Origin of the sequence: Brucepastera parasyntrophica, from assembly GCF_022376835.1 — a bacterium.
Taxonomy (GTDB): Bacteria; Spirochaetota; Spirochaetia; order Treponematales; family Treponemataceae; genus Brucepastera; species Brucepastera parasyntrophica.
Genome location: NZ_CP084606.1, coordinates 57,672 through 288,357, shown reverse-complemented (window position 1 = coordinate 288,357; position 230,686 = coordinate 57,672). Strand labels below are relative to the sequence as shown.

The 230,686-nt window shown below is 43.7% G+C and carries 195 protein-coding genes, 5 tRNA genes, 1 other RNA gene and 19 pseudogenes (2 of these 220 only partly in view); 50 read left to right on the top strand and 170 right to left on the bottom strand.

Translation table 11 applies throughout. From position 1 onward, the window contains the following. The 6 genes from K7I13_RS01365 to K7I13_RS01345 form a co-directional block, all read right to left on the bottom strand. Positions 1 to 304, bottom strand: the 5' end (the start) of a protein-coding gene (locus tag K7I13_RS01365) for a GGDEF domain-containing protein (RefSeq protein ID WP_255947377.1). Its footprint begins 1,118 nt before the window's first position; 304 of the gene's 1,422 nt are visible here — the first part of the coding sequence; it begins with the start codon at positions 302 to 304; the stop codon falls past the left edge of the window. Then, the gene (locus tag K7I13_RS01360) at positions 294 to 1,850 is read right to left on the bottom strand and encodes a motility associated factor glycosyltransferase family protein (protein WP_255947375.1); all 1,557 of its coding nucleotides are present in this window, start codon (positions 1,848 to 1,850) and stop codon (positions 294 to 296) included. The genes K7I13_RS01365 and K7I13_RS01360 overlap by 11 nt, the downstream gene beginning before the upstream one ends. After that, entirely contained in the window at positions 1,847 to 3,337 is a 1,491-nt protein-coding gene (locus K7I13_RS01355; RefSeq protein WP_255947373.1) for a 6-hydroxymethylpterin diphosphokinase MptE-like protein, read from the bottom strand. Before K7I13_RS01355 ends, K7I13_RS01360 begins: the two co-directional genes overlap by 4 nt. Further along, positions 3,324 to 3,878, bottom strand: coding sequence for a hypothetical protein (locus K7I13_RS01350; RefSeq protein WP_255947371.1), 555 nt, complete (start codon positions 3,876 to 3,878; stop codon positions 3,324 to 3,326). The genes K7I13_RS01355 and K7I13_RS01350 overlap by 14 nt, the downstream gene beginning before the upstream one ends. Next, positions 3,875 to 4,153, bottom strand: coding sequence for a hypothetical protein (locus K7I13_RS15970; RefSeq protein WP_500789616.1), 279 nt, complete (start codon positions 4,151 to 4,153; stop codon positions 3,875 to 3,877). The genes K7I13_RS01350 and K7I13_RS15970 overlap by 4 nt, the downstream gene beginning before the upstream one ends. Before the next feature lie 109 nt (positions 4,154 to 4,262). Then, on the bottom strand, positions 4,263 to 8,444 hold the full coding sequence (locus K7I13_RS01345; RefSeq protein WP_255947369.1) for a midas domain-containing protein: 4,182 nt from the start codon (positions 8,442 to 8,444) through the stop codon (positions 4,263 to 4,265). Positions 8,445 to 8,578: 134 nt separating this feature from the next. Between K7I13_RS01345 and K7I13_RS01340 the strand changes: the two genes are divergently transcribed. Next, a complete protein-coding gene (locus tag K7I13_RS01340) occupies positions 8,579 to 9,580 on the top strand; it encodes a Sua5/YciO/YrdC/YwlC family protein (RefSeq protein ID WP_255947367.1) in 1,002 nt (333 codons plus the stop codon). A 6-nt stretch (positions 9,581 to 9,586) separates the two neighbouring features. Here the strand turns inward: K7I13_RS01340 and K7I13_RS15965 are convergent. The 3 genes and pseudogenes from K7I13_RS15965 to smpB all read right to left on the bottom strand — a co-directional run bounded on the left by K7I13_RS15965 (position 9,587) and on the right by smpB (position 10,948). Next, positions 9,587 to 10,197: pseudogene (locus tag K7I13_RS15965) on the bottom strand (TP0183 family DNA metabolism protein). Then, positions 10,197 to 10,457 (bottom strand): hypothetical protein, encoded by a 261-nt coding sequence (locus tag K7I13_RS01325; RefSeq protein WP_255947362.1) that lies wholly within the window; start codon positions 10,455 to 10,457, stop codon positions 10,197 to 10,199. The pseudogene K7I13_RS15965 and the gene K7I13_RS01325 overlap by 1 nt, the downstream one beginning before the upstream one ends. A gap of 26 nt (positions 10,458 to 10,483) precedes the next feature. Next, positions 10,484 to 10,948: an SsrA-binding protein SmpB gene (gene smpB / locus K7I13_RS01320; protein ID WP_255947360.1), complete on the bottom strand. Its 465-nt coding sequence runs from the start codon at positions 10,946 to 10,948 to the stop codon at positions 10,484 to 10,486. Between the two features lie 145 nt (positions 10,949 to 11,093). Here smpB and K7I13_RS15535 point away from each other — a divergent pair, with 145 nt between their 5' ends. Genes K7I13_RS15535 through hemW form a run of 3 tightly spaced genes read left to right on the top strand, consistent with a single transcriptional unit; the run spans position 11,094 to position 13,012 of the window. Continuing rightward, positions 11,094 to 11,432, top strand: a complete 339-nt coding sequence (locus K7I13_RS15535; RefSeq protein ID WP_369413690.1) for a S26 family signal peptidase — start codon at positions 11,094 to 11,096, stop codon at positions 11,430 to 11,432. After that, positions 11,357 to 11,824, top strand: coding sequence for a signal peptidase I (lepB, locus tag K7I13_RS01315; protein ID WP_255947358.1), 468 nt, complete (start codon positions 11,357 to 11,359; stop codon positions 11,822 to 11,824). Before K7I13_RS15535 ends, lepB begins: the two co-directional genes overlap by 76 nt. A 12-nt stretch (positions 11,825 to 11,836) precedes the next feature. Further along, on the top strand, positions 11,837 to 13,012 hold the full coding sequence (gene hemW, locus K7I13_RS01310) for a radical SAM family heme chaperone HemW (protein WP_255947356.1): 1,176 nt from the start codon (positions 11,837 to 11,839) through the stop codon (positions 13,010 to 13,012). 51 nt (positions 13,013 to 13,063) lie between these two features. Here hemW and K7I13_RS01305 read toward each other — a convergent pair whose 3' ends face one another. Both K7I13_RS01305 and K7I13_RS01300 read right to left on the bottom strand, forming a co-directional pair. Beyond that, complete coding sequence (locus K7I13_RS01305; RefSeq protein WP_255947354.1) at positions 13,064 to 15,601, bottom strand: helicase-related protein; 2,538 nt, start codon at positions 15,599 to 15,601, stop codon at positions 13,064 to 13,066. 273 nt (positions 15,602 to 15,874) lie between these two features. After that, complete coding sequence (locus K7I13_RS01300; RefSeq protein WP_255947352.1) at positions 15,875 to 17,185, bottom strand: CapA family protein; 1,311 nt, start codon at positions 17,183 to 17,185, stop codon at positions 15,875 to 15,877. Between the two features lie 93 nt (positions 17,186 to 17,278). Between K7I13_RS01300 and ppdK the strand changes: the two are divergent. The 4 genes and pseudogenes from ppdK (at position 17,279) to K7I13_RS01280 (ending at position 22,600) form a co-directional block, all read left to right on the top strand. Next, positions 17,279 to 20,187, top strand: a pseudogene (gene ppdK / locus K7I13_RS01295) (pyruvate, phosphate dikinase). Between the two features lie 7 nt (positions 20,188 to 20,194). Further along, positions 20,195 to 21,163, top strand: a complete 969-nt coding sequence (locus tag K7I13_RS01290; protein ID WP_255947350.1) for an ABC transporter substrate-binding protein — start codon at positions 20,195 to 20,197, stop codon at positions 21,161 to 21,163. Then, positions 21,160 to 21,948: an ABC transporter permease gene (locus tag K7I13_RS01285; RefSeq protein WP_255947348.1), complete on the top strand. Its 789-nt coding sequence runs from the start codon at positions 21,160 to 21,162 to the stop codon at positions 21,946 to 21,948. Before K7I13_RS01290 ends, K7I13_RS01285 begins: the two co-directional genes overlap by 4 nt. Continuing rightward, positions 21,929 to 22,600 (top strand): ABC transporter ATP-binding protein, encoded by a 672-nt coding sequence (locus K7I13_RS01280; protein ID WP_255947346.1) that lies wholly within the window; start codon positions 21,929 to 21,931, stop codon positions 22,598 to 22,600. Before K7I13_RS01285 ends, K7I13_RS01280 begins: the two co-directional genes overlap by 20 nt. A 373-nt stretch (positions 22,601 to 22,973) precedes the next feature. On the opposite strand, the gene K7I13_RS01275 is transcribed toward K7I13_RS01280, so the two are convergent. The 19 genes and pseudogenes from K7I13_RS01275 to K7I13_RS01185 all read right to left on the bottom strand — a co-directional run bounded on the left by K7I13_RS01275 (position 22,974) and on the right by K7I13_RS01185 (position 40,105). Then, positions 22,974 to 25,538: a TIGR03960 family B12-binding radical SAM protein gene (locus K7I13_RS01275; RefSeq protein ID WP_255947344.1), complete on the bottom strand. Its 2,565-nt coding sequence runs from the start codon at positions 25,536 to 25,538 to the stop codon at positions 22,974 to 22,976. A gap of 23 nt (positions 25,539 to 25,561) precedes the next feature. Next, a pseudogene (gene rodA / locus K7I13_RS01270) lies at positions 25,562 to 26,871 on the bottom strand (rod shape-determining protein RodA). Then, entirely contained in the window at positions 26,868 to 28,718 is a 1,851-nt protein-coding gene (gene mrdA, locus K7I13_RS01265; protein WP_255947343.1) for a penicillin-binding protein 2, read from the bottom strand. The pseudogene rodA and the gene mrdA overlap by 4 nt, the downstream one beginning before the upstream one ends. Beyond that, complete coding sequence (gene mreD, locus K7I13_RS01260; RefSeq protein ID WP_255947342.1) at positions 28,718 to 29,203, bottom strand: rod shape-determining protein MreD; 486 nt, start codon at positions 29,201 to 29,203, stop codon at positions 28,718 to 28,720. Before mreD ends, mrdA begins: the two co-directional genes overlap by 1 nt. A gap of 17 nt (positions 29,204 to 29,220) precedes the next feature. Continuing rightward, on the bottom strand, positions 29,221 to 30,084 hold the full coding sequence (gene mreC, locus K7I13_RS01255) for a rod shape-determining protein MreC (RefSeq protein WP_255947341.1): 864 nt from the start codon (positions 30,082 to 30,084) through the stop codon (positions 29,221 to 29,223). Then, positions 30,084 to 31,118 carry a rod shape-determining protein gene (locus K7I13_RS01250; RefSeq protein ID WP_255947331.1) on the bottom strand — a complete coding sequence of 345 codons (1,035 nt, stop codon included), beginning with the start codon at positions 31,116 to 31,118 and terminating at the stop codon, positions 30,084 to 30,086. The genes mreC and K7I13_RS01250 overlap by 1 nt, the downstream gene beginning before the upstream one ends. A 35-nt stretch (positions 31,119 to 31,153) precedes the next feature. Further along, positions 31,154 to 31,984, bottom strand: coding sequence for a tetratricopeptide repeat protein (locus tag K7I13_RS01245; RefSeq protein ID WP_255947329.1), 831 nt, complete (start codon positions 31,982 to 31,984; stop codon positions 31,154 to 31,156). Between the two features lie 285 nt (positions 31,985 to 32,269). Continuing rightward, an RNA gene (rnpB, locus tag K7I13_RS01240) (RNase P RNA component class A) lies at positions 32,270 to 32,682 on the bottom strand. Between the two features lie 2 nt (positions 32,683 to 32,684). Next, positions 32,685 to 33,557 (bottom strand): zinc ribbon domain-containing protein, encoded by an 873-nt coding sequence (locus K7I13_RS01235; protein WP_255947328.1) that lies wholly within the window; start codon positions 33,555 to 33,557, stop codon positions 32,685 to 32,687. A 136-nt stretch (positions 33,558 to 33,693) separates the two neighbouring features. Then, positions 33,694 to 35,441, bottom strand: a pseudogene (gene rpoD, locus K7I13_RS01230) (RNA polymerase sigma factor RpoD). Beyond that, positions 35,438 to 36,436, bottom strand: a complete 999-nt coding sequence (locus K7I13_RS01225) for a toprim domain-containing protein (protein WP_255949392.1) — start codon at positions 36,434 to 36,436, stop codon at positions 35,438 to 35,440. Before K7I13_RS01225 ends, rpoD begins: the two are co-directional and overlap by 4 nt. 108 nt (positions 36,437 to 36,544) lie before the next feature. Then, a pseudogene (locus K7I13_RS01220) lies at positions 36,545 to 37,182 on the bottom strand (DNA primase); the annotation flags it as partial. A gap of 50 nt (positions 37,183 to 37,232) precedes the next feature. Continuing rightward, the gene (gene mltG / locus K7I13_RS01215) at positions 37,233 to 37,655 is read right to left on the bottom strand and encodes an endolytic transglycosylase MltG (protein WP_255947327.1); all 423 of its coding nucleotides are present in this window, start codon (positions 37,653 to 37,655) and stop codon (positions 37,233 to 37,235) included. After that, positions 37,640 to 38,260 (bottom strand): endolytic transglycosylase MltG, encoded by a 621-nt coding sequence (locus K7I13_RS01210; RefSeq protein WP_255947326.1) that lies wholly within the window; start codon positions 38,258 to 38,260, stop codon positions 37,640 to 37,642. Before K7I13_RS01210 ends, mltG begins: the two co-directional genes overlap by 16 nt. Beyond that, on the bottom strand, positions 38,250 to 38,435 hold the full coding sequence (locus tag K7I13_RS01205) for a hypothetical protein (protein WP_255947325.1): 186 nt from the start codon (positions 38,433 to 38,435) through the stop codon (positions 38,250 to 38,252). The genes K7I13_RS01210 and K7I13_RS01205 overlap by 11 nt, the downstream gene beginning before the upstream one ends. After that, entirely contained in the window at positions 38,432 to 39,391 is a 960-nt protein-coding gene (locus tag K7I13_RS01200) for an MBL fold metallo-hydrolase (RefSeq protein WP_255947324.1), read from the bottom strand. The genes K7I13_RS01205 and K7I13_RS01200 overlap by 4 nt, the downstream gene beginning before the upstream one ends. A gap of 10 nt (positions 39,392 to 39,401) precedes the next feature. Beyond that, positions 39,402 to 39,860, bottom strand: a complete 459-nt coding sequence (locus tag K7I13_RS01195) for a YkgJ family cysteine cluster protein (protein WP_255947323.1) — start codon at positions 39,858 to 39,860, stop codon at positions 39,402 to 39,404. A gap of 65 nt (positions 39,861 to 39,925) precedes the next feature. Then, positions 39,926 to 40,007, bottom strand: a tRNA-Tyr gene (locus K7I13_RS01190). Positions 40,008 to 40,031: 24 nt separating this feature from the next. Continuing rightward, a tRNA-Thr gene (locus K7I13_RS01185) sits at positions 40,032 to 40,105 on the bottom strand. A gap of 196 nt (positions 40,106 to 40,301) precedes the next feature. Here K7I13_RS01185 and K7I13_RS01180 point away from each other — a divergent pair. Next, positions 40,302 to 41,183 (top strand): VIT1/CCC1 transporter family protein, encoded by an 882-nt coding sequence (locus K7I13_RS01180; protein ID WP_255947322.1) that lies wholly within the window; start codon positions 40,302 to 40,304, stop codon positions 41,181 to 41,183. Positions 41,184 to 41,225: 42 nt separating this feature from the next. On the opposite strand, the gene K7I13_RS01175 is transcribed toward K7I13_RS01180, so the two are convergent. From K7I13_RS01175 to K7I13_RS01135, 9 genes are all read right to left on the bottom strand, one after another. Next, positions 41,226 to 43,118: an alpha-amylase family glycosyl hydrolase gene (locus K7I13_RS01175; RefSeq protein ID WP_255947320.1), complete on the bottom strand. Its 1,893-nt coding sequence runs from the start codon at positions 43,116 to 43,118 to the stop codon at positions 41,226 to 41,228. Between the two features lie 135 nt (positions 43,119 to 43,253). Continuing rightward, entirely contained in the window at positions 43,254 to 44,873 is a 1,620-nt protein-coding gene (locus K7I13_RS01170) for a glycogen synthase (protein WP_255947318.1), read from the bottom strand. A 14-nt stretch (positions 44,874 to 44,887) separates the two neighbouring features. Continuing rightward, a complete protein-coding gene (gene aroH / locus K7I13_RS01165; RefSeq protein WP_255947316.1) occupies positions 44,888 to 45,256 on the bottom strand; it encodes a chorismate mutase in 369 nt (122 codons plus the stop codon). A gap of 275 nt (positions 45,257 to 45,531) precedes the next feature. After that, a complete protein-coding gene (locus K7I13_RS01160; protein ID WP_255947314.1) occupies positions 45,532 to 45,750 on the bottom strand; it encodes a GNAT family N-acetyltransferase in 219 nt (72 codons plus the stop codon). Beyond that, positions 45,747 to 46,367, bottom strand: coding sequence for a MarR family winged helix-turn-helix transcriptional regulator (locus K7I13_RS01155; RefSeq protein WP_255947313.1), 621 nt, complete (start codon positions 46,365 to 46,367; stop codon positions 45,747 to 45,749). The genes K7I13_RS01160 and K7I13_RS01155 overlap by 4 nt, the downstream gene beginning before the upstream one ends. Before the next feature lie 401 nt (positions 46,368 to 46,768). Beyond that, entirely contained in the window at positions 46,769 to 46,957 is a 189-nt protein-coding gene (locus K7I13_RS01150; protein ID WP_255947312.1) for a hypothetical protein, read from the bottom strand. Positions 46,958 to 47,082: 125 nt separating this feature from the next. Next, positions 47,083 to 47,745 (bottom strand): hypothetical protein, encoded by a 663-nt coding sequence (locus tag K7I13_RS01145; RefSeq protein WP_255947311.1) that lies wholly within the window; start codon positions 47,743 to 47,745, stop codon positions 47,083 to 47,085. A gap of 407 nt (positions 47,746 to 48,152) precedes the next feature. Then, entirely contained in the window at positions 48,153 to 48,542 is a 390-nt protein-coding gene (locus K7I13_RS01140; protein ID WP_255947310.1) for a hypothetical protein, read from the bottom strand. 102 nt (positions 48,543 to 48,644) lie between these two features. Further along, the gene (locus K7I13_RS01135) at positions 48,645 to 48,992 is read right to left on the bottom strand and encodes a hypothetical protein (protein WP_255947309.1); all 348 of its coding nucleotides are present in this window, start codon (positions 48,990 to 48,992) and stop codon (positions 48,645 to 48,647) included. Between the two features lie 118 nt (positions 48,993 to 49,110). On the opposite strand from K7I13_RS01135, the gene K7I13_RS01130 reads away from it, so the two are divergent. After that, positions 49,111 to 49,962: a hypothetical protein gene (locus K7I13_RS01130; RefSeq protein ID WP_255947308.1), complete on the top strand. Its 852-nt coding sequence runs from the start codon at positions 49,111 to 49,113 to the stop codon at positions 49,960 to 49,962. A gap of 7 nt (positions 49,963 to 49,969) precedes the next feature. Continuing rightward, a pseudogene (locus K7I13_RS01125) lies at positions 49,970 to 51,323 on the top strand (CCA tRNA nucleotidyltransferase). 1 nt (position 51,324) lies between these two features. On the opposite strand, the gene rnc reads toward K7I13_RS01125, so the two are convergent. The 4 genes from rnc to coaD form a co-directional block, all read right to left on the bottom strand. Continuing rightward, positions 51,325 to 52,065 carry a ribonuclease III gene (rnc, locus tag K7I13_RS01120; protein ID WP_255947306.1) on the bottom strand — a complete coding sequence of 247 codons (741 nt, stop codon included), beginning with the start codon at positions 52,063 to 52,065 and terminating at the stop codon, positions 51,325 to 51,327. 33 nt (positions 52,066 to 52,098) lie between these two features. Next, complete coding sequence (gene acpP, locus K7I13_RS01115) at positions 52,099 to 52,338, bottom strand: acyl carrier protein (RefSeq protein WP_255947304.1); 240 nt, start codon at positions 52,336 to 52,338, stop codon at positions 52,099 to 52,101. Between the two features lie 26 nt (positions 52,339 to 52,364). Further along, entirely contained in the window at positions 52,365 to 52,553 is a 189-nt protein-coding gene (gene rpmF, locus K7I13_RS01110) for a 50S ribosomal protein L32 (protein ID WP_255947302.1), read from the bottom strand. Between the two features lie 134 nt (positions 52,554 to 52,687). Continuing rightward, a complete protein-coding gene (gene coaD / locus K7I13_RS01105; RefSeq protein WP_255947300.1) occupies positions 52,688 to 53,164 on the bottom strand; it encodes a pantetheine-phosphate adenylyltransferase in 477 nt (158 codons plus the stop codon). 149 nt (positions 53,165 to 53,313) lie between these two features. Here coaD and K7I13_RS01100 point away from each other — a divergent pair, with 149 nt between their 5' ends. Continuing rightward, positions 53,314 to 53,898, top strand: a complete 585-nt coding sequence (locus K7I13_RS01100; RefSeq protein ID WP_255947298.1) for a hypothetical protein — start codon at positions 53,314 to 53,316, stop codon at positions 53,896 to 53,898. A gap of 122 nt (positions 53,899 to 54,020) precedes the next feature. Then, positions 54,021 to 54,761 carry a HEAT repeat domain-containing protein gene (locus tag K7I13_RS01095; RefSeq protein ID WP_255947296.1) on the top strand — a complete coding sequence of 247 codons (741 nt, stop codon included), beginning with the start codon at positions 54,021 to 54,023 and terminating at the stop codon, positions 54,759 to 54,761. Positions 54,762 to 54,837: 76 nt separating this feature from the next. Here the strand turns inward: K7I13_RS01095 and K7I13_RS01090 are convergent. Further along, a tRNA-Arg gene (locus tag K7I13_RS01090) sits at positions 54,838 to 54,911 on the bottom strand. 205 nt (positions 54,912 to 55,116) lie between these two features. Between K7I13_RS01090 and K7I13_RS01085 the strand changes: the two genes are divergently transcribed. The 10 genes and pseudogenes from K7I13_RS01085 (at position 55,117) to K7I13_RS01040 (ending at position 64,870) form a co-directional block, all read left to right on the top strand. Next, entirely contained in the window at positions 55,117 to 55,704 is a 588-nt protein-coding gene (locus tag K7I13_RS01085; protein WP_255947294.1) for a Maf family protein, read from the top strand. Between the two features lie 105 nt (positions 55,705 to 55,809). Further along, a pseudogene (rpsB, locus tag K7I13_RS01080) lies at positions 55,810 to 56,692 on the top strand (30S ribosomal protein S2). Positions 56,693 to 56,707: 15 nt separating this feature from the next. After that, the gene (tsf, locus tag K7I13_RS01075; RefSeq protein ID WP_255947292.1) at positions 56,708 to 57,547 is read left to right on the top strand and encodes a translation elongation factor Ts; all 840 of its coding nucleotides are present in this window, start codon (positions 56,708 to 56,710) and stop codon (positions 57,545 to 57,547) included. 77 nt (positions 57,548 to 57,624) lie between these two features. Beyond that, positions 57,625 to 58,179 (top strand): ribosome recycling factor, encoded by a 555-nt coding sequence (gene frr, locus K7I13_RS01070; protein WP_255947290.1) that lies wholly within the window; start codon positions 57,625 to 57,627, stop codon positions 58,177 to 58,179. Positions 58,180 to 58,253: 74 nt separating this feature from the next. Then, complete coding sequence (gene uppS / locus K7I13_RS01065; RefSeq protein ID WP_439647455.1) at positions 58,254 to 58,910, top strand: polyprenyl diphosphate synthase; 657 nt, start codon at positions 58,254 to 58,256, stop codon at positions 58,908 to 58,910. Beyond that, a complete protein-coding gene (locus tag K7I13_RS01060; protein ID WP_255947288.1) occupies positions 58,907 to 59,755 on the top strand; it encodes a phosphatidate cytidylyltransferase in 849 nt (282 codons plus the stop codon). Before uppS ends, K7I13_RS01060 begins: the two co-directional genes overlap by 4 nt. Then, the gene (gene dxr / locus K7I13_RS01055; RefSeq protein ID WP_255947286.1) at positions 59,745 to 60,872 is read left to right on the top strand and encodes a 1-deoxy-D-xylulose-5-phosphate reductoisomerase; all 1,128 of its coding nucleotides are present in this window, start codon (positions 59,745 to 59,747) and stop codon (positions 60,870 to 60,872) included. The genes K7I13_RS01060 and dxr overlap by 11 nt, the downstream gene beginning before the upstream one ends. Further along, the gene (locus tag K7I13_RS01050; protein ID WP_439647493.1) at positions 60,872 to 62,197 is read left to right on the top strand and encodes a site-2 protease family protein; all 1,326 of its coding nucleotides are present in this window, start codon (positions 60,872 to 60,874) and stop codon (positions 62,195 to 62,197) included. Before dxr ends, K7I13_RS01050 begins: the two co-directional genes overlap by 1 nt. A gap of 20 nt (positions 62,198 to 62,217) precedes the next feature. Next, positions 62,218 to 62,838 carry a CpXC domain-containing protein gene (locus tag K7I13_RS01045; protein ID WP_255947282.1) on the top strand — a complete coding sequence of 207 codons (621 nt, stop codon included), beginning with the start codon at positions 62,218 to 62,220 and terminating at the stop codon, positions 62,836 to 62,838. Next, complete coding sequence (locus K7I13_RS01040; protein ID WP_255947280.1) at positions 62,831 to 64,870, top strand: WD40 repeat domain-containing protein; 2,040 nt, start codon at positions 62,831 to 62,833, stop codon at positions 64,868 to 64,870. The genes K7I13_RS01045 and K7I13_RS01040 overlap by 8 nt, the downstream gene beginning before the upstream one ends. A 70-nt stretch (positions 64,871 to 64,940) precedes the next feature. Here the strand turns inward: K7I13_RS01040 and dnaB are convergent. The 5 genes and pseudogenes from dnaB to rpsF form a co-directional block, all read right to left on the bottom strand. After that, a pseudogene (gene dnaB / locus K7I13_RS01035) lies at positions 64,941 to 66,277 on the bottom strand (replicative DNA helicase). A gap of 5 nt (positions 66,278 to 66,282) precedes the next feature. Beyond that, positions 66,283 to 66,900 carry a 50S ribosomal protein L9 gene (gene rplI, locus K7I13_RS01030; RefSeq protein ID WP_255947279.1) on the bottom strand — a complete coding sequence of 206 codons (618 nt, stop codon included), beginning with the start codon at positions 66,898 to 66,900 and terminating at the stop codon, positions 66,283 to 66,285. 86 nt (positions 66,901 to 66,986) lie between these two features. Then, a complete protein-coding gene (gene rpsR, locus K7I13_RS01025) occupies positions 66,987 to 67,292 on the bottom strand; it encodes a 30S ribosomal protein S18 (RefSeq protein ID WP_255947278.1) in 306 nt (101 codons plus the stop codon). A gap of 11 nt (positions 67,293 to 67,303) precedes the next feature. Next, positions 67,304 to 67,795: a single-stranded DNA-binding protein gene (locus K7I13_RS01020; protein ID WP_439647454.1), complete on the bottom strand. Its 492-nt coding sequence runs from the start codon at positions 67,793 to 67,795 to the stop codon at positions 67,304 to 67,306. 20 nt (positions 67,796 to 67,815) lie between these two features. Continuing rightward, positions 67,816 to 68,097 carry a 30S ribosomal protein S6 gene (rpsF, locus tag K7I13_RS01015; RefSeq protein ID WP_255947277.1) on the bottom strand — a complete coding sequence of 94 codons (282 nt, stop codon included), beginning with the start codon at positions 68,095 to 68,097 and terminating at the stop codon, positions 67,816 to 67,818. 501 nt (positions 68,098 to 68,598) lie between these two features. Here rpsF and K7I13_RS01010 point away from each other — a divergent pair. Continuing rightward, complete coding sequence (locus K7I13_RS01010) at positions 68,599 to 71,130, top strand: isoamylase (RefSeq protein ID WP_255947276.1); 2,532 nt, start codon at positions 68,599 to 68,601, stop codon at positions 71,128 to 71,130. 236 nt (positions 71,131 to 71,366) lie between these two features. Continuing rightward, a complete protein-coding gene (locus K7I13_RS01005) occupies positions 71,367 to 73,151 on the top strand; it encodes an alpha-amylase C-terminal beta-sheet domain-containing protein (RefSeq protein ID WP_255947275.1) in 1,785 nt (594 codons plus the stop codon). Positions 73,152 to 73,435: 284 nt separating this feature from the next. Here K7I13_RS01005 and ftsH read toward each other — a convergent pair whose 3' ends face one another. Beyond that, positions 73,436 to 75,412, bottom strand: a complete 1,977-nt coding sequence (gene ftsH, locus K7I13_RS01000) for an ATP-dependent zinc metalloprotease FtsH (protein WP_255947274.1) — start codon at positions 75,410 to 75,412, stop codon at positions 73,436 to 73,438. 383 nt (positions 75,413 to 75,795) lie between these two features. Between ftsH and K7I13_RS00995 the strand changes: the two genes are divergently transcribed. Together K7I13_RS00995 and K7I13_RS15495 are read left to right on the top strand one after the other, a co-directional pair. Then, positions 75,796 to 76,308: a macro domain-containing protein gene (locus K7I13_RS00995; RefSeq protein WP_255947273.1), complete on the top strand. Its 513-nt coding sequence runs from the start codon at positions 75,796 to 75,798 to the stop codon at positions 76,306 to 76,308. A gap of 59 nt (positions 76,309 to 76,367) precedes the next feature. Continuing rightward, positions 76,368 to 77,677, top strand: a pseudogene (locus K7I13_RS15495) (ClC family H(+)/Cl(-) exchange transporter). Here the strand turns inward: K7I13_RS15495 and K7I13_RS00985 are convergent. After that, positions 77,678 to 78,037: an iron chaperone gene (locus tag K7I13_RS00985; RefSeq protein ID WP_255947268.1), complete on the bottom strand. Its 360-nt coding sequence runs from the start codon at positions 78,035 to 78,037 to the stop codon at positions 77,678 to 77,680. Between the two features lie 107 nt (positions 78,038 to 78,144). Here K7I13_RS00985 and K7I13_RS00980 point away from each other — a divergent pair, with 107 nt between their 5' ends. Further along, positions 78,145 to 78,891, top strand: coding sequence for an SDR family oxidoreductase (locus tag K7I13_RS00980; RefSeq protein WP_255947267.1), 747 nt, complete (start codon positions 78,145 to 78,147; stop codon positions 78,889 to 78,891). Positions 78,892 to 79,066: 175 nt separating this feature from the next. Here K7I13_RS00980 and K7I13_RS00975 read toward each other — a convergent pair whose 3' ends face one another. From K7I13_RS00975 to K7I13_RS00965, 3 genes are read right to left on the bottom strand one after another with little or no spacing between them, the layout of a single operon-like run. Next, positions 79,067 to 79,426: a DUF998 domain-containing protein gene (locus tag K7I13_RS00975; protein WP_255947266.1), complete on the bottom strand. Its 360-nt coding sequence runs from the start codon at positions 79,424 to 79,426 to the stop codon at positions 79,067 to 79,069. Between the two features lie 23 nt (positions 79,427 to 79,449). Continuing rightward, positions 79,450 to 79,701: a DUF998 domain-containing protein gene (locus tag K7I13_RS00970; protein WP_255947265.1), complete on the bottom strand. Its 252-nt coding sequence runs from the start codon at positions 79,699 to 79,701 to the stop codon at positions 79,450 to 79,452. A gap of 14 nt (positions 79,702 to 79,715) precedes the next feature. Then, complete coding sequence (locus K7I13_RS00965; RefSeq protein ID WP_255947264.1) at positions 79,716 to 80,135, bottom strand: DUF3795 domain-containing protein; 420 nt, start codon at positions 80,133 to 80,135, stop codon at positions 79,716 to 79,718. A 175-nt stretch (positions 80,136 to 80,310) separates the two neighbouring features. Here K7I13_RS00965 and K7I13_RS00960 point away from each other — a divergent pair, with 175 nt between their 5' ends. After that, positions 80,311 to 81,582 (top strand): glucose-1-phosphate adenylyltransferase, encoded by a 1,272-nt coding sequence (locus K7I13_RS00960; RefSeq protein WP_255947262.1) that lies wholly within the window; start codon positions 80,311 to 80,313, stop codon positions 81,580 to 81,582. A gap of 452 nt (positions 81,583 to 82,034) precedes the next feature. Here K7I13_RS00960 and K7I13_RS00955 read toward each other — a convergent pair whose 3' ends face one another. Beyond that, positions 82,035 to 82,292, bottom strand: a complete 258-nt coding sequence (locus tag K7I13_RS00955) for a hypothetical protein (RefSeq protein ID WP_255947261.1) — start codon at positions 82,290 to 82,292, stop codon at positions 82,035 to 82,037. Positions 82,293 to 82,470: 178 nt separating this feature from the next. Then, positions 82,471 to 82,824, bottom strand: a complete 354-nt coding sequence (locus K7I13_RS00950; RefSeq protein WP_255947260.1) for a hypothetical protein — start codon at positions 82,822 to 82,824, stop codon at positions 82,471 to 82,473. Between the two features lie 262 nt (positions 82,825 to 83,086). Here K7I13_RS00950 and K7I13_RS00945 point away from each other — a divergent pair, with 262 nt between their 5' ends. Next, entirely contained in the window at positions 83,087 to 83,434 is a 348-nt protein-coding gene (locus K7I13_RS00945) for a helix-turn-helix domain-containing protein (RefSeq protein WP_255947259.1), read from the top strand. A gap of 135 nt (positions 83,435 to 83,569) precedes the next feature. Here K7I13_RS00945 and K7I13_RS00940 read toward each other — a convergent pair whose 3' ends face one another. The 16 genes from K7I13_RS00940 to cas2 form a co-directional block, all read right to left on the bottom strand. Beyond that, positions 83,570 to 84,133 (bottom strand): hypothetical protein, encoded by a 564-nt coding sequence (locus tag K7I13_RS00940; RefSeq protein ID WP_255947258.1) that lies wholly within the window; start codon positions 84,131 to 84,133, stop codon positions 83,570 to 83,572. Continuing rightward, entirely contained in the window at positions 84,091 to 84,312 is a 222-nt protein-coding gene (locus K7I13_RS00935; protein ID WP_255949388.1) for an aminotransferase class I/II-fold pyridoxal phosphate-dependent enzyme, read from the bottom strand. Before K7I13_RS00935 ends, K7I13_RS00940 begins: the two co-directional genes overlap by 43 nt. 143 nt (positions 84,313 to 84,455) lie before the next feature. Beyond that, positions 84,456 to 84,869 carry a hypothetical protein gene (locus tag K7I13_RS00930; RefSeq protein ID WP_255947257.1) on the bottom strand — a complete coding sequence of 138 codons (414 nt, stop codon included), beginning with the start codon at positions 84,867 to 84,869 and terminating at the stop codon, positions 84,456 to 84,458. Positions 84,870 to 84,979: 110 nt separating this feature from the next. Next, positions 84,980 to 87,517 (bottom strand): ATP-dependent Clp protease ATP-binding subunit, encoded by a 2,538-nt coding sequence (locus K7I13_RS00925; RefSeq protein ID WP_255947256.1) that lies wholly within the window; start codon positions 87,515 to 87,517, stop codon positions 84,980 to 84,982. Between the two features lie 3 nt (positions 87,518 to 87,520). After that, complete coding sequence (locus K7I13_RS00920; RefSeq protein WP_255947255.1) at positions 87,521 to 88,615, bottom strand: hypothetical protein; 1,095 nt, start codon at positions 88,613 to 88,615, stop codon at positions 87,521 to 87,523. After that, positions 88,612 to 89,106 carry a UvrB/UvrC motif-containing protein gene (locus K7I13_RS00915; RefSeq protein WP_255947254.1) on the bottom strand — a complete coding sequence of 165 codons (495 nt, stop codon included), beginning with the start codon at positions 89,104 to 89,106 and terminating at the stop codon, positions 88,612 to 88,614. The genes K7I13_RS00920 and K7I13_RS00915 overlap by 4 nt, the downstream gene beginning before the upstream one ends. Then, the gene (locus K7I13_RS00910; protein WP_255947252.1) at positions 89,107 to 90,447 is read right to left on the bottom strand and encodes an ABC transporter permease; all 1,341 of its coding nucleotides are present in this window, start codon (positions 90,445 to 90,447) and stop codon (positions 89,107 to 89,109) included. Beyond that, complete coding sequence (locus tag K7I13_RS00905; protein WP_255947250.1) at positions 90,444 to 91,124, bottom strand: ABC transporter ATP-binding protein; 681 nt, start codon at positions 91,122 to 91,124, stop codon at positions 90,444 to 90,446. Before K7I13_RS00905 ends, K7I13_RS00910 begins: the two co-directional genes overlap by 4 nt. Continuing rightward, complete coding sequence (locus K7I13_RS00900; protein WP_255947249.1) at positions 91,117 to 92,394, bottom strand: ABC transporter permease; 1,278 nt, start codon at positions 92,392 to 92,394, stop codon at positions 91,117 to 91,119. Before K7I13_RS00900 ends, K7I13_RS00905 begins: the two co-directional genes overlap by 8 nt. After that, positions 92,391 to 93,002, bottom strand: a complete 612-nt coding sequence (locus K7I13_RS00895) for a hypothetical protein (RefSeq protein WP_255947248.1) — start codon at positions 93,000 to 93,002, stop codon at positions 92,391 to 92,393. The genes K7I13_RS00900 and K7I13_RS00895 overlap by 4 nt, the downstream gene beginning before the upstream one ends. A 55-nt stretch (positions 93,003 to 93,057) precedes the next feature. Then, positions 93,058 to 93,933 carry a signal recognition particle-docking protein FtsY gene (gene ftsY / locus K7I13_RS00890; protein WP_255947247.1) on the bottom strand — a complete coding sequence of 292 codons (876 nt, stop codon included), beginning with the start codon at positions 93,931 to 93,933 and terminating at the stop codon, positions 93,058 to 93,060. 113 nt (positions 93,934 to 94,046) lie between these two features. Next, positions 94,047 to 94,931, bottom strand: a complete 885-nt coding sequence (locus K7I13_RS00885) for a DUF8525 domain-containing protein (protein WP_255947246.1) — start codon at positions 94,929 to 94,931, stop codon at positions 94,047 to 94,049. Between the two features lie 248 nt (positions 94,932 to 95,179). After that, the gene (locus K7I13_RS00880) at positions 95,180 to 95,524 is read right to left on the bottom strand and encodes a hypothetical protein (RefSeq protein WP_255947245.1); all 345 of its coding nucleotides are present in this window, start codon (positions 95,522 to 95,524) and stop codon (positions 95,180 to 95,182) included. Further along, the gene (locus K7I13_RS00875; protein ID WP_255947244.1) at positions 95,514 to 95,861 is read right to left on the bottom strand and encodes a hypothetical protein; all 348 of its coding nucleotides are present in this window, start codon (positions 95,859 to 95,861) and stop codon (positions 95,514 to 95,516) included. The genes K7I13_RS00880 and K7I13_RS00875 overlap by 11 nt, the downstream gene beginning before the upstream one ends. After that, positions 95,858 to 96,989 (bottom strand): peptide chain release factor 2 gene (prfB, locus tag K7I13_RS00870; RefSeq protein ID WP_255947243.1). Its coding sequence is split into 2 segments (ribosomal slippage): positions 95,858 to 96,916 and positions 96,918 to 96,989, totalling 1,131 coding nucleotides; the frame shifts between segments, so codons are not numbered across the junction. Before prfB ends, K7I13_RS00875 begins: the two co-directional genes overlap by 4 nt. Positions 96,990 to 97,008: 19 nt before the next feature. Beyond that, the gene (gene cas2 / locus K7I13_RS00865; RefSeq protein ID WP_255947242.1) at positions 97,009 to 97,326 is read right to left on the bottom strand and encodes a CRISPR-associated endonuclease Cas2; all 318 of its coding nucleotides are present in this window, start codon (positions 97,324 to 97,326) and stop codon (positions 97,009 to 97,011) included. A 77-nt stretch (positions 97,327 to 97,403) separates the two neighbouring features. On the opposite strand from cas2, the gene K7I13_RS00860 reads away from it, so the two are divergent. Then, positions 97,404 to 98,615 carry a hypothetical protein gene (locus K7I13_RS00860; RefSeq protein ID WP_255947240.1) on the top strand — a complete coding sequence of 404 codons (1,212 nt, stop codon included), beginning with the start codon at positions 97,404 to 97,406 and terminating at the stop codon, positions 98,613 to 98,615. A gap of 61 nt (positions 98,616 to 98,676) precedes the next feature. On the opposite strand, the gene K7I13_RS00855 is transcribed toward K7I13_RS00860, so the two are convergent. The 12 genes and pseudogenes from K7I13_RS00855 to K7I13_RS00800 all read right to left on the bottom strand — a co-directional run bounded on the left by K7I13_RS00855 (position 98,677) and on the right by K7I13_RS00800 (position 118,744). Then, complete coding sequence (locus tag K7I13_RS00855) at positions 98,677 to 101,424, bottom strand: membrane protein insertase YidC (RefSeq protein ID WP_255947238.1); 2,748 nt, start codon at positions 101,422 to 101,424, stop codon at positions 98,677 to 98,679. After that, a complete protein-coding gene (locus K7I13_RS00850; RefSeq protein WP_255947236.1) occupies positions 101,421 to 102,641 on the bottom strand; it encodes a CDP-glycerol glycerophosphotransferase family protein in 1,221 nt (406 codons plus the stop codon). Before K7I13_RS00850 ends, K7I13_RS00855 begins: the two co-directional genes overlap by 4 nt. Before the next feature lie 906 nt (positions 102,642 to 103,547). Continuing rightward, on the bottom strand, positions 103,548 to 105,197 hold the full coding sequence (locus tag K7I13_RS00845) for a S1 family peptidase (RefSeq protein WP_255947234.1): 1,650 nt from the start codon (positions 105,195 to 105,197) through the stop codon (positions 103,548 to 103,550). Between the two features lie 362 nt (positions 105,198 to 105,559). Then, on the bottom strand, positions 105,560 to 107,539 hold the full coding sequence (locus K7I13_RS00840; protein ID WP_255947232.1) for a tetratricopeptide repeat protein: 1,980 nt from the start codon (positions 107,537 to 107,539) through the stop codon (positions 105,560 to 105,562). Beyond that, positions 107,472 to 108,326 carry a hemolysin family protein gene (locus tag K7I13_RS00835; RefSeq protein ID WP_255947230.1) on the bottom strand — a complete coding sequence of 285 codons (855 nt, stop codon included), beginning with the start codon at positions 108,324 to 108,326 and terminating at the stop codon, positions 107,472 to 107,474. The genes K7I13_RS00840 and K7I13_RS00835 overlap by 68 nt, the downstream gene beginning before the upstream one ends. 3 nt (positions 108,327 to 108,329) lie before the next feature. Then, positions 108,330 to 108,800 (bottom strand): rRNA maturation RNase YbeY, encoded by a 471-nt coding sequence (gene ybeY / locus K7I13_RS00830; RefSeq protein WP_255949386.1) that lies wholly within the window; start codon positions 108,798 to 108,800, stop codon positions 108,330 to 108,332. Between the two features lie 173 nt (positions 108,801 to 108,973). Then, positions 108,974 to 110,095: an HDIG domain-containing metalloprotein gene (locus K7I13_RS00825; protein ID WP_255947228.1), complete on the bottom strand. Its 1,122-nt coding sequence runs from the start codon at positions 110,093 to 110,095 to the stop codon at positions 108,974 to 108,976. Next, positions 109,990 to 111,051: a hypothetical protein gene (locus tag K7I13_RS00820; RefSeq protein WP_255947226.1), complete on the bottom strand. Its 1,062-nt coding sequence runs from the start codon at positions 111,049 to 111,051 to the stop codon at positions 109,990 to 109,992. The genes K7I13_RS00825 and K7I13_RS00820 overlap by 106 nt, the downstream gene beginning before the upstream one ends. Then, positions 111,032 to 111,979 carry a PhoH family protein gene (locus tag K7I13_RS00815; RefSeq protein WP_255947225.1) on the bottom strand — a complete coding sequence of 316 codons (948 nt, stop codon included), beginning with the start codon at positions 111,977 to 111,979 and terminating at the stop codon, positions 111,032 to 111,034. The genes K7I13_RS00820 and K7I13_RS00815 overlap by 20 nt, the downstream gene beginning before the upstream one ends. Positions 111,980 to 112,038: 59 nt before the next feature. After that, positions 112,039 to 115,209 carry an LPS-assembly protein LptD gene (locus K7I13_RS00810; RefSeq protein ID WP_255947224.1) on the bottom strand — a complete coding sequence of 1,057 codons (3,171 nt, stop codon included), beginning with the start codon at positions 115,207 to 115,209 and terminating at the stop codon, positions 112,039 to 112,041. Beyond that, positions 115,206 to 118,058 (bottom strand): annotated as a pseudogene (uvrA, locus tag K7I13_RS00805) (excinuclease ABC subunit UvrA). The gene K7I13_RS00810 and the pseudogene uvrA overlap by 4 nt, the downstream one beginning before the upstream one ends. Before the next feature lie 284 nt (positions 118,059 to 118,342). Beyond that, on the bottom strand, positions 118,343 to 118,744 hold the full coding sequence (locus K7I13_RS00800) for a DUF2721 domain-containing protein (RefSeq protein ID WP_255947223.1): 402 nt from the start codon (positions 118,742 to 118,744) through the stop codon (positions 118,343 to 118,345). A 499-nt stretch (positions 118,745 to 119,243) separates the two neighbouring features. Between K7I13_RS00800 and K7I13_RS00795 the strand changes: the two genes are divergently transcribed. Continuing rightward, positions 119,244 to 119,546, top strand: coding sequence for a hypothetical protein (locus K7I13_RS00795; protein WP_255947222.1), 303 nt, complete (start codon positions 119,244 to 119,246; stop codon positions 119,544 to 119,546). A 51-nt stretch (positions 119,547 to 119,597) separates the two neighbouring features. On the opposite strand, the gene K7I13_RS00790 is transcribed toward K7I13_RS00795, so the two are convergent. Beyond that, positions 119,598 to 120,068: a hypothetical protein gene (locus K7I13_RS00790; protein WP_255947221.1), complete on the bottom strand. Its 471-nt coding sequence runs from the start codon at positions 120,066 to 120,068 to the stop codon at positions 119,598 to 119,600. 155 nt (positions 120,069 to 120,223) lie between these two features. Here K7I13_RS00790 and K7I13_RS00785 point away from each other — a divergent pair, with 155 nt between their 5' ends. Next, the gene (locus K7I13_RS00785; RefSeq protein WP_255947220.1) at positions 120,224 to 120,691 is read left to right on the top strand and encodes a GNAT family N-acetyltransferase; all 468 of its coding nucleotides are present in this window, start codon (positions 120,224 to 120,226) and stop codon (positions 120,689 to 120,691) included. A gap of 213 nt (positions 120,692 to 120,904) precedes the next feature. Continuing rightward, the gene (locus tag K7I13_RS00780) at positions 120,905 to 121,393 is read left to right on the top strand and encodes a hypothetical protein (RefSeq protein ID WP_255947219.1); all 489 of its coding nucleotides are present in this window, start codon (positions 120,905 to 120,907) and stop codon (positions 121,391 to 121,393) included. 217 nt (positions 121,394 to 121,610) lie between these two features. Here K7I13_RS00780 and K7I13_RS00775 read toward each other — a convergent pair whose 3' ends face one another. From K7I13_RS00775 to rpe, 25 genes and pseudogenes are all read right to left on the bottom strand, one after another. Then, a complete protein-coding gene (locus tag K7I13_RS00775) occupies positions 121,611 to 122,468 on the bottom strand; it encodes a site-specific integrase (protein WP_255947218.1) in 858 nt (285 codons plus the stop codon). A gap of 169 nt (positions 122,469 to 122,637) precedes the next feature. Continuing rightward, positions 122,638 to 122,710: transfer RNA gene (locus tag K7I13_RS00770), tRNA-Val, on the bottom strand. A 337-nt stretch (positions 122,711 to 123,047) separates the two neighbouring features. Further along, positions 123,048 to 123,440: a hypothetical protein gene (locus K7I13_RS00765; RefSeq protein WP_255947217.1), complete on the bottom strand. Its 393-nt coding sequence runs from the start codon at positions 123,438 to 123,440 to the stop codon at positions 123,048 to 123,050. Positions 123,441 to 123,871: 431 nt separating this feature from the next. After that, positions 123,872 to 124,663, bottom strand: coding sequence for a helix-turn-helix transcriptional regulator (locus tag K7I13_RS00760; protein WP_255947216.1), 792 nt, complete (start codon positions 124,661 to 124,663; stop codon positions 123,872 to 123,874). Further along, entirely contained in the window at positions 124,657 to 125,220 is a 564-nt protein-coding gene (locus tag K7I13_RS00755; protein ID WP_255947215.1) for a hypothetical protein, read from the bottom strand. Before K7I13_RS00755 ends, K7I13_RS00760 begins: the two co-directional genes overlap by 7 nt. Before the next feature lie 408 nt (positions 125,221 to 125,628). Further along, the gene (locus K7I13_RS00750; protein WP_255949384.1) at positions 125,629 to 125,829 is read right to left on the bottom strand and encodes a hypothetical protein; all 201 of its coding nucleotides are present in this window, start codon (positions 125,827 to 125,829) and stop codon (positions 125,629 to 125,631) included. Beyond that, positions 125,829 to 126,530: a DNA/RNA non-specific endonuclease gene (locus K7I13_RS00745; RefSeq protein WP_255947214.1), complete on the bottom strand. Its 702-nt coding sequence runs from the start codon at positions 126,528 to 126,530 to the stop codon at positions 125,829 to 125,831. The genes K7I13_RS00750 and K7I13_RS00745 overlap by 1 nt, the downstream gene beginning before the upstream one ends. A gap of 39 nt (positions 126,531 to 126,569) precedes the next feature. Then, positions 126,570 to 127,331, bottom strand: coding sequence for a pirin family protein (locus K7I13_RS00740; protein ID WP_255947213.1), 762 nt, complete (start codon positions 127,329 to 127,331; stop codon positions 126,570 to 126,572). Positions 127,332 to 127,567: 236 nt separating this feature from the next. After that, the gene (locus tag K7I13_RS00735; RefSeq protein ID WP_255947212.1) at positions 127,568 to 128,410 is read right to left on the bottom strand and encodes a class I SAM-dependent methyltransferase; all 843 of its coding nucleotides are present in this window, start codon (positions 128,408 to 128,410) and stop codon (positions 127,568 to 127,570) included. Positions 128,411 to 128,521: 111 nt separating this feature from the next. After that, complete coding sequence (locus tag K7I13_RS00730; protein ID WP_255947211.1) at positions 128,522 to 129,229, bottom strand: acyl-[acyl-carrier-protein] thioesterase; 708 nt, start codon at positions 129,227 to 129,229, stop codon at positions 128,522 to 128,524. 384 nt (positions 129,230 to 129,613) lie between these two features. Then, the gene (locus K7I13_RS00725; RefSeq protein ID WP_255947210.1) at positions 129,614 to 130,303 is read right to left on the bottom strand and encodes a hypothetical protein; all 690 of its coding nucleotides are present in this window, start codon (positions 130,301 to 130,303) and stop codon (positions 129,614 to 129,616) included. Between the two features lie 169 nt (positions 130,304 to 130,472). Further along, positions 130,473 to 131,126: a hypothetical protein gene (locus tag K7I13_RS00720; protein ID WP_255947209.1), complete on the bottom strand. Its 654-nt coding sequence runs from the start codon at positions 131,124 to 131,126 to the stop codon at positions 130,473 to 130,475. Positions 131,127 to 131,158: 32 nt separating this feature from the next. Continuing rightward, positions 131,159 to 133,435: an adenylate/guanylate cyclase domain-containing protein gene (locus tag K7I13_RS00715; RefSeq protein ID WP_255947208.1), complete on the bottom strand. Its 2,277-nt coding sequence runs from the start codon at positions 133,433 to 133,435 to the stop codon at positions 131,159 to 131,161. Positions 133,436 to 133,615: 180 nt separating this feature from the next. Then, positions 133,616 to 134,317, bottom strand: coding sequence for a tetratricopeptide repeat protein (locus tag K7I13_RS00710; protein ID WP_255947207.1), 702 nt, complete (start codon positions 134,315 to 134,317; stop codon positions 133,616 to 133,618). A gap of 3 nt (positions 134,318 to 134,320) precedes the next feature. Further along, positions 134,321 to 135,840 (bottom strand): annotated as a pseudogene (locus tag K7I13_RS00705) (sigma-54-dependent Fis family transcriptional regulator). A 22-nt stretch (positions 135,841 to 135,862) separates the two neighbouring features. After that, positions 135,863 to 138,257: pseudogene (rpsA, locus tag K7I13_RS00700) on the bottom strand (30S ribosomal protein S1). A 131-nt stretch (positions 138,258 to 138,388) separates the two neighbouring features. Continuing rightward, the gene (locus K7I13_RS00695; protein ID WP_439647453.1) at positions 138,389 to 139,129 is read right to left on the bottom strand and encodes a pseudouridine synthase; all 741 of its coding nucleotides are present in this window, start codon (positions 139,127 to 139,129) and stop codon (positions 138,389 to 138,391) included. Then, positions 139,119 to 139,664: an SMC-Scp complex subunit ScpB gene (scpB, locus tag K7I13_RS00690; protein WP_255947205.1), complete on the bottom strand. Its 546-nt coding sequence runs from the start codon at positions 139,662 to 139,664 to the stop codon at positions 139,119 to 139,121. The genes K7I13_RS00695 and scpB overlap by 11 nt, the downstream gene beginning before the upstream one ends. A gap of 82 nt (positions 139,665 to 139,746) precedes the next feature. Next, positions 139,747 to 140,523 (bottom strand): segregation and condensation protein A, encoded by a 777-nt coding sequence (locus K7I13_RS00685; protein WP_255947203.1) that lies wholly within the window; start codon positions 140,521 to 140,523, stop codon positions 139,747 to 139,749. 53 nt (positions 140,524 to 140,576) lie between these two features. Then, complete coding sequence (folK, locus tag K7I13_RS00680) at positions 140,577 to 141,095, bottom strand: 2-amino-4-hydroxy-6-hydroxymethyldihydropteridine diphosphokinase (RefSeq protein WP_255947200.1); 519 nt, start codon at positions 141,093 to 141,095, stop codon at positions 140,577 to 140,579. Beyond that, on the bottom strand, positions 141,092 to 142,207 hold the full coding sequence (gene recA, locus K7I13_RS00675; protein WP_255949380.1) for a recombinase RecA: 1,116 nt from the start codon (positions 142,205 to 142,207) through the stop codon (positions 141,092 to 141,094). The genes folK and recA overlap by 4 nt, the downstream gene beginning before the upstream one ends. 382 nt (positions 142,208 to 142,589) lie before the next feature. Beyond that, complete coding sequence (locus K7I13_RS00670; protein WP_255947198.1) at positions 142,590 to 143,693, bottom strand: tetratricopeptide repeat protein; 1,104 nt, start codon at positions 143,691 to 143,693, stop codon at positions 142,590 to 142,592. 9 nt (positions 143,694 to 143,702) lie between these two features. After that, positions 143,703 to 144,752, bottom strand: a complete 1,050-nt coding sequence (locus K7I13_RS00665) for a hypothetical protein (RefSeq protein ID WP_255947196.1) — start codon at positions 144,750 to 144,752, stop codon at positions 143,703 to 143,705. Further along, complete coding sequence (locus K7I13_RS00660; RefSeq protein ID WP_255947194.1) at positions 144,749 to 145,702, bottom strand: tetratricopeptide repeat protein; 954 nt, start codon at positions 145,700 to 145,702, stop codon at positions 144,749 to 144,751. Before K7I13_RS00660 ends, K7I13_RS00665 begins: the two co-directional genes overlap by 4 nt. A gap of 43 nt (positions 145,703 to 145,745) precedes the next feature. Continuing rightward, a pseudogene (gene rpe / locus K7I13_RS00655) lies at positions 145,746 to 146,395 on the bottom strand (ribulose-phosphate 3-epimerase). Positions 146,396 to 146,461: 66 nt separating this feature from the next. Here rpe and K7I13_RS00650 point away from each other — a divergent pair. The 4 genes from K7I13_RS00650 to K7I13_RS00635 are packed head-to-tail and all read left to right on the top strand — an operon-like array spanning position 146,462 to position 152,316. Further along, the gene (locus tag K7I13_RS00650) at positions 146,462 to 147,397 is read left to right on the top strand and encodes a tetratricopeptide repeat protein (protein WP_255947192.1); all 936 of its coding nucleotides are present in this window, start codon (positions 146,462 to 146,464) and stop codon (positions 147,395 to 147,397) included. A 25-nt stretch (positions 147,398 to 147,422) separates the two neighbouring features. Continuing rightward, entirely contained in the window at positions 147,423 to 150,104 is a 2,682-nt protein-coding gene (greA, locus tag K7I13_RS00645; protein ID WP_255947190.1) for a transcription elongation factor GreA, read from the top strand. Between the two features lie 24 nt (positions 150,105 to 150,128). Beyond that, positions 150,129 to 151,268, top strand: a complete 1,140-nt coding sequence (locus K7I13_RS00640; protein WP_255947188.1) for a vWA domain-containing protein — start codon at positions 150,129 to 150,131, stop codon at positions 151,266 to 151,268. Beyond that, positions 151,234 to 152,316, top strand: a complete 1,083-nt coding sequence (locus K7I13_RS00635; RefSeq protein ID WP_255947186.1) for a hypothetical protein — start codon at positions 151,234 to 151,236, stop codon at positions 152,314 to 152,316. The genes K7I13_RS00640 and K7I13_RS00635 overlap by 35 nt, the downstream gene beginning before the upstream one ends. A gap of 106 nt (positions 152,317 to 152,422) precedes the next feature. Here the strand turns inward: K7I13_RS00635 and K7I13_RS00630 are convergent, their stop codons facing one another. The 29 genes and pseudogenes from K7I13_RS00630 to K7I13_RS00490 all read right to left on the bottom strand — a co-directional run bounded on the left by K7I13_RS00630 (position 152,423) and on the right by K7I13_RS00490 (position 176,886). Further along, a complete protein-coding gene (locus K7I13_RS00630; RefSeq protein WP_255947184.1) occupies positions 152,423 to 152,914 on the bottom strand; it encodes a GNAT family N-acetyltransferase in 492 nt (163 codons plus the stop codon). Positions 152,915 to 152,972: 58 nt separating this feature from the next. After that, positions 152,973 to 154,520: an SLBB domain-containing protein gene (locus K7I13_RS00625; RefSeq protein WP_255947182.1), complete on the bottom strand. Its 1,548-nt coding sequence runs from the start codon at positions 154,518 to 154,520 to the stop codon at positions 152,973 to 152,975. After that, positions 154,517 to 155,530 carry a GumC domain-containing protein gene (locus K7I13_RS00620; RefSeq protein ID WP_255947180.1) on the bottom strand — a complete coding sequence of 338 codons (1,014 nt, stop codon included), beginning with the start codon at positions 155,528 to 155,530 and terminating at the stop codon, positions 154,517 to 154,519. The genes K7I13_RS00625 and K7I13_RS00620 overlap by 4 nt, the downstream gene beginning before the upstream one ends. Beyond that, positions 155,523 to 156,626 (bottom strand): MraY family glycosyltransferase, encoded by a 1,104-nt coding sequence (locus K7I13_RS00615; RefSeq protein ID WP_255947178.1) that lies wholly within the window; start codon positions 156,624 to 156,626, stop codon positions 155,523 to 155,525. Before K7I13_RS00615 ends, K7I13_RS00620 begins: the two co-directional genes overlap by 8 nt. Before the next feature lie 84 nt (positions 156,627 to 156,710). Next, positions 156,711 to 157,013 (bottom strand): cupin domain-containing protein, encoded by a 303-nt coding sequence (locus K7I13_RS00610; protein ID WP_439647492.1) that lies wholly within the window; start codon positions 157,011 to 157,013, stop codon positions 156,711 to 156,713. A gap of 29 nt (positions 157,014 to 157,042) precedes the next feature. Next, complete coding sequence (locus K7I13_RS00605; protein ID WP_255947176.1) at positions 157,043 to 158,131, bottom strand: mannose-1-phosphate guanylyltransferase/mannose-6-phosphate isomerase; 1,089 nt, start codon at positions 158,129 to 158,131, stop codon at positions 157,043 to 157,045. Positions 158,132 to 158,156: 25 nt separating this feature from the next. Continuing rightward, positions 158,157 to 159,143: an NAD-dependent epimerase/dehydratase family protein gene (locus K7I13_RS00600; protein WP_255947174.1), complete on the bottom strand. Its 987-nt coding sequence runs from the start codon at positions 159,141 to 159,143 to the stop codon at positions 158,157 to 158,159. A 4-nt stretch (positions 159,144 to 159,147) separates the two neighbouring features. Continuing rightward, positions 159,148 to 159,474: a glycosyltransferase family 2 protein gene (locus K7I13_RS00595; RefSeq protein WP_255947172.1), complete on the bottom strand. Its 327-nt coding sequence runs from the start codon at positions 159,472 to 159,474 to the stop codon at positions 159,148 to 159,150. 23 nt (positions 159,475 to 159,497) lie between these two features. Beyond that, entirely contained in the window at positions 159,498 to 159,989 is a 492-nt protein-coding gene (locus K7I13_RS00590) for a glycosyltransferase family protein (protein ID WP_255947170.1), read from the bottom strand. 261 nt (positions 159,990 to 160,250) lie between these two features. Further along, positions 160,251 to 161,323, bottom strand: a pseudogene (locus K7I13_RS00585) (EpsG family protein). Positions 161,324 to 161,329: 6 nt separating this feature from the next. Then, positions 161,330 to 162,367 (bottom strand): hypothetical protein, encoded by a 1,038-nt coding sequence (locus K7I13_RS00580; RefSeq protein WP_255947168.1) that lies wholly within the window; start codon positions 162,365 to 162,367, stop codon positions 161,330 to 161,332. Then, complete coding sequence (locus K7I13_RS00575; RefSeq protein WP_255947167.1) at positions 162,368 to 162,928, bottom strand: glycosyltransferase family 4 protein; 561 nt, start codon at positions 162,926 to 162,928, stop codon at positions 162,368 to 162,370. It lies immediately after the preceding gene. Between the two features lie 13 nt (positions 162,929 to 162,941). After that, positions 162,942 to 163,523, bottom strand: coding sequence for a hypothetical protein (locus K7I13_RS00570; protein ID WP_255947166.1), 582 nt, complete (start codon positions 163,521 to 163,523; stop codon positions 162,942 to 162,944). Between the two features lie 168 nt (positions 163,524 to 163,691). After that, complete coding sequence (locus K7I13_RS00565) at positions 163,692 to 164,084, bottom strand: 3-deoxy-D-glycero-D-galacto-nonulopyranosonate 9-phosphatase (protein ID WP_255949377.1); 393 nt, start codon at positions 164,082 to 164,084, stop codon at positions 163,692 to 163,694. Beyond that, positions 164,074 to 165,117, bottom strand: a complete 1,044-nt coding sequence (locus tag K7I13_RS00560) for an N-acetylneuraminate synthase family protein (RefSeq protein WP_255947165.1) — start codon at positions 165,115 to 165,117, stop codon at positions 164,074 to 164,076. The genes K7I13_RS00565 and K7I13_RS00560 overlap by 11 nt, the downstream gene beginning before the upstream one ends. Positions 165,118 to 165,138: 21 nt before the next feature. Then, entirely contained in the window at positions 165,139 to 165,888 is a 750-nt protein-coding gene (locus K7I13_RS00555) for a cytidylyltransferase domain-containing protein (RefSeq protein WP_255947164.1), read from the bottom strand. Positions 165,889 to 166,013: 125 nt separating this feature from the next. Beyond that, a complete protein-coding gene (locus tag K7I13_RS00550) occupies positions 166,014 to 166,997 on the bottom strand; it encodes a glycosyltransferase family 2 protein (protein WP_255947163.1) in 984 nt (327 codons plus the stop codon). 834 nt (positions 166,998 to 167,831) lie between these two features. After that, positions 167,832 to 168,308, bottom strand: a complete 477-nt coding sequence (locus K7I13_RS00545) for a hypothetical protein (RefSeq protein WP_255947162.1) — start codon at positions 168,306 to 168,308, stop codon at positions 167,832 to 167,834. Between the two features lie 122 nt (positions 168,309 to 168,430). After that, positions 168,431 to 169,309: an NAD-dependent epimerase/dehydratase family protein gene (locus K7I13_RS00540; RefSeq protein ID WP_255947160.1), complete on the bottom strand. Its 879-nt coding sequence runs from the start codon at positions 169,307 to 169,309 to the stop codon at positions 168,431 to 168,433. A 16-nt stretch (positions 169,310 to 169,325) separates the two neighbouring features. Next, complete coding sequence (locus K7I13_RS00535) at positions 169,326 to 169,847, bottom strand: DegT/DnrJ/EryC1/StrS family aminotransferase (protein WP_255947159.1); 522 nt, start codon at positions 169,845 to 169,847, stop codon at positions 169,326 to 169,328. Continuing rightward, positions 169,844 to 170,665: a DegT/DnrJ/EryC1/StrS family aminotransferase gene (locus K7I13_RS00530; protein ID WP_255947158.1), complete on the bottom strand. Its 822-nt coding sequence runs from the start codon at positions 170,663 to 170,665 to the stop codon at positions 169,844 to 169,846. The genes K7I13_RS00535 and K7I13_RS00530 overlap by 4 nt, the downstream gene beginning before the upstream one ends. 15 nt (positions 170,666 to 170,680) lie before the next feature. Beyond that, complete coding sequence (rfbG, locus tag K7I13_RS00525; protein ID WP_255947157.1) at positions 170,681 to 171,751, bottom strand: CDP-glucose 4,6-dehydratase; 1,071 nt, start codon at positions 171,749 to 171,751, stop codon at positions 170,681 to 170,683. Next, positions 171,744 to 172,523: a glucose-1-phosphate cytidylyltransferase gene (gene rfbF, locus K7I13_RS00520; RefSeq protein WP_255947156.1), complete on the bottom strand. Its 780-nt coding sequence runs from the start codon at positions 172,521 to 172,523 to the stop codon at positions 171,744 to 171,746. Before rfbF ends, rfbG begins: the two co-directional genes overlap by 8 nt. A 43-nt stretch (positions 172,524 to 172,566) precedes the next feature. Then, complete coding sequence (locus K7I13_RS00515) at positions 172,567 to 172,998, bottom strand: VanZ family protein (RefSeq protein ID WP_255947154.1); 432 nt, start codon at positions 172,996 to 172,998, stop codon at positions 172,567 to 172,569. Further along, complete coding sequence (gene rfbB / locus K7I13_RS00510) at positions 172,991 to 174,082, bottom strand: dTDP-glucose 4,6-dehydratase (RefSeq protein ID WP_255947152.1); 1,092 nt, start codon at positions 174,080 to 174,082, stop codon at positions 172,991 to 172,993. Before rfbB ends, K7I13_RS00515 begins: the two co-directional genes overlap by 8 nt. 4 nt (positions 174,083 to 174,086) lie before the next feature. Next, positions 174,087 to 174,956: a dTDP-4-dehydrorhamnose reductase gene (gene rfbD / locus K7I13_RS00505; protein WP_255947151.1), complete on the bottom strand. Its 870-nt coding sequence runs from the start codon at positions 174,954 to 174,956 to the stop codon at positions 174,087 to 174,089. Further along, positions 174,953 to 175,489 (bottom strand): dTDP-4-dehydrorhamnose 3,5-epimerase, encoded by a 537-nt coding sequence (gene rfbC / locus K7I13_RS00500; RefSeq protein WP_255947150.1) that lies wholly within the window; start codon positions 175,487 to 175,489, stop codon positions 174,953 to 174,955. The genes rfbD and rfbC overlap by 4 nt, the downstream gene beginning before the upstream one ends. 3 nt (positions 175,490 to 175,492) lie before the next feature. Beyond that, a pseudogene (gene rfbA / locus K7I13_RS00495) lies at positions 175,493 to 176,367 on the bottom strand (glucose-1-phosphate thymidylyltransferase RfbA). Positions 176,368 to 176,607: 240 nt separating this feature from the next. Then, on the bottom strand, positions 176,608 to 176,886 hold the full coding sequence (locus K7I13_RS00490; RefSeq protein WP_255947149.1) for a DUF6941 family protein: 279 nt from the start codon (positions 176,884 to 176,886) through the stop codon (positions 176,608 to 176,610). A 240-nt stretch (positions 176,887 to 177,126) separates the two neighbouring features. Here K7I13_RS00490 and K7I13_RS00485 point away from each other — a divergent pair, with 240 nt between their 5' ends. Continuing rightward, positions 177,127 to 178,053 carry an AEC family transporter gene (locus K7I13_RS00485; protein WP_255947147.1) on the top strand — a complete coding sequence of 309 codons (927 nt, stop codon included), beginning with the start codon at positions 177,127 to 177,129 and terminating at the stop codon, positions 178,051 to 178,053. Positions 178,054 to 178,058: 5 nt separating this feature from the next. On the opposite strand, the gene mfd is transcribed toward K7I13_RS00485, so the two are convergent. Beyond that, on the bottom strand, positions 178,059 to 181,550 hold the full coding sequence (mfd, locus tag K7I13_RS00480; protein WP_255947146.1) for a transcription-repair coupling factor: 3,492 nt from the start codon (positions 181,548 to 181,550) through the stop codon (positions 178,059 to 178,061). Positions 181,551 to 181,843: 293 nt separating this feature from the next. Here mfd and K7I13_RS00475 point away from each other — a divergent pair, with 293 nt between their 5' ends. Together K7I13_RS00475 and K7I13_RS00470 are read left to right on the top strand one after the other, a co-directional pair. Beyond that, the gene (locus K7I13_RS00475) at positions 181,844 to 182,824 is read left to right on the top strand and encodes a hypothetical protein (RefSeq protein ID WP_255947145.1); all 981 of its coding nucleotides are present in this window, start codon (positions 181,844 to 181,846) and stop codon (positions 182,822 to 182,824) included. Positions 182,825 to 182,881: 57 nt separating this feature from the next. Further along, positions 182,882 to 183,532, top strand: a complete 651-nt coding sequence (locus K7I13_RS00470; RefSeq protein ID WP_255947144.1) for a PilZ domain-containing protein — start codon at positions 182,882 to 182,884, stop codon at positions 183,530 to 183,532. A 21-nt stretch (positions 183,533 to 183,553) separates the two neighbouring features. Here the strand turns inward: K7I13_RS00470 and K7I13_RS15530 are convergent, their stop codons facing one another. The 4 genes from K7I13_RS15530 to ileS form a co-directional block, all read right to left on the bottom strand. Next, complete coding sequence (locus tag K7I13_RS15530; protein ID WP_369413689.1) at positions 183,554 to 183,838, bottom strand: double zinc ribbon domain-containing protein; 285 nt, start codon at positions 183,836 to 183,838, stop codon at positions 183,554 to 183,556. Positions 183,839 to 183,840: 2 nt separating this feature from the next. Further along, positions 183,841 to 184,086 (bottom strand): FmdB family zinc ribbon protein, encoded by a 246-nt coding sequence (locus K7I13_RS00465; RefSeq protein ID WP_255947143.1) that lies wholly within the window; start codon positions 184,084 to 184,086, stop codon positions 183,841 to 183,843. A 125-nt stretch (positions 184,087 to 184,211) separates the two neighbouring features. After that, the gene (locus K7I13_RS00460; RefSeq protein ID WP_255947142.1) at positions 184,212 to 185,027 is read right to left on the bottom strand and encodes a TP0453 family lipoprotein; all 816 of its coding nucleotides are present in this window, start codon (positions 185,025 to 185,027) and stop codon (positions 184,212 to 184,214) included. 313 nt (positions 185,028 to 185,340) lie between these two features. Continuing rightward, positions 185,341 to 188,583, bottom strand: coding sequence for an isoleucine--tRNA ligase (ileS, locus tag K7I13_RS00455; protein WP_255947140.1), 3,243 nt, complete (start codon positions 188,581 to 188,583; stop codon positions 185,341 to 185,343). A gap of 467 nt (positions 188,584 to 189,050) precedes the next feature. Here ileS and K7I13_RS00450 point away from each other — a divergent pair, with 467 nt between their 5' ends. Together K7I13_RS00450 and K7I13_RS00445 are read left to right on the top strand one after the other, a co-directional pair. Beyond that, a complete protein-coding gene (locus K7I13_RS00450) occupies positions 189,051 to 189,695 on the top strand; it encodes a redox-sensing transcriptional repressor Rex (RefSeq protein ID WP_255947139.1) in 645 nt (214 codons plus the stop codon). Then, a complete protein-coding gene (locus K7I13_RS00445; protein ID WP_255947138.1) occupies positions 189,682 to 190,758 on the top strand; it encodes a class I SAM-dependent methyltransferase in 1,077 nt (358 codons plus the stop codon). Before K7I13_RS00450 ends, K7I13_RS00445 begins: the two co-directional genes overlap by 14 nt. Here the strand turns inward: K7I13_RS00445 and K7I13_RS00440 are convergent. From K7I13_RS00440 to rpsT, 13 genes and pseudogenes are all read right to left on the bottom strand, one after another. After that, a complete protein-coding gene (locus K7I13_RS00440; protein ID WP_255947137.1) occupies positions 190,753 to 192,027 on the bottom strand; it encodes a lipase-like domain-containing protein in 1,275 nt (424 codons plus the stop codon). The genes K7I13_RS00445 and K7I13_RS00440 overlap by 6 nt on opposite strands. A 252-nt stretch (positions 192,028 to 192,279) precedes the next feature. Continuing rightward, a complete protein-coding gene (gene adhE, locus K7I13_RS00435; protein ID WP_255947135.1) occupies positions 192,280 to 194,874 on the bottom strand; it encodes a bifunctional acetaldehyde-CoA/alcohol dehydrogenase in 2,595 nt (864 codons plus the stop codon). A 167-nt stretch (positions 194,875 to 195,041) separates the two neighbouring features. After that, the gene (rpmE, locus tag K7I13_RS00430; RefSeq protein ID WP_255947133.1) at positions 195,042 to 195,245 is read right to left on the bottom strand and encodes a 50S ribosomal protein L31; all 204 of its coding nucleotides are present in this window, start codon (positions 195,243 to 195,245) and stop codon (positions 195,042 to 195,044) included. 139 nt (positions 195,246 to 195,384) lie between these two features. Then, a pseudogene (gene rho / locus K7I13_RS00425) lies at positions 195,385 to 196,695 on the bottom strand (transcription termination factor Rho); the annotation flags it as partial. Between the two features lie 500 nt (positions 196,696 to 197,195). Further along, entirely contained in the window at positions 197,196 to 198,452 is a 1,257-nt protein-coding gene (locus tag K7I13_RS00420; protein ID WP_255949375.1) for a Mur ligase family protein, read from the bottom strand. Between the two features lie 29 nt (positions 198,453 to 198,481). After that, positions 198,482 to 198,733: a hypothetical protein gene (locus tag K7I13_RS00415; protein ID WP_255947132.1), complete on the bottom strand. Its 252-nt coding sequence runs from the start codon at positions 198,731 to 198,733 to the stop codon at positions 198,482 to 198,484. A gap of 178 nt (positions 198,734 to 198,911) precedes the next feature. Further along, the gene (locus K7I13_RS00410) at positions 198,912 to 199,325 is read right to left on the bottom strand and encodes a bactofilin family protein (RefSeq protein WP_255947131.1); all 414 of its coding nucleotides are present in this window, start codon (positions 199,323 to 199,325) and stop codon (positions 198,912 to 198,914) included. A gap of 7 nt (positions 199,326 to 199,332) precedes the next feature. Next, entirely contained in the window at positions 199,333 to 199,554 is a 222-nt protein-coding gene (locus tag K7I13_RS00405) for a tetratricopeptide repeat protein (RefSeq protein ID WP_255947130.1), read from the bottom strand. Positions 199,555 to 199,557: 3 nt separating this feature from the next. Then, positions 199,558 to 200,187, bottom strand: coding sequence for a response regulator transcription factor (locus tag K7I13_RS00400; RefSeq protein WP_439647452.1), 630 nt, complete (start codon positions 200,185 to 200,187; stop codon positions 199,558 to 199,560). Positions 200,188 to 200,249: 62 nt separating this feature from the next. Continuing rightward, positions 200,250 to 201,257: an apolipoprotein N-acyltransferase gene (lnt, locus tag K7I13_RS00395; protein WP_255947129.1), complete on the bottom strand. Its 1,008-nt coding sequence runs from the start codon at positions 201,255 to 201,257 to the stop codon at positions 200,250 to 200,252. Next, on the bottom strand, positions 201,173 to 201,691 hold the full coding sequence (locus K7I13_RS00390) for a carbon-nitrogen hydrolase family protein (protein ID WP_255947128.1): 519 nt from the start codon (positions 201,689 to 201,691) through the stop codon (positions 201,173 to 201,175). Before K7I13_RS00390 ends, lnt begins: the two co-directional genes overlap by 85 nt. Positions 201,692 to 201,896: 205 nt before the next feature. After that, positions 201,897 to 202,223 (bottom strand): HU family DNA-binding protein, encoded by a 327-nt coding sequence (locus K7I13_RS00385; RefSeq protein WP_255947127.1) that lies wholly within the window; start codon positions 202,221 to 202,223, stop codon positions 201,897 to 201,899. 151 nt (positions 202,224 to 202,374) lie between these two features. Next, positions 202,375 to 202,650, bottom strand: a complete 276-nt coding sequence (gene rpsT, locus K7I13_RS00380; protein WP_255947126.1) for a 30S ribosomal protein S20 — start codon at positions 202,648 to 202,650, stop codon at positions 202,375 to 202,377. A gap of 345 nt (positions 202,651 to 202,995) precedes the next feature. On the opposite strand from rpsT, the gene K7I13_RS00375 reads away from it, so the two are divergent. After that, complete coding sequence (locus tag K7I13_RS00375) at positions 202,996 to 203,166, top strand: hypothetical protein (RefSeq protein ID WP_255947125.1); 171 nt, start codon at positions 202,996 to 202,998, stop codon at positions 203,164 to 203,166. A 67-nt stretch (positions 203,167 to 203,233) separates the two neighbouring features. Here the strand turns inward: K7I13_RS00375 and K7I13_RS00370 are convergent, their stop codons facing one another. From K7I13_RS00370 to K7I13_RS00330, 9 genes and pseudogenes are all read right to left on the bottom strand, one after another. After that, complete coding sequence (locus K7I13_RS00370) at positions 203,234 to 204,007, bottom strand: lysophospholipid acyltransferase family protein (RefSeq protein WP_255947124.1); 774 nt, start codon at positions 204,005 to 204,007, stop codon at positions 203,234 to 203,236. Positions 204,008 to 204,283: 276 nt separating this feature from the next. After that, positions 204,284 to 206,743 carry a helicase C-terminal domain-containing protein gene (locus K7I13_RS00365; protein ID WP_255947123.1) on the bottom strand — a complete coding sequence of 820 codons (2,460 nt, stop codon included), beginning with the start codon at positions 206,741 to 206,743 and terminating at the stop codon, positions 204,284 to 204,286. A 109-nt stretch (positions 206,744 to 206,852) separates the two neighbouring features. Further along, positions 206,853 to 206,924, bottom strand: a tRNA-Glu gene (locus tag K7I13_RS00360). Positions 206,925 to 207,024: 100 nt separating this feature from the next. After that, on the bottom strand, positions 207,025 to 207,756 hold the full coding sequence (locus K7I13_RS00355; protein WP_255947121.1) for a ComF family protein: 732 nt from the start codon (positions 207,754 to 207,756) through the stop codon (positions 207,025 to 207,027). Between the two features lie 97 nt (positions 207,757 to 207,853). Continuing rightward, positions 207,854 to 210,459 (bottom strand): annotated as a pseudogene (mutS, locus tag K7I13_RS00350) (DNA mismatch repair protein MutS). A gap of 29 nt (positions 210,460 to 210,488) precedes the next feature. Next, positions 210,489 to 211,010, bottom strand: a complete 522-nt coding sequence (locus K7I13_RS00345) for an OmpH/Skp family outer membrane protein (protein ID WP_255947119.1) — start codon at positions 211,008 to 211,010, stop codon at positions 210,489 to 210,491. Positions 211,011 to 211,300: 290 nt separating this feature from the next. Continuing rightward, entirely contained in the window at positions 211,301 to 213,793 is a 2,493-nt protein-coding gene (gene bamA / locus K7I13_RS00340; protein ID WP_255947117.1) for an outer membrane protein assembly factor BamA, read from the bottom strand. Between the two features lie 41 nt (positions 213,794 to 213,834). Continuing rightward, entirely contained in the window at positions 213,835 to 215,910 is a 2,076-nt protein-coding gene (locus tag K7I13_RS00335) for a translocation/assembly module TamB domain-containing protein (protein WP_255947115.1), read from the bottom strand. 97 nt (positions 215,911 to 216,007) lie between these two features. Beyond that, positions 216,008 to 218,209, bottom strand: coding sequence for an AsmA family protein (locus K7I13_RS00330; RefSeq protein ID WP_255947114.1), 2,202 nt, complete (start codon positions 218,207 to 218,209; stop codon positions 216,008 to 216,010). Between the two features lie 48 nt (positions 218,210 to 218,257). On the opposite strand from K7I13_RS00330, the gene tmk reads away from it, so the two are divergent. The 5 genes and pseudogenes from tmk (at position 218,258) to thiI (ending at position 222,968) form a co-directional block, all read left to right on the top strand. Then, a complete protein-coding gene (gene tmk, locus K7I13_RS00325; protein ID WP_255947113.1) occupies positions 218,258 to 218,905 on the top strand; it encodes a dTMP kinase in 648 nt (215 codons plus the stop codon). Continuing rightward, positions 218,898 to 219,530 (top strand): DUF8513 domain-containing protein, encoded by a 633-nt coding sequence (locus K7I13_RS00320; RefSeq protein WP_255947112.1) that lies wholly within the window; start codon positions 218,898 to 218,900, stop codon positions 219,528 to 219,530. The genes tmk and K7I13_RS00320 overlap by 8 nt, the downstream gene beginning before the upstream one ends. Positions 219,531 to 219,621: 91 nt before the next feature. Continuing rightward, the gene (gene aroB, locus K7I13_RS00315) at positions 219,622 to 220,599 is read left to right on the top strand and encodes a 3-dehydroquinate synthase (protein WP_255947111.1); all 978 of its coding nucleotides are present in this window, start codon (positions 219,622 to 219,624) and stop codon (positions 220,597 to 220,599) included. Then, complete coding sequence (locus tag K7I13_RS00310) at positions 220,596 to 221,753, top strand: cysteine desulfurase family protein (protein WP_255947110.1); 1,158 nt, start codon at positions 220,596 to 220,598, stop codon at positions 221,751 to 221,753. The genes aroB and K7I13_RS00310 overlap by 4 nt, the downstream gene beginning before the upstream one ends. Before the next feature lie 4 nt (positions 221,754 to 221,757). Continuing rightward, positions 221,758 to 222,968: pseudogene (gene thiI / locus K7I13_RS00305) on the top strand (tRNA uracil 4-sulfurtransferase ThiI). Here thiI and K7I13_RS00300 read toward each other — a convergent pair. Further along, positions 222,941 to 223,597, bottom strand: coding sequence for a tetratricopeptide repeat protein (locus tag K7I13_RS00300; RefSeq protein WP_255947109.1), 657 nt, complete (start codon positions 223,595 to 223,597; stop codon positions 222,941 to 222,943). The pseudogene thiI and the gene K7I13_RS00300 sit on opposite strands and share 28 nt — an antisense overlap. After that, positions 223,594 to 224,666 (bottom strand): annotated as a pseudogene (locus tag K7I13_RS00295) (uracil phosphoribosyltransferase). Before K7I13_RS00295 ends, K7I13_RS00300 begins: the two are co-directional and overlap by 4 nt. Before the next feature lie 132 nt (positions 224,667 to 224,798). Between K7I13_RS00295 and K7I13_RS00290 the strand changes: the two are divergent. Then, positions 224,799 to 225,575 (top strand): hypothetical protein, encoded by a 777-nt coding sequence (locus tag K7I13_RS00290; RefSeq protein ID WP_255947108.1) that lies wholly within the window; start codon positions 224,799 to 224,801, stop codon positions 225,573 to 225,575. 186 nt (positions 225,576 to 225,761) lie between these two features. Here the strand turns inward: K7I13_RS00290 and K7I13_RS00285 are convergent, their stop codons facing one another. Further along, positions 225,762 to 226,727 (bottom strand): thioredoxin family protein, encoded by a 966-nt coding sequence (locus tag K7I13_RS00285; protein WP_255947107.1) that lies wholly within the window; start codon positions 226,725 to 226,727, stop codon positions 225,762 to 225,764. Between the two features lie 8 nt (positions 226,728 to 226,735). After that, positions 226,736 to 230,686, bottom strand: the 3' portion of a protein-coding gene (locus K7I13_RS00280) for a phosphoribosylformylglycinamidine synthase (RefSeq protein ID WP_255947106.1). Its footprint extends 9 nt past the window's final position; 3,951 of the gene's 3,960 nt are visible here — the last part of the coding sequence; the start codon falls outside the window, past its right edge; it ends in the stop codon at positions 226,736 to 226,738.

The following is a 230,686-nucleotide window of genomic DNA, read 5'->3' as shown; positions in this document are numbered from 1 at the left end:
CGATGGCCGGAGAATTATCAGGCCACAGAAAAACGGGGCCGCCGACCGGTGTGGAAATAACCAGCGCATTCAGCAGGCGGGAATTTCTGCATACTCCAACAATCTTTTCATAAAAACTGCTGCTTAAAAAGCCTTCGGTATATGATGCTGAAACAATCTCACGTGATATCCATGTAAAAGTACGTTCCGCTTCAACGGTTCCGGTTTGGATTTCCCTGTGTATGGAAAGGGTAAACCATAAAATAGTTGCAAGTAAGATACAAAAGGCAACAACACTGTATCCAGCAATGAATTTATCCTTCATGATTTAAAGTATACCTCTCAATTAATTTAAGTGCAAGCTCAAACGCTTCTTTCACAGTATTTTGTCCGTAAGTATTTCCGTGTTTTATCCTGTACCATGCCGCAAAAGGCAGCAGTGAATAAAACACGGATGTTTTTTCCAGCCTGCTGTTATACAGCATAGTTTCTAAAGAACACTGATAATCCCTGACAAATTCTTCAAAAGGAAAATTACGGAAATCGGATGTATTCCATTGGTGCGTATTTTTATACTGTTTCAATGATTCCGCGTAGCTGTCCAGAATTTGTGTAGAATAGATTATTCCGTTTTCTGTCTTTATGGCCCGTACCGGAGTGCGGAACATTAAACCGGTAAAAAGATTTTCCTCCGGGTTCAGTCTGTCTGAACGTGTTCCATAAGTATCTGATAAATAGGTACCCCTGGCATAGGGCTTCCCGTCCGTATAAGCAAAATCGGCTCCCCCGAATTCAATTTTTTTAAAACCCAGGGAGCAGGCCGCGTCAAGCGCCGCTCCGGTAACTGTTCCAGCTGAAGTATCGAGCAGGGGAAGCGGAGCATAAGCTGCCGCATAACGCGCGAGCGGATGTCCACCGGCCGCAAAAATAATATCCGTATTGGAAGTCAGCGCGCGAAACGCGATGTCAGGATTAGCACACAGATCAAGAATAACAGTCATATTCCCGCCGAACTCCCTGACGGCATGAAGAACAGATACTGCCTGGGCATCAATACTGATAAATACATCAGGAATAATATTATATGAAGCAAGCGTATTCCACGCAGTATCGGTTGAAAACAGGATATATGAATCCCTCCGGCTGCGGAGCTTCGGAATGTCACGTTCGAGACCAGGGCCGGCCGCCGCGATATATGCTGTTTTTTCCCTGCTGAAATCCGGCGCTTTTTTCTGATGCATGGCCGCCGTTTTTAAATTAAGAAAAATATTCCTCATCCATATTTTTCCGAAATGGGCCTGGACTGAAAAATCCGCTGATATTACTTTAAGCGCGTCACTGCATTTCCCTTCGATATCTTCCGGCGAAATTCCCGTAAAGCTCAGCCAGGGCCGCAAAGGAAGTATTTGGAATTTTTTGTATAAAACGGGAAGATACACGTTCATTAAACTCTGTACAAAATTGTCCGATGAAAAAGTCAAAAGTGAAACCCTGGGATCCGCAAGAATATCCGAAAGATCGATAATCTCAAACAATGACTTCAGGGACGCCGGTGACTGCTCCGCAATAATACAGGACATGTCTGGTAAACGGGCCAGATATTCGCGGATATGATAAGCGCCGCCGATTCCTGCGAAGAGAATAAATGCGCCGGAGATATCCATTGTATCCCATATTTTTTTTGCTTCACCGACAGGATTATAAAGTGAATGGGCCGCGGTGCCGTCGCAAAAGACCGGAACAGGCACACCGGTTTTCGAAACAGCAATTTCCTTATATGTCCCGTCCGGTGCTGACAAACGGATACAGTCAGCGAGGTTTCTGTCTTTTTTTTCAAGGGCGGCAAGATTTTTTTGCAGACTGGGTATCATTTATATCCGGTCCTTTCTTTAAGTTTCCGTAAAAAAGAAACGGTTTTTTTTGCCAGTGAAGCATATAGTACCGTATATTCGGCGGCGCCTGTCGGTTCCCGCTCTTTTTTCAGGAGCTGTATATAATCGGTATAGGACACCAATTGAAAGATTTCCGGAAAAACAGGTTCATGAAAAATAGCGTCTGTTTCAGACTCAAGGGAATCGCAAAGGCCGGATAACCAGCCGGCAATTTTTTCCTTCCGTTCCGGTTCGGACAATATAGACTGGAATGTCAGACTTTTATCCTTTTCCGTTTTATCTGCCATATGGGGAATATCGCCGGTTGTCGCAGACTGAATACCCCGCAAAACTGTCCCGGACGGGTTCAGGCGGAAAAATCGCTCTTTAAAATCCTGCTTTCGTGATGAAAACCAGTCGGCGTACATTCCGAGAGAAAGATTCTGAAAATTATCACCAGTCAATTTTGTCTGGAGCGGAGAAAATCTGTCAGAAGTGGTTTCATACAGAACATCGGAAGGATGAGGACGAGCGTGAGAAAATGAATCTGAAACGGAGAGATCAAGCCCCGCAGCGTATACATTTGAACAGGTATGCGAAAGAGCGTAGAGCGCCGCCGTTCCCGCGACTGAACCGTTTCTGACTGCCTTTTCAGGTGTAATACCACAAAGGTCAAAAAGTTTGCTTTCAAGGTGACTTCCGTAACTAAGCGGAAGTATAGGATTTCTGTCACATAAGCCTGACGGAACGGCGGCATCCATGGGAATTGCTACCGGGACCGTTTCTGCCAGATTTTGGAAAAGCATTTTTGCCCAATACCCGCCGTCGGTTGCAATACAGAGATCGGGAACACAATTATGCGCGGCAAGACAGGACACCGCCGATGAAACAGCGCATAAAAATATATTTTCTCTCAATTCCCTATCCGTCGGAAGAATTTTTTCCAGTGAAGGTCCCGCCGCGGCGAGTAAAACCGGTTTGCGGGTATATACCGGCTGCAGAATAGTCCGGAATGACAGACTATTCGCAATCATATTTGAAAACCATCTTTTCCCGAAATGTGTTCTGGTATACATGATACTCTTTTGCAGGCGGAACAATGAGGCAATACTATGCCATACCATTTCAGCTTTTTCAGGCCAGAATGTATCAGAGGGTTTCCATGGCAAAAACAGGGTAAGAGGGATCAGCTCATCCGGTATCAAGTTAAAAAGAAAAGTTCCGACATCTCCTCCCGAAAGCGGTCTCCAGACTGCGTCCCACAAGTTGTCTGATTCTTCAAAATACTCATCCTGGTAACGGATTGCAATTATTTTTGAATCAGGATAAACACTGCGAATGACGGACGCAAGAAAAGACTCGCCGGGTTCAGTAACGACAACAAATCTGGGCTTGAAAGAAATATCCAGTGATTCAATATATCTGGAGGCTTCTTTTTGCGGATTATATTTTGAATGAAGCCGGCGGGGAAGATCAGAAGTCCCCATCTAAAAAAACCATCACTTCTGCTGCAGTTGAAGCAGTTTTTATTTTCTGTATATCAATGTGAGAGATGCGGTAATCGCCGTACAGTTTTGTCAGAGATGAAATTATTGATTCAAAATACAAATTGATATCAGTATCGAGAGTGCTGAAAATCGCAATATGAAGAGTCCCGTTCCGGTCAGCTGTGAGTATATTAGCCGGTCCCAGCCTGCGGGCAATCCGCCGGACAATTGCCTCATATATTATGAGCTTTTCCGGTTCCATCTGTATTTTATCATGCGCAAAAAAAAGTGATGAAAATGAAACGGTAACAAGCACAGCTTGTTTTCCGCCTGACAGCTCATTGTTTACCTGCGACCACCGTACTGCATCAGCTTTTTTGAATACAGCAGGAGGGTCGGGGATGAGCTGTGAGGTTTCAGGATTATGCAATAGACGCAGCAAATCCGCAAATTCAGAACTCTGAACAGTAATTTTTTTTTCTCTGTTTTTATCCAGAAGTGAATCAGCGAATACAAGATAACCGGAATATGAACCGATCATAAACGGGTATACATACAGACCTTTGAGACTGTTTCTTTCCCGCGTAGAAAAAAAACACCAAACTGTGAAAGATTTTCATTCTCAAAGGAATACAGGGCGTCCGGTTTGTCCAGCAATTCCGTGAAATCATCCTGCACTGGAACAAACCGTCTGAAAGTAGTTAAGTCAAAACCTTCCGATATAACCGGGACAAGCGTATTTCCGGCGTCTGAAAAAAATAATGTCCCTCTTTCCAGACACATATTTTTAAGACATAAGCGGAAAAGATCAAGCACCCTGTCATAATAGGAGGCGGAAACAATCCTGTACAGCAGCCCGTTTTTTTTTCAGAAACGGGTTCCGGCTTTTTTGCTGCCAAAAAAGCCTTATCAATCAAACCCATACTCAGGAAATACCAAGTTCATCAAAAAGCTTCTTGTACACTTCAAAGTGTTCCGAGCGTGCGAATTCCTCAATTTTTTCTTCAGGCAGACTTTCAAGAAGCTGGTCCATGTAGGACAAAACCGATTTTATTTCATCTTTCAGCTCGCCCGGAAGGCTTGCAACCCCGGAAGGAGCGGAATCATCTGATACGAGGGTCTTTTCGGATTCCGTCTCAGCGTCCTCCGGGACAATTTCCGGAGGTTCTGCCGGTACCGTTTCTTCTATCTGTTCACCGGCCTGTTCTGCAGGGACAGACAGGATATCAATTGAGTCTTCCGATACTGGCATATCCGGAATTTCCATCACTGCATCAACAGAGGGTACAATGTCCGTTTCCGGAGATTCTTCCCCGGACAAATCAGCCGGGATACTTTCCTCAGCTTCCTGGGTTTCGGTTACGGCATCCGCCGGCATATCAGTCTCTGCGGGAAGTACAATTTCTTCTTCCATCATTTCCGGAGACTCAAGCAATTCTTCGCCGGCCGGATCATCCGGAAGGCTTTCTTTGGCTTCATGGGTTTCAGTTACAGAAGTTTCACCGTCATCTTCCAGCTCCAAATTCCCGAAATCAAAGGTTATATCGGAAATATCATTTATCTTGTCTAACTCATCCAGATCATCATCTGTGGCTTCGTTGTCAGCTTCAGCCTCGGTCTGAATATCGGGTATATCAAGATTAAAATCATCCAGCACGGGTTCTTCAAGTTCTTCATCAGCAAAATCGATTGTCTCGAGATCAGCTTCTTCCATGGGAATTGAACCTTCCGAATCATTATCTTCAGGTTCCGCTAGAAGGAATTCATTTTCTTCAAAAGACGGGTCGCCTTCCTCGGGTCCGGATTCTCCTGCCAGCAGGTCAGTTTCGGCAAAGGTATCGTCCAGAAGGTTAGTCTGCAGGTCCGGTTCATTTTCTTCAGACGGAGCAGATTCGGAAACAATAGTCTGGCTTTCATCCGGGGTTTCTGCTTCCGCGCTGTCATTTTTTTCTTCAGTAAAGTCTGCAGTAATAAGAATATTATTCAGTTCATCACCGGTTAGGGCAATTGTTTCATCAGAATCATCATCACTGAAAAAGCCGGAACTTTCACCATTTTCTGCAATTCCCTGATCAGGATCACATGGTTCGGCAAGAGGCGCCGGTCTTTGGTTGGCAAGTTCCGTTTTTAATGTGGATATTTCCTTTTTAATTGAAGAAAGCTCTTCCGCAATTACCATTAACAGCTCGGTTGATTTATCATTTGATGTCATTGTTTCCTCTTCTTCCGGCATATCATCATGCAAGTCCCTTTCTAAAGCGCCAATATCATCAAAATCAAGAGACACATGCTCCTCCGTGTCTGAATTGTCCTGTCGGGATTCAGTTTGTTCATTATAATCGGTAATTTCCGGAATAGCAAGTTTTTCCTCGGTTTTGTTTTCCGTTTCTTCCATTTTTGGCAAGGGTTCTGCCGACAATGCTCCTGGTTCGCGGACCCGGCCGGTTCCGTCTTTAAGCGCTACGCCTGTTTCCGTAAAGGCCGTCTGTCCCGAAAGAGTACCGGTATCAACAGGTTCGTCATCAAAATCAGGAAGAGGAATAATGTCATCTTCCTCCCCGTAGGATTTTGTGAAATCCGGCATTTCAAAGTCATCATCGTCCGCAAGTTTAATTTCCTCACCCGCGCCAATGTCTGTTTCATCAATACTGTTTACTTCTCCGCTGAAATCATCAAAAACCGTATTATCTTCAGAAATTGTATCATCAGGCAGACTTTCTTCTTCAATGATACTGCTTTCAAAAGATGTTTCCGGTTCGTTTTGGTCCGGAATAAAGGAATTCAAATCATCATTTTCTACTTTTTCAAAATCGGGAAGCATTTCAATGTCCTCATCTTTTATTTCAATGTTATGAAATTCTTCGGAATTTCCTGTTGTTTCTTCAGGTATGGAAGCACTCTCATCATGTACTTCAGTGTCACTGGATCCGGGTTCTTCAATTTCAGAATGAAGTTCCGGAACCGGGGTGATTTCGTCGTCAAATTCATCAATGACTGTTTCAGAAACTACGGGCGTCTCATCTGTCCATGCTTCCGTATTATCTTCCGTTTCCGCTTCAGGCTCTCCGTTTATTTCATCCGGAGAGACAATATCTTCAACTGTATCATCTGCAAACGTATTGTCAATTTCTATGGGTTCATCTTCCTCAGGCTCGGTTTGCGGGGCAGCTTCCACAGCCTCATTGTCCTGTTCTTCTGAAATTGAGGTTTCATCTGTCTCACTGTCCGGGTTTGTTTCCCCGGTATTTTCCGGCTGTTTTTTTCCTTCGGGAGCAGGGGTGTCTTCCACTATTTCCAGAAGACTGTTCAGTTCCGAAGCAAAGTCACTGTTAACGACCGATACAGTATTATCAGCTTTTTTTGTTGACTGGACATATCCGGTCGTTTTTGAATCAAAAAGCGGAACGGAAATATCTTCATCCGAGCTTTCACTTACTGCGGATGATACTGAGCTGAGTTTATCTTCTTCAGTAACATTAAGATCGTAATTGTGTTCCTGTTTTTCGGCGCTTTGGCCTTTCAAAGTAGCCGCAGGAGCATTTGTTTCGTCAAGAAGATCAAGCAGATCATCGAATTCGGTTACATCTTCGGAAATTCCGACCTCGGCGGAAGCCGCCGGAGCTTTTCCGTCTGCCTTTGGTTCCTCGGCCATGTCAGGAATTTCGCTCAGGTCAAAGAAGTCATCCTCGGCAACTGACATAAGGGTGTCAACTGATTCCTCTGTTCCGTGTTTTTCTGCAATGAAGTCCTCATCAAATTCGAGTTCAAGATCGACCGGTTCACTGTCCGAGAAAAGTTTATCATTTTGGTCGTCAACAGTTATGCCGCCCGAATCATTAAACGCGTCGATAAAATCATCAAGATCAAGGTCATCGCCGCCGCCGGAAGAAGCGCCGTCCGCATTAAAATCATCCAGAAAGTCATCCAGACTCAGTTCTTCAGTTTCTCCGCCGGCTGATGAGTCCGCTGCCGGGCTGCTGATACCGGCTATATCGTCAAAAGATATTTCTTCAGTGATATCAGCGGTATCCATATCTGAAACGGTACCGGATTCTGAGGATGCCGCAATAGTATCGTCTGAAGTTTCATTTATATCATCAAAGGATATTTCTTCTGTTATATCCGCATCTGAAATGGACTCGGCTTCCGTAAAAGCCGGGGCAGTGCTTTCTTCCTCGGTTTCTTCGGGTTCGCCTATATTATCAAGGGATATCTCCTCCGTGATATCTGTATCCGTTCCGGAAACGGTTTCGGTTTCCGAGGCCACCGGAATGGTGATTTCTTCCGTAATTTCATCTGATTCGACAATATCCGGCAACTCGAACTCGCCGGCGGTATCATCTATATCAAAATCAAAGGCTTCTTCGGCATCTTTGTCTTCATTCAGAGCAGTGTCTGCAGTTTCCAGAACGGTTTCCTCAACACTGTTTACTTCATCGCTGAAATCATCAAGGACAATTTCATCAAGGGTAATATCATCGAGGGATTCATTGCTGATCAGGGTTTTTTCATCAATGGTATCTTCCGCTATATTTCCGCTGGCATATTCGGTATCGGAATGTCCGGAACTCAGGTTTTCAGACAAAACTTCAGGTTCGGTTTCGGGGGAGGGAAATACATCATCATCATCGGCCTGAATTTCGGAAAAATCATCTGTATGCAGGGCTTCCGTAAAGTCCTGCCCGGATTCAGCCGGTTCTTCAATATTGATTGTTTCGGTACTGTCTATTATGGAATCATCAAAACTGATTGTTTCAGCCATATCTGCGGAATCATCAAATTCAAAATCGGCGCTGTCACTGACAGAATCCGGCGCAGTTTCCGGAAGTTCATTTTCTTCCGGCGGAACAGCTGTTTCAGCGGATGCCATACCGTTTTCAGTTTCGGACGTGTCAAAAGAGTCATCAAAGTCGGGAAGCTCGGAAAAGTCGGAATCGGACAAACCGGTATCAATCGGGATCCCAGCCGGGTCTGTAATATCCTCATCCACATCACGGGGACCGCTCTTGACCCATACTCCATACATATCAAGTGTTTCTGTTATATCAGACAAGTCATTATCAAAAGAGTCATCATTTATATCATTATTCTCATAATCGGATGTCATTAGCTGCTCCCCGAGATTATAATTATTCACTAGTTTATCGGCATTTTTTTCTTTATTATTAACTTTAATATCAGACCCGTTCTCCTGTCAATAAAATTCAAGATTTTGCAGTTTTTTGCCGTATCTTGAAGGGTATGAAGTGGCTTAAAATTGTGCTGCCTGTTTTTGCGGGTACGCTTATATACTGTGTAATGAGTGTCTGTTTCGGTCCGCGGGGAATTTGGGCTATGGAGCAGCTTTCCCAGGAAAAAGACCGGCTGGAGCAGCATCTTGATTATCTGTATACAATAAATACTGATCTTGATATTAAATTCAGAAATCTGACTGCTGATCTCGACACTATAAGTGTATATGCCCATGAACTCGGATATGTTGCCGAAGACGAATATCTTATAAAGCTTGCCGGTTTTTCCGGAGGGATTGACCGGAAAGTATATGCGGGCGAGCCTATTATTACGGCAAAGCCTGAATATGTGCCTGAATGGATTTGCAAATTGTTCGGGATTATTTCGGGACTTTTGGTATTTTTTATATGCATAACAGTCAATCTGAAAAAAAGCACAAAAAATATGATAATCTTGAAGAACTCATCTGATTCCGCTGAAACCGCCGCCGCTTTTTTAAAAGCAGGCAAGCTTGTTATTCTTCCCGCAGACACAATGTACGGGTTTTCCGGGACAGTCCCCGGTTCCGAGCAGCTTATTATCGCCGCGAAGGGGAGGGATGAGGGCAAGCCGTTCATACAGCTGCTTGCGCATCCGGAAGATATTTTTCATTATACCGATAACATAATTCCAGCCGGTCTGCTGAATATGTGGCCTGCGGCCCTGACGCTGATAATCCGCAATAAAACAGGCGGAACAACTGCCTTCCGCTGTCCGGACTGCGCCTGGCTCAGGGAAGTTATTGAAAAAACAGGGACGCCCATATATTCGACAAGCGTGAACCGCTCAGGTGAAAGCCCGCTGCACGCGATCGGGGAGATTATTGCGGAATTCAGTGATGTTGCCGACCTGATTGTCGATGATGGGGACTACCGGTTTCCCGCGGCTTCAACCATAGTTGATATAACCGGAGAAAAATACCGCATTTTAAGGCAGGGAGATGTGACTGTTCCCGGTGAATATCTTGAATAGCAGCGGTTAATTCCGTGTCCAGACTTCATCTACTATGATGCCTTCCATCGAAAGGATATTTTTTCCGTCATTATGAATTAAAACTGTTCTTTTATTTCCGACCAGCACTTTCTGATCCGGGGTTATCATAAAGCGCCATTCAAGCGGCGGCGCTATGTTTACGGCCTGCTTTGCGACCGGATCGGGAAGGTCTACAAACTGCCGGGGCGATGAGGCTCCCTTCTGGCGCACAATAAGTTCATTGTTTGAAAGGACAAACTCAAGGGACAGGGATACCCGCTGGAAAGGACTACGACACCCCGTCCGCCGCGCAGAATCATTATTTTTTCCACATCATTTTCACCGCTCCATGAACCGGCAAGGGAGTCGATATTTGTCACTGGGACCAATTCACGCGTATCGGGAGGCGGAGGGGTTTCTGCTGTCTGAGGCGTCACCTGTGAAGCGGGTTCGGGGTCGGGAAGCGAGATTGACAGGTCGAAAAGGTCCCGTACAAGGAGCCGGGATTCAAGAAGTATACGGTTGGAATTCTCATAAACGCGCGAAATGAGCCTGGTTACCGTATAGGGTCCGCCCTTTAATACGATTTCGAGCTGGATACCCTCCGGTTTGCTCATTAATGAACCGTAAAAAATATAATCGACACCTTCGGGGACCCGCATGTCCGGGGCCAGGCTTCCGAACGCATATCAATTGCCTGATAATTCCGTAATTCCTTGATAAAAGAGAAAATAAGATCATTTACAGTTGCGGTAATATTTTCTCCGACATCATTTGACCGCAGCGCGTATACCGCTACTACCGGTACATTTTGCGCAAATGCGCATATGTGGGAAAAAAATAATACAAAAAACAGTCCGAATCTCTTTGTCTTCATTATTCCTTTACTTATAGTATAACACCTTATCCGTCATTTTTCTTGCGGAATTCACGCTGAATATCACGTTTCATATCCCTTTCGCGTATATCAGCCCTCTTATCAAACAACTTTTTACCTTTGCAGATACCAAGAAGCACCTTAATTCTGCCGTTTTTCAGGTAAAATTCAAGCGGAATCAGTGTAAAGCCCTTTTCATCGACCTTCCGGGTCAATCGTTTTATCTGGTCACGGTGAAGCAGCAGTTTTTTCTGGCGGTCAGGGTTATGGTTAAAAACCGAGGAATACACATATGGTGTTATATGAAAATTATTGAGCCAGACCTCTCCTTCGCGTATTTCGGCAAAGGCGTCCGGAAAGGAAATATTTCCCGCGCGGACTGATTTTACTTCGGTTCCCTCAAGCACGATTCCGCACTCAAGCGTTTCTTCTACCGAATAATTGAACCGGGCTTTTCTGTTTTGCGCAATAATTTTTACTGGTCCAGACATAATTGCTGTAATTATAGATTTCGCATCTGTACTTGTCAACGACACCCCTTCGTGATACCATTTTCCACATACTTGCGCCAATTTCAAAATCTGTCATTTTGAAATCGCCTCACTTTTAAAAAATACGGCGCGCAGAGAGGGCGTTATGGCAACAAAAAGAAGATATTCGTATGCGGACCAGAAGAAAAAACGTCAGGTGCTGTTTACCATATTAATCGTTTTTATTGTATTAATGATTTTATTCGCGGTTTTGCGTACTTATCTGATAACAAACTATACTGTAGATTCGGTAACCATGGAGCCGACTATCTATTCCGGCGAGTTTATTATTACAACTCCCTTATACAAAACACAGGAAAATCCGGACTCCGGCATTTCACCTTTTTTATCATCTGAGCGGGGGATCTTGTGGTCATTTCTTCCACATATTCCGCCGATACGCTGCTTATTACCAGGCTGGCAAATTTTCTGGTTTCATTTGTAACATTCCAGAGAATTTCTCCATTCAGCAACAACAATTGGGGTGAAATGCCGACTGTTAGAAGGCTTGTCGGCTTTCCGGGCGATTCGCTGTATATGAATGATTTCATTTTATACATTAAACCTGCGGGAGCGGCCCATTATCTGACCGAATTTGAAATTACCGAAAAAGAATATGACATTAAGCAGGAACGTCTGCCCGATGAATGGACGGACGCTCTCCCGTTTGCGTCTTCTTTTCCTGAAATAACACTGCAGGAAAATGAGTATTTTGTCTTATGCGATAACAGAATAACTGCAAGTGATTCCCGTATATGGGGTGCTATTCCTTCCCATAGAATACAGGGAAAGGTCCTGTTCCGGTACTGGCCGCCGCAGCGGTTTGGCGTCCCCTGATTTTTATCCCGGATGGTTTGTTCTCTTTATATTCATATTCCGTTCTGCAGGAAAAAATGTGACTATTGTGATTTTTTTTCGGTGGTCCCTGGTAAAACAGACAGCACTTTATTTTCCGGCTACATTTTGTCTCTGGAAAAAGAAATATATGCCCGGCGTTCTTCTTTCCGCATTGAGGGCTGGAAAACCGTATATATTGGAGGCGGCACGCCCAGTCTTTTATCCCCTCATAATATTCTGGAACTTGGCCGGATTATACGCCTGGATGGAGTTCTCCGCCTTGATGAGGGGATTGAATGGACGATTGAAGCGAATCCTGAAGATATTACAGCTGAATGGCTCGAAGCCTGTGCTGCAGCCGGTATTAGCCGGCTGTCACTGGGAATTCAGACCCTGAATGACGACAGTCTTATTGCTCTCGGGAGGAGAGGAGGCCGGAAAAGCAGTATCCGTGCGCTGGAACTGGTTCAGCGTTTTTGGAAGGGGGAGGTATCTCTTGATTTTATTTCGGGACTGCCGTTTCAAACCGAAGCTGTAATTGAAAGTGATTTTGCTGCTGTCTTTCCATTTGATCCGGACCATATTTCCCTGTATTCTCTGACAATTGAAAGCGGGACACCGCTTGCGAAACAGGGACACCAGAGCCTTCCTGACGAGGACCGTTCCGCGGATTTATGGCTTGCAGGACGTAAAATTCTTGAAAATGCCGGCTACAGGCAGTATGAGGTTTCCAATTTCGCAAAACCGGGCAGGGAATGCAGGCATAATCTGACTTACTGGAACATGGAATCGTATATCGGGGCAGGCCCCGGAGCTGCCGGGACTATAATAACACCTGAGGGAGCGGTGCGGTTTGAAAACTGCAAAGATATACAGAAATGGTCCGGCAATCCGGCTGAAAGCTTTATAACCGAGACTATTGATACCCATACCGCAATAATTGAGTTTCTGCTTATGGGCATGAGGCTTGCTGCCGGCATTGACTGCGGTGAATTTGAGAGGCGGTTCAAAACAGGTGTATTTCAATATATCGGCGGAACCTTATCCCGCTGGGAAGCAAAAAAACTCCTCCGATTAGCTGACGGACGCATAGCGCTCACCGGAGAAGGGCTTTTGTATTTAAACTCTTTTTTGACTGAATGCATATATGAAATAGAAGCGTATAATAAAAGATACAGTCAAGAATGATTCTAGTTTCATATCCCTGTCTGATTTTCTATACTTCATTAGCAACACTGATTATTCATCTTCAACAAAAAACTGATTTGCCTTACGGTATACTTCACTGATAATTGTTTTTAGTGAGTCGTCAATATCCGCTGTTTCATCAATAAGATATTCCAGACTGGTTATTGACTCATTCAGAGCTGTATAAAATCCTCTGGAACTCTTGAACCAGTATTGACCGTTTTTATCGGTAAAGAGGCAGATAAAACCCAGCTCTTTGCTTTTTTCTTTTGAAACAGTAATACGGAAAAGCCATTTCAGCTCTGTAATAAGAGCGGAGGGGTCTTTCTCAAGGATGAAATTCTTTTTCCGCGGCCAGGAATTCTTTTCCACCGGTTCAAGATCAAAATTTTCAGCTATTTTAATTATGAGAGACATTTTTTCGCCGGTAAGAAGTCCGAATCCATTGATTATTATTTTTCCCCGCAAGCCGGCAATCTGCGTCATATAGGAACTGTCGGTATCAACGGACGCAAGCGCTTTTTTGAATTGTTTAAAAGGCAGCTGCACCTGTTTTTTGCTCTTTATTCTTATTATTTCAAAAACTTCACCGCCAAACGAAATTTCATATTCATTATCCCTGATTTTTCCGCGTTTTTCCGTTTTCCGGGATTGAGTCCGGCTGTTTTCATGCGCTGTGTGTTTCTGGTCTTTTTTTCCTTTCAGTTTATAGGGCAGGTCCGGATCAATACGTTCAAGTATGTGTCTGGAAAGGGGAGAAACCGACATGGCATACATGCGTGAAGTTTTTACGATTTCTCCGGCAACAATATACTGCGGATTTTCCCTGTACATACACGATCCGGGATGTATTTGGATACGCTCGGCAGTTAAGGTGTGAAAGGTATCTCTTCCGTCATTCGCGCACAGAAACTGGATCAGACCGACAGCTATGGCAGTCAGGTAATCTTCAATGGGGCCTCCCGATAAAACAGGGATGCCTTTGTCCGAAATAATCAGTTCCAACTGGATTTTAATGTTGGCAATTTCGGCCAGTACACGTTCATCCAGATAATTAATCTCACAGAATTTCTTCTTGTTCTGGGCCATTGTGTACATGCGGAATATCCGCAGAAATGAGACAAAATCCCCGTTTGCGTCCCGAAAGCTGTGGTGCGCCCTGCGGGCATCCATTTCCTTGCCCTGCGGCAGAATAAACGGACTCTGTGCGGAAAGAAAGGCAGCCGCAATAAGAACTTCTTCAGTAACCTGGGGATAATTCAGCATGGCTTCAACAATTATCCTGGACTGCCTGGGTGAAAGCGGAAAGAGGCACATCATTTCCCCGATTTTTGACAGCGAATTATCATCGGCCAGGGCTCCAAGCAGATTCAGGGTATCAATCGCTCCCAGCAAGCCTTCCTTTCCCGGCGGGGAGATAAAATCGAACTGCTCAAAGTCGGTGATGCCGAGTTCAGCCATCCGCAATACAACTTCGGAAAGGTCCGTCCGGTAAATTTCCTCTGTTGTATACAGCGGTCTTGTTTCAAAATCCTTCCGTTCATACAGGCGGTAACAGGTTCCCTCGCCGGTGCGTCCGGCTCTTCCTCTCCGCTGATTGCATGAGGCTTTTGATACTGAAGATTCGATAAGCCCCGATGTAAAGGTCCGGGGATTGTAATAATTGAGTTTTGCCAGACCTGAATCAATAACTGATGTTATGCCGTCTATTGTGACTGAGGTTTCCGCTATATTGGTCGCGATAATAATTTTCTTTTTACCCGGCGGGGCTTTTAAAAATACCCGCTCCTGTTCTTCTTTGCTGAGTCTTCCGTACAGCGGCAAAACATACAGTCTGCGGTACCAGATTTTTCCTGAAAGATACTCGATGCAGTTTTTTATAGCCCGTTCACCGGGGAGGAAAACCAGTATGTCTCCCTGCCTGTTTTCTTCGAGAATCCGGCCCGTTATGGCCGCAATTTTTTCCATAAGAGCCTCTTCCGCCGCAAGTGTTTCGCTTGAAGCTGAAATTACCGGAGGATCATAAATAAGAGTAACCGGGTAGGTGATGGCGTCAATTTTTACTGTCGGACAGTCATCAAAATAGGCCGCGAAGAGTTCCGTATTAATCGTTGCGGAAGAAACAATAACCTTGAAATCATGGCGGGCTTCGAGTATACGTTTGAGCAGCCCCAGAATAAAGTCAATATTGAGACTCCGTTCATGGGCTTCGTCGACCATTATAACAGAATACTTGCTGAGCCAGGGGTCAAGTTTCATCTCCTGTAACAGCATGCCGTCTGTCATTATTTTTATCCGGGTTGACTGGTCTGTCTTATCCTCAAACCTCATTTTGTAGCCGACAAGCCCGGGCATGACCGTACCGAGCTGCCGGGAAATAAATTCACTCACGGACAGGGCCGCGATACGTCTGGGCTGGGTTATCCCGATAATTCCGCTTGAGGTATATCCTGCTTCATGCAGGATAACGGGCAATTGCGTTGTTTTTCCCGAACCGGTGGGGCTTTCAACTACAATAACCTGATTAAGGGAAAGCATATTGAGAATGCGCTGTTTTTGCTGGTAAACCGGCAGTTCCTGTGGTTTCATCTGTAATTAATATATCCCGAATATCCCTGGAAAGTCCATCAGACATATTTGATATTCCGGTTGGTTATCGAATATATTCTGCACTTTCGCGGCTTAAGTCTGATAAATATGCATTTTTCAGGGGAAGGGGTCCGGTAAACGGAGGTTTATTGCCTTGCGCAAAAAAATACTTTACACATTGTTATGTGTAAGTTTTTGTTTTTTACACATGCGAATGTGTAAAACTGATATTTTCTACACAATGGTATGTGTAAAAAACTGTATGAGAGGAAGTCACAGCGGCAGGTAATCTTTCATGAGGGACATCCGCGTACGGTAATAATTCTGCCAGACGTCCTGGAGGCCGGTAATAAAGCTGTTATCAAACAGTTTAACAACAACTCCTTCTGCCGGGTCAACATAGTTTGTTATTAGCACGGGATCAACGGAAATAATACTGTATTTTCCGGATCCGGTTTCCGCCGGAATATTCTTTGATAATTCCACGCTGAGCAAAGCGGCATCGCCTGTATACTCACGGTACCGGCCGGGGTCGTCCCGGGCAGGGCGGAATCTTTGTCCTGAAATAAAGTTCCCCATGGAATACATAAAAAGCGCCTGTTTCGGCTCAGTTCCGTCCGGCCCGGGAATTTCAACGGTTTCCCAGGGATGCATTACATGGGGATGATGCGCCCAGACAATATCGATTCCTGCCGACGCAAGCCGGATAAACCAGTCCTTTGTTCCGGAAGAAACAGTCCTGATATATTCCGGCGCTTCCGAATGGAGAGCGAGAATAAAAATATCGCAGGGGTTTTCTCTCCGCATTTCCGTTATTTTTTCGAGAAAGGCCTGCCGCGCACTTTCAATGGAAGATACACGGTAAACATACCGGCCTGCTTCATCATAGACATTCAGAATTTCGGTCACGGAAAGAAACAGGATTTTCCATCCGTTTTTTTTTATCATGACAGGATATATGTCTTCTTCTTTTTTCGTTTTCAGCCCTGAATACGCGGTCAGAAGGCGGGGGTGCTGAACAGGTTCTGCGTTATATAAATCATACAGCGCGTTTTTTTTATACGCAGTAAAAAAAGTCTGCTGCGGGTTTTGTCCTGCCTGTGATGAAAGCAGCCGCCACGGGTGCGCCCCCTTACCCAGTTTTTTCATAACAGACAGCGTGCCGTTTATTCCCTTTACGCCCTTATCATTTGAGTGGTTATTTGCCAGGGAGAAAACATCAAAGCCTCCGTCAAGCGCGGCCTGCACATAGGGGGTATGAACATTGAAACGCGGATATGTGGACATGGGAAGATCATCCGTAACAGGCACTTCAAGATTCCCGAAGGTCAGATCATCAGCAAGAAGCAGGTCTCTCACATCATCATAAATCAGATTATAATTATCCATTTCAAAATTAACATTGTGGGCCATTATATCCCCGGCAAAGGTGAGGCGCAGGTTTGAAACAGCGTCAGCTGCCCTGTGGTCAGGCTCCGCGCCGGTACTGTCAGAAAAAGAATCCCTTTCAAGCGGCGGAGACAGAAGGAAGAGGCTGAAAAAGGTCAGGCAGACCAGCATCGCAGAATAAAATGATCTTTTCACTATATATGTAGTATACGTTGACATGAAAGAATGCACAAGTTAAACTGTTGTATTGTTTAGTTGGTTATAAAATTAGGAGGAAAAGAAATAGCTATGGCTAAAACCAAATTTGTATATTTCTTCGGAAACCGTGAGGCCGAAGGAAATGGAAGCATGAAGGAACTGTTGGGAGGGAAGGGTGCCGGACTTGCTGAAATGACTTCTATAGGTCTCCCCGTTCCGGCCGGTTTCACCATTACTACTGAAGTATGCGATCTTTATTACAAAAACGGCAAAAAATATCCTGCCGGACTGAAAGATGAAGTTGAAAAATATATTAAAAAGCTTGAAAAAGTAACCGGAAAAAAACTCGGTGATCCTGCGGACCCTCTGCTTGTTTCAGTACGCTCGGGAGCATCCGTTTCAATGCCGGGAATGATGGAAACTATTCTCAATCTCGGATTAACAGATAAATCGGTAGAAGGACTTGCAAAAAAACCGGAAACCCCAGGTTTGCACTTGACGCATACCGCCGTTTTATAATGATGTACGGCTCAACAGCCATGGGCATTAACCGGGAAAAATTTGATGAAGCCTTCAGTGAAATAAAGGAAACAGTAACACGCAAGCGGCTCAACGCAAAAAAGGATGTCAAAATAGCCGATACCGATGTTAATGAAGATGAACTGAAGCTCCTCATAAAGAAATTCAAGGAACTGTATAAAAAAGAAATCAAAAAGGATTTTCCCCAGAATCCATCCGAACAGCTGTGGGGATCCATCGGAGCCGTATTCGGTTCATGGATGGCCGAAAAGGCTGTAACATACCGCAAGGTAGAAAAAATCGTAGGCGTTAAGGGAACCGGGGTTAATATCGTACAGATGGTATTCGGCAATAAAGGCAATACTTCAGGTACGGGCGTATGCTTTACCCGCGATCCGAATACCGGTGTAAATGTATTCTACGGCGATTATCTTTTCAATGCCCAGGGCGAAGATGTTGTCGCCGGTATCCGCACCCCGATCAAGCTTTCTGAATTTGCTAAAAAAGATCCGAAAGCTTACAAGCAGCTCTGTGATGTACGGATTACGCTCGAAAAACATTATAAGGACATGCAGGACCTTGAGTTTACGGTGGAAGAGGGCAAACTGTATATGCTTCAGTGCCGCACCGGAAAACGTTCTCCCGCAGCTGCATTCAGAATCGCCGTTGATCTCGTTAATGAAAGACTCATAACAAAGGATATTGCCGTAAGCCGCATAAAAGCGTCTGATATCGAAGGTATTTTTTATCCTGCCATTGATAAATCCCAGACTGCCGCGCTTAAAGCGGCCTTTATTGTGCAGGGAATTGACGCGGTCCCCGGAGCCGCTTCCGGAAAGGTCTGCTTTTCGGCGGAAAAGGCCGAAGCGCTTGCCGCAAATAAGGAACGCGCTATTCTTGTCCGCAAGGAAACAAGTCCTGAAGATGTCGGCGGAATGCACGCGGCCCAGGGAATTCTGACCGCAACAGGCGGAAAAACAAGTCACGCCGCAGTCGTTGCCCGCGGCTGGGGAAAATGCTGTATTGTCGGCTGTGAAGCAATGTCCGTTGATTACGCAAAAAAACTGTTTACCGCAAACGGTATTACTGTAAAGGAAGGCGATTATATTACGCTTGACGGCTCAAACGGAAATGTATACAAGGGTGAGCTGAAGCTTATTGCCCCCAAACCTCCCGCGGCATATGAAACCATCATGAAATGGGTTGATGAATTCCGTACTATGAAGGTCCGGACAAATGCGGACACACCGTATGATGCCCTGTATGCAAAAAAACTCGGCGCCGAAGGAATCGGGTTATGCCGGACCGAACATATGTTCTTTGATACGGAAGAGCGCATCCTGGCGATCCGGCAAATGATTATTGCCGATACCGTAGAAGCCCGCAAAATTGCGCTGAAAAAACTCCTTCCAATCCAGACAAAAGACTTTGAGGGTATTTTCAAAGCAATGGATGGCTATGGCGTTACAGTCCGTCTCATTGATCCTCCGCTCCATGAATTTGTCCCGCATGATGAAGCCGGACAAAAAGCGCTTGCAAAGGCCGCAGGTGTGAGTTTTGAAACGGTAAAACAGCGCATTGAAAAACTGCATGAGGCTAACCCCATGCTCGGGCACCGCGGCTGCCGGCTTGCAATAACCTATCCTGAAATTCTTGAAATGCAGGTAACCGCTATTATAACGGCGGCATGCAATGTTGCGAAAAGAGGAGTCAAGGTAATGCCTGAAATTATGATTCCTCTGGTTATTGACGCGAAAGAATTGAAGATTCTGGAGGATTTGACCCGTAAAACCGCTGATGAAGTTATTGCCAAAAAAGGAATGACCTTAAAATATCTGGTCGGAACAATGATCGAAACGCCCCGCGCAGCAATCCTTGCTGACAAGATTGCGCGGGTAGCGGACTTTTTCTCCTTCGGAACAAACGATCTTACGCAGATGACTCTCGGAATCAGCCGTGACGATGCAGGAAAATTCCTCCCCGATTATATTGATGAACATAAGGCTGGCATTTTCAAGGCTGATCCCTTCCAGACACTTGATCAGGATGGAGTGGGAATGCTGGTAAAGTGGGCTATCGAAAAAGGCCGCGCGGCGAATCCGAAACTTAAAATAGGTATTTGCGGCGAGCACGGCGGTGATGCGGATTCCGTGAAATTCTGTTACAAGGTCGGAATGGATTATGTTTCGGCGTCCCCATTCCGCGTTCCCATAGCGCGGCTTGCGTCTGCCCAGGCAGTTCTTGAAAGCAAACCGAAGGCCGCTCCGCAGAAAAAAGCAGCGACCGCGGGTAAAAAAACACCGGCAAAGGCTGCCGACAAAAAGAGCGCGCCTGCGAAAAAGGCTCCGGCAAAACCGGCCGCAAACAAAGCCGCGTCTCCGGCTAAAAGAAAGCCCCGGCAAAGACCGGTTCCAAAAAGACAGGTAAATAATTCTGACTTTGAAAGACACTATTCATTACGGATAGTGTCTTTTTTTTGAGGTAGATATGCGGCGGATACTTGTAGTTTTATGTTTTATTTTTGTAACTGTTACAGGAATTTTCTGCGCCGGAAAGAAAGACTCTTCCGCTGAAAATAACCCGGCTTTAAAAGTTGCGGCCCTGACAGGGACCTCAGGTGTAGGGATGGCGTATCTCATTGAAAATCCTCCTGAACTCAGCGCGGAAATATCCTTTGAAATTGTTATCTCAGTTGATGTCCTGCTGCCCAAACTCCTGAACAGGGATATCGATATCGGCATCCTCCCTCCGAATGTAGCGGCAAAGGTGTACAATCTGAATAAGAACTCAATAACAGCAGGGGCCGTTACAGGAAACAGTATGCTTTCATTGATCACCAGGGATACAGGAATTTCCTCCCTTTCTGATCTTGCCGGCAAAACGGTAGTTATAGCGGGGCAGGGGGCTACTCCGGAATATGTTTTCAGAACCCTGCTGCAGCAGGAAAACCTGTCGGATAAGGTGAAGCTTGACTTTTCAATTCCAAACCCGGAAATTGCTGCCGCGCTTCTCAGCGGAAGAATTTCCTATGCCGTAGTACCGGAGCCCTTTGCGACAGTAGCGGTTTCTGCGGACCCGTCCGTCAGACGGGCCATTGTCCTCAGGGATTACTGGCAGCGAGATGGGTTTGGAGATGATTTTCCCATGACCCTCTGTGTAATCCGTAGTGAGTATGCCGAAAAACACCCGGAAACGGTCAGGCAGTTTCTCGAAGCATACCAGGATTCAATACAGTGGACCATCGCACATCCTGCTGAAGCAGGACGGCTTGCAGAAGCAAAGGGCCTCGGATTAAAAGCTGAAATTGCCGCGAAGGCAATTCCTGACTGTAACTTTGTTTTTATTCCGGCTTTTGAGGCCAGGACATCGATTGAGCAATTGCTGTCAGTTTTTCTGGAGTACGCTCCCGAATCAATCGGCAGTGTCCTGCCTGATGAGAAATTTTATTTCAAATGACTTTTTCTTCCTTTGCAGCTAAATACAGAAATTTCCTTTTGGGTCTGCTGTCCTGCGGGATTCTTATCATTATCTGGTTTATTCTGGCGGAAGTTATTGGCTCTTCTTTTATTCTGCCGTCACCGGTAATGGTCTTCAGGGACGGCATCAAATTAATAGGGGAGGCTGACTTCCTGAAAACGCTGGGAGCAACCTGCATGAGGGGACTCCAGGCTTTTATAATTTCCTTTTTCCTGTCCTGTTTTCTTGGATCGATGGCCGGTATATTTCCGTCTGTTTCGGCCTTTTTAAAACCATGGATGTCCGTTATTAAATCAACCCCTGTTGTTTCCTTTATCCTGATCGCTATATTCTGGTTTGGTTCTTCTTTTGTTCCTGTTTTTATTTCAATACTTATGACCCTGCCCATTATGACAGGCTCAATTGAAGAAGGAATCAAAAATACCGACAAAAAACTCCTCCAGATGTCCGAAGTTTATAATATGCCGGGCTTTAACAGGTTTTTTTATATCAGACTTCCTTCAACGCTTCCATACCTTCTTGCCGGAGCCGGGTCATCACTTGGCCTTACCTGGAAGGTTGTAATAGCGGGGGAAATCCTCGCGTTTCCGCCTTTCGGGCTGGGCAGCGCAATGCAGACCGCAAAGGTTCATCTTGAAACTTCACGGGTTTTTTCCCTGACATTAGTAGCAATAATTTTAAGCATAATAACGGAAGCGGTTTTTACCGGAATTGTACATTTTGCGACAAGGCGCTACACATCAAATGCAGATAACAAATCTTGATATTTCGTTTGAAAACCTTATACTCTATAAAGACTTTTCCATATCTTTTGCGGACAATGCCATTACCGCTATCCTCGGTCCTTCCGGGTGCGGAAAAACCACGCTCCTGAATGCCATTGCTTTTAAATTATATAAAGACAGGGTTTCCTATATTTTCCAGGAACCGCGGCTTTTGCCCTGGTGCACAATTGAAAAAAATATTACCCTGACATTGGAAGGAAACAAGACAGAAAAACAGCAAAAAGCGAGGGCCTACCTGGAACGGGTAAACCTGTTGAACAGAGCAAAAGATTATCCGGAAAAGCTTTCGGGAGGAGAACGGCAGCGTGTTGCCATCGCCCGGGCTTTTGCAAGTACTGCTCCCATACTGCTTATGGATGAACCCTTTCAGTCACAGGATCCCGGTCTGAAAACACAGCTCATTAATCTTGTTCTTACCCTGCAAAAACACGAAAAGAGGACAATTATTTCCGTCAGCCATGATATACGGGACGCCCTGTCATTGGCTGAGCATATAGTCATTCTTGGAAACCGCCCCGTGTCTATTGTCTTCGATAAAGCCGCTGCTGATACGAATGAGGCTGCGATATCTGAAGAGCTTAACAGGCAGACAGAACAGTTTCGCAGAATGGTTTCCGGTGAAAAACCATAAAAGGGATGCAGGAAATACCGGAAGAGAAGGCTGTTTTTATATTTTATTTACTGCGTATAATGTATGTTCTGTCTAGTAATATATAAAAATGACTCGGTTTTCTCTATATAATAAACTAAGCGCATGCACACTCTGCTGTCGTTTCAAACAGGTCCGAATTTGTCGTTTTTTTAATGCCTGGGTTTTGCTGGCTTTATGGTTTCCTGTTTTACGCATTTTAAAATAGCGGTAAAATCAATACGTTCCTTGTTTAATACAACGAAAATATTATAATTTTCTGATCATAATATCCATACACACGGACTCGGGTTATCATTGCATTCTGTCTTCTTATAACAATAAAAAGTTTTAAGCCTTTTATTCTTTCTCTGTGTTATTTCCGCTCAGAATCCAGAAGGAGCGCTTTATTATTCTTTTCCGCAGTTGTCTGAAAAGCTTCAAAAAAGTCAGATGTTTTTTCTGTATCATTTTGTGCAATGCTAGAAATTTTGTGAATATGTATACTTTCCTGTATGTTGCAGGAGAGTATTTCAGAAACCATATCACGGGTCTCCCGATCATGTTCAAACGGCAGAGTAACAGCAAGTCTATCCTCCCCTTCATCCGTGAATATTATTTCCGTATGATGTTTCAGGTATTCCTGAATTCTGTCATTATTCAGAAGCAGTTCTTTTATGTTTTTATTATAGAATGTCCATATGTATCTGTTTCCCCAGAGATATGTAGAAAGGGCTTTGCGTTTGATCTTGCGCGAAAGCCGGTAAGCGAATACCCTGCCTATTCTGATAGAATCCGGGAGAGATTCGTTCAGAACCAGACTGATTTCTGATTCATCAACAAAATCATATAGAAGAAATGACGCGATTTCAGCCTCGGAACTGATGCCAAGCGACATGCTCTGGGCAATTTCAAAACGGGGCAAGGGATTAAATCCTTCTGTAAAAATCACAGGCAGGCCGGAACGCTGAAAGGCTTTGTTCCAGATTTCAACTAGCGAAAGGTGGGGAATATAGGCCGCTTCGCCTTTTTTTGCAAATTCAATAATAACACGGTACGCAGCTTCAGGGCTTCCCTTTTCACTCATTTTAATAACATTTGCATTTTCTGCGGAAGGTTTCAGAGCCGCTGAGTTCTGTAATCCTGTATCTGTCAGAAGAGAAATTCCTTTTGATGAATTGCATACTCCGCACGGCTCTTTACATTCAACAGAACATTGCGGGGTGAGCTGTTTTTTTTCAGAACGTTCTTTTTCCCGTTTCAGAAAGGCTTTTGAAACGCCAAGAGATACTCCGTCCCAGGGAAGCGGTTCATCCGTTTGCCTATCACGCAATGTTTCTTTTTCAACATCCCACTCGGCTTTATTAAACACGTCCATCCAGATTTCACTGTTTGATTTATCTTCCCATGCGTCAAGTCTGCAGCCCCTGTTATATGCTTCCAGTATAAGCTTTCCGGTCTTTTTGTCATTACGGGTGAGAACACCTTCAAGAAAGGAGTTAAATGGACGGTGTGTATTCAATTTGAATCTTCCTTTCGGGAGATTGGCCCTGACATATGCGTATTTTTCTTCAGCGTCGGAAATTGATAATTGTTTGCTCCACTGAAAGGGTGTATGAGGTTTCGGAATAAAAGTACCGATATTCACATTGCACTGTATCCGGGTAATGTCCTGAATTTCCAGAAGAAAACTTACGATTTCTTCTTCTTCCAGAATTCCTTCATCAGGTACCGGGAGTCCGGCCATAAAATAGAATTTTGCCTTACTCCATCCGCTTTTTTTTGCCTCAAGAATAATCCGGATTATTTTATCACGGTAGACTTCCTTATTCAGGGATAACTGCCAGGCATCTACCGGTGTCTCTACCGCAAAAGTCAGCCCTCCCCTGCGGACCTGGGATATTTTTTCCAGAAGAGGCAGGGTGAAGGAATTCACTTTTAATGAAGGCAGCTGAAATGAAACATTTTTATGCCTGAATTGAGACGTGAGAATATCGCACAGAGTTTCTATATTTTCATAATCTCCTGATGAAAGAGACAGGAGGCTGATTTCACGGTATCCGCCGCGGTTGATTAAAAAATCGGCGTCGGAAATAATTTTTTCGGCTGGTTTCATCCGCTGGGGACGGTAAAAAACACCTGCATGGCAAAAACGGCAGCCGTTCGGGCAGCCCCTCATAATTTCAATGCTGCCATGGTCCTGGACTACCCGCATATTTGGGACGGGAAAGCAGATCGGATTATCTGAAACAGAACCAAAGCCCGTATAAATGGCCCGGCGCGCGCAGGGTTCATTTTTTTTCCGGCGCTCATCCTTGCCGGCAGTCCATACTGACGGATGGCTTTCAAGAAGATTCAGAATATCCTGTCTGGAAGCCCCGCCGCTTTTTATTTCTGCAGCCGATTGAATAAGTTCAAACATTCCGGCTTCTGCCTCGCCGATAAAAAAAGCGTCGATAAAATCAGAAAAAGGCGCAGGGTTGGTAATGCCGCAGCCACCGGCAAAAATTATTGGATCGTTATCATTCCGCTCCGAACATTTCAGGGGAATATTGCCGGTATCAAGTATGGCAAGAAGCCCGGTGATTCCCGGTTCATAACCCATACTGATTCCGAGAATATCAACTTCATTCAGCGGTATCCCGCTTTCAAGTGTATACAGAGGAAGCTGTTTTTGCTTGAGCAAATCTTCAAAATCCCTTGCCGGAGCAAAAACCCGCTCACATCTGACAGAGGGTAAACGGTTCAGGCGGTCATACAGGATTTTTATCGCAAGGTTTGACATTCCTATTTCATACAAATCGGGAAAGGCAATTGCGAATGTAAGTTCAGCAGACTGCTTGATTATTTGTCCGTATTCGCCGCCCAGATATTGTACGGGATTTTGAATATATATAAGGTCCCTTGCAAGTTCCTTCAGGGGATCGATATGCCGAGTCATTTATTGCTCCAGTAGTTCAGATTTCAGGTTTCCAGCCGCCGAATATTTATGCTCATTAACAGTCCGATTGCAAGAGCTGCTGTCCAGAGAGAAGATCCTCCGTATGAAAGGAATAGCAGCGGTATACCGGTGATAGGCATCATACCCATAACCATTCCTATATTCACCATAAAATGAAAGAAAAACATTGCGACAATTCCGGTCGCTATCAATGATCCGAAATTATCCGAAGTCTTTTTTATTATTACAATACAACGGGCAAAAATAATAGCATAAAGAAGAAAAACTACCATACCTCCGATAAATCCCCATTCTTCAGAAAGTATACTGAAAATAAAGTCTGTACTCTGCTGGGGAAGAAACCGGTAATGACTCTGGGTCCCTTTTAAAAAGCCCATTCCCCAAAGCCCGCCTGAACCGATTGCGGTAATGGACTGAATTATATTCCACCCCGATCCGAGAGGATCCACATTCGGATCAAGGAATACGATGAGGCGCATAATCTGGTAATCTTTCATTACATGCCCGGCCCCCTTTGAGGCCAAAAGCGAAACTATCAGAATTCCCGTTACATATACGATCCAGTAGTAATACTTTACTTTAAAAACCATCCACCCGATAAGCGACAGAATGGCAATTGATGATAAAACAATAAGAGTAATCAGAAAGAATCTTGTTTCAGTCAGGATTCGTACAAATGGAACAGACTGCTGATATATATTTGTTTCCCATAAAGGCAAAACAGTAAAAATAATAGCCAGCAATCCGCCAAAAAGAACCATTCCGAGATACCGCAGCGGAATCCCGCCGATAAAACACATGGCGAGAAAAATGGGTATATACACGGAGGCCGTACCGAGATCAGGCTGGGCCAGAATTAGCAGCATCGGAATACCCATAATTATCCCCGATTTTACAAACCGTGCAAGCTGTGACTCCGTCTGAGCCGATTTATTCAGATAGTGGGCAAGAAATAAAATAAAAAGAGTTTTGAAAATTCCGACGGCTGAATACCAAGCTCACCGATACCTATCCAGCTTTTTGCACCATTGACATACCTGCCGAAAATAAGGGTATATACGAGAACTGCAATAATCCCGATATACAGAAAAAACATTCTGTCCGCAAATCTGCGGTAATCCAGCATTGTTATAACAATAAGAAGCGCAACGCCTGTTATTCCCCATACTATCTGTTTTATATACTCATTTGATACGGAAACCCCGTCAGAATTTATTCCTGAAGAATAAATGAATAAAATACCGATTACGGTTAAACAGATAACCGATAAGAAAAGCATATAATCAAAATAAGTAATATTTCTGAACTTCATTCCTGCCTGCCTCTAGGGGTCGCTATTTGGTTTAAACCAAGTTCCGCAACAGCTTCTTCATAGGTCTGGTCTGCAAAAATCCCCTGAAAAATGATATTTGTTGCATAGGGAGCCCACCATTCCCAGGGATTACTTGCCTCAACCATTACAACGACAACAATCATGTCTTCGACAGGTGCATCATAAGGACCATAGGCAGCCATCCATGAATGCCATCTGTCAGCATAGCCGACCTCTGCTGTACCTGTTTTTCCTGCTATAGCCACCCGCCTGTTCCGCATGGGAAACTGTGAAGATCCGTCAGTAATAACAAACCGCATATCTTCCCTGACCCTGGCAAAGGAATCGGGAGATATTCTGCTGGTAAAGAGAGCTTCTTTTTTTGTAACTGAAATAACCGCATTGGAAACCGGATCGCGGACTTCTTTTAATAGATATGGCCGGTAAATGGTACCACCGTTGACAATCATCGCAACGGAATTGGCAACCTGCAGCGGCGAGGCTAACATATACCCCTGCCCTATTGACATGTTCATAGTATCGCCGCCAAGCCATTTTTCATGAAACCGCCGCTCTTTCCATTGAGGTGTCGGCACAAAGCCCGCTGTCTGGCTGGGAAGATCGATTTCCGCAGACTGGCCAAAACCGAATTCCCTCGCATATGAAGCGATCCTTTCGACGCCGAGATTATCCCTCCCTGTTACCCAGTAATAAATGTCACAGGATTGGGCGAGCGCATGTTTCATATCAAGCGGTCCGTGTCCGGGCCGGCGGATATGACAGCGGAAAATACGGTCGCCGTATTCTATCTGTCCGGGACAGTCAATTTTTCTGTCAAGAGGTATGGCATTTTCTTCAATTAATGCTGTTGACATAATTATTTTAAATGTTGACGCCGGAGGATAACTTGCGTTAACAACCCGGTTTAATAAAGGATTGTCCTTATCATTCAAAAGACGCTGATATTCTTCAGCAAAATTTTCCTGGCCGAAAAGATTCGGATCAAAATAGGGATAGGAAACCATGCCGAGTATTTCACCTGTCGCTGGTTTCAGGACTATCGCTGATCCGATACGCGCGCCAAGCGCATCTTCCGCCAGAATCTGGATTTTTCTGTCAATTGTAAGTACAAGGTTCTTGCCCATTTCGGGCGGCATAATGGATACACTGTTTTCAATGTACCGTCCCTTAACATCGACAGTCCGGTATTCAAAACCGTCAACACCCCGGAGCGTTTCATCATATTGTTTTTCAATGCCCGCCTTACCGATTATACTATTGGTAGTATAACCCTTATTGTAAAACAGTTTTAATTCTTCCCTTGTAATATCACCCACATAACCGAGAATATGGGAAAAAGAACCGGTTTCCACATAGCTTCTGATCGGCTTGGAATGCCATGAAACTCCGGGAAGCTCGTCAATATTTTCTGCTATATTGGTTATAACGCTGTAGGGAATATTCGCTTTTAATTCAACTGTCTGAAAAGAACGCCGTATGGACGCGGGGATTTTTCTTTCTATAGCTGTAACAGTCATATCAAGAAACCCGGCAAGTCTTGAAACAACGGTTGAAAATTGCTCGGAAGGAATTTCTCCGGGGATAACATCTACCGCGAAAGAATCAATATTAAGAACCATGGGAACGGTTCCATTGCGGTCAAAAATCTCGCCCCGCTGGGCCGATATTTTTTTTGAGCGCTGCGAAATTGTCTGGGACTGTTTGCGGTATACATCGCCCTGTAGTATCTGCATTGAAAACAGTTTAAATCCGTATATCACAATTACCGAAAAAAGTAATACCGCCAGTATTTTTATTCTCAGGGAACGCTGATCATTTCCGGTCATCAGCTTTTTTCTCCGGAGATAAATAATGACGGAAACAGACCCAAAATAGCAAATATAATAGGAGCGCAGATTGCATTTTCCAGCATTTCGATCCAGAACACAAATCCGTTCAGACGGTATAGCAGAATATCAGATCCGAAAAACAGCGAGAGAATCCATGTCAGAACCATCTTTAAAAATGTAGCGCCTGCGCCCAGTAAAAACGGCAGGAAAATACGGTCAATATTGAACGATCCCGCAAATTTCCCAGAAATAAAACCGGTTATTGTTTTGGTCATTGCATTCAGGCCAAGCGGCGACGCGGAAAGAAAATCGAGCATCAGTCCTGAAATAAAGCCGGTAGTGCTTCCTATTGCGGCCGAGTTATGAAAAGAAACATACACAATAACCAGAAGAACAAGATCAGGTATTACGGGAAGAAACGCCAGATTGGAAAGGATGGCAGCCTCAAACAGCGAAAAAAGAAAACAGTAATGCTTGTCCATAACACGACCCTTCCCATTTAATCATCCTCCGACTGAGAAACATTCATATCAAGAACAAACACATTTTCAAGCCGTGAAAAATCAATTATTGGTTCTATATCCAGTTCAAGAGAAGTTTCATAATCAATGCCGCGTATTCCGGAAACAAAACCGACAGGAATATCCTTGGGGAAATTGTTATTTTCACCGGAAGTAAGCACCATTTCACCGATAACCATTTCTTCTCTTGCCCGTTTTTTTACATATTTCATGATTAATGTCGCATCGGGATTTCCCTGTCCGTTTATCAAGCCATCGAACCGGCTTGTCTCCAGTCTGGTCGAAACATAGCTTTGATAATCATATATGGGCATTATCAGACTGGTACTTCTTCCCACCTGCACAACTTTTCCGACAAGCCCGGTATTGCTTCCCTGGAAAGAAACCACAGGCATATTTTTCCTTATGCCGTGTCTTGATCCGCGGTTTATAGTAATACCTGAATACAGATTATTCGGATCGCGTCCGATAATTTCTGCGGGAATATTTTTTTGCGGCAAAGAATCGGAAAACCCAAGCAGTTCTTTCAGTTTTTCATTTTCCGCGCGGATATCGGCATTTGAACGCTGCAGCAATTCATAATCTTCAAGCCGTACGATAAGTTCGTTATATTTTGTTTTCAGCTCGGATAATTCCTTAATGGCCGAAACAGTCCCGGTAAAAAAAGAAGTAACAGAATATACACCCTTTTGTACGCCGGACATAAGAGAAAAACCTATTTGTTTGAAATTGACAACAAAACCGCCGCTCGTAAACGCAAGAAGAATCCCTGATACCAGGAGATAAATTGCAAGAAGAAAAAAATCCTGATTAAACCTGAAAGATTTCCGTTTCCGCTGCATTAGTTATTCAGACTATCATAAATACTTCGGTCTATCGACATATCCTTGAATATGTCGTAGAACTGTCCTGCGCCGATTGCAACACAATCCATGGGCTTTTCTGCAAGAATAACCGGAACACCGGTTTCTTTCGAAATGAGTTTCGGAAGACCTTTCAGCAGGGCGCCTCCGCCCGTCATAACAATACCGCGTTCCACAATGTCCGCCGCGAGTTCGGGCGGGGTCTGGGCAAGCGTCCGCTTTATTTCTTCCACAATCTGGGTTATCGGATCTTTAAGCGCTTCACGTACTTCAACAGAATCTATTTCAAGTCTTCTGGGAAGTCCTGTTATGGCGTCTGTTCCCTTTATTTCAACTTTTTCTATATGTTTTTCTGGAGCGGCATTTCCGATTTCAACTTTGAGACGTTCCGCAGTCTGCTCTCCTATTATCAGATTATGGACTGACCGGACATGCTTAATAATCGCCTGATCGAATTCATCCCCGCCGAGGCGGATCGCATTTGTAACAACCATACCGCCAAGTGATATAACCGAAACTTCCGTGGTCCCGCCTCCTATATCACAAATCATATGTCCCGCAGGCTCATGTATGGGTATCTGAGCGCCAATTGCCGCCGCTAATGATTCCTCTATTACATGGACCTCACGTGCTCCCGCCTTATAAGCGCTTTCCTTAACGGCGCGGTTCTCAACATCAGTTATGCAGCTTGGGATTCCGATTACCATACGGGGTTTTATCAGACCATGCCTGGGCATGATCTTGGAAACAAAATAACGGATCATTTTTTCCGTTGTATCCATATCTGCAATAACGCCGTCTTTGAGCGGACGAATGGCGATAATATTGCCGGGTGTTTTCCACAACATTCTCTTGGCTTCCGCGCCAACAGCTACAACCCTTTTAGTCCCGCGTTCAACAGCTACAACCGAAGGTTCATTTACAACAATGCCCCTTCCGTGAATATAAATAAGCGTATTGCATGTACCCAAATCAATGCCAATATCAGCCGAAAGACTTTTAAAAAACCCCATATCCGGAAGCTCCTTTACAATATCTATAAGCAAACTTATAAATTAAGTTTCTGACGGGCGCCGGGATGAACCGGATTTAATCTGATGGCGCGGCGCCACTCTGCGCGTGCGCGGACCAGATCCCCCTGATTTTCATATATTACACCAAGACCATAATGCGCGTCAGCAGAATTCTCATCTTTTTCGAGAATTAAGTCGAATTCTTTTTTCGCATCTTCAATGTCGCCCTCGAAAAAAAGAATTTCCCCCAGCATGTATCTGCATTTGAGCTGAAGCACCTCATCGTTTGTTGTTCTGATTGTTTCCAGTAAATACTGTTTTGATTTTTCAATATCACCTATATTATTATAATTCTGGGCTATAGTATACAGCAGTAAATCTGAAGGTTTTTTCGCAAGGGCCTCGGTGAAAGCGTCAATCGCAATCTCATACTCGCCAAGCTGGGCAGCAGCGAGACCGCGGAATTCCTGCAAATCATCATATTGGAGACCGGCGCTGTCAGCATAGTCAAGGTATTTCATGGCGAGATCGGAATAATAATGGCCCCGATGATAATATGCTTTTCCCAGAATATATGAAATCTGAGGTTTTTCCGTATCGGATACCCGATACCAGGCCTTCCTCAAATTGGTTATTGACGAATCAAGATACATATACGCTGCCGAAGGCTCTGTCTGCCCGACATACATATAATATGCCGCGAAACCATTCAGAGCAAGGGCTTCCCCGTCCAGAGGACGTTTATTAAGAATCAGCGAGGTATTTTTATATACGGATTCATAATCCTGATTATTCCAGTCTGCATACACGGATGAAATTGACGGAAGTGAAGCCCTGCTGCTTCTGAAATAAAAAACACCTATCAAAACAATAGTTACAATCAGGATACCCAGTATAAGGAAAAGTATTCCTAAATTAAAAATCGAATGCCGTGAAGTAAGAAGGTATTTTTTTTCATAAAATATATTTACAACCTCACAATAAAATACTCCGCCGCAGGACAGCAGAATATTTTTCTCTCCCGAGGAATCAGTCTCGGGTTTAATACCATGGAACCTGCAAAAACTAACATTTTTTAGTTTTTTTTAAAAGCCGCCGCTGATCAGGGCAGACCTGCGGTCTGAGGGTATTAAACCCTCGCCTCGAATAAAAAAAGCAGAGAGCAATAAGCCGGATTCTGTATGCCGCGCTGATTCCGTCAGGAACAGCACAGCCGGAAACCATCTATCTTCAGAATATCTGTTGCCAGATATTTTTTGCAGTCAACCCGTAAAATCGGGTTTTCCGTAAAACGGAAAACCCATGGGTCGGAAAACCCTTTTACTGCTTGACCTTGCTCCTGATGAGGTTTGCCATACCGCTTCCGTTACCGGATGCGTGGTGGGCTCTTACCCCGCCTTTTCACCCTTACCGGCAAAAAACCGGCGGTATTTTTTCTGTGGCACTGTCTGTCGGCGGTCCCTTATGAAACCGCCGCCCGGCCGTTAGCCGGCATCATTTCCGAAGGAGCCCGGACTTTCCTCTGACAGCCATCAGACTATCAGCGGTTTCCACTGCTCTCTGCCATTAATCTTCATAATCCATTTTATCATCATCAAGGTCGCTGTCATCGTCAGCGTCTTCCCCGTCGCCTTCTTCATCATCCATAAAATCATCGAGATCTGCAAGGCTTCCGGCGTCCTCTTCATTAAAGAATACATCTTCACCATCGGCGGATTCAAGATAGAACAGAATGCGGCTGCAATAGGGACAATAAACAATCTTGTCGCCTACCCTGACTTCATTGGCGAATTGCGCCGGAAGGATCATATGGCAGCCGGTACATACATTCCCATGGATCGCTACGATACCGATTCCCTGTTTACTCTTGATAATACGTTCAAGCTTGAATTTGGTTTCAGGATTAAGACCCGGAGAAACCGCCTCTTCAGCCTCTTTCAAATCGTTTAATTCCTTGTTCATTGCTTCAATTTCTTCGGATAATTTGACCTTTCTTTCATTCAGTTCTTCTTCCTGCTGTGCAATGAGTGCTTCTTCTCTTTTCAGATCTTCCTTTAATTCCTGGAAAGTTCTGTCTTCTTTCTGGATTTCCTTGCGTACGGTCTGTTCACGTTCGCCCGCTTCGCGGATTTCCTTATCAAGGGCTTCATATTCTCTTTGAGTGGTAATAGTATCCATTGCCTTTTCGGCCTTTTCGCGGGCGCCCTCGGCATCAAATAATTCCATTTTCAGTGTTGTAAGATTGTGCCGGGTTTTTTCATACAATTCGTTTTTCTCAATATAGCCTTTCTTAAGGCGGGCCAGAAGTTCTTCCTGCGTTGAAAGAAGTTTAGGGGCATCATTAATAGCTGTTTCGACCTTATTCTTTTGTGCAAGAATATCCTGCAGCGTCTTCAGTTTTTCCAGAACCTCTGTCATTACCATGTGTGTTTCTCCCATATTTATTTCCTTAATCAGTTGAGGCGATTTCAAAATGGCAGATTTTGAAATCGCTACTCTATATGTAATGTAGAAAATGTGTTTAACACACTTTCGAGAGAGTCAATTTCAAAACTAACCGAGTTTTGAAATTGACTCAGTTGTCAAGATAATCCTTAAGTTTACGGCTTCTCCGCGGATGGCGCAGTCTTCTTAATGCCTTTGCCTCGATTTGGCGTATACGTTCACGGGTAACATTAAAATACAGTCCCACTTCTTCGAGGGTAAGGGAATAGCCGTCATCAAGACCGAACCTCATTTTTAATACTTCCTGTTCCCTCGGAGGCAATGTTGAAAGTACGGACCGGAGCTGTTCCTGCAAAAGCATAAAGGCCGTCTGATTGGCCGGATTTTCCACATCCTTATCTTCAATAAAATCGCCGAGAAGGGAATCTTCTTCTTCACCAATGGGCGTTTCAAGTGAAATGGGCTCCCGCGCAACATTCTTTACCTGTTTTACCCTGCTGACATTCCAGCCAAGCTGTTCGGCTATTTCTTCATCGGTAGGCTCCCTTCCGAGACGCTGCATAAGCTGCCGTGATTCCCGCACAACCTTGTTTATCTGTTCAATCATATGGACAGGTACACGGATTGTCCTTGCCTGGTCCGAAATTGAACGGGTTATCGCCTGCCTGATCCACCAGGTAGCGTAAGTCGAAAACTTGTATCCCTTGCGGTATTCGAATTTTTCAACGGCCTTGATAAGACCTATATTGCCTTCCTGGACGAGGTCAAAAAAATGAAGGCCGCGGTTTGTATATTTTTTTGCAATTGAAACAACCAGCCTGAGGTTAGCGTTAATGAGGCGGTCCTTGGCATTTTTCATAGTTACGCGGCCGTAGTGTATTTCACGGGTCATGGACATGATTTCTTCAACCGTGTTTTCAAAATCATACTCAAGCTTTCTCAGCTTGCGGTTTATGACCTGGATCTGGGTATAAATTTCCTTTATTTCGTTGGCGGTAATTCCGAGTTCCTGCTCAAGTTTTGTCCGTTCACGCGGAATCGCTATCCGTTTTCCCAGATTGCGGAGTTCCCCGTAATCTGAAATGCGCAGTTCCTTTTCCTTTTTTTCCTGCCGCCGCCGGTATTCCTTTATTTTACGGGTCGCTTCTATAAATTTTTCCGAAAACCTGTCAATTTCTTCGGACTGAATATCTGTTTCCTGTAAAATAGGGAGAATACGCTCACGCAGTTCAAGCAGCTCGGGATCATCATATACACTTGCCGTCTGGTCGCGCTCATACAGGCGTTTTTTCAGAAGCATATACTGTTTGATGTCCGGAAGCACCGCTTTCAGGCTTTCTCCGTATAATTGTTTTAACCGGCGTTTTTCAGCCATTTCTTCATTCAATTCTTTCCGGGGTTTGTTGCTTTCATGGGGATCGATTTTTGAAAAGGCCTTTTGCGCTATGCCGTAAAATTCAGGAATAATCATCCCTGAATTTTTTATGACATTCTTGATAATATTCTCACCCTTCTCCATTTTTTTGGAAAGTTCTACTTCCTGTTCCGCAGAAAGCAGATTTTCTTTCCCTATTTCACGGAGATAAAGCCTTATGGGGTCATCGATTGAGGCGTCTTTTTCATTGTTGTAAACCAGCCGTTTCCGGTCAGGTTCGTTATTCTTTTTATCCTGATCCCTTGTTTCATCTTCACCGGAAGCGTCTTCTTCCAGAAGCTGAATTTTCTTTTGTTCAAGAAGTACAAGAATCTGATCCATTTTTTCCGAATTCAAAATTGATTCGGGAAGCAGATCATTCAATTCATCCCAACTCAGGACTTTTTTTCTTTTGCATACTCAAACAATTTAATAACAGCTGGATCGAGCTCAAGATCCGTCATTCGTTCGTGTCCTTCATTTTTGTTAATTCTTCATCGATAGACTGTTTTTCAGTCATCATTTCCCTGAGAGAAGTCATATCATCCATAGTAGTACCTGAAAACAGATTCATCCGGGCTACAAGCCTGTTTTTTTTCTTTTCCAGATTGTTCCGTCTGATCAATAATATGCTGTCCTCTATAATTTTTTGTGTATTTTCGGCAAATTCTCCGTTTGTAACCGTTTCGGTAATCAATTTCCGGAGATTTTCACCCTCACACCGGGCAAGAAGATTGTCATAACTTACCGAATCAGTACGGTAACATTCTTCCAATGCGATAAAAAGTTCTTTTGCAACAGGTGTTTCAAAATCATCGGAAGACAGGCTTGCGCGCATTAGCGGGAAAAACGACTGGTTGGCCGCAACGGCCAGAACCGCCCGCAATTCCGCATTTCTTCTAATTTGCTGGCTTTCCGCACGAGAGGATGTTTCTTTTCCGTTTTGGGATCTTACGGATTGCGGCTGCTTTCTGTTATTATAATCGGACAGCAGCGCCTTTTCACTTATTCCAAACGCGGTGGAAAGCCTGTGTATTGTTGACTCCCTTTGAATATCAGATTCCAGTACCTCAATATATGGAAATAATAAGGCTGAGGCTCTGGTTTTTCCTTCAGGATTACCTATATCAAAACGTTTTTCCGCATTTTCAATAAGGTAATCAATATCCAATATAGACATTTTAAGAAGTTTTTTCAATGCTTCCGGGCCCTCATTTTGTAAAATATCCGCAGGGTCTTTGCCGTTTTTTATGCTTATTATGCGGACATCAAAGGAAAACGAACGGCACAGAAGAATTGCCTTGAAGGTCGCCTTGTTTCCGGCCTCATCCGAGTCAAATGACAAGTAGACGGTTTCGGCAAAGGATCGGACCAGTTTTGCCTGTTCGCCGGTAAAAGCGGTACCCAGAGGGGCAACCGCGTTGGTTATTCCTGCCTGGTGCCAGGCGAGTACATCCATATATCCTTCGCAGAAAATAACCGATTTTGTCGTGCGTATTTCCGGAAGCGCAAGATCAAAGGCAAAAAGCGTTTCGCCTTTTTTGAATTGGGGTAAATCGCCCGAATTCAGGTATTTCGGTCCGTCCCCTTCCAGAATCCGGCCGCCGAATGCTACAGTCTGGCCCCGCCGGTCCCGTATCGGAAATATCAGCCGGTTTGAAAAAAAAGCGCTTTCGGGATTTTTCCGTGAAAACAGTCCCGATTTTACAAGAAATTCGGGAGAATATCCTTTTTTTTCAGAAACTGAAAAAGCCAGCGCCTGTCTTCAGGAGCAAAACCCAACTGGAATTTCTCGATTATTTCGGGCGCAACTTTGCGTGATTCAAGATAACGGCGGGCCTTTTCTCCCTGGGGCGTTTTGTCAAGAATATAATGGAAACTCCCGGCAACCCTGCTGTACAGTTCCATAAGCAGTTCTCTGGTATTATCTCTCGGGGTTTCAGTTCCGTCCGGTGTTCCTTCGTATATGACTTCAACCCCGGTTTTTCTGGCAAGTGTTTCAACCGCTTCGACAAAAGACAGTTTTTCCATTTCCATGATAAATGTTATAACACTGCCGCTCTGACCGCAGCCAAAACAATAAAACAGATTGCTTTCGGGTGTTATGTTAAAAGACGGGGTTTTTTCATTGTGAAAGGGACAGCAGCCCCACCAGTTACTGCCCCGCTGTTCAAGGCGGGTATATTCGCCGACAATTTCCACCATGTTTACCCGTTTGTTTATTTCATCAATTGTGGCGCTGCTGATTCGTTTCATTAATTTCCGGCTGCCCTTTTGACCGTGAGATTCCGTCCTGCGGAAACATGCTCATCAAGGGAACGGGTAAAGGTATGGGCGCCGGATTCTGAGTCGGTAAGCCGGAAATACAGATAATTTGTTTTTGCCGGATTAAAGGCCGCGTTCAGGGCAATAAGTCCGGGATTGGAAATGGGTGAAGGCGGTAATCCTGCCCATAGATACGTATTATAATCACTCCTGATTTCCAGATCACGGTCATAGAGGCGTACCGGATGAGGGAGTCCCTGGATTTCCGTTATAATATATTCAATTGTGGCACAGGATTGCAGGCCCATCCCTATTTTAAGCCGGTTGGCAAATACGCTCGCAATAAGAGGCGCTTCTTCCCGGATTTGGTATTCCCGCTCAACAATGCTGGCCAGAATTACCTTCTCATACAATTCCTTCGGATTTTCGGGAACATTTTCGATCCTGGACAGCTTCTGAAAAAAGTTTCCACCATACGTATAACAACTGAATCAGCCGTTTCGTTATACGGAAAAAAATAGGTATCAGGAAAAAGAAAGCCTTCAGCAGTTTTTCCTGCAATGTCCAGATTCGCGAGCAGTTCGGGATTTGATGCGGCCTGTATGAACTCATCAGCCGTAACGACCCCGGCGTTTTCAAGATGTACCGCCGTTTTCCCCAGTGTAAGTCCTTCGGGTATGGTTATTCTGATGAGGACCTGTTTTCCTTCACTCAGAATGCGAAGGTTTTCTATTGCCGAATAGGCTGGCGACAGACTGAAGGTCCCGGCCTGGAAGGTCATATTTTTGATACGGGCGTAGTAATATACAAAGTCGGCGGACCTGACAAGCGACTCGGCGGCAAGATCATCGGCAATTGCCCGGACGGAAGCCCCCCGCGCAATGCTGAAAAGCTTTTCCTGCCCGGTATCCGGAGACACTGAACTCAGGGGGCTGTTCAGGATAAAAAACGAGGCCGAAATACCAAATATGATTACTAAAACAATACTCAACAGAACAACAGCAACTTTACTTTTCATTAAAAAAATCTTCTGCCTCTTCTATTGTCATTAACTGGTAGATATAGTTTTCAAGACATCCAAAAAAAAACTCCAGATTCGGGGCAATAACTTCTTCCTGTTTTCTGAGAACACGAAGGAGTTCCTTTGCTTCATCAGTATCAAAGGAGTAAGCAAAAGCATTATTTTCGTTCATACTATTAAATCGAGGCCCTCCTGCGCGATTTCTATTTCCAGATTGTTTCCGGAAGCGCCTCTGTGCCACTCGGCGGACTGCTTTAAGGTATACAGTTTTTTATCCGAATACCTGGGTTCATGATGGAAAAAAACAAGCTTTTTTATCTGCCAGAATAAGGCAAAGTCCACGGCCAGGGAAAAGGCCGAATGTCCCCAGCCTTTTTTTCTGCTTGCCTCACTTACCGTATACTGGGCGTCAATAATCAGAATATCGGCGTTGCCGAAAAATGACCTGTTCTCTTCATTCTGCTCAAAATTATCACGGCTGATTTCCGTATCAGTACAGTAAATTATTTTTTTTCCTTTTTCCTGTATCGAGTACGCCGTACAGCCTCCGGGATGATTTACGCGGTACCACCCTACTACACTGGTGCCGATACGGAACTTGGTCGTATCCGGATCAAGATATATGAATTTCATGGCGGCGCCGAATCCTCCCGGTCCGAGCATCGGTATCGGGAAGTAAGGATGGGTCATCTGCGCGCTCAGAATATTCTCGAAATCGGGATTTGTGCTGTAAAAAATAATTCTGTTATTTGTCTTGTAAGCCTGGTTAAAAAAAGGAAGTCCCTGGATATGATCCCAGTGAAAATGGGAAAAAATGATATGATAGGTTTTGCCGTTTTCAAAGCCTTCCCGCCGGTCAATATCGGCGCCAAGTTCCCTCAGCCCGCTCCCCGCGTCAAGAATAATACAGTCGCCGTTGGCATTTTCCACTTCAACACAGGCTGTATTTCCTCCGACTGTTCCGAAAAGCCATTCGGGCAGAGACGCCAGAAATTTTTCCCTGCTGTCCGCAGAGACAACATCCCTGGCCGTTATGCGCTGTACAACCGCCGCAATACGGTTTTGTATCTGAACGGAGGATAAGGGTGTAGGTATGGAGCCTCTGACTCCCCAAAATCGAACACGCATTTTTTCACCTTTAATTTATAGTATCGCCAGTTTTCCTGCGTATATACGGCTCCTGTCTTCTTTTTTGCATCATATTTTCAATTTCAGCAGAGGTATATATTTTTCCGCTGTTAATTCCCCGACAGTCCTGCGCGTTTATATTCCACCAGTCTTCATCAGACAGCAGGGATATCCAGAAAGGATAGGATGAACACTGATACGGCCGGGACTCATATGCAATACATCCGTTATCCCACAGTATGCAGTCATAATTTTCCTTTTCCTGCAGACACAGATATTCATATCCGTCATTTTTTAAAACCCATCTGCAGAAACCGGAAATAAATGCATCTGTATCTAATGTAGACCATTTTACCAGTTTTTCCAAATCCTGTGATGAAAGATTTACAATTCCGGGCTCAAATCTGCAGCATGAAGAACATCTTTGGCATTCAAAGCGAAGACCGTTATGGTAAAAAGGTATGTTCATTCCGGTTTTGCTCCTGGATATGCCGTTCCGGTACAAAAAAAGCCTTCCCAGACAAGGAAGGCTTTTGGGGAGACAAGGATTCGAACCTTGGAAGGCTGAGCCAACAGATTTACAGTCTGCCCCCTTTGACCGCTCGGGAATCTCCCCCTGAAAACGCCGGTTAAACAGCACAGCCAACTCAGGGATTCGAACCCTGGACCCCGAGATTACAAATCACGTGCTCTGGCCAGCTGAGCTAAGTTGGCATTGCGAATGAATGGAAATCTATAGGATTTCCCAAAAAATGTCAAGTACAGTTTTATAAAAGTAGCCGGCAATAAAATGACTATTACTAAAGTCCCTTTTCCGGTCTTGCTAAATCATTTGTTTTAAGAAATATACCGATAATGGTTAATAGACCCGGCAGATGACCGGAATTTATATATTATAAGAGAGAATCATATGGAAAAACCGCTAAGCCCTGCGCTGAAAAAAAGGATTGTACGGTTTCAGCGCGATGAAATCACCGGCAGTATTTTATATGAATATATTGCCGGAAGGCAAAAGAACGCCGTCAATAAAGAAGCTTTTCTGAAAATTGCCGACGCAGAACGAAACCATTATGAAATATGGAAAACCTACACCGGACAGGATATCCGGCCGTCCCGGGTTAAAATTATATTTTTCAAATTCATGAGCCGGATCCTGGGCGATACATTCACCATCAAGTTTTTTGAACAGGGAGAAGATTTCGGCATAAAGGAACTCCGGGAGATTGAAAAGGAAATTCCTGAAGCCATTGCCATTATCAATGATGAAGAGGAACATGAAAGCCAGCTATTATCCATGGTAGATGAAGAGAGGCTGCATTATGTCGGCTCCATGGTGCTGGGATTGAATGACGCCCTTGTTGAACTGACCGGGACTATAGCGGGACTGACTTTTGCCCTGGCTAATACCCGCCTTGTCGCCCTGTCCGCTATTATAACCGGTGTTTCGGCAACCTTATCAATGGCGGCATCAAATTACCTCGCCCAGCGTGCGGACGGAAATGCAAAAGCCTTTAAATCAAGCCTGTATACGGGCATGGCCTATCTGATAACGGTTGCGCTAATGGTTTTGCCCTACCTTCTCCTGCCTAACAGTCTGTATGTAGCGGCCTTTGCAATCATGCTTGCCGTGGTAGTATTAATAATCCTGCTGTTCAATTATTACATCTCTGTTGCCCAGACCCTTCCATTCTTGAAGCGTTTTGCGGAAATGGCTGTTATCAGTTTGAGCGTCGCCGCAATTTCGTTTCTGATAGGCCTGATCGCGAAAAGGCTGCTTGGAATTGATCTCTGATATAGGAACCGCAACTTCACGGGCCCTGTACAGGCCCGGATATTATACTTCAAACAGATAGGATGTGTGCGGCGCGGCGCGGAAAAACAGCGCACCGTCTTTCAGTTCTGCGTTAATAGCCGTTCCGAATACATCCCGGTTTTTCGCGAATCCGGTTTTCCCAAAGGCCTTTATTGGAAGCCGGATTTCCCGTTCCTCATCATCTGTTGAGCATACGGCAATCCAGAGCTGCTCGGCGGTAAAACGGGCATAGGCAAAAACATAGTTGTCGTCGCTGAGGATTTTGAACCCTCCTGTTGTAAAAGCCTCGTTTCCCGTTTTAATGTGGGCAAGGCTTTCGTACAGGTGATAATAATCACCTTTTTCAAAATCCCTGTTCCAGGGCATCGGATACCGGCATCCTTCCACATCCTCATAACGCCCGTCTATTTCAGCTTCATCGCCATAGTATACATTGGTCCCTCCGGGAAGCGTAAAAAGCATGATAACCGCCCCCCGGTACTCGCTGAAAAGAACAGCGGGATTGTTGTGAAGCCTGGGAACGTCATGGCTGTCCAGCAGATTGAACTGGTTTTCCTGGATAACTGTCGGAAGCTTGGCAAGATGCTCCATAATGCGGCTATGCAAATCCCGGGCTGTCATTTTGTACGGAATGTTCCGCAGGGAAGGATGGCGGCGGTTAAAAAGATCACAGTCTCCAAGAAATTCCCGTACCGGCCTGGCGCAGCCATAGTAATTCATTGGGGAATCCCATTCATCGCCCTGAAGGAATTCAGGGCAGTCGCTCCAGTCCTCTGCAAGAATATAGGCTTCCGTATTTGCGCTTTTTATGCTTTTGCGGATTTCGGGCCAGATTTCATGGTGAAGCTGAATTTCATTGTTCCGGCCCATGGTATCCGCGACATCAAACCGCCATCCGTCAATATTATACGGGGGGTTGAGCCATTTTTTTACAAGGGAATCTTCCGAGCCGTAAATAATATCCCGTAACTCGGGAGAAGTATAATTCAGGGTCGGCAGGGTCTCTGTATCCCACCACGCTTTATATGAATTATTGTCCCCGAAAAAATAATAGTTCCGTTCTTTTGCGTCAGGATTATTATAGGCGCCGATAGATTTATCAAAAAAAGTACCGTCGCGGTTAAACCATTTATTGGCAATACCTGTATGATTTATTGAAACATCCAGAATGATTCTAATACCGTTTTCATGCAGGGCTTTTGTCAGCTCCGCAAAGGCGGTATCCCCTCCCAGGTGGGGATCAACCGAAAAATAATCAAGACAGTCATATTTATGGACAGTCGCGGCATAAAATATGGGATTCAGATATAATGCGGTAATGCCTAATTTTTTCAAATAAGGAATCTTTTGTATTATTCCCTCAAGATCTCCTCCGTAAAAATCCAGACAGAATGCTTTATCATATTTTTCCGGAACTGCGTTCCAGTTATCTATATGCTGGGTTTTATGCCCGTCAAAGGAATATTCCCCGTTTTTGACATCATTTTCCGGATTTCCATTATAAAAGCGATCAGGAAAGATCTGGTAAAATACGGCGCTCCGGACCCATTCAGGCTGTTCGTAATCAACAAGAATTTTAAAATCATAGGTTTCGTCAGGTATATATGTAGTAATCTGCAATTGGGTGTAATAATAAAGGGCCTTGTCTGTTGCCAGATAAAACTGGTAATGCAAAACATCTTCATACAGGGTGACTTCTACCGAAAAATATACCAGGCCATTTTCCGTCCGGGCTTTTTTCATTGAGATGAGCTGTTCTACCCCATTTAATTTTGTTCTGAAAATTACGTCCTTTACCGGCGCATCTTCATACATCCTGATAAAAATAGTAACTTGTTCCCCGCGTTTTGGCAGCGGATTGCTTACAAAATATTTTGTCCCATCCGAATAGACGCTTTCAAGCCATTTTTCCATAAATATACTCCTTAAGTTACATTTCTTATATAAAGAATTAGCTGATACTTGAACCAATTTCAAAACCCGGTTAGTTTTGAAATCGCCTCACTTATCAGAAAACACTTACAACCGGAAACAGTCAAATAATGCAGATTATTTGGCTATATATACCTCCGGCGATTTTGCCTCATTTTTTTTGTAGATTTCTTTATATAGGGGGATATACTTTTCTGAAATAATAGTGTCCCAGTTACAATATCTCCTGACATAGTCAGAAGCGAAGGCGATCATTTTCCGGTATTCAGTTAAGGCGGCGCAGCCCTCTCCTCCCGCCTTAACAACCGGACGGCAAACATTCAGGATTGTTTCGGCAAGTATGTACGGATGTTCTTCAGGTGACTGCGTCCGGTATAAAAAACCGTTCTGTCCGTCAAGAATTTTCTGCAGCCCGCCGACCGCATGGGCAATCGGCAGGGTCCCATATATCTGGCCGATATAGTCTTCAAGTCCGCAGGGTTCAAAAAGACTGGGCAGAATTATAAAATCTGCGGCGGCTACAACCAGCCTCGCAAGAGACCGTTCATATCCATTCATAAACAGAAAACGTCCCGGATATTCAGACGCTGTTTGCGTGAGCATGTCTTCAAGACCCGGGTCCCCCTGTCCAAGCACCACAAATCTGCTTTCCGCAAGGGTATCGAGAACCATTCTGGCAGAACGTTCGAGGACATCAATTCCCTTTTGCCAGGCAAGCCTTCCGTGATATACACAATAAACCGCTCCGGGATCATATTCCATATTGCCGTACGTTTTTATTGTTGGAATACTGCTGAGCGCATCCAGAGCCCAGAGGAAACGTTCCCGGCATTTGTATTTCCCTGCCAGATCACCGCTTTCCGGATTAAACTGGACAGGCAGGAGCGAATTAATGATATCAACAGGATCATAACGGTAAAAATCAATACCGTTTGTTATTCCCGTAATCCGTATTCCCCGTCTTTCCAGTTCGCCCGACAATCCCTGGGTAATATCATCAAAAGAACGGCTTGTCAGTTCATCGGCGTACCAGGGAGAAACCGTGGTAAGCGTTCCGTATTCTGCGGCGAGCAAAAACGGTTCTATGTTCCCGTTCAGCATGGCTTTTTGGAGTATTGATTCAGGAAAACCGGTTATGGATGAGGCGCAGGAAAGCCCTCCGCTTATTTCCTGCCGGTAGCCCGGGCCCGCGTTGTGAATGGTAACGGCGGAAGCTGTTTTGCTGAAGATATCTGAATACCCGGACTCTGTCCGTATAAGGGCTGGCAGAAAAGCTGTATGCGCGTCCTGTCCGTGCAGAATATCCGGGGCTGTACCTCTTATGCGGGCATATTCAAGAACTGCTTTTTGAAACAGCATATTCATTGTATGAACATCGGAATGGCCTTTTCCCCGGACAGCTCCAGGAATTACCCCGACTTCTTCTTCAGTATATACATATACATCATGTTTTTCGGCAAAAATGGGAGATTCAATAAAAATGATATCAACGCCATGAAGAATGGTTTCAGAAAAGGAAACGGGATATGTCCGGTCGTTAATCCGTACTTCCCCGGAAAAGAGCGGATTGCTTGAAAGACTTACTGATCCGTACCGGGGAATAAACACGGTAACGTTTTCTTTTTGGGATACCAGTCCTTCGGCAAGGGAACAGGCTACATTTTTTACTCCGCCCGCTTCGGCAATTCCCGCATATTCACGGGTAACCAGCCATATTTTTTCAATTTGTTGACTCATATTCTCGGCCCTATTTATTTTTTCGGAATATCCGGGCGGAGAATTTCTGCTCCGTTCATATAGATATGATCCGGCTGGATTTCGGCGTAACAGGTAAGGAGTATTCTGATTACTCCGGGAAGTGCTCCTTCTATTTCAGGTTCGGCTGTACAAAAAAGCGGCACGGAAGCAGCCATTCCGGCATTCCGCAGGGCTGTTGCAGGATTCAGAACGGTTAAATCGCCGGTAACGGAAAAAAGGACGGATACAATATCTGGCTCCGGAATTGAATTTTTTTCAATAATTTCCCTGTATAAACCGGGAACCAGTTCAGAAATGGATTTCTTTGTGTTCTCACAGCAGACAGCGCCGCGTACTGCAAATAAGCGATGTATTGGAGTCATTATTCTGTATTTATTTTAGGGGGACATAATTCATTTGTCAATAATATCTTTATATATTGTCATTCATAAATGATAACTTCACTGTATTAGCTTAAAGAGAGTGTTTCACCCCTTTAAGCTTGCGATAACCGGGGTGGTGCACAGTTTGATTACCAAAGTACCGCCACAAAGGTGTTTGCGGAGTGAAATTGTTCACTTTTCACCGGAACCAGCCGCCGTATCAGCGGCTTTTTTATTTACCGGCTGGCGGCAGATTAGCTGAAGATAATATGACATTATTGCTGAAGGTCTATATCCCAGCGTTCTTCTAAAACAGGTACACCCCAATCAGAGTTTTTTCTGGTTTCTATTATTTTAAATCCGGCTTTTTTATATAAATGCCTTGCGGCTTCCTGTATACTGACTGTCCATAGGAAAACATGCGTATAGCCTTTTTCCCTGCAAAAGCCAAGCGCCTTGTCCAGCAGCCGCTGTCCCGCGCCCAAACCTCTCAATTCAGGCTCCAGAAAAAATATCTGAGCTGAGCGGCATTTTTCTTTGTATTTTTAATTGCAACACACCCCGCCCGTTTACCATTGCATTCCAATATAAACATACAGTCTTTTTCAGATCTAAATGTATTAACAAATGACAAAACACCCTGTGTTATATATTTCTTCCATATTTCTGACGTAAAGTGCCGTTCGGTTTCGTATAATGAAAGCTGTCTGTCAATTACATATTCAATATCCGCTTCTTCATAAGGGCGTATACGTAAATCTGCGGCCGCAATCGTCAGATATTTTTTTACCGTATTCATGGCAGCTATCACTTTTTCGCAATCCGCGTCATGTAATGTTTGCAGCATTTTTTCCACTTGTCCATTCGAACGTTCACTTAATTGCTGATACAGGCCAATTCCCGAATCCGATAGCCTGATTTCGATACTGCGCCCATCAGAGTTGCTTGCAGAACGCAGGATAAGGCCACGTTTTTCCAATTTGGAGATTATGCGGCTCATATAGCTTCTGTCCATATCTAATAATGAACAGAGCTGATTCGCGGTGCAATGTTCTGTTCTGCTGATTTCAAAAATAATCCGGGCTTCCGCAAGAGAATAGCCGGAATCCAAAATATGTTTATCCAATAACCCTAAAATTTTTGTATAAAATCTGTTGAACTCCCGTACATCTGTTATGGTATCCGCTCTATTCACAAGTTCATCCCTATAAGTATTGTGGACTATATCAACAATTATATTATTGATAGTGGACGATATCAACATAATCCTTCCGGTAATGAACTATACACAGGATGAAATATTCATAGAACCTTGACATAATATCTCTATTTAAACAGAAATCTGTATGTTTGAAAGGGCCTCTGACGTATAATCATGGCTGGTAATTTTTATTTCCTCCGAACCCCTGGGCACAAAAAGCACAAATTTTTCAGTTGCCCGCCCATTTTCATATCTTGTTTTGTAGATAAAGGTAAAATATGTACCGGATCCTGAGGTGCTTGCTACCGAATTTATTGACCATGACTCCAGTTCGGCTGAAAGTAAGGGCCAAGAATAATACCGGTTGTAGTAAATTTTTCTGCAAACTCTTCTTCCGAAGTTGAACTGAAAAATGATTCGGAATAATAGGGCGCAAGCAACCGGAAATCCTGCAATTTTACTGTTTCAAAAAAGGCATCCATAAAAAGCCAGGGCTTCATTTCTTGATATTTTGCTCCCCCCGATACAGCCGGAAAACAGACAGAAGCTCATAATTACTGCCGCGAATATTTTTCGTTTCATCCTTACTTCCCCGTTTATATTGGTGAATCGGTCCGTACTTTTTCTACGGCTCGTCACTGCCCTCTCTGATTATTAGTGTCTCGCTGTCAATCGGAATAGTTTCATGCATAAACCTTAAATGAGTAAGCGTAATTTCCGGCGGTACTGAAACCGTAATGGTCCGGAGAGACTTCCCTGCCGGAATAACAGAGTCATTGTAGTTCTGGGTTTTTACCGCATACACACGGTAGTCATCATCGCCTGCGAGGAGATATTTATTATTGACCAGGTCGTGAAAATACATCTTGCGTTCCAGAGGATTGGCGTTATCGAGAAGAATATCGAAGGTATAATCTTTATGCGTTTCATATTCAGCGCATTCCGCCGATCTGATACTGATTGTTACTCTTTCGAAATTTTCAAGAAGCTTTTTATCCCAGTTTTTTTCGAAATTTGAAATAGTGGAAACAAGTCCGAGTGAAAGCAGATTTCCGGCCTCATCAAGTATCTCATATCTGTCAGGAGATGAGATAAAATCTTCTATCTGTTCCTTGCCGGTTTTCGGAGTCTCTTTTGTCTTTCCCAGAAATCTTTCCGAAACCATGGACGTTGTGAGAAAGGCTGCGGCTACACCGAATCCTATAAACAAGACAAAAGAAACAATAAGGAAAATTGCCCGGGGCTTTTTCTTGTCTTCTTTTTTCTGCATTTCAGCCAGTACCAGCAAAATTACCGCTGTGACCGTGCAAAAAAAGATATAATTGTAAAAAATACGGTTATTCCCAGTACTACCATAACAATCTCCCTGTTTACACTATTTATTTTCAGGATTACGGCCAGTTCATAAAAAACTGTCTGATATCCCTGCCGTTGAGTTCAGCACTATTCTATCATAAGTCAGGGTTATTTACAGTAAAAAAAGACAGCCGGCGTGTCTTTCACTGGACCGGACAGGATTATATCAGTACGGTACATCCCGGACCCGCTTAATCCCGATACAGTTATTCTTCATACGAATTTCCGGCCCGTTCTATCATTATCGCTTTCATATATTCCGACTGATTCAGCAGATTATATACTTTTAGTTTTTCTTCTTCACTGCATCCTATCAGAATTTTTATTCGAGGCGAGGGTTTAATACCCCAGACCGAAGGTTTGCCTGCTCTGCGTGGTTTTTACAAAAACGTTAGTTTTTGTAAGTTCCATGGTATTAAACCCGAGACCAATTCCACAGGAGAGAAAAATACCTCGTTGCTCTGCGGCGAGGTATTTTATTTCGGAATCCTTTTTAAGCAAATCTATTATACAGACAACAGCATCAATTTTCCCGTTACCGGCGGTACCTACAAAAATATCTATGCCATTATTATCCATGGACCTGGTATTGGTTATATATCCATAATCAACCTGATAAATCAGGTCCGGATATTTCGGGTGACGGCTGCCCTTCGGTCTGTCAATTATTATCTCGTTTTCACTTATTAATTTTTCCAGTGAATTCCAGAATAACCCATCATATTTCATACATATTCCTAATATCAGAAAAACTTACAATCTGAAATAGTCAAATAATTCAGATTATTTGACTATAATTTTCTCAATTCAGTAAAGACGGAAACAAATCCGCTACATACCGGCTGATAACATAATGAGCAGGCGGGAAATAAAGGCCAGTGCAAAATCAATGATAAGACAGAAAAAACATACGAGCGTCTGAATAATATAATACAGGTGTCTGGTTTTGTTTACGATAGCGAGGGTTACTTCCTGCACCAGCAGAAAGATATTGACCATAAGGGCTACAAGAGTTGAAAATGATATTATTCTCAGAATAACGAGCTGGGTTATATCAAGGAATTCCTGGGTATTGCCGAAGTAGAAAAAAACGGCAAGAGAAATGGAAAAAACGGTTAAAAAAAGCTCCAGCCGGTATAAAAAGCGGACAGTCAGTTGTTTTCGGCTTTTCTGACTCATAAAAAAAATGTATACTCCTTATAGAAAATAATATACAATGAATGTGGAACTTACAACAGGGACCTGCGGTTTTTTATACAGGAATAATCGCAGAGACACGTAAAGATGGTGTGAAAATATGAAACGCGGAAAAAAAGCATTTATATCAATAATTTTTCTTATTATCGTAGGCGCTGTTGTTTTTTTTATCGGCTGGATACAGTTTGCCGTTCCTGCCGGACATTATGGCGTGATGATATCGAAAACAGGCGGGGTCAATCCGAAACCGGTGTTGCCGGCGGAATTCAGATGGCAGTGGGAGCGGCTCCTTCCGACAAATACCACGCTGATTATATTTGACCCTGCGCCTGTTAATAAGGTAATTACTACTTCAGATACCCTGCCTCTTGCCGAGACTTACAGCAAACTGCTCAATGACCATACTGATTTTTCGTGGAAGATTGTCCTGGACATCACAGCCGGCGTTAAACCGGAAATTCTGCCCGAGCTTGTGGAAAAAAACAGTATCAAAACCCAGGACCAGTTTGAAGACTGGCTTGCAAAAAACATCAGTACGGCGGCAGACTCCGTTTCCCGTCAGTTTATCGGTTCCGTATTTTCAGATTATGATACCTATATGTCGTCGGTACTAGATCCTACTTCCCGGGCCGATTCGATTGCGCAGAATTCCAGTGCGGTCAACTCAATGCTTGAACTCGTGTCCCTGTCGGTAAAAGAAGCAGTTATTCCCGATTTTTCCCAGTATTCGATTGCGTCTGAAACATATACAACATACCAGAAGGCCCGGTCGGAACAGCTGGCTGAAATCGCCGCAAAAGAGTCGGCAAATTCCGTATATGACTATCTCCAGATAGAACGCCTTGCCCAGTGGGGGGAACTGATTTCCAAATACCCCTCTCTTATTGAATTGCTTGCGGTCGCAAAGGATGATTCCGCAGCGGCCCTGCAAACCATTAAATCATTGCGTTAACATCCGAATGAAGAAAATTCAGGTCCATCCGCTTTTAAGGGAATTATCAGCCTTTTTTACGGGTGCAGGCTACCAGATTTATCTTGTCGGCGGTGCTGTCAGGGATATGCTCCGGGGCGTACAGGCGACGGACTGGGACGTGGCAACAGACGCTGCTCCTGATCAGGTAGCGAAACTCTTTAAAAGAATAATCCCTACCGGAATAGAACATGGTACCGTAACCATACCCTTCAAGGGCCGGATGATAGAATGTACTACCTTCCGCACCGAAAAGGCTATACCGACGGCAGAAGGCCTGATTCTGTTTCATACAATGCAACAATAGAAGAGGACCTTGCCCGGCGGGATTTTACGATGAATGCCATGGCGGCGGAACTGCCTGCGGGAACAATCGTAGACTGTTTTAATGGATGTGAAGACATCAAAAAAAAATAATCAGGACAGTCGGGCCGGCCCTGGAGCGCTTTTCCGAGGACGGACTCAGACCGCTCCGCGCGGTCAGATTTGCGGCCACTCTGGGGTTTTCAATTGAACAGGATACTCTGAATGCCATACCTCCGGCCCTGCCGGTAACGGCAAAAGTTGCCCGCGAACGTATCAGGGACGAACTTGAAAAAATCCTTGTTTCACCGGAACCTTCAATCGGACTGCGCCTTATGGAAGGTACCAGTCTTTTGGAATTGCTTATTCCGGAGCTTGTTGCCTGCCGGGGTGTGGAGCAAAAAGGCATGCACCGCTTTGATGTTCTTGACCACCTGTATTATACCTGTGACGCCTGCCCGCCAGTCCTTGAAATACGGCTTGCAGGATTATTCCATGATATAGGAAAACCGCTGGTCCGCGCCGAAAAAGAAAACGGCGTATATACCTTTTATAACCATGAGAACGTTTCCGCTGAAATATGTGAAAAAATAATGGAAAGACTCCGCTTTCCGCACAAAACAATCCGTTTTGTAACCCATTTGATCAGGCAGCATATGTTTCATTATGAGCCGGAATGGACAGATGCCGCCGTACGCAGATTTATTGTCCGGGTCGGCGAAGATACCATTGAAGACCTTTTTGCGCTCCGCTATGCCGATTCCTGCGGAATAAGCGGAAAAAACTGCTGTCCGCAGAATATTGATGAATTCCGCCGCCGTATTTTAAAGGTATTACAAGAAAATCACGCGTTTTCACTGAAGGATCTTGCAATTAACGGAAATGATCTGATATCTCTTGGAATTCCTTCCGGTCAGATAATAGGAAAGATACTGTCAGAATTGTTTGAAACGGTTCTTGATGACCCAAAACTGAATTCCCGGGAAACACTGACGGATATTGCAAAGGCTGTTTACGAAAAAAGATACCGAGAAAAATAATTCAGTAAAGTGACAGCGACCGGCAGGCTGTTCCCGCGGCGGCCTGTTCCGCTTCTTTTTTGTTTTTTCCGCTTTCAGGTCCGTATGTCTTGCCCTGCACGTCCACTGTTACCCAAAAGGTCCGGTCATGGTCCGGTCCCGTTTTTTTGACCAGGGTGTATTTGGGAACTGTTTTGTATTTTTTCTGGATATATTCCTGGAGCAGGCTTTTATGGTCCCTTGCATGCCTGTTTTGCACAACAAGCTGAATTTGAGGATTCATGAGACTGAGAACAAAATGTTCAGCAGCCTTATAGCCGGAATCAAGATATAATGCGCCAATAATTGCTTCAAGAGCGTCAGCAAGTATGGCTTTTTTCTGTCTGCCGCCGGACATTTCCTCGCCTTTCCCGAGTACAAGATATTCGTTTACATGCAGCGTCAGGGCTATTCCAGACAGCGTATCTTCGGAAACCACAACGGATTTGATTTTAGCAAGGTCGCCTTCAGAATATTCCGACATAAGGGAATAAAGACGGGCCGCAGTTACCATACCGAGCACGGCGTCACCCAGGAATTCGAGCCGCTCATTGTTTATTCTTGATTTTGACTGTTCATGTTTTGTATTTTCGTTTGAAAAGGATCGGTGGTGAAAGGCAAGATCAAGCAGGCCTGTATCCCTGAAACGGAGTCCTGCCTGCTTTTGAAAAAAAACAAGAGCCCGTCTGCGTTCCTCAGCCAAAGAATTGCGAAAAGGAAACAAAACCGGCCCTCCGTACAAAAAGTGCTGTACTACTTATTTGGACTGCTGCGATTTGATAAATTCATAAGCATCGCGGACAGTTTCAAATTCATTTGCTTTTTCATCCGGGATGGTGATGCCCATTTCTTCTTCAATCGCATAGACCAGTTCGTAGGTGTCAAGACTGTCAGCACCGAGGTCCTGACGGAATGATGCATCAAGTGTAACTTTTGACTCATCAATTTCAAGCTTATCAGCAATAAGCTTTTGAATCTTCTGAAATAATTCGTCCATTATACGCTCCTCAAAATCTCTTTATTTTAACCGTTGCTTTCGGGTGTAATTACCTGTCGTCCACGGTAAAAGCCGCATTTCGGGCACACACGATGAGTCAGAATCAGGTTACCGCAATTGCCGCATTCAGTCAGGGTTGGAGCATTCAGCCTCATATTGATTCCCTGTCTTCTGCGGGTCCGGGCCTTTGACGTTTTTGCTCTGGGGACTGCCATTTATAACCTCGCATAATAAAATTTTCTGCATTTAAACCAGAAATTATTAAAGATAAAAAAGATATTACCGGTTATTATTTTATATGTCAAGCCCACTTTTACATTTTTTTTAGTTTTGTCATAAAAAAACGTTTTTATCCGTATTTTGCATACAGGGCCTTCGCAACCGGCTCCGGAACCATTGAGGAAACGTCTCCGCCGAGTGCGGCGAGTTCCTTTATGGCGCTTGAACGAAGGACAAAATAATCCGGATCGGTAGACATAAAAACCGTATCAATATCAGGATTGAGGCTCCTGTTCAGCAGGGCGAGATCAAATTCATAGGAAAAATCGGCAAAATTGCGTACGCCCCTTATAAGGACTTTCGCGCCTTGTTCCTGTGCATATTTAACAATCAGGTTATCCCATGACCGGACAGATACATTCGGCCAGGGTGAAACAATTTCAGTCAATAACGCCAGTCTTTCTTCCTCAGAAAAAAGATACTTCTTTTCCTTATTTACGGCAACAACAACATGCACCTCATTGAAAATGGAACGGGCGCGTTCGATAATATTGTAGTGTCCGTATGTCGGCGGATCGAATGAACCCGCAAAAACAGCTTTTACCATACATACACAATATAGGACAAAAAAGACATTCGTCAACAGAAAATGGCAGTTCGCCGCCATAGCCGGATTTTTACTGTCCGGGGCGAGGCTATTTTGTTTCACAATGTAAAAACATTGACTGATATGCAAAGTGATATTACAATAAGAGTGTGAAAAGAATAGTTTTTGCTCTGTTATTTATAATGTTTCTTATTTTTCAAGCCTGTGTAACCGATTCGGCGTCCGTTGTTACGGATAATGAAGCGGCTGCGCCTACTGATAGTGAGATTATTTTTGGCCCGGAAGGCCAGGCCGTGAATGTCCCCTCGGACGCAAGTGACGATGCAGTTATTGCACGGTTTGACAACTTTACCATTACAAAGCTGACGTTTACCACAACCAAGACTGAAATAGAGGAAGTTGTTGAAAACCTGAATAAAATAACCCTGGCCAGGGATTATAACCGGTGGCTGACTTATCTGTCGGATGAATATATTCAAACCTTCTCAAATCCGGCAAACCTTGAAACCGTATCGGCGAGTCTTCCCACAAAAGGAATCAAGCTGAAAAATCTTCAGGATTATTTCAGATATGTGTTTGTTCCTTCCCGGCAGGATGTACGCGTCGATGATATTCAGTTTGTCTCTCCCACCCGGGTATATGTAATTATGGAAATATCAAGGGATGTTTTTGCGGCGGTGTATATCCTTGAAAAAACAAACAGCGGCTGGAAACTGGTCCCGAAGAATCAATAATGTTGTTAAGAACATTGTTAAAAAAATCTTCCTTCCCTTGAAATTATTCGGTAGCTTTTAACCGGTAATTGTGATATTATACAGACTGAAGTTATTTTTTTCTGATTTTGGAGGTTATTTATATGCGGACAAAGGCATTTACTCTGGCCTGTGCAATTTGTTTTTTGGCCGGCTGGACCGTTATAGCCCAGCAGCAACAACAGCAAACCGACTCGATTATGACGGTTGAGGAAGCCTACCTCAGTTCTGTTGAGAGCGTTATTATAAAGGAACTTGCCGCAAGTGAAGGCAGGGATACCAAACTTGTTGCGCTGCAGTATATTGAAAATGCAGTTAATGCCGGACGCAAAACGGAAGAAATGCAGACTGCCCTGAAATCGCTTGCATCAGAGGGTACCGGTACCGTAATCCGCGAAAGCGGAAGAGCAATAAATAACTTTCCCGACATACGGCGAAAGGCCTGTGAACTTCTCGGTCAGATGGGTACTCCCGAGGCAAAGGATATACTGATTACCGTTATGTATGCAGATAACGAACCGACCGTAATATCGGCCGCTGTTAAAAGTCTCGGAGAACTTGGCTACAATGACAATGATGAAGTCATTGATATGATTAACTGGATAGCGAGGAAATTTGATATTCTACTGCCCACGAGTTCTCTCGCGCTGGAAGTTCTTAATGCCTATGAAAAACTTGCTCCGACAGTAACAAACAAGGCTGGAATGATAGAGTCAATTATCCGCATAGCTAATAACTACAATTATGTTACCCCGGTACGGAACAGGGCATTCGAAGTGCTTAAAAAAGTGAGCAGCAGCGGAAGCGGAAACAGCAATAACAATAATAACAGCAGCGGAAGCTGACAGCCTGGAAAAACTGGCATAGTTCAATAAAAAAGCCCGGATAGCCGGGCTTTTTTTGTTATTTCATACAGTATTATGGAAGATGCGGGATTCGAACCCACCGCCTTTGCCTCCGGAGGGCAACGCTCTATCCAAATGAGCTAATCTTCCGTGAAATAATGCTTAATTAAGCAGTAAAATCATACTTTTGTCAATGCAATCAAACACATGCATTTTTTATTCAGGCTGCCAGGGCCGGAAATCAGCTGTTTCCGGAAAAAACGGCTTGCAATGCCTGCCGATTCATTGCATAGTAAATTATCGGCTGAAGTTTTCAGAAATACCGGGATAAATGTGTGTTACAGGAAGGTGGTGTATGGAACCGATTATACTTGCCTCAACTTCTCCGCGCCGGCAGGATATACTCAGATCGCTGAATATACCCTTTACGGTTATGAATCCTCCGTATGTTGAAACGGTTATTGAAGGCATGTCTCCGCCGGAATATGCCGAATTCAATGCAATAAAAAAACTTGAATCGGTAATGAGAATGGAGCTGAAAATAACCATAAAATGGATTCTGGCGGCCGATACAATTATTTCATTTAACGGAAAGATTTGCGGTAAACCTAAAGACAGAGATGAGGCCGGACAAATGCTGCGGATGTACTCGGGGGCGACCCACGAGGTAATAACTGCCCTGTGTTTTTATTCCTCGGATACGCATTATACTTCTACCAGAATCAGTACCAATAAAGTATCTTTTATGGAGCTTGAAGATTCACAGATAGAAAACTATCTGGATACCGGAGAATGGCAGGGAGTTGCGGGCGCGTACCGTGTTCAGGGCCTTGCCTCCTGTTTTATCTCAAAAATCGAAGGGTCATATACCGGGATCGTAGGCTTGCCAATCCATGATTTTTATGCAATACTGAGAGAACAGAGCTATCCGTTTATCATATAGCTTTGAATTTTAAATGCCGGTTTTCTGCCGGCTATCTTCCGAGACCATTTTTGGGATCGAGAAACAGAGAAGGAATGGTGAAATATCACCGGAAAGGAGAAAGTCATGGCAGTTGTAACCATGAAGAGTTTGCTTGAATCAGGTGTGCATTTTGGCCACCAGGTTAAGCGCTGGGATCCGCGTATGAAGAAATATATCTTCGCTGAACGAAACGGGATTCATATTATCGATCTGCAGAAAACTATTCTGTCTATTAAGGAAGCCTACGAGGCTGTCCGTAAATCGGTTGCCGCAGGAAAAAGCGTCCTCTTTGTCGGCACAAAAAAACAGGCACAGCAGACAATCGCAAAAGAAGCCGAACGCTGTGGAATGTTTTACGTAAATAACCGCTGGCTTGGCGGTATGCTTACCAATTTTTCCACAATCAAAAAAAGCCTGCTCCGTCTGAAAAAATTGAGAAGATGGAAGTCGATGGTACCTTTGAAAGCCTTACAAAAAAGAAATAGCCGCTCTTCAGAAGGAAAAATCGAAACTGGAAAAAAACCTCGGCGGCATTAAGGAAATGAAAGAACTTCCCGGTATTGTATTTATAATTGATACAAGAAAAGAAGCCATTGCCGTTGCGGAAGCTACCAGAATGAATATTCCTATAGTTGCGGTTGTTGACACAAACTGCAATCCTGAAGGTATTACCTACCCCATTCCCGGCAATGATGATGCGATCAGGGCAATTTCACTGTTTACCCAGATTATTGCGAATGCTGTAATTGAGGCTGACAATGAAACCGGACTGAAGATCATTGAAAATCTGCAGGATGATGACGAAGAATATACAGAGACAGATGCAATTACTACAAGCGACGAAGAGGAAATTGTCGACTACAGTAATTATACTCCGGTTGAAAACAAGACCGAAGAAGCGGAACCGGAAGCAGCAGATGATGAGGAAGCTCTCATTGATGAAGAAAAAATTTATGGTGATAAATAAGGAGATTTCCATTTTATGGACATAAAAGCGTCTGATGTAAAAGCGCTGCGTGAAAAAACCGGCGCCGGAATGATGGAATGTAAAAATGCGCTTGCGCAGTGCAATGCGAATTTTGACGAGGCGGAAAAACTTTTAAAGGAAAAAGGCCTTGCCGCCGTAGAAAAACGTTCAGGCCGGGATACCAGTGAAGGGCTTATTCTTATCAAAACTGACGAGAAAAAAGCCGTAATGGCGGAACTGACCTGCGAAACAGACTTTGTCGCAAAAAACGCTGATTTTATTGCGCTTGGTGAAAAGATCGTTAATACGGCTTTTGAAAAGGGATATACGGAAATAGTCCCCGAGCTGAATGATATGGTTCTGGAACTTGCGGCCCGCGTACGTGAAAACATGGGCCTGGCCCGGCTCGCTTACGTAACCGCGGCGGCCGACGAATATATATCAAAATATATTCATTCCGATAAGAAAACCGGGGTAATTGTTGTTCTGAAAGCGGATAAGCCTGAAGTTTTCAAAGACAAGGCTGTCCAGGAATTTGCCTATGACTGCTGTCTGCATGTCGCAGCCTTTACTCCGCTTTATACGGATATTTCAATGGTCGATAAGGCTTATATTGAAGAACAGACTGAAATTTTTACCAAGCAGGCGGCGGAACTGGATAAGCCTGAAAATGTAAAGGCTGGAATAGTCCAGGGAAAACTCAAAAAACATCTTGCTGAAATATGTTTTCTTGAACAGCCCTTTGTTAAGGATGACAAGGTTTCAGTTGCGAAAAAAATGGAAGAAGTTGGAAAAGCTGCCGGCGGGAAGCTTTCTTTATCAAAAATGATTCTTTTCCAGCTTGGCTCAAAATAATCATACTTTGAGACCGGTTTTAAACCGGTCTCAGGTTTTATTTTTGCAGTCAATTTCTGTTAAGCAAGGAGACCGTAATGTCCGAGAAAATTGCACCGCATATTGAGCGGATGAAAAAATCAATAAATAATCTTAAAGACGAATTCAACACTATCCGAACCGGACGCGCTTCTGCGGCGCTTTTTGACAAGGTCCGGGTTGACTATTACGGCGACAAGTCCCCGCTTAGTCAGGTTGCGTCCATTTCGATCCCGGAGGCCCGCCTTGTTGTTATCCAGCCCTGGGATAAAACACTTATAGGTGAAATTGAAAAAGCCATTCAGAAATCAGAACTTGGACTGAATCCTTCAAACGACGGTAAAGTCATCCGCATTGCCATTCCCCCTCTTACTGAGGAACGGCGCAAGGAACTGGTAAAGCAGGCGAAAGCCCTTGCCGAACAGAGCCGTGTGGCAGTCAGGAACATCCGCCGTGACGGCAATGACAGTCTTAAAAAAGAACAGAAAGACGGTTTAATTACGGAAGACGATCTGAAAACCGCTGAAGACAGCCTCCAGAAAGAAACCGATAAATATATCCAGGAAATCAACAAAATTCTGGAAGAAAAAGAAAAAGAAATTATGGAAGGGTAATTGGGTTGGCGTGCTTTTCGTCTGATTTGCCGGTTATTGATTCTGAACGCCTCCCAAAACATATTGGTGTTATAATGGACGGTAACGGGCGCTGGGCAAAACAGCGGGGCCTTCACCGGACACAGGGACATAAAGAGGGGTTAAATGCGGCAAAGGCCGTTGTAAAAAAAGCCGCCGATATTGGCATCGAATATATCACCCTCTATACTTTTTCGACTGAAAACTGGAAGAGGACTTCCGATGAGGTTGGCTTTCTTATGTCCCTGATTAAGGTCCATCTGCGTGCGGAACTGGTTTTTTACGCCGAAAATGGCATCCGTGTATTATGCATGGGAAATATTGACGGATTACCGGAAGATATTGCTACCGAAATCCGTTATACGATGAAAGCAACTGAGTCCTTCGAGCATACAACAGTTATACTTGCTTTGAATTACGGCGGACAGGATGAAATAATCCGGGCTATAAAAAAGATCCCGCAGGAATCCGTTCAGACTCTTACGATAGAGTCTTTTTCCGGGTATCTTGATCTTCCTGCTTTGCCTCAGGTTGATCTGCTCATCCGTACCGGAGGAGAAAAACGAATAAGCAATTTCCTGCTATGGCAGTCTGCGTATGCTGAATTGTTTTTCAATGATATATTGTGGCCGGACTGGAATGGAGACTGTCTCATTGAAGCAATAGCTGATTACCAGACTCGTGACAGAAGATTCGGGGGTATACAAAAATGAGAAAACTGATAGAACGTCTGCTTTTATTTTTTATTGGCCTGCCTTTATTTGCCGCTACTATTCTTTTCTTTCCTTATTACAATTATCTGGTATTCCACATTGAAATCCTTATTTTTTCTGTGCTTGGAATTCTTGAAATGCGGAACCTTATTTCAAAACGGCTGCCTGTACACAATGTTGTCTTTTCCGTTTTTATAGGAATCTTTATTCCAATTGCCGCGTTTTTATACGCTGTAATAGATATTCCGTTCAGATTCATATCTTTTGCCCTTGTTCTTGCCTGTATTATCGCGCTTGCCGCGGAACTTTTCAGCACAACAGACGGCAATTTTGAAAAATCTATTCAGCGCATCGCTGGCACGTTCCTGATGATTATTTATCCGGGTTTCCTTGTTTTATTTCTCGGCATTATGACTGTGTGGGAAAATGCCGGACATATGTTAATTGTATTTTTTCTGATGGTTTTCGGCTGTGATTCTTTTGCCTGGCTTATCGGGATGCTTTTCGGAAAAAATAACAGGGGCCTCATTGCGGCCAGTCCGAACAAAAGCATAGCCGGCTTTATCGGCGGATATGCCGGTTCAATCTGCGCCGGCGTTGCCGGATATCTCCTGTGGCCTGATTTATTCGGGCATTCAAAAACAAAAATTATTATATTAAGCGTACTTACCGCAACAGCGGCAATTATCGGAGATATAATCGAATCTATACTTAAGCGTTCGGCGGGAATAAAGGATTCCGGAAATCTTATGCCGGGCCGGGGCGGTATTCTTGACTGTATTGATTCAATTCTTTTGGCCGCTCCTGTCTATTTTATTTTCTGCGATTTTTTCTATGACTTCTAGTTTCAGAAAACGGAAAAAAATTATTGTTCTTGGCGCTACGGGGTCAATCGGCACCAGCGCCGTAGATATTATACGTCATCATCCTGATCTCTTTGAACTTGCCGGTATATCGGCATACCAGAGTAAGGATAAGCTCGATGCCCTGGGCTCTGAGTTTCCTGAAGCTGAAAAAGTTCTTGTTATCGAAAACGGGGAAAACAAGCTCCTTGAAATGATACGGGAAACCGAAGCCGATCTTGTTCTGAATGGAATTTCCGGCGCAAACGGAATGTTTCCATCAAAGGCCGCACTGGAATCCGGAAAAAATCTGGCTCTTGCAAATAAGGAAACAATGGTTATGGCGGGCGCGCTTATTCTGGAGCTTGCTAGAAAAATGAATGTGTCGGTGATCCCTGTTGATTCCGAACATTCCGCCGTGTTTCATCTGATTTCATCGTTCGGGAAAAATCATCTTGATGAGATAATTCTGACTGCATCAGGCGGTCCTTTCAGGACCTGGGACAGAAAAAAAATTGCTCAGGCCGCTCCGGAGGACGCGTTAAAACATCCTACCTGGACTATGGGGACTAAGATAACAATTGATTCAGCTTCACTCGCAAACAAGGGGCTTGAAGTAATAGAAGCATGTAAGCTTTTTTCACTTACTCCCGATCGGGTACGGGTCGTCGTCCATCCCCAGAGTCTTGTCCATTCATTTATCCGGACCAGTGATAAGGTTCTATACGCGCAGATTTCACATCCCGATATGAGACATCCTATTCTTTCAGCATTCAGCTGGCCTGAAATAATTCCCAATTTTCTTGAGCCCTTCTCTTTTGAAGATGCAATTGTCATGCAGTTTGAACCTGTCCGCTATGATGATTTTCCCATGCTGAATCTTGCTTACCGTTCGGCCTCGCTGGATGCTTCATACCCTATTGCATATAATGCAGCAAATGAAGTAGCGGTCGCGTCTTTTGTAAACCATGCCATAACATTCCCGCAGATTGCAGAGATAACTGCAAAGGTCCTTGATAATGACTGGTCGAACGTTCCCGGTTCATTTGAGGAAATCGGCGAAACTGACTCCAGAGCCAGGGAAAAAACAATTCAGGCAGTTAAGGAAGTGAATATATGATATTAAAGATACTTATAGGTCTTGTCGCTCTCGGTGTAGTTATATTTGTCCATGAATTGGGGCATTTTATTGCGGCGCGATGCTGCGGTGTTGAAGTTGAAACGTTTTCGCTCGGATGGGGGCCTGTTCTTTTCCGGAAAAAAATCGGAACAACGGAATACCGTCTGTCTCTGTTTCCCATAGGCGGTTATTGCGGCATGAAAGGTGAACAGGGTTTCCGGGAAGCGCTGGAAAAAAATCTGGACGCGATACCGGCGGAAAAAGGCAGCCTTTACAGCGTACACCCTCTGAAAAGAATGATTATTGCTTTTTCCGGACCTCTGGCAAATCTTTTGTTTGCGGTTATATCTCTGTCAATTGTAAGTTCGCAGGGATACACATATTATTCCTACGACAATAAAATCATCCCGGCATCAGTATATGATAATACCCTTCCGGCACCGGCAGATATCGCTGGACTTCAAAAAGGCGACCGGATCATTTCAATGAACAATGAGCCTATCAGGTATTTTTCCGATATACAGCAATATGTCGGGCTGCATCCGCAAGAAGAAATTTCGCTTGAATATGAACGGAACGGGGAAATATTTTCGTCAGTACTTACCCCTACCCTTGATAAAAAAACCGGATTGGGGCGGATAGGCGTATATCCCTATGTTTCCCTGGTCATAGACAAAGTCCTGCCGGACTCGGCGGCAGAGGCTGCCGGTCTTGAAGCCGGAGATGAGATTATTGCGGTCAATGCTGAACCGGTGACCAATTCAATTGAATTTTCAGGAGTTCTGGCCGGCAAACCGGAACTGATTTCACTGACCGTCTCCCGAAACGGCGGCGATTTACAGTTTGAAATTGCTCCGGTTTATAAGGATGACGGATCCGCGGAGATAGGGATTGCCTGGATAGCGAATGAAATTATTGTTCCCGGTACCGGCTTTTTGAAAAGCATTCAAAGCGGTTTCAGTAATACCTGGAGAACTATTGTATTAACAATAAAAAGTATCGGTCTCCTGTTCCGTGGAGTTGACCTGCGTGAAGCGGTATCCGGTCCGGTGCGTATTACTGTAATGCTTGGCGAGGTTGCCCAGAACGGGCTGACAAGTGTTATGGAACTGCTGAGCATTATTTGCGTATCGCTGTTTCTCATGAATTTGCTGCCGATTCCCATTCTTGACGGTGGACTTATCCTGTTTGCGCTGATAGAATTAATATACAGAAAACCAATAAAACCGAAAATAATGTACAGGGTACAGTATATCGGGGTCGGTTTTATTGTGTGTCTTTTTATTTTCGCATTATTTGGCGATATACATTATTTGATTAAATAACCATAAAGGGGTGATGAACAATGAGAAAAATTACCTGCCTCTGTGAACAGACGTTTAATGCTGATTTACCGGAAACCGTTAATATTGATGAAAATCCTGAACTTGTTACGGACATACAGCAGGGAGTATTTCTTACCTGTATATGTCCTTCCTGTAACGCTGATGTGCGTACTGAGCTAAAAACACGGATAAACTGGCCGTCAAAAAATGTATCTATCGTCTTATTGCCGGAAACAGACCGTTTTTCTTTTTTATCAGGGAAAATTTCACCGGAACAGCCTGATGATGAAATTGTTATTGGTTATCCGGAAATGGCCGACAGGGTGGCAGTCTACAGTGCCTCTCTGGAACCAATGGCAGTCGAAGCCGTAAAAGTCCATCTTGCGACAAAGGCAAAAGAATCAGCCCCTGATGCGGATATTACAATCATGTTTGAAAGTCTTCGTGATAATAAGGATCTGGAATTCCACATACACGGGCTTAAAAGCGGAGAGGTTGCCGTAACGCTGGTCCCGTTTAACGTCTATGAAACAATCCTGAATGAAATACATGACAATCCGGCATCTTCATACAATGAACTCAAAAACGGACAATATGTTTCCGTGAATAATATTCTGATTGAGGGCGGCCAGGATGATTAAAAAAACATTGCTTGCGGCAGTTTCAGCTGTTCTGCTTATTTCCTGCGCTACAGTTGATGCAAAGCAGCCAGTGACCGCGGAAGCGATTGAAGGTTATACTGCTGAAAATGCAATGCCGCTTCCGCCTGAAAAAAAAGCACCGGATGAATCCGCGCAAACCTCTGAAAGTGAAACCTCTCAGACAGTTGAAAAAGAACCTTCAATTGTTATTGCGAGACAGCATCAGGGGCCTGTACTGTCCCTGTCCGCCGTAAGCGGGACGGAAGATTTCTTCTCCGCCGGCCGGGACGGGTTTGTTTCATTTCATACAACAAATTCATTTGATGAAACCTGGCAGCTTTCTGATCTGCCCATACAGATTATTGCAGCTCACCCGAAGGGGACGCTCATTGCAATATATGAAACCGACGGGTTCAGTATTCACCGTATTTCAGTTTGGAACTGGAAAACAAAAGAACGGAAATATGCGAAAAGGTTCAGGGATTCCGTAAAAGCCCTGTCATGGTCTGCGCAGGGAACATATTTGATGATCGGAAATACCTCAATAGAAGGTATAACCGTGCTTGAAGGATCCAGCGGAAAACACATATCGGTTTTCAAATCACCGCCCGGAATTGTGACCCTGAGCGGGACAGGCGCCCGGGAAACAAGCATGATCACATTCGGGCCTTCAGGACGAATCAGATATACTGATATATCAAACGGGAATGAAAGGGGAAATTATCAGGGAGAAAGAGATCTGGACGATCCTGTTCTGCTCGGCAACAGCCTGAAAATAGCAGGATATAAAGATGGAGAAATTATTGTGCTTGATGCAACGTCAGGTAATTTCCTCCAGGCCTATGAAGCCGATAATCCGGTTATGGCGACAGCAACTGCCGATAATGATCCCGTATGGTTTGAAAAAACGGAAATTGATGAAGATTTTTTTTGGGTTCTGAAACAGGGAAGTGCTGTTTCACAGCCCTTCTCCGTACCGGACCAAACAGATATAACCGCAGGATTGAGCCTCGGTTCGCAGGTTATTTTCGGATCTGAATCAGGTAAATTGTATTCAGTTTCATCAGTGATAGATACCGAAGAAGTCCCTATGATTTCAACGCTTGTCTATGATCAGGTACAGCCTATAGACGATATTGCTTCCGATAACTCGAGGCTTTTTATTTTGTCCGATGGGTCTGTTCTCATATCAACCGGACCCGGCAAATCTCCGGTATATGCTTTCAGTGATGTTAACGCAAACCGGATTTCCCTTATGAACGGAAACCTCATCTGCTGGTCTTCAGTCCGCAGGGCGCCCATAACACGGATCAGTTTTGATGGCGATGTACGGAAAGAACTATTTCAGCCGAGGGATGCGGTTACTTCTTTTTCCATAGATCAAAGCAAAATTGTTTTTATTGAAGGCAACAGTTATGCGTATATTTTTGATACCCTGACAGAAAAGGTCCTATTCACATATAATGGAGTCGGCCTCCAGGACGCAATTCTGATTTCAGATACATATCTGTTAATATCAAAATCATCGTCTTTTAATTCACCCTATCCACTTCTGCTTATAAATATAAGTACAGGGGAAACGGTACCCCTGCCCCTGCAGGCAAACTTATGCTTCGGAATTACAAAAGCTGCGGCCCGGGAAACTACAGTATACGGATTCATTATTACTACTTCTGATTCTTCAAGCAGGACGGAATTGATACGCATTGATATTGATCTGGATACCGTACATAATTCAAAAATAAAAACGGAAGCTGTATACCCTGATGAAGATCTCACCGCCGTCATGCTTCTGGATAAGGACAGAATTATTACAAACCTCGGAAAATCGACGCTGGTTGAAATAAATCCTTCGGCAGGAAAGCAGTATTTTATACAGCGCGGTTACGCAATGCCGAAAAAGAGCATTCTGATGGACCAGTTTCTTATCAGTATTAATTATGACGGTTCTCTTACCTGGTATAACCGTTCAAATAACAGGATTTTCTCAACCGCCGCAATAACGGGAAACAGGATATGGATAGAACAGTAAAATCCTGTGGAAACAAAACGAAAAGTCCGGCATTGAAGAATGATCGGGCTTTTTTTATTCGCGGGGTATTTTATTCATGAGACTTTGAAACAAATTTCGTATAACGCGGTAAGAACAGAATATTGATATCGCCGATTGGTCCGTTGCGCTGTTTTGCTACAATCAGATCCGTTTCAATTACCATTTCTTTTTCTGAATTATTTACATTTGATCCTGAACGTTCCCGGTGGAGAAACATGACTACGTCCGCGTCCTGTTCTATTGAACCGGATTCGCGAAGGTCAGCAAGCGTGGGTTTTTTCCTTCGGCATCCCTCCGTACTTGAGAAAGGGCTACAATCGGAATATTTAGTTCACGGGCAAGGGCCTTCAGTGAACGTGATATTTCTGCAATCTGTTCGTGACGCGGGACCATTGCGTTTTCACTGGTAATAAGCGTCAGATAGTCAATAAAAATGATCTGGACATTGTGCTGCTGGCACAGACGTCTTGCCATGGCGCGGAGATCAAGAAGCTTCATATTCGGCATATCGACGATGTACAGGGGAGCCTCATATATTTGTCCGGCGACATCGGTAATACTCTGAAAGTCGCTCATCCGCAGCAGACCCGTCCTGATTTTGTCAGACGGTATCCGGCTTTCCGAGGACAGGAGCCGCTGAATCAGCTGCATATCGGACATTTCAAGGGAAAAAAATGCCGTGGGAATTTTTTCCTTTATTGAAGTATGGGCGGCAATTGAAAGCGCCAACGCGGTTTTTCCGACAGACGGGCGGGCGCCGATAATAATCAATTCCGATTTCTGGAAACCGCTTGTCATAACATCAAGATCGGTCAAGCCGGAAGGAATTCCGGTATAGGCGTCCTTTGTTTTATACAGTTTTTCAATTAATTCTATTGCACGGGGGATGATGTCCCGAGGGGTTTTTACCGTTGCGGACTGATTGGCGTCGGTCAATTCAAACAGGCTTTTCTGGGCGTTTTCGAGAACAAGACGGCTTTCCGCAGTTTCACTATGGGCTTCCGAAATAATCTTGCCTGATATATTCAGGAGGGAACGGCGTATTGAGCAGTCCAGGACCAGATTTGCGTAATATTCGATATTTGCGCTTGTAGGTACTGTATCTGTCAGTGATGCCAGATAGCCGGGACCGCCGGCCGCGTTCAGCATACCGTTTTGCCGGAGTTCTTCCATCAGCGCAAGAAGATCTATGCGTATTCCCTTTTCATCGAGTGACAGGATGGCTTCGAATATTTTCTGGTTTTGAAGCGCATAGAAATTATCAGGCCGCAGAAAACGTATTACCGTTCCTACGGCCTGAGCATCGAGCAATATCGCCCCAAGGGTAGCCTGTTCGGCTTCCAGATTATGAGGCGGCACTTTGTCTTTAAGAGAAAAAGCAGCCATAAATACTAGTTATCGGTTTCTTCTGCAGTTTCTTCGGATTCGGTGTTTTCATTTACCACAGGGGCCTCTTCAGGGCTGGCGGTTTCATGCGATGCTTCTTCTGCAGTTTCCACGATTCTGTCCGGCCTGCGTGAATGCCGTTCCGGTTTTGCCGGGGTCTTCTTTTCGGTCTTTTCTTCCTGCGCTTCGACTACGACAGATACTGCTGCAGAAGCGCTTTCGTACAACCCGATAGTTACCTGATATTTACCGACGGTTTTGAATGTAAGCCCAGGCACATTAATGCGCTTGCGCTCAATATCATATCCGAGTTTCTGCAATTCATCAGCTATTGTCTGGCTGGTAACTGCGCCATATAACTTGCCGTTTGGTCCTGCCGGCATAACAAGAGTAACGACAGTAGCCTCGAGTTTTTCCCTGAGTCCGGAGGCGTCCTTTCGTTTCGCTTCTTTGCGTGCTTCGATTTCAGCCTTTCTGCCTTCAAAATGCGCCAGGGTTATTTCATTGCAGGGAACTGCAAGATTCCGGGGAAGCAGATAATTGCGCGCATATCCGTTTGCGACATCTTTGATATCCCCTTCCTCACCGAGATGTTTTACATCCTGATTAAGTATTACTTTCATTTTCAAGCTCCTTACTCAAAAATTGCGGCAGTGTTTATACAGAACTGCCTGCCGTTTCCAGGAGTTGGATCGGCTTTCGATATTATTTACTGGACAACATAGGGCAGCATTGCAAGAGCCCGCGCGCGCTTGATTTCAAGGGCGAGACGGCGCTGATGCTTTGCGCAGGTACCGGTAATGCGGCGGGGAAGGATTTTTCCGCGTTCCGTTGTATAACGTCTCAGCGTATCGGTATCCTTATAATCGATTTTGGCCTTTTGTGTGCAAAAACGGCATACTTTTTTACGGAAAAAAACCTTGCCCTTTCTGCCCGGTCCTCTTTCTTCACCATCGCGGCCGGCATCCTGCATTTGCATTTCTGCTTCCATATCTTTCATTTTTTCATCTGCCATTGTAGTTCTCCTTAAAACGGTATATCATCGGGAAAATCCGGCGCGCCCGAGTCATCCATATCGGGCATAGCGTCCGGCTGTCTTTGATAGGACGAGCCTTCATTCTGGGAAGAATAGCCCGAACCCTGTCCTGACTTGCCTTCATAGCTGCCGTAAGCTCCGCCGGTACCGCTGCCGGAATTACCGCCGAGCAGCTGCACATTATTTGCAATAATTTCAATTTTACTGCGGGCCTGGCCGTCCTGTTCCCACCGGTTCTGGCGCAGTTCGCCTTCAACTGCAACCTGTTTTCCCTTAACCAAATATTGATTTAATGATTCCCCGGCACGGCCCCAAAGGACGATGTCAAAGAAATTTGCTTCCTCTACCCACTGGTCGCCATTTTTCCGGCGTTTGTTGACTGCAATTGAAAACTTGCAGACAGCCATTCCGCCTGAAGTATATTTAAGTTCAGAATCACGGGTAAGGCGTCCGATTAATATTACATGATTCACTTCTGCCACTGGTATCTCCTTTCCGCTTATTATTCTTCTACGCGGATAAAAAGAAAGGTGAGTATGTTGGTGTTGAGTTTGAATTGGCGGTCTATTTCCACAATATTCGCCGGTTCTGCGTTGATGTTAAATAACAGATAACGACCGCGGGTGCGTTTTTTGATCTCGTATGTGAGATCACGTTCCCCATAGGGTTCCTCACTGATAATCTGCGCGCCGAATTCTGTCAGGGTTTGGCGGACAGTATCCGTTCCTGTCTTGAACAGGTCTTCTTCCATTGGAAAGACGACCATCAGTTCATACTTTCTCATGTTTCCTCCTCATGGACACATTGCTGGGCCCGTTTTAACGGGCGGGAGTTTTTTCCATTACATTAATGGTCATGGCAACGCTGATTAAGCCATGGCGACTTAATTAGCGTTGCCATATCATATCAATTTTTGCCCGGAAGGTCAATGAGCGTACGGCGCCCGTCTTCCGGATAAAGCTTTCCTGATGCTTTTTTAACCGGAAAAAATACATATCTGCCGATTATTCCCCAAGAGGAAATAAAATACAAACTGTTAATACAAATACGCCCGGTTATTTCCTTACCGGATAAAGATTTATTTTTTTTTGTTGACGGCTGAAAAAAGCGGTGCTAGACTGAAAACAAAATTAAAATGGGATTTCAAATAATAATTACATGCTCCGGCGCTCTACATCGAATTGTTCTTCTCCTGGTTAAAAAAATCCCAGATTTTAAAAAATTATATCGTATGATATAATAATGCTTTCCAGGCGTAAAACTGGAAAAAACCAGAGGTGACAATATGCAATATCGAAAAAGGTATTCCGTATTGGTTTCGATGGTTACAGTTCTGATCTCCCTGACAGTACTGTTTTTCTCATGTTCAAATTCGTTTCAGCGGGACATTTCTGCCCTGCCTGATACCGCAACTGAATCAGAAGCCGCCCGGGTCATTTATTTTTCAACAACAGGCACCGGCACAGGTTATAACAGACCGACAAGCGGCAATTACAGTCCCGTCGACATGAACGGATCAACAGCCGGTTTCGGCTGGTACAGCCAGACATGGTCCAACGGGACATCCATTTCGTCGGGCGCGGCAACATTTGCCGTGTATTCAAAAAACGCTACAAGAGTTCTGCTTGAAATTTATACGTCAGCCAGCGGGCAGAACGCCACATATGATTACTGGATGGAAAAAGGCGATGATAATATCTGGCGGGCAAAGATAACAGGAGTACCTGCCAATGCCTATTACGCCTACCGGTGCTGGGGACCAAACTGGACATACAGCACCAGCTGGGCGCGCGGAAACAGCAGCGCGGGATATATCAGCGATGTCGATTCCAACGGCAACAGGTTCAATCCAAACAAGGTTCTGTTTGATCCCTATGCACGGGAAATAAGCCATGACAAGAGCAATGCAACCGTTCTCGGAGCTTCGCATGACGCGGGAATGTTCGGCACGGGAAGCGGATTATACAGCGGTGTTGCCCGCAGGAATTTTGACACCGGCAAATGGGCTCCGAAGTCAATACTGGTTCAGAATACAACTTCTTTCGGTACAAAACCGGCAATAGCCCAAAAAGACGCCATCATTTATGAAGCCCATGTCCGGGGTATGACCAACCACCCCTCGTCATCAAACCTTGCCTCAATAATGAGCGGGATCGCCTCGGTTGACAGCGTTCCGGCCGCTTACCGGGGAACATACAAGGGCGCCGCCTATATGGCAAAATACCTGAAAGCCCTGGGTATCAACACCATTGAATTTGTTCCGGTCCATGAAACCGACAATGATGCAAATCCGAGCGACGCTCCCGGAGGCAATTACTGGGGATATATGACATACGGATATTTTGCACCTGACCGGCGGTATTCCTATGACAAGTCAGCGGGAGGCCCGACAAGAGAATTCAAAGAAATGATGAAGTCTTTCCATGACGAAGGCATAGAAGTGTACCTTGATGTTGTATACAATCATTCCGGTGAAGGCGGTACTTGGGATGATTTAAGTACCGCGGAATTGACCTTCCTGCGCGGTTTTGACAATTCGGAATATTACGCTTTGGTGCCGTCAAATAAAGCCCAGTACTGGGAAACCACCGGATGCGGAAATAATCTGCGCTGCGACAATGCTGTTGTCCGGCAGTTTATTCTGGACTCCCTGACCTACTGGATAGATGAAATGGGTATAGACGGTTTCAGGTTTGATCTAGCCCCTGTACTGGGCCGGGTCCAGTCCGGTTCAAGCTGGGATTTCAATAAAAACGCCGCAACCATTACCCAGATTATGTCTTTGGGAAATTCAAAGAATGTTGAAATGATTGCAGAAGCCTGGGACACCCAGTGGCCGGGCGGATATCAGGTAGGAAATTTCCCCTCAGGCTGGGGTGAATGGAACGGCCGTTACCGTGACGCTGTAAGAAAATACATCAATCTTGGCGAAACAGACGGAGATATTTCATACATTGATGCGTTCAATGGTGATTATAACAATTTCAACGATCAGGGCGGTCCCCACAAATCGGTAAACTTTGTGGTTGCCCATGACGGTTTTACGCTGACAGATCTGGTCAGTTATAGTTCCAAAATGAACAGTACCCTGAGCTGGCCGTTCGGCCCGTCTGACGGAGGCGGCGACGGAAATATTTCGACGAACTCCGACAATAATCAGGCGCTCCGCCGCCAGCGGGTCCGGAACTTCTTTGTATTCCAGATGTTCTCACGAGGTGTTCCCATGATTGTCTGGGGCGATGAGTTCGGCAGAACCCAGAACGGAAACAATAATCCGTATAATATTGACAGTGTGGCAACCTGGAGCAATTACAATATGATCAACACAAACGCGCCCAATGCAGTATCAACAGGCGGCGGCGGATCATATCATAATAACCTCGGGACCTTTGCCACGGCATCAAGCGTAAACGGAAACTTCAGATTCGCAAAATATCTGATGAATCTCCGTAAAAACAGCCCTGCCCTGCGCCAGGCGGATTATTCGATGAGCATTGAATACAAAAAGGAAGACGGCACAAGCAATATCAATTCTTCCTCCGACCGCTGCGCATGGATAAAAATCAATGGCAGCCAGAAAAGCGACAGTAATTACCTTCTCCTTTCGAACATGTGGACATCAACGGTGAACTTTACTGTCCCGTCTCCGTCTTCCGGAAAACACTGGATACGGATTGTCGACACCGCCAACTGGGCTGAAAGTTCATGCAATTACTGGGAAGACGCGTCCGCTACGACCATTCCGGCGGGATCGGGAACAAACGGATATGGGGTCAACGCATGGTCCATTGTTGTCCTTAAAGAGGTCTCAAACTGATGGACGACAGCGGCCGGAAAAGCAATATTTTCCTCCAGCCGCTGTCTGAAAACTGAACCGGACGGAGTATATTCGTTATACCCTGTCCGGTGCTGATTGGGGGGCCTCAGGGTTTTTGCAATCAGCATACAATTGCAGTTTTTTCCGTTTTGAATTTAAAAAATTGAATTGGAAAATACCCTGAAAATTGGTACCGGTTTTCAGGATATAAATATTATAAACATGGAGGACGATTCATGAAAAACAAGGTTTTAAAATGGCTTGCTGGGTTTTCGCTTGTATTCTTTCTATTTGCATCCTGCGAAAACAGTATTTCAAACAAGGCTGCCGCTTCCGGTGATACGCTATCAGCCGGACGGGCCATAGTTAATGGTATTGACAGCAATGAGGATCCCAGTGGTGTTATGCTGCAGGGATTTAACTGGAGCAGCGCGGACCGAAACGATTCAAGTACCTACTATAAATGGTATAATGTTGTGATTTCGAGGGCCAATGATATAAAAAATACTTTTGAATATGTCTGGTTCCCGCCTCCCAGCACAAGTCCGGATTTTGCGCCTGAAGGGTATATCCCTACCGAACTGAATGATCTGAATTCCCGTTACGGAACAAAGACCCAGCTCAAACAGGCAATTAACGCTATCAAACCGGCAAAGGCTATTGCCGATATTGTAATCAATCACCGCGGCGGTTCAACAAGCTGGGGCGATTTCAGAAATCCCCAGTGGACTGGCGATTATTATTCAATCTGTTACGGTGATGAGGGTTTTACCAATCCGTCAAGCCCGATGTACAATTCCACGGCCCGCGGCGCAGCCGATACAGGTGAAAACTATGCCGACGCGCGCGATATAGATCACACCAGTACAACTGTACAGAACGGCATTATTACATGGATGAGCGATGTCCTGAAAAGTGACGCCGGTTTTGTCGGCTGGCGGTATGACTTTGTAAAAGGTTTCGGCGGACAGTATGTCGGGAAATACAATGCCCAGACATCGGCAGTTTTCTCTGTTGGAGAATTCTGGCCGACAAATACGTTTAACCAGAATGATACCGCAAACTGGAAAAACCAGTTAATGAACTGGGTAAATTCTACAACCCAGAACAGCGGCCAGAAATCCCGCGTATTTGACTTCGTACTCAAGGGAAATATGAATTACGCATTCGGCTGGGGTTCCCAATCAACTCTGTGGAATCTGAGCAGACTGGCAGACAGCAATAATATTTTCCGCACAGCTCCGGCGTCAGCAGTTACCTTTATTGATAACCATGATACCGGCAGTACCCAGAAACACTGGGAAATTGATCCGGGCGATCTTGCTCCTGCCTATGCGTTTATTTTAACCCATCCGGGTTATCCCTGCGTTGCCTGGCAGCATTATTTTTCTGCAAGTGAATGTGGTGTAACGAGTAACAGCGCAAATGTCGCACAGTACCGCGGCGGCGATACCGTACCCGGAACATCAAAGACATTCAAACAGCATATTAATTATCTGATTGATCTCCGCAAGGATCAAGGCATCCGCTATGACAGCGCCATAACAGTGCTTGCCGCTACAACCACAAATTATGCCGCGAGAATAACCGGTACAGACGGCGAAATCGTGGTGAAAATCGGCGGTGACAACTGGAGCCCGACCGGTACCGGTTACACAGGAAATTCACCCATCTATTCCGGAACCAATTTTGCGGTATGGGTAAAAGACGGCGGCGGGACTGCAACAACAGTAACGCTGAAAATGGCGAAAGATGTCGGTTACGGAAACGGCCTCTATTTTACCGGGTCATATAATGAAGGCAGCAACTGGACAGTGGCCACACGCGGAACCTATGACAACGCCGGATACTGGTATGTAACTGTTACTCCTCCTTCAAACGGAAACTTTGAATGGAAGGTTCTTAAAGGAGCTTACAGTTTGGGCGAAACAGTTACGGGCAATTTCAGCGGCTTAACCTGGGAAAGCGGTTCAAACCATAATCAGTCAAATCTCTTCCCCTCGTTTAACGGCGGTTTCTGATAACCCATAAGAATGACTGACAGAAGGCCGGTTTTAAAAACCGGTCTTCTTTTTTATAGGAAATGACCGGATTTTTAATCCAACTACATAAAATATTGTATTTAACTTACGAAAAATTATTCGAAAAAACGATATACAAGTGCGGTTTCAGCTGATAAAAGAATATATGGCCAGCTATCGTAGTATATATTTGTATACATCCTAGATTTAATCCAGGGCATTTGTGCAAACCGGAATCTTTGCTACAGGCCTGGCAGAGACATCCCGTCAGGCCTTTTTTTGTTTTATTTCGCTTCAGTATCAGCGGTATTTTTGCTTTTCAGAATATCCATAAATTGAGTACCGCTAATGGTTTCCTTTTCAATAAGAAACTCAGCAATTTCATTCAGTTTTGCTCTGTTGTCCTGCATTAATTTCAGGGCGGTTTTATGACAATCTTTTATTATTGTGCATACTTCCTTATCGATTTCCGCACCAGTCACTTCAGAAGTGTTTGAAACACGTCTTCCGTCAAGATACTGATTTTCTATACTCTCCAGCCCCATCATGCCGAATTTTTCGCTCATTCCATACTGGGTAACCATACTGCGCGCAAGATTTGTAGCACGTTCAATATCATTTGACGCGCCGGTAGTCATTTCGCCGAAAATAGTTTCTTCCGCAGCCCGGCCCGCCAGCAGAGTTGTGATCTGGGTGAGAAGTTCTTCCTTTGTCATCAGATACCGTTCTTCTTCAGGCATATTCATGGTATATCCAAGAGACCCCATAGTCCGGGGAACAATAGTAATTTTCTGTACAGGCTGTGAATTTTTTTGAAGGGTCGATGCGAGTGCATGTCCGACTTCGTGGAAGGCGACCATGCGTTTTTCCTTCTGATTGAGAATTCTGTCTTTCTTTTCCTTTCCCGCAATAACCAGTTCAACAGACTCCATCAGGTCTTCCTGACAGACAAGCTGACGCCCCATCCGTACGGCCCGAAGCGCGGCCTCATTTACCATATTTGCGAGGTCCGCTCCGGTTGCGCCGCTTGTCGCCAGGGCAATTTCATGCAGATTCACATCCGAGCCCGTTAAAACCTTTGCCGTATGTACTTTAAGAATTGCCTCCCGTCCGGGCAGATCAGGTTTTTCAACAATAACGCGTCTGTCAAAGCGTCCGGGACGGAGAAGAGCCTTATCAAGGACTTCAGGGCGGTTTGTCGCGGCAAGCACTATAATTCCCTTGGATGAATCAAAACCATCCATCTCGGCAAGAAGCTGATTGAGTGTCTGTTCGCGTTCATCATTTCCGCCAAGTTGATTGTCCCGGCTTTTACCAATGGCATCTATTTCATCAATAAAAATTATACAGGGAGCATTTTTATTTGCCTGCTCAAATAAATCTCTTACCCGGCTTGCGCCGACACCAACAAACATTTCGACAAATTCCGAACCGGAAAGAGAGAAGAAAGGTACTTTAGCTTCTCCTGCAACCGCCTTGGCCAGCAGGGTTTTACCGGTTCCGGGAGGTCCTACAAGAAGGGCGCCCTTAGGCTGCTTTGCCCCTATTTTACTGTATTTTTCCGGACTGTGAAGAAAATCAACCATTTCACTCAGGCTTTCCTTTGCCTCATCCTGTCCGGCTACGTCATCAAAGGTTACTCCAGTATTCTTTTCAAGATCATATACCTTTGCCTTCGATTTTCCGACATTCATTACCCCGCCCAGTCCGCCTGCGGCTCCCATCCGTTTTGTCAGCCAGCGCATGATAAGATACATTATGAGAATGGGGAAAATCCAGCTTGTAATAAACGTCAATATGGGATTTGACTGGACAATGGGCTGATAAAACGCAATATCATACTCTATTAACCGGTCAACAAGGCCGGGATCATCTATGCGGCCGGTGTAATATACCTGGTTCTTTTTTATCTGGACATTATACTGATCCATCCGTTTTTGTACTTCTTCATCAATTTCCGGTTCCTCTATTTTTCCAACCGAGAGAATAGTGCTTACGGTTTGCTGATCCGCGTCAGGTTTAAGAGTCAGCGCGATTTGTTCAGCTTCAATCTGTACCTGCTGTACCACACCGCTCTCAACAAGTTTAACAAATTGACTGTATTCTATCTGCGTTTTTCTGCTTGGCAGCATTATACTTACGAGAATATTAAGGAAAAAGGTAATAACGAAACCAATTAAGATAATCGTTAAAAAATTCGGCTTACCCTTCTCCGGCATTTTGTCATCATCAAAATCCTTATTTTCCTTTTCCTGATTCATAAAACATTTTCTCCCCATCCTAAAAATTTTGCATTATCTGAACCGTTTTCAAAAATAATCAATTCTTAAAACCGGCTTATCTATAATATACGGAAAGTCTGTTATATAATAAAGCCTTCGTTTACGAATGAATATACTGAAAACAGGACATGAAATACAATATAAATACCGGAATTATATTGTTTATCGGAACAATTGCCGTTTAAAATGTATATTCACGGCATTTGACATGAAAGAGTCCGGCTTTTTTGAATAAGCGGACGGAGGAAGGTCCGGAATATATTCCGTCATTGCAGGAGAAACCTTCATATACAGTCTTTTATAATATATGTTATTATTTTTATAATATCCGTGAACCAGAAAAAATATAAAAGGACACAGCCGTGAAAATAGATATAATTCAGGGTGATATTACGCATGAAAAAACCGACGCTATAGTTAATGCGGCAAATCCGGCCCTTGCCGGCGGAGGCGGTGTTGACGGAGCGATACACCGGGCGGCGGGATATGATTTATATGAAGAATGCAGGCAGATTGTCCATAAAACAGGAGAATGCAAACCGGGTTTTGCTGTTCTTACAAAAGGGTATAATCTTTTATGCAGATATATAATTCACGCGGTCGGCCCTGTATGGAGAGGCGGAAATAACGGGGAAGAGGAAATACTTCTAAACTGTTACCGTAATATACTGGCGCTCGCGATAGAGACCGGCATCAAATCAATTGCCATTCCGAATATCAGTACAGGTATTTACGGTTTTCCGAAAAAGAAGGCCGCAAATATTGTTGGAACGTATTTTAAAAATCCTGCCGAAGAGCAACCATCCGTTGAATACATCCGTTTTGTATGCTTCGATGAAGAGAATTATCTGCTCTACAAAAATGAATTTGCATAACCCGGAAGAATTGTCTCGGTATATAATTAGCCTTAGCAAGTAATGCAACAGGAAGTACAATGGACAGACAAAAAGCATTTACCCTGCAAAACGGATATCTGTATCTGAAGGCCTGCGCTGTCGGAATCAGCAGCGGTTTAATAGTAACAGGCTACCGATATATTCTGAACCATGCCGGCAATGTGACCGGACTTGTCAACGGACTGATACAGACGAACAAGCTCATTATTTTACCCGTGTTTCTGGTTCTGACTGCGGCTGCCCTGTTCACCGGATTTCTCACAAAAAAATACCCGATGATTAAGGGCAGCGGTATTCCTCAGGTCAAGGGTGTACTCAATGGAAATTTCAGATTCCGGTGGCTTCCCGAACTTATCGCTAAATTTTCCGGCGGCGTTATTTCTCTTGTCTGCGGACTCTCATTGGGCAGGGAAGGTCCCTCCATTCAGCTCGGCGCCTACGCGGCTGAAGGAATCTCTTCCATATCAAAAACAGAAAACGAAGATAAAAAATATCTGCTCGTTTCCGGCGCTGCCGCCGGTCTGGCCGCCGCATTTAATGCTCCGCTTGCAGGAATCATATTTGCCTTTGAAGAACTCCGCTACCGGATGACCCATATAGGGCTGGTCTGCATTATGCTGTCCTGCATGACAGCGGAAGTAGTTTCGGAACTGCTTTTGGGTCAGGCAACCGCTTTTTCATTCAGGTTTTTAAATGTTATGCCTGTACAATGGTATGTATCACTTGTACCTCTGGGACTGCTGTGCGGAGCCAGCGCTGCTCTTTTTAATAAGTCAATTATGGTTTCACTTTCGCTTCATGAAAAAATAAAAAAAGAAATTTTCAGACCTCTGCCTGCATTTATGGCAGCCGGCGCTGTTCTCATTTTTTTCCTTCACTTCTCGGCGGAGGAAGTCTGCTTCTTGAAAAAATAAAAAATCCTGATTTCGGTATTTCCCTGCTGCTTGCCGCTATCTGCGGGAAACTGCTTTTTACCGCAGTTTCCTACGGGTCAGGGGCCCCGGGCGGTATTTTTTTTCCGCTGCTGATCCTCGGAGCATTAACGGGAAAACTGTATTATGAAATACTGTTACAACTCTTTACCCTGCCCCCTGATTTCGCAGTCCTGTTCATTATTCTCGGAATGACATCATTCTTTTCAGGTGTGACGGCAGCGCCGATTACCGGCTGCATCCTCATATCGGAAATGACGGGTTCGCTTGCTCATTTGATACCGCTGATTATTGTTTCGCTGACCTCGTATGCATGTGCTAAATTCTGCGGAGCGCGGCCGGTTTATGAACAGCTGCTCGGACGTATGATGGAAAAAAGAAATGCCGCTGTGCAGGATGGGACACAAATGAAATGATCAGGTATTTTTTTCCATGCCTTCTTTGACACTTTTAACTTTATACGCGACGATTTCCCCGATAAGTTCATAAGGTACTGCATGTATGGGAAACTGAACGCCTCCCTTTGATCTCTTATATGATGACAGTTTTTCTTCGAATTCACTTATACCCTGAGGTGTCGGATAAAAACCGATATGATTTTTGAATGCGGCAAAATAAGCAATATTTTTACCGAGAAAAGAAAAAGCAGGCATGCGGTAACTTATCTTTTCGATTGAACCCGGGGCCGCTTCCCTTATTACCGCCCTGATTTTTTTCAGTACTTCCTGAATTTCCATGGGAAATTCAGCTATATATTCATCAATTGTTTCCGGCATAATATGACCTCTGTCTGAAATGTAAAATCGCTGTTTTATAAACAGCGGGAAACTTTTTTGCCTTAAAATAAATATACCATGAAGCTTTTTTTTAGTATACTTACATTATGAAAGATATACGCGGAAAAGTAATACTTATTACAGGCGGCGCGAGCGGAATCGGGCGGCTGGTCGGGCTGATGCTCGCAGAGCGCGGAGGAAAAATTGTTGTCTGGGACCTTAACGCGGAAGCCATTGAAAAACTTGAATCGGAAGGAAAAGAAAAAGGCTTTTCAATCCGGGGAATGGTCTGCGATGTTTCAAACCGGGAAGAAGTGTATCTTCAGGCAAAAAAGGTAACCGAAGAAACCGGACCGGTTGATATTCTGGTTAATAATGCGGGTATTGTTTCCGGAACAACCTTTCTCAATATACCGGATGAAAAAATCCTTAAAACCATGGATGTCAATTTGTTTCCTGTTTTCTGGACACTGAAAGCTTTTCTGCCGTCCATGATTGAGCGGAATACCGGACATATTGTTACAATATCATCTGCGGCAGGAATAATCGGAGTAACAGGACTTTCGGATTATAGCGCGAGCAAATTTGCGGCCTTCGGCTTCCACGAATCCATACGTATGGAACTTCGGGGTCTCGGAAAAAAAATTGGGACAACAATTGTCTGTCCGTTTTTTATAAATACCGGAATGTTCAAGGGTGTAAAAACACGGGTTCCTTTTATGTTTCCAATACTCGAAAGTGAGTATGTTGCAAAAAAATTGCCAGGGCTATCCTCAAAAACAAAAGAGGCTTATTCTGCCGTGGACAGTTTTCCTGGTTTATTTACTGCGGTTTCTCCCGGTAGGCGCATTTGACGCGATCGTTGATTTCTTCGGCATCAATAATTCAATGGACCATTTTACCGGAAGATAAAAGACTTTTCCATGCAGTAAAAAAACTGCTTTAAGAAACATATAATTCATACTTGTTATACTGATCATACTAGTCATACTTGCTTGAAAACAGTTTTGAAAATGAAACGACGCTGTTTTATTTTCCGCCGGAATCCGCAAACATCCACAAGGATAGCATACCCGTATAAAGTACAACCGAATAAACAGTAATTCTTTCGGCAAGACCGAACAGGGACGCAGGTAATAACTGGATAAGCAGGGCTCCCAGAACCAGCACGGCAAGAGTACCAGCTGATACAATTCCCAGCCAGGTTATTTTTTCTGACCGGAAAGCAGCTATTGAAAACAGGGTGAGGGAAATAATCGTAAGAAAAATAACCGCCGAGGTGACCGCGAGATGCATGATATCCCGGAAACTTTCCGGACTCCCCGCTTCAGACAGCGGGAAGAGCGCGTATCCTGTAAAGGAAAGAAAGTGCATAATAAAGAATATCATTGAAGCTGTATCAAAGAGAGCGTTTATTTTTTTCTGAAATAGATACAGAACCCTGCGGAAAAAATAGTGGCGCAAAAACCGTATATCGCCGAAAATATTACGGCAATTTTTTTTGACGGTGAATTGTCTGCAGTCAGATCGCTGACTGCCTGAGCAAGAGGATTATAGCCGTCATAAAAGAATCTGCCCAGAAAGATATGAAGAAAATAGCTGATGACAGCTAAGACGCCGAATAGACTTATGGTCCTGAATATAGTTTTTCTGCTGTCCGCCATTCCGCTCTCCGGTTTTATTGGCCTTCTTCTTTTTTTATACCGCATTCACTGCAGGTTCCGTTATGCTCACAGATAATGCCTCCGCATTCTTTGCACAGAAAATACTCACGGTCCTGCTTCAGGAATTCTCCGATAGTTTTTTCTCTTGCTGTAAAACCGTTATCAATAAGACTGATTCCATAGCGCAGACGGTATGACTTATCAAGACTTTTTATTTTCCTGCAGGGAAAATCGTCACATTCATAACAGTATGTAATGCCTTTTTCAGCAGCGCAGTTTTTTCGTATACAGGAAGAACAGCTCCCCCGTTTTTTCGCGCCAGAAACAAGACAGCCTCCGCAGTTGTCTTTTGTTCTCAGATGTGCGTAGCAGGCCTGACAATTGACACCGCACGGAGCAAACATTTCAGTCCCGATTTTTTCAGGCATTTTCATACTTAAAGACATCCTTTCCTGAAAGACTGTCCTTAAGTATATCATATATTTTGACTACCGGCTTATGAATTCCTAACAACAGCTGTTTGTAAATGAAACCGGAATTTTGATTCAGATAAGTTTTTATTGCCAGCCGAACTGAAACGGGAGTATAATATCAGAAGAGGAGTCAGGAATGTCCAACATATTATCAATTATTCTCGGCGGCGGAAAGGGAACACGTTTATATCCCCTAACAAAGGAACGGTCAAAGCCTGCCGTACCCTTCGGAGGGAAGCACCGTATTGTGGATATTCCGATTTCTAATTGCATAAATTCAGGATTCAATCAGATATATGTTTTAACCCAGTTCAACTCTGCGTCGCTGCATCTGCATATAGCAAGGGCGTATAATTTCGATTCATTTTCCCGCGGCTTTGTTGAAATTCTCGCGGCAGAACAGACCTTTGACCATTCGGGCTGGTATGAAGGGACCGCCGATGCGGTGAGAAAGAATTTCATGCATTTTAAAACACAAAAACCTACCCATTATATTATTCTGTCCGGGGACCAGTTATACCAGATGAATCTCGCGGACTTCCTTAACAAGCATAAGGAATCCGGAGCGGAAATAACCATTGCCTGCACCTCGGTAACCAGGCAGGAAGCGTCGGGCCTCGGTATTCTCAAATCAGACAAGAATGAAAATATTACAGAATTCCTTGAAAAGCCGGGCCCTGAAAAAAATATTGATGACTGGAAAATTCCGCCCGAGACACGCACTACTCCGGCCGGCGACGGAAAAGACTATCTTGCTTCAATGGGAATTTATATTTTTGACGCCCAGGTTATGGAAGATTCCCTTAATAATACCTTTACTGATTTCGGAAAGGAAGTCATTCCTGACGCAATAAAAAAATATCTCGTGAAGACCTATGTGTATAACGGCTATTGGGAGGATATAGGGACCATCAGGAGTTTTTATGAGGCGACCCTGAACCTGACCGAGTTAAAACCGAATTTCAGTTTTTACGATGAAAATAATCCCATATACACCCATAACCGGAACCTGCCGCCTTCAAAGATAAACATGGCAACCATTGACCAGGCGAATACCAGTGAAGGCTGCATTATAAACAATTCTACGATCAAACGGTCTATTGTCGGAATACGTTCAATTATCAGACAGGGTGTTTCTCTTGATGGTGTAATCTGTATGGGCGCGGACTGGTATGAAACCGGGGCGGAAAGAAAGGAAAACCTTAACAAGGTAATTCCTGATATAGGCATAGGTGAAAATACTTCAATAAAAAACACAATTATCGACAAAAACGCGCGGATCGGGAAAAATGTTTCAATCGGAATGGGTACGGTTCCCGCTGACGGTGATTACGGCTTTTACCATGTTGTTGACGGTATTTATGTTATCACAAAAAATGCCTGTGTCCCTGACGGGACTGTCATATAAAGGAAGCGCTGATTAAGTCATCGGAGTTTAATCAGCGCTTCCTTTACAATGATTAAAGTATTTTCCTAATCGCAATCACATCTTCCGCCCCAATATCCAGCACAGCCAGCTTCTCCGCAGTATATAATTGCATCACAACCGGATGATCTGGAGCATCCGGGAGAACTATAGTCTGAACACCCAATTAACATTAGTCCAATTAATACAACAAGCAAGAACAAAATCTTTTTCATTTATCTTCTCCTCCTCTCTTTTTTTACTCATTTAGATGAGTTGATAATTGAGAACATCTGCCACAACTTGTGCTGTTATGGTTAGAATTATCTGATATGCCACAAGAACATGATGGTTTATTTGTTTTTATGCAACTTGAAAATAATATTCCAAGGAGCAATAAAACAATAATCAGCTTTTTCCTCAGTTGTGAAGTAGTAACACCAGATTCAATCATTTTACTTATCCGTAAATCTAACCGAAGTTCCAGAGATTGAAACATCTACAGAATCAGCAGGTGAATAAGTAATATTGTAAATATTTATATCGCGGTTCAATTGTTGATGTCCGCTTCGGCCTGGAGCAAGTGATCCTGAATACCCGCCCGGCGCTTCGAAATAAACCGTCACTGAGGAATTATTGTAAAAATAATAGGTTAAACCTGTCTCAGAAGTTGCACTATAGCCTGCTGAATATCCGGTCGCAAAATCACCCAATGATTCACAACCTGTAAAGGTTAATCCAAACAATGATCCAAGTACTACAACTAAGATCGCTGCAATTTTTTGTTTTTTTCCATAAAAACTCCTTTTCGACCTCACTGGCCATTGAATGTTGCGAGTTCAATTTTTCATCTCCTTTCTCTTTGAATTTTGATAGTAGGTCTTTAAAGTCTTAATTGGTCCATATAAAAATGGATTGATCCAAAATTTGTTGTTCTTGTCTTTTCCTTTCAGCTTCTCTTTTTTCTTCTTCGGCTTTTGCTTTTGCTGCGGCGGCCTCTTCCTCTCTTTGTTTTCTGGCTTCATCTGCTTTGGCCTTTGCTTCAGCTTCTTTCTGCCTTTTCTCTGCCGCTTCCTTTGCTCTTGCTTCATCACGAAGTCTCTGGCTTTCCCGATCTGTTACTTGTCCACTGCGATAATCTGCATTTCCTTGTGAACCACCACGCGATTGAGCAAAAACTGATACGGCCGGTAATACCATGCACAGCATCATAACCAAAAGTAAAACAAAAACTCTGACTTTCATCAGACACTCCTCAAAGTATAGCCTTGAGCCTTACTTCATTAGTTTATTTTCCAACCTATACAGGCCGTGTACTGTATCAAAAATGATACATTTTTTTGTTACAGGAAATTTTGACACAAAACTACGAAGTAAAACCCTTTTAAGGAAATTTTCCATGATTTTCTACATCACGCAACTAGAGAAAATATTACCACGCTACTTGAAGTTTGTCAAGTGTGTCAAGCTAAAAGTATAATAAAATATTCCTTAAAAAGGGTGGTATATGACAGAAGACGAACTGAGGACGATAGTCCGAACTAATATAAAGCGCTACCGGACTTATCGCCAATGGACGCAAGCCCAGCTCGCTGAAAAACTTGGTATTTCAGTGAATTTTCTCTGTGATGTTGAAAACGGAAAACGGTGGATTTCCCCTGCGAGTATGGTCAAATTCGCATATATTCTAAACATCGAACCGTATGAACTATTCAAACCGGCAGATACTCCACCTCCTGTCGTTTCAGGATTACTTTCAAAGTATAATGATGAGGTTATTCAAGCTTTTTCTACATCCCTCAAACAGGTATATGAATATTTTCAAGCATATTTGACAGAAGAATTTGAAGAATAGCACAAAAGAACAGCATAAAAACCGTGAACGAGCAAGAAACAAAAACGCTCTAAATCGTATGTGGAAACGATATTTGGACAAACAAAGGGAAACAGGCTGTCGGTCCCGCTTTTATAGCGTCAAAATCCTGCCCCACTAAAGGCAGTGCTTCGAGCTGATCTCGGCTATCAGTCTTAGTCCCTCGCGGACACTTTCCTCCTGGCCGCTGTAATTCAGGCGCAGACATTTTTCTCTGTGGGGATGCTTTTTCCATGACACTTCAATATCGTCCCCTGTCTCGCGGCCATAAAAGAAGTATTCGCCGGGGACAACTACAACGCCTCTTTTTTTAAGTTCAGCGTATAACTCCCTGGCCGACACGGCAAGGTCGGGAAGGTACAGCCATAAAAAAAGCGACCCTTCGCAGCGGTGGAGCCTGTAATTTTTGCCTTCCCAGAATTCATGCACCCAGTTCTGGGCCCTGAGTGCTTTTTCCCGGTAAAACGGACGGACAACCGTATCCGCCAGGGTTTTCAGCTCACCATGTCTGATCAGGTCTTCAGCGAGAACCTGGCCGAGAGAACCAGAGGCGAGCGCAGCTATGGAATTGAGCGCGGAAACAGCGGAAATAATCTTTTTATCAGCAAGCAGTATACCTGTCCTCAGCGACGGCAGACCTATTTTGAGAGACTCATTGAAAGAATGATATGCCGGTCCCAATACGGAGCGAATGTGTTTCCCGGTGATGTTTCCGGAAAAATAATATTCGGGAAAGGCATGCCGTAGGCATTGTCAATCAGCAATGGTATATCATATTTTCCGGCAAGAGCGGAAAGCTCGCGGATTTCAGCGTCTGTAAGAACATTTCCGGTCGGGTTTGTCGGCCGGGAAACGCAGATCGCGCCTACTTCCGGATGCAGGGACAGATATTCAGAGACAAGGGGCAGATCAAGGTAATATTTAAACGAATGAGACCCCTCATGTTCAACTCTGGCAGGAAGCGTAACAAAGGTGTCCGTGCATATCCCCTGATCGGCATAACCTATATATTCGGGTACAAGCGGAAAGAGTATGGTTCTGCGCTCGGGATATTCTCCGGAAAAAAGATTAAAAAGATAAAAAAAGCGGTCTGGCTTCCGTTTGTTATTGCAATATTTTCACGGTGAATATCCCACCCGTATTCAGTGCGGAAAAAATGCACAAGAGCGTCGATAAATGATATTCTTCCCTGAGGAGCGTCATATTTGCTTATTGCGTCTTCAAAGGCATCCCTGTCGGAAAGGAGCTTTTCCATTTCGCGTCTGTATGCACTTTCAACTTCAGTAATGCGCGCGGGGTTTCCGCCTCCCAGCATGTAGGGAGTTACGCCGGCAGGAAGCGGCCTTCCAAGATCATCCATTAACTGCAGGATACCGGAATCGCTGGTAAGTTTTTTTCCGAATGAAGACAATTTCATATAATTGAGTATAACATTAAGCCGGTACTTTATGCAAAGTACCGGCTTAATAAAATGCCGTTTTTATTCGCGGCAAGGGTTACTACTCCGCTGCAGAACAGCGGGGTATTTTATTGCATATCCTGGTCTGAACAGTGAATTAGCGCCGACTCGTTTCTTTCATCTTCCTGAACCGGATTTACGGGAATAGGCGGGGCCTTTTTGATCCTCAGAACCAGTTTATCATTTTTAAGATCCACTTTTACTGCGTCACCGGGCGACAGTTTGCCGGAAATAATGCAGACTGACATGGGGTCTTCAATTTCGTGCTGTATCAGCCGCCTCATGGGTCGCGCGCCGAATTCAGGCTCATAACCGTTCCTGATCAGATAGTCGCGCGCCTTCGGACGAAGCGAGACTGTAATATTCTGCTCCTGCAAACGGCTTTCAAGTTCGGAAAACTGGATGTCGAGAATTGAGGAAATTTCGTCCTTGTTAAGGGCGTTGAATACCACAATATCATCAACGCGGTTAATAAATTCCGGGCTGAAAATCCGCCTGAGTTCACTGAGGGCATTGGTGCGTATATGCTGGTAATCCAGCACCCCGTCTTCACCGGTATTAAAACCAAGTTTGTTTCCGCTCGAAATCATCCGGACCCCGGCGTTACTGGTCATTATAATAACCGTATTCCTGAAATTGACCGTATGGCCAAGGTTATCCTTCAGTTCGCCTTCTTCAAGGACCTGCAGCAGCAGATTGAAAACATCGGGATGGGCCTTTTCTATTTCATCAAGCAGAATAACCGAATAGGGATTTCTGCGGATCTTTTCCGTTAAGACACCGCCTTCCTCGAACCCGATATATCCCGGGGGAGCCCCTACAAGCCGGGAAGCGTTATGCTTCTCCATATAGTCGCTCATATCGATTCTCACAAGAGACTCTTCCTTGCCAAAAAGGAAGTTTGCAAGGGTTTTCGCAAGCAGGGTTTTACCGACGCCGGTCGGTCCGAGAAAAATAAAGGAACCGAGGGGTCTGCGGGTCGAGGAAATTCCTGCCCTCGCCCTTCGTATTGCGCCTGAAACCGTTTTTATGGCGTCATCCTGGCCAACGACCGTTTTATGCAGTTCCTTTTCAAGATTCATCAGTCTGATCGACTCGGACTCGCTCAGGGATGTAACCGGAATGCCGGTCATAACTGAAATAACCGAACAAATGTCATTGGCGGTAACCGTCGCATAAGGAACCTGTTCGGGGTTTTGCCATTTTTTCCTGATTTCATCAACTTCCTGCCGGAGCCGCCGGACTTCATCCCTTACAAGGGCCGCCCGCTCATAATTCTGGGTCCTGACAAGTTCTTTTTTCTCATCGCTGAGTTCAGCTATACGCGTTTCCAGCGTAATCAGCTCGGCCGGACGGATATCGGTTTCGATTTTTTTCATCGCACCGGCTTCATCAAGGACATCTATTGCCTTATCAGGAAAAAATCTGTCGGTCAGATACCGGTTGGACAAATCCACAATCGTTTTCAGGCTTTCTTCGGTATATGAAACGTGATGATGGGTTTCATACCCGCCCTTAATGCCTTCGAGTATTGCATGGGTCTGCTCGGGATCGGTTTCCTGTACCAGAACGGTCTGGAAACGCCGTTCGAGGGCAGCGTCCTTTTCAAGATATTTGCGGTATTCACTGAGGGTTGTGGCTCCGATACACTGCAAATCGCCCCTTGCGAGCGCCGGTTTGAGCATATTTGAAGCGTCTATTGCGCCTTCCGCACCGCCCGCGCCTATCAATGTATGAAGCTCATCGATAAAGAGGATAATATCACTGGCTTCGGCAATTTCCTTCATTATCCGTTTGAGGCGTTCTTCAAATTCTCCGCGGTATTTTGTTCCCGCGATTACTGAGGCCAGATCAAGCACAAGAAGCCGTTTGCCCACGAGATTCCCGGGAACATGCTCGGCGATAATGCGTTCGGCAAGCCCTTCGACAATTGCCGTTTTGCCTACGCCTGGTTCACCGATTAACACCGGATTGTTTTTATTTCGTCTGGATAATATCTGGATTACCCGGTTTATTTCTTTTTTCCGTCCTATGACCGGATCAAGCAGACCTTCCCTGCTCATTGCGGTCAGGTCTCTGCTGAATTCCTGCAAAAGACTCGCACCCCTGATTCCGGACTGGCCCTCAGATGAGTTCTTTTTGGGTCTTGCTGCGGACGCTATATCCCTCGAAACCGTTATATCCTGAATAACATGACGTATTTCGTCAATTGTTATCTGCTCCTGGGTGAAAAAATTACTTGTAATACTCTGGTTTTCCCGGATACAGGCAAGCAGAATATGTTCGGTTCCTATATAATCATGACGCAGGGTACGGGCTTCAATTGAAGCTATATCCAGCATACTTCTGAGACGCCGTGACGGGGGAATTTCACCAATAATGGTGGTCCCAAGGCGGGGTTTTATGCTCTGTTCAAGCTGGAGCTGGAGGGAAACAATATTAACTTTTAACTTTTGCAGAACGGTAAAACCGGTCCCGTCAGCAGACTTTATCAGAGCAAGCAGGACATGTTCCGGAAGGAGTTCATCGGAACCTGAACGGGCGGCTTCTTCCTGACTCAGTATTGTTAACAGCTTTTGTGCGCGCTGTGAAAGTCCTTTAAACACTATCTATTTTCTCCTTTCGCATATATCGGCATTTTTCAGTACTTCCTGTATAACCATAGCACGCAACCGATTCATGCGCAATTCATCTGTTTGAATATCTTCTTCTAACATAATACTTTTATTCTGGATTACAAAACTGATATGTCCGTTCCTTATCCTGAACAGTAATGCTGTGAGTGCGCTATGAGTTACACCGGTAATTAAACCGAGACTGAGACCTAACTTTATATCCTGGAGCAATTCTATTGACTCCTGTAATGATAAAAACCGAGCATACTTCGCGGTTACAATTGCGCGGTAAGAAATATCTTCCAAAATGGTTGGTTTGACTGCTAAAAGCTCATTCCGGCTTTCACGTTCAAGAGCCACAATTTTTTTGATTGCTTCTTCAATTTCCGCAAGCTGGGAATCAATATCTCCGGACGCGCAGGAAGAGTTGCAAAACTGGTACAGGGAGCCGAGGGATTCGTCCTGTTTTTCCCCGTAATAGCCATGAATTATAAAGCCCTGCGCCAGATATTCACGGATAACTCTGTCAATAAATCCGCTTATATGCAATCCCTGCAGGCTGAGAAAAACCGAGGTTTTCATGCCGCTTCCGACTCCGGAAAGCGCTGAAGTTAAATAACCAAAACCTTCGGCCGAGCTGAATTGAAGGTTTTTCTGCAATTCATTTTCAAAATCAAGGGCCGTTCTTATGCAGAATGGTACCGCCAGACCGGCGGAAACCGCCGCAAAACGGATATGGTCTTCGATATTGACTGTCATGGACAATATACTGTCGTTCCGTATTATAACGCCCTTCCAGTATTCGGCGCCGATTTCAGTGTTAATTATGCCTCTTTCGGAAAGGATTCTCCGCCCAAGGGTGTCAACATTTGAAAGCTGAATCAGCTGATATTGATCCGAATTCTGCAGATTATTTACCACATCAAACACAACTGAAAGTACATTTTCAGCTTCATCAGCCTTGAGCGCAATGGGGAATGCGAAACTTTCAAGATTGCGCGCAAACCGTATACGGGTGGAAAGAACTACATCATTATCAGGGCCTTCTTCAGTATACCAGGCGTCCGTGGGCGGGGCGGAACCGTTCATGGCTCAACTCCGAGGCTTTTCAGTCTGTCCCTGAAATAGGCGGCCATTTCATAATCTTCCTGCTGTATGGCCTTTGCCAGTTCTTTTTTCAGATTATTCGGATTATTATGCCTGGTATAAACCTTTTTTGTTTTTTCCGGCAGGGGGCCGGTATACGAGATTTCTATTCCTTCTCCCCGCAAAAGGCTGATTATTTCGGTTCTGAAAAAACTGTAACAGGAAGAACAGCCCGCTTTTCTGAATTTCTTTATATCGGAAAAGCTGAAGCAGCAGTCGGGGCAAACGTCCTGTCCGGTATTTATCTGCGCGTCTTTTTTATTTAATATATTCGAAAAAAGATTACTCAGGGACAGATCGCTGTGTCCGTTTTGCTGGGTGAATCCTCTTTCTTTTGCACATACATCACACAAATGCAGCTCAATTGTCGAGCCTTTTGAAACCTGCTGGACAAACATCACAGCCGGCCGTGTTCTGCAAATATCACATTTCATTTAAAATTTCCTGAATGTTTCCAGCGGTTTCTCCTGCCCTGCGCGGTAAGCCGGAATTATTGAAACGAAAACAGACAGCAGCAAGGTTCCCGCCGAAATCAAAAATAATTCATTCAATTGCAGCGTTACCGGTATTTCCTCAAGATAAAACGCCGGATCAAGCAAGTGAATTTCCATATTTTTCAGCATAACGCCTTGATTTGCCGGGGTCAACAAAATATTTATAAAATTACTGATAAAATTGATTATTTTTTCAATAATCTGGAAAATTCCGTTAATATGTATTGCACAGAAGACTCCAACCGGTATCCCGGCAAGAAGCCCTCCAAGGCCAGTAAAAAAACCCGCAAGCAAAAACGCGAATGTTATTGATCCGGGAGAAGCCCCCATACTTTTCAGGATTGCTATTTCCTTCCTTCGTTCCATGACAAGCATGATAAGGGCCGCGGAAATATTTACAGAGGCAACAAAAACAATTAAAAACATGATAAAAAGAAGGAGTGTTTTTGTCGTTGAAAATGAATGAAACTGCGAACGGTTCAGTTCTCTCCAGGTATAAACAACCTGGGCTTTTGGCACGGACAGGACAAGCGAATTGCGGAGCGGATTAAGGTCCGCAAAGGCATTATTTGTGCTTATATTAATGAATGTGGATGAATTATCAGCCGGAAGTATCCGGTATCCGGTTTCAAAGGGAATAAAAACCCATAAAGAATCAAGTTCCTGATAACCTGAAGAAACTATTGCCTTCAGTCTGAATGTAGTAAAACGGGGTACAACAGTACCGTTTGAACCGTTTCTCATGGTCACAATTCTGAAGGTGTCCCCTACTTCTATGCCAAGATCGGAAGCTATTTTTTCTCCGAGAAAAGCGTCATTGGGATTTTCAAATACCGGGGTACCGGCTACTGTCAGCAACAGGCCGGATACCTTGGGGTTTCCGCTTATAAAATCGGTCTCTACGGCCCGAATGGTACCTCCGCTCCGGCCGTTTTTTCCTATAACAAGTCCGATCCCCTGCCTTTCAGGCCAGGCTCCGGTTATAGTCCCGGAAATATCGTTTTCAGAGATATCCCGGGTTGTTTTCTGTAATTCGTCAGCCGTTTCCGAAGGATCAGGATACATAACAACCCTCAGATGTGAAGAAGATAGTTCAATAATACGCGCTGAAATTCCTTCAATCATACCGTTCGCAACAACAAGTACAATTATAAGAGGGACAAGACTTATTCCTATTCCGGCTATGGCCCCATACAGGCTTTTTCTGGCATTTGAAACCGACTTTTTCTTTCCGAGGCCGAGAAAATTGAATGCAAGTTTTAATGATATCTGCAGTTTCATTGTAATATCAGTTTTCCCTGCTGCAGTCGGTAACAGTTATCGGCATAGGAGGATATTCCCTGGTCATGCGTAACCAGAATTAAAGTGTTATTATACTGTGAAACAACGGAAAACAGTATATCACGTACAGTTTCGGCGTTTGACGGGTCAAGATTTCCTGTCGGTTCATCAGCCAGGACAAGCGCGGGATTGTTAACCAGCGCACGCGCAACCGCAACACGCTGTCGCTCTCCGCCTGACATCTGGGCCGGATAATGGTTCATCCGGTTTTCTAGTTTTACATCCTGAAGCAGGGTTTTTGCCCGTTCCACCGCCTGCTTTTTTTTCATTCCCGTCATATAGGCCGGAAGCATGACATTTTCCAGGGCCGTAAAATCCTTGAGAAGATAATGGAACTGAAAGACCAGCCCCAGAAAAACGCTCCGGTACTGAGTCAACGCCGTTTCATCCATCTGCTCTATCTGGTATTTGCCGGCTTTTATGGTTCCCGATGTCGGGGTATCCAGTCCGCCAATAATATTAAGAAGGGTGCTTTTACCGCAGCCTGATTCACCGTATATCATGTTTTTTGTCGACTGGAATACTTCCAGATTAAGATCATCCAGTATTTTCAGGGTTTCACCCGCATTTTCAAAATACTTGCTGACTGAATTCAATACAAGAACAGGATTATTCATAACGCAGCACCTCCGCAGGTTTCAGTTTCAGTATAGCTCTGCTCGCAGACCATGCGGCAATGGCGGCGGAAAGGACGCCGAAGAGAAAAACAAAAACGACTTCGGGCAGCAGAATCCTCGCGGGTACTTCCTGCATATAAAAATAATCGGGGCTGAACAGCGTAAACATCCCGCCGCTGTCCGAATAAAAAAGAGCGGAAAAAAAGGTATTTATGCCATTGACTACAGTTTCCGCGAGAATAAAAACATCATTGATTCTGACCGAGATTAATAAACCGGTTAAAAGACCGAGGAGACCTCCGAGCAAACCTATCGCAAGGCCGTTTATTATAAAAATATACTGGATACTGCGGGGCGCTCCGCCAAGAGCTGTAAGCACACTGATTTCTTCCCTGCGCTCATAAATGGCCCGTCTCATGCTGTTATATATATTAACAGTTACAACCACAAATATCAGTACAACCAAAAGCAGCATCACATTTTTTTCTATCTGCAGGGCGCCGAAAAAGGCCCTGTTGTACGAACGCCATGATTCAGCCTGAACATCAGGAAAGGCCTGCTGCAGGTGAAGGAGAAAGCGCCCGTCACGGTTCCTGTTTTTCAGTTTTACGCCGGCAAGTTTGTGTTCCATGTGTCCGGATAGCATCTCGCCAGCGGCGTCCGAAATATATGCAAAAGAATTATCAATTTCATAATAACCGGTGTAAAAAAGCCCGGCGACCGTATAATAGGCGTCCTCGGGAAACAGATCTGTCGACGCATCGCCGGATACTGCCACAAGCGAAACCCGGTCCCCGACTGAGACTGCGAGCTGCCTTGCCAGCTCATATCCGAGCAATATGGATTCAGGATTAGTCAGATTAAAAGACCCTGAAACTATTTTTACGGCGTCTGCAAAGCCCGGATCTTCTTTTAATATATCCGGGGAGACAGCCCTCAGTAATACTCCCGCCTGTTTGCGGTATTTTCCCTGCATCAGGGTCTGATTCTCTGTAAAAACGGTAAGTGAACGGACTTCGGGCAGATTTCTGATTTCTTCAAAATCTTCAATACTGCCCTCCAGTAAAACATGGGAGGAACTCACTTCGAGAATACTTTCTATATATCCCATCTGGAATCCGTTCATTACGGAAAGGATAACAATCAGGGCAGTAATTCCGAATGCTATTCCGAGTACCGAAAATAAACTCGTTATTGCCGAACGGCCCTTTGTATCCACAGAACCGAAACGGCCGGCAATAAAAAAAATCCATGCCCGCTCTTTATTCATCTTGTACCTTTTTTCCGTATACCATTTTCATACTCGACTATCAGTATTGGCGCATTATTTAAATATATTGTTTCAGTCCAGTCATCTTCATTCTTATAAAAATAGGAAATAACCAGTTCATCATTTCGATATATCCACTTTTCACTGACGCTGTCATCATCATTATACTTCGTAAGTGTTGTAATTGTTTCATTTTCGTCTTCTACTACTGTTTTTGCCGGCAAATGATTACCGGCGTATTCATACGAAGTTTTTTTAATTATATCTCCTTTTGTGTTTGTTTCAATAACAAAAAGCGTTTTCCCGGAAAAATCATATGCAGTTTTTATTTCACCGGCATTTGTTTTTTCAGTTTTGGTTTCAGCCTGCTGGTCTTCTCCCTCATACTCCCAGCTTATATGCCGGACAATCGAGCCGTTTTCCCAGTACGTTCCTGCAATGGGCCTGCCCAGACTATCGAACTCTTCAAGATACCAGACCTTTTCCTGGGCGATTACAACCCCGTCACTGCCAATTCGTGAAAAAACAGGATTTATGGGTTCTTCCGGGACCGCAGCTTCCGGCTCATTTACCACTTCTGGTATAATTTCAGCATCGCCGGTTTGCATAAAACAGTTTGCGAGAGAAAAAAAGAGGTATAAAAAAATACCGGCTGTTTTTTCATTATTCCTTTTTTCCGGTAAATTCGGTGAGATAGGTTTCAGTATTAAAGACATCAAAATCGGTATACTTTTCTCCGGTACCTACAAAGGCCATCGGAATTCCAAGCGTTTTTCCTATTGAAATCGCGATGCCTCCCCGGGCTGAAGAATCATATTTTGTGAGAATAATGCCGTCAACTCCTATTGCTTCATGGAAAACCTCAGCCTGCCTGAGTCCGTTTTGACCTGTAGTAGCATCCAGCACGAGAATTTTTTTATAACAATCCGTATCAGCTTTTGAAGATGCTATTCTGTCAATTTTCTGAAGCTCGCGGACAAGATTGTCCTTATTATGCAGCCTGCCCGCGGTATCGGCAATGACCAGACCGCCTCCCTGCGCGGACGCCGCCTGGGCAGCGTCAAAAACAACGGCTCCCGGATCGGAACCATGCTGGTGGGCAATAACCCTGACTCCGGTACGTTCACCATGCAATTGTAGCTGTTCAATCGCCGCAGCCCGGAAGGTATCTGCGGCGGCCAGAATGACAGGCTGCCGCATCCTGGTTTTATACCATACCCCCATTTTTGCAGCGGAAGTAGTCTTCCCCACTCCGTTTACACCGAGGAGAAGGTAAACAGAGACCTTAGTATCAGGAGGGTCAAATGAAATTTCTTTTACCATAGGGGCAAGCAGCGCTATAAGGTTATCTATTATCTGATCTTCGGACTCATTGCTTTTATAGCTTTTTTTCAGTTCGTCTACAATTTCAACGGCTGTTCTTGCGCCGATATCCCCTTCTATAAGACTGTCCGTAATATCATCAAAAAACTCATTGTTCAGCTGTTTATGAAAACCAAACAGCGCTTTCAGATTTTCAGCAAACGTTTTTTTTGCCATATATACACCTTTAATTTAAGTTTCTGATATAGAGAATTGATTAATTCCTTATATCAGAAATACTTGCAATCGGAAATAGTCAAATAATTTAAGTTATTTGACTATATACCTCATTATTGTCTTTCGGCCTTCGGGACCTTTGGTACGGTCTGGTCAGCCGCAATTAAATATCTGGTAAGCTGGATTATAAGATTGACCCCGAGTCCTACGCTGACTCCTATGGTTGCAATAGACGCAACATTCCATGCGTTAATATTATTGATAACATCATCAGTCTGGGGCAGCCGCCCTAATTCATAGGCCCTGTATTTGTCATTCCATATACCGTTCACAAGCATTGCGGGCGGCAGTGACAAATACAAAAGCCCCAGCGACCAGTATAATACATTCCGCTGTTTTTCAATCCGCTGTTCTGTTTGAATTTTATTCGGTTTTACGGACATAAAAACTTCATCGCCTTCAGCAGTATCGTTATTTTTTATTTTATCCGGATTAAAAACAAAATAAGTAACCACCTCTTTTGAAACAAGCTGGCCTATTGTAGGCAGAGAAGGCAGCGTTACAGTTTCAGGGGTTTGTCCGAAATATTCAGTATGAATATAGAGAGAAGCGGAAGAACTGCCGGTATCAACTTCGAGGACAACCAGTTCGGTTTTCTCGAGTTCAATGGAAATTGAAAAATTATCAGAACCATCAAAAACAGCCGTTTTTGTCGCGCTCTGGTAGCCGGTTGCGGAAACACTTATGGTATGCTGTCCTGAAAAAACAGTCAGGGGTTCCGAAATATCGGAAATGAGAACCCCATCAATAAAGACCCTGGCATCTTCCGGCTGGACAGACAGATGGAGCTGAACAGGATTGCGGTTTGAAATTTCAGGTACCAGCTGCCTGATCAGTGAATTAACCAGAAGTTCAACTTCATCATAGGGCGCGACTTCATAAATTTCATAAGGGAGGTCCTCCCCAAAAGCCGGTATAATCTGAACCGTAACATACATATAGCCGGCTATATCTTCGATGTGACCGGTTATCAGGGCGGAAATTCCGTTTGATATCAAATTACGGGAAAGGGTTGTATTTTCGGTCCGTTTGAATAATTCCGTTCCTGATTTCCATTTTTGCAGCGGAAGTATAATTTTCGAGTCCGGAATTTCGTCCAGCTTTTTTTTAAACTGAATATCAGCCTGCCTGATTTCCTTTTCCTTATCAGCAAGTTTTTTCTGGTTTTGTTTTTTAGTCTGCTGTTTTACAATATTGGAATCCGTTGAAAAAAAAGTTTATCGTTGTTCTGAATAATATCAGAACGTTCTCTGACAAGCCGTACGCGTTTGTCAGCCAGGTCCTGCATTTCCTGCGCATGTTGCTCAAACGCAGGAACCAGCCTTGACTGGATACCGGACAGATTCTGCATAATCATCAGGGGAATGAGAGTTGTATAACTTTTATACACGGACGGGACATTTTGCTCGGAAAACTGTTCGGCAGCGATAACCCATGAGGCTTCATCCGCCGCAAATACATTAAAACTGATAAACAGAATGAACGCAAAAAGGGAAATATATTTTTTTCCTGCAAAGGTCTTATTCTGCAAAATTCAACACCTCAAACAGTTCATCAGAAACAAGGGGCTTATGAATTACCGCGCCGGCGCCGCAGGCAAAGGCTTTCTGTGTCTGCCTTTCTTCTCCCGGTGATGACATAATTATAAACATTGTTTCCGGACTCAGGATACGGAATCGGGCAGGATCGGTAAAAAAGTACGGTTCATACAAGACATGAGTGATAAAGGTATTTTTCAGGCGGGAAGCAAGCCATTCCGCATGGTTCTCCATTCCGTCGGTGCCGGCAAGAACACAGTAATTCCTTTCGGCTAATAACGTTCTCAACTCATAAACCATAAGGGCCGATCTGCACATAACCGCTATCATAAATCCGCGTCATCCTTATCCATAACTGCTCCCTGCCACTTATTATTCAGGTATGCCTCAATAAACGGATCAATATCTCCATCCATTACAGCCTGAATATTGCCTGTTTCATGACGGGTCCGGTGATCCTTAACCATAGTATAGGGCTGAAATACATAGGAACGGATCTGGTTTCCCCAGGAAATGTCCTTTTTTTCCGCCGCAAATTTCTGGTTTTCCTGCTCTTTTTTCTCCCGGTAGTATTCGTACAGGCGAGCCTTCAGAATACTCATGGCGGTCTGCCTGTTCATAATCTGGCTTCGTTCAGTCTGGCAGGCCACAACTATACCGGTGGGCAAATGGGTAAACCGGACGGCAGAATCGGTTTTATTAACATGCTGACCGCCCGCGCCGCCGGAACGGTATGTATCGACCCGCAGGTCCTCCGGACGTATATCTATTTCTATGGAATCATCCAGAATGGGGAAAACAAAAACGGAAGTAAATGACGTATGACGCCTGGCATTTGAATCAAAGGGGCTGATTCTGACAAGCCGGTGAACGCCGGCTTCCCCTTTCAGATATCCGAAGGCGTAATCTCCCGTGATCTGATGGGTTACGGATTTTATGCCGCCTTCGGCTTCGAGCATATCAACTGTTTCAACTTTAAATCCGTGCCGTTCGGCCCAGCGTACATACATCCGCGAAAGCATCTGGGCCCAGTCGCAGGCCTCTGTTCCGCCCGCTCCGGCGTGAATAGTAATAAAGGAGCCGTTTTTATCTACCTCATCCGAAAGAAGATTCAGGATATTCAGTTTTTCATATTTTTCCTGAATTTCACTTAAGGCAGTATCAATTTCTCCTACAAGAGACTCATCCTTTGATTCTTCGGCAAGTTCATACAAAGCTTCCATGTCTTCAATCTGCTTCATTAATGATTCCCAGGGCTCAATAGTATTTTTCAGAGCCTTGATTTCCGACATAACTTTTTCAGCCTTTTTTGTATCATTCCAAAACCCGGGAGAAGCTGAAAATTCTTCTTTTTCAGCTATTTTTTCTTTTACCGCAGCCGGGTCAAAGACGCCCCCAAATTTCGGAAACCGCGTTTTTAAGATCGGTTATCGGTGTTTTGTATTCTTCAAGTATCATAAAAGTATCCTCCCGGCACTTATTTTCCGGCCTGACCCGGTTTTCTGCCGGCCGGCCGAGGCACAGGCGGCTTTATAACTATACGCTTCCATTTTTTCTGTGAAAGCACGGTAACGGCAAAGGCTCCGTCAATGGGAAACTGGTAAATCCGTATTGAATCATAATAATCGGTCACACGGTCAATATCATTCTTAACCTTTGCGAGAATTTGTTCCGATATTAAAGATGACTCCCAGCATGCGCGCTGAACCTTTTCAAAGCCATAAGCAGCGAGGACTTCAGCCAATTCGCGGGCAGACCCTTCGTTTCCGGGGTCCAAAACTACTGAAACAAACATATCTTAGCATAAGGGAAAGAAATTATCTTGTCAAATCATCAATTAACTGACAAAATAGAATATAGGGGATTTTTTTCATGAAAAAACCATTTTCCATGCTTTTTCTGCTTTTTCTGCTTACCGGAGCCGTTATGGCCCAGGAGACCGAAGATAATGAGCGGACAGTTCCGCCTCCCCCGATTGTATCCGAGCTTCACGCTGTTGTTTCAGGTGACTCGGTCACTCTGACATGGAAAGCCGCCCCCGACATACATGGGGAGAATATCATTTTACGGTCAAACCGGCCCATAACGGCGGCAAATTATACTGCAACCGACAGGAGAGGTTCCGTCCCGACATCAATGACGACTTTTTATGAAAGCATCGAATTCGGCAAAGAATACTATTACGCTGTTCTGACCAGGGATTCGGAAGGCGTATTTTATGATTTTTTTCTGCCGGCCAGCAATTCGATGCTTGTAGCGGTAACAGCGGAAAGCGGTACGGATCAGGCGGAAAAGGCCGCTATTTCAGCATTTAATGTCATGCTGCGGAACGACGCGGTAATAATTACATGGACCAGCTCGCCCAAGGGAAAAAACCTTGTTCTGTACCGTTCAACCTCAGCCTTTACCGGAATTAACAGTCTGGTTCCGGCAATTGTAATCTCGTCCTTTAAGGACACCGGAACACCCTATATTGACTATCCTGTGCCCGGGGTCCCTTATTATTACGCAATTCTGGATGAGGATGATCTGAGCGCAGGTTCCGTTCAGTTTATACCGGACCAGAATACCAGCAGATATACGGTGGAAGTACCGGCTTCTTTTGCGCGTGTACAAAGGAACGTTCTTCCCGTACTCAGGCCGATGCCCCTTCCCTGGCTGAACCCGAGCGGTGCCATTGACTATGGCGCCGCCACATTCCCGGCCGGAACGGAAAAGATGATCCAGAACCTGACAAAAAATACACCGGCCAGGAAATCGGCCCCCATGATACCCTATATTTTTGCATCCGATAAAAATGCTTCGGGCAGCGGCGAGGAATTTCTTTTAAAGGGAATTATTGACGCAACCTTTCCGGATGGTTTATGGGACAAGGCTATGACGGATCTGAACGAGTTTATGTCAATACGCCGTTCTGCCGCCGCAACCGCCCGCGTCCACTTTTATCTGGGTGAAGCATATTATTTTTCAGGGAAGTACCGTGAAGCGCTTCTGGAATTCCTGCTCGCGCAGGATCAGTACTATAATCAGTCAAGGGAGTGGATTCAGTATACCCTTGAGCAGATAGTCATAACAGTAAAATAAGGGGATACCGGTCCTCTTGGTCCGGCTTATTTCATATCTCCGGTTAATCGCCGGAGATTTTTTATTCTGTTATTTTGTCCCTGAAATCCCGGTAGAGCACTTCTTTCCAGTTTTCCCTTTCAAAAATAGAATCCTGCAGATGATAGAATTTCGAATTCGGTTCAAGGCATGTTGCGCCCTGATAATATGAGGGATTGGAATATCCTTCAGTGAACAGATAAATCCCGCTGTTTTTCTCGGCTTTCAAATCCTTTCCGGTAAAAGGATTGACCGGATCAGAAAACAGATCGCTTACAGCGAGCAGCGGCACATCACCATTAGTCATAAAGGTGTTATCTTCTGTAATTTCCCCTTTTCCCGCGAAGTCCTTAAAAAGAAGTATCGGATTATACGGGAGAACATGGTTGTTCTGAAATGATGAAAAATGGGGATTCGTTATCTGGGTTTCACCATGATCCGATACAATAATAATCCGGGTATTGTCCCAGACATTGTTTTCACGCAGATAATCAAACCATTTTACAAGCAGGATATATGAGGCAGTATTTACATGGTATGATTTAAATGAGCGGGTATTGCTGAAAAAGTCCGGGCCTTTATCAGTTGTTTCCTCTTCAACAGTGTATCCGGGATACTGGAGAAACGCGGGTTCATGGGTCAGTTCGTTTACCATCATGGTAAAGGTATCTCCGCTGTCCGAAAATCCGGTAATTTCCGGCAGATAATACAGTGCAGCATAACTGTCAAGCGTTTTGACGGGAACATTTTTTCCTTCGGAAAAATCTTCTGAACTCCAGTATTTTCCGTCCTGATAAATAAAATCCCTCAGACTGAATGGAGAGGTTAGCAGTACGGAAAACACAAGCAGGTTCCGCTGCAGCGCGTCTTCAGTCTGTATATCCTGAACATATTCGGATACGCCAAGAACATTCCGGGCATAATAGGATGTATAAGAACCCATAATGTTTTTAGCCTGCATTCCCCTTGCAATAAAAAAATCAGGATCCATTATCCACGTATAATTCACAAGAGGCATATTCGTCAGCATAATGGAATAATCATTCCGCATGAATAGTTCAGGCAAAACCAGAAGGGCTTCATTATGTTTGTCCACCATTTTTTCGGTATTTCTTTTGTTTAATTCATACGGGGAGTATTCATAGCCGCCCCATATAGGAGGAGTTCCGAAAATCGTGTTATGAAAAAAAGAAGCTGTATTCGGGTAATAGGTGAAGCCGTCAAAAGCGTCACGGTATTCAGGGTTTTTCTCCAGAAAAAGAGGAAAATATGAGCCGACGGCTCCGTCCAGCATAATTACAAAAACATTATTTCCGTTCCGGCTTAATGTAAAGACAGTCTCAAGGCTATCGGGATCTCTGCTTTTTCCGGAAGCTGTCTGTTCCGCGGGTGTTGTCTTCAGAACAGAATTGATATGTATTGTTTTTGAACCTATCAGTACTGCCGAACTCGCGATGCACAGGGCAAGCAGTACGGGCAGCGGCTTTATTTTTCCTGTTTTAATACTCAGAAAAACAAGTACAAAAACAGCAAAACAGACTCCGATATTTATCAGCTGCGGCGCGATACCGGTATTTAAACTCCTGGTATTCTTGAATTCCAGCATAGAAGATATGGTTCCGTAATTTCCCTGGAAAAAGAAAAAATTCAGAAAGGCGCAAAAAGCAAGCGCCGGAAACAGAATCCCCATAATCTTTTTTGCCCTGCCTGAAAACAGAAAATACAAATATACAGGCCAGAATACGCATAATCCCAGGGCCTGAAAAGCAGGATTCACAAGCAGGGAAAAAGGAGAACCGGAAGAACTGATCAGCGCAAATTCCTGCGGGTCTGATGCAACCAGATTAAAGGGAATCACCATACCGAGCAGTATCCATAATCCCGCGCATGAAAGAAAAAAAACAGTCCGGAATGTTTTATTATCAGTGACGGAAGAAAACCATTTTTTCGCAATATATTTTGCAAAACGTATATAAAGCGGAATCCCGGCATACAGAAAGAATACAAGTACCGCGAGCGTTTTATTTCTCAGCGCCCGCTTCGGCGCGTTATACCTTATAAAAAGTACATAAATCATAAAAACAGCAAGAAGCGTGCAGCCCAGAATATAAACAATCTTTCCGGGATTTTTCAATTTCATCAGTATATTTTTTACCAGTGAAAAAATATTATTGAGTGTCCAGTACAGAACAAGGGCTGACGGTGAATTATACAGAATAACCAGAAAAAGCAGAGACATCAGATATAACTGTATTTTATCTTTGAACGGGAATCCCCTGCTGTATACAACACCTGCTATGAGATTGATCACTGTCATCAGAATCGGAAGAATATTGATTGAAAATCCGCCCACGGAAAACAGGGCGTCAGGCATACTCAGATCATTGATAAAAAACAGTGGCTTCCCCTGAAGGCCGTCAAGGTGTGACAGGAAAGAATAGGCCGCGATAAAAAAAGGAACCTGAATCAGAATACTGATTGAACTCCGCAGGGCCATAATTGGATGGTAATGATTCTCCCGGTAATACATTGAAAGAATCATATACTGCTCGTCACCCTTAAAACATTTTTTTATGCTGGCTACCCGCTTAGCGAGTTTGCTCTGGATGTCCCGTTCTTTTTTCTGGAGCGCCTCTGCCTTTGTATACAGCGGAAGACAAAACAGATTTACAGTAATACTTACACCGGCGATTGCGATACCAACATTACTATTGAATACCCAGATGAAAATCATATAAATGATTTCAATAATCAGTTTTATCGGATAAATGATTATATCAAAAACTATCATGAGTGAATGCGCTCCCGGATTTCAAGAAGATATTCCGTGACCCTGTCACCGCTCTGCCCTGCATACTGCCAGGCCTGATCCCTTGCCTGCCTCCGGATATCCGCGCGTTCGGAATCCTGGACGCTTTCTGTAATTATCTGTTTGATATCTGCAAGGCAGGATTCATCCAGCTCCCGCGCAAGTTTTTTCAGAATTTCAAAACGCCAGGGCATATGGTCCAGGTCGCTGGCGTCATACATCTCGATATTGAAAAAACTGTTGTTGTATAAAACGGGCCTGTCAAAAAGAAATGTATAGTCGAAAATAATGCCGGAAAAATCAGAAAGCATTACATCGGCCCGGGCCAGGGAATTAAGATTTTCAGGTGAAAAATCCCATTCGATATTCCGGTATCCGTCATACCTCTGGCTGAGTCTGTCGATCATATCTTTTTCCGCTGTCAGGGACTGGGGATGAGGACGGAGCAGAATATGCCAGCCCGTCTCCGCAAGAGGATCCAGGAGTTTTTCTCCGAATGCCTGAAGCAGCGAACCGGGACCCCACGACGGAGAAACAAGTACGGTAAATGGTTTGCTTTCAATCGGCGGCAATGTCTTTTTTTTCTGTCCAAGTACATCGAGATAGGTACAGCCCACAACCGGCAGTTCCTTTTTTGGCGTATCCCTGATATTTTCAAGGGTCCTGATATCTTCGGCCTGATAGTCTCCGCTCAGGAGCACTGAATCAAACCAGTCTATACCGAAAAGACGGTAACAGGTGGCATCACCTGTATCATGAAGCATATGAGCGTAATGTCTGACGCCTTTCGAGCGCTTCAGCTGATAAACTTCCAGGCCCGGTGTTGTCATGAGGCATATATCGGCCTCAAGAAAATTAAGCCGCGCAAAAGCCTTGTTTCCCTTCCCTATGAATTCCCCTGATATGTATTCATAAGATTCAGTAAAAAAAGGATCATTTTCAGCTGATGTCAGATAGGCAGCCGCAATTTTTTTTCTTTCCAGCGATTCCAGTACAGGCTTAAAGTTATTCCAGTACTGGATGCCTTCATTATAAATTACAATGGAATGTTCTTTTTTGACAGCCGACGTATTCCTTCCTGTAATGAGGAATTTGAGCTTTATAAAAAAAGCCCTTGCCAGAAAATACAGTGTCGCGAGCAGGCCTATCAGAATGGAAAAGAGCATACTCCCTGTGCCGGGATCAATATATAAAAACATGTATGCTCCGGTTTTTTCCGGCAATCAGACGGATGGTATCTGCGTTTTTGGCTTTTTTACTCATGCAGCTTCCCTGTTTGAATCACAAAAACGTATTATATGCGGTATCACTTTGTTGATTTAAACACAGGCTATTCAAGTGATAAATTTATTCGTGGAGAGGATTAATACCCCGCCTCTCTGCGGCGTTTTTTATAAAAAGTCTATACAAATTTTAGTTTGTACTGGCTCTATGGTATTAGACCTAAGACCAATTCCACGGGAGAACGAGTTATCCCACCGCAGAGCAGCGGGATATTTTATTCTTTCATAGTTTGTTTTTTTTTGCAAGGCTCCGCCCAATGCTCTATTTTTCAAATCAGGCAGCCTCGGATTCCTGATTTGATTCTTACAGCCGATCCCGGTATTTTCCGGGATCGTGTGTCTGAAATAATACGATACGATGGCGCATCGTATTATTATCATCCGGGTTATGCAATCCATGCGGCAAAGTCCGGAATACTACAAAAAGGATATGCTGTAGTGTGACAACCAAAAGCATATCCTTTTTAATTCATATCGATTGCTATCGTTCTATTTTTATTCCGGACTTCAGTGCCTCAAGGCGACGGCTCAGGCTTTCTTCAGTCTTCGGATCTTCCATTGAAAGATAGATCGTATACCGGATATCCGGATGCGGATTTTCCGCGGAAACAAGCGCGCCGACCGATCCGGTATTTTCCTTTGTCGCAATTCCCGGTGTGCCGTCAAAGGGATATTTCGCGCGGACTATATCTTCCCAGTCTTCGGCCGATTTTGTACCGAGCCGGGAATCGGGCCTTAGAACCTTATAAAAGACGACATAATCCCTCCCCCTGATATCACGCTGAATATTAATTTTAGTAACGCCGAAAACGACCGCATCATCTATTCTGGAATAGCCGGGCGCAATAAACAGCTGGGAATTTCCGGTCCAATCAAAACATCAGAGTTTATGGAAAAAGATTGTTCCGGAAAACTGAAGCTGACAGTTTTAGCTGTATCCTGCCAGTCAAAGGTAAAATCCTGCAGAAAATCGGGAACTGATTCGTCTTCACCGGATACAAAATCTTCCCATTCATCAAAAGTCGCCGCATAGGCAACATGGGTATGGTCACATAATTTCTCGATATCCCACTGATAGATTTTCATCAGATCAGAAGACTGGATATTCATAATAACCGCCGGCCCGTTCGGGAGCGGAAGAATATACATAAGCAGAACCTTGTCATCAAAGCCGATTACCCAGTGGACCTTTTTCCAGTCGCGTCCCTGACTGTCCCTGTATTCGCCGACCGATGCGGGGTCACCGAAAGAAAGGACCCGGTACTTGTGATTGCCCCACAGGGTACGGTCCGTCCGGATAGTTTCCAGTATAAGATCCATTATGTATTTTGGATCATTGTTGATCTTCGATACCGGGACAGACTTTGGACTTTTAATTTTAATAATATTGAATCCTGAGACAGTTGCCTGCGAAAGCCTTCCGTCATCCGGCAGATTATAATTCGATACTTTCAAATCTGAAAGCGTCCACTGATTGTCATTTTTATCGACAAAATCAAGTTCAGGAAAATCCGAATACAGGGTCGCGTCCAGCAGATACAAATTGTTGGGCCCGGTAAGATATTCCGGCGCAGATGCAAACAGCTTTTCCATGTAATTGGAATAGGCTTTATCATAGGAATCAGCCAGAGTTTTCCGGACCGCCCGATATCCCGCCGGCAGCGGAACCTCCGTCTCAAATACTTCAGTTATGCTATCGGGCAGAATAAGATGCCCGTATGTATTTCTCTGGCGGTAATCAAGTGTGTTTTCCTTAACCCCCAGAACGACTTCAGTCGGAACAGAATACAGGATATTGTCACGAAGCCCGATTACCACGCCGACCACCCTTCCGTCTTCGGTAACCAGCGGTCCGCCGGAATTTCCGGGATTCCCGTCAGCGGATGATTTTAACAGCTGCCAGCGGCCTGATTCATTTTCAGGAACAGTGCCCAGAATAAGCCCGTTTCTTACAATAATCCCCTCGCCAAGAGCGTTTCCTATACTGAAAACAGCGGTTCCAGGAACAGTTTTTTCTTCAAATTTGAAAAAATTACTGAATGTTTTATTTTTAACGGTAAATATAAGAAAATCCCTTTCATTTGATCCGCTGACAATAGTATCAATTTCGCTGACATTACCGTCGGAATCCCGGATAAAATACTTGTCAAATACCAGACTTTCGCTGCCGAGGTTTATTACATGAAAGGCAGTTACAAGCTCGGTTTTGGAAATCGCAAAAGCCGTTCCAATAGAGTAATATTCATCAGACCTGATAGCATAGGGAATAACGCTCCAGTCAAGTTCCTTTTCATATACGGTAGGATCATCTTTCGGTTTTTCCACCAATACCTCAAAAACCGCGGTCCGTACCAGATCCATAACCTTTGGCGGAAGCCCCGCGGAATTCTGCGCGGGAGCGGACGCACATGAAAGAACAAGGACGCTGCCCAAAACCACCAGAAACAATAAAATTGAGACATTTCTTTTCATAACCTACAGTATACAATGCTTTCTCATTAATCACAATTATATACCGCCCGTTTCCGAAGAAAAATCTTTATTCATTATTTCCTGTTATTTTTAAAATACGGATGCAGGAGCCAGCCGGATTATTTCCGGTTTTCCGCAAAAAACAAGCTGAACAGAGCGCTTTCCGGATAACCGTTGTTTAAAAGGATGCTCCGAGCAGGATTAATATCCGGCTGTCTTTAATGGTAAAACCAGGGCTCATATGTTTTATTGTTATTCAAAAATAAAATCAGCAATGGTCTAATAATATACTATATCGTTATACTATATTATTAGAGTATGAACAGGTTGAGGAACCGGCGGGTAACCTCATGGGGATGAAGCTATCTGATTTTCCGTATCAGCGATAAAAGCGCCGGCGCAGACTGTTCGTCTGAAGCAGAGGAAGCTGTTCCAGCCTCCGTTTCCGTGGGGCCAAGTACTACGGTGTCTCCCGCGTTTATCCTGTCAAAAAAACCTTTGCGCTGGAGTCTGCCCTGGGCTATATCACCGTCAAGTTCCGTTACTGTAAAAGTACCCAGAACCTTGGATGAATCATATACCAGTCCGATGCCCTCATTCTTGACTGTTACGGCGGATTCGGGAAATATGTCAAAGACCTGATCAACCAATATGTTGTCGACCCGGCCCAGATCAATTACCGCATTGTTCTGGTGGCGCGTGAGTATTTCTCCCCTTAGCGGAATCGCCGCAGCGGTGATCTGTACGAGCCGCCGGAGAGCGTTTGAGTAGCGGTTATTTCCCGTACGGAAGACTTTAAAGGTCCCGGCCTGTGATCCTGTTTTTGAAACATACATATCGAGATTAATCTGAACGTCTGTTGCATTTTCACTGAATGTGACCAGGGCAAAATAATCATCACCCTGCGTACGTGACAGTCTGAACGCTTCAGAATAACTCTGTACCGGTGTTTCATGTGCAGTAACATTGAAGCGCTGCTCATAGCTGAAAATATCGGAAATCTGTACGGCGGTAATTTTTTCAGCCGCAGGATGCAGAATGTTTCCGGAATCATTCTGGTAAAATATACGGATTGAGCAATGGTCCTTTTCCAGATACAGGGGATTGATCTGCCACTTTGACTGTACGGAATTGACAAGCAGTTTATTGTAGTTTTCAACCGCATCATTAATGGCCGTTGTACTCTTTCCGAGAGACTGGATAAATTCAAGCTGTTCTATGTAGCGGGACGGATAGCCCCTGGTTAACAGCAGCTTCGCATAGCTGAATCTTGTCTCAGTATCATACGGATATATTTTAAGAGCGCGCCGGTATTCATACAGAGCCTGTTCCGACATATTCCTCTGCTGGAATTCAGCGGCCTTTCTTATATGATATTGGGCCCAGGAAGCGCGTCGGGCATCTTCAACTGAAAGATGTTTTATAACAACAGTTTCCATAAAAAGACGGAGAATCTCATCTTCGGGAGCAATCTCCAGACCTGTCTGGGCCGTCCTGATCGAGTCCTCATACCGGTCCAGTTTCTCGTAAGCCAGAGACTTCAGGTACCATGCGCTGGGACTGTTTCTTCGGGCCGCTATACGGATATCGCAGACGTCAATAACCTCGGTAAATCTTCCTGCCTGATACAGAATTGCGGCCAGTAATTCATAGGCGTCATCATAGGAAGCGTCCCTGGCCAGGGCGGAACGGACCCTGCCCTCCGCCTCTTCAAGCTTGCCGTCAAGGGCAGCAAGCCAGGCAGCGTAATAGAAAACCTGGGGATTATCGCCGTGGAACTGCAGGGCCTTTGAAATATATTCTTTTTCCGCCGCGGTATTTCCAAGCTCCCGGCTTACCAGTGCCAGAGATAAAAGGGCTTTTCTGTTTTCAGGATACCGGCTGAGGGCTTCGCGGTAATGTTCCGCCGCCAGGGTGACCCGGCCGTAAAAAAGATTTATTTCAGCGGTACCGAATCTCGCCTGAATATCATTGGGCCAGGTTTGCAGGACGCGGTTAAATATGCCGGTCGCTTCTTCAAGCCGGCCCAGTCCGATCAGAATAAAACCGTGCAGATCAAGCAGGCCGGGATCATTCCGTTTAAAACCTTCGGCTTTTATTACCTGATCCAGAGCCTGTTCATACTCGTTGAGCGCATAAAAACATTCAGCAAGGCCCTGGTATACCAGTCCGTATGAAGGATTTTCCCGGAGAGCTTCCTGGTAATTTTCAATAGCCCGGTACCAGTTCCCCTGGTCCTGAAACTGTTTGCCTGTAGTGTACAGCGCGACAGGATCAGCAAAAACCATTACAAGAGAACTTATACAGAAAAAGAAGAAAGCGCTTACACTTCTTTTCAGCATATTTATCCTTCTTTTTTCTTACAATCTTAACCGTGTTTATACGGTGACCTTCCATATCCTGAATAATAAAGTCAAAATTTTTCCAGGAAACCTTTTCATATTTTACCGGTATTTTACCGAGCAGGTCAAAGACAAAACCTCCCAGGGTTTCAAATTCTTCATTTACCGGCATTTCTTCCTGAAACACATCCGTGAGATCATCCAGACTTGCCCGCGCGTCGCAAAGCCATACACCGTCACCTATGGGCAGCACATCTTCGCGTTCGTTATCAAATTCATCCTGAATATCTCCGACGATTTCCTCTATTATGTCTTCCATGCAAACAATACCGGATACGCCGCCGTACTCATCAATTGCGATGGCAATATGAACATGCCGGCGCTTGAATTCCCGTAAAAGAGCGTCTATCCGTTTTGATTCAGGCACAAAAAAAGGCTTCCGTATAATCTTTTCAAGGTTGATTTCCTCTTTCCGGGCAATCAGCTGAATCAAATCCTTTACATACAGAACTCCGATAACATTATCTATGGAGTCACCGTAAACAGGAAAACGGGAATGTCCGCTTTCAGCAACCTTTGCCAGCAGGGCTGTTCCGCCGGTATCTATTGAAAGAAAGTCAACGTCAATCCTCGGGACCATAACTTCCTTGACGGAGGTTTCTGATAAATCAACAACCCCCTGTATCATATCACGTTTTTCTTCATTCAGAGATTCGGCAATATCTTCGCTTAAAACCACCGACGTATCATTGCCTTTTTTACTTCCAAGTTTACCAAATAATCCCATGTTTTATTCCTTAAATACAACATCGTCTGCAAATCCGGCAAGGATATGTTCCTGAAACTGGAGCATATCCTGCTCAGGTGAATTGTCATCATGGTCCATACCGTCAAGATGCAGTATTCCATGAACCAGCAGACGTTTTAATTCTTCATTAATATCAACAGAAAAATGTTCCGAGTTGGCGCGCAGGGTGTCAAGACTGATTGCAATATCTCCGGCATTAAACCAGGTAATATCATTATCATCAATATACTCATCTCCCTGCTCAAAAGAAAGAACATCGGTCGGAGAATCAATACCGCGGTATTTCGCATTCAGCGAGCTGATAAAAGCGTCATCGCAGAAGAGTATGGAAATTTCCCAATTATCTATATCAAGATAATCAAGAATTTTTGATATGAATAATTCTGCGTCTGCAAACCATTTTTGGGCCGGGACAGGCGGTTCGGAAGTAATGGTAATGCTGTTATTGCTCATTTTTTTCTTTCCGTTTGAGCCTTCCCTGTTTTTTGCAGGAGCCTCGTCAGGGTCTTTCTGATTCGGATACTCTATACGCGAATGATAATATCCGGCAAGAATATTAACAAATGTTTTTTTAATAATTCCTATTTCGTGAAAAGTCAATTCGGAATTATCCAGCTGGTTAGTTTCTATTTTTTGTTTACCAGTTCCGTTATGAATTTTTCAAGCCGCGGTACGGAAGGTTTCTCGAGCGTGCGGCAGGCGGCCTCAACAACGTCGGCAAGCATAACCACAGCCGATTCCTTGGAACGCGGAGGATTTCCCGGATACGTAAAGTTTTCGGGGTCAACCGTTTCGTCAAGTTTTTTCGCTTCATTATAGAAATAGGAGATAACACTGTTTCCATGATGTTCCGCAATAATATCAACAACCTGACGGGGCAGCCTCATTTGTATTGCTTTTTCAACACCCTGTTTGACATGACTCCGTATAACGGTTGCGGACAGCCTTGGATTAAGCGCCAGATGCTTGTTCCCGTCGACCTGGTTTTCAACAAAATATTCGCTCTGCTCCATTTTTCCTATATCATGATAATAAGCCCCTACTCTTGCAACCAGCGGGTCCGCGCCTATTTCCCGGCACGCACTTTCCGCGAGAGTAGCGACCATAATTGAATGATTATATGTACCGGAAGCTGTTAAAAGCATCTTTTTCATTATCGGCGAGTTCAGGTCTGAAAATTCCATGAGACGGAAACTTGTCGAAGTATTGAGCGCGGTTTCCAGTATGGGTAAAAATCCTATAACAAGGATTCCGCCCATAAATCCGTTAACCGAGGCCATAGCGATCAAAAAGGACAGGTCGTTCACCGGATCAGGCAGGGCAACGGAAATCACTATAATAATAAGCGGATTTATAAGCGCGAGGATGCAGGCGGATTTTACCAGATCAAATCTTTTGCGCATATTCCTGATAACGCTGACCCCTGCTATTCCGGAGAAAAAAGCAAACAGGGTCGGCGCCAGCATGAAATTCGAGGCGCACAGAATACCCAGCGACAGCATGACCACAAAAAGTATAGCGGTCTGCTGATTAAGAAGAACGGTTACCAGCATTGCGGCCATGGCCGCCGGCATAAGCAGGGCGATTTTCAGAGGAGTATCAAAGGCTTCGAGGCGCATCACGGCGAGGACGGCAAGATAAATTATGCAGAACAGGACCACCATAAAAACAAGAAATTTGAATTCATAGGAAGGGCCTGAGGTTCCTGCCGAAAAAACAAAGAAAGCTGCAATGGCAAGGACCAGCAAAAATAATACGGCCCCCAGAAACGCTGCAAATTTATATAGACGCCCGTCTTCGCAAGGGCCTCAAGCTGCCTGTAGTTTTCTTCGGAAATAACAAAGCCTCTTCTGATTATTCTCTGTTCCGCCGGAATTACCACAACGACCGGAGCCACCAGCTTTACGGCGTTTTCAAGCTTCAGATCGCTTTCTTTACTCTGGTATATGAGATTTTCCTTCAGGAAGGGCTTTGTCAGCATCAGGACCATATTCAGGAATGAAGCAGGTTTGTTCATTGCTGAAAGCTCTGTTTTTACCCAGGGTTCAAAATTATCAAGGGTTAATACCGATTTTTTGGAAACTTCGGAACGGTCCGGAACGTTATTGATGTAACGGATAATCTCGATATCATTCTGGTTGAACCGTTCCATTCCCTGATCAGGAAAGGCCGCGATGCCTTCATTTATCGCAAGGGTATAAATATCCTGCGCAGTCGACAGAATATCATTGCGGTTTGAGGATTCATAGAGAGCTTCAAGCTGTTCCGGCTGAAAATATCCCGGATATTCCTGCTGTACTTCAAGCAGAAACTGGTCAAACCTTGTCATATTCTGCATTTTTGTTTTCAGGAAGGTAATAAAAGCGGAAAAATCCGTTATCATAGCCGCGGAATCACGGTTATACTGGAAAATAGCGGTTACAGTCTGCTTTCGAGCCTCTTTTCGGATATTTGTGGCCTTTTCGTCTATATACGATATTTCATGGGAGGCTATTACATCCCGGTCTGCCACCATTCCTATTTCAAAGTCGGAAAGGTTCAGCCGCCCGAGTCCGCTTTCTTCAATACTGCTGAGATACGTGACGGTAATCAACAGGAGAAAGGCAATAGCGAGAAGCAGCAGAATTTTACTGTTTTTATGTAAGTTTCCGAGAAATGAAAATACATATTTATTTTCAAAAATATTAAACTTTTTCCTGTTCATAGGCCTGCACTATCTTTTTTACCAAGGGATTTCTGACAACATCCTGATTTCCAAGTGAAATTATCGCAATTTCCGGGACATTCTGCAATATGCGTACCGCATGGGATAAGCCGGATTCCTGCTTCGGCGGCAGATCTACCTGCGTTATATCGCCGGTGATAATTGCTTTTACATTGCACCCGAGCCTGGTTAAAAACATTTTCATCTGTTCCCGGGTAGTATTCTGGGCCTCATCAAGAATAACCACAGCGTTATCAAGGCTGCGGCCGCGCATATAGGCCAGAGGGGCAATTTCTATCATATGGGATTCTTCCATCCGTTTTACTATTTCCGGAGAAACAAGCAATTCCATCGCATCGTATAAGGGCCGGAGGTAGGGATTGATTTTCTGTTCAAGATCGCCCGGCAAAAAACCGAGGTTTTCGCCCGCTTCAACTACAGGTCTGGTTAATACGATTTTTCTGACCTCATGGCTCAGAACCATTTTGAGAGCCTGGGCCACCGCAAGAAAGGTTTTTCCGGTACCGGCCGGCCCCAGACAGAAAACAATGGGGTGTTTATACAGTTTTGAGATTAATTCCGCCTGACCGGCTGTTTTGGGATAAATACGGAAAAATCCGTGAGGTATCTGAATATAGGTATGTTCGAGTCCGGTGACCGGATCCGTTTTCAGGCGTGAAATCAGAGAAAAAATCATGTCCGAAGAATTCTGTACTTTTTCAGGATGTTCTGACAAAACCCTGTCAATAAGCGTCTGGAACTTTACACAGGTATCGTCATCCGAGGTAACCACAGTCATTTCATTACCCCTGATTACGACGGGAGCTCCCAGATATTCTTCAATTGTTTCCAGATTTCCGTCGTTTACACCGCATAAAGCTGAAAGTGTTTCCTTGTCACTGAAAACAATAGTATAACCAGTCTCCAAATAATCCCCTTTCCAACAGTTTACATATAAGCAGGCTGTACCGTCAAGCCGCACAGCCCTTAATCGTCATCATCATCGGTAGTATTCAGAGAGAATACGCCTGATTCCGTTTTTACGGTAGTTTTTATATCGGAGATAGGCTTCCATTCAACAACAAAGGTAATTGTCGGAGAAAACTCATAACGGTAATTACCGCCGCTTGTCTTAAGTTCCGGAGCAATGGCGACTTTTAATGACATAGTCCAGTCATGCAGATAATGTTTCAGCTCCATATTCAGTCTTTTCAGCTTAAAACCTGAATTCATCCGGTCCTGTTCATTGAAAAAGTTAAAAGATTTAAACAAATCCACCAGAATATTGGTTTCGCCGGGAAGCGGAGCCGGTAAATCCATCCAGTCCTGAAAATATCTCGCGATAACTTCATTTGTACTGTTTGAACTGAAGGTAAAATCAAGAAAATCCAGAATTTTTATGGTTATTCCCGGTGTAAAAGTGAAACTGCTGGAGGTCAGCCGGAGAAGGTCAAATTTGAGGTTAGTGGAAACACGAAGTTCAATGGATATCCTGTTTTTCCAGAAATTCAGTTTGAGGGGGCTATTCGTATAGGAAAATCCTGCGTCCGAAGGAATGAATTTGGTTTCCGTACCATCCTGAAGCCAGCCCTGTCCTTCTACGAGTTTATAGGGAATAGTGGTATTCAGGGTATAATATGCACTCAGGTTCTTGTAGCCGGCGGTAATATGAAGACGTGACGGTTCATTATCTTCGATATTGTATACAAAATCCTGTCCCAAAGACAGATTAAACGGAAAAGTAAATCTTATACTGGTCCGGAGCGGGTCCCATATCCAGTCTGTTTGTCCTGAAGTTTCCTTTTCGTAAAATTTTGTATTTACCGTTACGGTGGTATACGGCCAGGCAAAAGAGGCCGAACCCGTATATGATTCAAGGAGCGGGGGCAAATTGCTCGTTACTGAAATTCTCTGCGTATAATTGCCAAAGGCGACGCCGACGACACCGGTAGCTGAATGTGTTGTAATATAGTCTCTGTCCCATTTCATCAGATTGCTGTCCCATTCCGGGTCATCGGCTGTTCCTGTAAATTCCGATTTAACAATATTGCCGGTAAAATTCCATGAAGCGGATATGGGCTTCAGAAAATCATTCCGGTTAAAGGGTACAATACTTATATTTTCTGTTGTGGAAATACTGTACATAGTGGCCTTGTAATTGTTTACTTTTATAGTATCTTTCGCGGACTGGGTAGTATATACAGAGTCGGAAAGCCAGGGATGGTCCTGTATCAGGCTGGAAAAATTCAGGGAAGAAGTCGCCGAAAAGAAGTTGCTGTCCCATTTATAGGACCCCTGAATTTTCGCCGGAAGTTTTACCTGGTAATAAAGCGATGAAAACTCGTCCCATTGAATTTCATCGGGGGCCAGCCAGTCGGTTGCATTATACCGGGCCTCATATATAAAACTGGGGTCCATGGACCAGGTCACGGAATATGATGACAGGCCGGATGTCGCGGCTATTTTCGGAGTTATTCCCGGCAGTTTGATAAACCGGTCCACATCAGCCTTGTCCGGAAGACTGTCGTTTGAATTTTCCGCCTGATTATCAATATTTGCCGCTTCCGCAAAAGGATTGAATATGTCCTTCATATCGGGCGAAACAGTCTTTGTCTGGGTCGTCTGGGACCTTTTTGTGGAGGATAACAGAGTCCCTCCCAGAGAAATGTTCATTGAAGGCTTTATAACTTCGGGATAGAAAAAGGTCCGCTCGGGTGAGTATGCAAGTTCCTCGCCGGAGAGACTCAAGTTGGTTTTCGAGTTAAATGTCAAAAGCCCGGTAAGTGAGGTTATAGAAAATGTTTCGAGCCAGGGTCTTGTAACGGACATAGTGGGCCTGATGGAACCCGAAATATTCCATGAATAGGATGTTTCATCCGAAATATCGCTGCCCTTCGCGAGTTCTGCCTGGTTCATAAGAAAATTAAACCAGTTCAAGTCTTCGCCGCGGTCCAGAAAATCAGCCCTGAATTTTGAGTCTGAAATAAGAGGAATTGAAACACTGATGGCAAACGGAGCCCTGTCCATTTGCATGGATAGATTTCCGTTATACCGGAACGGGAGTTTGTTGCCGAAAAACCATCCTGAATTCCAGTTTTGATCACCATTGGAATCATAGGTAGTATAGGAAATTCCCGACTGCGGGCTATAAAGCGTCCGTGAAAATCCGAAGTTGGCGTAAAATGAAATTGAGCGGACATACCCTTTTGTGGGACGGAACAGTCCGTCGACCCCGATCATTGCGCCAAGCCCTGAATACCCATCAAGAAGGAGCTTAAGGTGATTTGAGTTGGCTGTTGTAGCATCTTCATTTGTGTTGCGGAGAAACAGACCTTCCCGCTTCTGTTCTTTTAATGTATCGCTTTGCAGAAAATCAGCGAAAGACGTACCGGACGATGAACTTGATTTTGAGGCAAGGGGTTTCCGCCCGATGAGATAGGTTGTGGTCTGGATAAAATTTCCTTCCCGGTTACGGTATCCGAATACAGGATGAAAAATCATTTCATCACTCGGATAATAAAACGCCGGTATATAAAAGACAGGAAGAGGTCCAATAAAAAAGACGCCGTTCAGTATGGCGATTTCATTTCCCGGCAAAATCCAGATACGGGAAGCGGTAATCGACCAGTGCGGGTCTTCCTCATCACAAGTGGTCATAACACCGTTCTTAAAAGCCATTGTCGAACTTGAGTCTCGGCCGGAAACTTCCGCGTGAATAGTATAGGGGTCTCCGTCTTTTCGTCCGGAATCCTGGACTACTGAACCGCCCAAAAAGACGCCTTCCTGTGTTCTGATATTAAACAAAAGGGCTGTTCCTGAAAATTTTTCTGAACCACTTTTCCCTGTGGTATGTTCATATGAGACATTACCGCTGGCCTCAAGCATGTCGCGGGATTTGTCATAGGTTATTTCATCCGCGCCGATCCGTGAAACTGAAGAACCTTCAGTAACGACGATGACTACATTGCCGGTAAAACGTATTTTTTCAACTGTTCCGGAATGATCAGGAGGGACAAGAATTTCAGTATCTGTTGCAGGATCCAGTTTTATATATTCCGTAAACCGGGCTGATTCAATTGTTACAACCCGGTCCGCAGCGTAGAAAAAAGCCGGAATTAGAAAAAAAACAATTACAGAAACTAAAAATCTGCGGATCATCTATTCCTTTCAAGCATTTCTTTCAAATAATATCCGGTATATGATTTTGCGCACCCGGCAATTGCTTCCGGTGTTCCGGTAGCGATAACAGTACCGCCCCGTATACCGCCTTCGGGGCCGAGATCAATTATCCTGTCCGCCTGCATAATAACATCCAGGTTGTGTTCAATCATTACAACAGTATTGCCCTGATCGACCAGCCGTTTTATTACCTGCATAAGCTGTTTTACATCCGCGAAATGCAGTCCGGTAGTCGGTTCATCAAGAATGTACAGTGTTTTTCCTGTCGAACGTCTCGCCAGCTCATTTGCAAGTTTTACCCGCTGGGCTTCTCCCCCGAAAGCGTTAATGCAGACTGCCCGAGTCTTACATAACCCAGACCAACCGAAAGAAGCGTTTCCATTTTACGGGCAATATGGGGAATATGTATGAAGAAGTCGGTTGCTTCCTCAATGGTCATTTCAAGTACGTCCGCAATATTTTTTCCTTTATAGCGCACATCGAGCGTTTCCTTGTTAAACCGTCTGCCATGACAGACATCACAGGTTATATACACATCGGGAAGAAAATTCATTTCAATGGTTATTGTTCCGTCGCCCATACAGTGTTCACAGCGGCCGCCCTTTACATTAAAGGAAAAACGTCCTGAGCGGTATCCCCTCGCCTTTGATTCGGGCAGGCTCGCGAATAAATCCCGAATTCCTGTGAAGACTCCGACATAGGTTGCCGGATTTGACCGGGGGGTCCTTCCGATGGGGCTTTGATCTATATTTATTATTTTATCAACATGCTCAATGCCGGAAATTTTTCTGTACGCGCCTTCCGTGTAATTTGTTCTTGAAACCTTGTTTGAAACGGCAGGATATAAAACATCGGACAGGAGTGTTGATTTTCCTGAACCTGAAACACCGGTAATACAGGTAAAAGCTCCCAAAGGTATTTCCACATCAATATTTTTCAAATTATGTTCGGTGATCCCCGAGAGCTTTATTGAATGACCGTTTCCGCTTTTCCGTTCTTCCGGCACTGTCATATTCAGAGTACCGGCGAGATACTGGCCTGTCAGGCTGGCCTTGGCATTCATAACATCTTCGGGAGTTCCTTCCGCAACAATATAGCCGCCATGTACACCGGCGCCCGGACCGAGGTCGACAATATAATCGGCTGTCCTGAGAGTCTGTTCGTCATGTTCAACTACAATCAGAGTATTTCCGATATCCCGGAGGTACAGAAGCGTATCGATAAGCCGCTGATTGTCCCTCTGGTGAAGCCCTATTGATGGTTCATCAAGGATATATAATACCCCGATTAAGCTTGAGCCGATCTGGGTTGCCAGACGGATACGCTGGGCCTCGCCTCCGGAAAGCGTGGCTGCCTTCCGTTCAAGGGTAAGATAATCGAGTCCGACATTTTTCATAAAATTGAGCCTGGCATTGATTTCCTTCAGTATTTGCTCCGCAATCTGCCGTTCGGTTTCCGTGAGTCTGACTGAAGAGAAAAATTCAAGGGAATCTGTTACAGAAAGGGTTGAAAGTTCATAAATATTTTTCCCGCCTACTGTAACAGCAAGGGCCTCGGGCCTCAGCCGTTTGCCATGGCAGACATCACATTCCCGGTTCGACATGAATTTTTCCAGATATTCTTTCTGACCTTCGGAGAATGTTTCATTATACCGCCGTTTTAAATCACTTATAATTCCGGGCCAGCTCTGATGATATTTGCTCCGGTGGCTTCCGTCCCTGTTTTCATACACGAAATCTATTGTCTCGTCTCCCGAACCGTTCATAATTATTTGCATGATTTTTTTTGGAATATTTTTCAGCGGCTCGGACAGGGAAAAATGATATTTATCGGCAAGGGCCTCAAAACGGCTGCGGTTCCAATTACTGTCAGGGTTATACGGCACAATCCCGCCGTCATAGAAAGAAATTTCCAGGTTCGGCATAAGTAAAGCGGGATCAAATTCCTGCCGTGCGCCCAATCCGGTACAATCAGGGCAGGCCCCGTAGGGATTATTGAAGGAAAAAGCCGGGGCTGCAGTTCGGGTATGGAAATTCCGCAGTCCGGGCAGGCGCTTTTCTGGGAGAAGAAAACTTCCGTTTCCCTTGCGTCATGATTCTCCCCTGCGGCTCAGCGTCCTGGCGGGTTGCAACCAGAATACCTCCGGAACTGGCAAGCGTCGTTTCAACCGATTCCGCCAGGCGTCTCCGTACATCGGGCTTTAAAACAATACGGTCAACTATAATTTCTATAGTATGCTTTTTCTGTTTATCAAGTTTGATATCCTCATCGAGGCTGACCGGAAGCCCATCAATCCGGGCGCGGACAAAACCCGCGTTTCTGGCATCCTGGATAATTTTCTGGTGTTCGCCCTTTTTACCCCGGATAACAGGCGCCAAAAGCTGTATTTTCGTGCCCTCCGGCCATCCCATCAGGGTATTAATAATCTGGTCTACAGACTGTTCCCGGATCGGCTTTCCGCATTGAGGACAATGGGGCGACCCTATGCGGGCATAAAGGAGCCTGTAATAATCATATATTTCCGTTACGGTTCCAACCGTTGAACGGGGATTTTTATGGGTCGTTTTCTGTTCTATGGAAATAGCAGGGGAAAGGCCTTCAATATAGTCTATATCAGGCTTATCCATTCTTCCGAGAAATTGTCTGGCATAGGCCGACAGTGATTCAACATAGCGCCGCTGGCCTTCGGCAAAAATAGTATCAAAGGCAAGAGAACTTTTGCCGGATCCGGAAAGCCCTGAAATAACAATAAGCTTGTCTCTTGGCAGTACAACATCAATATTCTTGAGGTTATGCTCACGGGCGCCTTTTACAATCAGCTTATTCAAACCGCCGGAAGGAGTCTCGGCAGCTTTTGTTTTTTCTTCTGAAGATGCGCGGGATGTATTACGACTTTTCATAGACAAATAATACCTGTTGTTGTCCCCGCGGTCAATAAACCCCAGGATATCCGGCAGTTTTTACATACAAAAAGCATAGTAAAACCGGAAAAACAGGCCGGTATACTATTATAACTCAGATTTGTACTTTGGAAGTACCTTTTTTAACTCTAAATATACCAAAGTACTTTTTTTTGTACTCTAAGTACATATGCCTGAATCTGTCAGTGTATTCATTTTTGGGTTTCTTCGTATATATGTGTTAATTCAAGTTTTAAGGCCCCGATCGAAATGAATATCTCAAACAGAGAACACAGCAATGACGCCATCATCAGAATAAGGCTCAGGGCGAAAATAAGCTCGGCGATGAAGACTTTTCCGAACAGGGTTAAAAACATACAGAAAACGCAGCACAGAAAACTGAGCACCCCCAAAAGCTGGGTATATTTAATCAGAGTCAGCCTGATTCTGAAATTACTGATTTGTTTGAGGATATTATCTTCTTTCTTTTCTGCATACAGTGAAACAAATTGCCGGACCAGACTTGCCAGGGTTAAAAAACGGTTTGTATAGGCAAGCAGTAAAAGTGAAATGGCAGAAAATAACAGTGCCGGAGTCGTAATATTGAATTCCATAGTAAATATCCTTGATAAAGTAAGTACTATACACCTTTACGTTACGTTTCTGATATAACGGATTAACTAATTCGTTATATCAGAAACACTTAGAATCAGAAATAGTCAAATAATCTGAATTATTTGACTATATTTATCTTGTCGGTATTTTCCTGCCGTTCCGAAAGCAGAATATCTATAATGATGCTCCGTATTGTGATCAGACCCGGAATTTCTTGACTTAATTAAAATGCGGTTATTACTTTAAAAATAGTGGGATTTAATCACTTCCGGACAAAATGCGCTCTCAAAAGAGCTTGCGGCCCTGTATCCTGCTTATCTGAACAGCTTTGAACTTAAAACTGCGGACGGGATTATTCTTACAGATTCAAATTACCTGGATTATCTCAAGTCATTCCTGATACAATCCGTCCAGAAAGCAAGGGATGCCGGTTTTGACATACCGGACAATACCGGAATAAAACTGAATACTGACTTCCGTGGGTCACCCGGCGAGTTTGTGCTGGACATGGACCTTGCTGTCTATCTTAATTATATTGCGGGCAAACAGCCTCTCAAAACCCCGCCGGCCTTTGATCAGCTGGGAGTTCTCGGCCAGAGTGCCGCTCCCGAAAACAATGAATTCGGTGATACCAAAGGCGCTCCTTCAAATTTCAGCAATTTCAGTTTACGGAAGGCAAGCGGAAATCCGGCGGATGTTATCAGTTCCGAGCTGAAGGAAAGAATATATCTTATGAACCCGATGAATTTTATAAACGACGGGGAAAAGTACTACACAGTTTTGACAGCGGATAAAAAATAGAAGGAAACAGGAACTCAGGCACCGGCCCGAAATAGCTGCTCAAACGATTATTCAGATTCGGTCATCCTGAATATATTCAAAAGTTATTTTGTCATCAATTTTTTTGATTTCCTCCAGCGCTTCAATATGTATATCCCTGGTCCGGTATGTAAAGAGCGGCTCATCATTTATATCGTAAAAAGAGATAATCTCCGTATTATAATTATTCTTTCCAAAACTATTGAGCCGGTCCTTATCAGTTATAATAATTTTCCTGATTTGCATGAGCGGTATTTTTTTTTCAATATTACCGAACAGACTATAGACCAGTAATGTCTTGGCGGATAAATCAACTTCTATTTTCTTCTTGAACAAAAAACTGAAAAGAAAAATGCCAATGAGTAATACTAATGATAAAACGAGTACAGTGTTTTTTGAACCTGAACTGGATGCGATAATAAAAAAAGCCAGTATTAACACCGCAAACACTATTTCTCTTTTCATTTTTACCAGTTGTGTATCGTTTACCAGCAGCACTTTCATATAGTATCCCGCCTTTTTTTGTATAATACTTTTATCACGAAAAAGCAGGCAAGGCTATATGTTTGGCTTTTTTCTGTCAAAGCCGGGAATGTCTGCCGGAAAAATATTTCATATCCATATTTCTCCATGTTATAATATAAAAATATAAGGGGAAAATGATGGAATTTATTGAAAAGACACAAAATGATGATAAAGCCGTATTGGATATAATAAAGGGCTGGGGCTCTGATATAATTGTTGCAAGGGGCAAAATATACAGAGCACAGGATTTAAATGGAATATTAGCGTATGATAATGGAAAAATTGTCGGATTAGGACTTTACATGATAAAAAAAGATTGTGAAATAGTCTTACTGGAAACATTTATTCATAATCAGGGAATCGGAACACGCATAATTGAAAGAATAAAAGAAATTGCAAAAACAAGGAAGTGCAAAAGAGTCTGGCTGGTAACATCAAATGCTAATATTCACGCATTAGGATTTTATCAAAAAAGAGGTTTTCATATCTCAAATATATATATAAAAGCTATGGAAAAAGCACGGAAAATAAAACCGGAAATACCAAAAATGGAAGATGGAATAGAAATAAGGGATGAAATAGAATTTGAAATAGAAATATAAAAGTATATGGAGTCATTGGGATAATGAAATAACAATTATTTTGATAGTGAAAGTGTCAAAATAAGGGGCTGTCAGAATCCTCGAGAAGAAACTGAAATACAAGATAAAAGACGACAAAAAAAATTAATAGTTGAAGCGATGTTTAAGAAAGAATAATAAAGCCGCGTTTAATAAATTTTCTGTAAATATACTTTTTAAATACTGGGGCATGCCATGAAAAAAATAGTACCGGTACTATTTCTCCTTTTATCCGTAAAAGCCTTCAGCGAAGGTATGCCCGAGAAACAAGTTGAAGTAAAGTTCAGGGATTTCTCCTGGGGCACTACTATGCAAGACTTTATTGCAAAAGAAGGCATACCGTATAAAACGGAAAATCAGGATGAATTTCAGTCAATAAAATACGAAAAAATAGAAGTTTCTGGATATGAAACTACTATGATTGCAGTATTTTCTCTATCAAGACTTGTATCTGGCTCATATTCTATAAAGTGTAAAAATATGCGTGCTTTAAATACCATATTCGATGATTTGGCTTTGAAATTATCTGTTGTATATGGAACTCCAGTATCTTCCGGGAATACCGGTAAAACGAAGACGGTTCAATGGTTATACACAGACGGCTATATTACATTACTGGCAAATGAAAGAGAAAAGAAAGTTGTGTTATTATATATGTCTCCCGGTCTTTTTCACCGGGACTAATATGTTTTATGACCTATAGATTTACCCGCCTTTTTCATAGCGCGGGCAAACCGGCTTTGCAAAAAGGACTGAGTAAGGTACTTTCCCTTGTACATGAATAAGTACCCTGGTACTACCCCGAGTATACTGAGGTACTTATCAAGTATACTCCAGGTCCTTTCCGGTACTATTACCACCCGGTACCTCGGGTCCGCCTCCGATCCCTTTTTCAAGTGCGTCAGATTTTCATCCTCATCCAGCGCCTTATCAACAATAATACCGTATAAATGGGATATAATTGATCATAGTGCATTCCCCTCGCTTCTCCGCTCCGCAATCCCGCCGAAACGGCAAACCAGCTCAGGGCGCCCGGCATCAGCCCTACCCCGGGATAATCCCGCAAACTTGGACCTGTCAACGACCAGATATGTTCCAGCTGTTCCGGATCTTCCGGAAACAGTAATTCAAGTTCGCTGTCCAGTAAAATATCCTGTCCGGTTTTCGGCCGGCGGAAGGTTTCAAAATCCGGGGCATACTGAATCAGTTTGGCCCGCTTTGCTTCCGCGAATACATAGTTCAGGGTATACAGAATATTGTTTTTCTTGCTTGCGGAGTACGGCCCGATCTGCTCCCCCGCCTTATTTGTCTTGTAGAGAGATACCAGTATATCGTCCACCAGTTCCGCGGTAATGTCGGGAAAGGTCAAATGGCCCAGCCAGGGAACAAGAAACTTGTCCAGATGGTCCCGGTGGTCCCGCCGAGTGGAATCTTTTAATACTTTTCCATGCTGGGACCAGCGGTCAAGATGTTCGGCTCCGGGGCGGAACATTCCGTGCGTGAACTCGGCGAAGGTCGGCTGTAAATCGACTCCAGGCGTGTTTACAGGGCTTTGGACAGGCTTTATCTCCGGTATTTGAGTTACGTTCAGCATATCAATATACAACTGCGCATTACGCTTTAATGTCACTTTCCCGGAACCGTCAGGATTTTTACAGGCTTTTGGTATACGGTTGCCGGACTCATCATAATACCAGTAGTACCAGTAATAGACGTCTTTTCCGTTTTTTTTAAATTTCCGTTTGAATAATTTGTACATACAGCCTCCAAAATGAAAATTTTTTGTTGTCTTTCTGTTGACGTTTTTCACAGAAAGCAGGCTATATGTTTGCTTTTTCAGGTTTGGACTGATACAGCCGTGGGTAATTGGCTGCGTAAATCCTTTCAGGGCAAAAAAATAGCCGTCTATCATTGACGGCTTTTGAGGATGGGCGCTGAGGGATCGAACCCCCGACATTTTGGGTGTAAACCAAACGCTCGTACCAGCTGAGCTAAGCGCCCAATGGGATTACTATATAGAAAACGGAAAAAAAGGTCAATATATTTTTGGGTTCAGGCCAGGGGAAAAGATACTTCCCCTGGAAGTACAGAACAGCTCACTGTACGCCGAAAGATATATATCACCAAGAACCGCGACCGGCCGGTTCTTGGACCCTCAATAAATACCCCAATGTGCCGAGGCCGCCAGACTGCACAGCTCCGTCTGTAAAACTGAAGCAACCTTCCCTCGCCTCCTGTATTTCATTTTTCATTAAGAATGGAATCACTGGCAGAGCGGGATTACTATAGAAATGATAAAAAGGCGGCCTGTTTTTGCTGCATACAGATTATCAGCGGATTAAAATGCATTGTATGTTACATTATATCCGTCATATTTTATACTTATTTCTGAAATGTTGTTATGGGTAACATCAAAATACCAGCTGTCATTCCAGCTGTCGAAAACGGTAATTCTGTAAGTAGTATACAGGCTCAGCCCCGAAAGTGAAAAAGAACCTGTTCCGCCCGGAGAAACAGTATGAAAACCATACTGGTTTGTCTTTTTGTCATATACCTGTACATAGCTGAGATCCGAGGTATTCATTACAACAATATCCGTAATGGAAAACGCATAAGATGTATTTTCAACTTCCATGTCTACCGCGTTCAGTATGTCATAGAATTCTTCCCAGACTTCACAGGAAGAAAACAGGACTATTATACCTACTGCAAATAATATACGTTTTAACATGTTTCACTATCTCCCTTGATTCATCCCGGCCGGCAGCCGGTGAACCTGACGCAGCGGCTTTCAGGAATATGGAGACATTTTCCGCCGCCGCTGTATATATTGTAGCCCATTCCTGCGTATTATCCAACTTTTCCCGGTAATTTTTACTCTGTTTCCGGGTCTGCTGTAAGGCAGGGGTGGTTTGCCTGTAAAAACAGCCCTGATTCTCCCCTGTCCGTTCCCTTTCACCGGTATCGGCAAAATACCGCAGTCTTGACCTGCCAGGATATAATCCGGCGGGTTCCGCCTGCGAAACCTGTGACATTAAGATATATCTATTGATAAAAACTATGGAGTACCTGGGGTTGTAGCAAACCGGTGAAACAGACGCATATTGGTCTGATTATGCTATAATGAAAAAGCTGTTCAGGGTTTGCCTGAACAGCCGGTTCTTATTCGCTCCATGAAGAAGGTTTGGTTCCTGGTGCAGGATCGGGAATATCCAGCTTAATTGTGTAGTTGGAATATTTCGCAAGAAAAGCGTTTCTGTTGCTGACGCCAAGTTTCTTGTACAGCGAAGAAAGATTATTCTTCAGAGTACTGACTGCAATATTGTGTTCACTTGCTATGGCTTCATATTTCTTTCCGACAATAATATCCTGTAGAATCTTTGCATCCCGATATGTAAACAAAGTCGGTGAAAGGCGTAAAACAGATGTCTCTTTGGTTTTCATGATTTTTTGAAGATCCGGAAGGAAAATCATTACAAGTAAAAAGCCGATCATAAAGACTGAAAGACATTGTAAGGTAGTAGTTATTAAGGGAAGAAAGCCTTTCCTGATTTGAGAAAGAATTGCTGCAACAAGAATAAGAATTAATCCAGTAATTTTTATTTGTTTATCTTTTTCAAAGAATCCTTGTTTGAAAGCGAAGGCTACGCCAAGAAGATACATTAATACACCCGGCGCACTTCCTCGATCAACAAGATGTACAATTCCATGAAGACAACAAAAGAACGCATAAATATAAAAGCTTAGCGGTATTACAATCAAAACAACAGAAGCAATAACAGTCGAACCATAGAGTAATATTGCTGCAATGTTATTGAATAAATCTTTCGCCCATACTCCTGTTTTCTGAGTACTGAAGTATGCAAAATTTATTATCAGTACAATAATCCAAACGCAGCAAGAGAGAACAGCTGCGAAACGCCAAGCTAGTTTATATGTTGCGTCATTTACCATATAAATACTAAATCATCAAGGTTGCCCGGAACGATGGAATCCAGAATTGTGTTGGGAGATTTCTTTAATTCACGTAAAATGTCCAGTTTCATTTCTTCCGCGTTCCATGATCCATCATTTAAAGGATTATATACGCCAAGGTATTCATCCTTATCCATGCTTTTTTCGTAGCCGACAATCATAACCAGGGCAAGCTGGTGCATGCCGTGAGAGATGATTTCCTGATTTCCGCCCTTATATGAGGAAAGAAGGCGGAGCCGGGTAAAGATATCTTCATTATCAGAGGGATTGTGACCGCCGATAATGGAACCGCCCCGAAGTTCTGTCATGTACACCGCCAGGTGTCCAAGGGCCGTGCGCGCGGGTTCATCACAGCCTGCTGCAAACGGGATTGCGGCAATCAGTTTCGCAACCCTGTTCATGGAAAATGACACTTTTTCATCTTCCGTGAATCTGAATGTTTCCGCAATACAGTTGCAAAGTTCAGTCCACGACTGGTCGGTGTTGCTGGCGGCCGCAACCGACAGAGCCAATACTGAAGAATCGCTGTTTTTCATAAAAACTCCTCAACAATTAATTTTCTGAATTATAAATCCGCCAAATGTATTCGTCAAGCTAATTGTTTTATCTTACCGGGATACGATTAGCTCCCGATTAGACTCAGACAGTACCTTTCTCATGAGAAATAGTACCAAAATATTATTGTAAAAGATGAAAAAGAAAGTAGAATATTAAGTAGGATGAGGACATAACAAAAAGGAGTTTTTAAAAAAATAATCGGGCTTCTTCGCTTGACGAAGCCAGCCTTTTTGCCGGTTATTCCGGAACTACACGGAGTAACCGGCGCCCATTTAAGAATAAAAATGTAAAAAAGTTTATCTTTTAGGACAGTGGGATATGCATCCGGGCCTTCGGATGTATATCCGCATAAAATAACAGTTGACTGCTGAATGGCGGGGTCTTCCTTACCATTCAGTAAGTTCGCCGCTCACGGTTTTAAGACCGGCAGGCGGAATATCAAACGCCGAGAGAAAGGTAAGCCCGGTAAGCGTTTCAATCCGTTCAATTGTGGTGATAAAATCACGCGGGTCTGTGTATTCCTTCGGAAGGATGTTCGGTATAAGAAAAGCTATCGTCCTTACGGTCATTTCGCTGTCCTCCCTGATTATAATCTTAAAAAGAGCGTCCGGAACCGCGACCTTCTTTTCTTCCCCTGGCCAAGCCAGAGTGAGGGACTCTTATTAAAAAACACCGGCCCGCATATCACCCATACGCGTTCATATATATCGGCCCAGTCAGTACACAGATTTTCTATTTTTTTCCATATGCCGTTATTCTGCCACTGGAGCTGGGGTACGGCGTTCAGTAATGTATGGGTATTGTAAGCCGCATCCCGGCTTATCCGTTCCGCGGTGTCTTTCGGACACATATGGCCTCGGACAAAGCGGTAATCGGTTTTTACTTCTTTCAGACTATTTGCTCCGGGGACAGCATAAGACTCGTCGTCCGGGGCTATACCGGCGTTGTATAACTCCCTGTCGGTCATCCATTTAGGGCGGCCGGCAAGGGGATATTTTTTGTCCGTTTTTTTGATTTCAAAGGAAACCCATTCAGGTATACCCCACAGATCAGGCATACCGTCGCCGTTATCATCATCCTCGCTGTCAAAACTGACGGTATAGGCAGCAAAATAGAACAGTATGTCATGAGGAAGCGTTCCCCATTTATCATGTTCATAGGATTCATCGAGAATATTCGGAGCATATTGGGGAAATGCGGGAAACGCCGGAAAAACCGCGAAGAAGAAAATAGCAATATATTTTCTTCCTGACTGTTTGGGAATTTTACTGGACAGTTTGCAGTTCATTTTACGGTTATACAATAAAACCCGGTTATACGCCAGCGGCTATTCTTTTGCATTATGCCTGATAAAGGTACCGTCATTCAGTTCGTCGAAGGCGGACTCAAGCTCTTCCCGGGTATTCATAACAATAGGGCCGCCCCAGGCAACGGGTTCGTGCAGGGGTTTGCCGGAAAAAAACATAAAGCGCGACGGAGCCGTTTCCGTCGCCCGTATCCGTATAGCGTCGCCGGCATCAAAAAGAACAGCGGTTTTTTCATCCTGAGGCAGCCCGCCGACTATGGCGTCTCCTTCAATGAGAAAAACAAAAACAGTTTCATCCGGGTTTACCGGCAGCAGGAGTTCCCTGTCCGCATTAAGCGTAATGTCCAGCATTGTAGCCGGTATATGGGGCGGGTTGACGCCTTTTTTCTCCGCGTATTCCCCCGAAACGATCCTTACTGTCCCGAATTTCTCATTTATTTCAGGGATCATTTTTGCGGTAATATCAAAATAGGCAGGATGTGTCATTTTCGATTTTTTCGGCAGATTAAGCCATATCTGCAGGCCGAGCATACGGGGCGCGGCCTGGGGCATTTCCTGGTGCAAAATACCGCTTCCCGCGGTCATCCACTGGCTTTCACCCGACCGGATAACCCCGCTGTTTCCCAGACTGTCCTGGTGTTCGATTTCTCCCTGAATGAGATATGTAATGGTTTCGATTCCCCTGTGAGGATGAAGTGGAAAACCCTTTATGTAGTCTTCCGGATTATCGGAATCAAAGGAATCCAGCATCAGAAAAGGATCAAAGTCCTGTACAGTACGCAAACCCTATACCCGGACAAGATGGACACCAGCACCATCTATAGTTTTTTGTCCTTTTACGGTCTTCAGTATCTTTCTTTCGTGCATGTAAACCTCCATACCGTAAATATACATAATAAACAGAAAAAAGCATAAATGGCTCTTTTATGAATATTGAATAATATGCGTTTATTAACTTAAACGTATATTATTTCGCGGAAATGAATGGGAAGCGAGAGAATATTGAAGAAGAGTGTGGACTATATACACTTCCGGATATGCGTCACGGAAAAAACCTGTGCATTATAAACAGTTTCATATCGTTTTATGCTGTATTTTTCCGTATCGACTTTATTCTCAATGGACGGAATGGCGGGAGCGTAATAGAAGGTCCCTCCCGGTTTCAGCGAATCCAGAATAGCAAAAAAGACCTCTTCATATTTTCCGGCCATACCAGTTTGTCCGCTCAGGTGATGGATAAAATGATTTGAAAAGGCCATATGCGATACAATACTTCCCCATGAACAGCTTTGATATTCAAACTCAAGCCAGTTTTTGCACAAAAGATAGTCAGCCGCATCCGAATGAAAAAACTGGTCTATTCCTATCACGGTTTTATTATTTTTCCTCAGCTCCTTTGTAAGCAGGGCCTGTTCACCGCAGCCGATATCCAGAATCGGTTCCGCCAAAAAAGAAATCTGAAGGTGCAGTATTTTTTCCTGCAGATCCAAAGTGTATTCCGAACAGATTGCAGGAGACGGCGCAGCCGAGCCGCCTGAATGGCCCAGTATTCCAATGAGGGAATTTCTGTGCAGGCTTACAATTTTTTCAACCGGAATATGGGCACGCTCATCCGCTTTTTTTTTCAGATCAAAAACCAGTTTTTCATACAGCTTTTTTATTTCCGCATACTGATTTTCCGAGAAAATAACATATTGATTTTTGACCATACATTCCCTGAAAAACCAATTATACACAGATGCGGAAAAATACTGTAAATCCTCACGGCTGCTTATGCTCCGGAAATATGAAATACATTCCGTTATCAGGGCAACAATCCGGTTTTTCGTTTTTTCATTCCGCAAATATGATACCAGCGTCATCGTATTCTGTGCGGAGATATTATCAAAAATAAGTATAATCCGCCTCCTGTCCAATATAGCTGCTTCAAACCGGTAACCTTACCGGCCCAGCAGCAGATTAAAACTGCGGTTTCAGGAAAATTCCATAACCGCGGAAGAATCTGCATTTTCATTAAGCAGTATTATATATATGGTTCCGGGATCAATCTGTATCATTCTGGGATGCAGGACCTCGCCGTATTTTGCCGGCGTTTTGTATTCTATCCTGAACCGGTTTATTTCAAAATCGGGAGGCAGGTATTCAACTGCGATCTGTACGTAACGCGCATTGTTCATATGCCGGTTAAAATCGATATCGTGTTTTTTGACCGTGACAGAAGGAAAATTCCGGCATTCCCTGTCAGGAAGGGGTATTTTTCTGCCAAGATATTCCATAGTCACTTTTTCATCCACAACAAGATTGTCAAGAATGTCCCTGGGGACCCTTGCCGGCTTACCGTCGGACGGATTCACAAAGGCGCCGGTACTCCAGCTGACAAAACAGGGAGTATTTTTTTCATCATATACAACAGTATTCCGGTATCCCTGAAAGCCCTTACACTCATATACGCTGGTCTGGACAACCAGTCTTTCACCATAACGGGGAGTCCGTTTTACATCAACCTGCCGCGAAACAAGCATTTGCGAAAGATTATTCTCGCGGAAATACTTTTCAACCGAGGGCTCCGATTCCATCCACATTTGAGAACAGTCCTGCATCATATCGATTGCGGACACAAATTTCAATCTTCCGTCAGAATTCGTATGGCTCGCGCAAACCCGCGCCATTGTAGTGTACATAAATTAACCTCGTATTATTTTTCAATTTTTATTATTTAATGATCAGAAATTCAGTATATCATTTTTTTTTCTGAATTTCCATAGCCGGTATTGCTTTTATATGTGAAGCCGGATACCTCCTGTCCGGTCAAAAAATAATGCCAGAAATTAACGTATTAATTTCTGGCAATTTTTTAAATACAATATTTTTAATTGTCTGTTTCCAACAATTGTGCCGGCACAGATAAAACAGAAACGGGAAACAGATTATTAAAAACTGGAAAAAATACTTTTCAGGACTAAATAAGACTATATCTTAAATTTAAGATTTTATTTTCCTTCTGTCAAATTTAAAACAGCCGATATTTCAGAAAAATAATCCATGGAGAATCCGGAAGCCGGATATCACAGGTCTCTTATAGTAATATATCCGAGATCAAAAACTTCGCTGTACAGGGACTTATAGCTTTCATCATAGCCGTATGCCATAACATAAAACTGGACATACCATCTTTTGTCATTTTCATCATCCCAGTTTGTGTTGTAAGTAACATCATCATCAGAATCGTTTATTTCATCAAACTCAAACAGATTGCTTGGCAGGCCCAGGTTATCGGCGCGGAGCGCCATACCATAGTTTGCGGCACCGACAGTTATTCCATCAGGCCGTAAGTCATGATGGATCAGGCTGATCACAACATCACGGTTATTTGAGGCCGCGGGGATCAGGGGATCAAGTCCCCGTCTGTTTTCAGCCGTCAGCTTTCTGTAACTCTTTATACTAATCAGATAGTTATAGGCTGTAGCGGGATAATCTTCATTGTAATTGTTTATGGACGAAACGTCGGAAGAGCGGGCCGAGCTGTTATTGTAAATCCGGTAATATAATACAAATCCCTTAAAATAGGCTGAATTCTCAGCCTGATTGGTTTCATCCCGGGTCCTGAATGATACATAATTATATACTTCATCTACATCCGAAGGAATATTAAGCGCCTGAACTACCGGATACAGATAGATATAATTGTCTATACCGCATGAACAAAAAAACAGAAGTAAAGCCGCAAAAAAATAACCCGTTTCACTTTTTATCATCCACCAACATAACCTACAATCGCTTTACACGGATTGTATCCGGTCCGCACAACCAAAACCGGTTATTAACTATACGTAATCACAGCGCCGGCAGACAGCACATTCAACTACCTGAACGGTTTCCGGCAGAGTAAGAGCCTCAGGCAAATACAGAACCGGAAACGTTTTTTTATGTATCATCTTTTATGGTAATGTATCCGAGATTAAAAACTTCGCTGTACAGGGACTTGTAGCTTTCATCATAGCCGTATGCCATAACATAAAACTGGACATACCATTTTTTTTCGTTTTCATCATCCCATCTTGTATTATAGGAAACATCATCATCGGAATCATTTATTTCATCAAACTCAAACAAAATGCTTGGAAGACCCAGGCTGTCGGCGCGGAGCGCCTTGCCATAGCTTGTTGAACCGACCGACAGTTCAATTGGTGTAGCGTCATCATAATAGGTTAACCTGATTACAACATCCCGGTTATTTGAGGCCGCGGGGATCAGGGGATCAAGTCCCCGTCTGTTTTCAGCCGTCAGTTTTCTGTAACTCTTTGTGGTGATCAGATAGTTATAGGCTGTAGCGGGATAATCTTCATTGTAATTGTTTATGGACGAAACGTCGGAAGACCGGGTCGAGCTGTTATTGTAAATCCGGTAATATAATACAAATCCCTTAAAATAGGCTGAATTCTCAGCCTGATTGGTTTCATCCCGGGTCCTGAATGATATAAAATTATTCAGCTCATCATCAGTATTTGCCGAATGCAGCAGCAGGGTTACCGGATACAGATAGATATAATTGTCTATACCGCATGAACAAAAAAACAAAAATAAAGCTGCAAAAAAATAACCCGTTTCACTTATAATTCACCCGCCAGTTCATAAATCACAACCGGTTTGTTTTTTCCCTTTACGCGGATTGTATCCAATTCGCGGAAAACAAACTGGTCTTTTACCATTGCATATGTATATTCACTTACAATGATCATGGTTCCGTAAACCTTATTTGTTCCTTCCAGCCGGGCGCCCAGATTCACATTATCCCCCATCAGGGTATAATTCATTCTCCCTTCGGACCCCATATTGCCAACGGTCATAATACCTGTATTTAATCCGATTCCTATAGCGAGTTGTTTTTCAGGCGGCCAGGCTGCGTTCAGTTCCGCAAGTTTGACTTTCTGCATCAGGGCGCACCTGCAGGCACGGGCCGCGTGATCGGGGACTTCGAGCGGAGCTCCCCAAAAACACATAATCTCATCGCCGACGTATTTATCAAGCGTTCCGCCGGTTTCGAGAATAATATCGGTCATTGCCGACAGGTACACATTCAAGTGCTTGACCAGTTCCTGTGGAGTGAGCGTTTCTGACAGAGAAGTAAAACCCCGTATATCGGAGAAGAAAACAGTCAGCTCGCGGTCAATGCCGCCCAGTTCCGGCGGGTGATCAATCATTTGTGAAACAACATCGGGACTGACATATTTTCCGAACATTGCCCGGATTTTCCGCTTTTCCCGTTCTTCAGTTGATGAACGGTACAGGATAATTGCTACGTAGGTAAAAACCATTCCCACAAAGGGAATCGTATAATTAAACAAATAGCTGGTCCGGTCAAACAGTTCTGAACAGCCAAAGAAAAGCACGACCGCCAATACCAGAGAAACAGGAAGGGACCAGAAATTGCCTATCCGTGATGCAATAAACGCAATCAGCATTATCAACACAAAAATTGCCAGCGTGTTCAGCCAGGAAGGTATATACCGTATATAATTACCGGTAAGCATTGTATTCAGTGAATTTGCGTGAATTTCAATTCCGTACATCATCCCGAAGGGCGTCTGTTTTTCGTCATCAGCCATACCCTTATCAAAGGCGCCGACCATAACCAGCTTGTTTTTGAGCCCGCCGGTTTCCGGCCAGGTTTCAGGATCATCGGATGTGTCGCGGACATAGCCGGAATATGAACGTACCGGGAATGTTTTAACGCCATCCGCCGCAAGCGAAGACGCGGGTCCCGCAAAATTGATAAAGATAGCGCACTGATCATCAACGGGAATAATAATGGGATCACCTGACGGCCTGTTAACAGTAATCTGTTTTCCGGGCACAACCTCACAGTCATCATACGTGGCGCCCCAGTATTTTAAAGCCATTGAAAAGGTAATTGACGGAACAAAAAAATCTTCAAAAACACCGACTACTCTTGTTTCCTGCTCCGTAATCCCGTCATCAAGGTAGTAATAAAGCGGCGGGGCCGACTTATACATCTGCTTTTGCAGTTTTTCAAGGGACTTTTCCGTCAGAGGAAGTTCTATCTGATGTTCAACATTTTTTTTATCAAACCAGGCCAGGCGCTGAAAAAGGGATTCATCCACAGGGTAACCGGGTTCAAGCATTTCAACCGGAGCTTCGCCCAGCAGCACTGAATATTTTAAAACCAGGGGCTGTTTACGCACAACATTATCAATATATGCCGAGGACATATTTGCAGCCCCATAACCGCTTGCCCCGGCATTTATTTCAGGCAGGTTCGTCTGCAAACCATAATAGGGCAGGATTTTTTTCCAGTCGCCCTTTATATTGCTGACCAGCCCGATATTTTCAAAAAGGATACTCTGGCGGGCAAACATTTCTTCATCAATAACTTCGCCGAAAGAATAAAAATCCAGAATGGATTCAAGAAATACCGTGCCGGATTCCGCTATGGTTTCCGCCAGCAATTGGTCGACTTCGGGATCGGTTACTGAATTGTCAATAAAGAAAATATCAAGGAACAGAACTTTTTCACGTTCAGACGGGTCTTTTATCCTGGAAATGGTATTGATCAGATCAACATGCACAGACCGCGAAAAGGGCCACATGCCGAAGCGCTGCAGCGTTTTAAGGTCAATACCCAAAATCAGGATATCATCGGAAATATTCTCATCTGAGGCTGTATACCATGCGCCTTTCTGATCAGCGATTTTTCTGTCATCATTTTTGGTTGACAGTGAAAAATAGGTATCAAGGAGCTTTGCTTCTATGCCGGCAAAAAAACCTGAAACAGAACCGATCATGCAAAACAGCAGGGCAAAAATAAAGCCTATGATAAGACCAAAGTTCCGGGTTTTGAATAACCGCCGGTATTTATCCTTTATCATTTTCACCCTCCTGAAGCATTTCAAAATTTATCCGCGGTGATCGTTAATACCCCGCCGCTGTGCGGCGTTTTTTATAAGAAACCTATACACAAATATTAGTTTTTGCAGGTTTCATTGTATTAGACCTGAGACCAATTCCACGGGAGAACGAAATACCCCGCTGCTCTGCGGCAGGGTATTTTATCTTATTTCAAGTGCAATAATTCTTGATTCCGCAAGCAGCGCCCAATTGTCATCGGGATACTGGCTTGTTAATTTTTCATACGCAGTAATTGCATCATCATACCGCATGCGCTGTTCCTCAATTCTTCCGATATTAAAAAGCGCGCGGGATTTTATGGGAAAATTATCAAATGAAACCGCCTTGTTCAGGAAATCAACAGCCTCATCGGCGTTTCCAAGTTCATCCGCGCAGACAGCTGCGTTAAAATAGTTCAGCCCGTTGGTATAAGCCTTGCGCCGGTATGAACCCGCGGCGAGATATTTTTCTCTGGCGTTTTTCCAGTCATTCCGGGAAAAGTATACATCAGCGGCAACCATATTCGCACGGACTCCGCCGAAATTTCCCTTGTTTTTTGCCGCGATTCCGGCCAATTCTTCAAGAATAGCATCTTCTTTTAAAAGCAGATCAGTCTGATCACTGGAGGAACTTCTTATTGAATTCAAATCGGAAACAAGCTGTTCAACCCGGTCAAAGGCAGTGTTGCTTTTATTTTCCCTAACAATTACGGACACCGCAAAAACTATCAGGAAACAAACCAATACAGCAAATACTATTAAAATTATATTCCTGTATTTCGTTAAAAAATTATTGACTGCCTGATCAACAGGCTTTTTGTCTTTTACATTTTTTGGTGCACTTGTTGCCAATTTAAGCGCCATAAATTATTTCTCCTTAATTCCCAGTTCCTTTATTAATCTGGACAAATATGTCCGCTGAATATCCAAAACTTGTGAAGTTGTGGTTTGATTCCAGTCATTTTCTTCGAGAATTTTTTGAATATAATGTTTTTTAAAAACATTTAAAACGGCTTTCAGTGATTTGTCACTAAATGAGGTCCCGCGGCGTCAGGCACGGACTTGACGTTCAGGAGGAGATCTTCTTCCTGTATATACGGCGGCTTGCCTATAACACAGGCGCGTTCAATGGCGTTTTCCAGTTCACGGATATTTCCCGGCCAGGAATATGACAGAATGAGACTCATCGCTCCTTCCGAAAAACCAAGGAATTCTTTTTTTACTTCCCTGCTGAACCGTTTCATAAAAAAGTCCATAAGAGCGGGTATATCCTCGAGGCGCTGCCGGAGCGGCGGAATATAAAGCGGAAGAACGTTTAACCGGTAGTACAGATCGAGGCGGAATTTCTGTTCCTCAACAAGTTTTTCAATATCCCTGTTTGTCGCGGCAATTATGCGGACATCAACCGTTATCGGAGTGGATGAGCCGACCTTTTCAAAGGTTTTATTCTGGATTACCCGGAGCAGTTTTGACTGAAGGGACAGGGGTAAATCCCCGATTTCATCAAGAAAAATAGTACCCTTGTCAGCAACCTCAAAACGGCCTTTTCTGTCAGCGATCGCATCCGTAAAAGCTCCTTTTACATGGCCGAAAAGTTCGCTTTCCAGCAGGCCTTCAGGAATTGCGGCGCAGTTTACACGGATAAAAGGCTTTTGAACGCGGTTGCTTTTCAAGTGAATCTGTTCAGCAAACAATTCCTTTCCGACGCCGCTTTCACCCAGAATAAGAACTGAAGAATCGGACTTCGCGACACGTTCAATTATTTCAAGTTTTTCCAGTATTGCGGGACTTTTGGCAATAAGCGTGTGATATCCCCGGTCCATTGCCAACTGGTCCTGAAGAACAAAAACTTCTTCGCGGGAACGCTGAAAGTGCCAGGCATTCTGGTAAGCGATCGCTGCCTGGTTCGCCATAATTTCAAGAACTTCCAGATCTACCTGGGTATAATCAAGTCCATTTTTCTTGTTAAGGATTTCAATAACACCAAGGCATTCATTTTTGACACGCATAGGAACGGCCAGCATATTTTTTGTCGCGTAACCGGTTATATTCTGAACGGTAGGATTAAACCGAGGATCATTTGCGACATCGTTTACAATAAGGCTCCGGTTATTTTTTACAACCCAGCCCGCGATTCCGGCGTCAATCTGCACAATCAGCTTTTTGGCCTCCAATCCTTTGGGGCCAAGTGCGACTTCAAAACGCAGAAATTCCTTGCTCTGGTCAACAATAAGGATGGAAGAAGATTCACTGTCAATAAGACGCATTGCCGACTCAAGTATATGAGCCAGCAATACATTTATATCAGAATAGTTTGAATTTATTAAAGTATTGATCTCTATGAGCGTATTGAGTTTTTCTGCATCAATTGTACTTTCCTGCTTCATTAAGCCGCTCACCTAGAGACTATCAATTTGACTTATTTTTAAGAAAATCTCCCAGTGTATATGCTCCGTCGTCATTATCTTCTTCTGAAGACATATACCGTGAAATTTCTTCACGCTGTGCTTTTTTCTTGTAATCCTTTATTGAAAACGCTGCTTTCTGCTTTTCGGGACTCACTTCCACAACAACAGCCTTAATTTTATCACCGACAGCATATTTTTTGACAGCATCTTCGAATGTTTCATCACGGTTTTCAAGAAGGTTCTGTTTATTTATCAAACCCTCTATTCCGCCCGCGACTTTCAGGAATACACCGAAATCCGTAATTGAAGTTATTTCACCCTCAACGGAAGTACCCGGAGTATAGGTTTCTGCAAAAGACTGCCAGGGATCTTCAGAGAGCTGCTTTATTCCAAGCCGGATGCGGTGGGATTCGGGATCATTTTCAATCACCATCACTTCAACTTCCTGATCAACAGCAAGTTCCGCGCCGGGATGTTTCAGTTTTTTTGTCCAGGAAATGTCATCAATATGCAGGAAACCGTCAATACCGTCTTCAAGCTGAATAAAAGCGCCTGCATTGGTGAGCTTTACAACCTTTCTGGTCAGCCTGGTTCCTACAGGATATTTCTCAATTATATCCTCCCAGGGATTTTCGGTTACCTGTTTGAGTCCCAGAGATACCCGTCCGGCCTGAATGTCATAACCGAGAATCATGCATTCAACTTCCTGTCCGATTGATACCATATCGCTCGGTTTGTTTATTTTCTTTATCCAGCTGAATTCGCTGATATGGGCGAGGCCTTCGATGCCTTCTTCCAGTTCAATAAACGCGCCGAAATCAGTCAGTTTTGTAACATGTCCCTTAACAATATCATTTACATGGAATTTATCTTCAAAATGGAGCCAGGGATCTTCCGTAAAATGTTTGAGAGAAAGATTTATTCTTTTTTCAGCGGGATCGAGGCGGATTACTTTAAGGGTAATTTCCTGTCCTTTTTTTACAAAATCCTTCGGCTTGGTAACATGGCCCCAGCTCATATCATTTATATGAAGCAGGCCATCAAATCCGCCGAGATCGATAAAAGCCCCGAAGCTGGTAAAGCTTTTAACAATACCGGTAACGGAATCACCTATCTTTATATTATTGAAAAAATCCTCGCGGTTTTTTTCAGTCTGTTCTTCAAGATATTTGCGGCGGTTTACCACCACATTTACTTTGTTGTCGGAATATAACCGCTCAACGTAGAAAAAGCTTTTTGTTCCTACAAGTTTTTCGGGTTTTTCAACTTTCTGACTGTCGGACTGGCTTATAGGAAGGAAGGCACGCACACCTGCGCCCATATTTACCTCATAACCGCCTTTAACGGTCTTTTCGATAAGTCCTTCAATAGGTGTTTTATCCTGAAAAGCCTGACGCAGGTTCTTCCAGAAAACCTTGACATCCGCTTTTTGCTTGGAAACAATAACCTCTCCGTGCTTGTTTTCCTTTTTTCAAGGATAACACTGACGGTGTCACCGACCTTGGGTAGCTCTGAAAATTCCGAAACCGGTATTTTCCCTTCTGACTTGTACCCGACATCGACGAAAACCTGGTCGTTTGTTACCTGAATAACAACGCCGTCTACAAGCTGTCCTTCTTCGAGAGATTGAAACGACTTGAGGTACTCCTCCTGTAATCGTGTCTGCTGGATGTCTTCCCCGGAGTCCTTTGATGCATCCTGTGCCACTTCCATCTGATCCATAACCAACCCTTTTATTGAATTTTGCTTAGTATCATGTCACAAACCTGCTTTATGGTCAAGTCCGATGTATCCAAATAGACCGCATCGGGCGCAATTTTAAGACTTCCTTCCTTTTTATTGCGGTCAATTTGATCGCGGGCGGCTATTGTCTCTTCTATTTCCGCCAGAGACATACTGCTGGTCCCCTGATCAAACCTCCGTTTTGCCCTGGCCTGTACTGACGCATCAAGGAAAAACTTGTAATCGGCGGTTGGAAAGACAACAGTTGTCATATCCCGGCCCTCACAGACAAGGCTGAGGTTTGCGGCTATTTCCCGTATTTTATCATTTACAATATGCCGTACTTCAACAATTGCGGACAGTGGAGCTACAATTGCCTCTACAGCATCCGAGCGGAGATAACGCTCGACATCTTCATCGCCAATATATAAGCTGCCGTTGATATAATCCAGCGGAACTGTTGCGGAAAAAGCGGTTATGGCTTCTTCGTCCTGCAAATCGGGAGCAGCACTCCCCGACCCGTCAGCAGCGCCGCCCAGGGAACGCAATAGCGCAAGAGTAACGCCGCGGTAAAAACTCCCGGTATTCATAAACACAATTCCGAGTTTTTCCGCGATCATCTTTGCTATCGTGCTTTTCCCCGATCCGGCAGGACCGTCAATTGCAATAACCATGGTATACTCCATTAATTTAAGCTTCTGATGTTAATTCTTTACATCAGAAGCACTTACAATCGAAAATAGCCAGATAATTAAGATTATTTGGCTATACATACCTCTTTTAGCAAAAGGAATTTATATCGTTATTATTCCGGTTTTTCAGTTAAAATCCTGATTTCATCGGCTGATAATTCGCGGAATTCACCCGGATTCAAATCGCCAAGCGTGACCGGGCCGATCCGTATTCTTTCAAGTTTTTTTACCCTGAATCCGAAATGTTCAATTACCCGGCGGATTTCCCTGTTTTTTCCTTCAGTAAGAACAATTCTCAGCTTTCTTGAGGAAAGCCGTTCAGCCTCCCTGCATTTATAAAAAACACTATCTATTCTGATGCCTTTTTTAAATGAAGCGATCAATTCATCCGTATAAGGCAGGCTTGTTTCGGCAATATATTCCTTTTCTATCTCGGATGAAGGGTGTCCGACAATTGCGGAAAAACTACCGTCATTGGTAAAAAGCAGGGCGCCGGATGAATACATATCGAGTCTGCCGACATTATAGAGGCGTTCGGAGTAATTTTTTTTAAGAAGGTCAGCGGCAACGCCCCGTCCCTTTTCATCTGAAAGAGAAGATACGTACCCTGACGGTTTATATAAAAGAATATACCTTTTCTGCTCTTCAGGGCTCACTGGAGTTCCGTCAAGGCAGACTGTATCACCCTCGTTTACCCGGACCCCCATCTCTGTAATAACCCTGCCGTTAACCGAGATTCTTCCGGAGGCAATTAACTGTTCAGAGGTCCTGCGCGAAGCAATACCGGCGTGGGCAAGATACTTCTGCAGCCGGATTCCTATGCGGATTTCCTGTCCGTCGGTGTTATCTTGCAAGTTCGAATCTGTCACTTTCCGTTTCATCCAGTTTGGGAAGATCTGAAATACTGTTCAGCCTGAATACCTTGAGAAATTCCTTTGTTGTCCCGAACTGGACCGGCTTTCCGGGAATATCTTTCTTTCCGACTTCTTTTATCAGGTTCTTTTCACTTAAAAGCCTGATCATATTATCCGCGGAAACCCCGCGAATGGCCTCGATTTCCGCACGGGTAATCGGCTGGGAATAAGCGATAATGGAAAGCGTTTCCATTGCGGCACGGGAAAGGCGGTTTTCATTTTTTCTGCCATAACGCTCCTTCAGGTTTTCCCAGAATTCTTCTTTCGGGCTGAAGGTCCAGCCGCCTGAAATCTGGATCAGCTCAATTCCGTGCATTTCATTTGAATGCCGTTCCTGAAGTTTCTTCAGGACTTCGTCAACCAGTTCTTTTGAAAATCCGGTAATCCGGACAATAGAAGCCGCATCTATCGGTTCTGATTCAAGAAATAATATAGCTTCAACAAGGGCCGCTTCCTTTTCCATTGAATACTCCATATCTCCGCTCTCGGTGTAATTTTTTGCTATATTATGGAATTTTTCAATCCCGGGTTATTTAACCCCTGTCATATAGTAACTGTTATTCTACAGATATTTCCATATCATTGATAGATTTTTTTTCCCAAAGTTTTATTTTTATGTCTCCGAACATTCTGTTTTGCCAGATACTTGCCATCCGGAATTTTACTGCTTCAAGAATCGCCATAAAGGCGCAAACCACATCCATTATATTTCCCTTTCTGACAATCAGATCAGTAAACAAACATTCTCCTTTCCGTTCAAGGAGCTCGTTTAAAAGGGTGATTTTTTCATTTATGGTTACTTCTTCGTACATATCAAGTATTTTCTCTGAATTATATGTTGAAATCAGATTGGAAAATGTTTTGAGAAGATCCCATGTATCGACTTTTTCCCAGAGCTCATCATCCGAAAAAGGCAGGGCAGGCTGGATTTTTTTCCGTTCAAAAATCCATTCAGCCTCGCCTTCTTTCTGCTCCATTAATTCGGAAAGCTTTTTGTACTTTTGATATTCAATCAGTTTATCTATCAGTTCCCTGCGAGGATCATCAATATCTTCATCATCCGCAGCAATTTCCACGGGCAAAAGCATTCTGCTTTTAATATAAATAAGAGTGGCCGCCATTGCGTAAAAATCGGTCAGACTTTCAAGGTCGGTTGACAGAGCATAATCAAGATATTCCAGATATTGTTCGGTAATGCTCGCAATAGGTATATCATAAATATTTACTTCATTTTTTCTGATGAGAAAAAGAAGTAAATCCAGAGGGCCTTCAAAATCCTTTATTCTGAAAGTACTTCCCGGTTCTGCGGCCTGATCAATTGTATCAATTTCCATAATAGACTCCATGGAGTTTTGTTTACCGGCAACTGGCAGGCCCGAAGGTCTTGTCACATGGTATGACAAAACAAACTGCCGGCCATTGTTACGCCCTGGTCAGGAAGGCTTTCCAGAATAATCCGGAAAGGTTCCCCGCTTACAGGATCGGCAGCTTCGGGATATATCTCAAGAAGCGGTATCAATACAAATTGACGTTTTTTCATTCTTTCATGGGGTATAATCAGATCAGTCTGCCGGATTACCGCGTTTCCGAAAAGAATGATATCAATGTCCAAGGTTCGCGGGCCGTAACGTTTTTCGGTATTACGGTCCCGCCCCAGTCCGGTTTCTATACCCTGTATTTTTCTGAGCAGTATATCCGCTGTTTCTGCGAAACAGCCCCTGACGGCAAGGTTCAGAAAATCAGGCTGGTCAGGACAATCCTGGGGAACCGTTTTATACACTGACGATATGTTCAGTCCGGTCAAAAAGGCCCCTATCAGGGAAACCGCCTCTTTCAGTATCCCCGGGGAGTCTCCGCAATTGGAACCGAGGGATAAAACAGTATCAACAGGCGGTTTCTCGATCAAAACAATCCTTCGTCCGGAGCTGCCGCGGTTTTCTTTGGAGCTTCAGGCTGTTCAGTAACGCTGTTTTTAACAGCTGTTTTCGCCGCCGCAGTCTCTTCCGCGTTTGCATATTTAAGTTTCTGCCCCGGGAACAGCTTTTCACGCAGCTGTTTTTCGATAGATACCTTTAATTCAGGATTTGCGTCAAGGAAAGTAATCGCATTTTCCCTGCCCTGGCCTATTTTTTCTTCGCCGATGGAATACCACGCGCCTTTTTTGTCAATAATTTCATGTTTTGCAGCCGCATCGAGGAGGCTTGCGGTCGGGGAAATGCCCTTGCCGAAAATTATATCCAGCTCAACCTTTCTGAACGGGGGAGCGACTTTGTTTTTAACTACCTTGACCCGCACCCGGTTTCCGATGGCGTTTTCTTCACCCTTGTCAATTGTTTCAAATTTGCGGACCTCAAGGCGGACCGATGCGTAGAATTTCAGGGCATTGCCGCCGGTTGTTGTTTCCGGGTTTCCGAACATAATACCTATTTTCATACGTATCTGGTTAATAAAAACAATAATGCATTTTGACTTGCCCAGGATTCCGGTAAGCTTCCGCAGGGCCTGGCTCATCAGACGGGCCTGGAGGCCCATATGGGAGTCGCCCATGTCCCCTTCAATTTCAGCCTGGGGCGTAAGAGCGGCGACGGAGTCAATGACTATTATGTCAACCGCACCGGAGCGTACCAGACTTTCAGCAATTTCGAGGGCCTGTTCGCCTGTATCCGGCTGGGAAACCCATAATTCGTCAATATTTACACCGAGATTCTTTGCATACTGGGGATCCAGGGCGTGTTCCGCATCAATAAAAGCCGCAATCCCGCCCAGTTTCTGGGCTTCGGCGACCGCATGCAGGGCCAGCGTTGTCTTTCCGGAAGACTCAGGCCCGTATATTTCTATAACGCGGCCGCGCGGATATCCGCCGATTCCGAGCGCTTCATCAAGAAGTATGCTTCCGGAAGGGACCACTTCAATTCCCGCCGTATCGGCGCTTGTTCCCAGTTTCATGAGGGATCCCTGGCCGAACTGTTTTTCGATTTGCAGACGGGCTACTTCAAGAGCCTTGAGCTTATCACTCATGTCCGCATTTGATTTTGATTCTGCTGCCACTTTCGCCACCTTTTCCTCCCAATACCCTAATAATATATTTTTATAGGTGCGATTTCAGTTTTTGCCAAATTTCAGTTATTGAAAAATATTTTTTTACCTGAAACAGGAAAAATCAGTATCTACAATGATACAACAAAACTGTATTAATTGCCAGACAGAAAAATACGTATTGCATGCAATTTTCCGGGAAAAGTATAAAATCCCCCCCGCCGCAGAGCAGGGCAGACCTTCGGTCTGGGGTATTCGCAGGTCGCGGAAGCGACCGCTAAATCAGTACCTTACAGAACCAGCCGCAGGCTGATTAAACCCTCGCCTCGAATAAAAAGTGTGCGCGGAAATTATGTTCAGGGAATTACATTGAACGGGGTCTTCCGGTCTGAAAAATACTGCCGCCCTTCAGGGCCGGTTTACCGTTTTCCAGAGTAAGCTGCCCAAGAACTTCGAGAGGTTTGTCAGGATCAACCTCAAGGACTGTATTGAAATGAACCGGAACTATTCCTTCAAGACGCTGGCGGGTATCATAACCGACAAGCAGATCGAAATCCACCGTATTATCGGTCCTGCGTATGTTAGTTGCCATACCCTTCCATACGACCCAGCAGTCAAGATACAGATTCGGGTCAACATTGACTTCCGCGTAACTGTAACTGTCTCTTATCGTGTCAAATCCGGGTTCGCCCAGATATTCCATGAGGAGCCGGGCCTTGCGGCGGATTTCAGCGGAGGCGTTTGAGTATAAAAGGCGGTTTATTTCCACCTGGGCTGCATTGTCCCGGTATTCCTGAAACAGCCGCTGTACTTTTGCATAGGCTTGCAGAACCTCGCTTTCAGTCATAATATAGCGGTAGGTTCCGCCGAGTTCAACCGGGGCTTTCCTGTCGTCGGAATTAAGCTCAAAGGCGGACAAATCGGCGCGTTCCTGGGAAGGACTGTTATTTTTGGCTATAAAGGCAAAAACAACAACGGCGGCGGCAACAAGCAGACAGCAGCCAAGAACAGCCGGAACAGAAACGGAGCGCTTTACTTTTGGGCGGGGATAAAAACGGCGTATTTTCCCTGTTTCAATTAACTCACTGATTGTATCCTCATCCCCATTTTTACGGATAAATTCAAGCGATTTTTTTGCCAGCCGGTGGGAAGGCGCGTATTGCAGGGCTTCAAGATAATATTCAACAGCCTGACTGGTCTTCCTCTGCCGCAGATACAGGGCAGCCTGTGCAGTCAAAAGATCGGGATCACGGAGGCGTATTCTTCTGGCCCGCTCAAAATATGAGGCGGCCCCGCCCGCATCTCCCGTGTGCAGGCAGGCAAGACCGAGATACAAATAAAACTGAAATGAATCCTTGTACTGATCGTCATCTGAATCAAGCGCATAGGGTTCAAGCAGAGTTATAACATCACTGTATCTTTTTCCGGAAAAGGCCTGTTTTGCCTTTTCCAGCGCAGTCTTTCCCATTACAGTATGTTACTCCTGTGTCTGTTCAAGCAAAAAGTCCAGAGCTTCATTTAACTGAACCAGTTCTTCATCTGTCGCTGACTCAGGATTTGCTTCTATTTCCTCAATCCGTTCAAAAAGTCTGAGGATCGCCTGCTGTCTTTCCCAAACAGTAAACGAGAGCATTTCAGCTTCGGTATATACATACTCGGAATCCGCCAGCCGGTCCGTTTCCGCCGCCGAGCCGGGAACATATCCGGGAATAAGAGATGGGGTGTAAGGCCCTATAATCAGCTCCGTAATCATTTTGCGGTTCGCGGCAAGTTTTCTTTCCGGCCAGACTATTAAAACTGCCGAATCGTTTATTGAATATTGGGTATTAAAAGAACGCCCCTCAACAAATTCGGGCAGCCAGGAATGAGTATTAAGGCGGTTCCAGTTTGCAACATACATGCTTTCGTGCCGGTTCGGAACGGACTCGCCCAGTAAAAACATCAGGGAATTGGTTTTATTCTGAGAAACAAGAACCTTGTCGGGGTTTACACCGGCAACAAATTTTGTCTCTGTGGAGACCCGGTTGCGCAAATCGGTTGAAAAATGGATCCCCTGGTTTTCCCCCAGAATTGTATCATAAAGGGCTTTTACGGCAAAAGTTCCGACCTTTCCTGAAGTATTTTCTACTCTGGTTTCAATGCGGACAGCGGCGGGAATAGCCGTTTCAGGATCATTGACAAATGAAAATTCCTGTTCAACCTGGAAATCATCGGAAGGAGTAAAAATGAATTTTGCCCCTGTCTCGGTGACTTCTATTTCTACCGGCCGGAACGGTTTCTTTTCAAGTTTGAAAATTCTGCCGTTTGAATTTACGGAATACCAGTTTGTAATACCGTCATTCCGGTCCTCATACAGAGGTTCGTATCTGTTTTTTCCCACATCCGACAAGTGGTACAGGGAAAAAGTTCCGGTTTTGGGATATAAAACCAGCTTCAGCTTACCGCCGACCAATTCAACTGATTCAGCGAACAGCAATGAACTGCAGCATAAAAGGACACATAATCCGAATGTTATTATTTTTTTCACTGATTCCCTCCAGTCAGTAACTCATCATACACATGCTGTAAGGCCTGCGCCTTATTGCGTAAAGCCTCGAGTGCGAGCCGTCTTTTATCAGGATCCGGAGAATTTATATTCTGCGAAACATCGGGAGTAGTTGCGGTAGCCGGGACATGAGTGCCTGTTCTGGCAAGCGAAGAAACCAGTTCGGCATTCTGTATTTCCAAGGTGGATATTTTGTCCTGCAGCAGGGCTGTCCTTCCCTTCTCGTCAGCAAGCTGTTTTTCAAGTTCCCCGAGACGGGTATCCTTTATCATATCCGAGATACGTTTTTGGTAGGCGGTTATCGCCTGTTCATAGGTTTTTTCACGCCTCTGGTAGTCTTCAATAACCCGCAGAGACTCTTCATGGCTCATTTTCAGCAGCTTCAGGAGTTCTTCTTCCTTGTCTTTCTGGTCGATCAGGGAAATGCGGTACAGGGAGGCTTCCCTCTTAACAGCCTGAGGATAGGAGTCGGTCACTACCAAAAAGATGTTTCTAGCCTCATCAAACCGGCCTACCGCATAAAGACTTTCTCCGATCCAGTAATAGGCGGAAGAAATCATGGGGTGCGACGGCCAGGTGCTTATAAACTGATACAGTGTTTTGATTGAATCATCGTACTGCCGCAGCAAAAACTGGACACGCCCCTTTTGATAGCGGGTATCGGGAATACGGGCGTCCGCGGGGAATGAAATATTAAACCGTTCTATATCGGCGAGCGCGCGGGAGTATTCCTCAGCCGACAGTTCCGCCATTATCAGCCAGTACCAGGGTTCCGCGCCCGCTCCCGGTTCCGAGGCGGCCTTCCGGAAAGAAAGGATGGCTGTTGACCAGTCGGAACGCGCGTAGGCGTCAAGTCCCGTCATTAACGGGTCCTGGGCGGATAGGGTCAAAACAGCCGACAGTATCAGCAAAAAACACACCTGTTTCTTCATAAGAATCTCCATAACGGATAACGCAGCCTGTATCGGGTCTGTATCAGATTGTCAATTCTCCGGTAAAAAATGCGGAACCTGATACAACCGCTTCTGCCCCCGCTTCAAGTACCTCGGGAAGTGTTTGAGAATTAACGCCTCCGTCTAATGATACTATATATGAATAATCGGCTTCCCGCTTGATTTTTTTAATTTATGTACCTTTTCAAGGCAAAAATTGATCATTTTTTGCCCGCTGAAGCCCGGATTAACGCTCATAACCAGCACAAGGTCAACAATAGGGAGTATTTCCTCAATTGCGGAAACCGGAGTGGAAGGAACCAGACTTATTCCCGCCTTCATTCCGGCTTCCTTAATCGCGGTAATAATCCGGTGGGCATGGACCGCGGCCTCGATATGAAAGGTAAGATAATCGGCCCCTGCGTCGGCAAAGGGGGCAATATGCTCTGCCGGATTTGACACCATAAGATGAACATCAAAAGGAAGATTTGTCCGGGAACGGAGCCCCTTAACAACAGGAGCCCCTATTGTTAAATTGGGCACAAAATGACCATCCATAACATCAATATGGACCCAATCGCCGTTTTTTTCTTCTATTTTCTTCAGGGCCGCTCCCAAATCGGAAAAATCGGCGCTGATAATTGACGGACACAGTAAAAAGACTTTGACATAATTGTATAGTAGCAAACTCATGCAAAGCTGTAAATACGACCTATTAATTGACTAAACGTCAGGAATGAGTATAATGGAAGTAATATTATGACGACCGGACCTGTTCACGGAGTATTACAACAAGTGTATGACCTTCTCAAAACCGGAGAAATAGAACAGGCCAACCGTGAATTGACTATAATTCTACAGCAGGATCTTGACAACACTGATGTTATTTATGCATTGGCGGGGGTAAATTTCTGGTCGGACAAACTGAAAAGACTCGAATCTTCGGAAACAGCCTTTGAAAAGGCTGAATATCTGGTTTCGCAGTGGAAGTCTTTCAGCGAATATATGAAAAAGCAGGGGGAAGAACGCGAACAGATATTGTATGCATTAAAGCAGTGCGCGTTTGTAACTGCCCTGCAGCTATATCAGTCACAATACCGTGAAGACAGTATAACCCAGGATCCTGAGTTATACCGTAAAATGGGGCTGTGTTACAAGGAACTCGGCGATTATGAGTACGCAGTGCAGTTTCTTGAACAGGCAAAAGAGCGGGACGATTCCCCTGCCATTCTTGCGGAACTTGCAGACTGTTATGCCCTCTGCGGCGAAACGCGCATTTCCAAGGTTCTGTTCCGTGAGGCTTTTTTCAAAGACGCTTCCCGGGTCGAGTTATATTTTCTGGAATCGGAAATTATAAAACGGCTTGTTTCACAAATCGAAGCGCTTGGGTATACCGGTTCCGAACTTGCCGAATGGATACCGGTGTACGGTGTATTGTACGGAGTTTTGAATGTAAAAAGGGAATTAAGGGCCTTTGAATTCGGCAAGCTGAAACAGGCAATTTTTGCCCTGGAAAATGAAATAAAAGAAGCCCCGGCTGAATCAAGGGTACTTTTAGTACCAAAACTTATTAATCATTATTTTTGGTTAATTGATCATTATGTGAATTCCAATGACGATAAAACCCGAATTAATGAAGTGCTACTGAAAATAAAATTATTGGATCCTGACGTATACAACAGGTATATATCATAGCGGATCCTGTTTAGGAGAGAAGAATATGTCCGAGTCGTTGGTTAAAACCGTCCAAGATATGCTGAATGAAGAAAAGTGGACCCGTGCTACAATAAGTAATTATTCAATCAGTAATTTTAAGGAACTTGACGACATTTTAAAACAGGCGCAGCAGGAAAAATGTACTGATGAAATTAAAAAGCTGTGTGATGAACACCTGGCTCATACGAAAAACAGTATTATTGCCTTGTATCTGTCGGGAATAAGCGCCCTTTCGAGGCAGCTGCTCGATGATTCGGCCATGGTTTCTCTTATCAATATTTTCATTGATAACCATAAAACCCCTATTGTTGAATATCTGTGCGAACGCATGCTTGAATTCGGAGAATCGAAATTCGCGCTGAGAACACTCGCTGACTGCTATAAAGAAGACAATAACGAAAAACTGTATCAGATATGGGAGCGTCTCGTAAAAATCGATTACGATGAAGCCGATATCGCAAAGCTTCTGGCCGAAAAATATGAAAAAGAAGGCGATATTGAAACCGCCGTCGATTACTACAAAAAGGCACTGTACCGGTTTATAAACAGAAAACAGGTCAGTTCCATAAAGGAAATATGGACGCACCTTGTATCGCTTATTCCGGAAGAAATTGACTTCTTTTATCATGTGCAGCGCAAGATCGCGAAGGTCATGGGCGATGACCGGAGCGCAATGCTTTTGCAGGAATTGTATACCTATTATAAAAACAAAAAAGACTGGAATACTGCTATAGATATTTTAAAACTGATTCTCTCCTATGATGAAAAGGATTCCTGGGCGAGAAAGGAAATAGTTGAATGTTTCCGCGGAAAGTACGCTGACCACAGTCAGCTGGATGAGTATATAAAGGCCTCAAACCTGAATCAGAGCTGGCGGAATGTTTTTGAAGCAATAGCTGAATTTGAAAAACATATCTCATTCGATACCGGCAATTTTGTACACCACCGTTCATGGGGTGTGGGCCGGATAGCGAACGTAAAAAATGATGAAATTACCATTGACTTCGCAAAAAAACGCGGCCATTCCATGAGTCTGAAAATGGGCGTGAACGCCCTGCAGACCCTGAACAAGGACCATATCTGGGTACTGAAATCCATCTGGAAAAAGGAAAAACTGTCTGAAAAAATCAAAAAGGACCCGAACTGGACCCTTAAAGTGATTATCAGGAGCTATGATAACTGCTGTGACCTCAAGCACATAAAAGCTGAACTGGTTCCGTCTGTTCTTACTCCCGGCGAATGGACAAACTGGAGTTCCAAAGCCAGGACTATTCTCAAGGAAGACCCGGGATTCGGCGTGGATCCCACAAATATAGACATGTATATTGTCCGCGACCGGCCCATTTCCGTTGAAGAAAAGTTATTCAATGAATTCAAGGCCCAGAAGAATTTCTTTTCCCGCATTGATATTCTGATGGACTTTTCCGAAAAAGCCGAGCCGGATTCGGAATATTTCGCGGAAATGTTCAGCTATTTTGCCGGATATCTGAAGGCATTCAATCAGGTAAATGAGCAGATAATCGCTTCATATCTGGTTGTAAAACAAATTGTCGCAAAGCACCCGCACATTAATCCGGGAATCCAGTATAATTTTGCCGAGCTGTTTTCGGAAATCGATGATCCCTCAGTTGTGTACCTCGCAATAAAGGACAATAATCTGAAAAAAAGCTACCTTCAGCATATAAAAATATTCCTCCCCGACTGGGCGGATTATTATATCAAACTTTTCCCGACTGTTCTGTCAGCTGACATTATTGATTCCCTTATTAAGGAAGGATACAGCGACAAGGTAAAAGAACTGGCGGCGCTCTGTTTTGAGAATTATCGCGATTACCGTGAAGCGGTTATCTGGTTTTTCAAGAACGCCCAGGATGAGCAGTGGTTCAAGGAACTGGATATTCCTTATGAAAAGCAGCTTATTACGCTGATCCATATTCTTGATCTCACGTACCGGGAAATTGCGAACCACCGCGAAACAACCGAAAACAGGAAACTGAACAGACAGGTCCTGGGAATACTGTTCGGAAAAGACTCCCTTCTGGAAAATTATATTCTCCAGAATGATATCGGCACAATTACCCGCCTGTATACGCTTGTGGATGATGTTAAGGACCTTGACCCGGCGATAAAAATGAATCTCCGCAACAAAATTCTGGAAAAACATAAGGGCTTCAAGTTCTTCGGGACAGAGGAAAAAGCCGTTGTTTCAAAGGGACTGATTGTTACATCCAAAATGTACGAGGTAAAGAAAAAACAGCTTCAGAATATTATTGAAGTTGAAATTCCGGCCAACTCAAAGGAAATCGGATTTGCGCTCTCTCTGGGTGACTTGCGCGAAAACTCCGAGTATAAGGCGGCAAAGGAACGGCAGACTATTCTGAATGCAACCGCTACGCGTCTGCAGGAAGAAATAGACCGGGCCCAGATCTTTGATCCGACCACTACCACGACAACCAGGGTTTCATTCGGAACGGTTGTGTCGCTGAAGAATAATGAAGCCGGCGAGGATGAAACGTACACAATTCTCGGCCCATGGGAGTCTGATCCGGACAATTCGGTTATTTCCTATATGTCGCCGTTCGGTAATGCGATTCTTAACCACCGGGAAGGTGAAAACCTGAAATTTACGATTAACGATCGTAATTATGATTATACGATAAAGTCCATCAAAGCTGCATCTTTCTAGTTCAGTATTTTTGGAGGGAAGGATATGCTAAAAATAAAAAAGATATTTGCACTGATTATTATGTGCAGCGCTCTTTTCTCCGCTTTCGCTGCGGGAGCGGATATTGTAGTGTTGATGGACACTTCCGGCACAATGCTTCCCTGGTATAACCAGATTAACAGCCAGGTATTGCCTGATATAACGCGCAGATTTGTCAGGCAAACGGATACCTTTCACCTTATTTCCTTTAATTCAAGGGTAAATCTTGAAATAGTCCAGCCGATCCAGAATGAAGTGGACATTTCAAGAATAGTATCGCGTTTTATGCTGCTCTTTCCCCTCGGACAGAATTCGGATTTTCTTTCGGGGCTTAATTATACCTGGCAGTATATTTCTTCCCTGAACCAGCAGCGGCAGAAGATTGTCATAATCATTTCAGACGGGATATTTAACCCGCCGTCCTCAAGCCGATACGCGAATTACACGCCGGAACAGGTGCATGAGGAAATTGTTTCAACTGCGCGGCGTATCCGGGGCGCAGGGTGGAATGTATATTATATAAAGCTCCCCTTCCCGGATGACGCGGAAGTATTAAGCCTTAACGGAACAGTCGTTTCGGAAAAAAAAGAACCGGCGGCAGTTTCTGACGGAAGTCCCGCAGGAACAGACGCCGGAGCTTCCGCGCAGCAGACAGGAAGCACCTCCTCTTCCGCGACAGCTCCGGCAGAAGGCCAGTCGGGTACTGCGGCAGCCACGGAAGATGAAGTAAAACAGTATTATGATGTTTCCGGTGAATTTACCAATGCACTGGATATACCGGCAAGCCCGATGCCCCAGGATGAAGAAACCGTTGTGGATTTTGTTGATACCGTTTTCTCAATTCCGCGGATAACGTATCCGGAAAACATGGGAAAAAAGGGTCAATACTTTACTATTCCATTTAAGGTACAGAATATTTCAAGGGAGTCCCTTAATCTGGAGCTTACGGGGGTTTACTGGGGTAGTACAAATATTCTTGAAAAAACGGCCTTTCTGAAAATATCCCCCAATAAAAGGGCCACACTAAGAGCAGATATTAAACTGCCCGATTCGGTGCAGACAGGGCCTCAGGAAATTTCCTTCAGACTGGAATTTTCCGACAACCTCAGGGTTGAACCCAGACAGGAAACATACAGATTACCGTAAAAGATTTTTCAGCAAAAACACTTATACGGTCAGGCGGGCCTATTTTATTGCGATTCTTCTTGCCGTTATCGCGGTCGTCCTGATAGTTGTGCTGATTTTATTCATTCTTCACCACACCCGGAAGTCCGCTTCCCATTCTTTGTATGTCCATACATCCGGCGAAGAGGAAGAGAAAAAACAGGCCCGGCAGGCAACCGGAGATTCCGCACGCCAGCCCGAAAAATACGCCGCATCATCAGGGAGGACCGGAGAATACGGACTTTCGCAAAAACAGACTGTCCAGGATACATCGGCCAACAGGGCTGAAAGTCAGGCAGTACTATCGGCCGCGTCGGCAAATTCCCAGGATCATACAAAAACAATTTCCGATTATTCTGTTGAAAAGAATAAACAGATTGACGGAAATTTTGCATACCGTTCCGATATTGATGTTCTGCAGAACGCAAACCGTGACAAACAGGAATTTTCATTTAACGCGGAGAAAAAGGATAAACAGATTCATTATTCTGTTGAAAAAAACACGTTTGACGATTCCATATCTGCTTTTGCGAACCGGATGGAATCCGACAAAAATGAACGGTATTCGGTATTATCAGGCGCGGCAAGCGCGGCCCACCATACCAATGCGGTGAAAAAACAGACGAGGGCGGGAGCCAGTTCTTCAGATCATATTGATGTCAAGAAGGACGGAAGGCTCATGCTGAATTTGTTTGTCCAGAACCAGACAACCCATATCGGTAAGCGGAATATTCATATGATAAAAGCCGGCCGCCGGCTTTCAATTGGAGGCGGTTCTTCAGACTTCCTTATTTTCCTGGTGAAATTTCCGGCAAATATTGCGGAAATACGCTATGACGGAACTTCCTGTACGCTGGCGATTCTGAAGCCTGAATATTTCCCGTATAATCAGGAAAATATTATCCATGATTGTATCAATCTTCCATTTACAGTTGTCTCGGATAAGGGATATGAAGTGACCTTTGCGATTACTGAACATGAAGATCCGGTAATAAAACTGAACCGGCTGCTGACTTCGATTAAATATTGAATGCCTTGAGATTCAGTTTAAAAAAAAGCTGAAAGCCTATCTCCTTTGAGAAAAGCTTTCAGCTTTTTTAGTATATTGCTTTTAATGTCAGATATAATCCGCTAGACTATTTTTTTTCATACAAATAAAATAATCCTTTTCTGAATTCCGCCTCCCCTGCCCTTGTGTAGCCAAGCTTTTCATAAAGCTTTAATGCAAACGGGTTTTGCGAAAAAGCGTCAAGACGCAGCGCTTCAATACCTTTCTGTTTTAAGTCCTGCTCAACAAGTTTTATTGTTGTGCTTCCGATTCCCTGGTTTTGTACATTCGGTTCAACACAGAAGCGGTGCAGTATAATAAAGCTATCAGTCCGGTATTTCCAGCGGACAGTCAGATATTCAGGATCATATTCACGGTTCAGGGTAAAGAGTGAAACTATACTGCCGTCAATTTTTCCGGCGAATAACTGTTTATTCATTATATCATTTTGTATGGTTTGCCTGTCAGGATAGTAATTGTCCCATTGATATATTTCCATTTCCAGCAGATTCTGAATAACCCGCTCATATATACGGACCGCAATATCCAATTCTGCCGGCGCTACATTTGTGATAGTCATATAATTTTTCCGGTATTCAGCTCCCCGGGGAACCGGAATGTCCCGCATATTGATTTTCTTACCGTGTTACCGCAATTACAGTAAATATAGTCGAAACAACCGAAAGCACTGTTGTTATAATCGGAGCATACTGGTTAAAATAGTATACAAAAGCATTATTTTCAGCCTGAATAAGTGTTTCCGGTAAAATGGGATCCGTTATCTTCATTTTATTTCCGGTAATATCGGTAATAGTAATCTTGTCGGATGAATTCTTCAGCGGATCAAAACCTCCGGCAAGACCGACATAGTAGTCCCAGCTCCGGTCGGGAATATAGGGATACCTGCCCGGAACTTTTACCGCGCCTGATACGGTCACAAAATACTGCCTGAACGGAATAATCAGGGTATCATTTTCCTGCACAAAGTATTCGCTCTGGTAGGTAGCGTCATACAGCATGGGGTTCAGATTAATGGGTATATGTTCATTTCCGCGGATAATATACGCGTTTGCCGTATCGGAAACAGCTCCGAATCTGTTGCGGTTTATCCGGACAAGCGAAGCATAATTTTCACCGTCTGTAAAACGCACCGGTATTCTGACGGACGTTTCCGGCGTAGCATCCATGGTAAGCCCTGCCTGATTTCCGGATGAAACGCTTATAGCCCCCTCAAAAAAAACAACCGGTTTCAGATCGGTAATATCAGGTATATAAACGGTATCATAATTGTGCAGAACGAAATCCTTTGCAATGTCTTCCCCCGTCAGGAAAAATTTGTTTCCGGCTTCCGACCGCGCGTCAACCTGGCGGACAAGTTCAATTCGTGATAAATCGGATACCGGTGTTACCCCGCTTCCGTAAACCCTGATCAGATATTCAAGATTTTCTCCGTCAAGTAATTGGTATGTGCCAGGACGCTCAACCGCGCCCGTCAGAGTTACGCTTCTGGCATATTTCTTTACGATTACCCGGTCTCCGGGCATTACATAGGGATTCTGTGACAAGTCACCGAATCGCTCGGCCGCGAAAAGATCGTAATCATTTTTTGCGCCGCCGGCTGAAATAACAGTAATATCACGGACTGATGAATAATCGGTCAGATTTTTTTCAACTATTGAAGAGAGCCGCGAAAGTCCCCACGCCTGTTCTTCTGTCGTTTTTGTGACTTCTCCTGTGACCGGAACGGTAAAAATGCCCGGCGTGGTCAGCATAAACTGGACTCCGCTCAGGGGATAATTCCTTGTTACAATCGATTCAACCTGGTTTTTTATTTCAAGAAATGTTTTATTTTTTGCGTCAATAACGGCAAGATTTGAAACCCTGATTTTATATGATGAATCAACAGGTATTATATAACTGACCGGCGTCGTGCCCGCTAGATACGCCAGCGTATATATATCGCCGGCCGTTACCATATATCCGGAATTTGACATAGCCAGCTGGGGATTGAAAGCAGGCTGTCCGGGCTGCGATGTATCCTGATATCCGTCTGTTCTTGAAAGTTCCGATGTTCTGTTTCTGGCGGTCTGCGAATTTTGCGATGTCTGCGAATTTTGCGATGTCTGCGAAAAAATAACGCAGGAAAAAAGAAAAACATATCCAAATATGCAAAAGATTTTTTTCACGGTTGTTTTTTGCCCTTCAGTTTTGCAACAGCATACGGATCTGCCTTGATATTCTTTATTGCATTCAGGATAAAGGCTAACAAAACGGAAATAAAAAATGCCGCAAAAGTTACTATAATGCAGAGCATTCCCCTGCCCGGTCCGGATTTTTTGTCAGGGACTTCAGCCATTTCCAATACCTGAAATACCGGCGTCTCACTTGCCATAGTCACTTTGAGAAGTTCATACTGTGTTTTAAGCTGGGTATATACTTCTCTCTGTGCATCCAGTTCAAGTTTAATCCGGTTCGATTCAAGCATAATGGAAGGAATATTTGCCGCTCCGTAACGGGATACGGACTGTTCCAGATTCCTGCTTTCATTTTCAAGACGGATTATTTCATCATATGTATTCTTTATATTTATTTCCAGATTATCCTTTTGTAATTTGTTCTGGTCGATCCCCATTTGCTCAAACCATGATTCCATATATTCGACACAGAAATTAACAACATGCTGGGCGAATTCCGGATCTATATCGGTAAAACTGATGCTGAAAACACCTGTTTTATCGTCAAAGGATGCAGACAGATTGTTTTTCAGCGCCCTGCGGCTGTCCGCGCGGTAAAACTTTTTAATTTTATACCGTGTAACCAAATCAAATGTATCAACAACCGCATCGAGAAAAGTATTTGTTCCCGTGAGATACACGGCAAGTGCGCTGTATGTTGCTCCACCGGAAACGGAAACACCGGCAAGACCCGCGAGACTGCCGAGACCGCTTGAAGACAGCATAGAGGAAAGCGAGCCGCCGGAAGAAGAAGTATCATTTATAAGCATTAAGGCTTTTGGGGTATATTCATTCGGTAAAAAGGATTTTTCAGGGGGGAGTTTCAGAGAAATAATTGACATAATTAATATAATAAAGGCCGCCGCAAAAGTGACCCAGAGTATCAGCCATTTATAACGTAAGAGTACCGCAAAAAGATCAAGAAGAGATACCTCATCGTTATGTTCGGTTCGTTCATTCATATATATTTTCCTGAATCATAGGTACTGGTTCAGGAACCTCTTCCCTTTCAATAATCTGTTCTTTTCTGATATGTATGACCGTAAAAAAGAGCAATGCCATGATATAAACGGCAGTCAAGATGCATAATGCGATGGTTCCGCTGCTCCATACGGCTGATATGAGAAACAGTATTATTACCAGCTGAAACATTATTATTAACAGCAGAGTCTGTCTGCGTGAAAAACCTATCAGCATTAACTTATGGTGTAAATGCAGTTTATCGGGTTCCATAATCCCTTTATGGTCCCTGATTCTCCGCCATATCGCGGCTATCATATCAAAAAGAGGTATAATAAGGACCGCCGCCGCGTAAGGCAGCGCGATTGAAGTCCGAGGGGACCCGCTCGGCGGTATAAGAGGCAGCACAGCCAAAGCAAATCCGAGAAACTGGCTGCCGCCGTCTCCCATAAAGATTTTTGCCCGCGGAAATGGAAGATTAAACATCAGGAAACCCATAATTGCGGCGCACAGTATAAAGCACAGAATGGCAGAAGATGTATTTCCTATGTTAATAAAAAACATTGCATAACAGAAAGCGGCAAGAATGGAAAAAGAACCTGCAAGACCGTCGAGTCCGTCAAAAAGATTCATGGCATTTGTTACGCCGATAATCCAGAAAAAAGTAATCGGATATTTCAGCCATCCCATTTCCCAGACAAAATTAAGAGGGCTGAATGAAATTCTGTGAAAGGTATAACCCGCATAAAGAACCAAAAGAGCGGCTGCAATTTGTACTATAAGTTTATACCGTGCGCGCCAGGGCTTTAAATCGTCCCATACACCCATTATACATATCAGAAAACAGGCCGCGGATAAAAAAAACAAATGAGTTTTATTATAGTCACCGGTTTTATCAAGGAAAAGGAGAAAAACCAAACCGGTTATAAAACCGGCAATAATTCCGACCCCGCCCAGACGAGGCGTCTTTGCGGTATGAATCTTACGCTCATCTACAGTGTCGTAGAGGGAAAAACATCGGGCAAAGAGTAAAACCCCAAGAGTAGAAATAAAGGCGACAACAAATGTTATTCCCAGAACAAGGATTATTGTTTGCATATGTATGATGGTATTCTACAACATTTTTCGTATATAATCCACATCATATGTTCAAAAAAGTATAATTGCCTGCATTTTTCACGGCTAACAGCGTCCATACTTGTCTTCAAACCGGACAATATCGTCTTCACCAAAATATGAACCGGACTGCACTTCTATTAGTTCAAGCGGAATTTTACCGGGGTTTGCCAATGCATGAATTGTACCAACCGGTATAAATACCGACTGATTTTCGGATAACATGAATTCTTCTTCACCCTTTCTTACCAGGGCCGTCCCCGTGATAATAATCCAGTGTTCTGACCGATGATGATGCATTTGAACGGACAGGCTTGCGCCCGGATTGACTGTTATATATTTCACCTGGTATCTCTCAGCAAGATCAATTGAATCATAAAATCCCCAGGGACGATAACCTATTTTATGGGAGATAATTTCATTGCGGTCCCGGGCATCCAGGTTTTCAACAGCTTTTTTACCTCCTGGACACGGGCAAGCGGAACGACTAATGTGGCATCTTTTGTGTCAATAACAGCGGTATCTTCAATACCAACCGTTACAACCAAACGTTTTTCTGTCCCGAATACAAGAGAATTTTTTGTATTGATAGTACATGCATCACCATATACAACATTGTTGTCCGGATTTTTCGGCATAAGGTTCCAGAATGAATCCCATGAATCAATATCACTCCATCCGGTTTCAAGTTTTACAAGAACGGACCGGTCGGTTTTTTCCATTATTGCATAGTCAACAGAGCCTGCCGGACAGGACAGGAATATATCTGCATCGAATTTTGTAAAATGAAGATCTGTATATGCGGTTTGGAAAATTGCTTCACAGGATTCCAGTATATCCGGAGAAAAACGCTGAAGTTCCTCCAGATATACTGATGCCCGGAACAGATAAATCCCGCTGTTCCAGAACCATGAATCCGATTCCAGCCATGAAAGTGCTTCCTGTCTGGATGGTTTTTCCCTGAACAAAATGACAGAAACAGGCTCTTTTTCTGAACCGTTTTCTGTTTCAATATAACCATATGAGGTTTCCGGACTATCGGGTTTTACTCCGAACATGACAATTTTACCGTCCTCGGCAGCAGAAACACCTTCTTGAACGGAATTGATAAAAGCCGTTGTTTCCGTAATCCAATGATCGGATGGAAGGATAAGCAAAAGAGGGTCTTCATCACCTATAGCTCTTTTTTTTGCCTCAAGAACTGCGAGTGTGATAGCTGGGGCAGTATTCCGGGTAAAGGGTTCAAGCAGAATTGTTGGGTGTTCAGAATGTATTTCCATTAATTGCTGGGAGACTATAAAACGGTGTTCCTCATTGCAGACTATAATCGGTTCACTTGTATTTTTAAATCCTCTACAGCGCTGTACCGTATTCTGGAAAAAGGTTAAGTGTTCTCCGGGGAATTGCAAAAACTGTTTTGGAAAAAGCCGTCTCGAAAGAGGCCATAATCCCGTGCCCGAACCACCTGATAAAATTACTGGAATCATATGCATTATCCTAAAACAGTATTTTTCATTCCGTATAAAATACAGTACCTTCGGTTTTATCAATAAACTCATACTTTATTGTATTTTTCAGACCATCAATCAGACTAACCGGAGGAATAAACTGTGTAGCTTTTATATTGTTCGCCTCAAACATGGTATTTGCACAAAACTTTTTTACGCGAATAGAACTGATTGGAAGTTTTTTGTGCAGAACTTTACCTAAAAAATCAAAACACAATCCACCAAAATATCCAAGCCAATAAGGCCAGTGAAAAATTTTATGATTTGGTTTTCCCATCATAGTATATACTTCAGAAACGAGTGTATTCATATCAAAATCAGGTTTATCTATATAGTTATATAAATATTCCCCCGGATTGTTATGTAGATTATACTCAATAAATGCAGCTACATTTTCAACATATGCCATTGATTTTAAATTGGTCCCCTTTCCAACCATTGGAAATACACCGTTTGTAATCTGCCTTAAAAGATTATACACATTACCTCGATTCCTTTCACCAAAAATTACAGTAGGCCGTATAATTGTCAGACTGTTTTTTTCATCTTCTGAAAGCCAATGCCGGTATTTTCCTTCAGCCTCCCATTTGGTTCGGCCATAAGCATTAAAATAATTAATTTCGCCAGTCTCATCAGTACCGACTGGCGCAAATCCATATACTGCGACAGAACTGGTAAAAATTATTTTTCTAATCCCTAATTTATTGCAAGCAAGACATACATTTTCCGCACCTTTCACATTAACGTCATCATATAAAGAAATTGGGGAAACATCATCCCTATGCTCTGCTGCAAGATTTATAACAATATCAGTACCTGTCAATTCTCTCTCTAAGGCAGACTGTTCGCGAACATCAGCAAATACATGAATTTCAGGAAAAAAATTGCTTATATTTTTATCTAGTATTTTCACGGTATATCCAGCTGCAAGAAGTCTTGAAACAAGCCGTGTTCCGACAAAACCTGAGCCGCCAATAACTGCAATATTCATTATATCAGTCCCTTTTATAACCTAATTGAGTTAAAACATTTTTATTGATAGTTCGCCGTTCTTTATCAAAAAACCAGCCCCACTTATTAAAATATCTAATAAGATTTATTATATGTATTTTTAACATTTTTTTATCTTTATACGAGGCAGCTTCATGTATATGCATAATCGAAATGTCCGGATAATACATTGTTTTATATTTCCGGTGTATTCTTCTTGTAATGTCAATATCTTCAGGATACATAAAAAATCTTTCATCAAAAAATCCTTCAGTTATTAGTGCCGCAACTCTAAAGAACATAAAACAGCCTGATAAATAAGGAACATTCATTTGCTTATTATAATCTGCAAATTTTAACTGAAAGCGGTCAGATATTTTTGTGAAAAAAAACTTGGCAAAAAACGCTTAAACAATAAATCAAATGGGGTTGGAATTAATTTACAAAGATATTGAAGTTCACCTTTCTCATTCAATATTTTAGGCATAACCTGACCTATCGATTCATCCGCATCCATAAACTCAGATATGATATTAATAATTACAGGATTAAAAGCAAGATCAGGATTTAATACACAATGATATTTTGCCCCATCCTTAATGGACATATTTATACCAATATTATGCCCGGCACCATACCCCTTATTTTCTCCAGTATAATAATAAGTAATATATTTATTTGATGAAGATATAGCTTTTACATCTGTTTCTACAGGTGAATTATCAATTAAATATAATAATCGTTTTTCTGCAGGAGCAAAAGATTCAATAACACCCTTTAATTGGTTCATATCAGGCTTGAACAAAACTATAGACGCAGAAATGGTATAGCTTTCGTCTCTATGCATATTTGACTCTCCATATTTTATTTGACATTTTTTTCAAATATTAAAACTTCTACTGTATTGACATGGATAATAAAAATCATGAATATTGTTACTTTCCATATAATAATATACTAATACGTTTTTCGTATCCGTTCTTCTCATCAGGAACTATATAAAAAAATATTGTTTATACTTATACATTTCACATATAAATGAAGAAAAGAAAAACAATACTTCATATAATAAAAATTGTCAGAAAAAAATGTAAAAAGCCATTTATTATCAGAAATCCAGTGAATATGGAATATAAGTATAGATACCATTCATTGATGTATATACATTTTTGCTTAAATAAAAAAACAAGTAAAAAATGAAACCAAAATAAATCAGATACCTAAAATAGGAATTCCGGACAGAAAACCGTTTCAAAATAACCGGAAAGAGGAATATTAAAACAATATTAAGCAAACCACAAAGTCGCTCAATGACAACACCGAATTCAAGGAAAATAAAATTAAACAAAATTGATAAAAAAAGTATATTAATAAATATTTTTTCTTTTTCACTATAAGAAGCATATCTTTTTCTATTTAGCCGCATATATCCATAAATGGCAAGATTAATCAGCAAACCTAGCGTTATTGGCGAAGCTGCCGCGGCAGCATTAGAATAATGTGTTGTCACATAATAAAAATCAGGAAATAATTTCTGTAAAATTGCAAAAACACCTATATACTTTCCGAAAATGAAAGAAAGACACAGGGCAGTAATTTCAAACCAAAGCGGCATCTTTTTTTTTGCAAATGGCCAAAGTACCAGACAAAGGATGCCAAGATACTGAATACTTGCAGCACAAAGAATGCAGCACAAAAACTTAAATGTCTTTCGTTCTAAAAGATAAGCCAGTCCAAGCCATACTATAGAAACCATTAAGCCATGCCGGATTGTATTAAACTGATATCTTAAAAAGAAATATGAAAAATAAAACAAGATAGAGTATATATAAGATTTATACTGAATCTTAAATATTGAAACGCTAATAAGAACAGTGGTTAAGCAAGATATAAAAAAAGAAAGCCTTTATAGCTTATATTCAGTGATTTGAATACAGCCATTAAAAACTGATATCCAATTTCAGAATGAAGTTCATTATTATAAAAGAATGGCAATAAATTTGCCTTATTATATAATTCGTAATATGAATTATAATCCCATCCCAGTCCTTGAGACCTGAATGCAGTAAAAAATGCCAAAAAAAATGTTATCAAACAAGAAGCAACAAACAGTTCGTTCTTTGTCTTATAAAAAGCCGCAAAAGAAAAAATGAAAATAAAAACCGCAATATAGATAACCATAAGTGATTAGGTCAATAACAAAGTATTAATATCTTTTTGCGAAACAGGAGACAATGGTCCCCAGTACTTTTTTACTACCTCTAGCTGATTATTAAGTATAGATGTATTATATACAGAAAAAGAGTTCTTCACCTCTGATGTTTCCTGCTGATAAACAACAGAAGATTCCTGCCTGATATTTGCAGCAAAATGCTTTTCATCTTTTGCGTTACCATACCATCGTTTTGTTTCCTGAGGATAAATATAATGCGGCTTATTTAAAGCAATGCAATATCCGACGTGGGTGCCTACTGCATTTGACATTGTCATATCCGCCAATTCAATAATTGTACGCAAACGATTTAGAAAATTTATATCATTTTTATGACCCGCAGTAACAATATGGAAATTGTTAGATTGATAAAACTGGACAACATCCGGTTTCTGTGCATCAAGATAATACAAATTTATAAAAACAGAATCATAGTGTTTAGCAATCTTCTTTATTTCCAGAATATATTCCATTTTTGAAAAATCAGAATTTACACCTGCGACTGAATGAGGCGGAAAACATAACAAAATTCTTCCATACTTTTTTTTAATACAAGCATTTTCTTCATCAGATTTCAAATTATTAGCATACTGAATATATGGCCCAATAGGATATATTGTTTTATTGCAGCCACTTTCTCTGAGATGATTCACTCTTGTTTCACTAAATGTTATAATCTTCGGAACATTTTTATAAAACGCCAAATCTGTAGAAACATAGTCACCAAAATATACTCCATGTTCCATAAAAACAGAATTGCATTCAAATGAAACGTCCAATCCGGAATAAGATTTCAATGTAGCGTTAATACCATAGGCATGATTATCCACAACATAATCAAAAGGACAAAAAATCATATCTTCTGAAAGAAGATCAATATTAAATAAGTTTGTATTCTGCCTTTCGAAAACTTCATGATTGAATTTTTTTGAAACCATTGTCCTTTTTATGAAAAAAATTTTCTTTAATAAGAATGGATGTGAAACTAAAAAATGTCTAAGATTGTTATTCACTTAAACAACCTCTTTTATAATGCGAACATATTGTGTTAACATAATATCTAAAGAATAGCACTGTTTATACTTTCTGAATGAGTTTTCGCCCATTTTCAGCAAATCAAAGTTGTGTGCAGCTATATTTGATAAAATCATGTATATTTCTTCTTCATTCGGGTTGAATAATACACCTTCTTCATCAGGTGTAATAATATCAGGAATACTGCCTACGCTGGTAGCAAAAATAGGTAACTTACATTGCATTGCCTCCAATATGGACAGCGGCAAGCCTTCATCACGACTGCACAAAATAAAAAAATCAGCCAACACCAGCTTTTCATATATTTGATTATTTGTAATTCCACCCATAAGGACCATGTTAGGTGGTACATTTTCAGCAATAGTATTGTCAAGAATGTCCCCAACACAAAAAACCTTTAAATTTAAAACTCCGTTATTACATAATCTCCATAACGCAGCTTTAAGAAGATCATAACCTTTTCGGTATGAAATAGTTCCAACTGCGATTCCTATAAAATCATCATTTGAATTTTTATGTACTATATTTTCATTATTCAAAAGCTTAACGCCATTATTTATATTTATAGCATTGTCTTTTTTTGAGGATAAAGGTTGCAGAATATGTCAAGAGCTTTCGTTGAAAGAAGGATAATCTTTGAACTTGCAAAGATAACATTATTGAAATCTTTTTTATTTTTGAAAAATTATTTAAAAGAGGAAATTCATTAAAAAGCATTTTAAAAGGATTGCCATCATTATGTAAAATGAGAAACAGTTTCAGTTCATGTGGATATCGTTTGATGAATTGGTTTGCAATAAAGAAATCATTAAAGATAAATACATCTTTATTTTTTTCCTTTAATGTAAATTTTTTCAACACTTTATTTGCATTGCGAATATACAATAAATAGTATAACAGATAACTTCCCAAAGAAGTTTTCTTCATTATTGAAATGATAAAATTGCGAAACCGTATTTTGTATTTTGGAGACGGTGAATCCCTTTTACTGGATATAGCGGTGAGGTAAAAAAAGGAAATGTTACTCCCAATCTCTCTTTCTAAAAAAAATTTATTATCAATAAATGATTTAAAAAAAATACTGGCGCCATTCAATTGAGGAACTTTACCAAAATACATAAAATTAACACTCATCCCCATCTGATCCTTTTTTTACTAATATGATTTCATAACACTAAATTTACTCAGTTAAAGTATATGACTTCAAAATAGCTTTTATTTCCTTTTGTAAAATTTTTTCAACAAACTCCCGAAAAGCACCATATCCGCCATTTGATTTACATACATAATTCACAACAGCTTTCACATAATCAGGAGCATTTTTAGGCGCAGCAGAAAACCCTGTTTTTTTAATAAAGCGATATCGTTTATATCATCTCCAATATATGCAACATCCGATAAGTCAATATTTATTTCCTTGCACAGGTTAGCTACAACTAGTAATTTATCAGTACATCCTTGAAATAAATAGTCAATATTTAATTTCTCCGCCCTTCTGGAAACTATTTCCGTATTTTCACCGGTAATAATTGCAATAGGAATATTGAGACTATGGCAAAATAAAACACCAGCACTGTCAGAAGTATTAAAACGTTTAAATTCATTACCGAGCTGGTCGTAATACATGCCGCCATCTGTCCACACGCCATCAATATCTGTAGCGATCAATTTAGGTAATTTTTTCTTATTCCACATTTTCAATAAAAATTATTTCATCCTTTTTTATTTCAGACTTGACTTTACGGCCAATAATTTTATTTCGTTCAATCCATCTGACCCCTGTACCTGGAGAAAGCAAATGTATATCCTCATCTGATATTACTTCTCCTATATGTAAATCACGAATAGATGCTATGGATCTTTCGAGTTTCTCCTTAGCGTTATTAACTGATGGATCAATAAATAAATCTTCTGTACCCATTTCCATTTCCGTTAGGCGTATATCACGAATCATACGGTTAACACCATCCGGCCCCAAAGAACCTTTTTGATCAGTACCTTTCATATCCCTGTCTATAGTAATATGTTTTTCTACAATTTTTGCGCCTAAAGCGATTGCGGCGACCGGAGCGGATATGCCAATGGTATGATCAGAAAATCCTATAACATACTGAGAATAGTGGTTTCTTAAATATGAAATGCTTAGAAGATTCAGATTTTGCGGTTCTGTTGGGTATTGTGACACACAGTGCAAAATAGAAATATCATTATGATACTTTGTTATAACATTTAATGCATTATCCAAGTCCGTTTTATCACCCATTCCGGTAGATAAAATAATCGGGATTTTTGTTTCGGCCAAAGATTCAATCAGCGGCAAATTAGTCAGGTCCCTGCTGGCTATTTTCAATTTATCTGGAATAAACAATTTCAATAAACTCAAGCATCTTTTTGCACACAAAGTTTCTACAAAATCAAGTTTCTTTTCTTTCGCAAAAGTATAAACTTCATAGTGCTCCTCATCACTTAACTCAAGATAAGCCCTATGTTCTCCATATGTTCTCCCAAACGAGTTCGGGTTATTATACGGCATATTCATCTGGGAAGCACTTAATTCTTCATCTAAATCACGTTTAGTGAGTTTAACTGCATCGATACCATGGACTTCACCAGAATAAGATCCCATATTTATCGGCCTGCTGGCCAATTCAATAAGAAGTTTGGCAATATCTACAGATCCATTATGATTTTGCCCAATTTCACCAATAATATATACCGCTCTATTCATAGTTTCTCCTAAATGATTTTATCATTTACTATTTCTGAAAATCTGTTCTTGCATTGTACTCAAATACTTTTCGTTATTATATATTATTGGCAAAATATTTTCAGGTTCAATAGCCATATTCGCGTCAGATAAAGATTTGTAAATTTCTTTAGCCAATACAAAATCAGTCATCGTATCCACTGTTAAACGGATTGGAAGCTTTTCTATCTGTTCTGAAACAGGAAACCATTGTATTGAAAAAGATTCCGGATGTGTATAAATATAATTCGTTACATGCTCCAAATACAAGGTATCGACCGTCATCTTTTGAATTTTTTTCAAGCTTTTAAGGCGAACAAATTCAGTCCAAAAACCATAATGTGTTTTTATGGAAGGTGTTCCATCTTTTCTTTTAAAGGAAACATAATCAAAATCACCCAGATTGTTTATAAGGAAAGATAAGTAATTCATACTTAAAAACGGATTATCTGCGCATATTCTTATAATATTGTGTATTTTTTTTTCTTCACCACAATCAATAAAACGCTGCAATACGTTAGATTCACTACCCTGAAAATAATCAATCCCATGCGTTTTTGCCTTCTCAACTAACACACTGTCACTCGGACTTGTTGTTGTCGCTAAAATTACAGGAAGTCCTGGAAAAGTATTTTTCAACCGCGCAAGCAATATATCAATTAAGGAGTCATTTTTATAAAAAGATAATATAAGCTTATTCGGTAACCTTGAGGATCCCGTTCTGGCTTGAATTATGATTCCTAAACCCAACATAGCCTACCTATGAATAACCATTTGCCCATACAAAATCTGATAAAAATCTCAAACAGAAAAGATATATTTTTCAGAAAAAATGAATACAAGTACTTCTCAGATACCAAGCGAAGAATTACAAAAAACTAGCTATTTTCTAATGTTTTTCGAATAAGAGGTACAGATTCGATTGGAAAAGACAGTATCATAAAACAAAGAAAAAAGCATATAGGGTAAAGTAAATTATAGAAAAAAGATGGAAAGAAAAAGCTCAAATATTTTTTAAAAGCATAGTATATTTCATTAGAATTTAATCCTTTCATTTTCATCAGAAAAACTATCTTGAATATACTCCGAAACCTGAAACCAAGCCACCTCTTCATGATTATTCTCAATTTTCGTTTTGAAAAAAAGGGAATCAATGAAAAACCTGTCAGAATATTCATATATACACTGCCGTAAAACCAGTGTGTTTTTTTGTTTGGAATGCCCCAATGACAAACAAAACATGAGGAAAACAGAATATCACCCTTTCGTTCATATAATAAATAAAACAGAGGATATAACTGAGAAAAACAATTAAAGGACATTTCCAAGGCCCTGCTATAATATTTTTCATATTTTTTTTTATTAATAACGCATGTAGACATAAACAGTAAATTTGAAAATAAGTTATTATCTGTCACAAAAATAAAAAACTTATCAAGCTCACTATAACGGACATTATCTAAAACACTCCCTAATTCCGATGAATATTTAATTATTCCAGTGTCCTGATTTTCAGGTACGGATATATCGCAAAGAATAGTGTTCAATGAATCTTCTAAAGGAATATCATCATCACTTAACAACCAAACCCAGGAAGTTTTTGCATACTCAATACAGCGTAATATATTAGCATTCATTCCAATATTGATGTTATTTCTCAAAATAGTTATATTTGGAATAACAATATCAAGTTCGGAATATATTTCAGAAACAGTTTTTTCTGAAGCGTTATCAATTATTATGACTTCAACAGAGTCAATATTTTGAAGAACAGACAAACGCTTTAGTAATTCTGAAATTTTATCCGGTCTATCATAGGTCGGTATACATACCGATAAAACAGGATTAAGACTGTTCTTCATGCCATTTCCTCTTGCATTTATAAAAAATCATTCCAGCTATTGGCGTCAAAATAATATAATTAGTCAAAAAACCAAGAAAGAACAAATCTGCAGAAAGATATTTCCCACAAAAATATGTAGAAATGGATATAAAAACAGCAGAAAAGATTGATGTAATAAAATAGGGTTCTTGCTTATGGCCACGCAGATAAAGTGCCCAGCAATTTACAAAGAAATGCAATAAATAACAAAAAGCCAATATCACAAGAGATTTATATGATAAAAATCGGTTAAATATCTTTGGAAAAATCCAAAAATCTCTAAACAAAATAACAAATAAAGCGACACATAAACTAATAAGGCAATATGTTGCAATGCCCAAAACGAACCGCTTCTTAAACAACCGGTCTAAATTATCCCAGCTTTTGACAGAGACAAGCATATTCAATCTAGGTGTTATTGTATATAACCAGATGCTGCTCATGTTGTAAACGGCAGTAATCAGTGATAATGAAATGCCGACTTTTCCGCTCATTACAGGTCCATGAAAATAATGCATTAGAGGCGTATAAATCTGAAATATAAAATATCCGCTTGAAAAGCTTAATGCATATTTAGAAAATAACGGAAGGATTTCTTTTTTCCAGCTATGTATAAAACCCTTCGATACAGTCAGTAAATAATGAAGAAGCTTCCGAAAGGTACCAAAAATCGAAAGAAATATTGAAGAAGAACTAATCAGCATAGCACAAGACAAAGCATATATGTTGCCATGCAAAACTAAGACAATAATAACTATAAAGGAATTAATAACTGCGACACGAAAGCGAATCTTCTGAACAACTTCTATTTTGTTTAATCCTTCAATAAAAGATAGAACAGAATTATTAAAAAATTGATTAAAGATCCTATAGAATAGATTATCCAAGGTAAAATATAGTCATGTAAAACACCATCGCGGACAAAAAAGATAATTCCAACAACAAATATACATGGAAAAACAATGCTGCAAATTGTAGAGAGCCATTTTATTATAAATCTGAAGAAACTTCCGAGTCTTTTGAGGTGTTCAGAATCGCCCGTTAAAACACCATTTTCATCAAAGGACAAAAAAGCAAACTCATGCGCTGAAAACTGTAGGATAATATTTGAAAAACCCAAATCAGCAAATGTTGATAGCGCGGAAATACTGCCAAATAAATACCAATATCCTTGCTGTTCCGCAGAAAGAAATAAAGGGATAAATAATATCGTTAAAGGCCCGGACAACAAACGCCAAAGATAATTAAATAATGTAAAAATCAAATCTCTGTGTGGTTGTATGATTTTCATGCCGTACTCTTAATCTGTAAAAAAACTTTCATTGACTCACTCAGTAAATCGTCTTTATTTTTTTTCATTAGCTTTCTTTTTCTGATCTGTAATTTTTTGATACTTCGGTAATATTATTTAAATTAAGCTATTTCATTTAGCATTATTTTTATTCCTTCAGTGTATTGTATCGACGGAACCCATCCTAAAGAAACCATTTTCTTATCATTAATAGTAATATCCATTAATTCTTTTTCATCATCTTCAACAGCGCCAAAATTAAGTACCGTTGAATTTTCAGGATACAATACTTTATATTGAGTAGCTAATTCAGATACAAAATCGCGGACAGTTACCGGATGACCCGTACCAATATCAATTTCTGTGAACCGGTCTAACTGATTCTTGTTCTGTAATATACATGAATAGGCGGAAACTACATCATTAACATGTACAAAATCTCTCAACTGTGTACCTTTTGTTAAATTAATAACACTTTTGTTTTCTTGAAGCTGTTTTAATACCCAAGGCACAAATTTCAGCTCATTATCATTAGATCCATACATATGTTGGAGTTTCATATTTATACATTGGATATCCGGTGACCGATTGATAAGCCATTCAACAAATTGCTTCTTTGATAAGCTATAAGCATTATAGTATTTCTCGTAAAAAGTATCGGTATTAATAAAATATTTCGAGCCATACATAACCGCAGCCTCAAGTAATTTTAATCCAGCGAGTACATTTGTTTCAAGAATAGTATATGTACTTTCACCACGCCGCCCATAACAAGAAGCTGTATGAATAACAATATCAATTACTTGTTTTTTGAATGGAGCCTCATACCCATCTAAATCAGCATTATAAAATTGTATTTTATCTGCAATGTCCTTTACACGCCATATATCTGAAGAACTCCGCTTTAAAATAATTATGTTATATCCTTCAGAAAATAAACTATGAGCCAGATGTGAACCTAAAAAACCTGTTCCGCCTGTAATAAGAATAGTTTCAGACATTGTTTCTAATTCCTGATTAAGATCGTTCTACCGGTTCTCTTATAACTTGAACCATCCGGTCTATCATTTCATTGTTCATACCCGGATAGACACCTATCCAGAAAGTATCATTCATAATTCTATCAGTATTCTGTAAGTTTCCAACAACCCTATATCCTGTACCCAAGTTGCGTAACTCATCGAAACAGGGATGTTTAATCAGATTCCCAGCAAACAACATTCTGGTTTGAATATTATTTTTCTCTATATGTTTTACCAGCTCATTTCTACTGAAACCATCTTTGCATGTAATGAGGAATCCGAACCAACTGGGATTTGAATTTGGCGCAGCTTCAGGAAGAATTAATTTATCCTGTAGATCTTTCAAGCCGTCATAAAGCCGCTGCCAATTATACCGGCGACGATCTACAAAAGAAGGGAATTTTTCTAACTGTGCACACCCAATTGCAGCCTGCATATCAGTTGCCTTGAGATTGTATCCAAAATGACTGTAAACATATTTATGATCGTAGCCTGCCGGCAGATCGCCATATTTCATGTCAAAGCGATGCCCGCAAAGATTATCTCTGCCTGAAGGACAGATACAATCCCTCCCCAGTCACGCATTGAGCGAATTATTTTATGGAGCAGTGAATCTGAAGTATATACAGCGCCACCCTCTCCCATAGTCATATGATGAGGCGGATAAAAACTTGAAGTTCCTATATCACCGACTGTACCGGTAAATTTTTCAATTCCATTAATACGGTATTGGGAACCAAGTGAATCACAATTATCCTCAATCAGCCATAAATTGTATTTATCACAAAATTTCTTTACTGCTTGCAGGTCAAACGGATTCCCCAAAGTATGCGCTATCATTACCGCTTTTGTTTTGGATGAATAAGCAGACTCAAGCATTGAAACATCAATATTATATTGTGGTATTGTTACATCAAGAAAAACTGGGACCGCACCAAACTGAAGTATAGGAGCTACTGTTGTAGGAAATCCGCAGGCAACTGTAATTACTTCATCACCGCGTTTTATAGCTCGCTCATTAAGCAGAGGAGAAGTCAACGCCATAAAAGCCAGTAAGTTTGCAGATGAACCAGAGTTGACCAAGGAACAATAAGGAACTCCAAGATAATTGGCAAAATGCTTTTCAAACTGGTCTGTATACCGCCCTGAAGTCAACCAAAATTCCAATGCGCTATCAACTAAATTTATCATTTCCTGCTCATTGAATACTCTGGATGCATAGGAAATACGACTACCATTTTCATAAGGTTGAGGTACCATAAAAGCCTGATAATACTCTGCAACACTTTGGAGAATATGTCTTTTTGATTCTTCTTTGTCTATTGATTCCGCCATATATCCACCTGAAAATTAGTTTATTTGTTTACAAAATGAAAAATATTCTGCTATTTGTTTATCGGTTATTTCTTCAGCGGGGTTGTTTTGCATTACAGTTTTGTTCCACTCAACGACTTTTTCAACTGCTCTCTTGATATTCCATACAGGATTCCAGCCTAATGCAGTTCTTGCTTTTGCACAGTCAAGTTTTAGAAAATTTGCTTCATGCGGACCTTCATTATCTAGCGCTACCCATGATGTTTCATTACCCCAGATGGAACAAAACAAATCTGCAAGTTGTCCGGTAGAAATACAACTTTCATCATGGGGTCCAAAGTTATATGAGCCGGCTAAATTGATATCTTCATATTGTTTTTTTGCTAAAAGCAAATATCCGTAAAGACATTCAAGCACATGTTGGTAGGGTCTTATAGAAAAAGGGTTTCGAACAATAATTTGGTTCCCAGAACTTACCGCACGAATGCAATCGGGAATTATTCTGTCGTCAGAATAATCTCCGCCGCCAATAACATTTCCGGAACGGGCTGTTGAAATTGCAGGAGCCCCATCATACATAAAAAAAGAATTTCTGTAGCTAGAAGTTACCAGTTCACTACATGACTTACTGTTTGAATACGGATCATAACCGCAGAGCGTTTCATTTTCCCGATACCCCCAGCACCATTCTTTATTTTCATAGACTTTATCAGTAGTGACATTAATAAAAGATCTGATACAAGGGATATCCCTCAAAACTTCAAGAACATTCACGGTTCCCATAATATTAGTTTCATAAGTCAGGACAGGTTCCTGATATGAAAGACGTACAAGAGGTTGGGCTGCTAAATGAAAAAGAACTTCTGGCTGAAAATTTCTTATGGTTTTTCTTAGTGAATCTTGATTACGGATATCACCTATGACAGAGTTCATATGTTTTTCAATACCGGTAAGAGTAAACAAGGAAGAGGACTTTGTCGGTTCAAGAGCATAACCGCATATGTCAGCACCGGACATCAGCAAAATACGACAGAGCCAGGCACCTTTGAATCCTGTATGTCCGGTTATAAAAACTTTTTTGCCCTTATAAAATGACAAATCAATCATTCCACACCTTCCATGGAGCATTTCCCTCATCCCATAATTTTTGGAGTTCTGACTTATCCCGTAATGTATCCATAGATTTCCAGAAACCTGTATGTTTAAATGATTGTAATTGTCTATCTCTGGCTAACTCTTCCAGAGGAGCATGCTCAAAAACAGTACTGTCGCCTTCAGTAAGATAATCAAATATCTCCGGCTGAAGTACAAAAAAACCGCCACTTACCCATGAACCATCTCCCTGGGGTTTTTCAAAAAATGATTCAATACTTGCATCTTCAGCCAATTCGAGTGAACCAAATTTACCGGATGGTTGAACTGCCGTTAATGTTGCCAATTTACCTTTTGAATTATGATATTCGATAAGTTGATGAATATTTATGTTTGCGACACCATCTCCATATGTCAGCATAAAAGGTTCATTGCCAATATAATTCTGAATCCGTTTGATTCTTCCTCCGGTCATCGTATTCAAACCTGTATCAACCAAAGTAATCTTCCATGGCTCTGAATATGAATTATGGTATTGAACTTCATTTGAAAATAAATCAATTGTCATATCTGCCGCATGCATATAATAATGGTAGAAATAATCTTTTATATAGTACGATTTATATCCACAGCAAACAACAAAATCGGTAAACCCGTAATGAGAATATATTTTCATTATATGCCAAAGAATTGGCTGCCCACCAATTTCAACCATCGGTTTAGGGCGTAAATCAGTTTCCTCAGAAAGTCGGGTTCCATAACCTCCAGCTAAAAGCACTACTTTCATTGCGCATACTCCAATTTTTTCTTCCTCAATTTATAGCATAAAGCTATTTATCAGTCCTGTAATTCATTTGTACCTGGTTTTTAATTTCTCTGCTTCTTATTTTAAACTTTATCACAATAAGACTAAGTACTGTCCCCACAACCGCCCCAATTGTATCGGCGAGCCAGTCCCAGATATTACAGTCCCTGCCGGGAACAAAATATTGATGAATCTCATCAACCGCGCCGTATGCGGACGTTATCCCGATAATTATTATTATTGTCCGCAAAGAATGCTGTTTCCACTGTCCGGCAGGAAACCAGAATGATATCGATACAGCGAGTACGGCAAAAGCTATTATATGCTGTATCTTATCGATTCCTAATATGCCCTTCGGCTGGGGAAGCGTACTCTGTGACGAAAGAAACCAGATTGCAGCTATAACAATAAGGGCGGGAATTTTAGCTATAATTTTAAAGATCCTGTTTTCAAACACGCTGTGAATAATTTTTCTCCACCCATTTTTTATATTCTCCGCTTCTTATCCTGTCTACCCATTCTGAATTGGACAGATACCAGTCGACGGTTTTATTTAACCCGGCTTCAAATGAAACGCTTTGTTTCCAGCCGAGATCGCATTTTACTCTGCTGCAGTCAATTGCATAGCGCCTGTCGTGTCCGGGACGGTCCCGGACAAAGGTTATGGTTCCGCGGATTTTTTCCGCGTCAATTCCTGTCTTCTTTGATACAATAGCAATCAGTTCATAAAGCAGTGCTATATTCTCCCATTCATTTTCACCGCCGATATTATACCTTTCGCCGTTCCGGCCGTTTTTCAGTATTGCCCACACGGCGGAATTATGGTCTTCCACATAGAGCCAGTCGCGGATATTTTTTCCATCGCCGTATACCGGCAGAGGCTTGCCTTCCAGCATATTCAGAATCATCAGGGGAATAAGTTTTTCAGGAAACTGGTACGGGCCGTAATTATTTGAACAGTTGGAGATCGTTACCGGTAATCCGTACGTATGATAATATGCGGAAACCAGATGGTCGCTTGAAGCCTTGCTGGAGGAATAGGGAGACCGGGGGTCATAGGCCGTTGTCTCGGTAAAATAACCGGACTCACCGAGAGAACCGTATACCTCATCGGTACTGATATGATGGAATAATACATCATCACGCATTGTGCCGCCGGAATTTTTCCATATATTCCGGGCAATATCAAGCAGGGTAAAAGTCCCCATAACATTGGTTACTATAAAAGCTTCCGGACCATGTATGGAACGGTCAACATGACTTTCGGCCGCGAAATGTACTACGGTATCAATATTGTATTTTCTGAATAATGATTCGACCAGCGGTCGGTCGCATATATCACCGTGTTCAAAAAAATATCTGGTATTTCCGAATTCGGATTCGATATCAGACAGACTTTCCGGATTACCCGCGTAGGTAAGGGCATCAAGATTAATAATACGGCCGGTAAAATCGGATGTTTTTTTCAGCATGACCCGGATAAAATTGCATCCAATAAAACCGCATCCGCCGGTTACCAGAATATTTTTCAGACTTCGCATAATTTTAAAAACTCTCCGAGGCTGGTATCCCATGCCGTAAGATTAATGCCCAATGTTTTTTTATCTTTTCTTTATCCAGTACTGAATAGGCAGGCCTGCGGACTTTCGAAGGAAACGCTTCGCTGGAACAGGGGTTAATAATACAATCATCAGTCAAAAGTCCGGTTGTCCTGCCCTGCCGGTATATTTCCAGAGCAAAGTCGTACCATGAAATAATTCCGTCATTTGTAAAATGATAAATACCATATGGTACAGGATCAGTTTCATCTGTTCTTTTTATCAGCATGAAAACTATCTCCGCAAGATCGTGGGCCCAGGTTGGAGTACCAATCTGATCATTGACCACGGAAATACTGTTTTTCGTCCGCATAAGTTTCAGCATGGTATATACAAAATTATTGCCATGCACACCATACAGCCAGGCCGTCCTGATTATGTAGGAGGCGTTATTGTTTTTGAGGATGTTTATTTCTCCATCCCGTTTTGTAAGTCCATAAACGCCAATGGGATCGGTCGGGTCATCTTCTTTATACGGATGGTCATTCTTTCCGTTAAACACATAATCCGTGGAAAAATGAATCAGTCTGGCCCCTGTTTTATCCGCAAGATACGCAATATTTGAGGGGCCTTCATCATTCAGTTTTCTGCAGAGTACAGCATCATCTTCCGCCATATCGACAGCGGTATAGGCTGCGCAATTTATTATCCATGAAATGGGCTGTATTTCTTTTTGGGTTTGAGCAAAGGATTCCAAGGCATTCAGGTCGGTGATATCGATTTCCCTGTCTGTTCCGATAAACGGAATGCCGTTTTTTTCAAACACACCGGCGATTTCAGAACCCAGCATTCCCCTGTTTCCGATGAGCCAGATCATTCCGCAAATCCCGGCAGATTTCTGTCTTTTTCGGAAAGAACATATTCCGTTCCCAGATCGGGCCAGTCGATTCCGATTGAGGGATCATTCCATACAATTCCGCCCTCATCATCGGGATAATAAAAATCAGTGCATTTATATGAAAAAACCGCGCTTTCGGATAAAACCAAAAAACCGTGGGCAAAGCCCTCGGGAATATAAAACTGGTTTTGTCTTTTATCATCGAGAATAACCGAATGCCATTTACCGTAAGTAAGTGAGCCTTGCCGGATATCGACAGCCACGTCAAAAACAGTACCTTCAATAACGCGGACCAGTTTTCCCTGCGGGTGTGTTTTCTGAAAATGAAGTCCCCGGAGAATTCCTCTGGATGAACGCGACTGATTATCCTGCACAAAATGCATGGTAAGTCCAGCGGAAAAAAAATCACGTTCGGAATAGGATTCAAAAAAACAGCCTCTGCGGTCCTCATAGACTTTGGGAAAAATCTCATAGAGACCGTTTATGGAACAGGCATTAAAACTGAAAGACATGATCTATATATTCCCCGCAATAAATTTCAGGTATTCGCCGTATGCTGTTGTATATCCGGATGCGAGATCAAGCAAGTCAGTCCTGGTTAACCAGCCATTGAGATATGCAATTTCTTCTATGCAGGAAATATACATGCCCTGGCGTTTTTGCACAGTTTCAATAAAATTGGCGGCTTCAAGCAGGCTTTCACAGGTTCCGGTATCAAGCCAGGCCATTCCCCGGCCCAGAACTTCAACAGACAGCTTTCTCTGTCCAAGGTAGCTATTGTTGATATCAGTTATTTCAATTTCACCCCGGGCCGAAGGCTGAATATTTTTGCTATATCGACTACCCTGTTATCATAAAAATACAGACCAGGGACCGCATAATGGGATTTTGGACTGACAGGCTTTTCTTCAATAGAGAGAGCCCTTCCGTCAGAATCAAATTCAACGACGCCGTACGCAGACGGGTCCTTAACATAATATCCGAAGATGGAACCGCCGCCCTCTCTATTCACGCGGCTTACCGCATTTTTCAGGGTCTGGCTGAAGCCCCTTCCGTAAAATACATTATCGCCGAGGACCAGAGCGCAGGAATCATTTCCGATAAATGACTCTCCGATAATAAAGGCATCGGCAAGTCCCCGGGGTGTTTCCTGCACAGCATATTCAAACCTCATTCCCAGCCACTCGCCTGAACCAAAAAGTTCCTTAAACAGGCCTATATCCCGAGGAGAAGAAATGATGAGAATGTCCCTTATGTCCGCAAGCATTAAAACCGAAAGCGGATAATAAATCATCGGTTTGTCATACAGGGGAAGAATTTGTTTGGAAACAGCCTTTGTTATAGGATACAGTCTTGTGCCAGCGCCGCCGGCAAGTATGATTCCTTTCATTGTTATACCTGTTTATTTCGGTTCACGCGGAGAGTCTTGTACTAAAAGAGATTTTACCGGCGGAAAAGCTGCATGCCGGTTTTTCAGGGTATACAAAACCGTTTTACCCGGTAAAGCGTCAGTCTTCCTGCGGAGGGTTCTGGCCCTGTTTTACCTGCAAAACTCTTGCCCCGATCTGGTTCCCGTCTATATTAAAGGTAAGCGTATAGGTCCCCTCTCTTGGAAAAGGCGCTCCCATAATCATGGGGTTAATTCAACAACATCCTCAGGAGTTGCCGCATTCAGCTCGCCATTTATGGGGAGAATAACCTGCATTGTATCATCGTGGACCAGATTTATGGAAAAGGTATGCTTTCCCGTCAAATTGGTTACGGCAGCATAAATTGACCAGGGTGGGAAAACAACAGGAAAAGCCTTTGCGCTGAAAACACTGAATGTGCCTATTATACCTTTTTTCCCGTTATTTTCAGTAATTATTCTGTCCGCAAAAAGAAGTCCTACAAGAACCGGTTCAGCCATATTATCTCCTTTAAATAAACCCACTCTGCGGTCTTTTTTTGCAAAAAAAGAAAACAGAGGAATATCTGACCAGAAAACATTACTGCTATGCCGCCGGAACAGGCTATAACCAATGTTATCTTTATGTAAACATTGTCATTTTATCTTATAATTTGCAGAAATACAATAGATATGTGAACAGGGACTTTTCAGGGTTGCTGCATCTTGTTTTCTTTGTTTTTTTGCTCAATAATGTACATTATGCCTGTTTTATTCCAGATTTTGGCGCTTTTTATACTGATGGGGGTCGGTTTTGTGACCGGGAAGCTCAGGATTCTCGACCAGGGAACGACGAAGGGACTGAGCCGCCTGATAATAAAAACAAGCCTGCCCGCCCTTATTTTCATGTCTTTTCAAAAGCCTTTTTCACGTGAACTGTTCGGCGAAGCAATGGCCACACTGCTTACGTCAGGGCTTTTTTATGCAGGAATTATACTTCTGTCTCTGGCCGCAGTAAAACTTCTGCGGGTCAGCAAAGAACAGTCAGGAGTTTATGCCTTTACCCTCAGTTTTTCAAATGCCGCTTTTATCGGATTTCCTGTTGTAACATCAATTCTGGGTGAAGAAGCCCTCTTTCTTACAGCCATTCATAATATATTCTTTAATCTTTTGGCTTTTTCAATCGGAATTATTATAATAGGGAAAGGCATCGGTCAGGAGCCGCAAAAACATTCTTTCCGGGCCCTTATTGGTAAGGCGCTTAACATTAATGTTTTTGCTTCGATTGCCGGTTTTATTCTGTTTATATTTTCGGTTTATATTCCGCCTTTTATTGCAATGCCGCTCAATATGCTGGGCAGTATTACTACACCGCTTGCCATGATTGTTACCGGCGCAATCCTCAGCGAGGCAAAACTCGCGCCCATACTTAAGAACTGGCGGATGTATATAGTCAGTATTCTGCGCCTTGTTGTGTGGCCTTTTCTGACTGCGGTAATTCTCAGACTCTGCAATGTAAGCGGTGACCCCTTTTATATCACGGTTATCATAGCAGGAATGCCAGCGGCGTCAAACGCCAGTCTGCTGGCTGCGGTATACGGCGGGGACGCCGAAAGCGCGTCCGCTATTGTATGTATGACTACCCTGCTCTCTGTGGTAACGATTCCGGTTCTGGCAATGATTCTGTAAGGCCATTACCCCGCGGAAAGACGTTCCAGTTTTTCACGGATAAATTCGCTTTTTTCCTTTAAGCCTATTTTTCCCGTTTCAAGGATGAGAACATTCGGATGGAGAGGGTCAAGTTTAACCCGGCCCGCTGATTCCTGCATCATACGCAAAAGCCTGTCCACCGATACCTTTGCGACCTTTGAAAACTCGACCCGGACGCTGCCCTGCTTTTCATTAAGACTCGAGATTGAAAGATTGCGGCAAATAATTCTTATTTCCGCAAGAGCAAGGAGGCTGTGCAATTCCTCAGGAATAGGCCCGAACCGGTCGAGCAGTTCAAGGTATACACTGTCAAGTTCATCCTGAGTCGAAATTGCGGCTATTTTCTTATACACTTCCATCTTGGTCTGGGCAACCGGTATATAGGAATCCGGAATAAATCCGGTATACTCAAGTTCAAGCCATACCTCAGCTTCAGCCACATAGTCGGAATCCTGAAGCTTTTGAATTGCTTCTTCAAGAAGGCGCAGGTACAGATCAAAGCCGACTGAATAAATGTCGCCGGACTGTTCCTTGCCAAGCAGATTTCCCGCTCCGCGGATTTCCATGTCTTTCATTGCGATTTTAAAACCTGAACCGAGTTCAGTAAAATCGGAAATAACCTGCAGGCGCTTTATGGCTATTTCGGAAAGGGATCTGTCTTCCGGATAAAAGAGATAGGCATAGGCTTTTCTGTAGGAGCGCCCTACCCGTCCCCTGAGCTGATATAACTGGGAGACTCCATACATGTTTGCTCGGTCAATAATAATAGTATTTACATTTGGAATATCTATACCGTTTTCTATAATTGTCGTTGCAATGAGAACATGGAAACCGCCCATTTTGAAGCGGTGAAATATATCCTCCAGATGAGAGGAAGACATTTGGCCGTGCGCCGAATCGATCAGCATTTCGGGAACCAGCTTTTCCAGCATTATCCGTGTTTCGGTAAGTGTTTCGACCCGGTTGTGCAGATAAAAAACCTGCCCGCCCCGTTCAACCTCAAATCGGATCGCCTCCGCGATCCGTTCCGGGCTGAACTCGCCGATAATAGTTTCTATGGGATGACGGTTTTGGGGCGGAGTCGTTAAAAGACTCATATCACGGATTTTGAGCAGACTCATGTGAAGGGTCCGGGGTATGGGTGTCGCGCTCAATGCCAGGCTGTCAATATTTGTCCGCATTTCCTTGAGCCGTTCCTTGTCCTTGACCCCAAAACGCTGTTCCTCGTCGACAATCATAAGCCCCAGATTTTTAAACCGGACATCCTTCTGGATTATCCTGTGCGTTCCTATCAGAATATCGATTTCGCCGTTTGACAGCCGCTCAAGTATTTTTTTCTGTTCTCCCGGTGAAATAAAACGGGATAACTGCGCAATCCGGACGGGAAATTTTTCAAAACGCTCAATACAGGTTTCATAATGCTGCTCAGCAAGAATAGTGGTCGGAGCAAGAAAGGCAACCTGTTTCCCTCCCATAACAGCCTTAAAGGCGGCGCGCATGGCAACTTCGGTTTTTCCGTAACCGACATCACCGCATATCAGCCGGTCCATGGGAACCGGTCTCTCCATATCGGCTTTTATTTCCTTGATTACTGTCAGCTGATCCTCTGTTTCTTCGTAGGGAAAAGCGGCCTCAAAAGCGATCTGCCATTCCGTATCCTTCGGAAAGGCAAAACCCCGGGAAGCTTTCCGGTGTGAATACAGATCAATCAGCCTCTGCGCAATATCCTCGACCGACTTTTTTACCCTGTTTTTCCTGTTTTCCCAGGATTTTGATCCCAGCCGGTCAAGACGGGGATTTTCACCTTCATTGCCGATATACCGCTGGATGAGATTGACCTGTTCAATCGGAATAAAAACAGTTTCATTATCCGCGTATTCAAGTTTAATGTAATCGCGTTCATTTCCGAGGGCGCGGACCCGTTCAATCCCCTTAAACTGGCCAATACCATAATTGACATGTACGACATAGTCCTCGGGATTCAGTTCCACAAAAGTATCTATTACGGAACTTTTTGCATGCTTTACCGATTTCGGGATATGTCTGCGCCGTCCGAAAATTTCATTTTCCTGTATTACGAGAATTTTCAGATCGGGAATTCCAAACCCGGAAGACAGATTGAGAGGAATAACAGTAACGGTAAAATCCTTGAGAATTTCCCGTATTCTCAGGGCCTGATGCTCGCTTTCGGCAAAAATATAAATGCGCCAGTCATCACTGATAAGATTTTCAAGTTCTTCTTTCAGATATGTGATATTTCCGAAAAAACTCCTGGGAGGATCGCAGGAGAGCCTCAGATAACTGACACCGGCGCCGGATTCTTTATGAATTGTCCTGAAAAGCAGACTTTTTGTGTATGAAGCGCAGAGTTTTCTGAAATCAAGGAGAATACGCTGCGGCTCCGGAACCTCAAAGGAAGGGAGGGTATTTTTCCCGCCGTATTGATCCGGATTGAGACTGTCCCGGCCCGCGGCGCCGCGGGCTTTTCTGTAGAGTCCAAGATACTCCCGCTCGATGGTTTCCTGGGCATTTTCCAGACGGTCATAATCAAAATAAAAAACAGCGGGATCAAAGACCGATTCATTATTATAATTGGAAATATAATCAAGGACCGAATAATGTCTGCTGAAAGCAAGCGGGAAAAACATTTCCTCACCCTCAAAGGTTCCCTGATCAGTAAGCCGGCCAGCTATTTCCTGCGGCGAGTTTCCGAATTCCGGCAGTGAAGCCAGTTTGCCGGAAAGGTGGGCTATATTAGTCTGATCCCACACAACTTCCTTTGCCGGATACAGGACAACTTCATCAAGGGTTTCCACAGAACTCTGGTCTGCCGTATTAAACAGTTTTATCTGTTCTACTTTTGTGAAATCAAAAACAATTCGGTGGGCATACATCTCGCCGGGAAGGAATACGTCGAGGACCTCCCCGCGCAGGGCAAATTCCCCCCGGACCGTAACCCGGGGAACCCGGGTATATCCGTATAATGCCAGCTTTTCGGCAAGAGCCGCGGAATCAAAATCATCGCCTTTGGAAAGATGGAAAAGCAGTGACCGGAAGTAATCGGGAGGAGGAACAGGAGTAAGAAAGGCCCGCTGAGTCATTACCAGGATATGCGGTTTTTCATTCTGGCTTTTTATTGGCATGCAAAGTTCCGCTAGACGGGCCGCTCGCTGTCCGAATACCACAGCCCCCGGCGGAACGGGTCTGTACGCTATAGTCCCCCACCACGGAAAAATATCAAAATCAAGGCCGGTCAGGTCCAAATCCTGGGACAGGCTCTCAATTTCCTTTTCCGTGGGAACAATGATAACTACCAGGCCGGGAAAAGTATCCGTATATTCGGAAAGAAAAAAACCGTGCAGTCCGCCCTGAACACCTTCAATTTCATAGGGCCATTTCTGTTCATTTAATTCTGAAAGAACCGCAGACATTGATGACCAGTTATGTATCGCTTTCTTAAGTACGCTGACATCCATATTCTGTTATCATATCATTAAATCGCAGTTTACAAAAGAAGTCTGAACTTTTTATAAGTCCGGCTGGTTTTGGTAAAAACCTGGGAAAACCGGGACAATATGCTGATTTTCATATAAAATTACGGCCGTTTTTCAAAAATCCGGCATTGTGAACAGCTCTGTTATTTTGTGTCTAATGGATAGAATAAAAAAAACCGATAAGATGAAAAGGGAAAAGTATATCAAGCATTCCTGAAAATACGGAAACTGTCAGATTTTCCCGAAAACATACCTTTTTATGGAGTATAAAACCGGTGAAAAAACTTTTTTTCATTTTATTATGTATTTTTATAGAAACAGGCGTTATTTTCTCAACTACCGGTACAGACACGGATTTTGCCTTGGGAGCTGATGTTTCAATACAATTCTATAACCAGAGTATTTATTACCCCGGCGATTCTTCATCCGAGCCTATTTATATCCAGCTGACAATATCAAATAACGGGACCGAACCGGTCAGATTTAAAATAGCTGACGATCATTTCTTCAGTATTGACTTTTCCGCGGTGAACACGCGTAACCGCGCGTTGGACCATACGGAATTCTGGGTAAGAAAGCGGACAACAAGCAGTCATATTTATTTCCGCGAACTCAGCGTCGAACCGGGGGAATCATATTCCGTCATTGAAAATCTGAAAGATTATGTTTCCATAACTCAGCCCGGTATATATCTTATTGAATGCGAATTTTTTCCTGAACTCAAAAGAAACATAACAGGCGAAAGCTATGTTACATCAAACAAATTAACGCTGGAAGTAAAACCGTCGCCGGGACCTGCTGCCGTACGGATTCTTCCCCTGTCATCAGCTGACCGGAGTATTCTGCAGGCCCAGTCCATTCCGCCTGACCAGGTTATTGATTATATCCTGAGCGCGCGGCAAAAAAGCCAGTGGGACCAGTTTTTCCTGTATCTCGATCTGGAACAGATGCTTTCCCGCGATCCGGTTAAGGGACGCAAATTCAGGAATGAATCAGAAGCCGGTCGCCTGCAGATGATTGAAAACTATAAAACCGAATTGTCCCAGGCAACGGTCGACAGGGATATATCGACCATTCCCGTTGATTACACGATTGAACGGACAACATATACCGATACGAAAGGAACAGTTACCGTTATCCAGTGGTTTGACTACCGCACATTCCGCGAGAGAAAAAGATATACCTATTATCTCGGCCTGAAAGATGATATATGGCGCGTATACGATTATACGGTTGATAATCTGGGGACAGAATAGGAATTCCGGCAGAGAATGAAGGCGCTTGTTGTAACAGAAAATCAAAACAGAGACTGTATGCCGAAAAAAGGCGCGTTAGCTGATTTTGATTTTGTGCTGTATCATTCTCCAATTAAGGCCCTTGATAACATAAAAGAAATTATGCCCGATATTGTTTTTATCAATGCAGTGGATTTTCCCCGGCACTGGAAAACCCTGACGCAATTTATCCGCAGTTATGTTGATAAGGAAAAAACAGTAATAATTCTTTTTGTTAACAACCGCTTCACTATTGAAGAGGCCGATAAGGCTCTGCATATCGGTGTGCAGGCAATTATTAACAGTGATCTGCATAACAGGCCGGACAGGCTTGAAAAAATCATCCGGCGGTACAGGAAGGCAGAAACAGTATCAGACGCTATTTTTCCGGAACGCCGGAAGCTTCCGGTCTGGTTGCTTTTTACCAGTCCTGACTCCGGGATCATTATTACAGGTACAATCATACAAATCAAAAATGACATTATTTTTTTCAGACCCGACACTCCCTCTCTGACGCACAGCCTTGCAAAGGGAACGGTTCTTAATCAATGCAGCCTTAAGGTTGGTGACAAAACTTTTTCGCCGGAATGCAGAGTTGTCGAAAACACCCATTATCTTCAGCTTGAATTGTCTGAGATGGATAATAGCATACGTGATGAAATACGCAAACTCACCGCTGCAGAAGAATAAGAATTATCACTGCCGCAAGCATCAAGCCTGAAAGCACATAAATCCACCACGGCAGAGGTTCGGCCTCGGAAGCGGTACGTTGTTTTTTTTCCTCGCACGGACTGCCCCGCGTTTATCTTCCTCTCCGCCTCCAAAGGCATAGCCGCATTTCGGACATCCTCTGGTGAACATACGGGAATTTCCGGACAGCCCGCATTTTGGGCATTTTACCGATGAGAAAAACCGGCCGCAGTGACTGCAGATTTTATCATTCTGTTTTACCTCATTGCCGCAGGATTCACAGAAAAATTTGGCACGCTTTTCCACTGCTACTTACTGGCGCAGGCGGAACAATCAGCTGGTTTACTTGAAGGGGCGGTTTCTTTTTTTTCCGCGGGCCGGGAATCATTTACGTAAAATCCTGAACCTTTAAAACTGATTCCTATTCCGCCCGATAATACCCGCCTTACGTTCTCGCCGCACTTCGGACAGACTTTTACCGGTTCATCTGACATTTTCTGAAATACTTCAAAATTGTTATTGCATGAATCGCATGCATATTCATATGTTGGCATAACGGTGTCCCCATAAATACATTATAGTATTTTTGTTTATAATTAGTGTTTCGGCATTTTGACCGTTTTATAAATACATAAAGATAACATCACAACAATTATTATGTTACTGGTTTATCTCTGTCTTAAAAATACAAAAAATCAAACATTCCGGCAAGATACTCAGTCGGAACATATATACCGGTTACCGACACGACTGTTCCATCGGAAGATACAGGCCGGTCAAACGCAATCCTGAGCATGGCGGTGACAGCGCGGACCATCCGGGCATCAGGTACACCAAAAAATAATGACAGCATATACCCTCCTTCCGGCAGAATATTTTTTCCGGCATACATCTCAATATAGCTGACCGGCAAAGTAAGAGGCATGGCAAATACCGAAGAAGCCCAGACAGCAGGATCTTTAACGTACAAACCTATTTTTGCATCCGATGGGTTTTCCGCGTAGGCAGTAAATCCGGGCGGCAGATTATCCGGCGCCGCTGCAAAAGGGTTTTTCAAATTTACAAGCATTTGCTGTATATTCTGCGCGGTTGAAATACATACTATATTGTCATACGGCAATGCCGTCTCAAGTACGCCGGCCTGATACCAGGTCCCGGATTCCTTTGTTTTATTTTTAATCCATCCCTTTCTTGAAGGAAAAATCATGGACGCGGCTGCCTTCGGAAAGGCTCCGCGCATAAAAACCCGAAAATCGGGAAAACCGTCAGTATCTTCTTCCTGGAAAACCCCCGCATACAGAATTTCCGCCCGATTCAGAAATACATCGGTGTTCCCGGCAAACGAATCATTCCTATTTAAAACAATTTCACATAGCTCGCGGTTTTGGCTGACAGGAAGCACAAGATAGGCAAGCGCATCTGTTCCTAAAACTGAAAGAGGGTTTATTTGCTCCGGAGGCCGCTGCCCGGCGCAGCCGGTAAAAAGAAACAGCATAATCGCGAAAACAAAAAATAAACCGCCGGTTTATATCCTTTACGCCTTTTCTGACTGTCATTCATAAGTGTTCTTCCATTCGGAAACGATGCCCCTCACACAGTGATACATGTATGCAGGGTGTGGTTTCAGCACAGCCCTGCATCATGTTATTCGAGGCGAGGGTTTAATACCCCAGACCAAAGGTCTGCCTGCTCTGCGGCAGTTTTTATAACAACCTATAAAAACGTTCGTTTTTGTAGGTTCCATGGTATTTAACCCGAGGCAATTCCACGGGAGAGAAAAATACTCCGCTGTTCTGCGGCGGAGTATTTTATTCCTTTACAAGTACGGCTTCCCAGCTGTAGTCGCCGGCTTCAATCAATACGGGTTTCATGCTTGTCTGTACCGATGCAAAGTCATCCACCCATTCCGCGCTGACTGAAAGAGTTTCAGCCATCAGATAATCCCGGAACAGGGTAAAGGCTTTTTTCAGTTTTTCCCTGTCCTCTTCAGGCTGTGCCTGTGTCGCGGAAACTGAAAGCTTTATACGGTCTGTTACCTCAAGACCCTTTTCCTTGCGGAGATTCTGGATTCCCCGCACCAGATCACGGACGCAGCCTTCGAGAAAAAGGGCTTCCGTTACTTCGGTATCAAGGCCGACAGTAAGCGTTCCGTCATTTATAACCTTGAGATTGGCTTTTTCAACACGGGTGACGATAATTTTTTCCGCGGTCAATTCAACATGCTGGCCGTCAACCTCAATGCTCAGTGTCGCGCCGTCCAGAATTGACTGAATTACGGAAGAAGAAAGTTTTTCTATTTCGGCTGCAAACTGTTTCATAGAAGCGCCCAGTTCCTTTCCGAGAACCCGGAAATTTGCCTTGGCGGTATATTCAACAAGTTCATCCTCTTTATCATGGAAAAGCACTTCCTTAACATTCAGTTCTTCCCTGATACTTTCTTCCATTTCGAGAAGGACCTTCTTCTCTTCCGGATTCCGTGTCACAAGTTCAACCGCCTTCAGGGGCTGCCGCGTTTTTAAATTAAACTGATAGCGGAGACTGCGCCCCATGGAAACAGCCTTTTGTACGGTATCCATTTTAAATTCGAGATGAAGATCCCGGAGCGATTCGTCATATACGGGATAATCCGCCAGATGGACTGACTCAGGATCACCATCATTTTTGAGATTCTGCCAGATGGTTTCAGTTATAAACGGAACAAACGGCGCCGCAATAAGTATAAGTTTTTTCAGCGCGTAATACAGTGTATCATAGGCAAGAGCCTTGTCGCCGTCATTTTCACTTTTCCAGAACCGTCTCCTGGAACGTCTGATATACCAGTTATTAAGCTGATCAATAAAAGTAACGACAGGATCAACCGCTCGGCTTAAATCGTATGCATCCAGGGCCTCGGTAACTTCTTTTACCATTTTTTCGGTAATTGAAAGAACCCAGCGGTCAAGCGGATTCTGGCTTGTTCCGTCAGCCGTTTTTCCGGCCGGACGTTCAACCTTATCGATATTGGCATAGGTAACATAAAAACTGTAACTGTTCCACAGGGGAATCATTATGCCTTTCAGAATATCGCGGACACCCTCATCCGTATATCTGAGATCATCAGCCTTTGTTACTGCGGAATGTATCAAAAACAAACGAAGGGCGTCCGCTCCGAATTCATTTACAACCATTATCGGATCAGTATAGTTCCGCAGAGACTTGGACATTTTTTTCCCGTCGGAAGCAAGAACAAGTCCGCTTACAATACAGTTATTAAATGCCGGCTTATCGAAAATAGCCGCTGCTAGTACGGTTAATGTATAAAACCATCCTCTTGTCTGATCAAGACCCTCAGAAATAAAATCCGCAGGAAAATGGCTTTCAAAATTTTCCTTATTTTCAAAGGGATAATGATACTGTCCGTACGGCATGGCCCCTGATTCAAACCAGCAATCCATAACTTCGGGAACGCGGCTCATTGTGCCGCCGCAGTCACAGGGGATCGTGATTTTATCCACAAAATGTTTATGCAAATCATCAGGATATACGCCGGACAGGTCCTTCAGTTCCTGACGGCTGCCAATGCAAAGGGTTTTACCGCAGTCGGGGCATTTCCATATCGGCAGCGGATTGCCCCAGTAACGGTTGCGGCTTATAGCCCAATCGCGGGCGCCTTCCAGCCACTTTCCGAACCGGCCGTCCTTGATATGCGCGGGCTGCCAGGTAATACCGGCGTTTGCCTTCAGCATACTCTGCTTGATATCCTCAACTTTGACAAACCAGCTGCTTACCGCCCGGTAAATGAGAGGACTGGAACAGCGCCAGCAATGGGGATAGGAATGCAGTATCTGATCACGCTTAACAAGTTTGCCTTCGGCCTTGAGCCGGTCCATAATAGCCTTGTCGGCATCCTTCACGAAAAGCCCCTGATAATCAGAAACCTCAGCGGTAAATTTACATTCGGCGTCTACCGGACAGACAGTTGGAACGCCGGTACCCTTGAATATTCTGTTATCGTCCTCACCAAATCCCGGAGCAGCGTGGACAATCCCGGTACCGTCTTCGGTTGAAACAAATCCGTCGACAAAGGTCCTGAAAGCGCCGCGGGTCCCGTCCTCATTTTTTTCAAGGCCGGAAAAATAAGGAAAGAGGGGTTCATAAGTAATACCCTGAAGTTCACTTCCCTTCTTTTTCCATATTATCGTGTAGTCATCCTTATTTTTATAGTAGGCGTCAAGACGGGCCTCGGCAAGGATATACCGTTCATCTCCGTCCGCAACGAGGACATAATCAATATCAGGTCCAAGTACCAGACCAAGATTGCTCGGAAGTGTCCACGGAGTTGTTGTCCATGCAAGAAGGAACGTCTTTCCGTCGGCAAGCTCTTCCGCTTTTTTAAAAGCTGAGGCTGCTCCGCTTCCCGGCATAATTCCCGTGATTTTAAACTTTACGGTTATGGCAGGATCATGCACATCCTTGTAGCCGCCGAGATTCAGCTCATGGTTTGACAAAACGGTAGCGCAGCGGGGGCAATACGGAAGAATATAAAAACCCTCATACAGAAGTCCCTTATCCCACAGAACTTTCATGCTCCACCAGATTGATTCCATATAATCGGGTTCCATGGTTTTATAGTCGTTATCAAAATCAACCCAGCGGCCCAGCCTTGTAATGGTCTGACGCCATTCATGAACATACCGGAGCACGCTTGCCCGGCAGGCCTCATTAAATTCCGCGACACCGTATTTTTCAATATCGGTTTTTGAATTGAGTCCGAGTTCTTTCTCAATAAGATTTTCAACAGGAAGACCATGACAGTCCCAGCCAAAACGGCGTTCGACCTTCTTCCCCTTCATAGTCTGGTATCGGGGAATAATATCCTTAATGGTATTCGGAACAAAATGCCCGAAATGGGGCATGCCGGTGGCAAAGGGAGGTCCGTCATAAAATACATACTCAGGAGCGTCCTCACGGTTTGCTATCGATTTTTTGAAAATGTCATTTTTTTCCCAAAAGGACAGAATTTTTTCTTCCTGCGCAGGAAAACTCACTTTTGGATCAACCGGTTCAAACATACTCGCAGACTCCTATATAGTCAAATAATTTAGATTATTTGACTATTTCCGATTGTAAGTGTTTCCGATGAAAAGAATTAACCAATTCCTTACATCAGAAACTTACAGTAAAGGATTATATTATATTTTGCATTTATGCAAAAACTTGAATAATTATACCAAATTTCTGAATTCATTTCTATAGAGAGGCAATTTTAAAACTGAGAAAGTTTTGAAATTGCAACCTTGGATGTAGCAAAAGAAAAATCTATTTCTTTATATCGAATAGAAATAGATTTTTCTTTGAAAAGCTTGTTACAAAACTAACCGAGTTTTGTAACAAGCTCTAGATATACTATTTTTTATATAAACGCAAGTCATTATCGGTACAGGCTGATGATTTACAGGTTTTTGCCGGAAATAAATCCTTGACTTTACGAAGCAAACAGTATATCGTTAAAAAAACATCGATATAACGAGGATAATGCATGGCCAGACAGAAAGTTACAGCTGCCCCGTCAATCAGACGCCTCCCGTCATATCTCCAGATTATCCGTCAATATCAGAATGAAGGCAATACATATATATCGGGAACGGTAATCGCCCAGGAACTCCATCTTGAGCCTATCCAGGTACGGAAGGACCTTGCAATAACCAGCATTGTCGGAAAACCTAAAAAAGGCTATCCCATAGAGGAACTTATCGCAGCGATTGAACATTTTCTCGGATGGGATAAAATGCAGCCCGCGATTCTGGTCGGAGCGGGAAATCTGGGAACCGCGCTCGCCGGTTACCGGGAATTCAAACTGCACGGCCTGAATATATGCGCCGCATTTGATCAGGACCCGGAAAAAGCCGGAAAAAATATACATGGAGTTCCTGTATACAGACCGGAACATATTCCGGAACAGGTTAAAAAACTGAACGCGGCTATCGCCATTCTGACAGTTCCTTCTTCAGATGCGCAGGCAATCGCCAATGATCTGGTGGAAGCGGGCATTACTGCGATCTGGAATTTCACAAATGCAAAACTGAAGGTCCCGGACCATATTATTGTCCAGCAGGAAGATTTAACTTCAGGTTACGCCATGCTCTGTGTTATGATAAATCTCAGGGAAAATGATAATACCTGAAAACAAAATCCGGGAACAGGCTGAAATGTTTGCGAACCGTCTTGATAAGCGGTTCCGGCATTTACGGAAATGGGCGGCAAGAACCGGAGTAAGCTGCTACCGCCTTTATGACCGGGACATTCCAGAAGTTCCTCTTGCAGTTGATCTTTTCAGAGAGCACAAAACGGAAAACCTGTATCTGCATTTCGCGCTTTATGAACGTCCCTATGAAAAAAATGAAGATGAAGAGGAATCCTGGCTGGAAGAAATGAAAAACACAGCCGGAAAGATTCTCAATATTCCGGACAGGAATATTTTTTCAAAAACACGGAAAAGACAGCGCGGAACGGAAAACCAGTACGGACGCTCAGAGGGCAAAGACTATACCATCATTATCGAAGAATATGGTTCGCTTTTCCGCATCAATCTTTCGGGATATCTTGATACCGGTATTTTTCTTGACCACCGCCCTGCCCGTCTGCAGGTAAAAAACAAAAGCAAGGGAAAAAATGTTCTCAACCTTTTCTGTTACACAGGGGCCTTTTCCATTCACGCTGCAGCCGGAGGAGCACGCTGTGTTGACTCGGTTGATATTTCAAAAACATATGTAGCCTGGACCTGCGAAAATTTCAGACTCAATGGTTTTCATCCGGAATCCGCAGCTTTTCCGGATTTTAAAAAAAACCGGAAAACTGTTCCGGCGTATAATAGTATTCAGATGGATGCAAAGGAATTTATCACTGAAATCAATTCATCATTTCCGGATAAAAAATGGGATATTATTATTTGTGATCCGCCTACATTTTCAAATTCAAAACGTACAAAAAATATTCTCGACATAAACCGCGACTGGGAAAAACTGTGCCTGAATTGCCTTGTTCTTCTTGCTCCGGGAGGAACCCTTCTTTTTTCAACGAATTCACGGTCATTGAAATTTGATGGGGATGCAATCAGAAAGCAGGTACAGGAACCGCTCGCTATCAGTGACCTGTCCGACAAGTCTATACCTGAAGATTTCCGTAACAGGAAAATACACCGTTTATGGGCCATACAAAAAAAAGACGCGGATATATTCTGGTCATGAGTCGGCATAGCTCCGTATAAGCATAATTGTTTTTACTATTTCCTCGTAAATGCGCCACCCCTTTTTCAGCCTGAAAAAATGGGGCTGCATTGCGACTTCAAAATGATCGACCTTTCTGAATCTCCGCCTTATATGCCAGATACCCGGCGATATTTTTTCTTTTATTTTTTTCCGGGCATTTAATGAGGCATGTTTTCCTATCCGTCCGAGCCGGGGATAATCCTGGGACGCGGAAGGACACATGCCGTCATTTGCGCGCCACATCTGGATTCTTTTTTTCCGCCAGCGTTTGCTTTTCGGCTTGTAATGTCCCATAGATAACGCAAACGGCCATAAATAAAAACGGGTAAAATAGAATAAAGGAAATTCATATTTTCCGAAAAGCGGAATTGTTGAACGCGTCACATAACTGAAATACCATGTATCGGGATATTCCTTCAGAAAGCGGTTATATTTTTCCATGGCGTTTGGAGTTAAATCATACAGGGCCCAGTCTATGTCCCTGATAAAATCAGGTTCATTCTGTATAACCGATAAAATTTCAAGCAGGGGGACTTTCCGGTCCAGTCCCCACTGGTCAAGATGCAAATCATACATCTTCGCAAGGTTTGGATGTCTGGTTTGAAACTTGGCGTACCGGTTCAATATTCTGAGGAGTATTCTGACCGCATAGGCATGCTGCTCAAGCAGACCGGTTTCTTCATTTGCCCCCATAACCCATGCAAGGGTTGAACCGTTATGAACTCCGGCGATTGAAGTAAGCGACCTTACCCATTTTGCGCTGGTATGTTCGGGAAAACCGCACTGTTCATAAAAAAAATCCGTTTCCAGAAGATACTGAAGCATCCGTATAACCACAGCTCCCATTGAATGCCCAACAAAATCAAGCGGGTGATCTTCGTCCCATGCGGGGTACAGCGCCATTTCATCTTCTGAAAAGCAGTCCGTACTCCGTTCCGATTCAGGAACATCAGGCTGGCATATACCGGGAAAGTGATAATACCGTGAATATTGCTTATGGTTATATTTTTTGCTATGGTCAATACCGTAATTTGTTAATCCGCCCTTTATATGAAAAAACAACTCGCAGGCCCGGTCATGCAAAGAAGAAATAGGCCCCATTGACGGGAAGATAAAGGGAGGAAGCGCGTCCCCCATTTTCTGTTTCAAAAACTTAGCAGAAACAAAATAAGGATATCCGCCAAGCTTACAGTCACCCCATCCAAACAGCCCGTGGCAAAAAACTATCGGAGTATCTGTGTTACCCATCAGTACTGTCTCCGGATATAAACGCGAAATATCTGATACTGCATAAAAACAATATAACAGAAAAATAAAAAAAATAAAGAGGTGTTCATGCCTCCCAGAGTCCAGGAAAAAACTTATTTTTTAATAAGACAGCTGTCAGGTTTTATAAATGCTTTTTTACGGACTTACAGACTTCAGACAAAACTTCTTTTGGGTTTTTCCTTTTAATTGAACAGACAAGTCTGACAGACAGGTCTGTTCAATCAGGAATGATTACTGTCCGTAATATGCTTTTTTATACAGTTCCGCAATCTCGCTTACCAGCGGATACCGCGGATTACCGCTGGTACACTGGTCATCAAAGGCCTGCATTGACAGATCCTCAAGATTACCGAGGAATTCTTCTTCGGTAACGCCATTTTCCTGGAGCGTTTCCTTAAGAGCCGAGGGGATTTCAAGTTTTTTCTTGAGTTCATCAATCGCAGCTATAAGTTTTTCCACCTTCTGTTCAGATGTTTTTCCGCCGAGGCCGAGATAGTCCGAAATACGGCCGTAGCGTTCTATCGCATTAGGATATTTGTACTGGGGAAACGCCGCCTGTTTTGTCGGCGCGTCCACCGCGTTAAACCGAATGACATCCGTTAATAGCAGGGCGTTTGCAAGTCCGTGAGGCACATGGTAAAGAGAACCAAGCTTATGGGCCATTGAATGGCAGACCCCCAGAAAGGCGTTGGCAAATGCCATACCGGCCATGGTGGAAGCGTGCGCCATTTTTTCGCGGGCCTTCAGATTCTTTGCACCTTCGTCGTAGGAGGCGGGCAGATATTTGAATATCAGTCTGATAGCTTCCAGCGCAAGCCCGTTTGTATACTCGGTTGCCATAACCGAAACGTAAGCCTCAATTGCATGGACAAGAGCGTCAATTCCCGAATAGGCTGTGAGTTTCTTCGGCATATTCATCACAAAATCTAGATCGATTATCGCCATATCCGGAGTCAGCTCATAATCCGCAATCGGATATTTCGCGCCGGTTACATCATCCGTTACTACCGCGAATGGGGTAACTTCAGAACCGGTTCCGCTGGTAGTCGGAATGGCGACAAAATAAGCCTTTTTGCCCAGGTCAGGAAATTTATATATCCGTTTCCGGATATCCATAAACCGCATGGCAAGCTCGCTGAATTTAGCCATCGGCTGCTCATACATAAGCCACATAATTTTCGCTGCGTCGATAGGGCTCCCGCCTCCGACCGCGATAATAACATCCGGTTTAAACATATTCAGAATATCCAAACCCTTATAGATGGTTGCCAGATCCGGATCGGGTTTTATGTCGGAAAAAATCTCAAACTGTATTCCCATGTTTTCCAGTATTCTCGTAACCTTGGAAACATAACCGGCGTCAAGCAGATACTGATCGGTAACAATACATGCCCGTTTTTTGCCGGCAAGGTCTTTTAGGCCTTCAGCTATCGCGTTTTGCTTGAAATATATTTTTGACGGCACCCGGAACCAGAGCATATTTTCTCTCCTCTGCGCAACAGTTTTAACATTAAGCAGGTGTTTAACCCCGACATTTTCACTTATGGCGTTCCCGCCCCAGCTTCCGCATCCGAGCGTCAGAGAAGGCTCCAGCCTGAAGTTGTAAATATCTCCTATGGCTCCCTGACTTGCCGGCATATTAACCAGTACCCGTCCGGTTTTCATCATTTCACCGTAGGTGCGGATACGGTCTTCATTCTGCTGGTCCGTGTACAGTACTGCCGTATGCCCCATTCCCTCGAGCTCAATCTGTTCAAGGGCAATTCTGCAGGCATCGTCAAAGTCCTTTGCCTGGAACATAGCGAGGACAGGCGAAAGCTTCTCATAGGCAAAGGGCTCGTCATGGGCTATTTTTGCAGTTTCGCCTATAAGAATTTTTGTTGACTCCGGTACTGTGATACCGGCCATCTTGGCAATTTCATAAGCAGGCTGCCCTACGATGGCGGCATTAATTTTCCCGTTTTTCATAATAACTTTATCAAGCTTCTTTTTCTCTTCAGCGCTGAGAATATATGCGCCCCGGTAAGTAAATTCTTTTTTGACGGCTTCATAAACCTTTTTCACCACAATAACAGACTGTTCGCTTGCGCAGATCATCCCGTTATCAAAGGATTTGCTGAGGAGAATGGAATTTACAGCCATTTTGATATGGGCTGTTTCATCGATAACGGCCGGGGTATTTCCCGCGCCGACGCCGATAGCCGGTTTTCCCGAAGAATACGCGGCTTTGACCATTCCAGGCCCGCCGGTTGCAAGTATCAGATTAACATCGGGATGCTGCATAAGCGCGGAAGTCAGTTCAAGTGTGGGGTTGTCTATCCATCCGATAATATCGGGCGGAGCTCCGGCGGCGACAGCCGCGTCCCGGACAATACGGGCCGCTTCTATTGTAGCGTCCTTCGCCCGGGGATGGGGAGAAAATATGATTGCATTTCTTGTTTTCAGCGTAATAAGGCTCTTGAAAATCGCGGTTGAAGTCGGATTAGTAGTCGGCACAATCCCGGCAATAATTCCGATAGGTTCAGCCATTTTGATAATACCGGCGTCATCATCCTCTTCGATAATTCCGCAGGTTTTTTCATCGGCGTATTTATTATAGATAAACTCGGATGCAAAATGGTTTTTTATAACCTTATCTTCAAAAACGCCCATCCCTGTTTCCTCAACAGCGAGCTTGGCCAATTTAAGGCGGTTTTCATTTGCAGCCTGCGCCGCGTGCCTGAAAATAATATCAACATGTTCCTGTGAAAATCCGGAAAATTTGCGCTGAGCTTCTTTGACCTTCTTTATAAGTTCGTTTAATTCTTCAATTGTATGTACTGTCATTTTTTCCTCCAATTCCGGGTGCCTTTTCTTTGGGTATCCGGATATATGTAATATGATAAATTTTTATCGAATTGTCAAGTATAAGATATTAATTTATCTATATTTTTTTATCAACTTGTCTATAAAAAAAGCTGCCATCTCCGGCAGCTTTTTTACTTACATAATACTTAGTCCTTGATATTGTAGCGCTTCTTGAAGCGGTCAATACGTCCGGCGGTATCAACCAGTTTTTGTTTGCCGGTAAAAAACGGATGACAGGCAGAACAAATTTCAACATTAATATTCTTTGCCGTTGAGGATGTCTCAATTACATTTCCGCAGGCGCAGGTAATTTTTGTTGGTGCATACGCAGGATGGATTCCCTTTTTCATGATAACCTCCATATTTTGGTATACAATTATGATTTTTACGTGCTGTTCTGAAACAGCACTGTTAAAATATCCATTATATACTGTAAACAACCGTAGGCCCTATTCCGTAACATAGGTTAACTGAATAGCGCTCCGGACTCTATTCCATTCCGGCCATACCTGTATTCATTGACTTCAGGAATGCTTCATTATTCTTGCTTTTTTTCATTCTGTCAATAAGGAGTTCCATAATTTCAGTATCATCCATGGGATTGAAAACTTTGCGGAGCACCCAGATTTTCTGTAATTCTTCTTCCGTAAGAAGAAGCTCTTCCTTCCTCGTTCCGGATTTCTTTATGTTCAGGGCCGGGAACAGACGGCGGTCGGACAGTTTCCTGTCAAGGTTAATTTCCATATTACCGGTTCCCTTGAATTCCTCAAAAATAACTTCATCCATACGGCTGCCGGTTTCAACCAGCGCGGTAGCGATAATTGTCAGACTCCCGCCCTCCTCGACATTGCGGGCGGCGCCGAAAATTCTTTTCGGTTTGTGCAGGGCGTTTGAGTCAACACCGCCCGAAAGGACCTTCCCTGAAGTAGGAACCGTCTGGTTATATGCCCGCGCAAGCCGGGTAATGGAATCGAGCAGAATGACAACATCCCGCTTGTGTTCGACTAGCCGCCGGGCTTTTTCAAGAACCATTTCCGTAACCTGCACATGGCGGGTCGCCGGCTCATCAAACGTAGATGAAATTACCTCGGCTTTAACGGTCCGTTCCATATCGGTAACCTCTTCGGGGCGCTCATCAATTAAAAGTACGATAAGATAAACCTCGGGATGATTTTCGGTAATGGCATTGGCAATTTTCTGCATAAGAATTGTCTTACCGGTACGGGGCGGAGCAACAATCAGCGCACGCTGGCCCTTTCCGATAGGACAGAACAGATTCATAATACGTGTAGAAAGTTCTTCGGATTTTGTTTCAAGATCAAGTTTTTCATCAGGATACAGGGGGGTCAGGTTATCAAAAGGAATACGGCTGCGGGCCGCCGAAACCTCATCAAAGTTTACCGATTCAACGCGGAGAAGCGCAAAAAAGCGTTCTCCTTCTTTCGGCGAACGGATCTGCCCGTAAACGGTATCCCCTGTTTTCAGGTTAAACAGGCGTATCTGGCTCGGAGAAATATAAATATCATCCGATCCGGGCAGATAGCTGTTCTGGGGGGAACGGAGAAATCCGTAGCCGTCCGGCAGGATTTCAAGGGAACCCGAAGCAAAAATAATTCCCCCATGTTCCGTATGGATTTTCAGAATCTGGAAAATTATTTCCTGTTTTTTCATCGCAGCCATATCATCATTGGAAATTCCGTATTGCATGGCAAGATCACGAAGGGCGTGCATACCCATTCTGGTTAATTCGTTGATTGTCAGCTTCGGCTTGTTTTCATTATCACCGGATGACTGCTCGGTATCCGGCGAGGCGTTATTCTGCTGAAATCCGTTTCTGTTCCGTTTATTGTCGCGGTACTCGCGGCCGCCGTTTTCCTGCCCGCCTTCATCACCGGACGCAGGTTTTCGTTTTGCTTTTGGACGTACTACTACTCTTTTTTCAGGAATTTCTCTTTCCGCTGATTTTTCTTCAGATTCAACAGACGCCGGATTATGTACCTCACTACTGTTTTCTTGAACTGCAGAAACTTCCTGTCCGACAGGTTCTTCTGCCTGAAAGTCACTGGATTGCTCCTGGAAATTCAGTTCTTCACCTTCCAGAATTTCTCCGGATTGACGTTTACTGATTGATGCCATGGGAATTTTCTCCATTAAATATTACATGACTGTTGTTTTAAAAGACACAATAATTGTTCTGATTTTCCGCTTGATATGAAATAAACTTGAATATCTTATTTTATCCCATATCGTGATTATGTGTCAAGCTAAAGCCAAACACGTCAAAAAATAAACACTTTTGGCTAAAGTGTTGTTACTACATTTTTTGCATTTTCATACTCGTCTATACATTTTTTTATATTATAACTGTCCCCTGCATAAGGAACATATTCAGAGCCGACTTTTTGAGTTAATTCAGTTCCCTTCCCTAACATAAGAATAATATATTTTTCATCGGAATTCCATACATATTCAACAGCTTTTCTTATCGCGGCGGTTCTGTCCGGGATACATTCATAGCGCTCCGTGTATTTTTGCACAAATCCCGCGACTTCGGCGGAAATCGAACTGATACTTTCATTTGCGGGATCATCCGCAGTAATATAAATATAATCGGCATTTTTTCCCGCTGTTTCACCCAAATCCTTTCTTCTGCCGGGCGCCTTGTTTCCGGTACAGCCGAAAACTGCAATTATTTTTCTGTCAGGATATTCTTTTTTGACTGTACTGAAGATTTTTTCAAAACTCAGTTTATTATGGGCATAATCAACAATTCCCAGTATTTTTTCGTCAGAGCTGTGATATATTTCCATTCTTCCCGGCGAGGCGGCCTTTTGAAGGCCTCGGATTATAATTTCCGGGCTGATATCCATACTCAGCGCTATTGCGATAGCCGCGAGCGCGTTTTCGACATTAAAAAGCCCGGGAATAGATAACTGCATATCGCCGGAATAAGCTGCGCTTTTGAGCGTAAAAACGGTATTTTTGCCTGTCTTCCGTATATTATACGCAAACAGGTCCGCGGCCGGATTGACCATTGAAAAGGTAACAACCTTTTTGCTGTGTTTCCGGGCTGTTTCAAGGATTTTTTCACTGAAATCGGCGTCCAGATTGATGCAGGCAATTTTTGTTTTTCCGAATATTTTCAATTTTGAGTTAAAATAATCGTCAAAATCGTCATGTTCCGCAGGTCCTATATGGTCTTCGGAAATATTCAGAAATGCGGCGGCATCGAAGCTGACATTATATACCCGGTCGTATTTTAATGACTGGGATGATACTTCCATAACAATATTCTGAAGTCCGCTGTCCGCAGCCGTATACAGAATTTCATGCAGATCAAAGGATTCCGGAGTGGTTAATTTCGATTTATAGGTCCGTTTTCCGTCATAAGTATCAATTGTCGATATAATCGCCGTATCGGGCAAACCTTCGGCGGACGCATGCTCGTCAAATATATATTTTGTAAAATACGCTGTTGTTGATTTACCCTTTGTTCCGGTAATCCCCAGTATTTTCAGTTTTTCAGTAGGATTGCCGAAATAGGCATGGGAAAGGATTGATAAGGAAACCCTGATGTCCCGGACAATTATACCGGGAATGCCGGCGCTGTATTTTTTTCACTAACATATACCAGAGCGCCCGATACGGCGGCATCCAGCAGATAGGATTCCTTAAAACCCGCGCCCTTACAGATAAACATCGTTCCCGGCTTAATATCGCGTGAATTATATGACATATACGAAATTTTTGAATCGAGGATTTCGCTGCAGGAATCAGCCGACAGCAATTGGTCATGGCCTGCTAACATTTCAATATAATCTTTTACGGAATAATGCAATATATCACCCTATATAAAACTAAAAAAATACTTCGCCGCAGAGCTGGCAGACCTTCGGGCTGGGGTATTCGCAGGTCGCGGAAGCGGCCATTACATACCTTACAGAACCAGCCGCAGGCTGATTAAAGCCTCGCCCCGAATAAAGAGAAAAGGTCAGGGTATTTCCGGAAGAAAAAAATCAGGAGTCCCCTGAACGCAGCTGCTCCTTTAAAACATCGGAACGGGTCGTAAAAACGTCTATATCAGGATTGGCTCTCAGCATTTCAACACTGCCTTCAAATGAAACGCCGTCAGCAATTCTCAGCCTCGATGCGGAAACATTTCCGTATACTACGCTTCCGGTATGCATTTCTACCCTGTCACCGGCGGTTATATTCCCTTTGACTGTCCCGTATATATAAACGGAAGCCGCATTTATATACTGGGCTTCACAGGAAGCACCTTTTTTTATTATCAGAGTGCCTGTAGCCTGGATATTTCCCTCAAATTTACCGGCAATTTGTACTTCTTCGGAAAATTTAAGGGTCCCGCGGAAATTTGTTTTTTCGCCAAGAATAGTTACTACTTTTTCTTTTTCAATATACCGGGCCATCACACACCTATTTGGTAGTCATTGTAAACACCCCGTCCCAGTCGGCGGGAGGCGGGTTTTGAATATAATAATCACAACGGTCAAAATACAGTTTGGCAGGACCATCATCAGGATTAATTTCCAGGGCTTTTGCAAAAGCGGCTTTTGCTTCCTGAAAATTCATCAGTTTGTACAACTTTCTGCCTTCAGCGAAAAAATCAAGAACCTGTTTTTGCTGTTCACTTATCATAGACTACTCACTATACTGTTTTCGCATTTCTGAAACAAGGAAATCAACTCCGATTTCATTATTTTTAAGTTTCTGGGCCTCTTCCTGCAGTTCGGCAACCTTTTTCTGAAGACTGGTATATTCAGCCTTGCAGGTGTCCATACTTTTACGCAGTTCCATATTTTCGGCAAGAATTTCAGCCCCATTGAGGGCTACAAGCTGGTTTGAGGCGAGGTCCGCATATTCAAGGAGCTTTACGGTAAGCTGCTCATACAGCGCGATTCTGGATTCACGTTTTTTAAGCTGGTCTATAAGGTCGTGGGTACGGAGTACTGACCGGAGACGGGCAAGAACCTCGGAAAAATTAAAAGGTTTCGTTATATAATCGTCAACACCCAGTTCAAAACCTTCAATTTTATCTTTTACGTCATCCATTGCGGAAAACATTACAATAGGAACGTCCCGCCATTTTTCAAATTCGGCCTCGTTTTTTATCTTCCGGGTTACTTCCCATCCTGACATACCGGGCATAATATTATCCAGCATTATCAGATCAGGATTAAACTCCTTAAGTTTTTCAAGAGCCTCAAGACCATTGGAAGCTTTTTTGACAACAAAACCAAGCTTTGAAAGCATGAGATCAAAAAACTCCACATTAATCTGTTCATCATCAACAATCAGGATTTTTTTCTTGTTTCCATATATCCTTCATTTTCCTATATATGCCGAAGTTTTGTCAATATTCCAATTACAAGAATAAGAACTGATGCTCCTGTAAACAGGATCCCCCACAGGTCACCCCAGATCCGGTACAATGTTTTGTGCCGGTCCCCCACAAGAGGAATTTCCCCGACTAGATAGGTTTCGGTAAACGGGCCGGCCATGGACAGAATCCTGCCGTTCGGATCAATAAAACAGGTTTGCCCGGAAGCGGTTGACCTGACCATGGGGACCCTGTTTTCTACGGTCCGGAAAACGGCCATGCTCAAATGCTGATACTGCGAGACGGCGTCATTAGCCCAGGCGTCATTTGAAAGGTTTACTATGGCCCTGGCTCCCTTGTTAACAAATCTCCGTGAAATATATCCGAAAGTATCCTCAAAACAGACCGGGGTTGAAAAATCAAGTCCGTCGACCGAAAAAACTGCGGGATCAGTCCCTTTTTCCCAGAAGTGGGTATCATTTTGTTCAAGCAGATCATAAATCCACGGGAAGGCTTTCCGGTACGGAAAGTGCTCAGTAAAAGGAACCAGATGCATTTTCCTGTACCGTTCCGGCGCCGGCGGATATACATTTTCACCGGGCCTGAAAAGGAAGACTGCATTATAATCCACCCGGCCGGGGCGTCCGTCCGCGGTATGGCCTTCAGGAACGGCATCATCATTGCCCAGGACAAAGGGAACAGGCGCCTTATTCAGGTATGAAAGAAGCTGTGCAACAAGTTCATACATTTCCGGATCTTCCCGAAAACGGTAATGCCATGCAATACGGGGAATGAAGGCTGTTTCCGGCCATACGACAAAACTGATATCCTGGTGTTCCTGCAGAGCTCTGTCGGAAAGCCGGATCATGGTATTAAGGTCGCGCCTGTAAGCGGCGGCCCCGCCCTGCCAGGGATCACTGTTCGGCTGTATCAGGGCTATTTTCCGCGTTTCATTCCGGCTGTAGTCCGCCGGTGAAACCAGTCCGAATAGTATGGTAAAAACAAGAAAGGCAGACCACACAATGCCGGGCAGCGCATTCTTTTTGCAAAAGAAGGGAAAGAGGCCAGCCATCCGGAAATTTTTCCCGTACAGGAATCCTTTATGCCGCCTGCAATCCATGCTGAGGGAAAAACTACCAGAGCAGACACCCCCCAGACTCCGAAAATCGAAGCAATTTGAATTATGACAGGCCATGACCATTGAGAATAACCGATAATGCCATATGAAAAACCAGTAAAACCGAGTGTTTTTACGTACTCATAACCGATCCACAGTATCCACTGGGCAAGATACCCGTAACGGGGAAAAAGCATGTCCGCCAGTTTCAGCAGCGGAACCGTTATCATTAAATAAAAAAAATAGAGGGCCGCAATAACATACATTGCCAGGGGATGAAAAGCCGCAAGCCAGTACGTATACAGACAATAGCAGAGCAGCCCGTAAAAAGCCCCCACAGAAACGAAAAACGGAAAGAAATACGGCGTATCAGTATAAAGAGCGGGATAAATGCTATATATCCCAACAGGGGCAGGCCGTTCAGGGCAATTCTGCTCGGCTGCGGTAAAGCGAAAAATAAAACGGAAAGGGCTAAAAGCGCAACATTAACAAAAAATGACTGCAATTTTCCCGGCCGTGGTTCATTTTCTGCTTTTTTGTCCATCAATTGCTGTCCTTTTCCCTGGAGCGGGAAGGCATATCCCATACATTATTCCGCAGTTCCTTTCCTGAACGGAAGGCAACCACTGCATGATCTTCCACGCTTACGATCTCGCCTGTCTTGGGGTTCCGCGCCTTTTTCCGCCCTTTTCTTTTTCGGATTTCAAAGGTCCCGAAACCGCGCAGCTCAACCGACTGGCCATTTTCAAGTGACTGCTTAATTTCACGCAAAAACTGGTCAACAACTATCCGTATTGTTTTTAACTCGCTGCCTGTTTTTTCATAAATGCCATCAACAAGATCGCTTTTTGTCTGTTTCTTATCATGCATAATCAAACCCCATCATTTTATGCAATTGGTAGACACCGGAACTGTGAAAAAAAACCGCAATAGGTACACTATCGCGGTTTTACATCATGTGCGGCAATTGGAAACTAAAAGTTTTTTACCGCGCTTTTAGTCTTGAGTAACACAAAGAATACTATTTTACGGTAAAAGTAGCGTTATACAATTTCTGCATGCGCGACTTTTTGCGGGCTGCAGCGTTGCGGGAAATAATACCCTTGCGGGCCGCGGTGTCAAGTTCCTTTACAAGATTACGCAGAAGATTTTCCGCATTATCCGATTCGTTTGCATGAACGCTTGCTACATACTTTTTAGCACTAGTCCGCACAGAACTTTTCACAGCTCTATTTCTTATTCTACGCTGCTGACTCTGTTTGTGTCTTTTTTCTGCAGATGATTTTTTTACTGCCAAAGGGAACCCCGAATAAAAACTGTTTTATCAGAATACCAAATCACTTTATCCTAGTCAAGTATAGGCGGTAAAACAGCGCAAATAAAATACTCCGCCGCAGAGCAGTCAGCTCGAAGAGCTGCAGACCTTCGGTCTGGGGTATTCGCAGGTCGCGGAAGCGGCCATTAAATCAGTACCTTACAGAACCAGCCGCTGGCTGATTAAACCCTCGCCGGTAACTGCGTCAGAGGGCTTACTTGACACGGCGGACGGAATTCTTTATTTTATTAACATATATAAACGTAACTTTAGACGCCAGTTTAAGGTTTTACAGGTATATTCTATATTTATTAACAGGAGATATACATGGGTTCAGCAAGTAAAAACTCCCGTACCTCTGTCGCGACACAGAAGTTTTTCTGTTCCTGCGGCGGCGAAGTTGTGATGAAAACCCTGTTTGAAAGCGGAAAACTCAAAAATGTCGCGGAATGCACAAAATGCAAACGCACAGAACGCCGTCCAAAAGACTTCAAATAGCAAAAGCATTACATAGAGGTATCTGTAAAAAAGCTTTATAGGCGCTGCCTGTAAAGCTTTTTTTTATTTACGGTAAGGCCTCTTTCTGTGTCCCGGATTCCTGTTTTCTCCAGGCATCCAGTTGTTTCTGGATTAATGCCTTTCCCTCTTCAAGTATATGGATCTGTTCGGCCTTGTTTGTTGGAGCCGGGTATATTTTTACGATTTTGACCCGGTAAAAACCGCCGTGCAGATTTTTCGCAAAGCCCTTCAGGGTAGAGATCCGCCAGCCGCCGTCCAGAGCGCAAACGGCAACAGGCATCGGGGCCACAGTCAGGAAACGCCTGAAGCCGGCGGCATGGAATGTACCCAGAGATCCGTCCTGGGACCGGGTCCCTTCAGGAAAAATAACCGGTATCCAGTTGTTCTCCTTGACTCTTTCGGCAAAAAGATCCATGGCTTTCATTGTTTTTGAAGGACTTCCCGTTCTGTCGATGAGGCCATGGCGGTCGCTTTTAAGCATAACAGAAACAAGAGGGACATTTCTTCCGAGTTCGGCCTTTGCAACAAACCTGAGGCGTGGACCGTCAAGAAAGCGCATAAAAAGCGGAATATCAAGCAGGCTCTGGTGATTGGACATTATCAGATACTGTTCCGGAAGTTCATCAACGTGATCCTTTTCGCCGGCAAAATGAAAATTCATGTAAGCGGAGAATATTGAAAAAATCCGACTGGCATAGGTCGTGGTTATAATCCGGTTTACCTTCTGGCTCAGCTTTGTGCTTATACCGTATGCAAAACGGTTCACCAGTGCAATCCAGCCCATTGAAACGAAAAGACAAAGCAATGTTATAAGAGTCATTCTGAATACCCCTGCCTGTCTGCAAAAGACCTGTTCACAGACAGTTTCACAATGAATATCCGGCTGATGCCGGACGGCACAGCAGATATTCATTCAATTGAATTTGCGGATCTGTTTGCATTTAAATCAGATTTGCAAACTCCTCCTAAAAAAAGAATACTCTGAATTGGCAAGAAAGGAAAGGGGGTTGTTTCTTTATCCCTGTGGATTTCAAAATCATTTGGACAGAAAGCATAAAACCTGTTCCGTAGTCAGTCGCAGCAAATAAACCTCTTGCTAGTTATACAGAAATGATTCGATTTTTCTGCATATTTCGTTTAGCGGCGCAAAAAACTGGATTGTTTCGGGAATACTGTCAAGGAATATTTTTCCATACCGCTTTGCGGCTATTCTCCTGTCAAGGACAGTAACTATACCGCGGTCAGTTTTGCGTCTTATGAGTCGCCCGAAGCCCTGACGGAACCGTATAACGGCATCGGGAAGGCTCAGTTCCATAAATGGGCTGCCCCCTTTTTGAGCTATAGCTTCGGAACGGGCCTGCTGGACAGGATCATTCGGAACGGAAAACGGGAGTTTAACAATAATGACATGGGAAAGTGTTTCGCCCGGTACATCAATTCCTTCCCAGAAAGAATCTGTGGCAAAAAGTACGCTTGATTCATCATTTTTAAACGATTCAAGGAGGCGGCTTCTGTCATCATCGCCCTGTTTTAATACCGAGATACCAAGCGGCGCAAGAGCCCTGCGGGACGCTTCACAGGCTGAATTAAGAGATTCATACGAGGTAAACAGGACAAGCGCATGACCGCCTGTGGATTCGAGAAGGGATATAATGGCTTTTTCAATAAAATCCTGAAAGCCGTTCTCCTCAGGCAGGGGCGCATTTTCAGGTATGCACAAAAGGACATTGGTTTTATACGGAAAAGGCGATTCGTATACCCCCGAGTCGACGCGGTCGTCCTCAATTCTGGATACTCCGGTGCGCTGCATCCATATATCAAATCTTCCGGCTATCCTGAGGGTCGCCGATGTACAGACGATTGATCGGAATGGTTCAAAAACCCCTTCCTGCATCATGGGCGCAACGGAAAGAGGCGTTTGGACAAACCGGGGATACCACATTTCACCCTGTACAGACTGCGTCCCGCGTTGGGACAGGCGTTTTTTTTCTATCCAGAAAACTGATTCAGGCCGCTCAGTCCACTCGGTAAAATGCTGGCACAGGCTCCCTGTCATTTCAAGTCTGCGCAGGGCAAATTTTGTTTCCCAAACAACCGGCTCATTCTGTAAATCTTCCGGGATACCCTCAAGTATTGTCCTGACTATTCCGGCAAGGACTGAAATTTTTGTCCTTAATTCGCTTATCCGGCTCAGTAACCGGTCGGCGATTACCGCTGTTTTTTCCGAAAGCCGCCAGGAAAAATCCCCGCCGAGAATTTCAAGAGCTGAAATTTCAGCCTGTTCGAAAGTATCCCGTATATCCCTGACCGCCGAATATGCATTTTCAAGTTCCGCGTCTCCCGAAGACATATTGGCCAGGGTTATAAGGTGACCGCTGACTGCGGCTTTCCGGATACGGTACAGCACGGAAAGCTGTTTATTTATTTTAAATCGGGTAAAGTCTTCGGAAAAAAAGCTTGTTGCGGCATCCTCCATGCCGTGGGCTTCGTCAAAAACAATGTTCCTGAAGGGAGGCAGCACAACAGCGTCTTCATATCCGGCGCCCATCATGCGGGCTTCAAGATCGGCGAAAAGGAGATGGTGGTTTACAACCAGAAGAGAAGCCGAAGCTGCCTCTTTGCGGAGCTGAATTACAAAACAGTTTTCATGAAATGCACACCGCATGCCCATACAGGCGTCAGATTCTGAGCAGATGCGGGACCACACCTGTTCCCTGGGAAGAAAGGAAAGGGACGTTTTGCTGCCGTCCGCCGTTGTCTGGAGCCAGTCGGAAAGCTTTTCCAAATCTTCAAGTTCATCATCAAAGAGTTCCCTGTCGCGAAGAGCCTCTGCAAAACGGCGCCGGCATATATAGTTCTGGCGGCCCTTCATTAAAACGGTTTTTGCCTGCTTCCCCAGAATTTTCTGGGCCATCGGTATGTCCTTTTCCACAAGCTGCTGCTGCAGGTTTATTGTTCCTGTTGAAATTACTACTTTATCATTATTATTAACCGCCCACAAAACGGCAGGAAGCAAATAGGCAAAGCTTTTTCCCACACCGGTGCCGGCTTCAAAAACACCGATATGTCCATTGTTAAGAGCCTCTGCGACGGATGCAGTCATATGGATTTGGGAAGGACGGACTTCATAATTTTCCGATAACTCCGTCAGAGGACCTGTTTCATCCAGAAAAGAAGAAACCTCATAACTGTCGAGCAGTTTTATTTCCCGCTTCAGGACCGGTTCCACAACCACATATAAATCAGTTACGGTATTATTTGTAATGTAAAAGCCTTTTCCTGATTCGGCCATATTTGAGGCAATAGCAAGGTCGGCGTCACTGGGTACCAGCATGCCCGAAGGATGATTATGTATAAGAACATCGGAATCTCCTATCGCCGCTTTGACAACAGGCACAGCATGTTTATGTCCCCTCGCGGCAATACGGATATCAGCAACAGTACCATTACTGTCACAGGTACCAATCATAAAGACTTCATTTCCCGAAGCCTGTTTTATGGCATCAGCGATACTGTTTCTGACATTTTCCGATAGTTTTTGCTCAATTTCAGTCATGTATTTCCGCCGGATTCCACCGGAACAGGAAGTCTGCAAACAACCTGTTTTTTCTTTAAAACAAAAAACGGCAGTATAAGTATTTAGAACACTTACCTGCCGGTTCGAGCATCTCCTGGGGGAATTGAACCCCCGTTGTCGGGATGAAAACCCGATGTCCTGACCACTAGACGAAGGAGACATATATACTGGATATACATTTTATAATGGGCTATTTATACCAAAGGTCCGAAGAATTGTCAATAACCTGCAAAAAAATAAGGGATTTCAAAACAGAAGAGTCAGTCAAAAAAGAGAGTAAGTCCATAGACGTTTGCGCAGCCTGCTTCTTTTAAGGCGGAAGCGCATGCGTCAAGGGTCGCACCGGTGGTCATCAGATCATCCATGACAATTACCGTTTCAGGAGGTTTTATTTTTTTCTTTACTGAAATATGGCCCTTTATGTTTATTCTGCGGGCCAGTCGGCCCAGCTGTTTTTGCTGAATGCGGGTGTCCCGTTCAAGACATCTGCAGACCGGAATATGATATTTACTTTCAAGTATTCCGGCTATTTCTTCTATCTGGTCCCATCCCTTTTCCCGGATTTTACCCGGCCGGGGCGGAACCGGAACCACCGGAATATCCGCCGGTATGAATATTTCAGCCATACAGCGTGCAAAAAGCTGTGACAAACCCCTCATTCCGCTTATTTTCCAGAGGGTCAGCAGCTCCCTGTTTTCCCCGAAATAAGGAAACAGACAGAGGTTCCGGTCAACAGCAGATAAAAAAGCTGTTTTCCGGCAATTGGCACAGAGCGCAACAGGAGACGCAAGGAGGCAGCCGCACTTTCCGCAGCGGTTTTCGTCCTTATTATAAAAAGATAAACCGCGGATTTTTTTCAGAAACCCGCTTTCAAAACAGGAAAAACACAGAGGGGTCCCGGTTTCCGTTATGCTGCCGCAAATAAGGCAAGTCTGCCTGATAATATATTTTGCGCATATATTGCGGAGTGTACCCGCAAAATCGGTTGTCATATAGTTTTTTTATACGCAAAATACTTTTTTTGCCCATTTTCAGGGCAGGAGAACTGCATCGTAAAAATTTCGGAAGGAAGCAACAGCCCTAAATCTGCTATTTTGACGGAAACAGCAGATTTTTCCATCTGGTTATATGGGAAAGCGCGTCCAGAGGTGTAATGGCATCAGGATTGAGGGTTATAATTTCATCAATAACCAATTCTTCTTCCGAAAAAAGCTGAGGAACCGGAGTTTTCACGGAACTGTGTTTTTCTTTTTTGCTCTCATCGGGAGGGCTTATTACTGTTTTCCCCGGAAGGGAATTCGCGAGGATTTCATTTGCACGCCGCACCACAGCATCGGGAATGCCTGCAAGCCTTGCAACATGTATGCCGTAGGAATTTGCCGAAGCTCCTGGTTTTACGCGTTTTAAAAACACCACATTGCCTTCCGTTTCAAGAACATCAAGACAAAAATCCGCCAGACGGGGATGCTTTATCTGCGACAGTTCATGGTAATGAGTCGCAAACAATGTTTTCGCGCCTGTTTTTTCCAGCAAATATTCCGTAATTGCCCAGGCAATTGACAGACCGTCCTCTGTAGAAGTTCCCCGCCCGACTTCATCCATAATAACCAGGCTTCTTTCTGTCGCGTTCCGGAGTATATGGGCTGTTTCGGTCATTTCAACCAGAAAAGTTGATTCTCCCCGGGCAAGATTATCCGAAGCCCCTACCCGGCAGAATATCCGGTCGACAGGAGTAATTTCCGCTGACTCCGCGGGAACAAAGGAGCCGATCTGGGCAAGCAGAACGATAAGGGCGGTCTGCCGCAAAAAGGTACTTTTTCCCGCCATATTGGGACCGGTAATCAATGCGAAGGAAGGCAGTTCCGCATTTTCCGCGGAGGAAAGGCAGATACTGTTCGGTATAAATTCTCCCGAGGGCAGATGCGCCTCAACAACCGGATGCCGTCCTTCCTGTATACACATATTCCCGTTATCGGAAAAAACAGGACGAACCCAGGCATTTACTGTTGCCGAACGCGCGAAAGACTGAATAACATCCATTTCCGCGATTTCACGGGAAATAAGAAGCAGTTCTCCTGTTTTTTCCGCAATAGTACTCCGGATTTCCAGAAAGAGTTTTTGTTCAAGTTCATTAATATTCGCATGCACATTATTCAATTCGGTTTCGAGTTCTATGAGCCGGTCTGTTGTATAGCGGTCGCCATTTGCCAGAGAACGCCGCCGGATAAAATGTTCGGGAACAAAGCTCAGGTTGCCCTTTGAAACTTCAAAGAAGTAACCGATAAGTCTGTTGTATTTGATTTTCAGATTCTGGATACCGGTCAGTTCCCGCTCTTCCATCAGATATTTTTCAAGGACCGCATTTGAATTATCGCGGAGCATATGCAATTCATCAAGGCGCTCAGACCATCCTTTTTTTATAAGCCCGCCTTCATTAAGCATAATGGAACAGTCATCCAGTACCGATTTTTCTATCAATGAGAAAATCCCGTGCGCGGCAGAAATTTCAGTATCCGTTATAAATGAAAACGGTATGTCACACTCCCGGAAAATATCAGCAAGTTTGAAAAAATGCGCCGCGCTCTGTTTCAGGGCTATTATATCCTTTCCATGGGCGCGTTCCATGGCGATCCGTCCGGTTAACCGTTCGATATCAAGGATTGAAGAAAGGATTTCACGCGAACGGACGAGCTGCTTCTGGTCACGGTAAAGCCGCCCCACCCTGTCAAGCCTTGCGTCTATTTTTCCGCTTTCCGTCAGAGGATGGTGCAGCCAGTTTCTCAGAAGCCGGGCGCCCATTGCCGTACAGGTCTGATTCAGGACTTCATATAATGTATAGGAAAGGCCTGCGTCACGGAGATTCTGGTCAAGTTCAAGATTTTTGCGGGTCGAATCGTCAATCGATACAAATTCAGTCTCGCTGAAAATCCGCAGATTATTTATATGGGAAATTGATGAACCTGCCGTCTGCTCAAGATATTCAAGCAAAATTCCCGCCGATGGTATTTCGGCGTCACCTTCTGTCAGGGAAAAGGCCTGCAGGGTTTCTGTGCCGAAATGCCTGCACAGGCGGCGGAAGGAAGTATCCTGAACAAAGCTCCAGTCAGGGTACCGGTTGATAACCAGATCAGGGTATTCGCTCAGAATCTGCTGAATTTCAGGATAATCCGAAAGGAGCGACTGCTGTATGAGAATTTCACGGGGATGGATCCGCCCCAGTTCTTTCCGCAGATGTTCACCCGCGGATTCGGAAAAAAAGGATGTAGCGGCGAATTCTCCCGTAGTTATATCAATATAGGCGAAGCCTATTTTTTTCTTTTACCTGAATTTGACAAAGAAACCGCGGCAAGATAGTTGTTAACAGTTTGATCAAGATAATCGTCTTCGGTAGCTGTCCCGGGAGTAATAACCTCAATGACTTTTCTCTCGGCCAGCCCCTTCCCGGGCCCCGGAATGGATATTTGCTCGCAGATGGCAATTTTTTTGCCGGCCCGCAAGAGCCTGGCTATATAAATCTTTGACGCGTGATACGGTATTCCGCACATGGGATTTCCCGCGCGATGGGTCAGGGTTAAATTCAAGAGTTTGCTGACTTCTATGGCGTCTTCATTGAACATTTCATAAAAGTCACCCAGACGGAAAAACAATACCGCATCGCGGTATTGCTCCCGTATTTTGAGATATTGCACCATCATAGGTGTGAGTTCTGACATACCAGTATTAATTATCGCGGGGTCATGCTGCGGATAACTTTATCCGTTATATCGACGGTCGGGCTGTACCAGATGATCGAATTCCCTTCCTGCAGACTCAGCACAATACTATAGCCGTCCGCTTCAGCTATTTTTCTGATTTCTTCATACAGTATTGAATAAAATTCGTCATCGGTTGTCAGTTTTTTCTTTAAAGTATCCAGTTCCGCATTTTTTACTTTTGAATATTCAAGCAGAAAATCCGTTTTTGTTTTGATTTCAGATTCCAGTTTGACAACTGTAGCCTGATTATTCACTGCTTCGGCATCAACCTTTTGCTGGCGAAGTTTTTTGATTTCATCAGACATACGTTTAATTTCATTCTGATACTGTGTTTTTTTCGCTTCGTAATCACGAACGCTCCGTGAATCCCGGTAGAAAGTCGTGTAAATTCTTGCCGTATCAATAACGGCAAAACGGGTTATCTGCTGCGCGCTTATAACAGCCACGCATAACAGACAGAGAACAAACATTGTTATTTTCTTTCCGTTCATGTTACTGAACTCCTTTTCAACTAAGACGGTCTATAAACCGGTAAAGCCCAAAAACCGTTCCCTGAAAAATACAGAGAAAATGTGTTCCATTATTTTATAATGAAACAGCTTTTTTCTCAATGTATCCCGAGCTTCTTTCAAAACTCGGTTAGCTTTGAAAGAAGCATTTCAAAGAAAAATAGATTTTTCTTTTGTTACATCTAAGGTTGCGATTTCAAAACTTTCTCAGTTTTGAAATCGCCTCTCCTGTAAAATCTTTTTTACTCACTGATCCGGCGGAATCCGGTACATCAATAGTTTACAAGGCTGAACGACAGAACAAAGGTCCAGTCGGCTCCTTTTCCGTTCCTCCATTCAAATTTTCCGTCCTGTATTCTGAAAGTATTGGCAAAAAGCAGGCGCAGCGGAAATTGGGGAATACTGAAACGGATGCCGGGGCCAAAACTGAAGTAATAATCATCTATTTTCAGTTTTCCCATATCCTGAAGGGTCGGCTTAATTGCGACAGCATCCATAAAGAAGTCAAGCGCTATTACGCCGGGAAACAGCGGCATGCGCAGTTCAAGTGAATGGCTCAGCATTAAATTGCCGTAATTGCTTGATTTTGAATACAGATTTGTCCACCCCCGCCCATGGAACATGCCGTCAATATACAGTTTGCTCGAGTCGCTGATTTGAGAATCGGATATCGGAACCAGGAAGGAAAAGGTCGTAAAACCGGCCAGAACGAATTTCAGGCTCCATGACTCCGCTACCGGCAAATCAAGAAGGGTTATATACAATTCACCCTTTGTATCTGACCGGAAATAGTATTCGGTTTCAAGCGAAGGGATGATTCCATAATAGGTAAGCCTTTCGCTCAGGAAAAAACCTTTCGAAGAATCATAATTTAAATCCCTGCGGTCAAGGGCAACGCTTGTCCACACATAGTTTGTCCAAACCCATTTCCCGTGCCGGTCCCGAATATTTTTGTCAGCCGGCCGGTAAACCATCTCGTCATAGAAATTCTGGACAAGACCGAAATTCAGCCCGCCTCTCAGTGTGACTGTCGCAAAGCGCGGCAGCCAGCGGTATCCTGTTGAAACACCCGCAGAAAACAGCCATTGTTCATATTGCATACGGTAGGCGTCATCAAGGCTCGCGGAGTCTTCATATTCGCCGCGGGAATTATACGGATCGGGAACGCTTCCGTATTCGTCATAATATGCGTCATCAAAAATTGGAAATAGGTCATCCCGGTAAGTATACAGTTCCTTGTGATAGGCGGTTAAATTGAAACCGACGCTTAAGGGTGTCCCCAGAAACCAGTTTTCGGAAAAACTGAGAGTCAGGCTCTGAGTATCCGGAGAAACCGTCAGACTCGCGCCGAACGCATTACCATTTCCGAGGAAATTCTTGTCCTCCCACTGTACAAACAGCGAAAGGGGAAATGAATCGGAATCATTCGCACCAGAAAAGGTAACACCGAACTGGATTGATGCGGCGGACTGTTCTTCCACATTTATTACTACATCAATAAGATTCTCTTCGCTCCCGGGAACAAAATCAGGTATTACCATGGAGAAAAAACGGAGATTGTACAGGTTGCGGATACTGTCCAGCAGTTTCGAGCGGGAAAAGATATCCCCCGGCTCGAACATCAATTCCCTGGTTATAACCTTATCCTTTGTCTTGGTATTTCCGCGGATAATGATATTTTCAATGTGGCTCCGGTCCTGTTCGATTATCGTGATCACATAGGAAACAGTCCTGCGGTCAACGTCCCTGCGGTCCTGAATATTTACATAATTTGATGTATACCCGTTTTCAAAATATATTTCAGATATAGCCTGAAAACCTTCGGTCAGCCTGTTCAGATTCAGAATATCGCCCGGTTTAAGGCGTATTTTTGACAAAAGTTCTTCAGTAGAAAAAATGGTGTTTCCTGTTATTTCGGTCCCGCCGTATGTATACTGCTCTCCTTCCCTGATAACAAAGGTCAGTTTTAGCAGATTTCTGTCCGGAGAAGATTCCGTATCAGTCTCGCGCAGGACCATTTCAACTACCGCGTCAATATAGCCTTTTTCATTATAAAAACTCTTGAGGGCAGACTTGTCCGTTTCCAGAAGGGCTTCAGTAAAGGTTCCGGAAGAAAAAAGAACCCGGGATTCCTTGAGTTTCATTTCTTTTTTAAGAGTTTTGGCATTAAATACCCGATTGCCTTCAAACTCAATGTCGGAAATAACCGTCTGCTTGCCTTCATTTATAAGAAACTGAATGTTTATTGAACCGTCATCATTGGTAATTAATTCGGAAGTAACCCTGACCGAGGCGTAGCCTTTCTCCAGATACAGGTCTCTGACCGCCCGCTCGTCAATGCGGTATTTTAACTCATTGAATATATCGCTTTCCTTGAGGGTTATACGTTCCATAATACTCGATCTGGAAAGCCGGCGGTTGCCTGAAAACAGTATCTTTTTTATGACAGGTTTTTCCTTGACAATAAAATTAAGCTGGACCGTTTTCCGTTCAGAATCCCCGGGAAGCGCAACAGGAGTGACTTCGTCAAAGTATTCAACAGCATATATCCTCTGAAGAATTTCCCAGTACAGGTCGTCCGTGAAATTCTTCCCGATATATGAGTTAAACATTCCCTCAATTTCAGTGCGGGTTACATTTCTTAATCCTTCAAACGTTATGGACCGGATCGGCTTATTCTGATACCAGTCCTCCGGGACCTGGGAAAACAGTGTCCCGGCACAAATACACAACATTACCAGAAGAGCGAGAATTTTTGTGCGCATTAACTATGCTCCTTACGCAATAAACTATATCATAAAATAGGTCAGTATGAAAACTTCCACGACAGTGAAACTGAATTATCTGCAACAAATAATGTATCAAGGTTTTCCAGAGTATTTGTCCATCGGAGCGTAAAAAACGGGGTGTTCATTTCAAGACCGATTTCCGGCTGAATGAGCAAATTTCCGACAACGTTTTCCCTGGTTGTTTGGCTCGTCTCCTGATCATAATAACTAAAATGTACCAGCGCGTCCACAAATATAGCGGACCCGAAATATTTACCCATATAAACAGTCGTATTGTCAAAATAGTTACCTATTGTCATCTTTTTTTCTGAAGAATTACCGCTTGTATTCTGCATTGCCGTTCCGAATATCGCGTTTTGTATGAGCAGCGTCCGTATGGAGAACATGTCAAGATGCAGGAAATCACGGATGGCATTCTCGACTCTGCGGAAAATTCCCAGCTGGGCGGCAAAATCAGAGCCGACTACTATAACATCCCGCCATAAGGTATCCCTGCTGGCGTCACCGGTTGCCACCTGGCCCAGCAGGACCATAAGTTCCAGTTCGGATTTGGGAGGTTCCGAACTTAACACGGGCACAAGATTACTGAGCGGCTGATTTTCCGCGCTCAGAATAATCCTGACCGACTGGCCGTCCTCATCGCGGTCGCGTATTTCCGCCCGTAAGCTGACGATCGGGTCGAATCTGGACTGGTTTTCGTTAAAGATAATGCTGCCCTGCCTGAGATAGAAACTCCGCTTCAGATAGAAGACTTCCCCTCCCCGCAGAGTGGCGGCTCCCCTGAGCTGGAAATTATTCGTCCGCGTATTCAATGCTATGCGTATGGGTTCATCGGCCTGTATAAAACTGCGGAGAATAGGGACTTCCGCCAGAACCCAGCGGAATTCGGCCTTTTGGCCCAAATTAAGCGTTAAATCGATATTCATGTCAAAATTGGTGGTACTGTCCTGCGTCTGGCCCCCGGAAGAAGGCCAGGTCGAAAAATAGCCCTGTTCAAAACCGGCGACCCCGGTTATATCAAGGCCTTCCCATGAAAAGGATATTGCAAGGTCAAAAGAAATGCTCCCCGATATGGCAAAAAGATTATTTCTCATATTAACCAGAACAGGTTTGTTTGACAGCGTCGCGGTATTGACTTCTATCGTGGTTGGCAGCCAGTGCTGGAATTCAAACAGCGCGTCTATCAAAAATGCGCTTTTATCAGAGGCAACAAGAAAAGATGGTATGGTAAGCAGCTTCCCTTCGGCCTGTATTTCAAAATCAACCGGACCGTATGTTCCGGTAAGATAATCGGGGGCCGTAAAACGGATACCGGAAACGGCAAGCAACCCGTTAAATTCCGGATCATTTAAAAGACCGGTAATCGTAAAGTTGCCGCTGATAGTCCCGTCCGTGAAAACCAGAGGGAGAATCGGTATAAATTCGTAAAGCTCCATCATATCAACATAAAAACCAGAAATGGCAATCGAGATATTGGGACTTGCAATAATACCATTTGCCTGAAACTGGATTGGGAATTCTGAAGTTGATTCCAGAAGGAAGGTACCGTCATCCAAAAGAAAACCGGTCAGCGCATCATTTTTTCCGGCATATACCGCGGTAACGCCCGGCTCATGGACAAAGGTGCATACAAAGGGTTCATTCTCCGCAGAAGAATAGGTATTCCATCCCAGATTTGCTACACTCGCACGCAGCGTAAACTGCTCCAGACTCTTGCCGATGTCAAACAGGGAAGGTTTTTCCGGAATATAGTCGCTGAAAAAATCAACCCGCAAATCTGCTGTAAGGGGAGAACTGCCCAAATTTCCGGAATATGAGGTTTTAAGTGTTGCATTCATTGTATCAATAGAGAAAAATCCATCAAGATTTGATAAATTATTCCCGTTCCACGAGGCAAGGCCATTATACAGTGTAATGACTCCGTCCTCTAAAAAGAAAGAAAGGCTTGCCCTGAGATCAAAGCCGGCGAATTGATATATAAAATTCTGGATATTTGCCGAAGCGAATAGATTATCCGGCGTACCGGAACAGGTAAAAGTAAATGTTGCGGTGTTATTGTTTTGCTGTCCCCTGAAGAACCGGAAAAGAGGCAAATCGACAACATCAAGCTGTGCTTCAAAAATATTTCATCGGCAAGTTCCACCTGTCCGGTCAGGAAAAAGGATTCATTCGAAGTATCTGTCTGCAGTTTCATTTCCGCCATATAAAGGTCCCTTCGGAAGAACTGGGGAAACGGTTCACTGACATATACCCTGCAAGTGTTGAATAGGCATCTGAAATGGTAAAACTATGCAAAAAGACCCCGGTCTGGTCAACAATGCCTATACACTGAACAATAGTTGAAAGAGGTAAAAAACCGCCGACTTCTTCAATCAGCGCATTATTAATACTTACTTTCCAGTTTGATGCACTGGAATACGAAAACTCCGAATCCAGCGTAAGAGACAACAGCATGGGTCCTACCGGTACCGGCAAGCCTGAAAAGAGACAGGAACCGAGGATGCTGCCGTCACGGTTAAATACTGAAGTAACAGTCAAATTATAATCGCCATAAACGGAAAGACCTGTTTTTGATACCAGACCTGAAAAATTATACGGATAGGAATTTACCTCGAGTGAAGCATTGAAAAGAACATCGGAACCCATACCAAAACCGATATTAACATTCCCCAATATATTATAACTCCATGGGGTAAAATAAATATCGGTGATATCAACACTGGTTTCATTTCCTTTTGCCGTCAAAAGAACATACAAACCGTCTGTTTGGCCGGAAGCAAGAACAAGACGGGTGCAGTTAAATGAAAAACTGGAAAAATCGGTTGAAAAATAAACTTCCGTCGTGAGTGCGTAAGAATCAAACCAGGTTTGCAGCGAAGACAATATACCGTCTTTTGGCAGATACACACCGGAAAGAATGCCAAGAGTGTTTGAAACACCAATAGCATCAAGACCGACAAACAGTTCCAGAAAATGTCCCCTCTCTCCGGAATAAGTACCCTCCGCGCTGATTCGTCCGGTATCTTCATACGCGTTAAGCGTAAATGGCACTTCCGGCCAGGAAGCTGTGTCTATTTCCACAGTTACCGAGGAAAAAACCGCATCATTAATTGTCAATTCAGGCAAAATGCATATAAAACCCCGGCCTTCCGGGTTTACATACATATCGCCCGAAATTGTTCCAAGCCGGGGAATAAACATTTTATTGACTTCAAGGAAGCCGTCCGGAACAATCCTTTTCAGATCAAAGGAACCGGTATAGGAAAAATCGTATTCTGTTCCCGCAAAAGATAAATTATCAAAATTGATCCGGCTGCTGTCTCCGTTCAGGCTTGCCAGCAGCTGACCGCCTCCATAGAAAGCGGGAGGGATAAGCGCGTCTACATTGGCCGCATAGACCAAGCCCTGTTCAGCCGAAAAGGAAACATTCAGATCAGCCGTAAGCACCGTATTGCGCAGTTTCGAGACAAATTCGTTATTAACGCTCAGCTGGCCCCACCTGAAAGGCAGGAGCTGTCTGCTCGCAACAGACAGATTCAGGGCCTGTCCCGGTATATCATATGTCAGAGTCATATTTATCGGCTGCAGATCCTGTACGGAACTTACCGACAAAACGCCGTTTCTGTATACCGCGATAAGTCCCAGCTGGGATACGGAAAAATCCTTGTTTCCGATTGTATCAATAGTTAAAACTATAGAACCGGAACTCAGATAATTTTCAAACCGGCCGCTTAAGCGGAGTGTAGTGGACAGGGTTCCGAGTACCGGCAGCGCAAACCGGTCATAAGCGGCTTTACAGGTTAATTCAAAGGAAATATTCCGGTCCGTAATGGCGATCTGTCCCCGCGCTATATTTCCGGTAATAAGCTGGTTCGCATCGCTGTATGAAAATGAAATATTCCTTATCCGGACTGAAACTGAACCTGATAAAAACTGTTCAAGAGCGCTTGATGTTTCAGGATCGGGATTCGGTTCGCTTTTAAAAAGGCCCGCAAAGAAAGCTATTGTCTGCTTATTTTGTTCATAATCAATGGAAATATCGCCTGTCTCAAGGATTATTTCACGGAGGGCTCCCGCAAAATTTCCCCGTAGAATTTCCCCGAGCGAATAGGAAACCGATAATTTTGATATATGAGCTACAACGGTCTGTGTGGATGGGTCCGTAATGGTTAAATCTGAAAATTTCAAAACCCTGAAAATTGAAGGAGAAAGCGCCTTATAGGAAATACGCAAACCTGTTTGGTCTTCAATTTCTTCAACAACAGAATCGCGCAAATCAACGAGATACTGCTCAAACCGCTGGTTTACCGGTTTAAGCAGAAAAAACACTGCAAGCAGTAAAGCAACGAAGAAGAGAATTTCTATACTTAAAACAAGAGCAGGCCGCTTCATCTCACTAATATTATAGTATCATATCAGAAAATATATTATAATCATATTATGTTATTGCATAATTTTGTAGTTTTTGAAGGAATTGACGGTTCAGGAACAACAACACAGCTGAAAGAAATAGAAAAACTTTTTGAAAACAGATATGGAAAGGAAAAAAAGCCTCTTCTGATTACCTGTGAACCGACAACGGGAGAAATCGGCAAACTGGTCAGAAAGGGCCTCAGCGGAGAATTCAGCTTCACGGCGGACACTATGGCGCGTCTGTTTGCGGCAGACCGCGGAGAACATCTGTATGGAGAGAACGGGATATGCGATCAAATTGCCCGGGGCAAGGCTGTGATTTCCGACCGCTATCTTTTTTCCAGTCTGGCATACCAGGGCGAAACAGGCAATCAGGATCTGGTCAGAATTCTGAACCGTGATTTTCCGCTTCCGGAATACCTCTTTTTCTTTGATCTTGACCCGGAAACCGCAATGAACCGCATAGAAAACCGCAGCGCCAAACCTGAAATATATGAAAAATATGAAATCCAGAAAAAAGTCCGGCGCCGCTATCTGGATATTATGTCCGAATATGAGAAAGAAACTTCAGAAATGAACATTATCAGGATTGACGCGGAAAAACCTGTTACTGAAATTACAGAAAAAATATGGACTATAATACAAAATCTGCCGAAAATAAAGGGAGATGAATAAGCCAGTTTTTTCACGACATCATATTTTTGTGATATTGCTCTTTATTTTGCAAATTTTCCCGGCAAAATCCCTGTACCCGTATTTTGTACAGTATAAAGAGCAATATTATAAATTATACCATATACACTATAACCAGTATCCAGATGATACGATTGAGAATATTTACTGGCTTGAACGGGCCGTGGAAGCTGATTTCTGCAACCCGCTCTATGCGATGGGAAAGATAAACGATAAAAAGGACTGGGAAAAATACCGGTATCTTTTTATGATGCACATTAATTTGAAACTGGTTGAGCAGCACTTGCGGCTTGGGGTAAAATGGGACAAACAGGTCGCCTACTTTTATAATGCGCCCTGGAAAGAACAGAATCTCGACAGTCTTAATACTGCCGAAACTTGCTATAAAACAGCCCTGTATTACTGGAATGAAGCAAAAATCTGGGCTGAAAAGGCAAACGCCAGGGAATTCCGTTTTTTATTTTTAACGGACCTCCAGTTCTGGGAAGATGAGCGGGAAAAGATCGCGAACGGAAAACTGAATTACGAAAGGACCATTAACCGGGAACTTGCCCGTCTTGAAAAGGTCCGTGCGGACTTTCTTGCAATGGATGAAAATACCTACTAGAATACACCTCATGTATCAATTACAATTTGCCGCGTCACCCTGCAAAACCGGAATCTATTTTCAGCCGGAAATATGCCTGCCTGAGGTTTCAGTGCCGGGCGGTATATATATTGCCGACTCAAATACCGCCTCACTTCTGCGCAACGCCCGGAATTTTGATAACTCCGTTCCGCTTATAATTATTCCTGCCGGTGAAGAACATAAAAACCTTGAAAATATCGAAAAAATTCTTGAAACAGCCCTGAACTCGGGACTGGGCCGGGACAGTCTGTTTATCGGCTTTGGCGGCGGCGTCATTACCGATATGGCGGCCTTTGCGGCTTCGCTCTATATGCGCGGAACACGGCTTATTCTGGTCCCTACAACATTGCTGGCAATGGTTGACGCTGCAGTCGGCGGAAAAACCGGGGTCGATTTTCTCGGCTATAAAAACCTTGCGGGCAGTTTTTATCCGGCGCAGGAGATTCATGTAATTGTACATACTCTTGATACCCTGAGCGATAGGGAATTCCGTTCAGGACTTGCGGAAGTCTTAAAAATAGCGCTTATCAGTGACAGAAAACTTTTTCAGCTCCTGTCTCAGGCTTCTGAAAAAATACTGAACCGTGATCCGGAAATTCTTGAAGAAGTCATATTCCGGAGCATTAAGGCAAAGGCAGAGATTGTAAAAAAAGATCTGCATGAGTCGGGTATACGGAAATATCTGAATCTGGGACATACCTTCGCTCATGCCCTTGAAACGGCGGCGGGTCTGGGTTCTGTCTCCCACGGAGAGGCTGTTGCGTGGGGAATATCCCGGGCGCTTGCGCTCGGCATACACCTCGGGATTACGGACAGGGAGTATTATAATACGGTAGTATCCGTCTTTGACCGCTACGGCTGGAACTCTGATCCTATGCACCCTGCTCTCCGGGCAAAGGGAAAACAGGCGGTGCAGGAACTGCTCTCCGCAATGAAAAATGACAAAAAAAAGCAGGAAGGAACAGTCCGTTTCGTACTCCAGAATAAACTGAATTCAACAGTATTAATGACCACACCGGATTCCGATATAGAGGCGATACTGGAATGAATATATTTCTTGACTGGGCCGCCACAGCGCCTCCCGATCCTGAAATTTTTCAGGAAACCTGTGACACGGCCCTTACCTGTTACGGCAATCCATCCAGCATTCATGCCGCCGGGCAGAAGTCGGCTTCAAAACTTGCCGAGGCAAGGCAAAAATGCGCGGAGGCCCTGAATGTCAAGCCGCAGACAATAGTATTTACTTCGGGCGGGACCGAAGCCGGCCATCTTCCGCTGCTCGCCCTGCTGAGACGTCCCGTACAGGGTACGCTTGCGATAAGCGCAATCGAACATCCGGCTGTCATTGAACAGGCAAGGATTCTTGCACACTGCGGCTGGAAAACTCTTATTATTCCGGCAACAGGGGAAGGTTTTATAACACCGGAAGCCGTATTGTCCACTATCAGGGATGATACGGCTTACGTAGCGGTAATGGCAGTCAATAATGAAACAGGAGCCGTTCAGCCTGTTGAAGAAATAGCAGCCGGGATCGCGGACCGGACAAAAGGGAAAAAGAAACCCTTTTTTCATGTTGATATTGTTCAGGCAGCCGGAAAAATCCCGGTGAATCTGAATTGTCCTGAGATAGATTCGGCGGCAGTAAGCGCTCATAAACTGGGAGGCCCGCGGGGTATCGGACTTTTATATCATAAAAAACGCTTTGAACCCTTTATCATGGGAGGCGGACAGGAGAGCGGAATCCGCCCTGGAACCGAAAATATCGCCGGGGCCTGGGGACTCGCAGCCTGTCTGGTAAAAAACTGCCGCAGCCCCGCAGATGACCGGAGTTACTCAATGGCCGAATATATTATCGAGTCTCTATGCTCAGTTCCCGGTATTGCGCCGGTGCCGGAAACAAGGAAGCCGGATGACAGACGGTTTTCACCGTATATTTTCCAGTTTACCAATTCCATGTTTCCCGGCGAAGTACTGGTACGAATACTTTCCGAGCGGGGAATTTTTATTTCAACAGGTTCGGCCTGCTCGTCCCGCAGCCGCGCAAGGCCTGTACTTCAGGCAATGCATGTCAAACCGGAAAAACAGCTCGGGGCTTTCAGGGTATCCACAGGAAAGTCAACAACAAAACAGGACATTGACTGTCTGACAGAAACACTCAAAGACATATATCAAAAAAATAAAATGCATACAAAAAAGGAGTGACAGATTGAATACTATATCAAATAAAGTAATATATCTGATAAAGATCGGGGAACTGACTCTGAAAGGCGGAAACCGCAAGGATTTTGAACAGCGGCTTGTCCAGAATGCCCAGCTTTTTCTGGAAGGCAAAAACGCAAAAGTTCTGCTCAGGGCCGGACGGATGTATATCGAAATAGACGAAATATATTCACAGGCGGCGGAATATGCCCTCCGTCATCTTACGGGAATAACAGGATGGGCGCGGGCGGTCATTGTCGAGAAGGATACCGACCGGATAAAACAGGCTGTTCTTGCGGTAGCGGTCAAAGCAAGGGATATGGGGAAAAAGACATTTAAAATAGAAGCTCGCAGGTCGGATAAGAGTTTCCCCCTGACTTCCTATGAGATCGCCCGCCTTATGGGCGAAGCAGTATATGAAAATAATATTCTCGCTGTAGATGTCCATAATCCGGAAATTGAAATTACGGTGGAAGTCCGTGAACGCTGTTTTGTATATGGAGAGGAAATACCGGGTAACCGGGGACTTCCATGCGGAACAGGAGGAAAGGGACTGCTCCTGCTTTCGGGAGGCATTGATTCACCGGTTGCGGGTTACCGCATGATCCGGCGCGGCATGAAAGTTGACTGTCTGTATTTTCATTCCCATCCCTACACCTCCCCGAAGCCAGGCAAAAAGTTGAAAACCTGGCCCGGGTACTGGCAGGATACGGTGTCGGGACTCATTTGAATATTGTCCCGTTTACGGAAGTACAGCAGCACATAAGGGAAAACAGCCCGCCGGCATTTGCGACTCTGCTTTTGCGGGTTTGCATGATGCGGACCGCGAATATGCTTTGCAGCAAAATCGGCGCAAAAACCATTATCACGGGTGAAAGTCTCGGGCAGGTAGCCAGCCAGACAATTGAAAACCTGACGGTTACCAATTCCTATGCGGAATTTCCGGTACTGCGCCCACTTATAGGGATGGACAAAGAAGAAATCGTGACCACGGCCAAGCAGATAGGGACCTATGATATTTCCATCCTGCCGTATGAAGACTGCTGCGTTCTGTTTTCACCAAAACATCCCGTTCTGAAAGCGGACTTGCAGGAATCTTCTGTCCTGTATGAAAATATGAAAATAGACGGACTGCTTGAAAAGGCCTTTTCGGAACGTGAACATTTGCGGTTCGGATGGCTTGAAAAAGTTCAGGATACCGGAGTTTCGGGTGTCTGACTGTTTTCCGGAGCAGGGACAGCATCCCCTTCTCCGGGACTGTCTTCATCGGGAGGTTTTTCCTCCGGAGGATTCAGCCCTGCTTCGATTTTCTCTTCCAGTTTGTTGATCTCCTTAAGCGCGTCCGAATCGGGAAAATTTGCTTTTAACTCCTCCGTTATGGCCTGGGCTTCAGTAAATTTGCCTGCCAGAACCAGTATCTCGGCATAATCCCGCGCGGCCTGCGGGTCTTCGATTTTCTTTTCATACAGTATCCCGTAAAGCTCCAGGCCTTCGTCTATTCTTCCCGCGGAAACCAGCGCATAGGCATAGGCTGAAATAAGTATGGTATTTGAAGGATCTTTCTTATACAGTTTTCCGAATTCCGCACAGGCGTCATCCCATTGCCCGGCCAGGGCATAGGCCCTCGCAAGCCCGTACCGGGCAAGGTTTGCGTATTCTTTTTGCCGGGACGCTTTTTGGTAATAGGGAATCGCCTTGTCATACTTTGCGAGCCCCACATACGCCTCCGCGATTGTGTAATATTCCGCCGCGAGATCCTTTCCGGACATTCTGAAACCTCCGGAAGCGCAGGAGCCAAGAACAAGGGACAGAAAAATACAGGCGCAAATCTGTGGCAGCTTTTTCATTTTCCGGTACCGAGAACAACCTGTTCGATCTTCCGCAGCTGGGACCGGTATAAACCTGCAATATCACTTCCGTAGTCGGCAATTAACTGAATAATATCCCGGGGTGTTTCTTCCGTGTCTTTTCCGTTTATCCGGTCACCGGCATCTCCAAGACCGGGCATTATATAAGCGGCTGAATTCAATACGGGATCCATCCACAATGTATAAACCGTACAGTTATCGAGGGCGCGGACAACACGCAAAGCCCCTTTCAGCGCGGAAATGACATTGAAAAAACTGATCGATTTCGGCTTAACACCATGCTCGGTCAGGTATTTTACAACAGTAACAAGGCTCCCTCCTGTTGCATTCATGGGATCGGCGAAAATAAGATCCCTGCCGTTCAATTCATCTATATTGAAATACGATCTGTCAAGATCAAAAATATATTCCATGTTTTTTTCTTTTTTGAGTCATTTCGTTTTATTTTAAATAAGGCAAAAGGGGTTACATAGCCGTGGGAGGAATACTCCTCAATCTCTTTTGACATTATCATTGAAGGAAGAAGCGCGCCTCTGAGCAGGACACACATAACCGAATTTTCTATTTTATAATCAATGTCCGGAATTTTATGTACTGCATAGTTCTGTATGGGCGCGGTTACCGGCGTCTTTACCACCAGATAATTTTTATTCTCCGAATGGTCCTGGTTATTAAAAGCAAGTCTGAACAGCATTTCATAGGAACGCTGGATATAATATACAAATTCATTATGCCCTGTCCGTATGTCCCTGAGTTTGGCAATAACCCGGGAAGCTTCAGCGTGGCTTTCTTTTTCGGTTTCGAAGGAATATACCTTGATTCCCGGGGCTTCCTTGCAGATATCCTGCATAACATGGCCCATTTCATTGAATATATCGATTACCTTTTTTTCTTCATTAGCAAGAGTTGAACTGAAACCGCCCGCCGCAAGAATTTTAAACGAATCCATGGCGCGTATATACAATTTGTCCATTCTGTCCAGATAGGTTATATCTTTTTCAGTCAAATATCCGTCAAGCGAATCCGCACCGACTACTACTTTGCTCATACCTGCTTATCCTCCTTTTGGATTTTACCATAAAAAAGCCATACGGGAAAAGGGAAAAATACCTGTTAGGAGAATTTTGAGTGTAAAATTACCGCTTGTTTTTTTCAGGAGGGAGGGATACACTTTTCTCCTATGATCGGATTTTTCATTAAAAAAGCATTCTATGACGGCTGGGACCATTTATTGTCCATTTTTGTATTAAATCTGCTGTCTCTTGCCGTAATTGTCGGCGGAATCTTTCTTACCGGGCTTGTACAGGACAATATCCTCGCCGTAACCGGGATTCTGGTACTTATAGTTATTATACTCAGCGTGATAATGATGGCAACATCCATAGTAATGGCGGGAGTTGCTGATTATAAATCATTTTCAGTCAGGGATTTTTTTACGGCGCTGAAAAATACATGGATGCATGGCGTACTGTATGGGATTCTCCTGTGTGTTCTCTATTTTATTTTTTCAACAGGGATACGGTATTACCTGGCCGCGGGCGGGGTTTTCGGTTACGCCTGCGCAGGGGGCCTGTTCTGGATCGCGTTTGCAGTCATCTTATCGCTCCAGTGGTTTTTACCGGTCAGAAGCCAGCTTGATACACGGTTTTTCAAATGCCTGAAAAAATCTTTTATTATTTGTCTTGATAATATAGGATTTTCTGTTTTTATGTTTTTTTATTCAATAGTTCTGCTTTTATTTTCATTTATGCTTATTACTTTTCTCGCCGGATTGGTCCTTGCGCAGAACGAAGCCTTTAAACTCAGAATGTATAAATATGACTGGCTGGAACAGCAGGACAGCGAAGAATTTTCAAAACTCAGAAAATCCGTCCCCTGGTCCGAATTAATAGCGGAAGATATGGAAATTGTCGGAACAAGAAGTCTCCGCAATCTTATTTTCCCCTGGAAGGATTAAGTTCCGGCCAGGGAAAAACTGAAAAATCTGGTGATGTCAGACAATTCCAGTCTCCGGTTTTGTTTCGCCGGAGGCCGGATACCATCTTTATTCGTGGCGAGGGTCTATGGTATTAAACCCGAGACCAATTCCACGGGAGAACAAAACACCTCAGCCGGAGGACTGCCTGCTCTGCGGCAAGGTATTTTATTCAAATTCTTCCAGCGGTACGCCGTCATATCCTTCAAGTTCTGCGTTCATTCCGTCAATAATATACTGTATCTGGCTTGATCCGGGGTTTTCAGGGTCGGCAAGTATCGCCATTTCCAGCATTGAAATTATTGCAGCATTGTCCACCTGTCCGGACATGGCAAACATATATGAGGCCATATACAGGGCTTCCTGGGTCTGGGCAGGATCAAGTTCACCGCTTTCCGCGACTGTCCTGAAGCCTTCACCGGCAGCAAGAAGATTTCCATTCTGATAATAGCCGATGGCGTCGAGATAAGCTATCTGGAGAAGATATTTGGAACGGAGTCCTTTTTTGTTTTTCTTATCCAGTTCGGGGACTTCACGGATAAGGTCGCCGTATTCTTCCCGCTGTGTCGGAGAGAGAGCTTCTATAAAATTATCGATATTAACGGCGCGGTTAACTCCCCTTGATTTATCTATTTTTTCCTTTAAGCTGACAAGCTTGTCCCGTTCCGGAAAATAGGATTCCAGATAAACCAGAAGACCTTCTGTGGTAAAAGTACTCTCTGTCGCCATTGTTTTTCCGTAAACATCACCATCAGGAGTCAGCATGACAAAGAAAGGCAGGACCTGTACAGCATAGGTCGCCGCAGCAATATAGTTTTTTTCCAGCTGTTCCAAATCCATCAGTGTTTCATCCTGAACAATATCAATATTGCACAGAACATATTCCGGCGAAGCCTTTTCAAAGAACTCCCCGGTAAAAACAGTCTCATTCATTTCCTGGCTCTGTTCATTCCAGTCTGAGCCGGTAAATACAATAAGCACGGATTTGCCGGTTTCTTTTGCAAGGGCCTTGGCCTCGTCAACGTCTGTAATCCATGTTGTCTGGGGTTCGGCGTCAACAACGGTACGCTGTTTTTCACAACCCGCAAAAAGGAGAACCAGAACTCCTGCAAAAATTGCCAATAATTTTTTCATACAATCTCCTAATAAAAGTATCTTACACCCGCGGTGAATATATTCTGAATTGTATCGCCCGGGATGTTTTTGAACAAGAGTGCGGGATTCTTTCCGCCGATAAAATCAATGGGACGTTCCGAATGGCCCATTTTGCCAAGAATTCTGCCGGATGAATCAGTCATACCTTCTATAGCATACATGGAACCGTTCGGATTATCCGGTTCAAGTGAGGCGGGTAATCCTGCTTTATCAACATATTGCGTAAAAATCTGTCCGGCCGCAAAAAGTTCTTTTGCCAGTGCCTCTCGTATTATAACACGTCCTTCCCCGTGTGATATAGGAATTTTATGAATTTTTCCCGGAAAAAGATCAGGATTATCGGACCAGGGACTCAGCCGGGAAACAATACGGGTACTGACAAACCGGGAAATATGTCTTCCGATTGTATTATGGGTAAGAGTGGGCATGTCTTCAGACGGATCGAGTATTTTTCCGTAAGGAACCAGGCCTGTTTTTATAAGAGCCTGAAAACCATTGCAGATTCCGAGTATCAGGTTTTTTCTGTTTTCCGTCAGATTCATGATACTGTCCGCTATTCTGTTTTCACGGATAATGGCCGCGATAAATTTCCCGGAACCGTCCGGTTCATCGCCTGCCGAAAAACCTCCCGAAAATGCCAGAATATGGGCCTGATCAATAGCGGTCTGCAGCTCGAAAATGGACTCTTCAAGATCCTTTTCAGTCCGGTTGCGTAAAACAACGGTCCGGATATCGGCTCCGGCAAGCCGGAACGCCCGGGCCATGTCAAATTCACAGTTTGTGCCGGGAAATACGGGAAGTACAACAAGCGGTTTTTTATTTTCTTTCAGATACGGGATCTTTTTATCCGCATCAGGAACAGTCTGGTACAATTCATGGGCCCAGTCAGGAACAGGATTCTGTCCGGAAGCGCCGGAGACAGGAGGAAAGACCCTGGCAAGGGTATGTTCCCAGGCTTTACAGGCCTCATCAAGGGAAATGACAACCGGGCCGGCTTGTATGGACTGTTCATTATTTGTTTTGCCGATACAAACCCACCCCGAATCCCTGATAAAGTTCCGTACTGTTTCCGTATCAGCAAGTTCAATAATAAGGGACCCGTAAAGCGGAGCAAACAGGATATTATTATCCGCTTCGAATATCCGGCTGTTTTTATCACCCGCGGCTTTTTCGGAACCGGAATCAAAAACATGAGGAATACTGATTCCGGAAAGAGCTTCCGCATCCAGTTCCATCCCTATACTGTTTCCGAAAGCCATCTTGGAAAGGCATGCGGCGATTCCGCCGGCTCCTACCGGATATGCGGCGCGTACAGCAGAAGATTCCCCCGCACTTCCGCCTGACAGGGCAAGCAGTTTTTCAGTATGTGAAAGAAAAGCATCCCAGTCAGGGGTCTGGTCTTCAAGCCAGGGAGTTTGTATAAGAACAAGCAGACTGCCGGCCGAGGCCAGGGCGCCGCTTCTTACTTTTGCGTCTTCTGTAACCGAAACGGCAAACGAAACCAGTGTGGGGGGAACATGCATATCATGGAAGGTTCCGGACATACTGTCCTTTCCGCCGATCGAAGGCGTTCCTGCCGCGATCTGGGCTTTCAGGGCGCCAAGAAGAGCGGCCGCAGGTTTTCCCCAGGCTTTTTCATTTTCCGTACGTTCAAAATATTCCTGAAATGAAAGCCGGGCCTTGCGGGGGTCTCCGCCTAAGGCAAGGATTTTCGCAAGGGATTCAAGAACCGCATACTGCGCGGCATGAAAAGGACTCCAGTTCGCCGCCTTCGGATCATAGCCCATGGTCATCAGACTGACTGTAGTTGTATGTTTGTCTCCCGGAACCGGGATCCGGGCAGCCATACCTGCTTCAGGCGTTGACTGGCAGAAGCCTCCCATTGGAAATAAAACGGAAGCCGATCCTATAGAACCGTCAAAGCGTTCCGAAAGGCCTCTCCGGGACGCTACGGAAATATCCGAAAGGACCGAAATCCAGCGGTCGGCCAGGGAATATGCGGTGGGATCCGGCGAACTGTCCGCCTTTCCCGCAAAGGAAAATTCCCCGGAGGGCTGGCTGATAATGGCTTTCGCCGAGCGCTGCGCTCCCGCAGTATCAAGAAAACTTCGGTCAATATCAACAATGGTCCGCCCTTTCCAGTTCATGACCAGTTTCGCTTTGTCCGTAATTACGGCGATAACAGCAGCATTCAGGTTTTCCCGTTTTGCCGCTTCTATAAATTTCTGCGTGTCCTTTTGCCTTACAACAACAGCCATACGTTCCTGGGATTCAGAAATTGCGATTTCAGTCCCGGTAAGCCCCGCGTATTTTTTCGGAACAGCGTCAAGATTAATATCAATTCCGGCGGCCAGCTCCCCAACGGCCACGGCAACGCCTCCGGCGCCGAAGTCATTGCACCGCCTTATGAGTTTTGCAGTATCGGGATCACGGAAAAGCCGCTGGATTTTCCGTTCTTCGGGAGCATTTCCCTTCTGAACCTCGGCCCCCGCGGTCGCGACCGATTCTACGGTATGGGCCTTGGAGGAACCTGTCGCGCCTCCGATTCCGTCGCGGCCGGTTCCGCCTCCAAGAAGGATAACAACATCACCGGTTTCCGGCTCTTCCCTAATAACCGAAGAAGCGGGGGCGGCTGCGATGACCGCGCCCAGTTCCATGCGTTTCGCGAGAAAACCGGGATCATAATATTCGACAACCTGTCCGGTGGTTAAGCCTATCTGATTTCCGTAAGAACTGAATCCCGCCGCGGCCTCCCGGGTCAGCTGTATCTGGGGGAGCTTGCCTTTAACTGTTGCCTCGATAGGTACAGTAGGATTACCCGCTCCGGTAACCCTGAGGGCCTGATATACCCATGAACGTCCGGAAAGCGGGTCACGGATTGCGCCTCCGATACAGGTCGCGGCCCCGCCGAACGGTTCTATTTCCGTGGGATGATTATGCGTTTCATTTTTGAACATTAAAAGCCAGGTTTCAGTTCCGGTCCTGATTCCTTTTTCATCAGTAATATTTACATCAATAAAAATGGAACAGGCGTTTATTTCTCCTGATTCTTCAAGATCATTCAGAAATCCACGTTTTTTGAGTGCCTTTGCGCCGATAACAGCCATATCCATCAGCGTCACCGGTTTTATATCAGCATTTTCTCCATACACTTCCGCGCGGATTCCGGAATAAAAGGAAAGGGCTTCCAGAAAAATATCTTTGTACGGTCCCTCTTCAACGGAAACCGACTCAAGATTGGTATTAAATGTTGTATGCCGGCAATGATCAGACCAGTAGGTATCAAGTACCCGTATTTCAGCTTCGGTCGGGTTTCTGCCTTTTGATTTGAAATATGACTGAAGAAAAAGAGCATCGGCACGGTCCATGGCGAGGCCATATTCACCAATAAAAGCGGCTATCCCCTCATTATCAAGACCGGTAAATCCATCCATAACCGGAACATCTGGAGGTTCGTTCTGCCGCATTTCAAGGGTTGCGGGTTTTTCAGGTGAAGCCTCCCTCGAGTCAACAGGATTGATCAAAAAAATCCGTATTTTTTCCAGATTTTCCGGATCAAGATTTCCGCTGAAGACATACACTCGGGCGCAGCGGACCCGTATTGGTTTTTCTTTGCCGCTTCCGAGCAGAGCCAGGCACTGTTCGGCGGAGTCGGCGCGCTGATCATATTGACCGGGGAGATATTCAACAGATAAGACCGTTTCTTCAGGCCGGACAGGGAGGACATCCTCAAAAACCCGGTCGCTTTGAGGTTCGGAAAAAACCGTACCGATCGAATTCATGAAAGTCTGATAATCAATACCTTCTATATCATAGCGGCTGAAAAAGCGTACCCCGGCGAGTCCTTTCACCCCAACAAAGCAGGTCAGCTCGGAAAAAAGCCTGTCAGCCTCAATATCAAAACCGTCCTTACGTTCAACAAACAGGCGATATACGGA

Coding starts and splice junctions, on each gene's coding strand:
- aroH (WP_255947316.1), bottom strand. CDS start 45,256: ATGACTCCAATACATCGCTTATTTGCAGTACGCGGCGCTGTCTGCTGT.
- K7I13_RS00905 (WP_255947250.1), bottom strand. CDS start 91,124: ATGAATAATCCTGTTCTTGTATTGAATTCAGTCAGCAAGTATTTTGAA.
- rpsR (WP_255947278.1), bottom strand. CDS start 67,292: ATGGCAGATGAAAAAATGAAAGATATGGAAGCAGAAATGCAAATGCAG.
- K7I13_RS01085 (WP_255947294.1), top strand. CDS start 55,117: ATGGAACCGATTATACTTGCCTCAACTTCTCCGCGCCGGCAGGATATA.
- K7I13_RS00530 (WP_255947158.1), bottom strand. CDS start 170,665: ATGGCGGAATCAATAGACAAAGAAGAATCAAAAAGACATATTCTCCAA.
- bamA (WP_255947117.1), bottom strand. CDS start 213,793: ATGCGCACAAAAATTCTCGCTCTTCTGGTAATGTTGTGTATTTGTGCC.
- K7I13_RS00600 (WP_255947174.1), bottom strand. CDS start 159,143: ATGAATATTGCAGTTATTGGCGGCTCAGGTTTTGTCGGAACACGGCTT.
- K7I13_RS00330 (WP_255947114.1), bottom strand. CDS start 218,209: ATGAAGCGGCCTGCTCTTGTTTTAAGTATAGAAATTCTCTTCTTCGTT.
- K7I13_RS00760 (WP_255947216.1), bottom strand. CDS start 124,663: ATGGTAAATGACGCAACATATAAACTAGCTTGGCGTTTCGCAGCTGTT.
- tsf (WP_255947292.1), top strand. CDS start 56,708: ATGGACATAAAAGCGTCTGATGTAAAAGCGCTGCGTGAAAAAACCGGC.
- K7I13_RS00590 (WP_255947170.1), bottom strand. CDS start 159,989: ATGCATAGAGACGAAAGCTATACCATTTCTGCGTCTATAGTTTTGTTC.
- K7I13_RS00620 (WP_255947180.1), bottom strand. CDS start 155,530: ATGAATGAACGAACCGAACATAACGATGAGGTATCTCTTCTTGATCTT.
- K7I13_RS01305 (WP_255947354.1), bottom strand. CDS start 15,601: ATGAAACCACAGGAACTGCCGGTTTACCAGCAAAAACAGCGCATTCTC.
- K7I13_RS00745 (WP_255947214.1), bottom strand. CDS start 126,530: ATGAACTGCAAACTGTCCAGTAAAATTCCCAAACAGTCAGGAAGAAAA.
- K7I13_RS01360 (WP_255947375.1), bottom strand. CDS start 1,850: ATGATACCCAGTCTGCAAAAAAATCTTGCCGCCCTTGAAAAAAAAGAC.
- K7I13_RS00800 (WP_255947223.1), bottom strand. CDS start 118,744: ATGGAATTCAATATTACGACTCCGGCACTGTTATTTTCTGCCATTTCA.
- K7I13_RS00945 (WP_255947259.1), top strand. CDS start 83,087: ATGACAGAAGACGAACTGAGGACGATAGTCCGAACTAATATAAAGCGC.
- K7I13_RS01140 (WP_255947310.1), bottom strand. CDS start 48,542: ATGAAATATGATGGGTTATTCTGGAATTCACTGGAAAAATTAATAAGT.
- K7I13_RS00375 (WP_255947125.1), top strand. CDS start 202,996: ATGGGTTCAGCAAGTAAAAACTCCCGTACCTCTGTCGCGACACAGAAG.
- K7I13_RS00460 (WP_255947142.1), bottom strand. CDS start 185,027: ATGCTGTTTCTTTTTACCGGCTGCGCCGGGCAGCGGCCTCCGGAGCAA.
- coaD (WP_255947300.1), bottom strand. CDS start 53,164: ATGGTAAAAGCTGTTTTTGCGGGTTCATTCGATCCGCCGACATACGGA.
- rfbF (WP_255947156.1), bottom strand. CDS start 172,523: ATGAAAGTAGTGCTTTTAGCTGGAGGTTATGGAACCCGACTTTCTGAG.
- K7I13_RS00660 (WP_255947194.1), bottom strand. CDS start 145,702: ATGAAGAAACAGGTGTGTTTTTTGCTGATACTGTCGGCTGTTTTGACC.
- K7I13_RS00605 (WP_255947176.1), bottom strand. CDS start 158,131: ATGATTCCAGTAATTTTATCAGGTGGTTCGGGCACGGGATTATGGCCT.
- K7I13_RS00765 (WP_255947217.1), bottom strand. CDS start 123,440: ATGTTAAAACGTATATTATTTGCAGTAGGTATAATAGTCCTGTTTTCT.
- K7I13_RS01350 (WP_255947371.1), bottom strand. CDS start 3,878: ATGATCGGTTCATATTCCGGTTATCTTGTATTCGCTGATTCACTTCTG.
- K7I13_RS00290 (WP_255947108.1), top strand. CDS start 224,799: ATGATCGGATTTTTCATTAAAAAAGCATTCTATGACGGCTGGGACCAT.
- ybeY (WP_255949386.1), bottom strand. CDS start 108,800: ATGAGCAATAACAGCATTACCATTACTTCCGAACCGCCTGTCCCGGCC.
- K7I13_RS00910 (WP_255947252.1), bottom strand. CDS start 90,447: ATGAAACTGCAGATATCATTAAAACTTGCATTCAATTTTCTCGGCCTC.
- rpmF (WP_255947302.1), bottom strand. CDS start 52,553: ATGGCAGTCCCCAGAGCAAAAACGTCAAAGGCCCGGACCCGCAGAAGA.
- K7I13_RS00860 (WP_255947240.1), top strand. CDS start 97,404: ATGAAAAAACCATTTTCCATGCTTTTTCTGCTTTTTCTGCTTACCGGA.
- K7I13_RS00630 (WP_255947184.1), bottom strand. CDS start 152,914: ATGACTATCACAAATGTAGCGCCGGCAGAATTGGATATTGCGGTCCGT.
- K7I13_RS01150 (WP_255947312.1), bottom strand. CDS start 46,957: ATGAAGCCCTGGCTTTTTATGGATGCCTTTTTTGAAACAGTAAAATTG.
- K7I13_RS00320 (WP_255947112.1), top strand. CDS start 218,898: ATGAATAAGCCAGTTTTTTCACGACATCATATTTTTGTGATATTGCTC.
- tmk (WP_255947113.1), top strand. CDS start 218,258: ATGTTATTGCATAATTTTGTAGTTTTTGAAGGAATTGACGGTTCAGGA.
- K7I13_RS00410 (WP_255947131.1), bottom strand. CDS start 199,325: ATGGCCCGGTATATTGAAAAAGAAAAAGTAGTAACTATTCTTGGCGAA.
- rpsF (WP_255947277.1), bottom strand. CDS start 68,097: ATGAGAAAGTATGAACTGATGGTCGTCTTTCCAATGGAAGAAGACCTG.
- rfbB (WP_255947152.1), bottom strand. CDS start 174,082: ATGCGAAGTCTGAAAAATATTCTGGTAACCGGCGGATGCGGTTTTATT.
- K7I13_RS01175 (WP_255947320.1), bottom strand. CDS start 43,118: ATGGAAAAATGGCTTGAAAGCGTCTATTCGGATGGGACAAAATATTTT.
- K7I13_RS00670 (WP_255947198.1), bottom strand. CDS start 143,693: ATGGGAAAGACTGCGCTGGAAAAGGCAAAACAGGCCTTTTCCGGAAAA.
- K7I13_RS00900 (WP_255947249.1), bottom strand. CDS start 92,394: ATGAATAAAGAGCGGGCATGGATTTTTTTTATTGCCGGCCGTTTCGGT.
- K7I13_RS01345 (WP_255947369.1), bottom strand. CDS start 8,444: ATGACATCCGATTATGAGAATAATGATATAAATGATGACTCTTTTGAT.
- dxr (WP_255947286.1), top strand. CDS start 59,745: ATGACTTCTAGTTTCAGAAAACGGAAAAAAATTATTGTTCTTGGCGCT.
- K7I13_RS00465 (WP_255947143.1), bottom strand. CDS start 184,086: ATGCCAACATATGAATATGCATGCGATTCATGCAATAACAATTTTGAA.
- K7I13_RS00725 (WP_255947210.1), bottom strand. CDS start 130,303: ATGATAAAAAGTGAAACGGGTTATTTTTTTGCGGCTTTACTTCTGTTT.
- K7I13_RS01210 (WP_255947326.1), bottom strand. CDS start 38,260: ATGAAAAGTAAAGTTGCTGTTGTTCTGTTGAGTATTGTTTTAGTAATC.
- frr (WP_255947290.1), top strand. CDS start 57,625: ATGTCCGAGAAAATTGCACCGCATATTGAGCGGATGAAAAAATCAATA.
- K7I13_RS00950 (WP_255947260.1), bottom strand. CDS start 82,824: ATGAAAGTCAGAGTTTTTGTTTTACTTTTGGTTATGATGCTGTGCATG.
- K7I13_RS00970 (WP_255947265.1), bottom strand. CDS start 79,701: ATGGCGGACAGCAGAAAAACTATATTCAGGACCATAAGTCTATTCGGC.
- K7I13_RS01355 (WP_255947373.1), bottom strand. CDS start 3,337: ATGGGGACTTCTGATCTTCCCCGCCGGCTTCATTCAAAATATAATCCG.
- K7I13_RS00775 (WP_255947218.1), bottom strand. CDS start 122,468: ATGTACAAATTATTCAAACGGAAATTTAAAAAAAACGGAAAAGACGTC.
- K7I13_RS00975 (WP_255947266.1), bottom strand. CDS start 79,426: ATGATATTCTTTATTATGCACTTTCTTTCCTTTACAGGATACGCGCTC.
- K7I13_RS01195 (WP_255947323.1), bottom strand. CDS start 39,860: ATGAACATACCTTTTTACCATAACGGTCTTCGCTTTGAATGCCAAAGA.
- K7I13_RS00355 (WP_255947121.1), bottom strand. CDS start 207,756: ATGACAACCGATTTTGCGGGTACACTCCGCAATATATGCGCAAAATAT.
- hemW (WP_255947356.1), top strand. CDS start 11,837: ATGGTTTGTTCTCTTTATATTCATATTCCGTTCTGCAGGAAAAAATGT.
- K7I13_RS00300 (WP_255947109.1), bottom strand. CDS start 223,597: ATGAAAAAGCTGCCACAGATTTGCGCCTGTATTTTTCTGTCCCTTGTT.
- K7I13_RS00915 (WP_255947254.1), bottom strand. CDS start 89,106: ATGAAATGTGATATTTGCAGAACACGGCCGGCTGTGATGTTTGTCCAG.
- K7I13_RS01205 (WP_255947325.1), bottom strand. CDS start 38,435: ATGAACGAAAATAATGCTTTTGCTTACTCCTTTGATACTGATGAAGCA.
- K7I13_RS00615 (WP_255947178.1), bottom strand. CDS start 156,626: ATGCAAACAATAATCCTTGTTCTGGGAATAACATTTGTTGTCGCCTTT.
- K7I13_RS00310 (WP_255947110.1), top strand. CDS start 220,596: ATGAATATATTTCTTGACTGGGCCGCCACAGCGCCTCCCGATCCTGAA.
- ileS (WP_255947140.1), bottom strand. CDS start 188,583: ATGTTTGAACCGGTTGATCCAAAAGTGAGTTTTCCTGCGCAGGAAGAA.
- K7I13_RS01135 (WP_255947309.1), bottom strand. CDS start 48,992: ATGAGTCAGAAAAGCCGAAAACAACTGACTGTCCGCTTTTTATACCGG.
- K7I13_RS00710 (WP_255947207.1), bottom strand. CDS start 134,317: ATGGCGCTTAAATTGGCAACAAGTGCACCAAAAAATGTAAAAGACAAA.
- K7I13_RS01340 (WP_255947367.1), top strand. CDS start 8,579: ATGAAGTGGCTTAAAATTGTGCTGCCTGTTTTTGCGGGTACGCTTATA.
- K7I13_RS01290 (WP_255947350.1), top strand. CDS start 20,195: ATGCGGCGGATACTTGTAGTTTTATGTTTTATTTTTGTAACTGTTACA.
- K7I13_RS00485 (WP_255947147.1), top strand. CDS start 177,127: ATGCCTGTTTTATTCCAGATTTTGGCGCTTTTTATACTGATGGGGGTC.
- greA (WP_255947190.1), top strand. CDS start 147,423: ATGTCCGAGTCGTTGGTTAAAACCGTCCAAGATATGCTGAATGAAGAA.
- K7I13_RS01285 (WP_255947348.1), top strand. CDS start 21,160: ATGACTTTTTCTTCCTTTGCAGCTAAATACAGAAATTTCCTTTTGGGT.
- K7I13_RS00985 (WP_255947268.1), bottom strand. CDS start 78,037: ATGCCGGAAACAATTGATGAATATATAGCTGAATTTCCCATGGAAATT.
- mreD (WP_255947342.1), bottom strand. CDS start 29,203: ATGGACAAGCATTACTGTTTTCTTTTTTCGCTGTTTGAGGCTGCCATC.
- K7I13_RS00285 (WP_255947107.1), bottom strand. CDS start 226,727: ATGAAAAAATTATTGGCAATTTTTGCAGGAGTTCTGGTTCTCCTTTTT.
- K7I13_RS00855 (WP_255947238.1), bottom strand. CDS start 101,424: ATGATAGTTTTTGATATAATCATTTATCCGATAAAACTGATTATTGAA.
- rfbD (WP_255947151.1), bottom strand. CDS start 174,956: ATGATCTGGCTCATCGGAAACAGGGGAATGCTGGGTTCTGAAATCGCC.
- rplI (WP_255947279.1), bottom strand. CDS start 66,900: ATGAAAGTAATACTTAATCAGGATGTAAAACATCTCGGTGAGGAAGGG.
- K7I13_RS00790 (WP_255947221.1), bottom strand. CDS start 120,068: ATGAAAGTGCTGCTGGTAAACGATACACAACTGGTAAAAATGAAAAGA.
- K7I13_RS00845 (WP_255947234.1), bottom strand. CDS start 105,197: ATGAAAAGAAATGTCTCAATTTTATTGTTTCTGGTGGTTTTGGGCAGC.
- K7I13_RS00895 (WP_255947248.1), bottom strand. CDS start 93,002: ATGCAAACCGGCGATGCTGAAATTATACCAGAAGTGGTAAATGAGCCG.
- K7I13_RS00440 (WP_255947137.1), bottom strand. CDS start 192,027: ATGGGTAACACAGATACTCCGATAGTTTTTTGCCACGGGCTGTTTGGA.
- K7I13_RS00560 (WP_255947165.1), bottom strand. CDS start 165,117: ATGAATAGAGCGGTATATATTATTGGTGAAATTGGGCAAAATCATAAT.
- acpP (WP_255947304.1), bottom strand. CDS start 52,338: ATGGACGAATTATTTCAGAAGATTCAAAAGCTTATTGCTGATAAGCTT.
- smpB (WP_255947360.1), bottom strand. CDS start 10,948: ATGTCTGGACCAGTAAAAATTATTGCGCAAAACAGAAAAGCCCGGTTC.
- K7I13_RS00840 (WP_255947232.1), bottom strand. CDS start 107,539: ATGCTGAAAAGAAGTGTAAGCGCTTTCTTCTTTTTCTGTATAAGTTCT.
- ftsY (WP_255947247.1), bottom strand. CDS start 93,933: ATGGCAAAAAAAACGTTTGCTGAAAATCTGAAAGCGCTGTTTGGTTTT.
- K7I13_RS00640 (WP_255947188.1), top strand. CDS start 150,129: ATGCTAAAAATAAAAAAGATATTTGCACTGATTATTATGTGCAGCGCT.
- K7I13_RS01280 (WP_255947346.1), top strand. CDS start 21,929: ATGCAGATAACAAATCTTGATATTTCGTTTGAAAACCTTATACTCTAT.
- K7I13_RS00550 (WP_255947163.1), bottom strand. CDS start 166,997: ATGAAGAACAGTCTTAATCCTGTTTTATCGGTATGTATACCGACCTAT.
- K7I13_RS00785 (WP_255947220.1), top strand. CDS start 120,224: ATGATGGAATTTATTGAAAAGACACAAAATGATGATAAAGCCGTATTG.
- K7I13_RS00470 (WP_255947144.1), top strand. CDS start 182,882: ATGCCGAAAAAAGGCGCGTTAGCTGATTTTGATTTTGTGCTGTATCAT.
- K7I13_RS00920 (WP_255947255.1), bottom strand. CDS start 88,615: ATGAACGGTTCCGCCCCGCCCACGGACGCCTGGTATACTGAAGAAGGC.
- K7I13_RS01060 (WP_255947288.1), top strand. CDS start 58,907: ATGAGAAAACTGATAGAACGTCTGCTTTTATTTTTTATTGGCCTGCCT.
- K7I13_RS00875 (WP_255947244.1), bottom strand. CDS start 95,861: ATGATAGCGGTTATGTGCAGATCGGCCCTTATGGTTTATGAGTTGAGA.
- K7I13_RS00535 (WP_255947159.1), bottom strand. CDS start 169,847: ATGAAATATGGCGATCTGCCGGCAGGCTACGATCATAAATATGTTTAC.
- K7I13_RS01225 (WP_255949392.1), bottom strand. CDS start 36,436: ATGGATGTACTCGCCTGGCACCAGGCAGGAATAACCAACGCGGTTGCC.
- K7I13_RS01010 (WP_255947276.1), top strand. CDS start 68,599: ATGCAATATCGAAAAAGGTATTCCGTATTGGTTTCGATGGTTACAGTT.
- K7I13_RS01180 (WP_255947322.1), top strand. CDS start 40,302: ATGGAAAAACCGCTAAGCCCTGCGCTGAAAAAAAGGATTGTACGGTTT.
- K7I13_RS00980 (WP_255947267.1), top strand. CDS start 78,145: ATGAAAGATATACGCGGAAAAGTAATACTTATTACAGGCGGCGCGAGC.
- adhE (WP_255947135.1), bottom strand. CDS start 194,874: ATGACAGTACATACAATTGAAGAATTAAACGAACTTATAAAGAAGGTC.
- K7I13_RS00595 (WP_255947172.1), bottom strand. CDS start 159,474: ATGAATGTTCCTTATTTATCAGGCTGTTTTATGTTCTTTAGAGTTGCG.
- K7I13_RS00450 (WP_255947139.1), top strand. CDS start 189,051: ATGGCCAGACAGAAAGTTACAGCTGCCCCGTCAATCAGACGCCTCCCG.
- K7I13_RS01045 (WP_255947282.1), top strand. CDS start 62,218: ATGAGAAAAATTACCTGCCTCTGTGAACAGACGTTTAATGCTGATTTA.
- K7I13_RS01040 (WP_255947280.1), top strand. CDS start 62,831: ATGATTAAAAAAACATTGCTTGCGGCAGTTTCAGCTGTTCTGCTTATT.
- K7I13_RS00490 (WP_255947149.1), bottom strand. CDS start 176,886: ATGGCTGAACCGGTTCTTGTAGGACTTCTTTTTGCGGACAGAATAATT.
- mreC (WP_255947341.1), bottom strand. CDS start 30,084: ATGCAGCGGAAACGGAAATCTTTCAGGTTTAATCAGGATTTTTTTCTT.
- K7I13_RS00835 (WP_255947230.1), bottom strand. CDS start 108,326: ATGGGATTATTTGGTAAACTTGGAAGTAAAAAAGGCAATGATACGTCG.
- K7I13_RS00810 (WP_255947224.1), bottom strand. CDS start 115,209: ATGATCCGCAGATTTTTAGTTTCTGTAATTGTTTTTTTTCTAATTCCG.
- K7I13_RS00685 (WP_255947203.1), bottom strand. CDS start 140,523: ATGGAAATTGATACAATTGATCAGGCCGCAGAACCGGGAAGTACTTTC.
- K7I13_RS00570 (WP_255947166.1), bottom strand. CDS start 163,523: ATGAGTGTTAATTTTATGTATTTTGGTAAAGTTCCTCAATTGAATGGC.
- K7I13_RS00650 (WP_255947192.1), top strand. CDS start 146,462: ATGACGACCGGACCTGTTCACGGAGTATTACAACAAGTGTATGACCTT.
- K7I13_RS00715 (WP_255947208.1), bottom strand. CDS start 133,435: ATGATAAAGGATAAATACCGGCGGTTATTCAAAACCCGGAACTTTGGT.
- K7I13_RS00345 (WP_255947119.1), bottom strand. CDS start 211,010: ATGAACGGAAAGAAAATAACAATGTTTGTTCTCTGTCTGTTATGCGTG.
- K7I13_RS00540 (WP_255947160.1), bottom strand. CDS start 169,309: ATGTCTGAAACTATTCTTATTACAGGCGGAACAGGTTTTTTAGGTTCA.
- K7I13_RS00445 (WP_255947138.1), top strand. CDS start 189,682: ATGATAATACCTGAAAACAAAATCCGGGAACAGGCTGAAATGTTTGCG.
- recA (WP_255949380.1), bottom strand. CDS start 142,207: ATGAGTGATAAGCTCAAGGCTCTTGAAGTAGCCCGTCTGCAAATCGAA.
- K7I13_RS00960 (WP_255947262.1), top strand. CDS start 80,311: ATGTCCAACATATTATCAATTATTCTCGGCGGCGGAAAGGGAACACGT.
- K7I13_RS00365 (WP_255947123.1), bottom strand. CDS start 206,743: ATGACTGAAATTGAGCAAAAACTATCGGAAAATGTCAGAAACAGTATC.
- K7I13_RS00405 (WP_255947130.1), bottom strand. CDS start 199,554: ATGATAAGTGAACAGCAAAAACAGGTTCTTGATTTTTTCGCTGAAGGC.
- K7I13_RS01250 (WP_255947331.1), bottom strand. CDS start 31,118: ATGGGGTTTTTTAAAAGTCTTTCGGCTGATATTGGCATTGATTTGGGT.
- mfd (WP_255947146.1), bottom strand. CDS start 181,550: ATGGATGTCAGCGTACTTAAGAAAGCGATACATAACTGGTCATCAATG.
- K7I13_RS00735 (WP_255947212.1), bottom strand. CDS start 128,410: ATGACGCTGGTATCATATTTGCGGAATGAAAAAACGAAAAACCGGATT.
- mrdA (WP_255947343.1), bottom strand. CDS start 28,718: ATGACCGGAAATGATCAGCGTTCCCTGAGAATAAAAATACTGGCGGTA.
- rpmE (WP_255947133.1), bottom strand. CDS start 195,245: ATGAAAAAGGGAATCCATCCTGCGTATGCACCAACAAAAATTACCTGC.
- K7I13_RS00930 (WP_255947257.1), bottom strand. CDS start 84,869: ATGAAATTGTCTTCATTCGGAAAAAAACTTACCAGCGATTCCGGTATC.
- K7I13_RS00555 (WP_255947164.1), bottom strand. CDS start 165,888: ATGTTGGGTTTAGGAATCATAATTCAAGCCAGAACGGGATCCTCAAGG.
- K7I13_RS01235 (WP_255947328.1), bottom strand. CDS start 33,557: ATGGGAGAAACACACATGGTAATGACAGAGGTTCTGGAAAAACTGAAG.
- rfbC (WP_255947150.1), bottom strand. CDS start 175,489: ATGTCTTTCAGTTTTAATGCCTGTTCCATAAACGGTCTCTATGAGATT.
- K7I13_RS00755 (WP_255947215.1), bottom strand. CDS start 125,220: ATGAAAAACAGCGATTCTTCAGTATTGGCTCTGTCGGTTGCGGCCGCC.
- K7I13_RS01200 (WP_255947324.1), bottom strand. CDS start 39,391: ATGCGTGTTCGATTTTGGGGAGTCAGAGGCTCCATACCTACACCCTTA.
- K7I13_RS00370 (WP_255947124.1), bottom strand. CDS start 204,007: ATGACTCTTATAACATTGCTTTGTCTTTTCGTTTCAATGGGCTGGATT.
- uppS (WP_439647455.1), top strand. CDS start 58,254: ATGGACGGTAACGGGCGCTGGGCAAAACAGCGGGGCCTTCACCGGACA.
- K7I13_RS00850 (WP_255947236.1), bottom strand. CDS start 102,641: ATGTTTTTATATATTGATCCCGGCACAGGGAGTATGCTCTTTTCCATT.
- ftsH (WP_255947274.1), bottom strand. CDS start 75,412: ATGAATCAGGAAAAGGAAAATAAGGATTTTGATGATGACAAAATGCCG.
- rfbG (WP_255947157.1), bottom strand. CDS start 171,751: ATGATTGATTTGTCATTTTATAAGGGCAAAAAAGTTTTTATAACCGGA.
- K7I13_RS01170 (WP_255947318.1), bottom strand. CDS start 44,873: ATGAGTCAACAAATTGAAAAAATATGGCTGGTTACCCGTGAATATGCG.
- K7I13_RS00820 (WP_255947226.1), bottom strand. CDS start 111,051: ATGAACAGGAAAAAGTTTAATATTTTTGAAAATAAATATGTATTTTCA.
- K7I13_RS00385 (WP_255947127.1), bottom strand. CDS start 202,223: ATGCATGATAAGAAACAGACAAAAAGCGATCTTGTTGATGGCATTTAT.
- K7I13_RS00965 (WP_255947264.1), bottom strand. CDS start 80,135: ATGAAAATGCCTGAAAAAATCGGGACTGAAATGTTTGCTCCGTGCGGT.
- K7I13_RS00885 (WP_255947246.1), bottom strand. CDS start 94,931: ATGTATGTTACGGTTCAGATTATACCGGCTTTTGGGGAGGACCTCCCT.
- K7I13_RS01275 (WP_255947344.1), bottom strand. CDS start 25,538: ATGACTCGGCATATCGATCCCCTGAAGGAACTTGCAAGGGACCTTATA.
- K7I13_RS00780 (WP_255947219.1), top strand. CDS start 120,905: ATGAAAAAAATAGTACCGGTACTATTTCTCCTTTTATCCGTAAAAGCC.
- K7I13_RS15535 (WP_369413690.1), top strand. CDS start 11,094: ATGGCAACAAAAAGAAGATATTCGTATGCGGACCAGAAGAAAAAACGT.
- K7I13_RS01005 (WP_255947275.1), top strand. CDS start 71,367: ATGAAAAACAAGGTTTTAAAATGGCTTGCTGGGTTTTCGCTTGTATTC.
- K7I13_RS00730 (WP_255947211.1), bottom strand. CDS start 129,229: ATGTACACTACAATGGCGCGGGTTTGCGCGAGCCATACGAATTCTGAC.
- scpB (WP_255947205.1), bottom strand. CDS start 139,664: ATGGAGTATTCAATGGAAAAGGAAGCGGCCCTTGTTGAAGCTATATTA.
- K7I13_RS00565 (WP_255949377.1), bottom strand. CDS start 164,084: ATGTGGAATAAGAAAAAATTACCTAAATTGATCGCTACAGATATTGAT.
- K7I13_RS01325 (WP_255947362.1), bottom strand. CDS start 10,457: ATGAAGACAAAGAGATTCGGACTGTTTTTTGTATTATTTTTTTCCCAC.
- cas2 (WP_255947242.1), bottom strand. CDS start 97,326: ATGTTTGTTTCAGTAGTTTTGGACCCCGGAAACGAAGGGTCTGCCCGC.
- K7I13_RS01130 (WP_255947308.1), top strand. CDS start 49,111: ATGAAACGCGGAAAAAAAGCATTTATATCAATAATTTTTCTTATTATC.
- K7I13_RS00545 (WP_255947162.1), bottom strand. CDS start 168,308: ATGAAAATCATACAACCACACAGAGATTTGATTTTTACATTATTTAAT.
- K7I13_RS01095 (WP_255947296.1), top strand. CDS start 54,021: ATGCGGACAAAGGCATTTACTCTGGCCTGTGCAATTTGTTTTTTGGCC.